Here is a 221,945-nt window from a genome sequence, read left to right on the forward strand (position 1 = left end):
TGGCCGAGCTGGCCGGGTTGAGCGAGCGCGAGCGGGAGGTGCTGCTGCAGATCGCCCGCGGCCACACCAACGACCAGATCGCCGAGCACCTGGGCATCTCCCGCGTGACGGTCAAGACCCACATCCGCCGCCTGCTGGCCAAGCTCGACGCCCACGACCGCGCCCAGCTGGTCGTGGTCGCCTACGAGTCCGGCCTGGTGACACCGGGACACTGATTCACGTCGCGGACCTCCTGGCCGGGCCGCCACGCCGCGCCCGGTACGCGGCGGCCTTGGCGCGGTTCTGGCAGGCCAGCCCGCAGAACCGGCGCGAGGCGTTACGCGTGACGTCGAAGAACACCAGCTCGCAGCCCGCCGCCTGACACGCGGCCAGCCGCTCCCCCTGCCCCACGCCGATGACCATCGCCAGTGCCGTGCCCGCGTCCGCGGCCATCGCACCGGCCACGTCGGCCTCGACCGCGTGGAAGGCCAGGACCGGGGGCTCGCCGTGGAGGTTGGGGACGGCGCCGTGCCGTACCAGGAGGGTGTTGAGCTCGGCCACGCCCGCGTACGGTCCGGCCAGGAAGGCGGGGCGCAGGGCCGTGGCCGCCTCGGCCAGCCGGCCGGTGTCGAGCGGGCCGCCGTCGCCCGGGGGGCGGGGATGGCGGGCGCGCCAGTCGGCCAGCGCGGGTTCGAGCGCCGCCAGCCGTTCGGCCGGCGTCTCGGGAAGGGGCCGGGTACGGCCCTGCGTGTGGTCGACGGCGAGGGCGTTCACCAGCACGACGGCCAGCTCCGCCCACCGCCCGACATAACTGTCTATTTGGGATTGACCAGTGATGCGCCACACGTCTATCGTCACTGCCATAACCTTATTAGACAGTGAGAGGACGCCTCATGTCCACGATCTCCAGGCTTGCCCGCAGCATGTGGCACCAGTTGGAGCCGGTCCACGCCGCCGTCTACTTCGCCCCGCAGGCCTTCGAGCGGGCCGCGAAGCTCGGCTACGACGTCGAGTCGCGCTGGCCGAGCTACTTCGCCTGGCGCACCGCGCCGCTGGGGGCGGCCGGCCCGCACCTGGTCAGCGCCGCCTACTACAGCTTCAGCCCGGCCATGGTCGCCGGTTGCGTACCCGGGATCTGGGCGACCGCCTCCCCCGCCGAGGTGCTGACGGCCCGCCTGGAAGCCGTGGACCACCTCTACCGCGACTGGCTGGGCGACCACCTGACCTCCCCCGGCCTGGCCGAGGCCGCCGAGCTGGCCCGGTCCGCGGCCGAGAGCGTCACCACGCCGGGACGCCCCCTGGCCGCCGCCAACCTCGACCAGCCCTGGGCCGCCGAACCGCACCTGGTGCTCTGGCAGGCGGCGACCATCCTGCGCGAGCACCGCGGCGACGGGCACCTCGCCGCGCTCCAGGCGGCCGGGCTGGACGGCTGCGAGTCGCTCGTCTCCTTCGCCGCCATCGGCGCCGCGCCGGTCGAGACCTTCGCCGGGCGCGGCTGGAGCCCCCAGGAATGGGCGGCCGCCGGGGAACGGCTGCGCGAGCGCGGGCTCATCGGCGCCGACGGCCTGGCCACCGACGCGGGACGCGCGCTGCGCGACCAGGTGGAACGCATGACCGACGACCTGGCCGCCGCGCCGTGGCGCGGCCTGGGCGAGGAACGCGCCCAGCGCCTGGCCCAGCTCAACGGCCCGGTCCTGGGCGCGGTCTTCCAGGCCGGCGTCCTGCCCATGACCAGCACGCTGGGCATCGCCACCGTCAAGGCCCCGGACTGACGATGATCGAGCGACTGACGGGTGAGTCCGCGCGGGCCCGCGCCGAGACCCTGGTCGCGGTGTACCGGGAGGCGTTCGGGCCGCCGCCGTGGAACGAGGGCGAGGACGAGGTCGAGGCCTTCCGCGCGCGGCTCGACGAGGACTCGCGGCGGCCGGGGTTCACCGCGGTGCTCGCCACCGCGGACGGCCGCCCCCGCGGATTCGGTACGGCCTTCCCCACCCCGTCGCCCCTGCCCCGGCGCAGGTCCTACGGGTGGGCGGCGGAGATCGCCGGGGCCGGGCGGCTGATCGGGGCGCTGGAGGTGACCGAGCTGGCCGTCTCGCCGCAGGCCCGCGGCCGGGGCCTGGCGGGCCGGCTGCTGGAGGAGCTGTGCTCCGGCGCGCCGCGCCGCTGGCTGCTGACCTCCACGCAGGCGCCGGACGCCGTCCGGCTCTACGAGCGGCTGGGCTGGCGGCGGCTCAACGACGGGCCCGGGGTGATCGTGTTCACCTGGGATATGGTTGCCCCAGACGTTAACGGTTAAGGGCTGGGGACAGTGAACGACCTGGACGCCACGCTATCCGCGCTCGCCGACCCGACCCGGCGCAAGGTGGTCGACCTGCTTCGCGAGGGGCCGCGACCGGCCGGGGAGCTGGCCGAGGCGGTCCAGATGAGCGCGCCCGCGCTCAGCCGGCATCTGCGGGTGCTGCGCGCCGGCGGGCTCGTCCAGGCCGAGACCGGCGACGACGACGCCCGCCTGCGCCTGTACTCCCTGCGCCCCGAGCCCTTCACCGCGCTGCGGGCCTGGCTGGACCAGGTCCAGGCGTTCTGGGCCGAGCAGCTCGGCTCGTTCAAGGAGCACGTGGAGCGCGAGCGGTGAGCGGGGGCACCGACTCGGTCACCGTGAGCGTGACAGTGGCCGCCGATCCCGGCACCGCGTTCCGGGTGTTCACCGACGAGATCGACGCGTGGTACGTGCGCGGGCCCTACAGCTGGGTCAACGCCGAGCGGGCGGCCGGGATCAGGTTCGAGGACGGCTACCTGCGCGAGGTCTGGAAGGACGGCGGGCACGTCGACACCGGGCGGATCCTCACCTGGGAGCCGCCCCGGCGCCTGGTGTGGGCCGACCTGCTCAACGACGGCGCCATGGAGATCGAGGTGGAGTTCCGCGGGGTGGCCGGCGGCACCGAGGTGGTGCTGGTCCACCGCGGCCTGGACACGCTGCCACCCGACGTGGCGGGGCGGATCCGCCGCGGATACTCCTGGAAGATCGGCCTGGAGTGGTACGCCGACTTCCTCGGCCGCTGAGGGGTCAGCGTCTGCCGTACTTCTTGTGCGCGGCCTGCTTGCTGACCCCGATCGCGTCGGCGATCGTCGCCCAGGGCAGGCCCGCGACCCGCGCCCGCCGGACCTGCACCGCCTCCATGCGCTCGATCTCGCGCCGCAGCGCGGTCGTGGCCCGCAGGGCCAGCAGCGGGTCCTCGTCCTGTGCTTGCCGTACGAGGCCTGCCAGGTCGTTCGTCATGGACTAAAGGTAGTCCAGCAACAGCGTGGTGATCACCTTCGGACGTTCCAAGGACGGCAGATGACCGGCCCAGTCGAGCTCCACGAGCCGCGCGTCCGGCAGGTTCTCCGCCAGGTGGCGGGCGCTGCGCCGGAAGTGGAGCAGGTCGTGGGCGCCGCCGGCGACCAGGGCGGGCACGTCGATCTCGGCGAGCGTGAAGTCCGGCTCGAACTCGTCCACGTCGCGGCCGAGCTGCAGCGAGAAGGCGTTCGCCTGCATCTCCACGACCAGCGCGCGCGCCTCGTCCGTGGCGTGGGGGCCGAGCCACGTGGCGGCGTTCAGCTCGGCGGCGCCCCTGATGTCGCCCAGCTCCAGCAGCCGGTCCTCCTCGGCGCCGAACGCCTTCATGTCGTCGGTCTTCGGCACGTCGGAGGAGCCCGGGTTGAGCAGCACCAGGCGGGTGGCGCGGCCCTGCTGGGCCAGTTGGAGGGCGATGCGGCAGCCGTAGGAGGAGGCGACGACGGCCACGCGCTCGTGACCCTCCGCCTCCAGCACGTCCGCGACGTCTCCGCAGGTGCTGAACGGCTCCGCCGCCTCATAGGGGGTACGGCCGAAGCCGCGGAAGTCCGGGGTGATGACCCGGAAGCGCCCGGTCAGCTCCGGCATCTGGGGCTCCCACATGCGGGAGTCGGCCACACCCGCGTGGAGCAGCAGCACCGGGTCGCCGGATCCGGCGGCGCCGTACCAGATCGTCATCGTGCCTCCAGGACCAGGCGCACGCCGAGCCCGATGAGCACGACGCCGGAGATCTGCTCCAGGCGGCGGCGCACGGACGGGCGGGAGAGCACCGTCTTGGCGCGCGCGACCGTCCAGATGACCAGGCCGTACCAGAGGGTGTCGACGAGCACCCAGATGACGGCGAGGGCGACGAGCGTGAGCGGCACGTTCTGGCCTTGGGGCACGAACTGGGGCAGGAACGACATGGCGAACACCGCGGCCTTCGGGTTGGCCAGGCAGGTGCCGAGACCGGCGAGGTAGGACCGGCGCCAGCCGTCCACGGCCACGGGCTCGGCGAGCTCGGGACCGGCCGCGTCCCGGCGGCGCTTGCGGGCCTGCCACAGCGACTGCGCCCCCATGTACAGCAGGACGCAGGCGCCGGCCACCCGCATCACGTCGTAGGCGAGCTGGGAGGCCAGCAGCAGAGCCGACAGGCCGAAGGCGGCGGCCAGGGCCCACAGGAAGATGCCGGTCTCGTTGCCGAGGGTGGCGGCCATGCCGGAGCCGCGGCCCGCGCGCAACGTCTGGCGCAGGATGATCGCGGTGCTCACCCCGGGGACCATCGCCACCAGGACGCACGCGCCGATGAACGCGAAAAGATACATGGCGGCCATACTCGCACGCGTCAGGACATGTCAGCCGTAGATTTTCCCCAGCTCCGCCACCGCCTCGGCCATCAGCTCGCGCAGCTCAGGAGGCCCGAGCACCTCCACACTCGCGCCCATGCGCAGCAGCAGCCACCGGGCGTGGGTGATCGACTCGATCGGCACCGTGAGCGTGCGCCGGCCCTCGGCGTCCGGCTCACCCGCCGCCGCCATCGCCCCGGCCACGACGTCGTCGCCCATCGTGTAGGCCAGCAGCTTCTCGACGCCGGGCGCCGTCCTGATCACCGCCTCGGCCGTGTACATGCGTTCGCGGAACTCCTGCGCGTAGGCCCGCCAGAAGCCGCCCAGCTCGAAGTCGCCCGGCCGCTCGAAGGAGTGCCCGCCCGGCTCGGCGGTCAGGACGCGCGAGACCCGGTAGGTGCGCGGGTCGCCGCCCGCGGCCGGAGCCGCCACCAGGTACCAGGAGCCGCCCTTCAGCACCAGCCCGTACGGGTGCACGAGGCGCTCGACCACCTGCTGCCCCCAGCGCCGGTAGGTCATCCGCACCGCCCGCTGCTCCCACACCGCCTCGGCCACCACGCTCAGGAGCGGCACGTCGTCGGCCCCCCGGTACCAGCCGGGCACGTCGAGCAGGAACCGCTCACGCATGCGCGAGGCCTGCGAGCGCGGCTCCGGCGGCAGCGCCGCCAGCAGTTTCAGCTCGGCGTTGGCCACGACCTCCGACAGCCCCAGCTCCGCCGCCGGGCCGGGCAGGCCCGCCAGGAACAGCGACGAGGCCTCCTCGGCGGTCAGGCCGTTGAGCCGGGTGCGGTAGCCGTCGAGCAACTGGTAGCCGCCGGCCGGGCCGCGGTCGGCGTAGACCGGGACGCCCGCCGCCGACAACGCGTCCACGTCGCGGTAGACGGTCCTGACCGACACCTCCAGCTCCCCTGCCAGCTCGCCCGCCGTCATCCTGCCCCGCGTCTGGAGCAGAAGGAGCAGGGAGAGCAGGCGGCTGGCGCGCATGCCAGCACCCTACGCGATAGGTTTCTTGCCGCCTTTAGCCGGACAGAAGGGATGCCCTCATCGTGGTCGACGACAGCGGCCTGCAGGCGCTGCGCGAAGCGGCGCGCCTGTCCCCCGACAATCTGCCCCTGCGCCGGCACCTGGCCGACCTGCTCCTGGGCAAGGGCTACCTCGCCGAGGCCGAGGGCGAATATCGCGCCGCCCTCCTGCTCGCGCCGCGCGACCCCGCCATCACGGCCGGTCTGGCCGAGGCGTTCGCCCGGCAGGGAGCGTACGGCGCGGCGCTGTCGGCGCTGGAGCCCTTCCTGGCCCAGCCCGGATACCCGCCGCGCATGGGCGTGATCGCCGCCCGCGCGCTGCTCGGCGAGGGGGACCTCGCCCAGGCCGGGTTCCGCTACCACGAGGCGGTCATGCGCGAGCCGGAGGCCGCCGACCCCGAGCTGGCCGCCCGGCTGGCCGCGCCCTCGCCCGTGCCCGCGCCCATGCCGCCGCCGCCGGAGGAGAAGCGCTCCGGGGTCACCTTCGCCGACGTGGCCGGGATGGAGGGCGTCAAGGAGGCGCTGCGGGTCAAGCTGCTGCTGCCGGTGCAGCAGCCGGAGCTGTTCGCCGCCTTCGGCAAGCGCGCCGGCGGCGGGGTGCTGCTCTACGGGCCGCCGGGCGGCGGCAAGACCCACCTGGCCAGGGCGGCGGCCGGCGAGCTCGGCGCGTCGTTCGTGAGCGTGGGCCTGTCCGACGTCCTCGACATGTACGTCGGCCAGAGCGAGCGCAACCTGCACCACATCTTCGACGCCGCCCGCCGCAGCCGACCGTGCGTGCTGTTCTTCGACGAGGTGGACGCCCTGGCCGCGCGCCGCTCCGACATGCGCCAGGCGCACAACCGCCAGATCGTCAACCAGTTCCTGGCCGAGCTCGACGGCGTCGACGACAAGGCCAACGAGGGCGTGCTCGTGCTCGCCGCCACCAACGCGCCCTGGTACATCGACGTGGCCTTCCGCCGCCCCGGCCGCTTCGACCAGCTCGTGTTCGTGCCGCCGCCGGACCTCGCGGCGCGGGCGGCGATCCTGCGCATCCTGTGCCGGGACAAGCCGCTGGCCGAGATGGACTTCGACGCCGTCGCCAAGGCCACCGCCGACTACGTGGGCGCCGACCTCAAGGGCCTGGTCGAGCGGGCCGTGGAGGACAAGCTGCGCGAGTCCATCACCGCCGGGCGCCCCGTGCCGCTGACCACCCGCGACCTGCTCGCCCTCACCAAGTCGCAGCGGCCGAGCTCCGTACGCGAATGGCTGGCCACCGCGCGCAACTACGTCATGCACGCCAACGACTCCGGCGCGTGGGACGAGCTCCTGCCGTGGGTCAACCGGACATGGTGAGCGCCGAGGACGGCATCCGGCGCGCCCGCGCCCTGCTCGACCTGCGCCGCGCGCCCGAGGCGGCCCGCGCGCTGCACGGCGTCCTGGCCCAGGACCCCGGCAACTCGCTCGCCCACGCCTACCTCGCCCTCGCCCTCAGCTACCAGGACCGATGGGAGGAGGCGTCGGACGCCGCCGCCGAGGCGATCAGGCTGGCTCCCGACACCTGGTTCCCGCACTACATCGCCGGCCAGGTCCACCACCGGGCGCGCCGCCCGTACGAGGCCCTGCCGCCGATCCAGGTCGCCCTCGCGCTCAACCCCGAGTGGGCGCCGCTGTGGGAGCTCCTGGCCCGGGTACGGCTGAGCGCCGGCCAGTACGGCGAGGCCGTCGCCGCCGCCCGCCAGGCCCTCGCCCTGGACCCCGAGGACGCCGACCCCGCCACCCTGCTCGCCCTCGCCCTCACCGGGCTCGGCCAGGCGCCCGACGCCCGCGCCGCGGCCGCCCGAGCCCTCGCGCTCGACCCCGAGAACGCCAACGCCCACCTGGCACTCGGCCGCCTCGAACTGGCCCACGGCGACCCCGCGCGCGCCGCCGACGCCTTCCGCGAGGTGCTGCGCCTGGCGCCCGGCTTCGACGACGCCCGCGACCTGCTCGTGCTCGCGCTCAAACGGCGCAACCCGCTGCACCGGGCGCTGACCCGCGTGCGCGAGCGCAACCGGGGCGGCTGGCGCCTGCTCCTCCTTCTTCCCGCGGTCCCGCCGATCATCCTCGTCTTCGTCGTCATCGCCTTACTGCACTGGGCGGCGTGGCTGGCCGAGGCGTGGGCGACGCTCCGCCTGCACCTGGGCGTCCGCACCCGCCTGTTGCTGCCGGCCGCCGAGGCCCGCACCGCCGCGCTGAGCTGGGCGCTGGCGATCATCGGGCTGACGACGCTGGTGACGGGCATCGCGCTCGGCCACGAGCCGCTGGGCACGGCGGGGTTCGCGGTGATGGCGCTGGTCACGCCGCTGCAGGAAGCCGCCCACACCTCCGCCCGCCGCGGTCGCGCCCTCCTGTACGGCTGGGCCGCCCTGCTGGCCGCCACCGTGGTGACCTCGGCGGCGCTCGCCTCGGGGCAGACGCTGGGGCTGCTGGGCGCGTACGCGGCGCTGGGCACGATCTGGATCGCCGGCGGAGTCCGCCGGCTGGTCACGCGTTAGCTCGTACCGGTTCTTGGCGGGCCGGTTCCGGACGGGTCAGGCGAACTGCTGCCAGGCCAGGCGGGTGACCATGGCGGCCACGACGATCAGCAGCACGATCCGGACGAACGAGGCGCCGCGCTTGAGCGCCATGCGGGCGCCCAGGCGGGCGCCGGCGATGTTGCACACCGCCATGCCGAGACCCAGCGCCCACAGCACGTGCCCCTGCAGCCCGAAGACGACGAGCGCGCCCACGTTGGTCCCGATGTTGATGATCTTCGCGGTGGCGCTGGCGTTGACGAAGTCGAGGCCCAGGATGGTGGTGAACGCGATGATGAGAAAGGTGCCGGTGCCCGGCCCCATGATGCCGTCGTAGAAGGCGATGCCCACGCCGCCGACCGCGACCGCCGCGACCACCCGGGCGTTCGTGCGCAGGTGTGGCTTCGGCACCTGGCCCATCGCGGGCCGCAGCGTGACGAACGCCGCCACCCCCAGCAGCACCACCATGACCACCGGCCGCAGCACCTCGGCGCTGATCGCCACCGCGGCCGTGGCCCCGAGCCCGGAGCTCAGCACCGCCAGCGCCCCCGCCGGGATCGCCACCTGCCGGTCCAGCTTGGTGGAGCGCACGTACGTGATGGCGGCGGTGGTGGTGCCGAAGACGGACGACAGCTTGTTGGTCGCCATGGCCTGCACCGGCGGGATGCCCGCCATCATGAGCGCGGGCAGTTGCAGCAGCCCGCCCCCGCCCACGACCGCGTCCACCCATCCGGCTCCCGCGGCGGCCACGAGCAACACGACGACCTGTTCCAGCGACACGCCACTCCCCCGTCACGGCCCACACGGACCGCACAGAGGGTACAAACCCCACCCAAACTCCCCCACACCCGGGGTCACCCGCGGGTCCCGTGCCGGCAGCGACACCAGAACCCCGAGCGTCACCCGGACCCGGAGACCGGCCCGCCGAGATCACGTACGGCCCGGCGCGATGACCCCCACTCCCCGGCACCCCGGGGGCGCTCGTGCGCCGTTGCCGGAGTGCCGGGGAACCCGAGGGGGTCAGCGGGGGATGAGCGTGCGCTTGCGGCCGGCGAAGACGTCGTCGATCAGGCCGTAGGTGCGGGCCTGCTCGGCGGTGAAGACGCGGTCGCGTTCGAGGTCGCGCCGGATCTCCAGCTCGTTCCTGCCGGTGTGCCGGGCCAGGATGGACTCCTGCTGGTCGCGCATGCGCAGGATCTCCCTGGCGTGGATCTCCAGGTCGCTCGACTGCCCGCGCCCGCCCTCCGTGGACGGCTGGTGCAGCAGCACCCGGGCGTGCGGCAGCGCCCCTCGCTTGCCCGGGGCCCCGGCCGCCAGCAGGACGGCGGCGGCCGAGGCCGCCTCGCCGATGCAGACGGTCTGGACCTCGGGACGCACGTACTGCATGGTGTCGTAGATGGCGGTCATGGCGGTGTGGGAGCCGCCGGGCGAGTTGATGTAGAGCTGGATGTCCTGGTCGGGGTCGATCGACTCCAGCGTCAGCAACTGCGCCATCACGTCGTTGGCGCTGGTGTCGTCGATCGGCGTGCCGAGGAAGACGATCCGGTCCTCGAACAGCTTGTTGTAGGGCGTCATCTCCTTCATGCCGTAGGAGGTGCGCTCGGTGAAGGAGGGCAGGACGTAGCGTCCGCTCATGGTCAGTTCACCCCGCTGCTGGAGATGTGGTCGACGAATCCGTACTCCAGGGCCTCCTGCGCGGTGAACCAGCGGTCGCGGTCGGAGTCCTCCCTGATGCGCTCCAGCGGCTGCCCGGTGTGGAAGGCGATGAGCTCGGCCATGCGCCGCTTCGTGTACATCAGGTTCTCGGCCTGGATCTGGATGTCGGTGGCCGACCCGCCGATGCCGCCGAGCGGCTGATGCATGACGATCCGGGCGTTCGGCAGCGCGTAACGCTTGCCCGGCGCGCCACCGCACAACAGCAGCTGCCCCATCGAGGCGGCGAAGCCCATCGCGACCGTGGCCACGTCGCAGGGCACGAACTGCATCATGTCGTACAGCGCCATGCCGGCGGACACGGAACCGCCCGGTGAATTGATGTAAAGGGTCACGTCGCGCTTCGGGTCCTCGGCCGCGAGCAAAAGCAGCTCACCACAGAGTCGATTACAAATCTCGTCGTCGACCTCCTGACCGAGAACGAGGATGCGCTCCCGCAGCAAACGCTGGCCCAGCTGCTCCGGCCACTGCTTCGTCTCTGTCATGACCTGCCTTTCCGTCGACGTGCAATTACTTCCGACGGTAGACCCGGCGGCTCTGAATTCGGCTTTCTTTTCGCTCACGGGGGATTTCACCAAAGGCGTATTATGCCGTCCGCGAATTTCGTCGACATACAATGCACCCTGTGAGAAAGAACCTCGCCAGGCGGTGGGCCTGCCTGGTGCTCGGCGGCGCGCTGCTGATGCCGTACATGATGGCCGGGGTCCTGATGTCCGGCGTGCTCAGCGGCGGCGGGCGGGTGCCCGACCTGCTGCTCCCGGTCGAGCTGGGCGTGTTCGCGGCGGTGCTGCCCGTCGTGGCGCTGACCGGATTGTTCCTGCCGGTGCGCGCCCTGGAGGTCAACGCCGCGCAGGGGCTGCTCGGCGTGCACGTCGACACCCCGCCACGCCAGGCCCGCCGCAGCTGGCAGGAGCGCCGCCGCACCGCCGCCTGGTTCACGCTCCACCTGGGCGTCGGCGGGTTCATGAGCGGCTGCACGCTGGCGATCGTGCCGTTCACGCTGTGGACGCTGCCGCTGCCCCTGCACGGCGCCACCTGGCTCGGCTACGACGTCCGGCCCGGCTGGGCCGCGCTGCCCTGGACGCTGGCCGGGCTCGCGCTGCTGGTCGCGCTCGTGTTCGCGGTCGCGGCCGCCGGGGCGCTGCTGGCCAGGCTGGCCCCCGTGCTGCTCGGCCCCACCCCGGACGAGCGGCTGGCCGCCGTCGAGGAGCACGCGCGCGGCCTGGCGGAACGCAACCGGCTCGCCCGCGAGCTGCACGACTCCGTCGGCCACGCGCTCAGCGTCGTCACCCTCCAGGCCGCCGCCGCGGGACGCGTCCTGGACCGCGACCCCGGCACCGCCCGCGCCGCGCTGGCCGCCATCGAGCAGTCCGCGCGCTCGGCCCTCGACGACCTCGACCACGTGCTCGGCGTCCTGCGCGAGGACCGCGGCGGCCGCGGCGGCACCGAGCCGCAGGCCACGCTGGCCGACCTCGACGCGCTGGTGCGCGCCTCGGGCGCCGAGGTGCGCGCGGAGGTGGGCGATCTGAGCGGGGTGCCCGCCGTGGTGTCGCGCGAGGCGTACCGCATCGTGCAGGAAGCGCTCACCAACGCCATCAAACACGGTCATGGTCCTGTACGGCTGGCGGCAGCCGTACAGGGAGACGACCTGAAACTCGAGGTCGGCAACCCCGCGGCCGCCCGCGAGGAACGCGGCGGCGGGCGGGGCGTGACCGGGATGCGCGAGCGCGTCCGGCTGCTGCGCGGCGAGCTGGAGGCCGGACCCGCCGAGGGCGGCTGGCAGGTCTCGGTACGGCTGCCGCTACGGTCGAGCCCATGACAGTCAGGATCGTGATCGCCGACGACGAGGACCTCATCCGCGCGGGCCTGCGCATCATCCTCGACTCCGAGCCCGATCTCAGCGTCGTGGGCGAGGCGGCCGACGGGGCCGCGGTGATCCCGGTGGTGCGGCGCGAGCGGCCCGACGTCGTGCTCATGGACGTGCGGATGCCCGCCGTGGACGGCATCCAGGCCACCCGGCAGCTCGTCGCGATGGAGGAGCCGCCGAAGGTGCTGGTGGTGACCACGTTCGAGAACGACGACCACGTCTACGACGCGCTGCGGGCCGGCGCCGACGGGTTCCTTCTCAAGCGGACCAGGCCGGAGGAGCTGGCGAGCGCGATCAGGACGGTGGCCAGGGGCGAGTCGCTGCTGTTCCCCGCGGCGATCCGCGCGCTGGCGGGCAGCCGTCCGCGCGTGCGGGCGCCGGGGATCGAACGGCTGACCGGACGCGAGGGTGACGTGCTGCGGCTGATGGCCAAGGGGCTGTCCAACGGCGAGATCGCCGCCGAACTGGTGGTGAGCGCCGAGACGGTCAAGACCCACGTCGGCAACGTGCTGACCAAGCTCGGCGCCCGCGACCGCACCCAGGCCGTCATCGCCGCTTACGAGTCGGGGTTCGTCAGCCCGGCCTGAGACGTCACCTGCTCGCGCGCAGGATCTCGGCGGCGGGCAGGCCCGAACTGCCGGCGGCGCTCATGCCGGTGGCGGCCAGGTGGGCGTCGACCAGGCGCAGCCCGACCGCGTACCCGGCCATGTCGGGGATGCCGCGCGGCTCCCCGCCGAACTTGCGCACCGCGCTGTCGCCCAGCACGTACGCGGGCGTGTGCCGCATCCCCTGCAGATCGATGTCGGCCATGATCTTGCGGTAGGCGTCCTCCAGCGGCTCGCCGCTCACCATCGACGACCACGGCCCCATCGCCCCCGGCCCGGACACCTCGCGCACGAACGCCTCCGCCAGCCCCTCGGCCACGATGTGCTCGCCGACCGTGACGGTCTCCGGGTCCCACACGACGTTGTGGTAGCGGATCTGGTGGTGCATCTCGTGGACGGCGCAGTGGGCGATGCGCTCCACGTTCTCGTCGGTGGGCCAGGCCAGCAGGTAGAGCCAGCCGGGCGCGCCGCCCATGCCGTAGTAGCCGCGGGCGGTGGTCATGAGGTGTTCGTTGTCGGGGTTGCCGAGGACGAACATGACGCGTACCCGCTCGGGCTGCTTGAGGTGGGCCAGGCCCGCGCCGGCGCGCTCCAGCTCCTTCTCGATGCGGCCCTTGAGGTCGATCGAGACCAGCCGCTCGATGGCGGGCAGGTAGCGCGGGTCCTCGACGTCGGCCCGGAAGCCGCCGCCCTCGTGGTGGATGTCGACGAGGTCGCCGGGGAACGGGATGATCTCGCCGACCGGGGCGAGCATCTCGCGCAGCAGGTCCGGCCGCTCGGGCAGCGGGGCGCGCAGGATCGCGGCCATCGCGTCCAGGTTGTCGTGAACGATGAGCTCCATGCCGGAGACGCTAAACCCTCCTGTTACGGGAGGGTCAAACCGGAATCAGATGGGGTCGCCCTCGCCGGACTCGTCGCCCGGCGTCGGCCCGGGGGTGCCGCTGCCGCTCTGGCTCGGCGACTGTGACGGTGTCGGCTGCTGCGGCTCCGGCGTGAGCGGCGTCGGCGGCGGCGTCGGCACCTGCACCGTCGGCGGCAGCGGGCGCGGCAGCGGCTCGCTCTCCTGCCTGCCCAGCAGCAGGACCAGCGCGATCACCACCCCGACCAGCAGCAGCGTCAGCAGAACGGCCAGCGCCAGCAGCACGCGCCGCGCGGTCTCGGTCAGCGGCCTGGCCGCGCCCGGCCGCCCCGGCAGCGCCGGAGCCCGGTCCCCCAGCCAGTACGGCACGAAGTCCGGCCCATGCGCCTGCCCGATCAGCGTCCCGCCGACCATCACCGGCTCCAGGAAGCGCTCCGCGCCCGGCCGTCCCGGCAGGTACGGCACCGCCACCCAAGGCGCCACCCCCGCGTCCATGGCCAGCACCTGCGGCGTGCCGTCGAGCACCGCCGCCCGGCCCGTGGCCCGGCCCAGCCACCCCCGCACCCCGGCGGGCGCCGACTCGCGCACGGCGGTGACGAACCGGTCGCGCGCCGCCGCGTCCAGCGCCGCGCCCTTCGTCAGCACGGCCAGCGACACCGCCCGCCCGTCCTGTGCCTGACCGAGGTAGACGAACCCGGCGGGCAGGACGTGCAGGCGCGCCTGCACCGTGAAAGGGCCCAGGGAGGGCGGATCACCGTGCTGCAGCGGACTGGCCACCCACCCATGAAAGCACAGCCGGCCTGCCGCCCCCGCGAGAGCGGGCCGCCCTGCCGGGGGTGCCTCCGTGCGAGTTCGCGGCACGTTTGGTGAAATGGCACCCATGACCGTCGCTGAAGAGCTGCCCAGCGGAACCGACCCGGCCGTGCTGCGCAAAACGCTGGACGAGGTCCGGCGCGTCATCGTGGGTCAGGAGCACATGGTGGAGCGCCTGGTCGTGGCCCTGCTCGCGCGCGGCCACTGCCTGCTCGAAGGCGTACCGGGCGTGGCCAAGACCCTGGCCGCCGCCACGCTGGCCACGGTGGTGGGGGGCACGTTCGCCCGCATCCAGTTCACCCCCGACCTGGTGCCCAGCGACATCGTCGGCACCCGCGTCTTCCACCCGTCGAGCGAGAAGTTCGACGTCGAGCTCGGGCCGGTGTTCGTCAACTTCCTGCTCGCCGACGAGATCAACCGCGCCCCCGCCAAGGTGCAGTCGGCGCTGCTGGAGGTCATGGCCGAGCGGCAGGTCACGCTGGCCGGCGTCACGAACCCGCTGCCCAGGCCGTTCATCGTGCTGGCCACGCAGAACCCGATCGAGTCCGAGGGCGTCTACCCGCTGCCTGAGGTCCAGCGCGACCGCTTCCTGTTCCGCGTACGCGTGCCGCACCCGAGCGCGCACGAGGAACTGGAGATCCTGCACCGGATGAGCGTGACCCCGCCGGTGCCCGAGCGGGTCCTGGAGCCGGACACGCTGATGGCGCTGCAGGAGCAGGCCGAGCAGGTCTCGGTGCACCAACTCGTCGCCGACTACGTGGTGCGCCTGGTGATGACGACGCGCTCGCCCGCCGAGTACGGCCTGCCCGACCTCGCCGAGATGATCGAGATCGGCGTCAGCCCGCGGGCCACGCTGGGACTCGTGTCCGCCGGCCGGGCGCTGGCGCTGCTGCGGGGACGCGACTACCTGCTGCCCGACGACGTGCGCGACGTGGCCGTGGACGTGATGGCGCACCGGCTGATGCTGACGTTCGACGCGCTGGCCGACGGGGTGGATCCGGAACAGGTGGTCCGGCAGATCCTGCACGCCGTGCCGCCGCCCCTGGTGGTCTGGAACCAGAACCGATGACGGAGGCGGGAGCCGTACCCCCGGGGAAGCGCGGCGCCGAGCACGCGCTGCGGCGGCTGGAGCTGACCGTCACCCGGCGCCTGGACGGGCTGCTGCACGGCGCGCACCAGGGACTCCTGCCGGGAGCGGGCAGCGAGGCGGGCGACAGCCGCGTCTACGTGCCCGGCGAGGACGACGTGCGGCGTATGGACTGGGCGGTGACCGCACGCACGACGGTCCCGCACGTGCGGGACCTGATCGCCGACCGCGAGCTGGAGACGTGGGCGCTGGCGGACCTGTCGGCCAGCATGGACTTCGGCACCGCCGACACCGACAAGCGCGATCTCGTGGTGGCCGCGATCGGCGCGATCGGCTTCCTGTCCAGCCGGATGGGCGACCGGTTCGGGGCGCTGGTGCTGCACGAGGAGTTCATCCACCGGCTGCCGGCGCGCACGGGCCGCCCGGCCCTGTACGGGCTGCTGCACGCGCTGATGGACGCGCCGCGCGGCGGTCCCCGGCAGGACGCTCCCGACCTGGCCGAGGGCATCGACGTGCTGGCCGCCACGCGCAGGCGGCGCGGCATGCGGCTGGTCGTCTCCGACTTCCTCGACGCCCGGCCGTCCCTCGACCCCGACGCCGAGCGCCCATGGGAGCGCCCGCTCCGGCGGCTGGCGGCCCGGCACGAGGTCCTGGCGGTCGAGGTGATCGACCCCCGCGAGCTCGAACTACCCGATGTCGGGCAAATCGCGTTCACTGATCCGGAGAGCGGGAAGGTACGCGACGTGCACCTTTCACCCAAGGTACGGCAGGCGTACGCGGAGGCCGCGGCTCTGCAGCGCGAGGGCACGCGGGTCGCCCTGCGCCGGGCCGGCGCCACCCACCTGGTGCTGCGTACCGACCGCGACTGGGTGTTCGACGTGGCGCAGTTCGTGCTCCGCCGCCGCAGGATGGCCCACCTCGCCCACCGGAGGGGCGCGTGACGTTCCTGTCCCCGGCCTGGCTGTGGCTGTTCGCGCTGATCGTGGCGCTGATCGGCGGCTACGTGGCGGCCATGTTCCTGCGCCGGCGCTACACGGTGCGCTTCACCAACCTCGCCCTGCTCGACCTCGTCGCCCCCGAGGGCCCCGGCTGGCGCCGGCACGTGGCGCCCGCGCTGTTCCTGGTGATGATGTCGCTGCTGGTCATCGGCGCCGCCCGGCCCGCCGACCAGGTACGGGTGCCGCGCGACCGGGCCACGATCATCATCGCGCTGGACGTGTCGTTGTCGATGGAGGCCGACGACGTCCAGCCCAACCGCATCAGCGCCGCCAAGGCCGCCGCCCAGGCCTTCGCCCGCGACCTGCCCGAGCGCTTCAACGTGGGCGTGGTCGCCTTCGCCCGCTCGGCCAACGTGGTCATCTCCCCCACCACCGACCACCAGGCCGTGGTGACCGCCATCGGCAACCTGACCACCCGGCCGGGCACCGCGATCGGCGAGGCCGTCTTCAACGCGCTCGACTCGATCCGCTCCTTCGACCAGCAGGCCGCCACCGACCCGCCGCCCGCGGCGATCGTGCTGCTGTCCGACGGCGACAACACCTCCGGCCGCTCGGTGCCCGAGGCGATCGAGGCCGCGACGTCCGGGCGCGTGCCCGTCTCCACCATCGCGTACGGCACGCAGGAAGGCACCGTCTCCATCGACGGCCGGGAGGTGAACGTGCCGGTCAACAAGCAGACGCTCCAGTCGTTGTCCGAGGGCACCAGCGGCCGGGCCTACGCCGCCGAGTCGGGCACCGAACTGCGCGAGGTCTACGAGCAGATCGGCACCTCGCTCGGCTTCAAGCTCGTCAACCAGGAGATCAGCCAGTGGTTCATCGTGGCCGCGGTGCTGCTGGGCGCGCTGGTGGCCGGTGCCTCGGTCTGGTTCGGTGCCCGGATCCCGTAACGTTTCTGCACGTGGCCCACTACTTCTCCGAGCGGCCTGACACGAGCCACAAGCCGGGCTCGGTCAGTCTCGTGCTGCCCGATCTGCACCTGCGGCTGGAGACCGACAGCGGCGTGTTCTCCCCCGAGCGGGTCGATCTGGGCACGAAGATCCTGCTGGAGAGCGTGCCACCGCCGCCGCGGGAAGGCGACCTGCTCGACCTGGGCTGCGGCTACGGGCCGATCGCGCTGACGATGGCCACGCGGGCGCCCGGAGCGACCGTCTGGGCGGTCGACGTGAACCGGCGCTCGCTGGAGCTCACGGAGCGCAACGCCCAAGCCGCCGCCCTTTACAAAGTAAGACCGGTTCATATCGACGACGTACCAGATGACGTGAAATTTCGGGCTATCTGGTCTAATCCGGCGATCCGGATCGGCAAACCGGCACTCCACGCCATGCTCACCAGGTGGCTGTCGCGGCTGACCCCCGACGGCGTCGCCTACCTGGTCGTCCAGAAACACCTCGGCTCCGACTCCCTGCAGCGCTGGCTCGGCGAGCAGGGCTGGCAGGCCTCCCGTGAGGCTTCCAGGGCCGCGTACCGAATCCTGAAGGTGACACGATGAGAAGGCAGCTTCGCCCCACGGACGTGAAGCGGCTCAACCGCACCTGGCGGCGCGGCACCGAACACCGGATCGCGCTGATCCTCGAATCGGTGACCGGCCCGTTCAACGTCGGCTCGATCTTCCGCAGCGCCGCCGCGTTCGGCGTCGACACCATCTGGCTGGCCGGCAACGCGACCCCGCCCACCAATCCGAAGGCGGGCAAGACGGCGCTCGGCACCGACCGCCTCGTCACCTGGCACGAGCCCATGCCCGCCGTCGACGCGGTCAAGGCGGCCCGCGAGGACGGCTACGCCGTACTGGCGATCGAGCTCACCTCCGACGCTCAGCCGATCTTCCGCGCCGACCTCGCCCGCGACATCTGCCTGGTCGTGGGCAGCGAGGACCACGGCTGCTCGCCCGCGCTGCTCGACGCCGCCGACGGCGCCTGCTACATCCCGCAGGTCGGCCGGGTCGGCTCCTTCAACGTCGCGGTGGCCGCGGCCATGGCACTGGCCGAGACCCGCCGCCAGGAATGGGCAGCCCTGCCTGATTCGTAACCCAAACGTTCACCCACGGAAGGCATACTCGACCCGTGCTCAGCCGTCGATTCCCGTTCCTCGACCATCCGGGCCCCCTGGCCTTCGCCCACCGGGGCGGGGCGCTCGAAGGACGGGAGAACACCGCTGCCGCCTTCGAGCGGGCCGTCGCTCTCGGCTACACCTACCTGGAGACCGACGCCCACGCCACCTCGGACGGCGTGCTGCTGGCCTTCCACGACCACACGCTCGACCGGGTGACCGACCGGCGCGGACGGATCGCCGACCTGCCCTACAGCGCGGTACGCCGGGCCCGCATCGGCGGCGCGCACGAGATCCCCCTGATGGAGGACCTGCTCGGCAGCTTCCCCGAGGCCCGCTTCAACATCGACGTCAAGGAGGCCGGCGCGATCGCCCCGCTGGCCGAGGTGGTCAGGCGCACCGGCGCCCACGACCGGGTCTGCCTGACCTCCTTCTCCGACGAGCGCCTCGAACGGGCCAGGGCGGCGATGGGCCGCGAGGTCTGCTCCTCCCTCGGGCCGCGCGGCGTGGCCGCCCTGCGCACCGCCGCCAGCACCTCCGGCTACGGCCGGCTGCTCACCCGCCTGGCCCGCTCCGGGGTCCCCTGCGCGCAGGTCCCGGTGGGCTTTCGCGGCCTGCGCGTGACGACCAGGGCCCTGGTGCACACCGCGCACGCCGTCGGCATGCAGGTGCACGTGTGGACCATCAACGACCCGCTCCGCATGGAACGCCTGCTCGACCTGGGCGTCGACGGCATCATGACCGACAACATCTCGGGCCTGCGCGACGTCCTCGACCGGCGCGGCCTCTGGCATCCCGGCTCCCTGGCCGCATAGGAGAAGCATGACCGTCCCCTCACCCCCCGCGGTCTTCGACGACTCCCCCGCCGCGCGCAAGCGCGAGCAGTGGGGCTGGTACTTCTACGACTGGGCCAACTCCGCCTTCCCGACGACGGTCCTGACCGTCTTCCTCGGGCCGTACCTGATCACGATCGCCGAGGCGGCCGCGAACGGCGCGCCGTACGTGGACGTGCTCGGCTTCGACGTACGGCCGGGCGCGTACTTCTCCTTCGTCGTCGGCGTCGCGGCGATCATGCAGATCATCTTCATGCCGGTGGCGGGCGCGCTGGCCGACCACACCGGGCGCAAGAAGGAGCTGATGGGCTTCTTCGCGATCCTGGGCGCGCTGGCCACGGTCTGCTTCTGGTTCGTCGGCGACGGCCGCTACATCCTCGGCGGCCTGCTGTTCCTGATCGCGAACGTGGGCTTCGCGTGCGCGTTCGTCATCTACAACTCCTTCCTGCCCGACATCGCCACGCCCGACGAACGGGACAAGGTCTCGGGCATGGGCTGGGGCTTCGGCTACCTCGGCGGCGGGCTGCTGCTGGCCGTGCACCTGGTGCTGTTCCTGTTCGGCGAGGACCTGCTCGGCATCGACAAGGGCACCGCGGTGCGCATCGCGCTCGCCTCGGCCGGCCTGTGGTGGGGCGGCTTCACGATCATCCCGCTGCTGCGGCTGCGCAACCGGCGCGGCCCCGCCCCGCGCCGCGAGACGGCGGGCCAGGCGATCGGCGGCTCCTTCCGCCAGCTCGGCCGCACCGCGATCGGGCTGAAGGCCTACCCGCTGACGCTGGCCTTCCTCGTCGGCTACCTGCTCTACAACGACGGCGTCCAGACCGTCATCTCCTTCTCCGCGACCTTCGCCGAGAAGGAGCTGGGCCTGGACACGACGGTGCAGATCGGCGCCATCCTGATGGTGCAGTTCGTGGCGTTCTTCGGCGCGCTGCTGCTGAGCTTCGTGGCCTCGCGGATCGGCGCGAAGAAGGTCGTGCTGATGGCGCTGGTGGCCTGGACGGCCGTCGTCGCGATCGCCTACTTCCTGCCCGCGGGCTCGGCCGCGGCCTTCTACGCGCTCGGCTTCGCGATCGCCATCGTCATGGGCGGCACGCAGGCGCTGTCGCGCTCCCTGTTCTCCCACGTGATCCCGAAGGGCAAGGAGGCGGAGTACTACAGCCTCTACGAGATCAGCGACAAGGGCTCGACCTTCCTCGGCTCGGCCACCCTCGGCATGGCCATCCAGCTGTCGGGCAGCTACCGGCTGGGCATCATCTCGCTGGTCGTCTTCTTCATCCTGGGCGGCGCCATCCTGGCCGCGGTCAACCTGCCCAAGGCCATCCGCGCCGCCGGCAACGACGTCCCGGACAAGCTCTAGTCCGGCTTGGCCAGCACCATCGTCCCCGGCCCCTGCGCGGCGCCGGGGCCTCCGACGATCGTGATCGTGTCCGCGCCGGCGGCGCCGCCGCAGTGCGGGCACGTCACCTCGGGCGTGAACTGCCGCCCGCAGGAGTGGATCAGCAGCGCGGGCGGCCCGCCGGGCGGCGTCGCCCACCGGTCGCCCCACGCCATCAGCGTGATGAGCGCGGGCACGATGTCGCGGCCCGCCTCGGTCAGGTGGTACTCGTGGCGGGCCGGCCGTTCCTGGTAGGCGACCTTCTCCACCACGCCCGCCGCCCGCAGTCGCTCCAGGCGTTGCGTGAGCAGGTTGCGCGAGATCCCGAGGTCCTCGCTCAGCTGGTCGAACCTGCGCAGGCCGAGGAAGAGGTCGCGCAGGATCAGCGGCGTCCACGGCTCCGCCACCACGCCGACGGCCTGGGCGATGGAGCAGTGCATGTCCCCGAACCTGTTCATGACCCCAGCATAGTCAGTTGATAAAGTGAACCCATGACGGTTCATTTTCAGGACTCACTCAACGCGGTCAGCCGCCGCTACCGCGAGGCCGGCGAGGCCAAGGACGTCGACGCCCTGATGGCCACGCTCTCCCCCACGGTCTCCTTCCACTCCCCGCTGAGCGCCCGCGCGGGCTTCTCCGGGCACGCGCAGGTCCGCGAGCTGTTCACGGTGGCGCTCGGCGCCCTGCGCGAGCTGCGCTACCACACCGACGTCGGCGACGAGCGCACCCGCATGCTCGCCGCCACCGCCCGCCTCGGCAAGCACGAACTGGAGGAGGCCGTCCTGCTCAGGATCGGCGAGGACGACCTCATCGAGGACGTCACCATGTGGATCAGGCCGCTGCCCGCGCTCACCGCCATGATGGCGGCGCTCGGCCCCGGCCTGGCCCGCGCCGCCGGCAAGCCCGCCCTGGCGGCGCTGGTCGGCGCCTCGGTCAAGCCGCTGGCGTTCATGACCGACTTCGGCGACCGCACGCTGGTGCCCCTCGTCACTCCGAAATGACGCGTACGTGCGCGCAGTGGCGGAAGACGTCGTCCGGGTCCCAGGCCGACTTCACCCGCCGCAGCCTGCCGTAGCGCTCCTCTCCCATCGCCCAGCGCACCCGGTCGTCGTCCGGCGCCTCCAGGTTCAGGTACGTGCCGGTCACCTCGTGACCCCGGATCGCGGCGGTCACCTTGGCCGTCCAGGCCCGGTTGGCCTCGTCGTCGGCCGGGTCCGTCCAGACCGCCATGGGGTGGATGAGGTAGCGGCCGCCCTCCCGGCCCGGGTAGGCCGAGTCGGGGCCGTTCCTGACCGCCTCCGGCATCGCCGCGACGACCAGTTGCGTCAGCGGGCTGGGGGCGGTCATCGCGGCGTCCTGCAGGTCGGCGACGAGGTCCGGCGGCAGGCCGCGGACCATCTCGGCGCTCCACCGGTTGCGCCAGCCCGGCTGGGCGCCGCCGTCGATCATCGACTGCAGCGCCACGTAGGGCATCGGCTGGACGGCGTCGAACAGGGGCTCGGCCGCCGCGTACAGGGGCCTGATCAGCTCCTTTCCGGCGTCCGGGTCGCCCAGCCACACCGGCGCCACCGCGAGGACCGGCCGGCCGACCACGTGGCCGGGCACGAACGGCTCAGGCGGCGCCGTCATGAAGATCACCGCGCCGTTGAAGTCGGGGAACTCCTCCAGCCCGGCCAGCGCGTCCAGGACGGCCGGCGCGTCGGCCACCCGGTAGCCGATCAGCCCGCCGAGCATCAGCGGCTCCACCGGATGCAGGCGGAAGGTGAAGGAGGTGACGACCCCGAAGTTGCCGCCGCCGCCGCGCAGCGCCCACATGAGCTCCGGCTCGTCCCGCTCGGTGACGGAGACCACGCGGCCGCCGGCGGTGACCATCTCCACGCCGATCAGGTTGTCGGAGGTCAGGCCGTGCCGTCCCGACAGCCACCCGTGGCCGCCGCCCAGCGTGAGCCCGGCAACGCCGGTGTGGCTCACCCGGCCGCCGGGGACGGCCAGGCCGTGGGCCTGCGTGGCCTGGTCGACGTCGCGCCAGGTCGCGCCGCCCCCGACCACCGCGGTGCGCTCGCGCGCGTCCACGGTGACGCCGCGCAGCGCGGACAGGTCGATCACCAGGTCGCCGCCGAGCGCGAGCCCGGCCACGCCGTGCCCGCCGCCCCGCACGCTCACCTCCATGCCACGGGTGCGGGCGTGGGCCAGCGCCACCACCACGTCCTCGGTGCCGCCGGCCCGCACGAGCAGCGCGGGCCGCCGGTCGATCATGCCGTTGTAGAGCCTCCTGGCGTCCTCGTAGCCCGGGTCGTCGGGGGTGAGCGCTTCTCCTCGTACGGCGAGCCGCATCGTTGTCTCCTCAGGCCGTGTAACCGATGGCGCCCAGCCTGGACGGGCGACCTTCCACCTCCGTTTCACCGGCGTCTCACCGGCGAGCCTGGGATAATCCAGCCCATGTCATCGCCCTCCGGCCTGGACGTCCTCGTGCTCGGACCGGTCGTGATTCGCGCCGGTGAGGCTCTGGTCCGTCTGGAGCGCCCGCTCGAACGCGCGCTCCTGGCCCGGCTCGCGCTGGCCGGCGGGCGCCCCGTCCCCGACGAACGGCTCGCCGCCGACCTGTGGGGCGCGGCCGAGCTCACCCGGCCCACCGAACGGCTGCGCGTCCTGGCCTCCCGCCTGCGCACCGCCCTCACCGCGGCGCCGTCCCCGTCCTCGTCCTCGTCCGGTGCGCGGCTGGTGAGGGCGGCAGGCGGCTACTCCCTCGACGCCGGACCCGCCGACCTGCGCGCCGCCCGCGAGGCGGCCGAGAGCCTGCACGCCGCCGTGCGCGCCGGCGACCACCGCTCGGCCAGGGCGGCCGCGGCCGAGGCGCTCGGGTTGTGGCGCGGCTCGTCGCTGGAGGACCTGCGATCCGTTCCCTTCGCCGCCGCGGAGGGCGAGCGGCTGGACGCGTGGCGCTTCGACCTGCTCGTGGAGCGGCTGCAGGCCGACCTGGCCCTGGGCGCCGCCGCCGAGGCCCGGCCCGAGCTGGAACGGCTGGCCGCCGAGCACCCCCTGCACGAGCGGCTGCACGGGCTGCTGGCCACCGCCCTCTACCAGAGCGGACGGCAGGCGGAGGCCCTGGACCGGCTGGCCAGGCTACGCCGCACGCTCGCGGAGGAGCTCGGCGTGGACCCGGCCCCGGAGACGGCGCGGCTGGAGATGCTCCTGCTGCGCCAGGACCCCTCCCTGCTCCACGAACGGCCCGGCCCCACGCGAGAGGCGGGGGCGGCGCGCGAACCCGCCGTCGGCGAGCGGCCGGGAGAAGACGCGCGGCCGGGAGAAGACAGGTCACCGGGAGAAAGCAGGCGGCCAGGAGAAGACGGGCAGCCGGGAGCAGACGGGCGGCCGGGAGACGGGGCGGTGCGGCTCCCCGGGCCCGCGACCAGTTTCGTGGGCCGCGACGGCGACCTGGCCGCCCTGGTGGGCCGGTTGGCGCGGCCGGGGCTGGTGACGCTCACCGGCGGGCCGGGCAGCGGGAAGTCCCGGCTGGCGATCGAGGCGGCCAGATCGGTGGCCGGGCAACGGCCCGCCATGGCGGCGCGACAGCGACCGATCACGGGGGCCGGGCGGCGGGCGGTCACGGTGGTCGAGCTGGCTCCGCTCCAAAGGCAGGACGCGATCTGGGCGGCCGTCGGCGCCGAGCCCGGCGACCCGGCCGAGGCGGCCGCGCGGCTCGACGGCTCCCTGCTGGTGCTGGACAACGCCGAGCACCTGGTCGAGGCGGTGGCGGAGCTGGTGATGGCGCTGCTGGGCCGTACGACGGAGCTGACCGTGCTCGTCACCTCACAGCGCCCGCTGCTGGCCCCCGGCGAGGAGTTGCACAGGGTCGGGCCGCTCGCGCCCGCGGCGGCGGCGCGGTTGTTCCTGCAGCGGTGCGCGCCCGACCAGATCGGCGCCGACCCCGACGCGGTGGCCGCGATCTGCGCCGCCGTGGACCGGCTGCCGCTCGGCATCGAGCTGGCCGCGGGACTCACCCGGGCGCTGACCGCGGCGCAACTGGCCACGCGCGTGGAGGACCGCCTGCGGCTGCTGGTCGGTGGCGGGCGCGGCGCCGGCGGACGGCACACGAGCCTGCGCTCCGCCCTCGACTGGAGCCACGACCTGCTGGAGGCCCGCGAGCGCGCGGTCCTGCGCCAGGTGTCGGTGTTCAGCGGCGGCTTCACGCTGGAGGCCGCCGAGCACGTGGCCGCCGCGCGCATGCCGGTCGGCGACGTCGCCCCCGCGCTGGCCGAGCTCGCCGACCGCAGCCTGGTGACGGTGGAGACCGGCGGTGGCGGGCGCAGGTTCGGGCTGCTGGAGACCGTCAAGGACTACGCCACGGTACGGCTGGCCGCCGCCGGCGAGACCGAGCCGGCCCGCGCCGCGCACCTGGCCTGGTGCCTCGACTTCGTCAGGCAGGCCGGCGACCCCGACGACTTCGCCGGGGCGGAGGCGGTCGGCGCGGTGTTCGCCGAGTGGCCGAACCTGCTGGCCGCGCTGGACGGCGCCCCGGGCACCGAGCGCGCCGCCGACGGCCTGCGGCTGGCCCTGGAGTTGCACACCCCGTGGCTCATCCGTGGCTGGTACGCCGAGGCCAGACGCCACTTCGCCGCCCTGTCCGACGCCCCTGGCAGCACCCGGGCGGAACGCGCGGCCGCCCTGTGCGACCACGGCTTCGTCACGACCATGGTCGGCCGCTTCGACGAGGCCGCGGACCTGCTGGCCAAGGCCGCGGACCTGGCCGACGACGACACGCTGACCATGAACGTCCGCTACTACCGCGGCATCGTGGAGATCGAGCGCGGCCGGCTGAAGGACGCCCTGGCCCCGCTGCTGGAGGGCCAGGAACTGGCGGAGCGGCTGGCCAACAGGCAGCGCAGGTCCGCGTTCGCCGACGCGCTGGGCACCCTGTACCTGTACACGGGCCAGGCCGAGGCGGCGCTCGACCGCTACGTCACCGCCAACGCGCTCGACCGGGAGAGCGGCGACGAGCACGGCCTGGCCAGGGGCCTGAGCAACCAGGCCCAGGCGCTGCTGGCCATGGGCCGTACCCGCGAGGCGGTGGCCTGCGCCGACGAGTCCGGCCACTACGCGACCCGGCTCGACGACCGGCAGATCCTGCCGCTGAACGAGCTGATCAGGGGCAACGCCCGGCTCGCCGACGGCGACACGGGCGCGGCGCAGGCGCACCTGCGGGCGGCGCTGGCCTACGCGGCCGAGGACGGGACCGGGGCGAGCATGGCGCACATCGACCTGGCCGACGTGCTGATCCTGCGCGGCGACCTGGACGAGGCCGGTTCGTTGCTGCGGGCGGTCTACGCCGACGCGCCGGAGGGCAGCACGCCGTGGCTGGCCGCCAGGGCGGTCTCGGCGGCGCTGACGCTCGCCTCCGGCGACCGGGCAGGCGCCGGGGACCTGGCCGAGGCGACGGCCTCCGCGTACGCCGCCTCGGGGTTCGGCTGGCCCAGGTACACCGCCCGGCTGGCCGAGGTCCGCCACTCGCTGAGCCACTAGCGGCCGGCGATCCGCGCGTCCAAGGCCACAGCTTGGGCGTCCAAGGGCCTCAGCCTTCGGTGATCTGGGCGTCCAGGGGCTCGCCGTACCCGCCGAGCTGGACCTTCACCGACGCGACGTTCTCGGGGGGCGCGGGCAGCAGCCCCCACAGCGTCACCTCGGCGCCGGCGGGCAGCACGTCGAGCTTGCCCGGCATGAAGCCGGAGCTGAGCGTGCCGACGAAGTCGAAGTAGGTGGGCTCGGCGAACCCGCACAGCTCGTGGCGGCTGCCGGGGCCGCTGACCGACAGCTGTCCCGTGGTCAGCTCCTTGGGCGTGAAGTGGTTCTCGTACGACAGCGGCGCGGGCTCGGAGCCCGGGTTGGTCACCTTCACCGAGGCCAGCAGATAGCCCGACAGCCGGCGCACGCTGTCGACCTCGGCCCGCAGTCCGGCGTCGGCCAGTTCGCCGCCGGAGACGGGCGCCTCGGGCTCGCGCCGGCCGTCGACCTCGACCTCGACGCGCCGGTTCCTGGCCCGTCCCCGGGGGTCGTCGCTGCCGTCCGGCTTGGCGTTCGGGGCGACGGGGTCGCTCTCGCCGTGGCCCTTGGCCCGGTAGTCGAAGGTGTCGCCGAGCGAGGGCCCCAGCGCCTGGCGGACCGCCTGCGCCCGGGCCTCGGACAGCGTCTGGTTGTCGGCGTCGCCGCCCACCCCGTCGGTGTGGCCGTCGACGGTGACGGTGCCGGAGGAGGCGCCGACCCGCTCGCCCAGACCGGTGATCGCCGACCTGGCCGCCGGTGACAGTTTGGCGCTGCCGAACTCGAACAGCACGTCGCTGGGCAGCGTGAACGCCTCCTTGCCGCCCTTGCCGACCTTGCAGACCAGCGCGCCCACCTGCGCGTCGCCCTGCCCGGGCGGCACCGCGCCGTCCTCGGGCCCGGCGGGGCCGATCGGCACCATCACGGGCCGCAGGCCGTTGAGCGCCACGAGCAGTTCGGAGGTCTCCCCGGGCGGCGCGGTGAACACGGCCGTCACCGGCGTGCTCCCACCGGGCTCCACGTCCACGTCCTCGCTGATGCGCCCTTGGCCGGAGTTGCCCGCCAGGCCGTAGGCGGTGCCCGTGACCGGGTCGACGAGGGCCACGAGCCGTTCGCGGGCGTCCAGGCCGAGCGCGCCGAGCGACAGCTCTCTGTCCGTGCCGTTGAACAGGTCGAACCGCAGCGCCAGCTCCTTGTCCCCGGACCTGGCCAGGCGCAGGTTCCTGCCCTCGACGGGCAGCGCGGTGGAGACGGCGGGGGCGACGATGCCGGGATCGGGCCGCCGCGGCCGGGGCTTGTTCGCGCTCGGCCGTGGCTCGTCCTCCGTGGAGCGGGGCTCCTCCCCCGCGAGGGCGGAGGGTTCCCCCGCGGGGGCGGAGGGCTCGTCTCGCCCGGCGGCGGGAGGGGGGAGCACGCCACAGGCGGACAGTCCGATGACGAGGGCCAAGCCGCAGGCCAGGCGCCGGGTGTGAGGGGTCATGGCGATAGCGTGCCGGGGGCGCGTTCCACGGACGTCTCACCGGCGTCTCACGCGAACCGCCTCGCGGAGAGCAGCGCTCTTGACACATGCGCTCTCATTCGAGAGCATTGCTCTCACAACAGAGCAATGCACTTCAAGGAGAACCCGATGCCCGCCCCTCGTCTCACCTCCGCCGCCTTCGCGGCCACCGGCCTGATGTTTCTGCTTTATCCCGTTCTGCGGCCCTCGGGGGACGACGCGGCGGCCATGGCCTCGGCGAACTGGGTCATCGGGCACCTCGCGGCCATGCTCGGGTTCATCCTGCTCGGCCTCGCCGTACTCGGGCTCCACCAGGTCCTCGGCGACCGGCTCTCGCTGCGCGCCGCGGTCGTGACCTGGATCGGCGCCGGGCTGACCCTGCCCTACTACGGCGCGGAGGACTTCGGGCTCAACGTCATCGCCAAGCGCTCCCTGCGCGACGGCGCGCCCGCGCTGATGGAACTGGCGCAGGAGTTCCGTTATGGGACGGTCGAGGTCACGATGTTCGCAGGTGGCCTGCTGCTGCTCGGCGTCGGCGCGGTCATGGCCGCGGTGGCCGTCTGGCGCACGGGCGTGCTGAACAAGTGGAGCGCGGTGCCGCTGGCGGCCGGGTTCGCCCTGTTCATCCCGCAGTTCTTCGCGCCGGTCTACGCCCTGCGCATCGCCCACGGAGTGCTCATCACGCTGGGCGCGCTGTGGCTGGCCGTGGAAATGTGGCGCTCGCGAACCGCGTGAAACAAGAACTTCCTCCCACTCCTGGCGGCCTGAGCGGTTGGATCACGCTCCGGGTGGGAATCCCATCACGGTACCAAGCGTTAGACACCGTGGGAGACAGACCCCCCATCTTAGTGGGGGCCCTGTAGGAGGCATTTAGACATGGGCGAGCGCGCACTTCGTGGCACCCGGCTCGGGGCAACCAGCTACGAGAACGACCGTAACACGGATCTGGCCCCGCGCCAGGAGGTGTCCTACACCTGTCCGAAGGGCCATCGCTTCGAGGTTCCGCTTGCCGCTGAAGCCGAGATCCCCGCCACCTGGGAGTGCCGCATGTGCGGCGTGACCGCGGTGCGCGTGGACGGCGAGCAGCCGGAGTCGAAGAAGGCGAAGCCACCGAGGACGCACTGGGACATGCTCCTGGAGCGGAGGTCCATCGAGGACCTGGAAGAGGTGCTCAACGAGAGGCTGGCCGTCCTACGCGCCCAGCGTCGCAAGAGCGCCTGACACATTCTCACGGTGAAGCCCCCGGGCCCTGACGGGTCCGGGGGCTTTGGCTTGTCCGCGACGGCCGCTCAGCCGCCGTCGCGCTCCTCCCTGATGACCTCGCCGTGCACGACCTTGCCGCCCGACGGGTCGGCCGGGGAGCTCTGGTCCGCGCGCTGGAAGGGCACACCCAGGTTCGCGTACGGCGAGGCCGCCGCCATCGCCTTGACCCGGCGGGCGAAGAACCACGACCCGAGGCGGCGCATCATCGGCCGCGTGAACGGCAGCACGCACAGGAACCCCGCGATGTCGGTCAGGAATCCCGGCGTCAGCAGCAGGGCCCCGCCCACGAGGATGAGCCCGCCGTCGGCCAGCTCTTTGTCCGGCATGCGCCCCGACTGCAGCGACTCGTTGATGCTGCGCCAGGCCCGGCGCCCCTCGCGGCGCACGATCCACGCGCCGAACAGGCTGTCGGCGATCAGCAGCGCCACCGTGGTCCAGCCGCCGATCACGGAGCCGACCTGGATGAGCACCCAGATCTCCAGCACGGGCACGACCAGGAAGGCCAGGAAAAGCAGGAGCCGGACCATCGATTTCCTCATTCGGGCAGGCGGACGCCGTTTACTGACGGTACAACGTCCGGGCCGCCCCGGACGTTCCGCGCGAGGACGGCGTCAGCGGCGGCGGCGCAGGCGTGAGGGCAGCCCGGTGACGCCCCAGAGGCTCACCCGCCACAGCGCCTCGGTGATGACCTTGCCGCTCATCTTGCTGACCCCGTTGACCCGCTCCACGAACGTGATCGGCACCTCGCGGGCGCGCAGCCCGCTGCGGACGGTGCGCAGGGTGAGGTCGACCTGGAAGCAGTAGCCCTGCGACTCCACGCCCGACACGCCGATCTTCTCCAGCGTGGCGGCGCGGTAGGCGCGAAAGCCCGCCGTGGCGTCGCGGATCGGCAGGCCCAGGATGAGGCGCACGTAGACGTTGGCGCCCCGGGACAGGAACTCGCGGTGCGCCGGCCAGTTGACGACCTTGCCGCCGGGCACCCAGCGCGAGCCGATCGCCAGGTCCGCGCCCTCGGCCAGCGCCTCCAGCAACTTGGGCAGCTCCTCGGGCTGGTGGGAGCCGTCGGCGTCCATCTCGACGAGCACGTCGTAGCCCTCGCTCATGCCCAAGCGGAACGCGGCGATGTAGGCGGCGCCGAGCCCCTGCTTGCCCGGCCGGTGCAGGACGCGGACGTGGTCGTCCTTGGCGGCCAGTTCGTCGGCGAGGTCGCCGGTGCCGTCGGGGCTGTTGTCGTCGACGATCATGAGGTGCGCGTCGGGCACGGCGGCCCGGATCCGTTCGGCGATCAGCGGCAGGTTGTCACGCTCGTTGTACGTGGGTACGACGATGAGCACCCGGCCAAGCGTCTCCATGGTCAGTCGTTACCCCATCCGATCGTCTCGGCGCCTGCCGCGCCACGCGGCGGCGCCTACGGCCCCCACACCCATCACCATCAATGCCCATTCGGGCGCCGCGCCCACCGTGGTGGCGAGCGTGGCCCGGGTCCTTACGGGCACCTTGACCACGTTCATGTCGGCGACCCCCTCGCGGGTCTGCCAGGAGACCTTACCCTCCGGCGTGACGAAGGCGGAGATCCCTGTGGTCGCGGCGGTCACCACGGCTCGATTGTGCTCCACCGCGCGCAGCTTGGACATGGCAAGTTGTTGCGGGGGAAGATTGGACAGCGCGTAGGTGGCGTTGTTCGTCTGCACGGCCAGCGGCGTGCCACCGGCCCTGACGGTCTCGCGGACGGTCGCGTCGAAGGCCACCTCGTAGCAGTTGACGGCGCCGATGGTGACCGGGCCCATCCGGAGGTCGCCCGGCCTGGTGCCCGCCACCGACTGCCGCCCGACGAGCCTGGCCCGCTCGAACAGCGCCAGGAAGACCTCCTTGAACGGCGTGTACTCGCCGAACGGGACGAGCTGCTGCTTGTCGTAGTAGGCGCCGGGTCCCTTGACCGGGTCCCAGACGAGGCTGCGGGTGGCGCGCTCCGCGTCGCCGATCGAGACGACCGCGCCGACCAGCGTGGGCACCCCGACGTCCTTGACCGAGTCGTCGATGACCGAGCGGGCGAACTCGCTGCGGTAGGGGTCGATGTCGGTGGAGTTCTCGGGGAGGATGACGATGTCCGGCTTGAGTACCTTGCCCTCGCGCGCGGCCTGGGCCAGGCGCTTGGTCTCGTTGGCGTGGTTCTGCAGGACGATGGCGGGTTCCTCGCCGAAGGCGTACATGCCCTTGCCGGGCACGTTGCCCTGGACGATGCCGATGTTGATCGACCTGCCCTCGTCGCCCGGCCGCGGGATCGCGAGCGCCGCCAGCGGTACGGCCAGCGCGAGCGCCAGCGGCGCCACCGCCAGGCGCCTGTCACGCGGCTCTGGGGCGCCGGTGGCCCGGCGCAGCGCCGGAAGGTGCCGGACGGCCGCGTAGGCGATCAGCGAGCCGCACAGCGCCACGACGAAGGTCACCAGCGGCACGCCGCCGAGCGCGGCGTACGGGGTGAACGGCGACTCGCCCTGGCTGAAGGCGACCCTTGCCCAGGGGAAGCCGCCCACCGGGAAGGTCGAGCGGCACCACTCCATGCCCACCCACAGCGCCGCCGGCCACAGCGGCCACCAGGGCAGGCGCAGGGTGAGCCGGGTCAGGAAGGCCCAGGCGGCGTAGAAGAGGCTCTCGACGCCGACCAGCGCGATCCAGGCGTCGACGCCGATCGGGCTGACCCACCACAGGGTCGGCAGCAGGAAGACCACGCCCGCCAGGTAGCCGAGCCAGGCGGCGCGGCGGGGGCGGCAGCCGTACACGGAGATGACCAGGAGCGCCAGGCCGATCGGCGCGCTCCACCACCAGTCGAGCGGCGGGAAGGCGAGGAAGAGCGCGAGCCCTCCGGCGACGGCGGCGGCCACGCGGGCGAGCAGGCGCGCGGGCGGTTCCTTCGGCCACGTCACCGACGGCGTGGCGGGCGCGGCGGGGCCGGGGAGGGGCGAGGGCGGTGGGGCCGCCGCTTTCTCCTGCACCACGCCGGTCTCCTCGCGATCGCTTCAAGCCGTCGCGCAAACGGTACCGCCTGGCCGGGGCGATCGGCTCCGCGCCTGGCCAGGAGTGCCGCACCTGGCAGGGTGACCTCGCGGGCCGTCGGCCGCGAGATCACCCGGCGCTTGTGGTGATCCACTGGCACGGGAGCGGGAAGAGGGCCCGGAAACCCTTCGGACCGGACCCGTCTCGTCGGCGGCGAGCGCGGAATTCCGTTGTCTACTGGGCTACCGGGCCCGTCCCGGGTCCAACCCCCCGCCCGGTTGGGGTGCCCCGACTCGACGGACCGACGGCCCTGCACCTGGCTGTGTGGACGGAGTCGCGCACAATTTGTCACGCTCCGTCACGGACGCAGGATCCGACGATGTCAGAGACGGCCAACCGGCCAAGTCCCGTGCTGGACTGCGCAGCAAACTACCGACTCCAACTCAGATGTCAACCGTGTCCCGATCAGCGGAAACATCAAGTTTTCGCAGGTAGTCCATGGGAGCGGCAGGGGGACCGGGCGGTGACCCGCCATGACCCAGCCGGGGAGCCGCCGCGCTAAAGCCCATTTGTCGGTCCATTTCCTCGTGGCCGCAGGCGGCTCAAGGCGGGCCCCAGCGGGCGATCGTGGGCGACGCCGAGGCGTTGTGTGGCGCGGGTCAGGGCCACGTAAAGATCGCTCGAACCGCGCGCCGACTGCTCGACGATCAGTTGCGGTTCCGTCACGATCACGGAGTCGAACTCCAGCCCTTTCGCGTCCGCCACGCCCATCACCGCCACCGGCGCGTCCAGCGCGGCCGCCCCGCCGCCCACGGCCGTGCCGGGCACCGCCGCGGCGACGCTCGCGCCGAGCGTGCCGACCAGGACGTCCGGGGCGACGACCACGACCTTGCCGCCCTCGCCCACCTCGGCCTTGACCAGGTCGGGCAGCTCGGTCAGCGGCGCCGACCAGGGCGTCGCCCCGCTCTCGCGCACCGAGGTCGGCGCCCGCAGCTCGGGGTCGATCGTGGCCAGCACATCGGCGGCGACCGCCATCAGCTCCACGGGAGTGCGGTAGTTCACCGTCAGCTTCTCCTGGCGCCAGCGCCCGGCCACATAGGGGTCGAGGACGTCGGCCCAGGCGCGCGCCCCGGCCGCCGAGCCGGTCTGGGCGATGTCGCCCACGATCGTCATCGAACGCGTGGGGATGCGGCGCATGAGCGCCCGCCAGGCCATCGGCGACAGTTCCTGCGCCTCGTCCACGATGACGTGGCCGTAGGCCCAGGTGCGGTCGGCGGCGGCTCGCTCGGCCGTGGTCAGGTAGGGGCCGCCGCCGCGCTGGCGCTCGGCCAGCCGCTCGGCCTCCATGACGTCGGACAGACCGGTCAGCTCCAGGACCTCGCGCGCGTAGGCGAGCTCGGCCTCGCGCTCGTGCTCCTCGGCCTGGCGGGCCGCGGCGAGGTCCTCCTCGGCCTGGGCGGCGCTGGCGCGCAGCACCTTCTCGTCGATCTCGCCCAGAAGCTCGGCCGCCTCGTCCAGCAGCGGGACGTCGGACTCCGTCCAGTCCCCGCCCTCCCTGCGCAGCAGCGCGCGTTCCGCGGGGGTCAGGACGGAGGCGGCGTAGTCGAGCCGCTCGGGCGAGCCGTACAGGCCGAGGAGGAGACGCTGCGGCGTCAGGTAGGGCCAGAAGCGGTTGAGCGCCGTGCGCACCACCTGCTCGGTGCGCAGTTCCTCGCGCAGGTCCGCCAGTTCCTCGTCGTCGATCAGGCCCTTGCCCATCTTCTTGGCCGCCTGGCGGGCCAGGGCGTTGAGGATGGACCGCACGAACACCGTGCGCGCCTGGTTGTGCGGGCGGCGCGAGCGGACCGCCTTGTTGCGCGCGGCGTCGAGCATGCCGGGCTCGATCGTCAGTGTGTAGCGGCCCAGCGGGAGCTGGACGGGCTTGCGCTGGACGCGCTGGCGGTCGCGCACGGCCCGCGCGATCACCTCGGCCATCCTGATGTCGCCCTTCAGCGCCGCCGCCTGCGGCCGGTCGCGGGCGGTGGCGTTCAGGCCCGGGTAGAGCTCGCCGACCGTGGACAGCAGCACGTCGGTCTCGCCGAGCGAGGGCAGCACCTGCTCGATGTAGCGCAGGAAGGTCAGGTTGGGGCCCAGGATGAGCACGCCGCGCCGTTCCAGGCGCTCGCGGTGGGTGTAGAGCAGGTAGGCGGCGCGGTGCAGCGCCACGACCGTCTTGCCCGTGCCGGGGCCGCCCTGGACGACCAGCACGCCGTTGAGGTCGGCGCGGATGACGCGGTCCTGCTCGGCCTGGATCGTCGCCACGATGTCGCGCATGCGGCCGGTGCGCTTCTCGTCCAGCGCCGCCAGCAGGGCGGCCTCGCCGTTCAGGGTGGCGCGGTCGGCCTCGCTGATCCCGTCGAGGTCCAGCAGGTCGTCGTCGACCCCCACCACGGTACGGCCGCGCGTCTGCAGATGCCGGCGGCGGGTGACGCCCATGGGAGCGGCCGGCGTGGCGCGGTAGAAGGGCTGGGCGACCGGCGCGCGCCAGTCGATGAGCAGCCGCTCCTGCTCGTCGTCGGTGAGGCCGAGCTTGCCGATGTAGAGCCGGCCTTCCTCCGTGTGGTCCAGCCGGCCGAAGACCAGTCCGCGCTCGACCGCCCACAGGCGGGCCAGGCGGTTGGCGTACATGTCGGCGAAGGTGTCGCGTTCGGAGCGGTTCTGCATGGTGCCGACGGCCCCGGTGGCCAGGACGTCCTTCAGCTGGCTCTGGGTGCGCTCGCGCAGCACGTCAAGCCGGGTGTACAGGCGGGAGACGTACTGCTGCTCCTTGGCCAGCTCGGTTTGACGGGCGGTGGTGGGACCACTAGTGTTTGTGGTGTTAATGGGACACTCCGGGCCATTCTGCTAGTTGTTACGACAAATCACGACCTTAGCATGCCTGTTGAGACACCCAGGATCTTCCTTTCCTTGAGACGGTCACGTCTTGGTTTCACCTCTTGACCGATCCTGCCAGGACTCCGTACGTTCACACCAAGTTAGGAAACTTTCCTAACCCTCAACCCAGGAGCCGGGAGCCCCAGATCCCGAGGGTGAGGACGTGGCGAGGGAGATGTCGTGAGTGGTCCGGTTCCTGGTACTCCAAGTCTGCTCCGCGCGATCAACGACCGCGCGGCCCTGCAGGCGCTCCTGGAGCGAGGGCCCCTGACGCGCCCCGAGATCGGCACCCTGACCGGCCTGTCCAAACCCACCGCCTCCCAGCTCCTGTCCCGTCTGCAGGACGCCGGCCTGGTGGTCCTCGACGGGATCAGGGAAGGACTGCCGGGCCGTACAGCAGAGGTTTACCGGATCAACCCCGCCGCCGCCTACGTCGGCGCGCTCGACGTCACCCCCGATCGCGTCCAGGCGCGGGTCGCGGACATCACCGGCGCCGTCGTGGGCGAGTACACGCTACCCACGACGCGCCGCCCCTCGGGCACCCTCGTCGAACGGCTGCGCGCCGCCCTCGACGGCGCCAACGCCCCCGGCCCGCTGCGCCGCGTGGTCATCGGCGTCCAGGGCGCCATGGACCCGACCACCGGCCGCCTCGGCTTCGCCACCGCCAAGGACGTGCCGGGCTGGCTGATCCCCGACCTGGTGCCCACCCTCGCCGAGGGCCTGGACGCGCCGGTCGACGTCGAGAACAACGTCAACCTCGTGGCGCTGGCCGAGCAGGCCCACGGCGTGGCGCGCGGGCACGGCGACTTCGTGCTCCTGTGGGCCGACGAGGGCATCGGCATGGCCATCGTGCTCGGCGGGCGGATGCACCGCGGCGCCACCGGCGGCGCCGGCGAGGTCGGCTACATGCCCACGCCCGGCGCCCCCACCGCGCGGGAGGCCGGGCGCTACGCCAACCACGGCTACCAGGCGCTCAGCGGCGGCCCCGCCGTACACACACTTCTCCAGTCCTACGGCGTGCGCGGGTCCGACTTCCGCCAGGCCATCGCCAACGCCACGCGCGCCGCCCAGGGAAGCGGGCAGCGCGCCGACGACGCCAGGGCGGGGCTGCGCGATGTCGCGGCCCGGCTCGCGGTGGGGCTGGCCTCGATCACCTCGGTGATCGACCCGGCGCTCATCGTGCTGACCGGCGGCACCGTGCTGACCGGCGGCGAAACCCTGCGTGAGCTCGTCGAACACGAGCTTCACGCGCTCACCACCCTTCGACCTCAGGTGCGCTTGTCGACCATGGAAGGCAATCCCGTCCTCGCCGGCGCGCTCGACCTGGCCCTCGACACAGCCCGTGACGAGGTCTTCAGCAGTACGGTTTCCACGCCATGAGGAGGCACCCCCCGTGCGCTTCGTCCCCCTGGCGGTCGCCGGGCTCACAGCCCTGGTCCTGACCGCCTGCACAGCGGGCAAGGAAGCGGCGCCGTCACTCGGCGCCCAGCCCAAGCCCTCAGGATCGGCCTCGCAGGCGCTGCCCGCGGCCACACTCGAACTCTGGCACGGTTTCGCCACCGATGCCGAGGCCAAGGCGTTCGAGGACTCGGTCGCGGCCTTCACCAAGAAGTTCCCGCAGATCACCGTCAAGACCAAGAAGGGCGTCCAGGACGACCAGATCACCGCGGCCATCCGCGGCGGCAAGGCGCCCGACGTGGCCGCGTCCTTCACCACCGACAACGTCGCCCAGTGGTGCAAGTCGGGAGCGTTCCAGGATCTCACCGCGGTCATCAAGCAGGACGGCATCGACCTGTCGGTGCTGCCCGAGGCCTCGCGCGCCTACACGGAGTTCGACGGCAAGCGGTGCACGATGCCGCTGCTGGCCGACGCCTACGGCCTGTACTACAACCGCGCCCTGATGAAGGGCAGCGAGCCGCCCAAGACGCTGTCGGAGCTGACCGAGCTGACCAAGAAGCTCACGGTCCGCGACGCCAACGGCGACATCAAGGTGGCCGGCTTCATCCCCAGCGCGCAGTACTACGAGAACAGCCCGTCGCACCTCGGCCCGATGGTCGGCGCCAAGTGGTACAACGACGACGGCACCTCGGCCATCGGCACCGACCCCGCCTGGAAGCAGTTGCTGACCTGGCAGAAGGAGCTGGTCGACTGGTACGGCTACGACAAGCTGGAGAAGTTCCGCAAGGGCCTGGGCGACGAGTGGGGCGCCGAGCACCCGTTCTTCAAGGGCAAGGTCGCCATGATCCTCGACGGCGAGTGGCGCAACGCCATGATCGCCAATGACCCCAAGGCCAAGAGCCTGGACTACGGCACCGCCCCCCTGCCGGTCGCCGACGACAAGCCCGACCTGCACGGCAGCGGCTTCACGGCCGGAACCGTCATCGGCGTCCCCAAGGGCGCCAAGAACCCGCAGCACGCCTGGGAGCTGATCAAGCACCTGACGACCGACACCGACTCGCTGGTGACGCTCTCGAACGCGCTGCGCAACGTGCCCACGACCAAGGCAGCGATGGAGTCGCCCAACCTGGCCAAGGACGACAACTTCAAGACCTTTCTCGACATCTTCGCCCACCCGAAGACCTCGACGCTGCCCGCCAACGTCAACAGCGTCTTCAACCAGGACGCCTTCTCCACCTTTATGGCCTCCTGGGAGAAGGGCCAGGTCAAGGACCTGGACGCCGGGCTGAAAGAGGTCGACAAGCGGATCGACGACAAGATGAAGCTGTCCGGAGGCTGATGTGGCTTCCCGCGCTCACGCTGCGCCGCCGTCCCGGTGGCGGCGCAGCGAGGGCCTGCGCGCCCTCGTGTGGCTGTCGCCCTGGCTGGTCGGGATCTCGATCTTCTTCGTCTACCCGCTCGTGGCGACCGTCTACTTCTCCTTCCACCGCTATGACCTGTTCACGCTGGAGTTCATCGGCCTGGACAACTGGCGCTACCTGTTCAAGGACGACCGGGTCTGGACCTCGATCCAGAACACGCTGTGGCTGGTCGCGTTCATGGTCCCGGCGCAGCTGATCTTCGCGCTCGGCGTGGCCCAGCTCATCACCCGGCTGAAGTCCGGCCTCGGGCTGATCCGCACCATCGTCTACCTGCCCTCGCTGGTGCCGATGGTGGCCGGCACGGTGGCGTTCGTCTTCCTGATGAACCCCTCGACCGGCCCGTGGAACCAGATTCTGGCACTCGTCGGCATCACCGGCCCCGACTGGTTCGGCAACCCCGCCTGGTCGAAGCCGAGCCTGACGCTGCTGGCGATGTGGAGCTGCGGCAACATGATCGTCATCTTCATGGCGGCGCTGCTCGACGTGCCCAAGCACCTCTATGAGGCGGCCTCCATCGACGGGGCGAACGCCTGGCGGCAGTTCCGCAGCGTCACCCTGCCGATGATCTCGCCGGTGCTGCTGTTCTCGACGATCACGGCGGTCATCTACGCCCTGCAGTACTTCACCCAGGCGATGATCGCCTCCCGGGTCGCGTCGGGCTCCACCGACTCGGCCGGGTCGGTGTTCACGCCCGGCTATCCCGACCAGTCGCTGCTGACCCTTCCGCAGTGGCTCTTCCACGCCGGCTTCCGCGACTTCTCCATGGGCTACGCCTGCGTGATGGCGCTCCTGCTGTTCGCGGCGGCGATGTTGTTCACCACGGTCCTGCTGCGCAGGTTCCGTTACGCGGAGGAGGTCTCATGAGCGCCACCGCGACCGCACCCGCCCGGCGGCGCGCCGTACGCGCACGCCCGGCGGCCGGCGCCCGGCGCAGGACGCTCGTGTGGATCGCCAAGCACGCGATCACCATCGTGCTCTGCATCATCTTCATCGCGCCGCTGGTCTTCGTGTTCCTGACCGCGCTGATGACCGACGAGCAGGCGCTCACGAGTGATCTGTGGCCGCAGACGTGGAACTGGTCGAACTTCGCCGCCGTGTTCGCCAAGTCGAAACTGGTGCAGTGGACGCTCAACACGTTCATGTACGCGGCGCTGGCGACGACGTTCACGCTGCTGTCGTCGATCCCGGTCGCCTACGCGCTGGCCCGCTTCCGCTTCCGCGGGCGCAAGCTGGCGTTCCTGCTGGTCATCACCACGATGATGCTGCCGCCCCAGGTGGTGGCCGTCCCGGTCTACCTCATCTGGGCCCGCTTCGACCTGACGGACTCACTGTGGCCGCTGATCCTGCCGATGCTGCTGGGCGACGCCTTCTCGATCTTCCTGATGCGCCAGTTCCTCGTCACGATCCCCCGCGACTACACCGACGCCGCCCGCGTGGACGGCTGCTCGGACGTCAAGACGCTGTTCAAGGTCATCCTGCCGATGGCTCGCCCGGCGATCGCGGCGGTCGCGCTCTTCCAGTTCTTCTACTGCTGGAACGACTACTACGGCCCACTCCTGTATGCGGGAGTCGACCAGGAGGGGTGGACGCTATCGCTGGGTCTGGCCACCTTCAAGGCCTTCCACAGCGTGCAATGGAACCTCACCATGGCGGCCACGCTGCTCGTGACGGCTCCGGTCATCATCATCTTCTTCCTCGCGCAGAAGGTGTTCATCGAGGGGGTGACATTGACGGGGGTGAAGGGCTGATCCTGGCCATCGACGGGGGCAACAGCAAGACCGACGTCGCTCTGGTCGCCGCGGACGGCCGGGTCCTGGCCACCGCTCGCGGCGGCCCGTTCACGCCGCACACCGACGGCGTCCCCGCCGCCGTCGCCACCGTCCTCCACACGGTACGGCGGGCCGGCATCACCACCTCCCCCGCACTGGTCGCGGCCTTCCTGGCCGGCGCCGACCTGCCCGCGGAGGAGGAGATCCTGGCGGCCGAGTTCTCCCTCCAGGGCTTCTCCGGCCGGATCGTGGTCCGCAACGACACGTTCGCGCTCCTGCGGGCCGGGGCGTCGGGACCGTGGGGAGTGGCCGTCGTCTGCGGCGCCGGCATCAACGCGGTCGGCGTCTCCCCCACCGGCCGCGTGGCCCGCTTCCCCGCCCTGGGGAAGATGTCGGGCGACTGGGGCGGCGGGCAGGACGTGGCGGAGGAGATGCTCTGGCACGCCGTACGCGCCGAGGACGGCCGCGGCCCCGCGACCTCGCTGAGCACGCTGGTCAGGCGGCAGTTCGCCGTCGGGTCCGTCGAGGAACTCGTGCTCGACCTGCACTTCGGCCGGATCGATCCGGCCCGCGTGCTGGAGCTGGCGCCCGGGTTGTTCACCGCCGCCGGCTCCGGCGACGCGGTGGCCGCGTCCCTGGTCCGGCGGCTGGCCGAGGAGGTGGTGGTGATGGCGGAGGTGTGCCTGCGGCGGCTCGACCTGCTGGAGACGCCCACCGAGGTGGTCCTGGGCGGCGGCATGCTGACCGCGCGGGACCCGCTGATGACGGCGCTGCTCGATGGTGAGTTCGCCGGGCGGGCGCCGCGGGCCAAGCTGCTCGTCGCCGACGTGCCGCCGATCGCCGGGGCGGCGCTGAGCGGCCTGGACCTGCTCGGCGCCACCGAGGAGGCCAAGGCCCTCCTGCGCGCCCAGTACGCGCCCCGGCTGCCCTGAACGGCTTCCCCGCCGCCAAGCGGGGAGCCTGTTTAGGCGTTCTGAGCTGCGGATACTAATCACCTCGGCAAGAGTTTCGCGACTCTGGGTGATGGTGTGACCACGTTGTGTTCGCAGATCGGATCGGCACGGTGGCCGGCGGTGCTGGCCGCGTTCTGGTTGTGTGTCGCGCTGTGGTCACCCGGTCACGCGGCCTGGGCGGCCGAGTCCGTCGCGGTGGCCTCGGCCGTACATCTGGGTGAGGAGTGCGGCACCGACGAGGCCGGTCCGCGCGGCACCCGCCGCCCGCCCGTGAAGCGGCCGCGCGCCGCGGCGGCCCGCCCTCTTCCCGGGGTACGGCGGGCCGCGGCGCGCACCCGGGCGGCCGGGCGCACCGAGCGCCTGGTCCTGCTGAGCGTCTGGCGGCTGTGAGCCGGCGGGAGACCACTCCCCCGCCCGTCAGCCATCCGCACCGAATGCCAGGAGGGTGCTTCGCCATGCGCGAAACCGACGTCTTCTCCGAGATCTGGACCTTCTTCTGCCAGCGCTGCTCACACGTCTGGCAGGACGAGTACGAAGCCCGCCACCTCGACGACGGGCACGGCGGCGACGCCGTCGCCTGGCGCCACCACGGCGTGCACAGCATGCCGCCGTGGGCGCACGCGACCTGCGTGAGCTGCGACGGCGTCATGGTCACCGTGCTGCCGGCCATTCCCGGCCAGCGCTGAGCGCCGCGGCGGCCTCCCCGTGCGCCGGGGAGGCCGCCGCGGGAAGGTCACTCGGCGAGGTCCGCGCCGCCCTCCAGCTGCGGGGGGCGGTGCTCGTACGGGGTGCTCAGGACCACGGTCGTGCGCGTGGAGACGTTGGCGGCGGCGCGGATCTGCTGCAGCAGTTCCTCCAGGCCCACCGGCGAGGCCACGCGGACCTTGAGTATGTAGCTCTCGTCACCGGCCACGCTGTGGCAGGCCTCGATCCCGTGCAGATGCGCCAGCCGGTCGGGCGCGTCGTCGGGCGCGGCGGGGTCGATGGGCTTGATCGACACGAACGCGGTCAGCGGCAGCCCGATGGCGTCATGGTCGATCACGGCGGTGTAGCCGCGCACGATGCCGCGCTTTTCCAGGCGGCGCACCCGCTGGTGCACGGCCGAGACGGACAATCCCGTCTCCCTGGCCAGATCGGTGAAGCTCATCCGGCCGTCCTTGGCCAGCAGCGTGACGATCCGGCGGTCGATCTCCTCCATCGGTCAAAGGTAGCGGCTTCGTGTCACGGCGCGGTTCCGACGGGCTCGGCACCGGTCCGCAGCGCGTGCTCGACGAGCGTGATGAGCACCTCTTTGCCCGAGTCCTTACGGCGGGCGTCGCATAACACGATCGGGATCTCGGGCTCCAGCTCCAGCGCCCTGCGCACCTGGCCGACGGTGAAGGGGCGGGCGCCGTCGAAGCAGTTGAGCGCGACGACGAAGGGGGTGCGGTGGCGTTCGAAGTAGTCGATGGCCGGGAAGCAGTCGGCCAGCCGCCGGGTGTCGGCCAGCACGACCGCGCCCAGCGCGCCGAGCGCCAGCTCGTCCCAGACGAAGTAGAAGCGCTCCTGACCGGGGGTGCCGAACAGGTAGAGCATGTAGTCGTCACGGATGGTGATGCGGCCGAAGTCCATGGCGACCGTCGTCGTGGGCTTGGTCTCGACGCCGGACAGGTCGTCGACACCCGCGCTGACGTGGGTGATCATCTCCTCGGTGCGCAGCGGGCGCGTCTCGGAGACGGCGCCGACCATCGTGGTCTTGCCCGCGCCGAACCCGCCGGCGATCAAAATCTTGATCGCGGTCGGCAGTCGCCATCGTTCAGAGCGACCGAAGTCCATCGAGCACCGCCCTGTGAAGTGCCCTGGTCAGAGTGACCTGTCAAGGCGCAGAGAAAAGGTCCCATCCACTTACCTGGCAACGAGACACCCTAGCAACGCCACAATTTCCACTCAAGGCACAATCCATCACAGGAAGCCATATGTCCCTCTTTGTCGCCTAGAGCACGGTAATACATGACGGCCCGTCGCGCTCGTAAACTCCGGAGTCAGTGAGCTGTCAGGCCATAAGGCCCGAAATGCCATGAAAACCGGTATTAAATCCGATCTGACGGCGCAGGTACGCGGCCGTCAACGGGCTCACCTCGCGCAACGGCCCGATCAGCGCCGCCGCCTCCTCGGCCAGAACGGTCATCCGGTCGGTCACGTCGCCATGACTGACCCCCAGCATGAGCACGTTGAGGTCGCCCCAGCTGACGTCCCGGCGGTAGGAGGCCAGGTCACCCAGCAGGTGCAGATACCGCTGCACATGCCGGCTGGCCGGCTCCAGCTCACCCAGATGCCGCCGCGCCCACGGGTCGCCCGCGTAGATCCAGTGTGACAGATCCACGAAGCTCGAACCGCAGCTGTCGGCGTTGTCGAGATAGCGCCCGAGCGAGGGCACCATCCCCGCCTCCCGCCACACCCAGGCCCGCTCCATGGCCGCCAGCATGCGCTCCAGCTGCGTCCGCCAGCGCCCCCGCAGCCCCTCGAACCCCTTGACCGTCGCCATCTCATCCCGCAGATCCGCCAGGAACCGGGTCGCCGGCACCCTCGGCGCCGCCCCGTCGGCGACGGCCATGCAGTCGCGGCTCAGCTCGTCCACCTCGTCGCGGGTGGCAGCGGCGTGTTCCACCAGCCAGCCGACGGCCCGCACCCACAGCGCCGCCCGGTTGGCGACCTTCAGCCGCTCCGCGGCCGACCAGGGCGAGCTGAACGCCGTGGACAGGCAGAGGGCATGGTAGAGATCGGGGTCGAAGGCGGCTCTGGGGAACAACCCGCCGTACATCTCGACGCACCGGCGCAGGTCGCGGGCGCATTCGGCGGCGAGCGCACAGACGCGACCAAGCTCGGACGCCTCGCCCAGCTCGTCGCCCGCCACCCTAGGGCCGCTCGCTCAGCGTTCGCACCATGACGCCGACCCCCACACCGCGTGTATCGACCTGTGGGCGAATTGTCACATGATCGCGCACGACCGATCAAGGTATGCCCCCGTTCCTTCCCTCACCCATCCCCGACCCCCAGACCCAGCCACCAACCCCTTGCCATCCAGCCCCACCCAGCCACCCCACCCGAAACCCCGCGGCCTCGGGTGTCGCGTGAAGGCGGCCGGTACGGGCGCGCGGATTGGGCACGGCGACGCCTGGCCCGTACAGGGGCCGGAAAGTCGTGGGCGAGTTGGCAGGTCCGGAGGTCCCCGGGGGCCGGTCGGCGGCCGGGAGATCGTGGGGCTGGCCGGTGTTACTTGAGGGTGTCGAGGAGGCGGTTGAGCGGGCTGTCGAGGTCGTAGCGGTCGGCGAGCTGGACCAGGGTTTCCGGATCGCGGGGCTTGGCGGGCAGGGTGAGGTCGGTGGTGGGCAGCGGGGCGTCGGAGGCGACCTCCACCACGGCAGGGGCGACCCGGAGGTAGTCGCGGGCGGCGGCCAGCTTGGTGCGGGCGCCGGCCGGGAAGCCCTCGGTGACGCCCTCGTCCAGGGCGGCCAGGAGAGCGTCCAGGGAGCCGAAGCGGGTGATCAGCGCGGCGGCCGTCTTCTCCCCCACGCCCGACACGCCGGGCAGGCCGTCGGACGGGTCGCCACGCAGGGTGGCGAAGTCGGCGTAGGAGCGGCCGGGAATGCCGTACTTGGCGGTCACGAACGCCTCGTCCACGACCTGGAGGTTGCGGATGCCGCGCGCCGTGTAGAGGATCCGAACCGGCCGCGAGTCGTCGACCAGCTGGAACAGGTCCCGGTCCCCCGTCACCACGTCCACCGCGCCGTCGCCGGCCGAGTGGGTCAGGGTGCCGATGACGTCGTCTGCCTCATACCCGGGCGACTCCAGGCGGGCGATGCCGACCGCGTCCAGCACCCGCTCGATCACCGGGATCTGCGGCACCAGCGTGTCGGGAACCTCCTCGGTGTCACCGTGGGCCACCCGGTGCGCCTTGTAGGTGGGAATCGCCGCCACCCTGAAGGCCGGGCGCCAGTCGGCGTCCATGGTCGCCACGAGCTCGGCCGGCCGGTACTTGCGCACCAGCGTGGCGATCATGTCGATCAGCCCGCGGACCGCGTTGACCGGCATGCCGTCGGGGGCGGTCATCGACTCCGGGATGCCGTAGAAGGCACGGAAGTAGAGCGAGGGTGTGTCGAGAAGCATCAGCACCCGCCCATGTTCGCACCCCACCCCGACATTCCGCTCCCCACCGCCCCCACCACCACCCGTTTTCCCGTACGCCCCCGCCCCAACCTCCTCCGCCAACGGGGCAAGGCAGTGGGCCGAGCGGCGGGCCAAAGCCCAGGGCCGAGGCGTGTCGGGGAAACCTCAGAACCGGGAGCGCAGAAGCCGGGGCCCGGGAGCCGGAGGGCCGGGAGCCGGAGGGCCGGGAGCCGGAGGGCCGGGAGCACGGGGGCCGGGGGCGGAAGGGCAGTGGCCGAAAGGGCGCGAGGGTGGGAGGCCGGGTTCGGGGGTCGCCTGTGGTGGCGGGCTGGGCTTGCCGCGCCGCGGGCTCAGGGTGGAGTCGTTACGGCGGGCAGCCCGTGAGCCCTCACGACCGGCGCTCGACGGGCGGTCACGCACGACGGCGGGGCGGGTGGGGCGGCTTGCCGTAACGGATAGTACAGATAGGACAGATAGGACAGAAACATGTCAGATGCCCACGCCCACGGCGAGGAGGCAGGCGTCGTCTTCCGGGTTGGGGCCGCCGATGTCGGCGAGGAGGCGGTCGAGGCCGGCGTCGAGGTCGGTGGTGAGGAGGTGGGCGGCGGCCGACACCGCCAGGTCCAGGCCTTCGTCGATGTCGCGGGTACGTCGTTCGACCAGGCCGTCGGTGAACAGCAGGAGGAGGTCGCCGTCGCGGAGTTCGACGCTGGCCAGGCGGTAGGGCTGGTCGCAGGTGGCGCCCAGCAGGACGCCTCTCGGCTGGCTCAGGGTTTCGGCTTTGCCGTCGCGGACCAGGATGGGCGGCAGGTGCCCGGCCTGGCTCCAGGTGAAGGTCCAGGTCTTGGTGTCGAGGTGGCCGATGATGGCCGTGGCCGTGGTCTCCTCCAGGCGGTGCAGGACGAGTTCGTTGAGCCAGGCGAGGAGCTGGTCGGCGGGCCGGCCGGTCATGGTGAGGCCGACGAGGGCGTGGCGGAGCTGGGCCATGTGGGCGATCGCGGGCAGGCCGTGCCCGGAGACGTCGCCGATGGCGAGCAGGACGCGGTCGTCGGGCAGGGCGGCGGCCTCGAACCAGTCGCCGCCCAGGTTGGCGGTCTTCTCGGCCGGTACGTAGCGGACGGCGATCCTGGTGCCGGGCAGGTCCAGGCGGCCGGTCGGCTCGGGGAGGATGGCCTCGCGCATCGCGAGCATGACGTGGCGTTCCTCGGCGGCGCGTTCGCGGGCCTCCAGGAGCTGGCGGCGCGATTCGGACATGATGCGTTCGGCGCGGCGGCGGCCGGTGATGTCCTGGACGACGCCGTGGACGCCGATGGGACCGCCCGGGGCGATGAGGGGTTCGAGGACGACGCGCAGGTTGCGTACTTCGCCGCCGCGCCGGATGCGGAACTCCGCCTGGACCGGCTCCACGCCCTGCACCACGCTCCACAGGAGCTGGTCGAGGGCGCCGAGGTCGCAGGGCTCGACGTAGCCGGCGAGCTCGGGCAGGCCGAGCGGGCCGTCGGCGCGGTCGCGGCCGAAGATGACGTAGACGTGGTCGGACCATACGGCGTCGCCCGTGCGCAGGTTCCACTCGGCCCAGCCCATGTTGCCGAGCCGCTCGGCGTGGGACAGGCGGATGGCCAGCATGGCGGCGTCGTGCTCGCCGGCCTGCTGCCGGGTCAGGTGCCCGATGAGCTCGGCCGCGCTCATCGGACGGTGGTCCGGTGATGGGAGGGGTGGCTGATGGCCGCCCGTAACGTCGACCATAGTTCACTCGCAAACGACATGGATCGGGACAAGAGGTCCCACAGTATGTGATCGCCCTTGAACGGAGTGTAGCGATGGCTTGCCGTGTTGTGAGAGCTTTTCGCGGATTTTAGGTGAGCGGTGACGAGTAGATTGGGGCGCGTGACGTCCCAAGACTTGTATCCCGTGTCCCGTCTGGCCGCCGCCCAGGAGGCCACCGCCAAGGCCGGGCTCGACGCCCTGCTGCTCACTCCCGGGCCCGATCTGCGCTACGTCAGCGGTTACCAGGCGCTGCCGCTGGAACGGCTCACCTGCCTGGTGGTTCCGGCGGCGGGCGAGCCGTACATGATGGTGCCTCGGCTGGAGCTGCCGGCGGCGCAGGCCTCGCCCGCCTCGCGGCTGGGACTGGAGTTCGTGGCGTGGGACGAGACCGACGATCCCTATGAGATCGCCGCCAGGCGGCTCGGTTCGGTGGCCAAGGTGGGGCTGGCCGACCGGATGTGGGCGATGGCCTCGCTGGCCTTCCGCGCCGCGATGCCGGGGACCGAGCAGGTGCTGGCCGGGACGGTGCTGCGCGAGCTGCGCATGCGCAAGTCGCCGGCCGAGGTCGAGGCGCTGCGCGAGGCCGGTGAGGCGATCGACGCCGTGCACCGGCAGGTGCCCGGTTTCCTGCGGGCGGGGCGGACCGAGCGCGAGGTGGGCCGCGACATCGCCGACGCCATCCTGGCCGCCGGGCACGAGACGGTCGACTTCGTCATCGTCGCCTCGGGTCCCAACGGCGCCAGCCCGCACGCCGAGCTGTCGGACCGGGTCATCCAGGCGGGCGAGCCCGTCGTGGTGGACATCGGCGGGCAGTTGCACAACGGCTACTGCTCCGACTCCACCCGCAACTACTGCGTCGGCGAGCCGCCGGCCGAGTACGCGGAGTACTTCGCGGTGCTGCGCCGCGCCCAGGACGCCGCGTGCGAGGCGGTACGGCCCGGCGTGTCGTGCGAGGCGGTCGACGCCGCGGCCCGCGAAGTGATCACCGAGGCCGGGTTCGGGGACAGGTTCATCCACCGCACCGGGCACGGGATCGGCATCGAGACGCACGAGGAGCCGTACATCGTGGCGGGCAACGGCGAGCTGATGGAGCCGGGCTTCGCGTTCTCGGTGGAGCCGGGCATCTATCTGGCGGGCTCGCACGGGGCGCGGATCGAGGACATCCTGGTCTGTACCGACTCGGGCGGTCTGCGGCTCAACAACACGCCGCGCGACCTGGTGATCGTCTAGCCGGGCCAGCCCGGTTCGAGCAGGTCGAAGACGGCGTGCATCGCGGCCAGGGGGTCGGGCTCGGCGGCCGCGAGCTCGGGGATCTCCAGCACGTAGCGGGCCAGCGCGCGCACCGCCACGCCGGACGGGTCCCGGCCGGCGAACGGCTGCGCGCCCTGCCCGCCGGGCTCCTCCTCCAGAGCGAGCGGGCGGCGGCGTGGCCGGCGGTCCGCGCCGTCCTCGACCCGGACGTGCGCGGCGGCCGGTTGTGGGGCCCCAGGGTGTTCGGCCTGCGCGGCCGGCCCGCCGGCGAACCGGTGCGGGGCCCGCTGGCCGACCCCGGGGCTCGCGGCGGCCGTGTGGGCGGCCGGTGTCGAGCTGACCGGCGTCGACCCCGTTGGGAGCCTCCGCCGACCGTCAGCCGGCGCCGAACCGCGGCACCGGCAGGTCCTCGGTCGCCAGGTGCACGATCGGCGAGACCGTGTACACGTCGATGCTGTGCTGCCCGCCCTCGCGGCCCAGGCCGCTGGCCTTCACCCCGCCGAAGGGCGTGCGCAGGTCGCGGACGTTCTGGGAGTTGACCCAGAGCATCCCGGTCTCGATCGCCTGGGCCATGCGGTGCGCGCGGCGCAGGTCGTTGGTCCACAGGTACGCGGCCAGGCCGTACCGGGTGGCGTTGGCCAGTTCGATCGCCTCGGTCTCGCTGCCGAACGGGGTGACGCACACGACCGGGCCGAAGATCTCCTCCTGGAAGATGCGCATGTCCGGGGTGACGTCGGCGAAGACGGTCGCGGCCAGGAAGTTGCCGTGGGGCAGGTGCGGCGGACGGGCGCCGCCGGCGGCGAGGCGGGCGCCCTCCTCGACGCCGAGCCGTACGTAGCCGGCCACCCGCGCGTAGTGCTCGGGGTGGATGAGCGCGCCCAGCTCGGTCGCGGGGTCGGAAGGGGCGCCGACGCGTACCTGGGCGGCCCGCGCGGCCAGCCGTTCGGTGAACTCGGCGTAGATCGAGGCGTGCACGAGCACGCGGGAGCTGGCGGTGCACCGCTCGCCGTTGAGGGAGAACACGCCGAAGACGGCGGCGTCCAGCGCCCGCTCCAGGTCCGCGTCGTCGAACACGATCAGCGGGGACTTGCCGCCGAGCTCCATGGACAGGGTCTTCAGCGCGCCCGCGGCGTTGCGCATGATGGCCTGGCCGGTGGCGCTCTCTCCGGTGAAGGAGATCACCGGGACGTCCGGGTGCGCCACGAGCGCCGCCCCTGCCTCCTCGCCGATGCCGTGCACCAGGTTGAACACCCCGGGCGGCAGGCCCGCCTCCTCCATGATGTCGGGCAGCAGCCCGGCCGACAGCGGCGACCATTCGGCGGGCTTGAGCACCACGGGGCAGCCGGCCGCGAGCGCGGGAGCCAGCTTCCAGGTCTCCAGCATGAACGGCGTGTTCCACGGGGTGATCAGCCCGGCCACGCCGGCGGGTTTGCGCAGGACGTAGTTCAGCTGGGCCGAGCCGACCCGGTAGACGTCCTCGCTGAGCGTGGTGACGACGTCGGCGAAGAAGCGGAAGTTCTGCGCCGCGCGCCTGGCCTGCCCGCGGGCCTGGGTGATCGGCAGTCCGGTGTCGCGGCACTCCAGCGCCGCGAGGCGCTCGTCGCGCGCCTCGATCGCGTCGGCGATCCTGCGCAGCGTCACGGCCCGTTCCTCGCCGGGCAGCCGCGGCCACGGACCGTCGCTGAAGGCCTTCCTGGCCGCGGTCACGGCCGCGTCGACGTCCTCGGCGCGCCCCGCCGCCACCGTCAGGTACGCCTCGTTCGTCGCCGGTTCCACCGAGGTGAAGGTGGCGCCGGAGATGCTCGGGACGCGGGCCCCGTCGATGTAGTGCTCCAGGGTCATCGGGTCAGTTCCTCACAGTCGGCCAGCAGCGCCTCGATCCGGGTGATTCCGGCCGGGGTCGGCGGGATGAGCGGCGGCCGCACGTGTCCCGAGGCGATCCGGCCCCGCAGCTCCAGCACCCATTTGGCCGGGGCGGGGTTGGTCTCCACGAACAGCAGCTCCACGAGCGGGTGCAGGGCGTAGTGCAGGTCGAGCGCGGTCCGGTGGTCGCCTTGCGTGTACGCGGTGTACATGCGGGCCACGGCCGCCGGAGCCAGGTTGGCCGCCGCGCTGACGAACCCGGTGCCGCCGATGGCCAGCAGCGGCAGGCAGAGCAGCTCGATGCCCGACCACATGAGGAAGTCGCGGCCGCACCGGTGGAGTACCTGCGAGAAGTGCTCGAAGTCGCGGGTCGTCTCCTTGATGCCGACGATGTTGTCGTGCGCGTGGCGGAGCCTGGCGACCGTTTCCGGCGCGATGTCGACGGCCGTGCGGGAGGGCACGTTGTAGATCACGATCGGCAGGCCGGGGAACTCCGTGGCGATCGTGGAGTACCAGCGGAAGAGCGCTTCCTGGCCCGGCCTGGCGTAGTACGGGGTGATGACGAGGACGGCGTCGGCACCGAGCCGTTCGGCCTCGCCGGTGAGCAGGAGGGTCTCGTCCAGCTTGGCCGATCCGGTGCCGGGCAGGAACGGCGCCCGGTCGCCGACCTCCTCGGCGACGGCGGCCATGGCGGCGATCCGCTCCTCGGCCGACTGCGCGCCGGGCTCGCCGGTGGAGCCGCCGATGGAGACGCCGTGCGAGCCCTGGCCGAGCTGCCAGCGGACCAGGCCGCGCAGCGAGGCGAGGTCGAGCGCGCCGTCGGCGGTGAACGGCGTCACCACCGGCGCGATGGACCCCCTGATGGCGGCGGGGTCGGAACGGTACTTCACGCGTCTCCTCCTTGCTGCCAGGCCCGGTAGGACTCGCGCCAGGACTGGTTCATCGGGTAGAGGCCGTCGATCGAGGCGCCGGCCGCGACCCGCTGGTAGATGAAGCGCTCCTCGTCCTCCTGCCCGGCGGCGGCTCCCGCCACCTCGGCGGCCAGGGCGGGCGGCAGCACGACCACGCCCTCGGCGTCGCCCACCAGCACGTCGCCCGGCATGACGAGTACCCCGCCGCACGCCACGGGCACCTGCGACTCGATGGGCACGTGCCGGCGCCCGAGCACGGCGGCGTGCGGCACCGCGAAGTAGGCGGGCAGGTCCAGTTCGGCGAAGGAGGGGCTGTCGCGCAGTCCCCCGTCGGTGACCACCCCGGCCGCTCCTCTGCGCAGGGCGCGCATGGCCAGGATGTCGCCGAGGGTGCCGGCGCCGTGCTCGCCGCGGGCCTCGATCACCAGCACCTCCCCGGGCCGGATCTCCTCGACGGCGCGCTTCTGGGCGTTCATGCCGCCGCCGAGTTCGGCGAAGACGTCCTCGCGCAGCGGCAGATAGCGCAGGGTCCGCGCGAGGCCGACCATGCGCAGGTCGGGCCGGGTGGGCCGGACGCCTTCGATGAAGTGGTGGTCGATGCCGCGTTGGCGCAGCTGCGCGGAGAGCGTCGCCGTGGAGACCGACCGCAGCGCCGCGATCGTCGGATCGTCCAGCGGGTACGGCGCCGCCGCCCGCCCCCGCCCGACGGCGGCGGCCCGGCTCTCCTCGTCGGCCCTCGGCTGCGCGCCCCACGCGGCGGGGGCGGCCCGGGGTTCGCCGACGACCTCGTTGCGCAGCCGTCCCGCGTCTTCGAGCTCGACCTCGACCACGTCGCCCGGCTCCACGACGGTCGAGCCCGCGGGTGTCCCGGCGAGGATGAGGTCGCCGGGCTCCAGCGTCATGTACCGCGACAGGTCGGCGATGAGCAGGTCGAAGCCGAACAGCAGCTCGCCGGTGTCGGCCTCCTGCGCGAGCTCGCCGTTGACGTAGGTCCGCAGCCGCAGGGCCCCGGGGTCCACGCCGGTGAGGATGGCGGGGCCGACGGGCGTGTAGCCGTCCTGGCCCTTGGCGCGAAGGTTGGATCCCCGGTCGGCGTGCCTGAAGTCGTACACCCCGAAGTCGTTGGCGGCGGTGTAGCCCGCGACGTGCTCCAGCGCCCGCTGCGGCGGCACGCAGCGGGCGCGCGCGCCGATGACGACGGCGATCTCGCCCTCGAAGGTGAGCAGTTCGCACCCGGCCGGGCGCACGACGGGCCGGCCCGACCAGGACAGCGAGGAGGGTGGCTTGAGGAAGTAGGAGGGCGCCGAGGGGAGGCGTCCCCGTTCGGCGGCCCGGCCGCGGTAGTTGAGGTGAACGGCGATGATCTTCCCCGGCGCCAGGCCGAGCGGGTGATCCATGGCGACTCCAGATCATATACGACATCGTGGATGATAGCGGATCCGAAGGATGGAGTACTATAGACAAAGATATCTGAGTTCGTACATGATTTTGCGATGCCGGGGGGTGGAACAGGCCCCCCGCCCTTCGGCATACTCAGTGAGCCGATGCCGGGCCTGGGAGGATGCGCATGGGAGAGATCGTCCTGGCAGCCAAGATCACACACGTCCCGTCCATCTGGCTGTCCATCCAGCCGGGCAAGCACTACGGCATCCGCCGGCCGGCCGAGATGGCGCTGACGGAGATCGGCAGACGCGCCCGCGAGCTCGGCACCGAGACCTTCCTGGTGGCCGACACCCACTGGATGAACAGCATCGGCTTCCACCTCAACGGCAAGGAGCGCCACCGCGCCTCCTACGCCAGCCACGAACTCCCGCACTTCATCCACGACCTCAAGTACGACTACGACGGCGACCCCGAGCTGGCCGAGCTCATCGGCGAGGAGATCGTCGCCGGCGGCCAGAAGGCGCACGTGCACACCTACAAGGACCTCGGTCTCGAGTACGCCACGCTCGTGCCCATGTACTTCGTCAACGGCGACGCCGCCATCAGGGTGCTGCCGATCGGGTGCAACATCTACTCCTCCATCGAGGAGAACCGCCGGATCGGCGAGGCGCTGCGCCGCGCGATCCTGCGCAGCGGGCGCAAGGTGGCCTTCCTGGCCAGCGGCTCGCTCTCGCACGCCTTCCCGCCCAACGAGATCGCCGAGACCCTGCTCAACGAGGTCAGCAGCGCGTTCAACCGCAAGACCGACATGGCGGTGCTCGACCTGTGGACCGAGGGGCGGATCGCGGAGTTCGTGGAGATGCTGCCCGACTACAACCTGCGGTGCACGGGCGAGGGCGCGATGGCCGACACCGCCATGCTCTTCGGGCTGCTCGGCTGGGACGAGTACACGGGCAAGGGCGAGCAGCTCTGCCCGTACTTCGGCAGCAGCGGCACCGGGCAGGTGGTCGTCGACTTCCCGGTGCCCTCGTGGAGTAACATCTGAAATCGTATGTGAAAGGTGCTGGAGTCATGGGAGAGCTGGCCGTACGCGTGTTCGCCGCCGAGGTGACGGCCGGTCCCCCGGTGCTGCTTTTGCACGGGTTCGCCACCGACGGGCAGCGCGACTGGGTGGCGACCGGGATCGCGGACGCGCTGGCCGCGACCGGCCGCCGGGTCGTGGTCGCCGACCTGCCGGGGCACGGGGACAGCGCGGCGCCGGTCAGCCCGGCGCAGGCGGGGGCGGGCCGGATCGCCGAGGCGCTGGTCGCGGTGATGGACGACGGGGTGTTCGACATCGTCGGGTACTCGCTGGGGGCCAGGATCGCCTGGGAACTGCCCGGCGCGGCGCCCGGCCGGGTGCGCAGGGCGGTGCTGGGCGGGCTCAGCCCGTTCGACCCGTTCACCGCCGTCGACGTCGAGGAGCTGCGCCTGGCCGTGGCGGGCGGTCCCGCGCCCGCCGACCCGCTCACGGCCATGATCGCTGATATGGTCCTCGCCCAGGGCCACCGGGCGGCCGGGCTGGTGACCTGCGTGGAAGGGTTGCGCGCCACCCCGTTCGAGCCGGGGGCGTGGGCCGGCGCGGAGCCTCCGGTGTTCGTCGCGGGGCAGGAGGACGTGGTCGTGGCCGGAATCGAGCGTATCGTCGGGCAGGTGACGGGTGCCCGGCTGGTCACCGTCGCGGGCGACCACTTCCAGGCGTTGTCCGGTCCCGGCCTGCGCGAGGTCGTGACGGCGACGCTGGCGCCTTGACAACGAGGGGGATCTCGACTTGAGAGGGATCTCGACTTGAGGGGAATGAGGAAAGAGCGGTGAGTTCCGCGAAGGGGTCCACGCGGGCCAATGCGTCCAAGGCCGAGATCAGCTACGAGCTGTTGCGCTCGCGCATCCTCGACGGCACCTACGGTCCCGGCTACCGGCTGGTCATGGACCAGCTCGCCCGCGAGACCGGGGTCAGCACCATCCCGCTGCGCGAAGCCGTACGGCGGCTGCAGTCCGACGGGCTGGTCGAGGTGGTGCGCAACATCGGCGCCCGGGTGGCCGTCTTCGACGCCGCCCAGGTCGAGCACGCGCTGCAGGTGCTGGCCCGGCTGGAGGGGTACGCCACGGCCATCTCGGCGCCGCTCATGACCCCGGAGCAGCTCGCGCGGGCCCGCGCGGTCAACGACCGGATGGTGGAGGCGCTGGAGGAGTTCGACCCGGTGTCGTTCACCGCGCTGAACAGGGAGTTCCACTTCGCGATCTACGCGCAGTGCCCGGACGAGCATCTGCTGGCGCTGCTGGAGGCGGAGTGGGCCAGGCTGGACCACATGCGGCGCTCCACGTTCAGCCACGTGCCGGGGCGGGCGCGCCGTTCCGTGGAGGAGCACGAGCACATGCTCGACCTGATCCAGGCCGGAGCGCAGGCCCAGGAGATCGAGCGGGTGGCCTGCGCCCACAAGATCGCCACCGCCGACGCCCTCCACAAGGCCCAGGCCAAACACGTGAAGAACAGCTGAGTCAGAGGACACGCGCTTGGGGGCTGCCCTTCACGTGGGAGAAGGCCTGGGCGCCCCTGCGACGGCCGCGTGGCTCGCCCCTTCCCGGCAGGGCGAGCGCGGCTCAGGTGAGGAGCTGCCCGCCGTCCACCTGGACGACGGTGCCGGTGATGTGGCGGGCGGCGGGTGAGGCGAGGAAGAGGACCAGCGGCGTGATGTCGCCGGTCCCGGCGATCCTGCCGAGCGGGATGCGCGACTCCCAGGCGGCGCGGGCCGCGGGGTCGGACATGAGGCCCGCGGTCATCGGAGTCAGCACCGGGCCGGGCGCGACCCCGTTGGCCCTGATCCCGTGGGGGGCGAGCTCCAGGGCGGCGGTCCTGGTCAGGGCGTCCACGGCGGCTTTGGTGGCCTCGTAGTGTCCCAGGCCGGCGGTGGGCTGGCGGGCGCCGATCGAACTGACGTTGACGACGCAGCCGCCGCGCCCGGCCGCGATCATACCGGCGACGACCGCCCGGGTGACCGTGAAGGTGCCGCGCAGGTTGACCGCGACGACCCGGTCGAAGACCTCCAGTGGCAACTCCACCAGCGGACCGCCACCGGCGACGACCCCGGCGTTGTTGACCAGGACGTCGATCGGGTCCCCCACGTGGGCCAGCGCGGCGTCCACCGACGCCGCGTCGGTGACGTCCATGGTCACCGCGTCGGCCCCGATCTCGGCGGCGGCCTTCTCCCCCGCCTCCCCGTCCACGTCGGCGATCACCACCCGGTCCCCCGCCTGCGCGAACGCGCGGGCCACGGCCTTCCCGATGCCGCTGGCCCCACCGGTGACGAGCACCAGCCGTCCCGCCTCGCCGGAAGCGCCCGAGGCGGGCGCGGCGGGCGCGGCGGGCTCGCCGTGCGGGCTCATCGGGCGTACGCCACGATCACGCGAGGGCAGCCGGGCAGGCACAGGGTCTGGCCGGGTTCCCAGCCCGCCTCGGTGAGCCAGCCGCGTACCTCGTCCTCGGGATAGACCGTGGTGCCGTCGATGACCAGGTACTCGGCGGCGTGCAGGGCGTCCACGACCCGCTGTACGGGGTCGGCGTCGAGGAAGAAGTCCAGCAGGAGCAGCGTGGCGCCGGGCGAGGCGAGTTCGCGGGCGCGTTCGGCGTAGCGGATGTTCCGTTCCGGGCCGAAGCGGTGCACGACGTGCTCCAGCAGGACGAGGTCGTAGCCGGCGAGCAGGTCCGCGGTGAACGGGTCGGCGACGGCCAGTTCCGCGCGGTCGCCGACGCCCGCCTCGTCCAGCGTCCGCTTCGCGAAGGCGGCCAGGTCGCCCTCGGCGCAGAACGTGCCGCGCAGTTCCGGAGCCGCGTTCAGGGCCTGGGCCAGGAACGCCCCGGACAGGCCGCCGAGGTCCAGGGCGCGGCGGTGCGGGGTGAAGTCGTAGTGCGCGGCGAGCGTCTTGGCGTGCAGGGAGTTGTAGGTCATCACGCCGGTGAGGAACACCTCCATCCGCTCGCCTTCCAGGTCCAGCGGGGCGGGCTCCCCGGTACGGGCGCTGGCGCCGAAGCCCAGCCAGTGCGGGTAGCTGACGGCCTCCAGGAAGGTGAGGAAGGGGCGCAGGTCGATCTCGCCCGCCGCGCCGGTCAGGTGGCGGTCGGTGGCGGGCGTGTTGGTGTAGACGCCGCCGGTGCGGGTGAGCAGGCCGAGGCCGGACATGGCGTCCGCGAGGATGCGCACGGTGCGCTCCGGCAGGCCGGTGCGCCGGGCCAGGTCGGGCGCGCTCGCCGGGCCTTTGGCCAGCGCGGCGAACAGGCCGAGCTCTCCCGCCGCGAAGAGCTGTTTGGCGGCCATGTATCCGGTGGCCACGTCCACGATGCGCGCCGCGCCGCTGCTGTCCTGGTAAAGCGACATGTGACACCCCTTCAGGAGCGAACAGTATCGGGAATGATATACGATTCTTGCGCGTGGCCGCCAGGCCCGTCGTCGCTCGGCTCAGGAGGTGTGCGGTGCGATACTCCGGTGCGGTGCCCAGGCGCAGGCTCGGCGTGCGGGGGCCCTTGGTCCCCATGGCCGGGCTCGGCTCGTGGAACACCTGGGATCGGATGGAGTTCGGGGCGGCGGTCGAGCTGATCGGCGCCGCCGTACACCATGGGGCGAGCCTGTTCGACGTCGCCCACTACAACGCCGGGCCGCACGCCGAGGACGCGACGACCGACGTGATCTTCGGCAAGGCGGTCAGGGAGGCGGGGATCGCGCGTGAGGAGTACACGCTGTGCGGGAAGCTCTGGCTGTGGGACTACCCCGCCAGCTCCTTCGCCGCGCAGATCGAGACGTCGCTGGAGCGGATCGGCACCGACCGGGCCGACCTCGTGGTCGTCGGCGACTTCCTGGGTGAGCTCGACCTGCCCTCGGTGCTGACCGACGTGTCGGAGCTGGTGCGGGCGGGGCGGTTCGCGGCCTGGGGGGTCAACAACTGGGCGGCGCGCGATCTCGGGCGCGCGTGCGCGCTGGCGGCCGCCGAGGGGTTCACGCCGCCGTCGTTCGCCCAGCTCAAGTACAGTCTGGCCCGGCGTTCCGTGCCCGAGGGCCTGCCGTACGGCCGGCTGCTGTCGCAGGCGGGGCTGGGGCTGCAGGCCTCCGACGTGTTCGAGGGCGGCATCCTGGCCGGCCGGCTGCACCCGCGGCGCAAGATCGGCGCGGACCCGGGCGGTATCCGGGAGCGGATCCGCGCCTCGTTCCCGCTGGTCATGCGGGCCGCCGAACGCTTCGGCGCGACCCCGGCGCAGCTGGCCGTCGCCTTCTGCTTCACGCACCCCGCGGTCGCGACCGTGCTGTTCGGGGCGAGCGGCCCACGCCAGCTCGAGGAGAACCTCGGCGCGCTCACCCTTCTCGAACGCCACGGCCCCGAACTGCGCGAAGCCGTGGCCGAGCTGTGGCTGGACCGCGGCGTGGTCGATCCCGAGGCCTCCTGGGGAACCTCCTAGGCCTGGTGCACGACGCGCCCGTCCACCATCGTCAGCGCGACGGGCACCCCGGGCAGCGCGGCCGGCTCGACCGTGCGCAGGTCGCCGCCGAGCACGCACAGGTCGGCCACCTTGCCCGTCTCCAGCGTCCCCTTCCAGTCCTGCGCGCCGTCCTGCCGGGCCGGGACGACGGTGTACGCGCGCAGCGCCTCCTCCATCGGCAGTCCCGCCTGGGCCACGCCCACCCGCCAGTCGGGTGTGAGCACAGGCGCGTCCGAGCTGAGGCAGAGCCGCACCCCCGCCGCCAGCGCCTCGCGCAGGGGCCAGGCGCCCGCGAGCGCCTCCGGTCCGAGCGCGGCGGCCAGCATGTCGCCGGCGGCCACGGCGATCCCCGGCTGGGTGTTGAGCCCGATCCCCGAGCCGGCCATCGCCGCGAGCGTCCGCGGCGCGACCAGGTCGCCGTGGATGACGTAGTGGCGCCGGTCGCGGCCGTCGCGGGCGGCGGCGGCCCGCATGGCCTCGACCGCGGCGTGCACGGCTCTGCCGCCGGTGGCGTGCACGCCGACCTGGTATCCGGCCGCGTGCGCCGCGGCGATCATCTCGGTCAGCACGGCCGCGCCGGCCTCGGGTGAGGAGCCTTCGACCAGGAGGCCGCCGTGGCCGCCGTGCGCGTACGGCTGCTCGGTCCACGCGGTGCCCATCGGCGGGATGCCGTCTGCGAAGATCTTGACCCCGGCCACGCGCAGCCATCCCGGCACCTCGGCGGGGGGCCGGAAGCCGCGCAGCCCCTCCCGCAGGGACGCCAGGGTGCTGGGCCCGTCGAGCTCCCCGAACAACATCAGCGCGGTGACCCTGGCCGTGAGCCGCCCGTCCGCGGCCAGCCGCGCGTAGTCGCGCAGCGCCGCCGACCCGAAGCAGCCGGTACGGCCGGCGTCCTCCCCCGGCCCCAGCCCCGGCTCGGTGTAGCTGGTGACGCCGAGCGAGGCCAGCAGCCGCCCGGTGCGCAGGATGGCGGCGCGCCGCTGCCGTCCGTTCTCCAGCCGTACCGGCGCGCCGTCGTGCTCGCCCGCGGCCATCTGGTCCATGAGCAGATCGGGCCACATCGCCCCGAGCCACACGCCGTGCAGGTGCGAGTCGTTGATGCCTGGCAGCACCGACCGGCCCCGCAGGTCGATCACCCGGGTGTCGGGTCCGATGAGCGGCGCGACCTCGCGGGCGGAGCCGGCGCGGGCGATGAGCCGGCCGCGTACCGCGAGCGCCTCGACGACACGATCTTCCTGGTCGAGCGTGTGCACCACACCGCCCGTGAGCACCGTGTCGGCGGGCCGGGAACCGTTGCGCAACATCTTCCTCCCCACTCTGGACACCACTGCGTGGATGCCCATAACGTACACGGAATCAGATACGATTCGAGTTCTGGCCCCGGGTGCGTCTCTCACCCAGGCGAGCGGAGGTAGGCATGCCTTTGCACCCCGACGCGCAGGCGATCATCGACCGCACTCCCGCCGTAGAAGCCGGCCGCCCCGTCGTGCTGGACCCCCAGACCATGCGCGAGCAGTTCCGCACCACCTGGCGGCTGCCCGACATCCTGCCCGAGGTGCACCGGGTGCGCGACACCGCGATCCCCGGCCCGGCCGGTGAGATCCCCGTGCGCGTCTACACCCCGGAGGGCACCGGGCCCTTTCCGGCCTTCGTGTGGTTCCACGGCGGCGGGTGGACGATCGGCAGCCTTGAGGAGAACGAGTATGCCTGCCGTACCGTCTGCGCGCAGGCGGGTGTCGTCGTGGTCTCGGTGGACTACCGGCTCGCGCCCGAGAACCCCTATCCGGCCGCGGCCGACGACTGCTTCGCCGCCGTTCGCTGGGTGCACGGGCACGGGGCGGAGATCTCGGCCGATCCGGACAGGATCGCGGTCGGCGGGGAGAGCGCGGGCGGCAACCTGGCCGCCGTGGCCGCGCTGAAGGCCCGTGACCTGGGCGGACCGCGGCTGGGCCTGCAGGTGCTGGTCTCGCCGGTGCTCGGGCATCCCGACGACGGGCGTGCCTCCTACCGGGACTTCGCCGAGGGCTATTTCCTGTCCCGGGCGAGCATGGAGTGGTTTTTCACCCTTTATCCGCGTGACCCCACGAACCTGCGTGAGCCCTACCTGCTACCGCTGCGGGCCGAGGACCTGTCGGGCCTGGCCCCGGCGCTGGTACTGGGGGCGGAGTACGACGTGCTGCGCGACGAGGGCGAGGAGTACGCGGCCCGGCTGCGCGAGGCCGGGGTACCGGTGGAGGTGGTCCGCTACGACGGGCTGATCCACGGCTTCTTCGGCCTGCTGGCCACCGAACTGCCCGCCGCGCGCACGGCGCACGACCGGGTGGTGCGGGCGCTGCGGGCGGCGTTCGGCGGAGGCGGGCGGTGAGCGGGAGCGCCCCCGGCCCGGACCCCGGCCCGGACGCGGTCCTCGACCCGGACCCGCACACCAGCCCAGACCCGCACACCAGCCCGGAACCGCGCACCAGCCCGGATCCGGACCCAAGTCCAGGCCCGGACCTCGGCCCTGACGCGGACCCCGGCCCTGACGCGGTCCTCAGGCTGGAGGCGGTCGGCGTCAACCGGGGCGAGGCCGAGATCGTCCACGAGGTCTCGCTGGAGGTCGGGCCCGGGACGGTGACCGTCGTCCTGGGCTCGAACGGGGCCGGGAAGACCACGCTCATGGACGGCATCGCCGGAGTCGCCCAGGTGTCCTCGGGCGCCATCCGGCTCGGCGGCAGCCCGATCGAGAAGCTGCCGGCCTACCGGCGGGCCCGCGCCGGCCTCGGCTACGTCGAGCAGTCACGCACCGTCTTCCGCACGCTCACCGTCGAGCAGAACCTGCTGGTCGCGCGCAGCGGGCGGGGCGAGCTGGGCCGCGTGTTCACGCTCTTCCCCGAGCTGGAGCGCCGCAGGAACCTGCAGGCCGGGCACCTGTCGGGCGGCGAGCAGCAGATGCTCGTCCTCGGCCGCGCGCTGGTCAGCGACCCTCGGGTCATGCTCATCGACGAGATGTCCATGGGCCTGGCGCCCGTGGTGGTGCGCCGGCTGATGGGAGCGGTGGGCGACATGGTCGGCCTCGGCATCTCGGTCCTGCTCATCGAGCAGTTCGCGGCGCTGGCGCTGGAGATCGGCACCCGCGCGTACGTGCTGCGCAAGGGACGGGTGGTCTACGCCGGCTCGTGCGCGGAGCTGAGGCGGAACCCGGAGCTGCTGCACGAGTCCTACTTCGGGGTGGCGCCGGCATGAACCCGCGCGCCCTGGCGATCGGGCTCGGCCTGGCCGTGGCGGCCTGCGTCGCCGTACCCGCCCTGTTCTCCGCCCACTGGGTCTTCCTGGCGATCACCGCCGTCGTCGTCTCGATCATCATGCAGAGCTACGGCGTGATCGTGGGCAGGGCCGGGATGATGTCGCTGTGCCAGATGTCGTTCGCGGCCATCGGCGCGTGGGTGGTGCTGAAGCTCAACCTGCACGACGCCCCCGGTGGGTTCCTGCTCTGGCTCGTGCTGGGCGGGCTGGCCGCGGTCCCGGTGGGCGTCCTGATCGGCCTGCCCGCGCTGCGCATCCGCGGCGTCAACCTGGCCGTGGTCACGTTCGGGTTCGCGGTCTCGACCGACATCGTGCTCAACGCCAACCAGTTCCCCGGCACCGGGGAGCTGAAGACGGTCGTGCGGCCGGTGCTATTCTCCGGCGACCGCGCCTACTTCGTGCTCACGGTGATCGTCTTCTGCCTCGTGGCGGTCGGGCTGGGCCTGTTCAACCGCACCCGGCTCGGCATGTCCTGGCTGGAGCTGAAGCACTCCGAACGGGCCGCGGCCGCGCACGGCGTCTCGGTGGCGCGCAGCAAGCTCGCCGCGTTCGCCATCAGCGCGTTCGTCGCGGCCGTCGGCGGCGGGCTGATGGCCGGGCAGCTCGGCCTGGTGGTCGCCCAGAACTTCTCGATGGGACAGTCGCTGGCCTTCTTCGCGGTCGCGATCCTCATCGGGCCGCACCACGTGGACGGCGCGATCATGGGCGGCCTCTTCGGCGCGATCATGGCCACGATCCTGGAACGGCTGCACCTGCCGCAGGATCTGGGCGGCATGCTGTTCGGCGTCTTCGCCGTGCTCGCGCTGCGCTCCGGCGTGAGCCAGACCGACTTCGTCCAGGCCCGCAGGCGCGAGCGGGCGGCGCGGCCGCTGCTCGAAGGGCGCGGCGAGGTTCCCGAGGCGGTGCCGCCGGCGCCCGTGCCGCCGTCCGGGCCGCCGGGTCCTCCGCTGCTGGAGGTCAGCGGCCTCACCGTGCGCTTCGGCGAGGTCACCGCGCTGCACGAGGTGGACCTCACCGTGCCGGAGGGCGCGGTGGCGGGTCTCATCGGGCCCAACGGGGCGGGCAAGAGCACGTTCATCGCCGCCGTGACCGGGTTCCTCGGCGGCTACCGGGGCTCGATCGTGCTCGCCGGGCGGCCGCTGGACGGGCTGCGGCCCGACGTCCGGGCCGGGCGCGGGCTGCGCCGTACCTTCCAGACCACCACGATCCCCGCCGAGCTGACCCAGTACGAGTATCTGACGATCGGGGCCGGGCGCCGCCTGGACCGGGGCGAGGCCGGGGAACTGCTGGAGTTCTTCGGCTGCCCGCCGGCGGACGTGCCGGTGTCGCTGCTGGACGCCGGGACCCGGCGGCTGCTCGACGTGGCCGCCGCCGTCGCCGCCCGGCCCAAGGTGGCGCTGCTGGACGAGCCGGCGGCCGGTCAGTCGGGCGCGGAGTCGCTGCGCTTCGCGGCGCGGCTGGCCGAGGTGCCGTCCCGCTTCGGCGTCGCCGTCCTGCTGGTCGAGCACGACATGGAGCTCGTCTCCGCGGCCTGCTCGCAACTCACCGTCCTCGACTTCGGGCGGGTCATCGCCTCCGGCCCCACCAGGGACGTCATGGAGGACCCCGCCGTCGTCAACGCCTACCTCGGCATAGCGGCTGCCCCGCTGGCCTGATCTCCCTGAGGAGGAAGCACGCACATGCAGCTTTCACACAGGCTCGCCGCCGCGCTCGGGGCCGCGGCGCTCGCGCTGACCGGATGCGCCGCCGGCGGCGGCACCGACGGGCCCATCAAGGTCGGCTCGATCAACGGCGTCACGGGCCAGTTCCAGGCGCCCGAGGTGCCCAAGGCCGTGCAGGCCGTCTTCGACGAGGTCAACGCGGCGGGCGGGATCGGCGGCCGCACGATCGAGTTCATCAGCAAGGACGACGCCATGAACCCGCAGCGCTCCACCGAGGCGGCCGTGGAACTGATCGAGTCCGAGGGCGTGGTGGCGCTCGTCGGCTCCTCCAGCGCCGTCGACTGCGGCCTGAACCGGGCCAAGTACGGCAGCGCCGGCATCGTCTCCATCCCGGCCGTCGGCGTCGACCCCGCCTGCTTCACCAGCCCGAACATCGCCCCCGTCAACCCGGGCCCGTACAAGCTGCTCACCGCCGCCCTGTACTTCCTGTCGCAGACCAAGAAGCACGAGAAGGTGTGCGCCTACCTGACGGTCCTGCCCGGCAGCGGCGACGGCATCGAGAACGCCATCAAGGAGTGGTCCACGGTCACCGGTAAGCAGCTGACCGTCAAGGAGACCTCCGTCGGGACGGGCGACCCGACCCCCTACCTGGTCAAGGCCAAGGAGGCGGGCTGCACGGGCATCGTCTACAACTCCCAGGTCGGCCCCTGGTTCGCCCAGGCCAAGACCCAGGGGATGACCGCCGTCGACTTCGCCATGCTGGCCAACAGCTACACCGACGCCAACGCCCAGGCGATCCCCGAGGGGCTCAACGTGTACTCGGCCACCGAGTGGCAGCCCTACACCGACGAGAGCCTGCCGGGCAACGACAGGTGGGCCAAGATCGTCGGCGGCAAGGGGATCCCGAAGACGGCCTTCAGCCAGGGGGCGGTCATGGCGGCCGACGTCTTCGTCCAGGTGCTCAAGGGCATCCAGGGGCCGATCACCCGCGAGTCGGTGACCAAGGCCTTCAAGGAGATGAAGCCGGTGGACTATCCCATGGTCGGCACGCCGTACGTGTTCGGGCCCGGCGACGCGCACAACCCGGTCGAGGGCGCCAGGTTCGTGAAGGCGGAGAACCGCGCGTGGCGGGTGCTGCCCGAGGGGTTCGTCGTCCCCGGCAAGGGCTGAGCGATGCTCAACTCCCTGATCGCCGGGCTGACGAGCGGCGGCGTGTACGCGCTGCTCGGGCTGTGCGTGGTGCTGACCTACCGGCTGGTCGCCGTGGTGAACTTCGCCATGGCGGCCACGGGGGCGGTGGGCGCGTACGTGATGGTCTCGCTGATCGGCGCGGGCGCGCACGGGGCGCTCGCGCTGGCCGCGGGGGTCGCGGCGGGCGCCGCGCTGTCGGCGCTCGTCGGCGCGGTGCTCGTGCGGTGGTTCGGCGAGCACAGCGAGCGGACCAAGGCGGCGGTGACCGTCGCGCTCTACGTGGCCGTCATGGCGATCGGGCTGCGCGTGTTCGGCAGCGCCACCACGGGCACCCGGCGCTTCCCCGCGCCGCTGGACGGGCCCGCGTTCGTGCTGGGCGACGTCGTGGTGCCGGTCTCCACGCTGGTCTCGCTGGCCTTCGCCGCGCTCATCACCGCCGGGGTGGGGCTGCTGTTCAGCCGGACCCTGCTCGGCCTGCGGCTGCAGGCGCTGTCGGAGCGTCCCACGACCGCGCAGGTGGTCGGCATCGCCGTGCCGCGCCTGGCCATGGCGGTGTGGGCGGTCATCGGCGGGCTCAGCACGCTCGTCATCGTCCTGGTCGCGCCCCGGCTGGGCGGCGACTTCGCCACGCTCGGCAACCTCATCACCACCGCGCTGGCCGTGGCCATGGTGGGCGCGTTCCGCAGCCTGCCCATGACGCTGGCCGGCGGGCTGATACTCGGGCTGCTGGAAGGCGTCGCCGTGTCGCTGAGCGGCCTGCAGGCCTACCGCGGCGTGGTGCCCTTCCTGGTGATCCTGGTGCTGCTGTGGTGGCGCAGCAGGAACGAAGTCTGGGACACCGCCCACACCCGCTGAGAAAGGACCCCGATCGTGCCTGCCCCGACCGCCACCCGCGCCGCCGTGCTCCGCGAGCACGGCGAGCCGCTGGTCATCGAGGAGCTCCCGCTGCCCGAGGAGGTGGAGCCGGGCGCGGCCGTCGTCAGGATCGGCTGCGCCACCCTGTGCGCCACCGACGTGCACATCTGGTCCGGGGCGATGTCCTGGCCGGGGATGCTGCCCATGGTGCTCGGCCACGAGATGTCGGGGACGGTCGCCGCCGCCGGGCCCGGCACCCTGGACGCGCTGGGCCGGCCGGTGCGGGCCGGGGACCGGATCGGCTGGTCGGAGTCGACGTGCGGGCACTGTTACGGCTGCGCCGTGCTGCGCGCCCCCGTCGCCTGTGCCCAGCGCGGGTACGGGTTCACGCAGCGCGCGGACGCGTGGCCGTACTCCACCTGCGGTCTGGCCGAGTACGCCTACGTCCGGCCGGGCGCGCTGAAACTCCTGCTGCCCGACGACGTCCCCGACACCTGGGCGGCCGCCGCGGGCTGCGCCGTCAAGACCGTCGTCCACGCGTACGGCAGGGCCGGCGGAATCCGCCCCGGCGCCGCGGTCGTCGTCCAGGGCGCCGGCGCCCTCGGCCTGGTGGCCACGGCCATGGCCGCCGCCTCGGGGGCGGGCACCGTCATCACCGTCGGCGCCCCGGCGGCCCGGCTGGAGCTGGCCCGAGGCTTCGGAGCCGACGTCGTGATCGGCCTGGACGGCACGCCGCCCGAGCGCCTCGGCCAGGTACTCGAGGCCACCGACGGGCGCGGCGCCGAACTCGTGCTCGACCTGGCCGGCGCGCCCGGCGTGGCCGCGGAGGCGGTGGACATGGCCGCCTGGGGCGGCACGTTCGTGGTCGTCGGCAGCACCGGACCGCGCCCCGACCCTGTCCCCATGGGCACGGTCATGGGCAAGGAACTGAACGTCCTCGGCTCGCTCAACGGCGACATCGGCGACTACCACCGCGCCCTGGAGTTCCTGCGCGCCTTCCGCGCGCGCTTCGACTGGAACGCCATGTTCGGCGCCCCCGCCGGGCTGGGCGCGGCCACCGGCGCGCTCCGGTCGATGTCGAGGCTCGACGAGGTCAAAGCCGTCATCCACCCGTGGCTACCGTGACGAGGAGTCTCATGCACACCGTTCCCCGCCGCACGATCGGCACGCACGGGCCCGAGGCCTCGGTCCTGTCCCTGGGCTCCTGGCACATCTACGACCGCATGGACTTCGCCGAGGCCGTCGCCATGGTGCGCCACGCCGTCGACCTGGGCGTCAACCTGTTCGACATCGGCGTCTACGGCATGCCGGGGCACCCGCCGGTCTTCACCGACGTGCTGTTCTCGGCCATCGTGCGCGCCGCGGGCATCGCCAGGGACGACTACCTGCTGTCGGAGAAGCTCTGGCTGGAGCGCTACCCCGAGCAGCCCTTGCGCGAGCAGCTGGAGCACGCGCTGTTCCGGGCCGGCGCCGACCGGGCCGACCTGGTGGTCCTCGGCGACGTCCGGCGCGCCGGCCTCGATCTCGAACGGCTGGCCGGCGACCTGGCCGAGCTGGAGCGCGACGGGATCATCGGCTGCTGGGGCGTCAACAACTGGTCGGCGAGCGCGATCAGGACGATCCGCGGGCACGCCCTGGCCGCCGGCTCCCCCGGGCCGCAGCTCGCGCAGCTCAAGTACAGCCCGTGCCGCCGCTCGATCCCGGACGGCGGGCCGTTCGCGCCGCTGTTCGCCGAGGGCCTGTCGCTGCAGGCCTCCGACGTGATGGAGGGCGGCATCCTGGCGGGCAGGACCAGCCCTGCCCGGCAGGTCGGCCGCGACCCCGGCGGCGTCCGCGAGCAGATCGTCCGGGCCGCCCCCGGTCTTGCCGAGGCCGCCGCCGGCGTGCGGGCGACCGCGGCCCAGCTCTGCATCGCCTTCGCGCTGTCGCATCCGGCGACCGGCACCGTGCTGTTCGGCGCCAGCAGTACCCGGCAGCTCGTGTGCAACATCGGCGCGCTGGCCGTGCTGGAGCGCGTCGGCGCGCAAGGGATCAGGGAGCTCGTGGAACCGTTCTGGGCCGACCGGGACGCGGTCGACCCAGAAGGTCCGTAGCCGCCCTAGTGGGTGCCGCAGTACGGCCCCGGCGGCACACCGGGGGCGTAGAACGACATGCACACCACGTCGCCCGGCACCAGCGCCGGGCTCGGGTAGTAGACGCCCTCCAGGTGGGTGGGCGTGCTCCACGTGGAGATCGACCCGCCGCGGGGCGCTCCGTTGACCGTGCTCTGCATCGACAGGGTGGACGGCCGCGGCTTGATGGTGAAGACGAAGCGCCCGTTGTCGAGGCCGGCGCACACCGGGGCCTCGGGGATGCAGATGGGCCCTGCCGCCTGGGCGGGCGCGGCGGTGAGGGCGAAGGCGAGGGACAACGACAAACCCAGAATGATCCGTACTGCGCTGATGACGCACCCCCTGCGGGTCCGCGGGATGACTTCGGGCGTGCCGCTCCGACCGTAACCCGGCCGGGCGGTCCGGTCCAGCGCCCGGCAGCGAGCCTGCTGGGAAACGGGGCGGGGCCTACCTAGGGTTGTGCGGTGAGCGTGGATCAGGTCCTTGAGGTGGCGACCAAGCTTTTCGCCGAACTGGGTTACGACGAAACGGATGTCGGGCTCATCGCGCGGGCGGCCGGGGTGGAGCCGGCCTTCGTCGGCCAGGAGTTCGGCGGCAAGGCGGATCTGTACAAGACCGTCATGCTCAAGGCCGACGAGGCGGAACACGCCGCGATCTCGGCGGCGCTCGCGCAGTTCACGGGCACGCCCGAGGCGCTGCACCGCATGGTGGACGCCTATCTCGACTTCTTCGCCGCCAACCCGATGCTGGTGCTGCTCTGGATGCATCGCTGGATGGGCGACGCGGCGGACATCCCGGAACTCGAGGAGGCCTATACCCGGCCGCTCCTGGACGAGATCCTCCGGGCGATCTCGCCTTTGCTGCCGCCCGGGGTCGAGACCCGCTACTTCGTCTGGATGATCGTGTGGTGCGTCTATGGGTTTCTCACCGGCGGCGTTCTCGAACGGCGGCGGAGCGAGCGCACGGTGAAGCCCGCGGAACTGGCGCGCTTCCGCACCTACCTGCACTGGGTGATCGGGCGGCTGGTCGCCTGAGTGAGGGGGGCCTGGCGGGTGGAGAACCCCCATAGTGTCCACGCCGCAGGCCCCACCACAGCATAGAGTGATCGGGCGGCGACCGAGGGTGGTTTTCACGCCCTGATTTCACGCCCCGGGCGCGGGGGACAGAATTGGCTGAATGCCGCCATGTGCCAGATGGCGGCAAGGGGATCGCGATCATAGCGTGGGCTCATGAGCGCTTGGTATGCGATGGACGCCGCCGAGACGGCCGAGCGGCTGGGCGTCGACCCGGCCGGCGGGCTGAGCGGGGCGGAAGCCGTACGGCGGAGGGACGAGCACGGCGCCAACCGGCTGCCCGAGGCGCCGCGCGAGCCGCGCTGGCACGCCTACCTGCGGCAGTTCCAGGACCTGCTGATCCTGACGCTGATCGGCGCGGCCCTGGTGAGCTTCGCGGTGACCCGCGAGTGGGAGACGCCGGCGATCATCGTGCTGGTCGTGATCCTGAACGCGACGATCGGGTTCGTGCAGGAGTCCAGGGCGGAGGCGTCGCTGGAGGCGCTGCGCAAGATGCTCCACACCGAGGCCACCGTGCTGCGGGGCGGGGCGGCCATGCGGCTCGACGCGGCCGATCTGGTGCCGGGCGACGTCGTGGACCTGGAGGCGGGCGACCGCGTACCAGCCGACGGGCGGCTGGTGTCCTCGGCGTCGCTGGAGGTGCAGGAGTCGGCGCTGACCGGCGAGGCGGAGCCGTCCGCCAAGTCCGCCGGCGCGGTCGTGGCCCGGGACGCGCCGCTGGCCGAGCGCTCCACCGTGGTGTTCATGAACACCACGGTCACCCGCGGCCACGCCCGCATGATCGTGACCGCGACCGGCGCCTCGACCGAGATCGGGCAGATCGCCGGGCTGCTCCAGCAGACCAAGCAGGCGCCGACCCCGCTGCAGCGCCAGATCGACACGCTCGGCAAGACCCTGGCGCTGATCGCGCTCGCGGTGATCGCGGTCGTGTTCGTCCTGGGCCTGCTGCGCGGGCAGCCGGTCGGCGATCTGTTCACGACCGCCGTCTCGCTGGCGGTGGCCACGGTCCCCGAAGGGCTGCCCGCCGTCGTGGCCTTCACCCTCGCCATGGGTACGGCCCGCCTGGCCCGCAGAGGCGCCATCGTCAAGCGGCTGGCCTCGGTGGAGACCCTGGGCAGCACCTCCCAGATCTGCACCGACAAGACCGGCACGCTGACGCTCAACCAGATGACCGCCCGCGAGGTGTACCTGGCCGACCGGCGCTTCACCGTCTCCGGCCACGGCTACGCGGTGGAGGGACGCATCCGCAGCACCGACGACGACCCGCCCGACAGCCAGACGCTGCACGTCGCGCTCGTCGCCATGGCGCTGTGCACCGACGCGGTGGTACGCGCCGCCGACGACGTGGTCGGCGATCCCACCGAGCTGGCCATGGTCGTGCTGGCCGAGAAGGGCGGGGTCGACGTCGCCGCCCTGCGGCGCAGGCATCCGCGGATCGCCGAGGTGCCCTTCGACTCCGACGACAAGTTCATGGCCACCTTCCACGAGGAGGACGGCCGGGTGCGCTGCTTCGTCAAGGGCGCGCCGGACGTGCTGGCCGCCCGCGCCGACCGCTACCTGACCGCCGACGGCCGGCGGCCCTTCGACGCGGCGGCCCGCGAGGACTACGCCGCCGCCAACGGCGAGCTGGCCGAGCAGGGGCTGCGCGTGCTGGCCGTCGGCGTGAAGGACTTTCCCGCTCTGCCCGAGGACGCCGATCTCAAGTCGATGCTCGACGGCATCGTGCTGATGGCGCTGGTCGGCATCGTCGACCCGGCGCGGCCCGAGGCGTCGGCCGCCATCGAGCAGTGCCACCGGGCGGGCGTCCAGGTACGGATGATCACCGGCGACCACGCCGTCACCGCCGCTGCCATCGCCCGCGAGCTGGACATCCCCGGCAAGGCGGTGACCGGCGCCGAGCTGGACGAGCTCTCCGACGAGGAGCTGGCCAGGCAGCTGCCGGACATCGGGGTCGTGGCCCGGGTCACCCCGCAGCACAAGATCCGGATCGTGCGCGCGCTGCAGGACGGCGGCGCCGTGGTGGCGATGACCGGTGACGGCGTCAACGACGCCCCGGCCCTGCGCCGGGCCGACATCGGCGTGGCCATGGGCGTCACCGGGACCGAGGTGAGCAAGGAAGCCGCCACGATGATCCTCACCGACGACAACTTCGCGACCGTGGTCGACGCGGTCCGCGAGGGGCGCGGCATCTACGCCAACATCGTGAAGTTCACCCGCTTCCAGTTGTCGACGGCGTTCGGGTTCGTGCTCACGTTCCTGGCGGCGTCGATCACCGGGCTGGCGGGCGGCGCGCCGTTCACCGCCGTGCAGATCCTCTTCGTGAACCTCATCATGGACGGCCCGCCCGCGCTCTCGCTCGGCGTCGACCCGGCGGGGCCCGACGTCATGTCGCGCCCGCCGCGCCCGCGGGACGAGCGCATCCTCACCACCGCGCGGCTGCTGCGGATCCTGCTGGCCGGGACGACGATGGCCGCGGGCACGCTGGCCGTGCTCGCGCTGGCTCCCCCGCCGGCCGCCGCGACGATGGCCTTCGTCACCTTCGTCTTCTTCCAGGTCTTCAACCTGGTCAACGTCCGCAACGACCTGCGCAGCGCCTTCCACCGCGACACCTTCTCCAACCGCTCGACGTTCGTGGCGATCGGCGTCGTGCTCGTCCTGCTGGCGGCCATGGTGGAGTGGAAGGGCCTGCACGCCTTCTTCTCCGTCACCAACCTCACCGCGGGGCAGTGGCTGACCTGCGCGGGCGTGGGCTCGGTGATCCTGTGGCTGGGCGAGCTGGTCAAGCTGATCCTGCGCCGCGCCGGCGCCCGCCCCTAAGGCCCGTCTTCGACGGTCACAGCCAGTTCTCGCGGGCGGCGTGCCAGGCCAGTTGCATCCGGGTCTGGGCGCCCGCCCGCTCCATCAGGTGGGTGATGCGGCGCTGGACGGTGCGCTGCGACACCTTCAGCTGCGTGGCGATCGACTTGTCGGGCACGCCCGCCAGCAGCAGCGACAGCAGGTAGAGGTGGTCGGCGTCGAGCGGGCTGCCCGGCGTGGTGAGGCTGACGGGGGTGGCCCGCTCCCACAGGGTCTCGAACAGCGCCTTGAGCGCGTCGAGGAGGCTGCTCGGCCGTACCAGGGCGGCGGTGAGCTGGGTCAGCCCGCCGGTGTGCTGGACCAGCGGGAGCACGCCCAGCTCGCCGTCGGCGATCATCATGCGCACCGGCAGTTCCGGGAGGGCGCGCGCCTGCTCCCCGAGCGTGATCCCCTCGGCGAGGTTGACCAGCATGCCGGGCTCTTCGAGCAGAGCCCGCTCGTACAGGACTCGGAAGCCCACCCCGCGCCGCAGCGCGGCCAGTTCCTCGGTGTTCTCCTGCGAGGTCATCGCCACGTGCCCGGCCCTGCACAGGCTCACGACCTCGTTCCGGGCGTTGTCCTGCATCAGCCGCAGCTGTTCGCGCAGGACCGTCCTGCTGCTGACCACCTCGATCAGCTGCGCGGCCTCGCGCCGCCTGGAATGGGCCAGGTACTCCCCCGTGAGCTGCTCCACGGCCTGCCGGGCCCGGTCCACTTCCTCCTGGCGCCGGTGCAGCCGCGCCGCGAGCGCGACGTCGGGGGCGACCGCGGTGAACGTGTCGCTTTCGCCAGGTACGGCACGCGCCAGCCCCTTGGCCAGCAACGACCCGAGCGCCCGGCGGGCCGCCTCGTCCGCCACGCCCAGCTCGCCCGCCAGCTCGGCGACCTCGACCTCGGCGGTCCTGACCAGGAGCCGGTAGGCGGCCTCCTCCTCGGCGCCCAGGCCCGCGGCGCTCAGCACGTCGCCGGGGAGATCCGGCCGGTGATCTCCCAGGGTCCACCACGTGGTGCTTTACGGCCATGAATCGGCAATATGTGGTTCACGTGCTCATTCTAGGGATGGCCATTCCAGGGAGCCGCCCGCTCCCGGGGGCATCCGCTAGGTCGGCGTGTGGCGTTGGCGGAAGGCGCCGTACAGGCCGCTGGCCACGCACAGGCCGACGATGGCGGCGAGCCTGATCGCGTCCATGCCGCCCGACACCACCAGCTCACCGGCGGGGTCGATGAGGAAGCCGGTGGCCATCGTCCAGGCCAGCGCCCCGGTCGCGGCGGAGGCGATCAGGTCGGCGGTGAGGCCGGCGTAGAGGGCGGCGATCAGGCCCACGACGGCGAAGCGGATCTCGACCTGGGCGTGCGGGACCAGTAAGGCGACCAGCGCGCAGGCGGCGATCACGACGAAGAACCCGATGCCGATCAGCAGACCGGTCGGTCGCGAGGAGGGAAGGTGCGGGCTGCGGAGAAACATGGGCCTCTCAGACGGCGACGAAGGAACGGCGTTGATGTTCATCAAAGTACGCCTGAATGACCATGTTGGCATCCGTACCCCCTTGACTTTGGGTCTTGCGCGTTTCCTCATCGGGAGTTGACTATTAGGAAACTTTCCTAAGCATTACACCCCCCAAGGAAGTGATCACGTGCGAAAACTCCTGGCCCCGCTGGCCGCGCTGCTCATGGCGATGGGTGTGCTGGCGGTCGTCCTGCCGTCCGCCGCCAGCGCCGCGGCCTGCGCCACGGCATGGAGCTCCTCGGCCGTATACAACGGAGGCGCCGTCGTGTCGCACAACGGGCACAACTGGTCCGCCAAGTGGTGGACCCAGAACGAGAGTCCGGGCAGCGCCGCCGTCTGGGCCGACCAGGGCACCTGCTCGGGAGGCGGCGGCGGTGGCACACCGTGCAACTACCCGAACTGGGCCGCCGGGACGTTCTACGCGGTGGGCAGCATCGTCCGCTACACCGACGGCAACCACTACATCGCCGTCCACGAGAACCCTGGATACGACCCGGTGATCAGCCACTGGTTCTGGGACCCCTACGCCTGCGACGGCGGCCCCGGCCCGACCGACCCGCCGGACCCGTCGGGGTTCGTGGTGAGCCAGGCGCAGTTCAACCAGATGTTCCCGAGCCGGAACTCCTTCTACACCTACAGCGGCCTGACCGCCGCCCTCAGCGCCTACCCCGCCTTCGCCAAGACGGGCAGCGACACCGTCAAGAAGCAGGAGGCCGCGGCCTTCCTGGCCAACGTCAACCACGAGACCGGCGGCCTCGTCCACATCGTGGAGCAGAACACCGCCAACTACCCGCACTACTGCGACGCGAGCCAGCCGTACGGCTGCCCCGCCGGGCAGGCCGCGTACTACGGCCGCGGCCCCATCCAGCTGAGCTGGAACTTCAACTACAAGGCGGCCGGTGACGCGCTGGGCCTGCCGCTGCTGACCAACCCGTGGCTGGTGCAGCAGGACGCGTCCGTGGCCTGGAAGACCGCGATCTGGTACTGGATGACCCAGAACGGCCCCGGCACCATGACCCCGCACAACGCGATGGTCAACGGCCGCGGCTTCGGCGAGACCATCCGCAGCATCAACGGCAGCCTGGAGTGCAACGGGCGCAACCCCGCCCAGGTGCAGAGCCGGATCAACGCCTACCAGCGCTTCACCCAGATCCTCGGCGTCACCCCCGGCGGCAACCTGTCCTGCTGAGGGACCCCTCACCCGCCTCCGCGCCGTCCGTCCCCCGGTGGGACGGCGCGGAGGCCATGGCCCGGGTGAGGGTCCCGGCTTCTACTGCTCGTACGGCGCCGGCGGCCGCAGCGACGCGCACCCCGCGAAGACCTGCTTCTCCGCGGCCGAGCCCGGCTTGACCTGCTTGAACCCGGCCGGCTTCGCCTCCTTGCCGAGCGGCTGCCACACGCCGCCCTTCTGCAGGCACGTCGCCCAGGCGGCGAACGCGGCGTCCTCCTCGGGCGAGGCCGGCTCGCTGCTGCCGAGGATCACCGAGTCCCATTCCTTGCACGCCTTCATGGCGGCGTCGAGCTTGGCCTGGGTGACCTTGGTGACGGCGCTGGTGTCGAGGTCCTGGCCCTTGACCGGGTCGGGGACGTCGATGCCGTTGTCCCGCATGCAGGCCGCGAACTTCAGCGCGGTCTCGTGCCAGGTCGGCTTGGCGGACGCGGAAGCGGAAGCCGCGGGGCTCTGGCTCCCGGTGCTGGCGAAGCTCTGCGCTCCGCAGGCCGCGCTCAGGGCCAGCGCGGGCAGGGCGGCCATGACGGCCAGACGTCGCCTGCTGATGATCACGAATTCCTCCTGGAGGTGGCTGCTGATTGCCCCTGAGACTCTGGCGCGGCACTGTGCGCAACCGGTCCGCACGATGTCATGAACCTGTAATAGCTCCTGAGACCGGACAAAGCGCACGTCAGCGCGGCCGATACTGGGACGCATGGCTCGCGTGTTGCTGATCGAGGACGACCCGGCCGTCAGGGACGGTCTGACGCTCGCCCTGAAGGGCCGCGACCACGAGGTCGAGGCGGCGGCGTCCGGCGAGGAGGGCCTCGACCGGCTGGCGGAGTTCGCCGCCGACGTGGTCGTGCTCGACCTCATGCTGCCCGGCATCGACGGGTTCGAGGTCTGCCGGAGGATCCGCGCGGGCACCGCCACCTCCATCGTGATGCTGAGCGCGCGGGGCGACGACTTCGACGTGGTCGGCGGGCTGGAGGCGGGGGCCGACGACTACGTGGTCAAGCCGGTGCGCCCGCAGGTGCTGGAGGCCCGGATCAGGGCGGTGCTGCGCCGTACCGAGAGTGTGCAGTCGCCCGTCGAGACCCACGGCGCGCTCCGCGTCGACCGCGCCTCCCTCACCGTCAGCAGGGACGGGCGCGAGGTCGCGCTGCCGCCGATGGAGCTACGGCTGCTGCTGCACCTGTCGGCGGCGCCCGGCCGGGTGTTCACCAGGCAGCAGCTGCTCGAGTCGGTGTGGGAGCACGACTACCTGGGCGACTCCCGGCTCGTGGACGCGTGCGTGCAGCGGCTGCGCGCCAAGATCGAGGACGTGCCGGCCGAGCCCCGGTACGTGCAGACCGTGCGCGGGTTCGGTTACCGGTTCGGGCCGGTATGACCTGGCTGCGGGGCTTGCGGGCCCGGCTGGTGATCACGTTCGTGCTGGTCGGCGGGGTGTGCGCGGTGGCCGCGGCCGGGCTGACCTATCTCCAGGCCCGCAAGGACCTGGTGGGCGGGGTGCAGGACCGGCTGCTCGACGACTTCAGGAACCGGGTGCTGCTGCTGTCGCGCGACGTCGCGCTGCCCGCCGACGACGGCGAGCTGGCCCTGCTCGCCGAGGACCTCGAAGTGGGCGACCGCAAGGTGTACGTGGTCAGGGACGGCGCCGTCCCCAGCGACGCCCGCATCACCGCCGGCCTGCGGCAGGCCGTGGCGAGCCGGCCCGAGCTGGCCTGGCAGCGGGTCAGCCGGGACGGCGTGCCGTACCTGGTGGGAGGGAGCAGGGTGATGCTGCGCGCGGGCGGCACGCCGTCCGGGATCACCGTCTACCTCGTGGAGTCGCTCGCGCAGGCCGCCGCCGACGAGGCGGCAGTGCTGCGCGCGGCGCGGACGGCGGCGGCGCCCGTCGTGCTGGTGGCGGTGCTGGCCGGGCTGCTGGCCGCGCGCGGCGTGCTGCGCCCGGTCGCCGACCTGGACCGCGCCGCGCGCCGCCTGGGCGAGGGACGGCTGGAGACGCGGCTGCCGGTACGCGGCGGCGACGAGCTGGCGCGGTTGGCGGGCCGGTTCAACGAGACCGCCGCCGCCCTCGAACGCTCGGTCGGCGAGCTGCGCGAGATGGAGGCCAGATCGCGCCGGTTCGTCGCCGACGTCTCGCACGAGCTGCGCACCCCGCTGGCCGCCGCGACCGCCGTCACCGACGTGCTCGAAGCCGGGGCCGGCCGGCTGGACGCCGACGCGGGCACCGCCGCCCGCATGGTCACCGCCGAGGTCGCCCGGCTCACCCGGCTCGTGGACGACCTGATGGAGATCTCCCGGTTCGACGCGGGCGCGGCCGTGCTCAACCTCAACGAGATGGACGTGGGCAAGGCGGTCGCCGCCTGCCTGCGTGCGCGCGGCTGGACCGATGCGGTCACCGCCGACCTGCCCGGGGGCATCCACCTCGCGCTGGACCCGCGCCGCCTGGACGTCATCGTCGCCAACCTCGTCGGCAACGCGCTGCGCCACGGCGCGCCGCCGGTCACGCTCACGCTGCGCGCCGGCGAACGGGCGCTCACCCTCAAGGTGGCCGACCACGGCCCCGGCCTGCCCGCCGACGTCCTGCCGCACGTGTTCGAACGCTTCTACAAGGCCGACGCCGCCCGCGCCCGCTCCGAGGGCAGCGGGCTCGGCCTGGCCATCGCCCGCGAGAACGCCCTGCTGCACGGCGGCGACCTGTCCGTCGCCCCGGGCCCCGGCGCCGTCTTCACGCTCACGTTGCCGAGGACCCGACCGTGACCGGCCGGTCCCTGCTCCCGCTGCTCCTCCTGGCCGCCACGGCCTGCGGCACCGGGCCCACCGGCGTGGTCGGCGCCGGCGAACCGGCCCGCGGGTTCACCCAGGGCACCCGCCTGTACTTCGTGCAGAACGGGAGCCTGGCCTCCGTCGGCCGGCCCGAGGGCCCGCTGGACGCCGCCGGGGCGGTCGAACTGCTGACCGGCGGCCCCACCGCCAAGGAACGCGGGCGCGACTTCGACACGGTCCTGCCCAGGAATCTGGCCGTCCAGGTGAGCGACGACGGCTTCGCGCTGGAGAAGGGCTCGTCGATGCTGGTCGGCGGCACCTGGCTGCCGCCGGTCGAGCGGCTGTCGCGCATGGCCACCGGCCAGCTCGTCTGCACGATCGCCGCCGCCACCGCGGCCGGGCGCGGCGTGGACGTGGACGAGGTGCGGGTGACCGTACCGGAGAAGGGCGCGGTCCGCTGCGAGGACTACCGCTGAGGCAAGCGCCGCTGGACAAAGACGCGCGTCCATGGTCATCGTTGGCGGCATGCGACAGGAAGAGATCTGGGACGAGGACGCCGCGCGCGGCTATGACACGCCGGGGACCGGCATGTTCGCGCCCGAGGTCCTGAAGCCGGCCGTGGACCGGCTCGCGGAGCTCGCGGGCGGCGGGCGGGCGCTGGAGTTCGCGATCGGGACGGGCCGCGTCGCCCTGCCGCTGGCCGAGCGGGGGGTGGCGGTCACCGGCATCGAGCTGTCGCGGCCGATGATCGAGCAGTTGCGGACGAAGGCGGACGAGGCGGCGATCCCCGTGATCACCGGGGACATGTCGGCCGCGACGGCCCCCGGGGAGTTCTCGCTCGTCTACCTCGTCTACAACACGATCTCCAACCTGCTCACCCAGGCCGGGCAGGTGGCGTGCTTCCGCAACGCCGCCCGCCACCTCTCGCCGGGCGGCCGGTTCGTGATCGAGCTGTGGGTGCCCGAGCTGCGCACGCTGCCGCCGGGCAGGCAGGCGACCGTCTGGCACCACGAGCCCGGCTACATCGGCCTGGACACCTACGACGTGCTGGGGCAGCGGATCGTCTCCCACCACTTCAGGTTCGGCGAGGACGGGCGGGGCCGGGTGTTCCGCAGCCCGCACCGCTACATCTGGCCGGGCGAGCTCGACCTGATGGGGCAGCTGGCCGGGTTCGAGCTGGAGAGCAGGCACGCCGACTGGTCGGGGTCCGAGTTCACCGCCGAGTCGCGTTCGCACGTGTCGGTGTACCGCCTCCCGCCGTCGGAGTGAGCCCTGCCCGCCCGCGCCGGCCGTCGCGATGAGCCGCGCCCGCCCGGCCGGCGGGCGCGGCCCCGGAGCCTAAGGCCGCCGTGCCACCAGGAGCAGCCTGGGACTGCCCAGCCGGTACGGCGTGCCGTCAGGCCCGCCGTACAGCCCGGCACCGGTGAACCCGGCCTCGGTGACCAGCCGGACGACCTCGGCCGCGGTGTACACGTGCTGCACCGAGGTCCCGCGGTGCTCCTGCTCGCCCCTGCGGAAGGTGAACGAGGTGAGCCAGCGGCCGGCGGCCTCGTCGTACTCGTTGACCGAGACCGCCTCGACGCCGCCGAAGGTCATCGGCTCCTCCTCCAGGCTCAGGCCGGGAAGCAGCGACTCGGCCACGAACCCGTAGTCCAGGACGAGCGCGCCGCCGGGCACGACGAGCGCGGCCAGCCCGGCCAGGAACTCCCGCGTGGCGGCGTGTTCCAGGTAGCCGAAGGAGTTGCCCATGCAGATGACCGCCTCGGCCCGGACGTCGGCGGGCAGCGCCCGCATGTCGCCCCGGCGCAGGTCGAGGTCGAGCCCTTCGGCCTCGGCCGCGGCCCGGGCGTGGGCGACGGCCTCGGCCGAGACGTCGAGCCCGGTGACCCGGCAGCCGCGCCGGGCCAGTTCGAGCGCGTGCCGCCCGCTGCCGCAGGGCACGTCCAGCACCCGGGAGCCGGGACGGAGCCCGGCAGCGCGGACGACGAAGGCGACCTCGTCGCCGGTCAGTTCCTCGGGTACGGCCGCGCGCCAGAAGGCGTTGGGCAGCTCGGTGAAGAAGTCCGCGTACCACGCGGACAGGGAGTCATGCGACATTTCGTGAATGCTCCAGATCAGGAGAATGCGAAAACGGGCTGCGTGACCCGGGGCATGGCGAGGACACCTGTCCGTCCGCCCCGGAGTGACCGGGGGGCGACCATGGCATCGCCTTCTCGTGATCGGCCGGGCGGCGCCCGGCGGGAACATCTCCCGTCCAGGCTACAGGCCGCGGCCCTACGCTGGACAGGTGGAGACGGGTCGCTGTTACGGGTGCAAGCGGGAGTTCAGCTTCGATCCGGCGGAGGTCGAGACCTTCCTGGTCGATCCGGAGACCGGCCTGCCGCCGGGCCTCACCGTCCTGGCCTCCCTGCGCCCGGCCACGCCGGAGGCCGTCGCCCGCTCGGTGGACCTGCCCGTCTGCCCGGACTGCATCGAGAGGGCGAAGCGCTTCCCGGGCTAGCCCTTGCCATATCGTTTTTCGATGCTATCGTTTTTCGATAACATCGAAAAACGATATGTCCAGGAGAGTCTGATGGCCACCGCACAGCCCAGCGTCCTCGGCAGGGCGCGACGCCCCGCGATCTTCGCGCTCCTCGTCGCCGCGACCGGCGCGATCACCGGCATGGTCCTCTACTCCCAGGCCGGGCTCTTCGGCCTGGGCAGCCGGCTCGCCGTCGCCCGATCCCCCCACGGCTTCGGCATCAGCCTCGACGGCCACCCCGCCTTCACGCAGGGCGCCCTGCCGGGCGTCCACGTCTCCGCCGGGTCCGTCGAGTTCTTCACGGGCTCCCCCGGCACCGTCCAGTACATCTGGCAGGCCCTCACCACCGTCCCGACCTTCCTGGTGACGGCCGTGGCCTTCTTCCTGGTGTGGCGGCTGCTGTGGCGGGCCCGCCAGGGGGTCTATCTGCCGCGGGTCGTCGGCCAGGTACGCCTGCTCGGCTGGTGTCTGCTGATCGGCGGCCTGCTGGCTCCTCAGCTCGAACACTTCGCGATGATGCGGCTGCTGGACACACTCGCGCGGAACGAGTCCTTCTACGGCCCCGCGAACGCCTCGCTGGTCGTCCCTCTCCTCGGCCTGGGCCTGCTGGCCGTGGCGAGCGTCCTGCGCGACGGCGTGCGCATGCGCGACGACCTCGAAGGCACGGTGTGATGTCGCCGGCCGAGGCCGACACCAACGCCATCAGCGTCCATCTCGACCGGCTGCTGACCGAGCGCGGCATGACTCTCACCGACCTCGCCGACCGCGTGGGGGTGACCGTCGTCAACCTGTCCATCCTGAAGAACGGCAGAGCCAAGGCCATCAGGTTCACCACGCTCACCAAGATCTGCGAGGTCCTCGGCTGCCAGCCCGGCGACCTGCTCACCCACACCCCGCAGAACCGGCTCCCCCGTGAGGGGGAGGCGGATCGCCCGGCGGGGTGATCACCGGGCCGGGGCGTGCGCGGCAGGCTCGGGACCATGCAGAACCTCACCAGGCCGTGGGCGTGCGCGGTCGTGATCTCGCTGGCCGCCCTGGCCGTCGGCGCGCTGTGGCTGGCCGTCCCCGGCTCCTACCCCTACGGCGCAGCCAGCCGCGTCACCGTGGGCGTCAACCACTGGATCGAGCGCGGCCCCGGCGCCGCGCTGCTGCTGGCCTCCGGTGCTCTCGGGCTGCTGCTGACGGCCGTCCGGCGGTCATGGCCCGGGCCGGCGTCGGCCGGGGCGGTGCTGGAGGCGGCGTTCTTCCTGCTGGTGATGTCGGACGCGGCCGTCCTGTCCTCGCTCGGGTACGCGCTGATCCCGCTGTCGGCCGCCGCGCTGCTCTGGCTGATCGTGGTGGGGTGCCTGCGGCGGCATCCGGCGGGGTACGCCGCTGCCGCCCTGGTCGCGGCGGCGGTGGCAGGGCCGGCGACCGGGCTGGTCGACGCGGGGCCGGTCGCCGGCTATCTGGGGAACCTGGGCAAGGGGTTCGGCGACTTCGGGGTCAGGATCGCGTGGTCGTGGGGCATGGCGGCGGGGGCCGCCGGGTGGGCGTGGGTGGCGCTCGCGGCGCTGCGTCCCGTCTCCGCCGCCGTCGCGGGGCCACGGCGGTGGGGGCGGGTGGTGACCGTGCTGGCCGCGCTCGGCGCCGCGCCGTACGCGCTGGCGCGGATCTCGTGGGCGACTCCGTGGCCGTTGTTCGGGTTCGACCCGCGCACCGACCGGATGGTGGTGCTCATCTCCGGGTTGGACGCGGCGACCAGGCTGCAGGGCTTCCTGATCGGCCTGGGCTCCCTGGCGGCGGTGGTGCTGACGTTCGGGCTGATCAGCCGGTGGGGTGAGGTGTTCCCGCGGTGGCTGCCCGTGGTGGGCGGGCGCGAGGTGCCGGTCAGGGCGGCGGTCGGGGCGGGAGCGGCGGGGGCGGCGGCGCTGTGCGTGTCGGCGCCGGGGGTGCTGGCGGGCGCGGTCCAGAACAGCGCCTGGCTGGACGGGGTGCTGTTCGTGGTGTTGTTCCCCTGCCCGGTGTGGGGGCCGCTCCTGGCCGCCGCCGTCTACGCCTACTGGGTGCGCCGCCGTACCGTAACTAAACCCCTTTAGCGGCCGGGGCCGTGCTCTCGCGGACGGTCAGGCGCGGCGTCGGCGTCTTGACGTCGCGCGGCCGCGACGGCTCCTCCAGCGTCTCCAGCAGGGTCTCGGCCACCTTCTCCCCCAGCGTGAACGTGTCGCGCGAGAGCGCCGTCAGCGCGGGGTGCACGATGCGGTTGAGCACCGAGTCGTCGAAGGCCACGATGGACAGCTCCCGCGGCACCTTGACGCCCATCTCTGCGGCCACTCCGAGCCCGGCCACCGCCATCACGTCGGAGTCGTAGACGATCGCCGACGGGCGCGTGGCGCGCGACAGCAGCGAGCGGGTGGCCGCGGCGCCCTCGGCGTCGCTGAAGTCGGTGGGCACCGACAGCACCTCGGCGAGCCCGAGCCGCCGGGAGGCGTCGCGCAAGGCGCGGATGCGGCGCTGGGTGTGGCGGAAGCCGGGCAGCCCGGCCACGTGGGCGACGCGGGTGTGACCGAGGGCGGCCAGGTAGTCGGCGATCGACAGCATGGCCTCGCGGTCGTCGGCCCACACGCTGGACAGCGTGCCGTGCCTGCCGGGTCCGCCCAGCACCACCGCGGGCACGCCCAGTTCCTCGATGACCGCGATGCGCGGGTCGGACACCTGCAGGTCGACCAGGATGAAGCCGTCGACGCGGTGCTCGCGGGCCCAGCCGCGGTAGACCTCGATCTCGGCGGCGGTGTCCTCCACGACGAGCAGGTGCAGCGCCACGCCCCGCGCCGACAGGCCCGCCTGCAGGCCCGACAGCAGGTGGGCGAAGAACGGCTCGACGCCGATCGTGCGCGCGGGCCGGGCGATCACCAGGCCGGCCGCCTGCGCCCGCGCGCCGCCCAGCGCCCTGGCGGCGCTGTGCGGGCTCCAGTTCATCTCCTCCGCCGCCGCGAGGATGCGGGCGCGGGTCTCCTCGCTGACGCCAGGGCGCCCATTGAGCGCGAACGACACCGCGCCCCTGGACACCCCGACCTTGCGCGCGATGTCGTCGATCGTCGGCCGTCCCACGGCCCCTCCCCTTGACACGATAAGTACAGCGGGTAGATAGTCCCGAAAACTGAAGCGGTTTAGCAACCCGGCAGGAGAGTGCACCATGCGCTTCCCCTTAACAGCGCTGACCACGGCGACGGTCCTGATGCTCGCGGGCTGCGGGCTCGGTTCCGCCGAGCCCCCCGCGAACGGCCCCGCGGCGAGCGCGAGCAGCGCGATCACGGGGAAGGTCTCGCTGCAGACCTGGTCGTTGAAGCCGAAGTTCACCGACTACGTCCAGGGTGTCATCGATTCCTTCGAGAAGAAGTATCCCGGTACCGAGGTGGAATGGCTGGACCAGCCCGGCGAAGGATACGCCGACAAGGTGCTCAGCCAGGCCGCGAGCGGCACGCTGCCCGACGTGACGAACCTTCCGCCGGACTTCGCGCTGCCGCTGGCCCGCCAGGGCATGCTGGCCGACATCGGCAGGTCCGACACCGCCGCCCTGGCCGACTACGTCGAGGGCGGCCTGGCCGCCTACCGCTTCGCCGGGCTCGACGGCGTCTACGGCTACCCGTGGTACCTCAACACCGACGTCAACTACTGGAACGCCGAGCTGATGAAGAAGCACGGCCTCGACCCGGCCAAGCCGCCGGCGAGCCTGGACGAGCTCATCGAGCAGGCCCGCATCCTCAGGGACAAGTCCGGCGGCAAGGTGTACCTGATGAGCCGCAAGCCGGAGCTGGGCGACCTGACCAACGCCGGCGTGAAGGTCATGAGCGACGACGGCAAGAGCTTCACCTTCAACACCCCCGAGGCCGTGGCGGTGCTCGACCGCTACCGGGAGGCGTTCAAGGAGGGCCTGCTGCCCAAGGACGTGCTGACCGACGACTACGCCGGCAACGCCAAGCTGTTCACCGAGGGCAAGGTGGCCTGGACGACGGCCGGCGGCAACTTCATCTCCTCCCTGGCCGTGGACAACCCGTCGATGGCGCCCAAGGTGGCCTCCAGCAAGGCGTTCGGCACCCCGCCCCTGTACGTGCAGGGCGTGTCGGTCTCGGCCAAGAGCAAGAACCCGGCCGCGGCGACGGCGCTGGCCCGCTGGGTGACCAGCCCGGACAACCAGGCGGCCTTCGCGCACCTGACCTCCATCTTCCCGAGCACCAAGGCCTCGGCCGGCGACCCGTTCTTCAGCAAGAGCGACGGCACCAACGGCGGCGACGCCAAGGTGACGGCGTTCGCGTCGCTGCCCGAGGCGAAGATGCTGCAGCCGGTCGAGGTGGGCGAGGCCATCTCCAAGGTCGTCAAGCAGCAGTTCTCGCTGGCGATCAGCGGGGGCACCACCTCCAAGCAGGCCCTGGACACCGCCGTGGCCAAGGCCGACGAGCTGCTCCAGCAGTGATCAGGACCTTCCAGGGCCGGTTCACCCCGTGGTTGTTCGCCGCGCCCGGCCTGGTGTGGCTGGTGGTGTTCAACCTGTGGCCGGCGTTCAACACGGTGGTGCTGGCCTTCACCAACGCCAAGCCGCTGGGCGGCGGCCACTTCACCGGGCTGGCCAACCTCGGCCGGGCGCTGAACGACGACCAGCTCGCCACCGCCCTGCTCAACAGCGTGATCTACATGCTGGTCTGTCTGCCGGTGCTGACGCTGACGCCGTTGCTGCTGGCCGTGCTGGTGGAGAAGAAACTGCCCGGGATCACGTTCTTCCGCACCACCTTCTACACGCCGGTGGTGGCCTCCGCGGTGGTGGTGGCGCTGATCTGGGAGTGGCTGCTGGAGGACCGCGGGCTGGTCAACGGCTTCGCGCAGTGGCTCGGGGTGATCGCCGAGCCGCTGCCGTTCCTGACCGACCGGTGGCTGCTGCTGCTCAGCGCGATCAGCCTGACGATCTGGAAGGGCATGGGCTACTACATGGTCATCTACCTGTCGGCGCTGGGAAACGTGCGGCGCGAGTTGCACGAGGCCGCGGCGGTCGACGGGGCGGGGGCGGTACGCCGCTTCTGGTCGATCACGGTGCCGGGCGTGCGCAACACGATGCTGCTGGTGTCGGTGCTGATCTCGGTCTCGGCGCTGCGGGTCTTCTCCGAGCTCTACGTGCTCTCGAACGGCACCGGCGGCCCCGGCGGCCAGGACATGTCGGTCGTGATGCTCATCCAGATGTACTCCCGCGGCTTCACCGGCCATCTGGGGTACGCCTCGATGCTCAGCCTCGTGCTGTTCGTGGTCACGGTCGGCCCGATGCTCGTGCTGCTGCGGCTCAACAGGAAGGGGGCGTAGATGCGCGGCTTCACCGGGGAGAACGTGCTGCGCTACGCGCTGCTCCTGCTGGTGCTCGTGCTGACCGTGGGCCCGTTCGCGTGGATGCTGTCCACCTCGCTCAAGGGCAGCGGGGAGGACATCTTCACCGAGATCCCGGCCTTCCTGCCGCAGCAGCCCACGCTGAACAACTACGCGCGGGTCGCCGACAGCATCCCCGTGTGGTCCTACATCGCCAACTCGCTGATCGTGGCCGCCATGGCCGTGACCGGCAACGCCGTCGGCGCCACGCTGGCCGGGTACGCGCTGGCCAGGCTGCGCTTCCGCGGCGTGAAGCTGCTGCTGGGGCTCACGCTGGGCACGCTCATCCTGCCGGGCGAGGTGACGATCATCTCCCAGTACGTCACCGTGCGCGGCATGGGCCTGGCCGACACCCTGCTCGGCGTGGCGCTGCCCGGCGCGATCGCGATGCTCAACGTGCTGCTCATGCGGACCGCGTTCGCCGCGATCCCGGACGAGATGGACGAGGCGGCGATCATCGACGGCGCCGACGCGTGGCAGCGCTTCGTCCGCATCGGGCTGCCGAACGTCAAGGGCATGCTCAGCGTGGTGGTGATCTTCTCGTTCATCGGCGCCTGGGACGACTTCCTGTGGCCGCTGATCGTCCTGACCAATCCGGAGAAGTACACGCTGACGGTCGGCCTGCAGTACCTCAGCGGCGCCTTCAGCTCCGACCCCCGGCTCATCGCGGCCGGAACCATGATCGCGTTTCTGCCGATCGCGGTCGTCTTCGGCGTGGCGCAGCGCTTCTTCTTCCGCGGTGTCGAGGAGGGCGCCATCAAGGGGTGAGGGTAGGTTTGCCCTGTGACGACCAAGATTCGCGTGAACGGCGAGGTCCCGGCCCGGCTGGACGAGGGGTTCGAGCGGATCAGGCGGGAGCTGAAGCTGCCGGAGGCGTTCGCGCCGGCCGCGCTCCGGGAGGCCGAGCAGGCCGCGGACGCGGACCACGGTGAGCGCAAGGACCTCACGGACCTGCCGTTCGTCACCATCGACCCGCCCGGGTCGATGGACCTCGACCAGGCCGTCCACCTGGAGCGCCGGCGCGACGGTTTCCGCGTGTGGTACGCGATCGCCGACGTCGCCTCCTTCGTACGGCCCGGCGGCGCGCTCGACACCGAGGCCCACGCCAGGGGCGAGACCGTCTACCTGCCCGACGGCAAAGTCCCGCTGCATCCGCCGGTGCTGTCGGAGGGAGCCGCCAGCCTGCTGCCCGGCACCACCCGCCCGGCCGCGGTGTGGCAGATCGACCTCGACGCCGAGGGCCGCATGGTCGGCGCCGACGTCCAGCGGGCCCTGGTCCGCAGCCGCGAGCGCCTCGACTACGCCTACGTGCAGGCCGCCGCCGACACCGGCACCGCCGACGGCACCCTCGCGCTCCTGGAGGAGATCGGCCGGCTGCGCCTGGAACTGGAGCGCGAGCGCGGCGGCGTCACGCTGCCGACGCCCGAGCAGGAGGTCGTCGCCACCGGTGACGGCTACCGCCTGGAGTTCCGCATCCCGCTGCCCGCCGAGGCGTGGAACGCCCAGATCTCCCTGCTGACCGGCATGGCGGCCGCCACCATGATGCTGGACGCCGAGGTCGGCGTGCTCCGGGTGCTGCCGCCGCCGCGGCCCGCCGACCTGGCCAAGGTGCGCCGGGTGGCGCGGGCGCTGGACGTTCCCTGGCCCGACGGCGCCTCCTACGGCTCGGTCGTGCACGGCCTCGACCCCAAGAATCCGCAGCAGGCGGCGTTCCTGCAGGAGTCGAAGGTGCTGCTGCGCGGGTCCGGCTACGTGGCCTTCGACGGCGAGCCGCCCGCGCTGGCCGAGCACTCCGCGGTGGCGGCGCCGTACGCGCACGTGACCGCGCCGCTGCGGCGCCTGGTGGACCGCTACGCCACCGAGGTGTGCCTGGCGGTGGCGGCGGGCGAGCCGATCCCCGACGCGATACGCGCGGCGCTGCCCGAACTGCCCGAGGTCATGGCGGCGACCGGGCGGCGCGCGGGCGGCGTGGAACGGGCCTGCGTGGATCTGGTGGAGGCCTTCCTGCTGCGCGAGCGCATCGGCCAGGACTTCCCCGCGGTCGTGATCGACGTGGACGAACGCGGCACCGGCGGCCAGGTCCAGCTCGTGGAGCCCGCCGTGATCGCCCGCTGCGACGGCGCCCTGCCGCTGGGCGAGCGCGTCACGGTACGGCTCGCCAAGGCCGACCCGGCGACCCGCGAAATCCGCTTTACCCTCCCCTGAGGCGCTGCCCCCACGCACTTTGACGAGGCCACGCGTCTCGATCTCCGGCCGAGGTTCTCCGTGTGGTAGCCCTTCAGCGGCCTGGCCCGCACCCTGTGGAGTCCGGCGGCTCGGGGTGTCAGGCGGGCGCGGGAGAGGGCGTCAAGGCGTCGCGTACCTCGGCGGCGGGGCCCGGGGGCAGCCAGGCGTGCAGCAGCTCGACCCGGTGCACCAGCCGCGGCCCCAGCAGCGGCACCCCCTCCCCCACTGACGCGGGCAGCAACGTGAGCCCGTGCCCGGCCCTGACCAGGTTGAGCACCGTGTGCACGTCGTCGCCGGTGTAGGCCAGGCCCTGCCTGAAGCCGTCGCCGAGCAGGTCGCGCAGCCGTTCCAGCGGGCACAGCGAGGTCTGGAGCCAGACCGCGTCCACCAGGTCGTCCAGCCGCAGCCCCGCGCGCCCGGCCAGCGGGTGCCCGCCGGGCAGCGCGACGACCAGGTCCTCCTCGGCCACGCCGAGCGCGCTCATCGGCCCGGCGTCGGGCAGCCGCAGCGGGTCGCTGGGCGCGGTGATGCCGTCGGCCAGTCCCAGTTCGGCGCGGCCGGCGGCGACCTCGACGGCCACGCCGTCCCGGCTCGCGGTCCTCAGCTCGACGTGCAGGCGGGGCTGGGCGGCGCGGGCGCGCGCCAGCCGTGCCGCGATGCCGGGCGTGACGGCCAGCGGCGTGGCGGCCACCGTGAGCTGGTGGGCGGGCGCGGCGGCGGTACGCCGCACGTCGGCGCGGGCGGCGTCGATGCGCAGCAGCAGCGGCCCGGCGTGCTCCAGCAGCCGCGCGCCCGCCTCGGTCAGCTCGACCGGGCGCCGGCGCAGCAGCGGCAGTCCCAGGTCGGCCTCCAGCGCGGCGATCTGCTGGGAGACGGCGGACTGGGTGTAGCCGAGCTCCTCGGCGGCGGCCGAGAACGACCCCAGGCCGGCCACGCGGACGAGTGTGCGGAGCAGGCGCGAGTCCATCAGCAATTCTTATCAGAACACCAGGAACTGTCGTTGGCCTTATCCCCACGGGCCGGGCAGGCTGATGGCCATGAGAATCGCCCTGGTCGCCGACCGTTCGCCCAGCGTGCGGGCCCACGCCCGCGTACCCCGGATCCTCGAGTCCCTGCGCGAGCGCGACGGCCTCGCCCTCGACGCCTACTGGATCCCCACGCCCGAGGCCGTGTCCGGCCTGGAGGGCTTCGACGGCATCTGGGTGCTGCCCGGCAGCCCCTACGCCAGCGAGGAGGGCGCGGTCAACGCCGTCCGCACGGCCCGTGAACACGGCATACCCTTCCTCGGCACGTGCGGCGGCTTCCAGCACGCGCTGCTGGAGTTCGCGCGCGGCGTGTGCGGCCTGGACGTCGCGCACGCCGAGAACGACCCGGACGGCCGGCGGTTCCTGCTGACGCCGCTGCGGTGCTCGCTGGCCGGGCACGAGAGCCTGGTCCTGCTGACGCCCGGCTCGCTGGCCGAGCGGGTGATCGGCGCGCCTTCTGCCCTGGCCGCGTACAACTGCTCCTACGGGCTGGACCCCGGGCACGAGGCGCTGCTGAGCGCGGGCGGGCTCGCCTTCACCGGCCGGGCCGAGGACGGGTCGGTGCGGGTGGCGGAGATCCCCGGCCACCCGTTCTTCCTGGGCACGTTGTTCCAGCCGGAGCTGTCGGGCGAGGGGTCCCGGCCGCATCCGGTCATCTCGGCCTTCGCCGCGGCGGTCGCCGTCCGGGCGGCGGCCGCGCTCAGCCGGTGAGGGCCTGGGTGATCTGGCGGGTGGTCTGCTCGGCGACCCGGGGGTTGACCGCGGCGTAGGCGTCGTAGGCGTTCAGGCCGGTGGTGAGCGCCCAGCCCCGTCCCCTCAGCCAGGTGGCCTCGTCCACGTCCAGGGCCGCGCGGAAGGCGGTGCGGCCGGCGGGCGACATCAGGGTGTAGGCGATCGTCAGGTCGCAGGCCGGGTCGCCGGCGCCGAGACCGCCGAAGTCGATGACCGCGCTGAGCCGGCCGCCGACGGTCAGCAGGTTGCCGGTGTGGAAGTCGCCGTGGAACCACACCGGATCGCGTCCCCACTCCGGCGCCGCCAGCGCCTCCTCCCACAGCGCGGTCATGGCCGCGCCGTCGAAGGCGCCGTCCGCCCGCGCGATCGCCGCGCGGGTCGAGCGGTCGCGGGCGGCCAGCGACTCTGCCGACAGTTCGCTCTCGGGGACGGCGGCGAAGCCCTGGAGCGCCAGCAGGAACGCGGCCAGTTCCGCCGCGGCCTCGCCGGAGTCGGCCAGCGCCTCCACCGTGGCGACCTCGCCCTCCAGCCAGCGCGCAACCCCCCACGGCCAGGGGTAGCCGAAGTCCGGCCGGCCCACCGCGACCGGCACCGGGATGGCCAGCGGCAGGTGGGGGGCGAGGCGGGGCAGCCACTCCAGTTCCTTGGCCGCCTGCTCGATGGCGCCGGTGTGGCGCGGCAGCCGTACGGCGAGTTCCTCGCCCAGCCGGTAGATCATGTGGTCGGAGCCGCCCGGGTCCACGAGGGCGAGCGGAAGCCCGGCCCACTGCGGGAACTGGCTGTCCACCAGCCGTCTGGCCAGCGCGGCGTCGATGTGGGGTCTGAGCGGCAAAGAGCCCTCCTGGCGATCACGGGATGCTGCCCGTGATTCTCGCCGCAAACCGGGCGAGCCGCACACCGGGACGTGTGCGGCTCGCCGTGGGAGGGCCGGGGTCACTTCTTCATGGGGCTCCAGCCGGCGCCTACGCCCATGAGGTGCAGGGCGACGCAGAGCAGGCCGGCGGTGCCGAGCGTGGCGACGGTGATCACGCCGCCGACGGCCACGTTGGCGATCTCGAAGATCAGGGCGAGGAGGAACAGCAGGGCGGCGACGAGGGCGAACATCTCAACCTCCTGGCAAGGAGCCGGACACCGCGTGGGGAGCGGGCCTCAGCGGATGCGTCCGAGGGGCTGACGGGCTTCGACATGGGGATGTCCGCCGAGATCGCCAAGGAAACTGGCCCGGAGGTGACGATGGGTGAACCATTGACGACAGCATCTTGACCGGGCGGTCAGTTTGCGGCGTGGTCAGGCGAGCTCGACGTCGTGGTCGGAGAAGAGCCGCCGCTGCTCGGCGGCCTTGCGCAGCCGTACCAGCGCGACTCTGCGCACGCCGCCGTCCTCGGGCTGCTCCTGACCCAGGAGTACGGCCAGCCGCCGCAGGCACAGCAGCAGCCAGCCCCCGCACATGTGGTAGCCGTCCCTGCCCCGCGCCCGCAGCCACGCGGCGGCGCAGGCGGCGGCGGCCTCGGCGTGCGCGCAGCCGGAGCGGCGGGCGCGGAAGAAGCCGAGCAGTTCGAGCAGCCGGGGCGCGTGCGGCCCCGGCAGCCCGTCCTCGCCGATCACGCGGGCCGCGGCGGCCAGGCCGTTCTCGCGGGGCGGCGGCGCGGCGGGCGGCGGGCCGAGCCAGGACAGTTCCGGCGGCACCGGCACGAACGGGTCGGGCGGCAGGTCGTCCCCGGGCACCGCGGGAGGCAGCTGGTCGTCGGCCAGCGCGCCCGCCACGGCGCTGTCGCGGCGCATCTTCTCCACGATGCCGGCGCTGTACCCCGGCCCGCCGAGCGCGCCCGCCAGCGTCTCGACGGCGTCGCCCGCCATCCGCGCCGCCAGGCCGGCGAGGCGGGCGCTGGCCGCGGCGAAGGCATGCGGGTCCTCACGCGCGGTCCGGCACAGCTCGTGGCAGACCGCCTCCCCGATCAGCAGATCGGCATAGGCGTCGGTGAGCCGCCGCGCGAGCACCGCCGCACCCGCCTCGGCCCGGCCCGGCCCGGCGGACTCCGCCGCGTCCCTGCCCGGCTCCTCGGCGTACGGCAGCGCCGCCCGCAGGCACGTGTCGAGCGCCCCGAGCGCCAGCCCCGCCACCAGCAGCCGCGCCACCGGCAACGTGCGCCCGGCCGTGGCCAGGCCCTGCCCGAGCCCGCCGACCACCTGCGCGTCCCCGGCGGGCACCCCGGCCAGCGTCAGCCGGCTGAGCGCGCCGCCGCGCAGGCCGTGCGCCTCGTGCGCGGGCTGGAACCACCAGTGCTCGCCGTCCCCGCGCAGCAGCAGAAAGGTCGTGGGCCCGTCACCCGTACGGGCCAGCACCGTCGTCCCGGCGGCGTGGCTGCCGTTGTCGATCAGCGACGTACGCCCGTCCAGCCGCCACGCGTGCCGGTCGCCGAAGGCGGCGATCTCGCGGGCGAGGATGTCCGCGCCCTGCTCGGCCTCGCCGACCGGCAGCCCCATCAGCTCGTGCTCGCGCAGCAGCCCGGCCACGGCCCTGCGCTGCGACTGGCTGCCGTCGCGCCAGACGGGCAGCGCCGACAGGAAGCTGGCCGCGATCGTCGTGGCGGCGGTGAGGTCGCGCCTGGCCAGCACCCTGAACAGGGCGAAGGCCTCCTCCAGCGAGGTGAGCCTGCCGCCGGAGACCGCCGGGATCAGGTACTCGGCCAGTCCCCACGCCAGCGCCGACCCGCACAGGTGCCGGGGGAAGCGGGCGTCGCGGTCGGCGCGGACGGCGGCGTGGAAGGAGGCGGGGTTGCGCTCGTCCATGGGGTCGGCCAGCGCCCGGTCGAGCTGGGCGGCGACCGCCAGCGCGCGGGTGATCGCCTCGTCCATGCGCTCTCCTCCCCGTCAGGCCGGCCGCGACAGCGACAGCGCGGACCGGCCGGCGTACTCCATGGCCAGCTCCAGGAACAGGCTCTCGACGTTCTCGCCGGGCAGCGGCGTGCCGGGGCGCAGCACGGCGGTGAGCGCGGGGGCCAGCCAGTGCAGCCGCTCTCCGGCCAGGTGCCGCCTGGCCAGGCAGAGCGCGGCGAAGACCCGGGCGTAGCGCTCCCCCGCTCGCTGGCCCTGCTCGGTGCCGGGATCGGCGGGCTCGCGGGCGCCGGCGCGCAGGCGGGCGCCTTCGGCCCGCAGCAGCGCCGCCGCTCCGGCCAGGGCGGGCTCGTGGGTGCGCAGCGCCGTACACACCTCGTCGAGTCCTGCCGTGACGGGGTCGTCTCCGCTCGCGACGGCGAGCGCGCGCAGCCCCAAGGGGTACGGCGGCGCCACGCACCCGGGCAGGAAGGCCGGATCGGCGCGGCGCGGGTCGGCCCCGGGCCCGTCCAGGCAGGACAGCTGGGCGGCGAGCGCGCCGAGCATGTCGTGGGCGGCGCCGTAGAGCAGGACGAACAGCCGCGCGTCGCGCAGCAGCTTGTCGAAGATGCCCGACCAGTGGTCCTGGCGCAGCAGGTAGCGGGGGCCGAGGACGCCGGCCAGCCGGCGCAGCCGCTGCTCGGCCAGGTGCGGGACCAGGTACTTGGCGACGGCGGAGGAGACGGGCGCGAGTGCGGGCAGGCGCTGCAGGAGGCGGGCGCAGGTGCTCGCGACGGTCTCGGCGACGCGCAGGTCGAGGTAGGCGGTGGCCAGTTCGGCGCGTACGGGCGGCAGGTCGGCGGCGCGGCCGCCGTGCACCCGCTGGTGGCGCAGGAAGTCGAAGGCGCAGCGCAGGCCGGTGTCGAGGGCGCCGAGGCCGAAGGCGGGCAGGACGGTCCTGATCGCGGCCAGTGAGCGGGCGGCCAGGCCGGCGCCGCCGCCGGGACGGCCGAGCACCGCCGAGGCGGGCACGAACGCGCCGTGGAAGCGGATCCCGGCCACGTCGGCGCCGCGTACGCCGTGCGTGGACACGCGGGGCAGCAGCTCGTACCCGGCGGTGGGCAGTTGCTCCAGGTCGGTGAGCAGGAGGGTGTGGGCGCCGGTCTCGGGCTCGCGGGCCTGCAGGCAGGCGAAGCGGGCCATGCGCACGTCGCTGACCATGGTCGCGGTGCCTTCGAGGCGGTAGCCGCCGTCGGCGCGGCAGGCGGTGAGCGTGTCCGTGCCGCCCTCGTGCGGCCGGTGCGATTCCGGCTCCCGCAGGGACAGCGCCGACCACTGGCCGCGCAGGGCGGCGTCGGCGTAGGCGCGCTGCTGGGCGGGGGTGCCGGCCTGCCAGACGGGGACGCCGGCCATCCAGGGCGAGGTGGCGATCAGGGCGGCGGTGGGGTCGCGCCTGGCCACGACGCGGGCCAGCGCGAGCAGTTCCTCCAGCGAGGTGAGCCGGCCGCCGAGCGCGGCGGGCACCAGGAACGCCGGGTAGCCCCAGCCGCGCAGGCGGTCCAGGGAGGCGTGCGGACGGCGTTCCGCGCGGTCACCGGCCATGGCGGCGGCGTAGGTGAGCGGGCCGTTCGGCAGGTGGGGGTCGCCGAGGGTGTGCTCAAGGGCCTCGGCGGACGGGAAGGTGTTCAATGCCGCTCTCCTGACCCGCTCGGTGTTCTCAGGCGGCCTGCTCCTGCTCGCGCAGGCACAGCCGGTGGACCTCGTCGGCCAGTTCGCTCAGCGTGGCGGTGCGGAAGAGCACCTCGTTGTCGAGCTCGATGCCGAAGGCGCGCTCGATGCGGCCGCCGATGCGCAGCAGCTTGATCGATTCGACGAGGCTGAGGTCGGTGATGCGTGAGCCGGGCATGATGCCGCCCTCCTCGACCTGGAGGACGCGGGCCACGATGCCCTTCATCGTGTTGCACACGGCCTGCTGGGTGAGCTGGTCGCCCATTTCGGGTACACCTCCGCCTTCTTTTTCGCCTATACAGGCAGTAAAGCCAGGCGGGCGGGGTGGTCCAACCCCTGCCGTGCCGGGGCGACCCCTATCCAGAGGGGGTCGCCCCGGAGCGGGCTTACCTGAGGCCGGCGTCGAGGGCGGTGGTCAGGGCGCCGGTGTCACCGGACATCTCCCAGATCATCGCGCCCAGCAGGCCCTTGCTCTTGATCCACGCGGTCTTCTTGCCGATCGACCAGGTGTCGTCGAAGCTCCACCACTGGCCGCCTGGACCGGTGTAGCAGTAGGTGGCGACGGCGGCCTCGTCGTGCTTGACCGCGCAACCGGGCACGCCGGCGATGAGGTTGCTGTAGCCGCGGGTGCCTGCCTCCTCGGCGAACTGGCCGGGGGCGGCGCCGTTGGCCGACTGCCACTCGCCGGCCTTGCCGCCCTCGGCGACCTCCTTCCAGCCGCGGCCGTAGTAGGCCAGGCCGATGGTCAGCTTGCGCGGGCTGACTCCGGCGTCGAGATAGACGTTGACCGCCTTCTCCACGCTGAAGTCGGGGTTGTAGGGGCTGTCGGCGTCCAGGTAGAGGTTGCCCTGGTGGCCGGTGCGGAAGGGCTCCCACGAGTTGTCGCTGCCGGCGCCGTGGAAGTCGTAGCCCTGGATGTTGAAGATGTCGAGGTTGGGGGCGATGTTGGGCAGGTCCCAGCCGGCCGCGATCTTGGCCGGGTCGGCGGGGGTGAACGCGGTCAGCTGGTAGCGCTTGCCCGTCGTGGTGGTCAGGGCGTCCAGCTGGCGGCGGAACTCGGCGATGAGCAGCGTGTTGTTGGCCTTGTCGCTGGGGCTGACGTGGTTGCCGGCGTGTCCTTCGGCGCCGGGCCACTCCCAGTCGAGGTCGATGCCGTCGAAGACGCCCGCCGCCGCGCCGGGGCCGCCCGCGGCGTTGACCACCGGCAGGTTGCCCTTGATGTAGATGTCGATGCAGGAGGAGACGAACTTCTTGCGGGCGGCGTCGGTGGCGGCCACGTCGGAGAAGTACTTGGAGTAGGTCCAGCCGCCGAGCGAGATGAGCACCTTCAGGTGCGGGTGCTTGACCTTGAGCTTCTTGATCTGGTTGAAGTTGCCGCGCAGCTTCTCCCAGCCGGTGTCGGCCACGCCGTCCACGGACTGGCCGGCGCTGAAGGGCCTGCCGTAGTCGGCCTCGGCGTCACCGGCGCCGTCGCCCTGGTTGGGGTCCTGCGGGTTGGGCGTGGTGCCCCTGGTGACACCCTGCAGGCAGGTCAGGTTGACCGGGTCGATGTTGGCGAAGGCGTAGTTGATGTGGGTGAGCTTGGCGGCGGCGCCGGTGGTGTCCAGGTTGCGGACGAAGTACTGGCGGCCGTAGATGCCCCACTGCACGAAGTAGCCGACGCGGGCGTAACCGGTCTCGACGATGTCGAGCGTGGTCACGGCGACGGGGGCGGTGGCGGCCGAGAGGTTGTCGTACAGGTCCCGGGCGCGCACGGTGAAGTTGTAGGCGGTGGACGGCGACAGCCCGGTGACCGTCGCGGTCGTGCCGGTGACGGTGGCGGCCAGCGTCGAGCCGGCGTAGACGTCGTAGTTGGCCACGCCGGTGTTGTCGGTGGCGGCGTTCCAGGCGAGCGTCACGCTGGCGGAGGTACGCGCGGTGCTGCGCAGGTTGCCGGGCACCGTCGGCGCCTGGGTGTCGTCGGCGGGGTTGTTGGTCGTGACCGTGACCGGGGCGCTGGCCGCCGAGAGCGTGCCCTTGCGGTCCTTGGTCTTGACGGTGAAGGTGTAGGACGTGTTCGGGGTCAGCCCGGTGACGGTGGCCTCGGTACCGGTGACGCTGGTGGCCAGGGCGCTGCCGTTGTAGACCTCGTACCCGACGATCGGCAGGCTGCCGGGGGTGGCCGCGTTCCAGGCGAGGGAGACGGTCTTGGTGGTCTTCACCGGCGAGCGCGGGTTGCCGGGCGCGCCGGGCGGGGCGTCGGCGGAGCCGTCGCAGTTGACGTCGTTGACACGGCAGCTGGTGGGCTCGGCGTTGGCGCTGCTGACCGTGAACGCCGGGCTGTAGGGCTCGGTCGTGCGTCCGGCCGCGATGGTGGTGTTGTAGTGAGCGGGCGAGAGCGTCACCGTGCGCCCGCTCTGGCTGATGGAGCCGTGCTGGGCGTTGCTCGCGGTGACGCCGGCGGGCAGGTCGAAGACGACGCTCCAGCCGTTGAGCGCGGCCGTGCCGTTGTTGGCCACGACGATCTTGGCGGAGGTGCCGTTGACGTCATAGGTGGCGGTGACGGGCGCGGGGGCGGGTGGCTCGGGTCCGGTTCCGTCGCAGTTCGCGCCGTTGACCTTGCAACTGGTCGGCTGTACGGCCGAGCTGAGCGTGACCTTGGGGCTGAACGGCTCGGTGCTCTTGCCCGGCTGGAGATTGTCGATGTAGTAGGCCGGGGTGAGCGTCACCTTGGTGCCGTTCTGGCGGATGGTGGCGTTCTGGGGATTGCTCGCGGTGACGCCCGAGGGTAACTCGAACACGATCGACCAGCCCGTGACGGCGCTCGTGCCGGGGTTGCTGACCACGAACGTGCCGGTCGTCCCCGACAGGCTGAACGCGGCCAGCAGCCGGCCGGCGGCGTTGGCGGGCAGGGTCGACAGAGCGAGAACCACGAGGACGGCGATCAGGGGGGTGAGTGATCGGCGCACGTGCCAGGCCTTTCTTTAAAGAAAGTTTCCTAAGAATTACGCGGATCGTAAGCCCGCTGGGACGGCCATGCAAGGGAATGACTGGCAATCCTCACCAGAACGGATCAACATGGTCGTTAGGAAGCTTTCCTAATAAATTCGGAAGGAGCATGGCATGGGCCGCTTATCGGTGCTTTCCTTATGCGTCCTGCTGCTGTCCCTGATCGCGGTCCTGCCCGCCCAGGCCGCCACCACCCGCTACGAGGCCGAGAACGCCACCAGCGTCCGGGGCGTGGCCGAGGCCAACCACCCGGGCTTCTCCGGCACCGGATTCCGTCAACAGTGACAACGCGGCGGGGCCGTACACGGAATGGACCGTGCGCGCGCCCGCGGCGGCGGCCCGAACGTCGACCGGATCACCGTCAGCGGAGCGGGCGGCCCCGACGGCCAGGCGCCCACCGCGCCCACCGGTCCGCGCGTGACCGGCACCTCGGCCACCAGCATCTCGCTGGCCTGGACCGAGTCGAGCGACAACGTCGGCGTCACCGGCTACCGCGTCTACGAGGGCACGGCCGTCGTGGCCACCTCGCCGACGCCGGCCGCCACCGTCGGCGGCCTGGCCACCGGCTCCACCCACACCTACACCGTCACCGCGCTCGACGCCGCCGGCAACGAGTCGGCCGCCGGCGCGCCGGTGACCGGCCGTGCCGACACCGGGACCGGCGGGCCCACCGCCGAGCAGTTGCTGTCCAAGGTCACCACCTGCCAGCAGATCTCCAACGGCCGCTACAAGACCGACGCCGACGTCGCCACGGGCACCATCGCGGTCTGCGCCAAGACCGGCGCGGTCCACTGGACGGGCGACATGGACATCGACTGCGACGGGGTGCGCACCGCGCAGTGCAACGAGGACACCGACTGCTGCTTCCAGCCCCAGACCTTCTGCCCGGCCAGTGGCGGTGGCTACCTCAACGCGGCGCGCCTGCCGTACATGGTGGTTCCAGGTCCCAGCGGCACCTGGGACTACCGCACCAGGGGCATCGGCTGCGGCACCGTGGTCGCGATCGTCTACAACGGCCAGGTGGAGTACACGGTGATGGGCGACACCGGCCCGGCGGCGATCATCGGCGAGGCCTCGTACGCGGCCGCGGCGAACCTGGGCATCAACCCCGACCCCAAGAACGGCGGCACCGACGGCCCGGTGACCTCCATCGTCTTCACCGGCACCGGGACCAAGGTCCAGACCATCGACGACCACGACCAGGCGATCACGCTGGGCAGGCAGCTCGCCCAGCGGTTCGTGCAGAGCGACTAGGGAAGAACCCGGCCCCCGCGGCTGCGCACGCACGGGGGCCGGGGGCCTGATGCTCGAATTTACAGGAAAGTTTCCTGCAAATTCGGGAGCGTAGGGTTTCGTCATTCATCCGTCAATCCCTTGCGTCAAACCGTCCCTTCGGCGATAGTTGAACTCTTAGGAAAGTTTCCTAAAAGATACATCGGCTGCTGCGCGCTCCTCACCCCCCGTTCTCCAGGAGAGACAGTTGCGAACCCGAAACAAGGTGGCCCTCGCGACCACCGCCAGCCTGCCCCTGGCCCTGCTGGCCTCCGTCCTCACCAGCACTCCGGCCCTCGCCCACGGCACCATGTCCAACCCGCCCAGCCGCGTCTACACCTGCAAGAACGAAGGCCCCGAGACGCCCAAGTCCGACGCCTGCAAGGCGGCCGTCGCCGCCGGCGGGACCCAGGCCTACTACGACTGGAACGAGGTCTCCCTGCTGGAGGCCGGCGGGCGCCACCGGCAGATCATCCCGGACGGCAAGCTCTGCAGCGCGGGCCGTGACAAGTACCGGGGCCTGGACCTGCAGCGCGCCGACTGGCCCGCCACGCAGTTCAGCGCCGGGCCGCGCACCATCACCTACCACGCCTCCGCGCCGCACTCGAACAGCAACTTCGAGTTCTACATCACCCGCGAAGGCTGGAATCCGACGCAGCCGCTGCGCTGGTCGGACCTGGTGCACATCAAGACGTTCAACAACTTCAACCCCACGACGTTCACGAACTGGACGATCGACATCCCGCAGCGCACCGGCCGGCACATCCTGTACTCGATCTGGCAGCGGGTCGTAGGCAGCAACGAGGCCTTCTACACCTGCTCCGACGTGCAGTTCGGCGGCTCGAACCCGACGCCGACGCCGACCCCGACCCCCACGCCGACCCCGACGCCAACCCCCACGCCCACGCCGACCCCCACTCCCACGCAGCCTGGCGGTACGTGGGCCTCGGGCACCGCCTACCGCCCCGGCGACCGGGCCACCTACAACGGCGTCACCTACCAGTGCCTGCAGGCGCACACCGCGCTGCCCGGCTGGGAGCCGCCGAACGTCGCCGCCCTCTGGCAGCGCGTCTGACCGCACCCGGGCGCGCTCCCGTGCGGAGCGCGCCCTGACCGGCTCAGGTCAGTGACGAGTAGGCCACCACGCCGCGGCGCATCGCGTCCATCGCCTTGCCCGCGGTCGCCTTGACCTTGCTGTCCTTCGGCGCCGCCGCGCCGAGCTGGCTGAGCAGGTCCATGAGCTGCTTGATCCACCGGACGAAGTCGCCCGCGGCCAGCTCGCCGCCGTTGACGCCGTCGGCCAGCACGGCGTCCAGGCTGTGCCCCTTGGTCCAGCGGAAGGCCGCCCAGGCGAAGCCCAGGTCGGGCTCGCGGATCGTCTGCAGGGCGTGGTCGTTCTCGATCGCCTCCAGCTCGCCCCACAGCCGCACCATCTTGGTCAGCGCGTCCTGGGCGCGCCCCGCCGGGATCTTGGGACGGCGGGCGTCATCGGCCTGGCGCGACTCGAAGACCAGCGCGGACACGCACGCCGCCAGCTCGGCCGGGTCGAGCTCCTCCCACAGCCCCTGGCGCAGGCACTCGGCCGTCAGCAGGTCGAGCTCGGTGTAGAGGCGGCCCAGACGGCGGCCCTCGTCGGTGACGCTCTCGTCCTCCAGGTAGCCGAGCTGCTCCAGCACCGCGCAGATGCGGTCGAAGGTGCGCGAGATGACGTGGGAGCGCCCCTCGACCCTGCGGCGCAGGCCCTCGGTCTCGCGCAGCAGCTTGTAGTAGCGCTCGGCCCAGCGCGCGTGGTCCTCGCGCTCGTCGCACCCGTGACACGGGTGCTGGCGGATACGGCGCCGCAGCTCGTTGATCTCCTCGTCCTCCACCGCGTGGTCGCGGGCGCGCTGCGGCTTGCCCAGATCGCGGTCACCGATCTTGGCCAGCAGCGTGGAGACGAGGTTGGCGCGCTCCTTGGGCGCGCGCGGGTTGAAGTTCTTGGGGATGCGCAGCTTCTCGATCGGCTCGACCGGCACCGGGAAGTCGGCCGGGTCGAGCTTCTTGACCTGCTTGCCGATCGTCAGCACCAGCGGGCTCGGGCCGTGGCCGCGCGGGTTGCGCCCCGGGTCGAGCACGATCGCCAGCCCCGCCCGGCGCCCGCCGGGCACCCGGATGACGTCACCGGGCTGCAGGGCCTCCAGCGACTTGACCGCCGCCGCCCGCCGCGCGGCGCCGCGCTCCTTGGACAGCTCCGCCTCGCGGTCGGACAACCGGCGGCGCAGCGCCGCGTACTCGGGGAAGTCGCCCAGGTGGCAGGTCATGGCCTCCTGGTAGCCGTCGAGCGCCTCCTCCTGCTTGCGCAGCTGCTTGGCCAGCCCGACCACGGCCCGGTCGGCCTGGAACTGGGCGAAGGAGGCCTCCAGCAGCGTCTTGGTGCGCTCCCTGCCGAACTGGCCGACGAGGTTGACGGCCATGTTGTAGGAGGGCTGGAAGCTCGAGCGCAGCGGGTACGTGCGGGTGCCCGCCAGCCCCGCCACGGCCAGCGGGTCCATGCCCGGCTGCCACAGCACGACGGCGTGGCCCTCGACGTCGATGCCGCGCCTTCCCGCCCGGCCGGTCAGCTGCGTGTACTCCCCCGGCGTGAGGTCGGCGTGCGTCTCGCCGTTCCACTTGTCGAGCTTCTCGATGACCACGCTGCGGGCGGGCATGTTGATGCCCAGCGCCAGCGTCTCGGTGGCGAAGACCGCCTTGACCAGGCCACGCGTGAACAGCTCCTCGACGACCTCCTTGAAGGCCGGCAGCATGCCCGCGTGGTGGGCGGCCAGGCCGCGCTCCAGGCAGTCGCGCCACTCCAGGTAGCCGAGGACGGCGAGGTCCTCGTCGGGCAGGTGGGCGGTGCGCTCGTCGACGATCTGGCGGATCTCGTGCTGCTCGCGCTCGGTCGTCAGCCGGATCCCGGCGTACAGGCACTGCATGACCGCGGCGTCGCAGCCGGCCCGGGAGAAGATGAAGCTGATCGAGGGCAGCAGGCCCTCGCTGTCGAGCTTCTCGATGACCTGGGCGCGGTCCGGCGGCCGGGAGCGCTGCGGACGGCCGTAGCCACGCCTGCCCTTGCCCTGGGTGAGGCGCTCGGCGTCGCGCGTGACCCGCATGAGCGTGGGGTTGATGCGCGGGGTGAGCTCGTCGGTGATGAACAGGTCGTAGATCCTGTTGCCGATCATCATGTGCTGCCACAGCGGCACCGGGCGGTGCTCGTCGACGATCACCGTGGTGTCGCCGCGCACCTCGCCCATCCACTCGCCGAACTCCTCGGCGTTGGAGACCGTCGCCGACAGCGCCACCAGCCTGACCGACTCGGGCAGGTGGATGATGACCTCTTCCCACACCGCGCCGCGGAAGCGGTCGGCCAGGTAGTGCACCTCGTCCATGACGACGAAGCCGAGGCCGGACAGCGTGGACGAGCCCGCGTACAGCATGTTGCGCAGGACCTCGGTGGTCATGACCACGATCGGGGCCTCGCCGTTGACGCTGTTGTCGCCGGTGAGCAGGCCGACCTTGGCGGTGCCGTACCTCTTGACCAGGTCGTTGTACTTCTGGTTGGACAGCGCCTTGATCGGGGTGGTGTAGAAACACTTCATGCCCATTTCCAGGGCGATGTGCACGGCGAACTCGCCGACGACCGTCTTGCCCGATCCGGTGGGGGCGGCCACCAGGACCCCGTCGCCGGCCTCCAGCGCCCGGCAGGCGTCGAGCTGGAACTCGTCGAGCTCGAAGTCGTACAGTCCACGGAACGACCTGAGGGCCGTACCGTCGTCCCCGAATTTCTCGCGGAAGGCCGCGTAGCGCTCCGCTGGCGTCGTCATACCGATCAGCCTACCGAAACCGCCTTTCCGGTCAGGCCAGGTAGCCGCGCGGCCGGGGTGGACTCTCCCATGGCCGGAGAGCCCATGCTGGTCCGCATGATGCTCCACGACATTTCCCCGTACGGCACCGCCCACTGCGAGACCAGCGCCCTGGGCGTGCTGCTGCGCCACCAGGGCGCGGACCTGTCCGAGCCCATGCTCTTCGGCCTGGGCTCCGGGCTCGGCTTCATCTACTGGCAGGGCTTCGTCGGCGGCCGGATCAAGCCCATGGAGCTGACCCAGAACCTGGCCCGGCGGCTCGGCCTCGACCTGGTGGTGCGCGAGACCGGCTCGGCCCGCAAGGGCTGGGAGAACGTGCGGGCGGCGCTGGAGTCCGGGCTGCCGGTGGGTCTGCAGCTCGACAGCTACCACCTGGAGTACTTCAGCGCCAAGGTGCGCTTCGGAGGCCACGTGGTGGCCATGTACGGCTACGACGACGAACGCGCGTACCTGGTGGACACCGGCCAGCAGGGCGGCGCGGTGACCACCAGCCTGGAGAGCCTGGCGGCGGCGCGGGCCGAGCGGGGGCCGATGACCGCCCGCCACCTGTCCTTCACCCTCACCGGCCGGCCCGGCGACCTCGCCCCCGTGATCGGCCCGGCCGTCCGCGCCAACGCGGCCGAGTTCCTGGCCGCGCCCATCGCCAACTTCGGCCACCGCGGGATCGCCAAGACGGCCGATCTGGTGGAGCGGCTGCCGCCGGAGACCGGCATGCTGATGGAGCGCGCGGGCACCGGGGGCGCGTTGTTCCGCAACCTGTACCGGGACTTCCTGGCCGAGTGCCTGACGATCGCCGACGACCCGGCGCTGCGGCGGGCGCACACGATGTACGCCGAGATCGCGCCGAGGTGGAGCGCGGTGGCGGAGCTGCTGACCGACGGCAAGGCGCAGGACGCGGCGGCGATCCTGCGGGAGCTGTCGGAACGGGAGAGGGCCGCCATGGAGACGCTCGCCACCGTGGCGATCTGACGGCGCCTTTACAAAGTAGATCAGGTGAGGATGTGGAGGGCGCCGGGCTCGATCCGGCAGGTGACCGGGGCCGGGCCGACGCGCTCGCCGTCGGCGTAGGCGACCACGTCCGGCGCCTCAAGCGTGACCGTGCGGACCCGGTGGATCGAGACCGCCGGATGCCGCACGTGCGTGCCCCGGTACACGCTGGGGAACACCCGCAGGAACTCCCCCTTCGACACCGCCCGCAGCACCATCACGTCCAGCAGCCCGTCGTCGGGCCGCGCGTCCGGGCAGACCCGCATGCCCGCGCCGTAGGAGCTGGTGTTGGCCACCGACACCAGCATCGCCTCCCGCTCGATCACCTCGCCGCCGTCCAGCGTCACCCGGAACGGGATCGGCCGGAACGTACGCAGCTCCTCCACCAGCGCCACCAGGTACTTCGCCATGCCCGGCGGCCACGTCCGCCGGTTGGCCCGCTCGTTCACCCGGGAGTCGAACCCGCAGCACACCACCCCGGCGAACCACTCCCCCACGCCGTCGCCGGCATCGATCCAGGCGGCGTCGGCCCGCCGGGGACGCATGCGCAGCACCACGTCGGCGGCGGCCAGCGGGTCCTTGCGCGGCAGGCCGAAGGCGGCGGCGATGTCGTTGCCCGTGCCCGCGGGGATGATGCCCAGCGGCACGCCGGTCCCCGCCACGGCCTGGACCGCCAGGTGCACCAGCCCGTCACCGCCGAAGGCGACCAGGGCGTCGGGGCGTTCGGCGGCGGCCGTACAGGCTCGGGCGAGGGCGTCGGCGGCGTCGTCGCCGACGATCACCGACACGTCGGCGCCCCCGTCACGCAGACGGCGCACCACCGGCTCCAACAGGCGCACGGTACGGCCGCCGCGCGCGGCCGGATTCACGAGGAGGGCGAGTTGCACGGACACGCCCGGAACCTACCGGGGATTCGGGAAGGACACCAGATCAACCTGCCTCCGGGCTTGAGGCTGCGCCACGCCTGACCTGCGCGAAACGGCCGGAAGTCTCCGGGCCGCGTTCAACGACAGGCTGGAGGACATGGCGAACACCCCTGCTTTCCCCATGCCCCGCGACGCCCGCTGCCCCTTCGACCCGCCGCCGGGCCTGACGCTGCACGGCCCGGTCGCCCGCGTACGCCTCTGGGACGGCGGCACGGCCTGGATGGTCACCCGGCACGCCGACGCCCGGGCGCTGCTGGCCGACCCGCGCGTCAGCGTCGACGTCGCCGAGCCCGGCTTCCCGCACACCAACGCCGTCAGCAAGGCCCGCGACGCCCGCATGAAGACCCTGATGCAGATGGACGCGCCCGAGCACGTCACCCACCGGCGGCTGCTGACCACCGACTTCACCGTCAGGAGGATGGAGGCGCTGCGGCCCAGGATCCAGGAGATCGTGGACGGGCTCATCGACGCCCTGCTCGACGGCCCGAAGCCCGCCGACCTGTTCGAGGCGTTCGCGATGCCGGTGCCCTCGCTGGTGATCTGCGAGCTGCTGGGCGTGCCGTACGCCGAACGCGGCTTCTTCCAGCGTGTGGCCGGCGAACTCGTCATGGACGAGGGCGACCCCGCGCGCGCCCTGGCGGCCAGCGAGGAGCTCCACGCCTACCTGGAACGCCTGGTGGACCGCAGACGGGCCGAACCGGGCGAGGACGTGCTCAGCCGGCTGGCCGTCGAAGGCGTGCTGAGCCGCGCCGAGATCGCGACGACGGGCCAGCTGCTGCTGGTGGCGGGGCACGACACGACCGCGAACATGATCGCCCTCGGCACCGCCGCACTGCTGGCGAACCCCGCACAGCTGGCCGCGGTGCGCGACGGTTCCGTCGCGCCGGCCGTCGCGGTCGAGGAGCTGCTGCGCTACCTGTCGGTCACGCACACCGAGGCGCGCCGCGTCGCCCGCGAGGACATCGTGGTCGGCGGGCAGCTGATCCGCAGGGGCGAGGGGATCATCGTGGTGAAGAGCACCGCCAACCGGGACCCGTCGGCCTTTCCCGAGCCGGACGCCCTCGACGTGGGCAGGGACAGCAGCCACCACATCGCGTTCGGCTTCGGGCCGCACCAGTGCCTGGGGCAGCCGCTGGCCCGCGTGGAGCTGCAGGTCGTGTTCGGCACGTTGTTCCGCCGCGTGCCCACGCTGGCGCCGGCCGTACCTCTGGAGCGGCTCGAGTTCAAGGAGCAGGCGGTCTTCTACGGCGTGCGCGCGCTGCCGGTCACCTGGTGAAGGCCGTGATCACCGCGGGTCGGGGCCGGTCTCCATGTCGGTGTTGTCCGCCGTGACGTCCGCGGGGGTGTCCAGCGGCGAGGCCTCGTCGTCGTCCAGGCCGGAGTAGTCCTCCGTCGCGGGCAGGCGCCGCTCGCGCAGGAACATCACGAACTCGGCCAGCGCGAACAGGATCAGCATCGGCACGGTCAGGGCGAGCATGGTGAAGACGTCGCCGCCGGGCGTGATGATCGCGCTGAAGACGAAGAGCAGGAAGACGATCAGGCGGCGGTGCTTGGCCAGCGTCGCCCGGGGCAGCACCCCGATGATGTTCAGGAAGACCATGAGCAGCGGCACCTCGAAGGAGACGCCGAACACCAGCAGCATGATCACCCAGTAGCTGAGGTACTCGTTCATCTCGATGAACGGCAGCGCGCTCTCGGGCATGAACGACAACAGGAAGCCGAGGCCGGTGTCCATCACGAGGTAGGCGAAGGCGGCGCCCACGAGGAACAGCGGGACGGCGATCGCCAGGAACGTGACGGTGTACTTCTTCTCGTTGCGGTAGAGGGCCGGCGTCACGAACCGCCAAACCTGGTACAGCCACACCGGAGAGGCGGCCACCAGACCGAAGAGCGCGGCGACCTGCAGGTTGACGAAGAAGGACTCGAAGACGCCGCGCACGGCGAACGTGCACTCGGGCCGCAGCTGCTGGGAGATCTTCAGCGAGCAGTACGGCTCGGCCATGAACTTCCAGATCGGATCGAAGAAGATCAACCCGACGATGGTGGTCACGGCCAGGGCGAGGACGGAGATGACGATGCGGTTGCGCAGCTCACGGAGGTGATCCATGAGCGGCATGCGGCCCTCGGAGTCCTGAGGTGCCTCGGAGCCCTCGGAGCTCTCGGAGCTCGTCCGTTTGAGCAGCGCCATGTGCGGTCCTCGTCCGTGTGTTGGGGGTCAGGCCTGCTTGTCGGCTTGGGCGTTGGCACGCAGCCGGGCGGCCTCCTCCTCAAGGCGGCGGGCCTGCTCCTCCGGCGTCAGCGGGGGCACGGCCGGCGGGATCTGCTGCGGGCTGACGGGCGCGGCCGGCTGCTGCACGGTCTGCCCCTGTACCACCGTGGTCTTGGAGTCGTCGTCGTCTTCCTTGCGCAGGTCGCTGGTCTCAGCCTTGAAGATGCGCAGGGACCGGCCCACACCGCGGGCGAGGTCAGGGAGCTTCTTGCCGCCGAACAGCAGGAGAAGCACCACGATGATGACGATCCACTCAGGTCCGAAGGACATGGAAAACTTCCTTTAGTGCGAGCGAGAGGCTTTCTCAGCCACGATCGTACGCTGCTCGGGGCCCAGACTCATCCCTCCACGGCCTTGTTCATCCCGATTTGACCCCGCAGGCGTTCCTCGGCGGGCGAAATCCGGGCCTCGGCAAGGGTGAGTTCCCTGCTCAGCTCGCGTGCCGCGGACAGGACCCGCACCCCCGCGGCCACCAGCACGGCGATGCCCGCGACCCCGAGCCCGATCGCCACGAAGATCCACGTCATGACCGGTGAGCGTACAGGGCCAGGGCGCGCTCGGCCTCCTCGCGCACCCGCTCGGCCATCGCCTCGGGGGCGGCCACGCGGCCGGTGTCGCCCAGCCGCAGCGCCAGCTTGAGCACCCAGTCCTCGTCACGGGCACGCAGCGCGATGCGCAGCCGGCCCTCGCCCAGCTCGGTGACGCCCTCGACCGGGTAGTACTCCGCCACCCACCGCCCGGCCGCGCTGACCTCCAGCTCGACCAGCTCGTCGGTCGGCGAGGGCCGGAAGACGCCCTGGGTGACGTCGATCGGCTCGGCGTCGGCGGGCGGGTCGGCGGGCACGTCCAGCACGTCGACGCCCACGACGCGGTCGAGGCGGAACAACCGCATCGCCTCGGCGCGGTAGCACCAGCCCTCCATGTAGGTGCGGCCGTCGACGACCATGACCCGGGTGGGGTCGACCTCGCGCGGGGTCACCTCGTCGCGGCCCGGCACGTAGTAGCGCAGCGACAGCCGGCGCTTCCTGTTGAGCGCGTCGCGCACCCGGGGCAGCGCGTCCGGGGCGGCGTCGACGTCCACGGCGACCTGGCTGCTGACGGCGGCGGCGCCCTCGCCGGCGGCTCGCTCCAGCTTGGCCACCACGCGCGGCAGCGCGTCGCCGGGCACCTCGGCGAACTCCGGCATCGCGCCGAGCATCCGCAGCGCCACCAGCAGGGCGCTGGCCTCGTCGATGCCCAGGCGCAACGGCCTGGCGATGGTGTCGGCGTTGTCGATGACGATCTCGCCGCCGTCCCAGGAGACGTCGATGAGGTCGCCCGGGGTGTGGCCGGGCAGGCCGCACATCCACACCAGCTGCAGGTCGTCGATGAGCTGCTTCTCGCTGAGGCCGAACACCTCGGCCACCTCGCCGACCTGCGCACCCGGGTGCGACATCAGGTACGGCACGAGCGACAGCAACCTCGGCAGCCGATCCGCGCTTCCGCTCACGACCGAGCCCCCTTCACGATGCCCGACAGCATGACCGACCAGACCACGCGGCTCATGCCAGCGCTCCCTTCAACCGCCGGATGACCGCCTCGCGCGCGTCGGGCGGGTCGAGGAGCTCCACGTCGGAGCCCATGCTGGCGATCCAGCCCGCCAGCCGTTCTGGGTCGGAGAAGCCCAGCTCCACCTCGTCCCATCCGCCGCCGCCCGCGCGGGTGACGGAGGCGAGCTGGCGCAGCCCCTCTCCCGCGCCTCGCCGTACGCGCAGGGTGGCCACGCGCTCCTCCATCGGCTCCTCGGGGAAGCCGATCATCTCGCGCACGTCGACGCCCGGCGGCACCTCGACCGCGCCCGTCCTGCCCACGGCGGCGACCTGGCCGATGATGCGGCTGAGGCGGAAGGCGCGCGGCGCGTCGCGGTCGCGGTCGAAGCCGGCCAGGTACCAGCGGCCGCGCCGGCTGACCACGCCCCACGGCTCCACGGTGCGGGTGCGCACGTTCTCGCTGCCGGCGCTGCGGTAGTCGAAGCGGACCACGCGCCGGTCGCGCACGGCGTCCCAGAGCGCCGGGAAGGCGGGGTCGCGGGTGTCGACGCGCAGCTCCAGCGCCCCGCCGCCGGCCGCGTCGGTGGCCACGCCGCCCGCGCGCAGCTTCAGCAGCGCCCCCGAGGCCGCCTCGGCGAGGCTGGCGCGCTGCCACACCTGCGCGGCCAGGCCGAGCACCGCGGCCTCGTCGGCCTCCAGCGTGATCTCGGGCAGCTCGTAGGACTGGCGCTCGATGCGGTAGCCGGGCTCGTCCTCCCACGGGTCGCGGACGACGTCGATGGGGATGCCGATCTCGCGCAGCTCGTTCTTGTCGCGTTCGAACATGCGCTGGAACGCCTCGTCGCCGTCGCGGTCGTAGCCCGGCACGGCCTGGCGGATCTGCTCGGCCGACAACGGCCGGCGCGTGGCGAGCAGGCAGATCACAAGATTGAGCAACCGCTCGGTCTTACGGCGCGACATCTGCCCTCACTCCTCCTGTGTTCGACGCTACCCTGCCCTGGTGATCAGATGGCGCATGGGCGAGGTGACGCGGATCCGGCGCGAGTGGCCTGGGGCGGTGGAGCTCGACGTCGCCGTTCCCGAGGGTGAGTGCCGGGCGCTGGCCTACCCTCCCCTGGTGGGCCGCCCGGAACCCGGCGACGAGGTGCTGCTCAACACGACGGCACTCGCGATGGGTCTCGGTACGGGAGGTTACGCCATGGTGGTGGCCGTCCCGAACAGATTGCCGGAAGATCCCACCGGTCCCGGTCACCTCGTGAAGGCTCGCTACACCCCGCTGCAGGCCACGGTGCTGGGCGCGGACGAGCAGGATTCGCCCTACCACGAGCTTCTGCGCGAGGCCGACTCGCTGGACGGCATGCCGGTCGTGGTGGCCGACCTGCACTCGGCGCTGGCGCCGATCCTGTGCGGCCTGTACGCCGCGCGCCCCGGCGTGCGGGTGGCCTACGTGATGCTGGACGGCGGCGCCCTGCCCGCCTGGTTCTCCATGTCGTGCGCGAAGCTGCGCGAGATCGGCTGGCTGAGCGGGGTCGTGACGGTGGGCCAGGCCTTCGGCGGCGACGTGGAGGCGGTCACGACGCACACCGGGCTGCTGGCGGCCAGGCACGTGCTGGAGGCGGACGTGGCCATCGTGACCCAGGGCCCCGGCAACCTCGGCACGGGCACGCGGTGGGGCTTCTCCGGCGTCTCGGCGGGCGAGGCGGTCAACGCCGCGGCCGTGCTGCGCGGGCGGCCGGTGGCGGCGCTGCGGGTCAGCGAGGGCGACAGGCGCGAGCGGCACGTGGGGGTCTCCCACCACTCGCTGACCGCCTATGGGCGGGTGGCGCTGGCCCCCGCGCAGGTGCCGGTGCCGGAGCTGCCGGGGGCGTTCGGGGAGCGGGTCAGGGACCAGGCGGAGATGCTGGCCGTACGGCACGAACTGGTGGCGGTCCCGGTCGAGGGCCTCCATGAGGCGCTGAGCGCCGCGCCCGTGCGGTTGTCGACGATGGGACGCGGGCTGGAGGAGGATCTGGCCTATTTCCTCACCTCAGCGGCGGCGGGCCGGCATACGGCAGGCCTTCTGGGGTAGACGCGGGCTCCGACCTGAGGCGTAGACGGATCAGCCCTGAGTGTGATGACGCTCACGCCTGGACGCGAGAGCGTGGAGGCATGACACGCACACGCATCGGGGCGGGCGTCGTGCTTGCCGTCGCGGCACTGCTGCTGGCGGCCTGCGGGAACGGACCGGCCCGGGGATCAGGCACCAGCGCGTCACCGTCGCCGCCGCCGTCGGCGACGGCTTCGCATGGAGGGCACGGACTGCACGGTTCTGCCACCCCGGCGCCGGCCGCCCCGCTGCGTGCGGGTGAACGTTTCGTGACGGCGACCATGCCCAGGCCGTACAAGCCCGAGCCGGCGGCCGGCGGCACCGACGTCTACCGGTGCTTCCTGATCGACCCCGGCCTGGCCGGGGCCGACGCGTTCCTGACCGGCACCCAGTTCGCCGCCCAGAACACCGACGTGGTCCATCACGCGATCCTGTTCTCGGTGGCGCCGGAGGCGCTGGCCGAGGTGAAGGAGGTCGACGCCAAGGACGCGGGCGAGGGCTGGACCTGCTTCGGCAACGCCGGCGTGGACCGCGCGGCCTGGATCGGCCACTGGGCGCCCGGCACCGATGAGGTGCTGCTGGATCCGAAGCTCGGCTATCCGATGGCCAAGGGCGGCGCGCTGGTCATGCAGGTGCACTACAGCACGCTGGCGCTGGACGGGAAGCCGGCCGGCACCGACCAGTCGAGCGTGCGGCTGCGCCTGGCGTCGGGCACGCGCACGCCGCTGATGACGGCGCTGTTCCCCGCGCCGACCGAGCTGCCGTGCACCGCGCGGGAGAAGGGCCCGCTGTGCGAGCGCGAGGCGGCCATCCAGGACGTCGGCGAGCGCCTCGGGCGCGCGTCGGCCACGCAGGCGGGGGCGCTGCTGGAGCAGTGCGCGAAGGGCAAGGTCAAGCCGGGCCCCACGCAGCACTGCGACCTGACCTCGCCGGCAGCCTTCACGCTGCACGCGCTGGCCGGGCACATGCACCTGCTGGGCCGTTCGATCAAGGTGGAGCTCAACCCGGGCAAGGCGGGCGGGCGCACGCTGCTCGACGTGCCCGAGTACAACTTCGACAACCAGGCGCTGCAGCCGCTGCCCGAGCCGGTGGCGGTCAAGAAGGGCGACACGATCCGGGTGACGTGCACGCACGACGCCTCGCTGCGCGCCCAGCTGCCGCTGCTGCAGAAGCTGCCGCCGCGCTACGTGGTCTGGGGCGAGGGCACCCAGGACGAGATGTGCCTGGGCATCGCGGTCGCCTCGTAGAAGTCCTTGAAGGTGAACGCCTCGGGGCCGGGACCTTCGGCCCTGAGGCGTCGCAGCCGCTCGAAACCCTCCGCCGTCGTGGGCAGCTCCCCCACGGGAATCCACCACATCACCGCGTACGGCTCCGCGATGTGCTCGAACCACTCCCGGCGCCGCCGCAGGTAGTCCAGGTGGCCGGAGCGGTAGACGAAGTTCCACAGCGTCTCGCGTGACTCCCACACCGACAGCGTGGTGGCGAGGTAGTCGTCGTGGTCGTAGCTCAGCAGTTCCCTGGGGTCCTCGTCGTTGGCCCGCATCCGCCACACGAAGCCGGGCGCTGCGTCGGCGAGGGCGTTGACGGGTTCCAGTCCGTCGATGAAGTCGGCGATGCGGGGGTCGTCGGCGGGGGCGAGCAGGCGGGCGACGTTCATCTGTGCCAGGTGCATGGGCTTCACCTCACCATGCCCGCACTTCTATGTCAATCTTCATTTGTTTTAGAAGATTCGGCGAGGGTGACGCAGCACTCCCCCGGCCGGGGATCGAGCGCGGCCAGGCCGGGATCGCCGCCCATGCCCTCCAGCAGCCCCTGGCACAGGGCCAGGTTCATCGCGCACACCAGCACCGGCTGCTCCTCCGACAGCGTGTGGAAGGGGCAGTTGCGCATGCGCAGGACGCCGCCGTCGGTGTACGGCTCGTAGCCCCGCTCGCGCAGCACGGCGGCGACCGGCTCGCCCCGGCGGCCCCGGCCCAGCCGCTCGCCCGCCCGGCGCGCGGCCGTCTCGGCCCGATCCTCGGCGCCCAGCGTCCCGACCACCTCGGCCAGCAGGCCGGCCAGCACGCCGTAGTCGCGCGGCGGCAGGCTCACCGACCGCTCGGTCTTGGCCCGCCGGTAGACCTTGGCCGGCCGGCCGCTGCCGGGGCCCTTCTTGTCCGGGGCGCGAAAGCCCGCCTCCAGCAGCCCGGCCTCGACCAGCTTGTCGAGGTGGTGGGCGGCCAGCGTGCGGGAGACTCCGGCGGCCTCGGCCGCCTCCGCCCTGCCGACCTCGCCGCCCCGGGCCACGACGTGGTCGTACAGGGCCCGCCGTACCGGGTCCTGCAGGTGCGCCAGCGCGTCGAGGTCGTCGTTCACGCCCGCGAGTCTAGGTCCCCGCGCTCATCGGTAGGCGGCCAGCACGTCCACGACGAAGACCAGGGTGTCGGCGCCGCGGATGCCGAAGGCGGGCAGGCCGGCGCTGCCGTAGGCCGTCCGCGGCGGGGCGACGACCAGGACGCGGCTGCCGACGGGCACGCCGGTCAGCGCGCGTTCCCACGCCTTGATGACGCCGCCGTCGCCGACCGTGAACGCGCGCGGCCGCCCGCTCGTCCAGGTGGAGTCGAACACGCGCCGCCGCTCCCACACCGCGCCCTCGTACTGCGTGACCACGAGCTGCCCCCGCCCGACCCGCGGCCCGTCACCCCTGACCAGGACCTTGGCGGCATAGCGTGCGGGCGGCCGGGCGAGCGGCAGCGACAGCACCGGCCGCGCGCCGCCGCCGACCCTGATTCCCGCGTACGCGCCCGCGCGCCCCTGGACCGACGCGCCCTTGGCGTGCGCGCCCAGAATGTCGATCACGTAGAAGAGCCCGTCGGACGGGCCGACGCCCTGCGGCGGGTTGGCGCCGAAGCCCTCGGCCGGCGGGATGGCGGCGATCACCCGGCTGCCCACCGTCCGCCCGCGCAATGCCTTGTCCAGCCCCGGAACGAGCTGCCCGACGGGGAAGGCCGCCGGAGCGCCGCGGGTGAAGCTGGAGTCGACCTGGCGGTTCTCCCGGCCGTCCCAGACGTGCGCGGTGTAGTGGACGATCGCCACGTCCGTCGCGCCCAGCCGGGCGCCCTTTCCCGCGGTCAGCTGGTCGATCTGCAAACTCCCCGAGGGCCTGCCCGCGGGGAAGGCCACCGAGGGCCTGGCGCCGAACGCGCCGCCGACCCTCAGCCCGGGGTCCTGCGCGGCGGGGGCGGTGCACGCGCTCAGCGCGAGGGCCGGGATCAGGAGCAGGGTCGGCCGCATCGACGTCCTTCCGCACCAACGCCAGTGGCCCGGGGCGATGCCCCGGGCCACGAGATGCTACCGCGTTGTCAGACCAGGCGTCAGTAAGCCGCGAGGACGTCCACGACGAACACGAGCGTGCTGTTGGCGGGGATGCCGTTCTGCTCCTTGTCGCCGTAGCCCATGGCGGGCGGGATGCTCATCACGACGCGGCTGCCGACCGGCACGCCGACCAGGCCCTTCTGCCAGCCCTGGATGACGCCGCTCAGCGGGAAGTTGGCCGGCTGGCCCCGCTCCCAGCTGGAGTCGAACTGCTTGTCGGTGCCCCAGATCTTGCCGGTGTAGTGCACGTCGAGGGTCTGGTTGGCCGCGACGGGCTTGCCGGTGCCCTTGATCACGGTCTTGACGACCAGGTCCTTGGGCGCCTTGTCACCGGTCTTGGTGGTCAGCGTGGGCGCCTTCTCGCCGCCCGGGCTGACGACCTTGACGCCCTTGATGGACTCCTTGGTCTCCTCGCCGGTGGCGGCCTTGAGCGCGACGGGCGCGCCGCCGACCACGTCCAGCACGAACACCTTGGTCGGCTGGGCGGCGGCCTGCTGTTGCTGCTGCTGCGGGGCGGCGTCGGCGGCCAGGACCGCCAGCAGCCTGCCTCCGTGCTTGACCTTGGCGAAGCCGTCCTGCAGGACCTTGGGCAGCTGCTGGTCGATCGCGATCGTCTCCGGCTGCTTGGAGTCGTAGGAGGAGCCCTGCAAGGCGTTGGTCTTGCCGTCCCAGTCGTAGACGGTCAGGTTGACGATCAGCTTGTCGCCGCTCTTGATCGCGGGGCCGGTGCCCGCGTTGATCACCTCATAGGACGACTTGGCGGCGGGCGTACCCGAGGGGAAGGTCACCGTCGGCTTGACGTTGAGGTTGCCTGCGACCTTCACCCCCGACGACGCGGTGGCCGATGTGGAGCCGGTCGGCTCGGCGGTACCGCACGCGGCGGCGGTGAAGATCAAAGGCACGGCGGCCAGTACGGCCAGGCGGCGGCGCATGGACTTCCCTCGGGACAGACGTCTAGGTTCGCGCCACCCTATCCGAGACCGATGTAGGCCCGGGGTAAACGACCCACTACATTCCGGCGATGAGCTTGTCCACCCTCTCGTCCACACTGCGGAACGGGTCTTTGCACAGCACGGTGCGCTGCGCCTGGTCGTTGAGCTTCAGATGCACCCAGTCGACGGTGAAGTCGCGGCGCTTCTCCTGCGCCTTGCGGATGAACTCGCCGCGCAGCCGCGCCCTGGTGGTCTGCGGCGGCACCGACTTGGCCTCGAAGATCTTCAGGTCGGAGGCCACCCGCTCCACCGCGCCGCGCTTCTGCAGCAGGTAGAACAGCCCGCGCTTGCGGTGCACGTCGTGGTAGGCCAGGTCGAGCTGCGCCACGCGCGGCGAGGACAGCGGCAGGTCGTACTTCTTGCGGTAGCGCTCGATCAGCTGGTACTTGGTCACCCAGTCGATCTCGCGCGAGACCAGGTCGAGGTTGCCCGTCTCGACCGCGCGCAGCGTGCGCTCCCACAGCTCCAGCACCCGGTGGGCGATCGGGTCACCGCCCCGGCGGTCGACGAAGTCCTTCGCCTTGGACAGGTACTCCTGCTGGATCTCCAGGCTGGAGGCCTCGCGCCCGTTGGCCAGCCGTACCCGGCGACGGCCCGTCATGTCGTGGGAGACCTCGCGGATGGCCCTGATCGGGTTCTCCAGCGACAGGTCGCGCATCACCGTGCCCGCCTCGATCATGCGCAGCACCAGGTCGGTCGCGCCGACCTTGAGCAGCATCGTGGACTCGCTCATGTTGGAGTCGCCCACGATGACGTGCAGGCGGCGGAAGCGCTCGGCGTCGGCGTGGGGCTCGTCGCGGGTGTTGATGATCGGCCGCGACCTCGTGGTGGCGCTGGAGACGCCCTCCCAGATGTGCTCGGCGCGCTGCGAGACGCAGTACACGGCCCCGCGCGGCGTCTGCAGCACCTTGCCGGCGCCGCAGATGATCTGCCGGGTGACCAGGAACGGGATGAGCACGTCGGCCAGGCGGCCGAACTCCCCGTGCCGGCCGACCAGGTAGTTCTCGTGGCAGCCGTAGGAGTTCCCGGCGGAGTCGGTGTTGTTCTTGAAGAGGTAGATGTCGCCGGCGATGCCCTCCTCGCGCAGGCGTTTCTCGGCGTCGACGAGAAGGCCTTCGAGGATGCGCTCGCCCGCCTTGTCGTGCGTCACGAGTTCGACGACGTTGTCACACTCGGGGGTGGCGTACTCGGGGTGGCTGCCCACGTCGAGGTAGAGGCGGGCGCCGTTGCGGAGGAAGACGTTGCTCGATCGGCCCCAGGACACGACTCGGCGGAAGAGGTAGCGCGCGACCTCGTCCGGAGACAGCCTGCGCTGTCCCCTGAACGTGCAGGTCACGCCATACTCGTTCTCGAGTCCGAAGATGCGACGATCCATCACCTCACACTATGCCCACGGATCGGCGAGCGGGAGGGATCTTGCCTGGCGTTTTTGCGCCGCCCGCGCCGCATGTCCCGACATATCACGCTTTGTGCGGTACGCCATGTGGTGCGGCGTGTGGTGTGCCGTGTGATGCGCCGCCCAGCATGCGGCTCTTGCCGGCCAGGATGTGCTCCTCCATCAGGCGGCCGACCGTGACCGCGTCGCCGGCGGCGATGCGCTCGACGATCTCCCGGTGCTGGGCGTTGGAGATCTGCCGGGCGGCGTCCGGCTCCAGGCCGTGCCGCCGGAACAGGTGCAGTTCCTTAGAAATATCGTCATAAAGCTCAACCAGACGGGGATTGCCGGACAACGCCACCAGGCGCCGGTGCAGGTCCACGTTGAGCGGATAGTAGTGATCCATGTCGGCGCAGTCCCGGAGCCGCTCGACCACCTCCAGCAGCCCGGCGACGTCGTCCTCGCCGGCCCGCTCGGCGGCCAGCCGCCCGGCCAGCCCGAACAGGCTCGCCCGGATGTCGTAGAGCTGGGCCGCCTGCTCGACCGAGATCTCCCTGACGAACATGCCGCGGTTGGCCCGGAACTCGGCCAGCCTGCTGCGTTCGAGCTGGCGGCAGGCCTCGCGGACCGGCCCGCGGCTGACGCCCAGCCGCATGGCCAGCGCCGACTCGTTGATCCGGTCACCGCCTTTCAGCGTGCCGTTGATGATCATGTTTTCGAGCTCTTCGACGATCAGCTGGGGAAGTGAGGTGGCCTGCCGCTCGGCCACCCGGCGCCGGAGCGCGTCGGTGTAGTCGCCCATCCGATCTTCCCTACCCCAGCCTTCCGCAAATTGCAAATCGTTGACAGTTGACGATTTTCAGGGGGAAGCTCCTTCCACCACCCCCTGGACGAAGGAACAGCATGAAGATCAAGGACATCCGGGCCGGCGTGCACACCACCTCGATCGAGGTGCCGCTGCTGGAGGGCCGGGTCGACGGGTACGGCAGAGCCGAGCAGAAGGAGTTCGTCTTCTGCGAGGTCGAGACCGACGAGGGCCTGACCGGCGTGGCCATCACCGGCCACTTCCTGGCCCGCTCCGTCGTCGCCGCCCTGGAACACCACTTCCTGCCCATCGTCGCCGGCCTCGACCCGCGCGAGGTCGAAGCCGTCCACCAGCGCGTCTGGCAGAAGCTCAACCCCCGGACGATGACCGGCGTGGTCTCCAGCGCCCTGTCCCTGCTGGACATCGCCCTGTGGGACATCGCCGGCAAACACGAGGGCCGCACGGTGGCCTCCCTGCTCGGCGGCGCCCGTACACAACTGCCGGTGTATGTGACCTTCGGCTTCCCGCAGTACGACAGGGACCAGCTCGCCGAGGCCGCCCGTCTCCAGGTGGCGGCCGGGTTCACCGCGCTGAAGATGGTCGTCGGCGTGGACGAGGGCGGCTGGCGCGAGGACGCCCGCCGGATCCGGGCCGTGCGCGAGGCGGTGGGCGGCGACGTTGACCTCATGATCGACGCCAACTACCTATTCACCCCCACCGAGGCCAAGTACCTGGCCCGCGCCGTCGAGGACTGCGACCTGACCTGGTTCGAGGAACCGCTGCACCAGAACGACGCCCGCGCCCTGGCCGACCTGCGCGAGCACACCTCGATCCCGCTGGCCGCCGGGCAGATGGAAGGCCACCGCTGGCGCCTGCGCGAACTGGTCGAACGCCGCGCCGTGGACATCCTGCAGCCCAACCCCTGCTACTGCGGCGGCTTCACCGAGGCGCGCAAGGCCGCCCACCTGGCCCAGATCTACAACCTGCCGATCGCGCACGGCGGCGGGTGGCCGCTGTTCAGCATGCACACCCTCGCGGGGCTGATGAACGGCTGGATCCTCGAATGGCACCTCGGCATGGGCCAGGTCGGCCGGCAGCTGTTCCCCGGCTCCCCCGCTCCGGAGGCCGGGAAGATCTCGCTGTCCGGCCGGCCGGGGCTCGGACTCGACGTCGACCGCGGCGCGCTCCGCGACACCCTGGTGCGGTAGCCATGCGGGCGTTGGCGCGTAACACCAGCATGCAGGTGCTCGTCGCGGCGGTCGCCGCCGCGATCTTCGGGTTGCTGTGGCCGGAGACCGGCGCCCAGCTCAAGCCCCTGGCCGACGTCTTCATCGCGCTCATCAAGCTGGTGATCGCGCCGGTGGTGTTCCTGGTCGTGGTCAGCGGCATCGTCTCGGCGGGCAACCTGAAGTCGGTCGGCAGGATCGCGCTGAAGGCGATCATCTACTTCGAGATCGTCACCACGCTCGGCATGCTCATCGGCCTGGCCGCCGTCAACCTCCTGCGGCCCGGCGCGGGGGTCGCCCCGCCCGCCGGCGCCTCGGAGGAGCTGACGGACTACGTCAAGGGCGGCACGGAGCGTACCTTCGCCGACTGGCTCACGCACATGATCCCCGACAACGCCGTCGGCTCCTTCGCCACCGGCGAGGTCCTCCAGGTGCTGATCTTCGCCGTGCTGTTCGCCCTGGCCCTGCTCGCCCTGCCGCCCGAGGTGGGCGAGCCCGTCGCCCGCGGGTGCACGCGCCTGGCCGAGGTGTTCTTCAGCATGATCCGCTTCATCATGTACCTGGCGCCGATCGGCACCTTCGGCGCCGTCGCGTACACGGTCGGCAAGTACGGCCCGGAGACCCTGACCGCGCTCATGAAGCTCGTCGGCGTCTCCGTCCTCGCGCTGGCCGTCTTCATGCTGGTCGTCCTGGTCCCGATCTGCCGTATGGCCGGCTTCTCCTATCTGCGCCTGGTCCGCGCTCTGCGCCGCGAGCTGTACATCGTGCTCGGGACGTCCTCGTCGGAGTCGGTCATGCCGCAGCTCATGGCCCGCCTGGAGGAGTTCGGCTGCAAGCGCTCGGTGGTCGGCCTGGTCGTCCCGACCGGCTACTCCTTCAACCTCGACGGCGTCGCCGTCGTCATCCCCATCTGCGTCGTCTTCATCGGTCAGGTGTACGGCGTGCCGCTCGGCCTCGGCGACCAGCTCCTGCTGTTCCTGGTCTTCCTGGTGCTGTCCAAGGGCACCGCCGGGGTCACCGGGTCGGCGTTCGTGACGCTGGCCAACACCGTGGCGGCGGTGCGGCTGGTGCCCGTCGCCGGCCTCGCGCTGGTGTTGTCGGTCGACCGTTTCCTCTCCCTGATCAGGGCCGTCACGAACGTGCTCGGCAACGCCGTGGCCGCGGTGGTCGTGGCCCGGTGGGAGGAGGGCGGCCTCGACCGCGAACTGTTCGAGAAGACCATCGGCGGCCCACGCAAGGAGAAGGCCCATGCCGCGGATCATCGCCATCCATGAGGGAACCGTCCCGATCAGCTCGTCCATCGCCAACGCCTACATCGGCTTCGGCCGCATGGACTGCTCCATCGTGGCGGTCGTCAGCGACGTCATGAGGAACGGCCGCCCGCTGACCGGCTACGGCTTCAGCTCCAACGGCCGCTACAGCGCGGGCGAGATCATCCGCCGCCGCGTCGCGCCCCGCCTGCTCGAAGCCGATCCGGACAGCCTGCTGACCGACGACGGCGTCACCTTCGACCCGGTCAAGGCGCTGCCCGTCATGACCGGCGACGAGAAACCCGGCGGCCACGGCGAGCGTTCCGTCGCGGTCGGCGTGCTCGACATGGCCCTGCACGACCTGGCCGCCAAGATCGAGGACAAGCCGCTGTACCGCTGGCTGTGCGAGCGCCACGCCCTCGGCGAGCCGGACGGGTCCGTCTTCGTCTACGCCGCCGGCGGCTACTACTCCCCCGGCAAGACGCTCAAGGACCTCCAGGCGGAGATGCGGCGCTTCCTCGGCCTCGGCTACACCACCGTCAAGATGAAGATCGGCGGCGCGTCGCTGCGGGAGGACCTGCGCCGCGTCGAAGCCGTCCTCGACGTCGTGGACGGCGCCCACCTCGCCGTGGACGCCAACGGCCGCTTCGACCTCGCCACCGCCCTGGCGTACGGCGCGGCCCTCGAACCCTACGGCCTGGCCTGGTACGAGGAACCCGGCGACCCGCTCGACCACGCCCTGCACGCCACCCTGGCCGAGCGGTACCCGGGGCCGCTGGCCACCGGCGAGAACCTCTTCTCCCTGCCCGACGCCCGCAACCTCCTGCGGTACGCCGGCATGCGCCCCGACCGCGACCTCATCCAGATCGACCCGGTCCTCAGTTACGGCCTGGCCGAATACCTGCGCATCCAGGCCATGCTCCGGCGGCACGGCTGGTCCGCCCGGCGCTGCGTCCCTCATGGCGGGCACCAGTTCGCCCTGCACATCGCCGCCGCCCTGAAGCTCGGGGGCAACGAGTCCTACCCGGGCGAGTTCGAGCCCACGGGCGGCTTCGCCGACGACGCCGTGGTCGAGGACGGCCACCTCCGGCTACCCGACCTTCCGGGCATCGGCCTGGAGAACCAGACGAAGCTCCACAAAATCCTCCAATCCCTTCACCCCTAAAACCCCCGGTCAAAGGGCAGGACCCGAGAGCGAACCCCACCGCGGGCGACGTCGTGCCGGAGTTCCTACCCACCACGGGCATCGGGCCTGAGGTCTTACCCGCCGAAGGCATAGGGCCGGAGGGTGGATCGGGCTGAGGGGTGCGCCGGTAGCCGGCCGGCGGGGCGGGCGTCGCGGCGGCCCGCCACGCGCGCCGGCCCGCCGTCTCCCTGGACGGAGGCCGGGCACGTGCGGCGGGTGGGGGTGGGCGCGGCTGGGCCGTAACGGACCGTCGCGCTGTTGACTGAGCGTCACCGCAACGACAGCCGCGGCCAATCGGCGACGTCGCGGAGGAGCTGCCGGTCGTGGGTGGCCATGACCACGGCGGCGGCCGTCGCGTGGAGGGCCTGCGTGAGTTCCTCCACCAGCGCCATCGACAGGTGGTTGGTCGGCTCGTCCAGCAGTACCACCTGCGGGCGGGCCGCCAGCAGCAACGCCAGGTCCAGGCGGCGCTGCTGGCCGATCGACAGTTCCGACACCGGACGGTGCGCGGCCTGCGACGGCAGCAGGCCCAGGCTCGACAGGCCCAGCCGCTCCGCCTCCGCCAGCACGCCGGTGCTGACCAGCCGCGCCATCGCGGCGTCGAACACCTCGTGGGCCGGTCGCCGCGACGGCTCCGGGGACTCCTGCGACAGCAGTCCCACCCGCCCGCCGCGCTGCACACTGCCCGCGCCGGGTTCGAGCCTCTGCGCGAGTACGGCCAGCAGCGTCGACTTGCCGGCGCCGTTCGGACCGGTCACCACGAGGCGGTCGCCCGCGCGCAGGTGCACCGACTGGGGTCCACGCAGCCGCCCGGCCACCTCCACCCCGTCGGCGCGCAGCAGCGTCACGCCGGGCGGAGCGGGCAGCGGCGGCGCCTGGAAGCGCATCGGCGGCTTCGGCACGTCCAGTACCTGCGCCTCGAGCGCCTCCTGCCGCCGGTGCACGGCCCGCACCAGCGCGGGCGCCCGGGTGGCACGCGTGTGCTTGCCGGTGCCCTTGTCGGGACGCCAGCCGGTGCTGAGCCGGTTCTGCGCGGTCGACAGGTCGTCGGCCAGGCGCTGGCGTTCGCTCTGCTGGTCGCGGTAGTCGGACTCCCAGCGTTCGCGCTCGGCCGTGCGGCCCTCGCGGTAGCCCTCGTAGCCGCCGCCGTACGTACGGGGACGGCCGTCGCGGGTCGGGTCGAGGTCGAGCACGGTGGTGACGACGTCGCTGAGCAGGGCGCGGTCGTGGCTGACCAGCACCACGCCACCAGGGTGCTCGCGCAGCCGGGCGGTCAGGTAGTCCAGGCCCGCCGCGTCGAGATGGTTGGTCGGCTCGTCGAGCAGCAGCAGGTCGTGCCCGGCGCCGAGCAGGCAGGCCAGCCGGATCCGGTAGCGCTGACCGACCGAGAGCCCCGCCAGCGGCCGGGCACGGTCGTCGACGGCGCCGAGCGCGGCCAGCGAGACGTCCACGCGCCGGTCGGCCTCCCACGCGCCGATCGACTCGGCGTCGGCCAGCGCGCGTTCGTACTCCTGCTCGGCGCCCGGCCGCCCCTCGGCCAGCGCCTCCGTGGACTCCTCGAACGCCGCCAGGACCCGCCGTACCTCGGCGAGCTCGACGTCGATGAGATCACCGACGGTACGGTCGTCGCCGACCGGCATCTCCTGGTCGGCCACGCCGATGGTGCCGGCCCGGCTGACCTCGCCCGCGTCCGGAACCAGAGCTCCGGCCAGGACCTGCAGCAACGTGGTCTTGCCCCGGCCGTTCTCACCGACGACGCCCAGGCGTTCGCCCGGGGAGACGGTGAGGTTCACACCGACCAGGACCGGCCGCCCGCCACGCGTGACGCGAAGATCGGTGGCGCTCAGGTGGGCGCGGGCGCGCAGGGAAAGAGCGGTAGACACACTTCCTCCAAGAACGGGGCTCAACCCCGCGAAAAGAATCGGACGGCGGATACGCCTCGCCGCGCCCGGGGCCGCTCATGGGGCCGCGTCGGGCGTAGTCGGGGGCTTGGCGCCGTCCCTCTTAGAGGAAGAAGTAATAGTGCATGAAATGAGCATATCGGACAGGCCGCAGGGTCCGCCCCTCATTTTCCGGTACGGCCGGCGAGGTCGGCGAAGACCACGACGTTGTCGGCGTACTCGCGCCTGACCGGGTCGAACGTCCCGCCACAGGTGATCAGGCGAAGTTCCGGGCGGTCGGTGTCGGTGTAGACGCGCTCCGACGGGAAGTGCCGCTTGGGGAAGGCCTCGACCGAGCGGACCCGGAACATGGCCGTCGAGGCGTCGGCCCGGGTCACCCTGATCAACGCGTCGGGCCGGAGGGTGGCGACGCCGTGGAAGACGGCCGGGCCGGTGGTGGAGTCCACATGGCCGAACAGGGCGGCGGCGCCCGGCTCACCCGGCGCGGGTCCGTGCTTGTACCAGCTGACCAGGTGCGCCTGACGCGCCGACGGGACGCGGGCGGTGCCGTCCTTGTTGAGGCCGCGCGGGGCGATCCCGGCCTTGACCTTGAGCCCGGGGATCTCCAGGCGAACAGGGGCAGATCGCGACATGGGCGCGACGGCCGCCGAGTGGACCAGCCCCTCAAGAACCTCGACGACCTTCTCCAGCGCGGGCTTCCCCACCACCACGAGAACAATCCCGGCCGCCACGACCCCCACGGCCCAGGCCCTCACGAGCCCACCCCGGCCGCGGCCCCTCCCGGACCGGCCCCGCACCACACCGCGGCCCCACGGCCCCACGCCACACCCTCGCACCCCAGCGCCACACCCACCGGCGTCACGCTCCCGCCCACCGGCGCCACACCCACCGGGGCGCGCCCCTCGGCACTCGGCATCGCGCGTTCGCCGCCCAGCGTCGCCCGCTCGCCGGCCGGTGTCCCAGGATTGCCGAGACGGCGCATGTCAGCCCCTGCGGCGGGTACGGCGGCGCATCGCGGCGACTCCGCCGAGCGCCAGCGCTCCTACTCCGGCCCACAGGAGAGCGCCTCCCGGGGCGCCCCGTTGCAGACCGGTCTCCTCCCCCTGACCTGCCGGCTTGGCCGCATGGGCGGGTCGGGACGTGGGGGCCGTACCGCCGAAGCCGGTGTATGCCCCGCCGTGCGGGCGGCCTCCCACCACGGTGAACGCGGCCCGGCTGGCCGGCTCGTCCTCGTCGTCGCAGTACCCGTAGACCGGCTGGCGGCCCCGTGGAGTGCCGATGGGCACGCGTATGTCGTCCTCGAAACGACCGTCCCCCAGGTCGTCGATCGGGATCTCCCCGAACGAGGTGGGCCCGTCGATCATCCCCGACTCGGAATCGGGGTCGCACAGCAGCCGGACCGTCACCCATCCACCGGCCCGTACGGTCGACGGCCGCAGGCCCAGGTCCTCGTCGGCCCGGGCCGGGACCGCGGCCACCCCCAACGCCACGGTGATACCGGCCAAAGCGGCGGCGATCCCACGCATCTGCTGCCTCCAGCGGTGATCCACTTCCTCTGATCACCTACCGCCGCAAGCCCCAACGTAAGACCCACCTTGGGACTACGGGGTGTAAATCTCCTGCACTCGGACGATCTTCCCCTTGTAGACGGTGATCAGCGCCGGACGCTCGTACTGCTTGGCCCGCTTGATCAGCACCGACCGCGAGCACCGCTTGTTGCCGAGCCCGGTGTTGCGGTCCACGGTCATGTTCTGCATGGACGCCTTGCACCCGAACGCCGACAGGAACACCACGTTCTTCGCGATCGGCGAGGAGTACGCCCGCACGTCACCCTCGGGCGGCCCCACGAAGTGACCCTCGGCCTGGGTGCCCTTCTTCCACTTGATCGGCTCGTAGTCGGCCTTGACGCCGCTGACGTGGGTGATCCAGCCGCGCAGGATGCCGTCGCGCCGCGAATGGACGCCCTTGGTGAAGTCGTGCCCGGGGTCCGCCTGGAAGGTGGTCCCGAAGATCTTGGGCGCCTTGAACGTGGGGATCGCCGTGAACGCGGCGGCCGCGGGCAGCGTGACGGTGCTCCGGGTGCCGGCGTGGGCGGTGCTGACGAAGGAAAGGGTCAAGGCGGCCACCGCGCCGCCCGCCAGGATGTATCGGGTCGAAGTCTTCACACGATCTACGATCCCGGCACACGTGCCCTGGTTCGCGCGGCAACACGTGACACACGTCACACCCTGTCGCCCGCGACGGCAAGTCCGGCTCCCAGGGCACCATCCGGCCCGCGACCCTGGCCGGAACGCCGCCGCGGCAGGCCGTACCCGAAAACCGGGCGCCACTCGGAACCAGGCCGGAGTCCGACAGACAGGACACCGACGAGCACGACCGCCACACGGGCGCGGATCGGTGCCGAAGGCGAGCGGTGGTGGAACCACCGATCAGCCGCAGACGAGACACGGCCGGCAGGCGGGGTCGGGAGGCTCCGGGCCGACCCCGGCGGGCGCGAGCGGGACCGGCCGGCGGGCCGCCGAGGCGAGGGCGGAGCGGGGAGTCCCGAGGCCGACGGTGCGGGCAAGAGCAGAGGGCGGGCCGGTGGAGAGGACGGGCCGGTGGAGAGGGTGGGGCCGAGAGGACGTGTGTGGGCGCCGCGGCGTTTCGCCGCGGCGCCCGATGCCGCTTCGGCCCAGAGGCCAGAGACCAGAAGCCAGAGACCGAGGAGCCCGTGGGCCCTGGGTCGCTACAGGGGTGAGGAGCCGTCGTCGATGTCGCCGTCCGGGCCCGTCGGCGGGCCCGTGGGGGCGTCGTCGGGTTCCGTGGCGGCAGCGGCGGGCGGGGTGGGCGGGGCGGCGGGGAGGATGCGCTCCAGTCGCGCCCCCGTCAGCCGCTGGAACTTGCGGTGCTCGCGGTTGCGGTCCAGCACCGCGACCTCCAGCTGGGCCACCGGCGGCCGTTCGCCACCGGGCTCCGTCAACGCCACCAGCGCGACCTCGAGGGCGTCGGCCAGCGGCATCGCCTCGCGGTAGCGCTCCTTCAGGCGGCCCGAGACGGCTTCGGCCTGGCCGCCCATCACGGTGAAGCCGTGCTCGTCGAAGACCGAGCCGTCGAAGGTGAGCCGGTAGATGGCGTCGCCGTCGGGCGTGTCGCCGACCTCGGCCACCACGACCTCGACCTCCAGCGACTTGATCGACTCGGTGAAGATCCGGCCGAGGTTGGACGCGTAGAGGTTGGCCAGGCCGCGGCCGGTCACGTCGGAGCGGTCGTAGGTGTAGCCGTTGATGTCGGCGTAGCGGATGCCGCCCAGCCGCAGTTCCTCGAACTCGTTGTAACGCCCGACGGCGGCGAAGCCGATCTTGTCGTAGATCTCACTGATCTTGTGCAACGCCCGCGACGGGTTGGGCGCGACGAACAGGATGCCGTCCTCGTACTGCAGTACGACGACCGAGCGGCCCCGCGCGATGCCCTTGCGCGCGTAGTCCGCCTTGTCCCGCATGATCTGCTCAGGGGAGGCATATCCAAAAGGCATGGACACCGCAGGTGTTCCTTTCTAGCGCAGCGGGGCGATGGGGCCGTCAGGCGAGATCAACCGGGCTTCGAGCATCTGCTCGACGTATCCGGAGACCTCCTCGTCGGTGAGCCGGCGGAACCCGTTGGCGTCGATCACCGACACGATGGGCCAGATCTTCCTGGTCACGTCGGGTCCGCCCGTCGCCGAGTCGTCGTCGGCCGCGTCGTAGAGAGCCTGGATGAGCGCCATCACGGTGTCGTCGGCGCCGGCGCCGTCGCGGTAGAGCTTCTTCAGCGAGCCGCGGGCGAAGATGGAGCCGGAGCCGATCGCGTCGAAACGCTCCCGCTCGTACGGCCCGCCCGCCACGTCATAGCTGAAGATGCGCCCCTCGTCCTTGTCGGGGTCGTAGGCGGCGAACAGCGGCACCACCACCAGACCCTGCATCGCCATGCCGAGGTTGCCGCGGATCATCGTGGCCAGGCGGTTGGCCTTGCCGTTGACCGACAGCGTGCGGCCTTCCATCTTCTCGTAGTGCTCGAGCTCCACGCGGTAGAGCCGGGCCATCTCGATGCCGGTGCTCGCGGTGCCCGCGATGCCCATGACGGAGTAGTCGTCGGTGCGGAACACCTTCTGCACGTCACGCTGCGAGATCATGTTCCCCGATGTGGCCCGCCGGTCTCCGGCCATGACCACGCCGCCCGCGAAGGTGGCCGCCACGATCGTCGTGGCGTGCGGAACCTGGTCGCCGATCGGGGTGGCCAGGACCTCACCGCGGACCGGGAGCAATTCCGGCGCGTGCGAGCTGACGAACTCGGTGAACGACGAACTCCCCGAGTTCACGAAAAATCGGTCGACCAAGCCGGCGGGCAGATCCCTGTGCGATGCCACGCGACTCCCTCCCCAATCGTCATTACCTCTAGCCAGACCCTACTCATGTTGCGTTGCCCCATGCACTTCCCACGATCAGCTCAGGGCGAACCGTTCATCAGATCGTTTCTTTACGCCCGAGTCGGGTCGTGCGATTGTCGGTATGTCTGCACGTCCTCAACTGGAGGCCGACATGCGACCTGTGCTCATCGGCGCCGCCCTCCTCCTCGCCCTCGCCGCCTGCGGCACCGGCCGGCCGTCGAGCCCCGGGAGCGTGACCCTCACGATCGCCGCCAACTCGATCTCCGGCGGCAAGAACTCCGAGAGCGCCGACTGGATCAGGACCTGGGTGATCCCCGAGTTCGAGCGGAGCCATCAGAACGTCAAGGTGCTGTTCCAGCCGAGCGGCGTCGAGGACGAGCAGTACAAGACGAAGATCGCCCTGGATCTCAAGTCGAAGACCGGCGCCGACGTCATCGACGTGGACGGCATCTGGGTGGGCGAGTTCGCGCAGGCCGGTTACATCAAGCCGCTGGCGGAGGTGGGCGGGCCCACGGTGGACGGCTGGGAGGGCTGGTCGCAGATCCCGCAGGCCGTGCAGGGGCTCGGCATCTTCGACGGCAAGAAGTACGCCCTGCCGCAGGGCACCGACGGCCGCGTGCTGTTCTACAACCGGACGCTGTTCAAGAAGGCCGGCCTGCCGGAGCCGTGGCAGCCGGCGAGCTGGCAGGAGATCATCGACGCCGGGACCAGGCTCAAGGCGGCCGGGGTGCCGGTGCCGATCCAGATCAACGCCGGCACCGCGATGGGCGAGGCCACCACCATGCAGGGCGCGCTGCCGCTGCTGACCGGCGCGGGCTCGGAGATCTACACCACCGGCAAGTGGACCGGCGCCTCCCCGGCCATGAAGGACGTGCTCGGCTTCTACCAGCAGATCTACGCCAAGGGCCTGGGCGATCCGAAGCTGCAGCAGGAGGCCAAGGGCCGCGACAAGTCCTTCGCCCAGTTCGCCGAAGGCAAGATCGCGATCCTGGCGGAGAGCGACTACTTCTGGCGCTCGGTCATCGAGCCGAAGGCGGGCGTGGCGCCCATGGCCGAGCGTGACACGGTCGTCGGTTACGCCAAGATCCCGGCCAAACAGCCGGGCGGCGGCATCCGCGGCCAGGACTTCGTCTCGATGTCCGGCGGCGCGGTGCGGGTGCTCAACCCCTTCTCCAAGAACCCGAAACTCGCCTGGGAGCTGCTGGCGTTCATGCACTCGGCGGCGGCGACCAAGTCGCAGCTGGCCGGGCAGGTGCGCATCAGCGCCCGCGACGACGTCAACGCCGAGGTGCTGACGGCCGACCCGATGCTCAAGTACATCGCGGAGGAGGTCCTGCCGATCACGGCGTACCGGCCGCCGCTGGCGGTCTATCCGCAGGTGTCGGCCGCGCTTCAGGAGGCCACGGCCGCGGTCGTGGCGGGCTCCTCGCCCGAGGAGGCGGCGGTCGCGTACCAGACGAAGCTGGAGCGGCTGGTCGGCGGCGCGGCCAACATCGCGGGATGATCACCGATGCCGCCGGGCTCGGGCGCGCCAGGGCCACCGCGTTCGTGCTGCCCGCGCTCGTGCTCATCGCGGTCTTCCTCGTCTTCCCCGCTCTCTGGACGATCTACCTGGGGCTCACCGACTACCGGCTGACCGGGCTCCAGGCGGCCGACCCGCAGGTGGTCGGGCTGGACAACTACACCTCCGCGCTCGGCGACCCGCGCTTCCTGTCCTCGCTGTGGCTGACCGTCGCCTACGTGGGCGGCTCGGCGGTGATCGGCCAGGCGGGGCTCGGGTTCGCGCTCGCGTGGGTGCTGCGCACCCGGCGCGGGGCGGTTCGGCGGCTGGTCGAGGGCGTGGTGCTGCTGTCGTGGATCCTGCCGTCGACGGTGGTGGGGTTCCTGTGGTTCGCGCTGCTCGACCGCGACGACGGCACGCTCAACGCGCTGCTCGGCACGCCGGGGTTCGCGTGGCTGCTGGACCACCCGCTGCTGTCGATCATCGTCTTCAACACCTGGCGGGGCACCGCGTTCTCGATGATGCTGTACTCGGCGGCGCTGGAGAACGTGCCGCCCTCCCACCTGGAGACCGCCCGCCTGGCCGGCGCCAACGTCTTCCAGCAGCTGCGCGACGTCGTCTTCCCGCTCATCCGCCGGCACGTGCTGACGAACCTGCTGCTGATCAGCCTGTGGACGTTCAACGACTTCACGCCGTTCGTCCTGACCGGCGGCGGGCCCGAGGGCCGCTCGGAGATCCTGCCGATCTACGTCTACAACCTCGCGCTGCGCGGCGGCGAGCTCGGCGTCGGCGCGGCGGTCTCCTTCCTCATCCTGCTCATCAACCTCGTCTTCGCGCTGGCCTACCTGCGGCTGCTGCGCGGGCGGCGGCGGCAGGAGGCCACGGCCGCCGCGGGAGGGCCACCGGCATGATCAGGCACACGGTCGGCAGGCTCGTCTCCACGGTCTTCGTCGCCGTCGTCCTGGCGCTGTTCGCGCTGCCGATGTTGTGGCTGGCGGCGGCGCCGTTCGACGCCTCCCCCACGATCACGACGTCGGTGCCGGAGTTCACGCTCGCCAACTTCGCCGCCATCCTCGACAACCCCTACGCGCTGGGCTCCATCGGCAACTCGCTGATCCAGGGCGGGGGCGCGGCGGTGCTGGTCGTCGTGCTGGCCGCGCTCGCCGCGTACGCGCTGTCGCGGGTGTCCGTGCCCGGCAGGGACGTGCTCCTGTATCTGCTTCTGCTGCTGTCGTCCGTGGTCACCGGGACCGCCGCGATGGTCCCGATCTTCGAGCTGGCCACCCGGCTCAACCTCATCGACACGCATCTGGGCGTCATCCTGGTCGTCTCCGGCGGCCTGCTGCCCGCGGCGATCTTCATACTCAAGGACTTCATGGACGAGACGCCCACGTCCTACGAGGAGTCCGCGCGGGTCTTCGGCGCCTCGCCGCTGCAGATCCTGCGGCACATCACCGTCCCGCTCGTGCGTCCCGGCCTGGCCACGATCGGCGTCTGGGCGCTGGCCAGCGTGTGGGGCGGGTTCCTGTTCCAGTTCATCCTGCTGCGCGATCCGGAGAAGTCGCCCGGCTCGGTGATCCTCTACACCCTCTACACCGAGGGCGGCGCGCCCAAGCTCGACCTCATCTCGACCTTCTCGCTGCTGTACTCGCTGCCGGTCGTGGCCATGTACCTGTTCGTCTCCCAGCGGTACGGCTTCCGCTTCCACGGAGGTATCAAGCGGTGATCTCGCTGCACGGCCTGACCAAGGTGTTCCCCGGCGGTGTGCGCGCCCTGGACGCGATCGACCTGACGGTGGCCGACGGCGAGTTCTTCGCGCTGCTCGGCCCGTCGGGCTGCGGCAAGACGACGCTGCTGCGGACGATCGCCGGCCTCGAAACCCCCACGTCTGGAAATATCCGCATCAACGAGGCGGACGTCACCCGCCTGCCCCCGGGCCGCCGCGACGTCGCCATGGTCTTCCAGGACTACGCGATCTTCCCCCACATGGACGTCACCGACAACATCGCCTACCCGCTGCGCATCAAGAAGGTCCCCCGCGCCGAACGGGTGCGCAAGGCCGCCGAGGTGGCTCGCCGCCTGTCGCTGGCCGACCTGCTGCACCGCCGCCCCGCCCAGCTGTCCGGCGGCCAGCAGCAGCGGGTGGCGCTGGCCCGCGCGATCGCCTGCCACCCGGCCGCGTTCCTGTTCGACGAGCCACTGTCCAACCTCGACGCCCGGCTGCGCCTGGAGGCGCGCACGTTCCTCAAACGCCTGCAGCGCGAACTGGCCGTCACCACCGTCTTCGTCACCCACGACCAGGCCGAGGCGCTGGCTCTGGCCGACCGCATCGCCGTCATGTCGGCCGGGCGCATGGTGCAGATCGGCACCCCCGCCGAGGTCTTCCAGCGGCCCGCCACCACGTTCGTCGCCTCGTTCATCGGCTCCACCCCGATGAACCTGCTGCCCGGCACGAACACCGGCGGCGCGCTGCGTGTCGCGGGCGCCGTCCGCGCCGCTCCCGCCGGTCTCGGCGAGGGCGACGAGATCGTGTACGGCGTGCGGCCCGAATACATGCGCCTGTCCGAGACCGAACGGCAGGACGGTATCCCGGGCACCGTGGCCGTGCTGGAGAACCTGGGCACCGGAGTGCTGGTCACGCTCGAGTCCGGCGACCACCTCGTGCAGGCGGTCGTGCCCGAGGGCGGTGAGCCGGCGCTGGGTGCGCGACGCTGGGCCGTACCGGCTCGATCGCTCGTCTACCGCGACGGCGCGCTGCTCGCCTGACCGGCCGCGGCGGTGTGGCCGAGGATCGCCGGGACGACCTCGTCCCAGGTGCGCCGGGGGAAGATCTCGTGCCCGACGCCCTCCAGCACCCTCGCCCGCGCCCCGGGGATCGCCGCGGCCAGCGCCTGCCCGTGCCCCGGCGGGAACAGCGGGTCGTCGCCGCCCTGGAAGACCAGCACCGGTACCGCGATCTCGCCGAGCCGTTCGCGCCACGGCCGGCCGGCGTCGATGAGGAACGGGTTGGTGAGCTGGGCGGCCAGGTTCGGCGTGCGGTCCACGACGCGCGCGGCCATGGCCCGCAGCGCCGCCTCGTCGAAGACGGCCCCGGCGTAGGGGCGCTCGCCCTCGACCAGGTAGTCGAGCACGGCCGCGCGGTCGGTCCAGTCGGGCCCCGGCTGCTCCTCGGCGAACAGCGCCAGGATCCTGTCCGCCATCGGCGGCAGGTCGGGGGACTCGTGGCCCGGACCGCCGGGGGTGGCGCCGGTGAGGGTGAGGGAGGCGGCGCGGCCGGGGTGGTCGAGCGCCACCAGCTGCGCGACCGCGGAGCCCTGCGACATGGCGACGAGGTGGGCCCCGTCCAGGCCGAGCGCCTCGATCAGCGCGGCGGCGTCGGCCGCGAGGTCGTTCAGTCCGTACGCCGGCTCGCCCGCCGGATAGCTCGTCGAACGGCCGGCGTCACGGCTGTCGAAGCGCACCACCCGCCGTCCGCCCGCGACGAGCCGGGCGACGAACTCCTCCTCCCAGGCCACGAGCGACTGCCCCGCGCCGTGAAGCAGGAGGATCGCCGGGTCACCCGGGTCCCCGGACGTCTCGACGTTCAGCTCGACCCCGTTGACCGCCAGCTTGCGTTCCATGCCCCACACTCCCGCTACTTCGTTACGTGTAACGAAAGCCTATCCCAAGATCTGTTACATGTCACCGAAGTCCCGTAGACTGCCGGGGTGACCGAGACGAGGGACGAGACCGCGCTCGAGGCGTGGGAGGCCTACCGCCGCCTGCGCCTGCACGTCGACACCGAGGTCGCCCGCGACGTGGAACGCGCGAGCGGCCTGTCGATGGCCGACTACGACGTGCTGGCCGCCCTGGCCGAGCTCTCCGGCGGCGAGCACTGCATCCGCGTGCGCGGCCTCGCCGAACACCTGCGCTGGGCCCACAGCCGCCTGTCGCGCCAGCTCGGCCGGATGGAGCAGCGCGGGCTCGTCGGCCGCGAGAAGTGCGAGCTCGACGGCCGCGGCGAGGACGTCGTGCTCACCGGCGAGGGCCGCCGCGCGCACGACCGCGCGGCTCCGGTCCACCTCGACGCGGTACGCCGCCACCTCACCGGAGCGCTCTCCCCCGAGCAGCTGGCCGCCTTCACCGCCATCGCCCGGCGCCTCGCTCCATAACGATTGGGAACACCCTGGCGGTATCCACCTTTGCTCCGCGTGCGCGGAGGACGACGATAAGCACATGCGAGCAAGCGGCATCGCCCTGGGTTCCCAGGCCGGCCGGGTGCTGACGCTCCTGCGCGAGTGGCCCGGCCTTGAGGCGACAGCCCCGTACTGCACATGCGGAGTCGGCGTGGCCGCCGGCACCTGCCAGATCCTCCACCTGCACGCCGACGACGACGCCGAACTCCGCCTCACCCGCCCGGCCATCTGCCGCCTGTACCCGGCGCTGGCCGGTACCGAGCGGGTCGTGTTCGGGCGCAGCGAGGACTGGATCGGCATCCGCCTCGACACCGCACACGACACCGACCTTCTGCTCACCCTGCTCAGCGTCGCCATCAAGGCCTGTGACCGCGGCGAGTGCCGCCAGGCGGTCACCCCGTGCTCGGCCGCCCTCTACCGCGACGCGCCGGTCCGCCTGCCGGCCGGCACGGCCCTGGCCTGACCCTCCGCCAGCCGTACCCTCACCACAAGCTGCGGAACGTGCGGCGGGCGGGCGCTCCCCCGCGAGCCGTCACGAACACGGCCCGCGGCGCCCCCGCACGTCGGGAGGCGGGATACTGGAAGGGTGTCCACCAGGGACTGGATCCTGCATCTCGACCTCGACTCGTTCATGGCGTCGGTCGAGATCCTGCGGCACCCCGAACTGCGGGACCGCCCGGTCATCGTGGGCGGCAACGGCGATCCGACCGTCCCGCGCACGGTTGTGGCCACCGCCTCCTACGCCGCCCGCGAGCACGGCGTGCATTCCGGGATGCCCATGCGCACGGCGTTGCGCAAGTGCCCGGACGGCGTGTTCCTGCCCAGCGACATGCCCGCCTACGAGGCCGCCTCCGCCCAGGTCATGGAGGTCCTGCGGGCCTTCCCGATCACGCTGGAGGTGTGGGGGCTCGACGAGGCGTTCATCGGCGCCCGCACCGGCGACCCGTTCGCGCTGGCCCGTTCGCTGCAGCGGGCGGTCACCGACGAGACCGGGCTGACCTGCTCGGTCGGCATCGGAGACAACAAGCACCAGGCGAAGCTGGCCGCCCAGTTCCGCAAGCCGCAAGGGGTCTCCCAGCTCACCACCGAGCAGTGGACGGAGGTCATGGGCGAACGCCCCACCTCCGCGCTGTGGGGCATCGGCGACAAGACCACCAAGAAGCTCGCCGGCCTGGGCCTCCACACCGTCGCCGACCTGGCCGCCGCCGACCCCGCCGACCTGGCCGGGCGCTTCGGCCCCACGAACGGGCCGTGGCTGCGCTACCTCGCGCTCGGCAAGGGCGAGACGACCGTGACCGACACCCCGTGGGTGCCGCGCGGCCACAGCCACGAGAGCACGTTCACGACGAACCTCACCGATCCGGCCGCCGTCCGCGAGCACGTGACGGCCTTCGCCCGCCGCCTCGCGGCCGAGGCCGCCGACGAGGGCCGGAGCGTCGTCCGGGTGACGGTCAAGGTGCGCTTCGCCCCGTTCGTCACCCAGACCCGGCAGACCAGGCTCGCCGCGGCCACCGTCGACCCGGCGCCCATCGAGGCCGCCGCCCTGGCCGCCCTCGGCCGCTTCACCCTGGACCGGCCGGTGCGGCTGCTGGGCGTGGGTGTGGAGTACGTCAGCCGCTGAGACGCAGATGGTGGGCGGTGTGGGTGGTGGCCGACTCGATCATCGACCGCGGAGTGCCGGTGAAGACGACCTGGCCGCCGTCGTGCCCGGCCTCCGGGCCCAGGTCGATGATCCAGTCGGCGGCGCGGATCACGTCCAGGTTGTGCTCGATGACGACCACCGTCGATCCGGCGTCCACCATGCGGTCCAGCAGCGCGACGAGGTGGTCGATGTCGGCGAGGTGCAGGCCGGTGGTCGGCTCGTCGAGGATGAGGGTACGGCCCGGCGCCGCCAGTTCGGTGGCCAGTTTGAGCCGCTGGCGTTCGCCTCCTGACAGGGAGGTGAGGGGCTGGCCCAGGGTGAGGTAGCCGAGGCCGACGTCGGCCAGGCGGGTGAGGGTGTCGCGTACCGGCTTCTGGGGGAAGTGCGCCTGGGCCTCGGTGACGCTCATCTCGAAGACGTCGGCGATCGAGCGTCCGCCGACCGTGTGGCGCTGGGCCTCCGGGGTGAAGCGGCGGCCTCGGCAGGTCTCGCAGCGCGTGGTGACCCCTTCCATGAACGCCAGGTCGGTGTAGATGAGGCCGGTGCCTTCGCAGCCGGGGCAGCCGCCGGTCGAGTTGGGGGTGAACAGGCCCGGCGGGCTCCCGGTCGAGCGGGCGTAGATCTGGCGGATGGAGTCGAGCAGGCCGGTGAACGTCGCGGGGCTGGAGCGCCGCGAGCCGCGGATCGGCCGCTGGTCGATCACGACGGCGTCCGGGGCGGCGGCCGGCAGGTGGCCGAGGATGAGGCTGCTCTTGCCGGAACCGGCCACGCCGGTGACGACCGTCAGCACCTCGCGGGGGACGCGGACGGTGACGTCGCGCAGGTTGTTCGTCGACGCGTGCTCGATGACCATCCAGTCGCCGGCCGGGCGGGGTTCGCCGCGTCTGGCCCGGTCGGCGCGCAGACCGGCGCCGGTCGGGGTGCCGGCCTGGCGCAGCCGCTCGTACGTGCCCTCGAAGACGACCTGCCCGCCCGCGCCGCCGGCCCCGGGGCCCATGTCGACGCAGTGGTCGGCGATCGCCATGATCTCGGGGGCGTGCTCGACCACGATCACCGTGTTGCCCCGGTCGCGCAGGGCCAGCAGCATCGCGCCGAGCGTGTCCACGTCGCGCGGGTGCAGCCCCACGGTCGGCTCGTCGAACACGTACAGCATGTCGCTCAGCGCGCTGCCCAGGTGGCGCACCATCTTGACGCGCTGCGACTCCCCTCCCGACAGCGTCGAGGTGGCCCGGCCGAGGCTCAGGTACCCCAGCCCGAGCGTGACCATCCGGCTCAGGTGCTCGCGCAGCACGGCCACCAGCGGCGCCACCTCGGGACGGTCGAACTCCCCGAGTACGGCCAGCAGGTCGTCGGCCTGCATCGCGTCGCAGTCGGCGATCGAACGCCCGGCGACCAGGCTGGCCCGCGCCGGGGCGGCCAGCCGGGAGCCCGCGCACTCCGGGCAGCGCCGCCTGGCCACGATCCGCTCGAACGCCTCCCGCTGCGCCCCCTTGAGCGACTCCGGCTCCTTCTGCAGGTAGATGCGGGTGAACCGGGGCACCACGCCCTCGTAGGCGGTGCCGACCGCGTCCATGCCCGCGGGGGGCTTGAGTGTTCCCGCGGGCGCGTGCAGGAGGATCTCGCGTTCCTCCGGGGTGTAGTCGCGTACCTTCTTGTCGACGTCGAAGAAGCCCGAGCGGGCGTACGCCTTCCACATCCACTGGCCGGGCGCGAACGCCGGGAACCTGATCGCCCCCTCCGCCAGCGACCGGTCCTCGTCCACGAGCTCCGGCACCACCACGGTGGCCGCGACCCCGAGCCCCTGGCAGAGCGGGCACATCCCGGCGGGGTCGTTGAAGCTGTAGGCGTTGGAGTAGCCGGCCGACGGCTCGCCGAGCCTGGAGAACAGCAGCCGCAGCCGCGCCCCGATGTCGGTCGCGGTGCCCACGGTCGAGCGCGGGCCGCCGCTGAGCCGCTTCTGGTCCACGATGATCACCGCGGACAGGTTCTCCAGGTGGTCGACGTCCGGCTGGCCGTAACTGGGCAGGCGGCCCTGCGCGAAGGCGGAGAACGTCTCGTTGAGCTGGCGCCCCGACTCCGCCGCGAGCGTGTCGAACACCAGCGACGACTTGCCCGACCCCGACACGCCGGTGACGACGGTCAGCTTCCGCTTGGGGAGGTCGACGTCGACGTTCTTGAGCGTGTTCGCCCGCGCGCCGCGTACCCGGATCATCTCGCTCATCGGCTCAGCCCCTGGAACGCGCGGATCGCCAGCGGGCAGAACACCGCGGCCAGCACCAGCGGCACCACGAGCGCGAACAGCAGCGCGTGGTCGGCCGCCCAGGTCAGGCCCTGCACATGAACGCCGGTGAACAGCTCGCGCACCGCGCTGGCCGTGGCCGACAGCGGGTTGTGCTCGGCGATCGCGCCCAGCCACGGCGGCATCGTGGACGGCTGCACGAACACCGTCGACAGGAACCCGATCGGCCACGACAGCAGCTGCACCGCCCCGACCGCCTCCGGCGAGCCCACCCGCAGCCCCGCCCACACGCCGACCCAGAGCAGCCCGAACCGCAACCACAGCAGCAGCCCGTACGCCGCCAGCGCCGGCAGGATGCCGTTCTCCCACCGCCAGCCGAGCGCCAGCCCCGCCAGCGTGATCACCACGAGCTCCACGGCCGAGGTCAGCATGTCCGCCAGCACCCGGCCGAGCAGCACCGCGCCCGGCGAGATCGGCAGCGAGCGGAAGCGGTCGGTCACGGTCCTGGTCGCGTCGGTGGTGACCGCGATCATCGTCGTCTCGATGCCGGACAACATCGTGAAGGCCAGCACGCCCGGAATCACGAACAGGATGTACTGCGCCGCGCTGCCCGCGATCGCGCCGCCGAGCAGCCCGCCCATGAGCAGGATGACCAGCACCGGGAAGAACACCTGGACCGCGAAGCCGACCGGCCGCGCCCGCCAGTGCCGCAGCGTGCGGCCGGCCAGGATCAGCGCCTCCCGCCAGACGTGGGTCCGCGCGGGAACCGCCGGGATCGTCGTCATGAGGCCGCCACTCCCTCGTGCAGGTGCAGGTAGACGTCTTCGAGCGTCGGCTCGCGCAGCTCCATGCGCGGTTCGCCGACGAGCTTCTTCAGGTCGCCGGGCGTGCCCTCGGCGATGACCCGGCCCTCGCGCAGGATCACCACGTCGTCGGCCAGCGCATCGGCCTCGTCCAGGTACTGGGTGGTCAGCAGCACCGTCGTGCCCGCGGCGGTGAGCGCCCTGACCGAGGACCACAGCTCGCGGCGCGCCTGCGGGTCCAGGCCGGTGGTCGGCTCGTCGATGAACAGCACCGCCGGGATGGTGATCAGCGACGTCGCCAGGTCGAGCCGTCTGCGCATGCCGCCGGAGAACGAGCCCACCGGGCGCCTGCCCACCTCGTGCAGGCCCGCCGTACCGAGGAGCTCACCCGCCCGCTCGCGGGCGCGGCGGCGGTCGAGCCCGGCCAGCCGGCCGAACAGCTCGAGGTTCTCGCGGGCGCTGAGCACCTCGTCCAGGGCCGCGTACTGGCCGACGAGCCCGATCGAGGCCCGCACCCGCGTGCCCTCGGCCCGTACGTCCGCTCCCGCGATCCGGACGGTGCCCGCGTCCGCCCTGGTCAGCGTGGTCAGGATGCGGATCATCGTGGTCTTGCCCGCTCCGTTGCCGCCGAGCAGCGCGCAGACCCTGCCCGCCCGGACGGTGAGGTCGACGCCGTCGAGCGCGGGACGTTCGCTGCCCGGGAAGTGCTTGCGCACCCCTCTGGCGAAGATCGGTGCGGATTCGCTGGTCATATGGCCTCCCTTCGTTTTAGACAATGTATAATACATCGTAAACAGATGGGAGCGCGGAATGGCGAAGAGAGCCGAACGACCCGGCGACCCGATCAAGCTGATCGGCCTGCTGTGGAAACCCACCGAAGCGGTGAGCAGGTCCGGCCTCACGCCCAGACGCGTCACCGGCGCGGCCATCGCGGTCGCCGACGCCGAAGGCCTCGACGCGCTCACCATCCGCAGGATCGCCGGCGACCTGGGGGTGAGCCCCATGGCCCTCTACCCGCACGTCGCCGGGCGCGCGGAACTCATCGAGCTGATGCTCGACGCCGTCGCCGCCGAGGTGTACGCCACCGGCCCGCCACCGGCCGGGGCGGCGACCTGGCGGGCCAGGATCGAACGCGTCGCCCAGGCCAACTGGGACCACCACATGGCCCACCCCTGGACCGTCGACGTGGCCCCCGGCCGCCCTGTTCCGGGCCCCGGCGTGTCAGGCAAGTACGAGGCCGAACTCGCCGCGCTGGACGGGCTCGGGCTCGGCGACATCGAGATGGACCAGACGCTCACCGCCGTCCTGGGCCTTGTCTCCAGCAGCGCCCGGGGGGTCATCTCGATGCGCCGCGTCTGGCAGGAGAGCTCCCTCACCGACGTGCAGTGGTGGGAGAGCGTCGCCCCCGCCCTGGCCGCCGCGATGGGCGGCGCGTCCTACCCCATCGCCCAGCGCGTCTCCACCACGGTCGGCGAGACCACCGGCATGTCCACCGACCCGGAGGGCGCGTTCCGCCTCGGGCTCACCATGCTGATGGACGGCCTGGCCCACCGCATCAGGTGACGCCGTCTCCGGAAGGCGGGGGCGGCCTCCCGCCGTGGGGGCGCCGGGGCGGCACCTCGCGGCGGAGGGTCAGGGCAGCATCTCGTCGTCGGCGTGTGCCGCGAACTGGGCGGAGCGCACCTCGGCGATCCGCTCATAGCGGCGGATGCGGTCCGTCCACCCGGCGTCCACCCCGAACGCCACCCGCGCGAACCCCAGCGCCTCGATCGCCTCCGGCAGCCCGGGGTCACCCGGCGCGAACGCCTCGTCCCCCACCCGCACCGTGTACGGCGCCAGGAACTCCTCCGGCCCCAGCCGCGACCGCGCGTGCACCGCCGCCCCGATCGCGACCACCCCGCCCGCGCCGATCTCCGCCTCCTGCAGAATCGTCACCCCGGTCGCCAGGTACGCGCACCGCTCCACCCGGCAGCCCAGCAACGTCGCCTGCGGCCCGACGAACACGTGGTCGCCCAGGCTCACCCCGCCGCGCAGGACGGCGTTCTCGCAGATGATCGAGCACTCCCCCACCTCGATCGCCCCGTCCTCGGCGTCGAGCACCGCCCCGTACATCACCCGCGCCCGCGGGCCCACCCGCACCTGGCCGACCAGAGTGGCGTTCGGCGCGACGTAGGCGGACTCATCGACCACCGGCTCGAACCCACGATGACGAATACGCATGTGTCCCATCATGTCCACGCGACACCCCGGCCTCACCCCGGCCGGCCGCAAGGTCCGAAACCCGCCACGCCGGCCCGCCAGGTCGCGGCACCACCGTGCCACCGCTGAAAGCGATCATGGCCATCGGGTCACGGAGAACCAGGGCCGAGGTCGAGCCGGTCGCGGGGAACCAGCGGACCTCGTGGACGGAGAGGGCCGACGAAGGTCCGGGGAACGGTCTGACGGTCGGCGCGGAGCCCGCCCCGGTGGGCGAGCTCGCGCTCGAAGTCGTCTTTGGGTCATGCCATGGTCAGCCCATTCCCGGTGGACCCGTTTCGCCCGTGCTCCTCCTCGAACTCCCCGCGGACCTCACGTGCGCCCGTCCACGGCCGCACCGGCCGCGGCGGCCTCGCGCACGCCCCTCCCTCGCGCGATGACCCGAATGGACCGCACCCGGAGAGCAACCACAACCCGGGCACCCCTCACCTCGCGAGGGCGTTTCCACCCCTTTGCTAGATGCTTGCCCCTACTGGCCGCCCTTTTGGACGTAGGAGCGCACGAATTCCTCCGCGTTCTCTTCGAGGACTTCGTCGATCTCGTCCAGGATCGCATCGACGTCGTCCGTGAGCTTCTCCTGCCGCTCCTGGACGTCGGCGGACGCCGAGGCCTCGGTCTCCTCGACCTCGCTCTCGCGCCGCCCGGCCTGCTTCTGGCCGCCGGTGTCCTTTGTCGCCATGTCCTACCTACCTCCGCTTGGGGGACGGTCTCTAAGCCATATCTTCCCCGAACCGAGCGACATTTCGCGTCGATCACCGCGCGATCTTCGCTCGACCCGGAACCACTGCTCCACCCTACGTAAACACGAGCCGGACGCGACGGGCCGTCCACCGCGCGCAGGACCGGGCTCACGGCGCCCAGGAGACCCGTCCGCGTGATTACGGGCGGCGTTACGGCGGGCCGGGCGGCGCGCCCTGCCTGCCGTCTCCCTGGACGGAGGGAGGGTGGTCGGCGGGTGGCGGTGGGGGCGGCTTGCCGTAACGGAGGGGAGGGGTTGCACCCACAACGCACGAAAGCGCCCGCAACGCACGAAAAAGCGCCCGCGACAAGGCGCGGGCGGAAAGGGCGGACAGAAAGGGCAGAAAAGGCGCTAGTCGCCGCCGGTGAGGGCGGCGACGAGGTCGGCGGCGGTGCGGCAGCGGTCGAAGAGCTCGCCGACGTGGGCCTTGGTGCCGCGCAACGGCTCCAGGGTGGGGACGCGCTGCAGGGACTCGCGGCCCGGGATGTCGAAGATGACCGAGTCCCAGGAGGCCGCCGCGACGGACTCGCTGTACTGGCGCAGGCAGCGGCCGCGGAAGTACGCCCGGGTGTCGTTGGGCGGGTTCTCGACGGCGCGCTGGACGTCGTCCTCCGTGACCAGGCGCTGCATGCGGCCGCGGGCGACCAGGCGGTTGTACAGGCCGCGGTCGGGGCGGATGTCGGAGTACTGCAGGTCGACGAGCTGCAGGCGCGGGTGGCTCCAGGCGAGGCCGTCGCGGGTGCGGTAGCCCTCGAGGAGTTCGAGCTTGGCGACCCAGTCGAGTTCGCGCGAGAGCTGCATCGGGTCGTCGGCCAGGCGGGTCAGGACGGACTCCCAGCGGTCGAGGATGTCCTTGTTCATCTCGTCCTGGGCGGTGCCGCGCTCTTCGACGTACTTTCTGGCCTGCTCCAGGTACTCCATCTGCAGCTGGATGGCCGTCAGTTTGCGGCCGTCGCGCATGGCGATCTCGTAGCGGCAGGTGGGGTCGTGGGAGACCGCGCGCAGGGCCTGGACGGGGTTGTCGACGGCGAGGTCGCGGGTCAGGAAGCCGTCTTCGATCATGGCGAGGACGAGCGCCGTCGTGCCCAGCTTCAAGTATGTCGAAATTTCCGACATGTTGGCATCGCCGATGATCACGTGCAGGCGGCGGTACTTCTCCGGATCGGCATGCGGCTCGTCGCGCGTGTTGATGATGGGGCGCTTGAGCGTCGTCTCCAGGCCCACCTCGACCTCGAAGAAGTCGGCCCGCTGGGAGATCTGGAAGCCCTCGCCGCGCGAGTCCTGGCCGATGCCGACCTTGCCCGCCCCGGTCACGACCTGCCGCGAGACGAAGAACGGCGTCAGGTGGCGCACGATGTCGGCGAACGGCGTGGCCCGGCGCATGAGGTAGTTCTCGTGGCAGCCGTAGGAGGCGCCCTTGGCGTCGGTGTTGTTCTTGTAGAGCTGGATGGGGGCGTTCGTGGGGATCGCCGAGGCGCGGGTGGCGGCGTCGTACATGACGCGTTCTCCGGCCTTGTCCCAGATGACGGCGGCGCGGGGGTTGGTGCACTCGGGCGTGGAGTACTCCGGGTGGGCGTGGTCGACGTAGAGCCGGGCGCCGTTGGTGAGGATGACATTGGCGAGCCCGAGATCCTCGTCGGTGAGCTGGCTGGGATCGGCCACCTCCCTGGCCAGGTCGAAGCCACGCGCGTCGCGCAGCGGGTTCTCCTCCTCGAAGTCCCATCTGGCGCGTCGCGCCCGGGCCGCCGAGGCGGCCAGGTAGGCGTTCACGACCTGCGATGAGGTCACCATCGCGTTGGCGCCTGGCTGACCTGGTACGGAAATGCCGTACTCGGTCTCGATGCCCATCACCCGACGCACCGTCATGCGCACCTCTCGTCGTCCAGCCAAATCGCTATCCGCCGTTTATATGCCCGAGCCTATGCCCTTCACAGTGCCCCAAGGCCACAGAGTTATGGCACCGACGCCTTTTCGACCTGTGTGGAGGGCGCTGCTGGGGTTCGGGATGACTTGCGTGGTCTGAGAAGTCGCTGGACCGGACGTTCGACGCACGCGTAGACGAGATAGGACACCAAGATCGCGGCGAGCAAGGTCACGAGGGCGATCAGCCAGGGCGGCATGCCGCCCGCGAGCAGCGGGATGAGGACGACGGCCGCGGCCGAGTGGAACAGGTACAGCGGGTAGGTGGTGCCGCCCAGCGCGGTCAGGAGGCCGTTGGAGCGCATCCGCAGGAGTCCGAGCGCGACCAGGGCCATGACCACGAAGATCGCGGTGACCGTGAGGATGACGCCGAGGTCGGTGACCGGCATGGCGGCCGATCCGGCGGCCTTGACCCGGCGTTCGACGCGTTCGAGCGCGGCGTTGAGCGCGAGGGCCCAGCCAGCCACGACGTAGAGCCAGGGCAGCCAGGAGGAGCCGCGCCGGTGGATCAGGTAGAGGGACATGCCGGCGACGAAGTAGGGGGCGTAGGCGGGCATGACGATCTCGTTGACGACCGGGTTGTCCAGGAACAGGGCGCCGGTGGCGGCGGCCAGCCAGACGCCGCCGAGAATCAGGATCCGGTTGGCGGTGATGCCGATGAGGATCATCACGGCCATGATCAGGTAGAAACGCAGCTCGGCCCAGAGCGACCAGTAGACGCCGACCGCGTCGATGCCCTTGAACAGGCGCTGGAACATGGTGGCGTTCAGGGCGTACTCGGCGCCGGTCAGCTTGGGGTCGGGCCCCTTGAGGGCGAGCACGCCGTACAGGCCGAAGGCGGCGGCGAGGCTCAGCCAGTAGGCCGGATACAGGCGGACGAACCGGGAGCGCGCGAAGGCCCCCAGCCCGCGCCCCCAGGCGCTCATGAGGATCACGAACCCGCTGATCATGAAGAACAGCTCGACGCCCAGGATCCCCAGCCCGGCCAGGGGGGCGACGGCGGGGAAGAGCTCGGCGGGCTGCTCACCCCACACCGACTTGAAGGCCACCAGGTAGTGGAAGGCCACTACGGCCAGCGCCGCGACGAACCGCAGCAGATCCAGTTCAGCAAGCCGCTCCGGCGCCCGACGATGCACGCCCGCTTTGACGCGTCTCGTGCGTCACTTGGTTCCCATCTGTCCCATGCGTTTATTTTCGCGATGGTTGCCACCCGCCCACCCGCTCCTCAACCGGCCCCTCCGTGCCGATGACCAGGACGGTGGAGTCCGGGCCCAGCCGCAGCCGCGTCCTGGTGTGGTCGTCCAGGGCCATCAGCCCCGCCGTACCCGTGGCGCCGCACGGCGAGACGCGCACGCCCTCCTCGCCCATCGCGGCGGCGGCCAGGGCGGCCTGGGCGTCGGTCACGGTGACGAACGCGTCGGCGAGGTGCCCGAGGAGCCGGAAGGCCAGGAGGGACGGCTCCAGGCAGTCCAGGCGGCCCAGGGAGGTCGGGGAGCCCTTCACCCGGAGCGGCTCACCCGCCCGCACGCTCTCCAGCAGGCAGGGGGCGCCCTCAGGCTCCACCACGACCACCACCGGGTCCTCGCCCCACCGGTCGCGCACGTAGGCGGCGGCCGCCGCGGCGAGGCCGCCCACTCCCGCCTGCGCGAACACGTGCGTGGGCGCGGCGCCCGCCTCGTACGCCTCGTCGAGCAGGGCGGTGTAGCCGCGCATGACGTCCAGGGGCACCCGGGTGTAGCCGGGCCAGGAGCTGTCGGAGATGAGCCGCCAGCCGTTGCCGGTGGCCGCCTGGAGGGCGTCGGCCATGCTCTGGTCGTAGTCGGCGCCGCTGCGCCGTACCCGGGCGCCGAGGGCCCGCAGCCGGCCGGCGAACTCCTCGGGCACCTCGTGGCTCAGGTAGACCACACAGGTCCCGCCGAGCGCCCTGGCCCCGGCGGCCACGGAGATCCCGTGGTTTCCCGCGCTGGCGCACACGAACGGCGTCCGGGCCGCCACCTCCCGCAGCCGCCCCTCCCCCGCGTCCTGCCCCGCCTCCTCGGCGACCAGCCTGGCCACCGCGTAACCGCCGCCGAGCGCCTTGAAGCTCCCCAGCCCCATGCGGTCGCTCTCGTCCTTGACCAGAATCTTCCCGACGCGTTGCCCGGCGGCCAGCCGCGGAAGGCCGACGAGGGGCGTCGGCTCGGCGGCGAAGTGGTCGCGGGCCTGACGGGCGTGCGCGACCCCGATCAGTTCCCGGTCGGTGCTGGTGTACGGCGAGCGGCCGGCATTGAGCATGGCCGCCATGCTAACCAGGGCTACGGATAGAGCCGGAGAAGGTCGGACTCGGTTTCCCTGCGGATCACCACGCGGGCCGCGCCGTCCCGTACGGCGACGACCGGCGGCCGGGGCACGTGGTTGTAGTTGCTGGCCATCGAGCGCTGGTAGGCCCCGCTCGCCGGCACCGCGAGCACGTCACCGGGCTCCAGGTCGCCGGGAAGGCGGGCGTCGCGGACGAGGACGTCGCCGCTCTCGCAGTGCTTGCCGACCACCGTGAACCCGCGGGCGGGAGCGGAGGACGCGCGGGAGGCCAGGACGGCCGTGTACGGGGAGCCGTACATCGCGGGGCGGGGGTTGTCGCTCATGCCGCCGTCCACGCTGACGTAGCCGCCCTTGATGGTGCCGACCGTGTACAGGGCGACGGTGGAGGGCCCGGCGATGGAGCGGCCGGGTTCGACCGACAGGTGCAGACCGCCGGTCTCCTTCTGCAGGATCGTCACGAGGTCTGAAGGGGCGGGCGGCCGGGGGTCGCCGGGGCGGTAGGCGATGCCCAGGCCGCCGCCGAGGTCGAGGCGGTCGACGTCCATGGCGCGGGCGAAGGCGGTCATGCGCCGGGCGGCCTCGGCGAAGCCGTCCAGCTGGAGGATCTGCGAGCCGATGTGGGAGTGCAGGCCCGACAGGCGCAGGGACGGCCGGGCGCGGACCAGGCGGACGGCGCGTTCGGCGTCGCCGGCCGACAGCGAGAAGCCGAACTTGGAGTCCTCTCCGCCGGTCGCGATGGACCTGTGGGTGCGGGCGTCGACCCCCGGGGTGACGCGGATCATGACCGGCTGGACGGTCCCGTGCCCGGCGGCTATGGCGGCCAGCCGTTCCAGCTCGGCGAAGGAGTCCAGCACGACGCAGCCGACGCCCCACGCGACGGCGCGGCGCAGTTCGTCCTCGGACTTGTTGTTGCCGTGGAAGACGACGCGCTCTGGCGGGATGCCGCCGGCCTGGGCTACGGCCAGTTCGCCGCCGGTGCACACGTCGAGGTTGAGCCCGAGCCGGTCCAGCCAGCGCACGACCTCCGGGCACAGGAACGCCTTGCCGCCGTAGTGCACGTCGCCGCCGGGCAGAGCGTCGCGCCAGGCCTGGGCGCGGGCGCGGAAGTCGGCCTCGTCGAGGATGTAGGCGGGGGTGCCGTGTTCGCGGGCCAGGTCGGTGACGGCCAGGCCGCCGAGGTGCAGCACGCCTTCGGCCCAGGTCGCGCTCGCCGGCCACACGCTGTCGATGCTCATGCCGCGTCAGCGTAGGAAGCGTCGCGGGTGCCGGTGCCTCAGCATCGAGGGTTTCGATGCTGAGGGGCAGAAGCGTGCACATCCCTTGGGATCGGGCGAAGTGCTCGCCAACGATGGCCGCCATGCGAAAACACCTGGTCATCGCGCTGGTCGCGGTGTGCGCGCTGGGCGCGGGCTGCGGCAGGTCGTCCTCCGGTACGGCGGCGCCCTCAGCCCCGGCGTCGGGCGGCAAGAGCGCCAAGGAGCTGGTGCCGCAGAGCGTCCGCGAGGCGGGCGTGCTGCGTGTGGCGACGTCGGAGGGCTACCCGCCGATGGAGATGTACAAGCCGGGCACGCAGGAGCTGACCGGCGTGGACCCGGACCTGGCCACGGCGATCGGCACGCGGCTCGGGCTGAAGACGACGGTGACGAACGCGGCGTTCGACGGGCTCATCCCGGGCCTGCAGGGCGGCAGGTGGGACATCGCGATGTCGTCGCTGAGCGACACGGCCCAGCGCCGCCAGGCGGTCGACTTCGTCGACTACTTCAACGCGGGCGGCTCGGTGATGGTCAAGAAGGGCAACCCGGAGGGCATCACGTCGCTGGCGGACCTGTGCGGCAAGAAGGTCGTGCTGGCCAAGGGCTCCTCGAACCTGGAGATCGGCAAGCGCCAGAACGACAAGTGCGCGAAGAAGATGGAGATCCTGCAGAGCGAGGACGCGCCGACGGGCCTGCTGACGATCGACTCGGGCCGGACGGTGGCGACGATCGTGGACTCGCCGGTGGCGTACATGTTCGCGAAGGAGACCGGCAAGTACGAGGTGCTGGCCGAGCAGTACGACGCCGGCCCCTGGGGCATCGCGGTCGGCAAGCAGAACGCGGGCCTGCGCGACGCGATCGCCAAGGCGCTGCAGGAGATGGTCGAGGACGGCTCCTACAAGGCGGTGCTCGACAAGTACGGCACCGGCCCCAACGCGATCTCCAAGGTGACCGTCAACACGGGTGCGCCGTGACGGCCGAGCTTCCGATCGAGGCGGTGAAGCCGCGGCGGCCGGGACCGATGGTCGCCGGGGCCGCCGCGGCGCTGGGGCTGGTGTGGCTGGCGTACACGGTCGTCGTCAACGAGAACCTGCACTGGGACGTGATCGTGGCGTTCCTGTTCGACGGCAGGATCCTGGGCGGGCTGCTGGTCACGATCGCGCTGACGGTGCTGTCGATGGGGCTGGGCGTGGTGCTGGGGGTGACGGCGGCGGTGATGCAGCTGTCGGACAGCCCGGTGCTGCGCGGCGCCTCGGCGTTGTACACGTGGTTCTTCCGCGGCACGCCGCTGCTGGTTCAGCTGATCTTCTGGTTCAACATCGGGCTGGTGTTCCCGGTGATCGGGATCGGCGTGCCGTTCGGCGGGCCGATGCTCGTGGAGTGGCAGGCGCACCAGCTGATCACGCCGTTCATCGCGGCGCTGCTGGGGCTGACGATCAACGAGGGCGCCTACATGGCGGAGATCGTCCGGGCGGGCATCCGCTCGGTGGATCCCGGCCAGCGCGAGGCGGCCGAGTCGCTCGGCATGTCGCACAGGAAGATCCTGCGCCGGGTGGTGCTGCCGCAGGCGATGCGGGTGATCATCCCGCCGACCGGCAACCAGTTCATCTCGATGCTGAAGACGACGTCGATGGTGTCGGTGATCGCCGGGGCGGAGTTGCTGACCGTCTCGCAGCGCATCTACCTGGAGAACTTCGAGGTGATCGCGCTGCTGGTGGTGGCGTCGCTGTGGTACCTGCTGCTGACGAGCGTCGCGAGCGTCGGCCAGCACTTCCTGGAAAGACGCTTCAGCAGGGGGTACGCGTCGTGAGCATGGTCAGGCTGCAGTCGGTCAGGAAGAGGTACGGCGCGCTGGAGGTGCTCAAGGGCGTCAGCCTGGAGGTGCCGGAGGGCGGTGTGGTGTGCGTCGTGGGCCCGTCGGGTTCCGGCAAGTCGACGCTCCTGCGGTGCGTGAACCGGCTGGAGACGATCGACTCGGGCCGTGTCTGGGTGGACGGCGAGCTCGTCGGCTACCGGGAGCGGGCCGGGCGGCTGCACCTGCTGCGGCCGGATGAGCTGTGCGGGCAGCGTCAGAAGGTCGGCATGGTGTTCCAGCGCTTCCACCTGTTCCCGCACATGACGGCGCTGGAGAACGTGATGGAGGGCCCGTGCGCCGTCCAGCGGGTGCCGCGCGCGGAGGCCGCGCGGCGGGCCGGGGAGCTGCTGGTGCGGGTGGGGCTGGCCGACCGGGCCGGGCACTACCCGTCGCAGCTGTCGGGCGGCCAGCAGCAGCGGGTGGCGATCGCCCGTAGCCTGGCCATGAACCCGAAGGTGATGCTGTTCGACGAGCCGACCAGCGCCCTGGACCCCGAGCTGGTGCAGGAGGTACTGACGGTCATGCGCGATCTGGCGGCGAGCGGGATGACCATGATCGTGGTGACGCACGAGATGGGCTTCGCGCGGGAGGCGGGCGACCACCTGGTGTTCGTGGACGACGGGCTGATCGTGGAGGAGGGGCCGCCGCGCGAGGTGCTGGCCCATCCGCGCCACGAGCGGACCCGGGCGTTCCTCGGGCAGGTGCTGTGATGCTGGATCTGCTCATCACGGGCGCGCGCCTGGCCGACGGCACGGGCGCGCCCCTGCGCCCGGCCGACGTCGGCGCCCTGGACGGCCGCGTGGTGCTCCTGCCGCCCTCGGCCCCCTCCCACCGGGGGCACGCCCCCGACCCCTCCCCTCAGGGGTACGCCTCGGGTTCCTCCCCTCAGGGGTGCGCCTCGGGCGCGCCCCGTCAAAGGCACGCCCCGGATGCCGGATCTCGGCCGGATCCCCGGGCGCGGGTGGTGCTGGACGGGGCCGGGATGGTGGTGGCGCCCGGGTTCATCGACGTGCACACCCACTCCGACGCCGCCTCGCTGTTCGGCCCCGAGTTCGCGGAGCTGGCCGCGGCGCCGGTGCGGATGGGGGTGACGACGGAGATCTGCGGCAACTGCGGGTCGAGCCTGTTCCCCGCGCTGCCGGAGCGGCTGGAGGAGCTGTCACGGTCAAGCCGGACCTCTTTCGGCGGCCGAGTACCGATATTTCGGGACTTCGCCGGGTTTGCGGAGGCGCACGCGGGGGCGCCCCGAGCCAATCATCTCGCCTCGCTGGTCGGGCACGGCACGCTGCGGGCGGGGGTGGTCGGGTACGAGGACCGGGCGGCTTCGCCGTACGAGCTGGACGTCATGTGCGGGCTGCTCGGCGACGCGCTCGCGGCGGGCGCGGCCGGGCTCTCCACCGGGCTGATCTACACGCCGGGCACCTACGGCGGCACCGACGAGGTGGTCGCGCTGGCGAGCGTGGCCGCGCGGTACGGCCGGCCGTACGTGACCCATCTGCGCGACGAGATGGCGCGCGTGGAGGAGGCGCTGGAGGAGGCGGCCGAGATCGCCCGCAGGAGCGGCGCGGCGCTGCACGTCTCGCACCACAAGACCGCGGGCAGGCACGCCTGGGGCAGGACCGAGCGGACCCTCGCCCGCCTGGCCGAGCTGCGCGCCGGCGGCATGGACGTCACCTGCGACGTCTACCCCTACACGGCGGGGAGCACGTCGCTGTCGGCGATGCTGCCGCCGTGGGCCAACGACGGCGGCACCTCCGCGCTGCTGGAACGGCTGCGCGACCCGGCCCAGCGCGCCAGGATGCGCCGGGCGATCGCCGAGGGCGTGCCCGGCTGGGAGAACACGGTCGGCAACGGCGGCTGGGACCTCATCTCGGTGGCCTCGGCCGTGGGGCACCGCGAGCTGGAGGGCCGCACGATCGCCTCGCTCGGCGGCGACCCCGTGGACGCGGCGGCCGAGCTGCTGCTGGCCGAGGGCGGCCAGGTGACGATCATCAGCCATTCGATGCGCGAGGACGACGTGCGGCGGGTGCTGGCGGCGGAGTTCACGATGATCGGCTCGGACGGGGTGCCGAAGCCGGGGCGGCCGCATCCGCGGATCGCCGGGACGTTCCCGCGGGTGCTGGGGCACTACGCGCGAGAGGAGGGCCTGTTGTCGCTGGAGGCGGCGGTGCACAAGATGACCGGGATGGCGGCCGGGCGCTTCGGCCTGGCCGGTCGCGGGGTGGTGCGCGACGGGGCCCATGCCGATCTGGTGGTGTTCGACCCGGCCGCGATCGCTGACGCGGCCACCTACGCCGACCCGCTGCTGCCCCCTCGGGGACTGGCGGCGGTCGTGGTGGCGGGCGAGACGGCCGTCACCGGCGGCGAGCCGACCGGCGCCACGCCGGGCGGGATCGTCACCCCATGACGCTCGCCGAACTCGCGGCGGCCTGTCCGGGAACGCTGGCGGTGGCGGTACGCCGCCCCGGCGGCGGATTCGGGATCAACGAGGACGCCGAGCTGCCCTTGGCCAGCGTCGGCAAGCTCCTGCTGCTGGCCGAGGTCGCGATGAGCATCGATGGCGGCATCCTCGACCCGGCCACGCCCGTGCGCCTGGAGGAGGAGGACTACTGCGGCGGTTCCGGCCTGCTGCTCGGGCTGAGCGCGCGCACGTGGAGCGTCGCCGACCTGGCCCTGATGACCGCGGCCGTCAGCGACAACACCGCCACCAACGCGCTCCTGCGCACCGTCGGCCTCGACCGGGTCAACGCGGCGGGGGCGGCCCTCGGCCTGACCCGCACGCGGCTGCTCGACCGCATCCGCGAGCCGCGCGGCCCGGAGCATCCGCCGACGTTCGCCGTGGGGACCGCGGCGGAGCTGGCGGGCCTGGCGGCGCTGGTGGCGGGGAGCAACGGCTGGCAGGTGCAGCTGCGCGAGTGGATGCTGGCCAACACCGACCACACGCTCGTGCCCGCGCTGGTCCGGCACGACCCGGAGGGCGCGTGGCTGGCCAACAAGACCGGCACCGACGACGGCGTGCGGGCCGACGTCGGGCTGATGGGCGAGCGAGCCTACGCCGTGCTCGCCTGCGGCCCGGCCGGCAGCGAGGACGACCTGGCCGCCGCCGTACGCCAGGCGGGCCTGCTCATCGCCGCCTGACCTGGGCTGATTAGGGTAGGCCCACGTCCGTTCGACAGAGGAGGCCGCATGCTCGGCAGCCATCGTCTCCGGGTGCTGCTGGAGGTGTTCCGCACCGGCAGCATCGCGGGGGCCGCGCGCGGCCTGAAGCTGTCGCCGTCGGCCGTCTCCCACCAGCTGGCCAAGCTGGAGGAGGAGGCGGGCGTCGGCCTGGTGGAGCGCAACGCGCAGAGCCTGCGGCTGACCGAGGCCGGCCGCCGGCTGGCCCACCGGGCTCAGGAGGTCGTCGACATCCTGGAGGCGGCCGAGAAGGACCTGCTGGCCCAGGCCCGGGTCGACGCGGGCGAGCTGCGGATCGGCTTCTTCGCCTCGGCCGGGTACCGCCTGCTGCCGCTGGCCCTGTCGCGCTTCGCCACCCGCTATCCGAGCGTGCGGCTCGACCTGGTGGAGGGCCAGCCGTACGAGCTGCTGCCCGATCTCGAGCGCGGCGCGCTCGACGTGCTTGTGGTCTTCGAGCACGCGCTGGATCCGTGGAAGTGCCCGGACGGAGTGGAGGTCCTGCACCTGTTCGACGAGCCGCAGCTGCTCGTGGTGCCCGCCGGCCACCAGGCCGCCCAGCGTCCCCGGGTACGGCTGGCGGAGCTGGCCGGTGAGCACTGGATCACGACGTTCGGCGCCGAGCATCCGGTCTCGACGCTGGAACGCGCCAGCGCGCTGGAGGGCTTCACCCCGCAGGTGCGCTGCCGCAGCGACCACTACGAGGTGACGATCGGCCTGGTGCGCGCCGGGCTGGGCGTGGCGCTGGTGCCGAGCCTGGGCCTGCAGGGCGTCACCGGCGTCCAGGTGTGCCGGGTGGTCAACCAGCGGCTGTTCCGCCGCATCGGCGTGGCCCGCCGTCCCACGAACCCGAACCCGGCGGCCCGCTCCTTCATCGCCTACCTGCGCACCGCCGCGGCGCAGCTCCTCAACTCCCTGGACCCCGGCCTGCGCTGAGGTCCCCCTGAAACGGAAGGGCCGCGCGGAGGGATCCGCGCGGCCACCTCACGTCCGTGGCGTTACAGGTACTGGCCCGTGTTGGCGACGGTGTCGATGGAACGGCCGGCCTCGGATCCCTGCTTGCCGGAGACCAGGGTGCGGATGTACACGATCCGCTCGCCCTTCTTTCCGGAGATCCGCGCCCAGTCGTCCGGGTTGGTGGTGTTGGGCAGGTCCTCGTTCTCGGAGAACTCATCGACGCAGGCGGCCAGCAGGTGCTGCACCCGCAGGCCCTTCTGCCCCGTCTCCAGGAACTGCTTGATGGCCATCTTCTTGCCCCGGTCGACGATGTTCTGGATCATCGCGCCGGAGTTGAAGTCCTTGAAGTACAGGACTTCCTTGTCGCCGTTGGCGTAGGTCACCTCGAGGAAGCGGTTCTCCTCGCTCTCGGTGTACATGCGCTCCACGACGCTCTGGATCATGCCCGCGATGGTTCCCTCGCGCGATTCGCCGTGCTCGCTGAGGTCCTCCGGGTGCAGGGGAAGTCCGGTGACGAGGTACTTGGAGAAGATGTCCTTCGCCGCCTCGGCGTCCGGCCGCTCGATCTTGATCTTGACGTCCAGGCGGCCGGGCCGCAGGATCGCCGGGTCGATCATGTCCTCGCGGTTGGAGGCGCCGATGACGATGACGTTCTCCAGGCCCTCGACGCCGTCGATCTCCGACAGCAGCTGGGGCACGATGGTGTTCTCGACGTCGGAGCTGACGCCAGAGCCTCGGGTGCGGAAGATCGAGTCCATCTCGTCGAAGAACACGATCACCGGGGTGCCCTCTGAGGCCTTCTCACGCGCCCGCTGGAAGACCAGGCGGATGTGCCGCTCGGTCTCACCGACGTACTTGTTGAGCAGTTCCGGGCCCTTGATGTTGAGGAAGAAGCTCTTGCCTTCCTGGCCGGTCTTCTCGGCGACCTGCTTGGCCAGCGAGTTGGCGACCGCCTTGGCGATGAGCGTCTTGCCGCAGCCGGGCGGGCCGTACAGCAGCACGCCCTTCGGGGGCCTGAGCTTGTGCTCGCGGAAGAGGTCGGCGTGCAGGTAGGGCAGCTCGATGGCGTCCCTGATCTGCTCGATCTGCCGCATGAGTCCGCCGATCTCCTCGTAGGAGATGTCGGGGACCTCTTCGAGCACCAGCTCTTCGACTTCGGACTTGGGAATGCGCTCGTAGACGTAGCCGGAGCGCGGCTCGAGCAGCAGCGAGTCGCCGGCCCTGATGGGCTGGTCGACCAGCGACTCGGCCAGGCGCACGACGCGTTCCTCGTCGGCGTGCGAGATGACCAGGGCGCGCTTGCCGTTGTCGAGCAGTTCCTTGAGCATCACGATCTCGCCGACCTCTTCGTAGCCGAGTGCCTCGACCACGTTGAGCGCCTCGTTGAGCATGACCTCCTGGCCACGCCGGAGCGAGTCGACGTCGACGGCCGGGCTGACGTTCACGCGGAGCTTGCGCCCTCCGGTGAACACCTCGATCGTGCCGTCTTCTCTGGCCTCCAGGAAGGTGCCGAACCCGGATGGCGGTTGCGCCAGCCGGTCCACCTCTTCCTTGAGGGCGACGATCTGGTCCCTGGCCTCCTTGAGTGTTGCCACCAGGCGTTCGTTCTGGCCGGTCACCGCCGCCAGATTCGCCTGGACCTCATGGAGACGCTCTTCCAGGACCCTGGCCTGACGGGGTGACTCGGCCAGCTTCCGCCTCAGCGCGGTGATCTCCTCTTGGAGGAAGGAGACCTGTGTTGTGAGATCAGCGACCTCCCGTTCGCGCTGCGCGGCTCGAGCCTCAGCATCATCGCGAGCTGCCACGCCCCGTCACCTCCTTCCCAGTCGAGGGCGACTACTAAGGACCTTACCTATCTCGGGCCCCTCCGTAACCTGGCCGGGCAGTGTTCGTAGAGTGACATTCGGTATTCGGTGAATAATCCCCAATGGTGCGTTTAATCCTGCCAGCATATGAACACGGCGAGATGTTCCCGTGTCACGCACCAACGCACCCTCGTGGCCAAATTGTCATAGTTCTTCGGTGGTCCCCTTCGGTCGTCTGCGGCGCGGCGGCGGGGTGACGCCGTCGGCCATGCGGCGGGCGGAGACGAGGAACCCGGTGTGGCCGATCATCCGATGATCAGGCCTTACGGCCAAGCCCTCGACATGCCAGTCGCGAAGGAGGGTCTCCCACGCATGGGGCTCGGTGAAACTCCCGTGATCCCGAATCGTCTCCACCGTCTTGGACATCTGGGTCGTCGTGGCGACGTAACAGCAGATGACCCCGCCCGGGGTGAGGGCCTTGGCGGCCGCGTCCACGCACTCCCACGGGGCCAGCATGTCGAGGATGACCCGGTCGACGTCGATCTCGTCGATGCTCTCGTTGAGGTCACCGACGACCAGGCGCCAGGTGCCGGTCTCGCCGCCGTAGAACTTCTCGACGTTCTTGCGGGCGACGTCGGCGAACTCCTGGCGGCGCTCGTACGACGTGACGTGCCCCTCAGGGCCGACGGCCCGCAGCAGGAAGCAGGTCAGGGCGCCCGAGCCGACCCCCGCCTCGATCACCCGCGCGCCCGGGAAGACGTCGGCCATGCCGACGATCATCGAGGCGTCCTTCGGGTAGATCACGGCGGCGCCACGTGGCATCGCCAGTGTGTAGTCCTGGAGCAGGTGCCGGAAGGCGAGGTACTGGGTGCCGCCGGAAGAACGCACCACCGAGCCCTCGGGCTGGCCGATCAGCTCGGCGTGGGGGATGGCGCCCTTGTGGGTGTGGAAGACGCCGTCCTCCTTGAGCGTGATCGTGTGGCGCTTGTTCTTGGGGTCGGTGAGCTGCACCTGATCCCCCGCCTGGAAAGGCCCATGCCTGCGGAAACCCATGGCGGCAAGGTTATAGGGATTTCGACTGGTCCCAGACGCGCGATATGAAGGGGGGATGTTTCCGCGCGATGTGATCTCCGCCGGCCCGCTGCTGCTGCGGCCCCCCACCGACGACGACACCCAGGCGGTCGTGCAGGCCTGTGACGACCCGGTGACGGCCAGGTTCCTGCCGTTCCTCGCCTCGCCGTACACGGCCGAGGACGCCCGTGACTACCTGCGCGTGGCCGAGGAGAAGTGGGCGAAGGGCGGCGCGGAGTTCACGATCACCCGCGAGGGCCGTTTCGTGGGCTCGGCCGGATTGCAGCCGATCGACCGCTATGGCACCACCTCGGTCGGCTATCTGGTCGCGCCGCACGCGCGCGGCACCGGCGTGGCCAGCACCGTCGCCAGGGCGCTCGCCGACTGGGCGCTCGACCACGGGGCCGCCCGCGTCGAACTTGAGGCCGAGGTGAGCAACCTCGCCAGCCTGCGCGCCGCCTACAAGGCCGGGTTCCGGCAGGAGGGCGTCAGGCGCGAGGGCAAGCGGCTGCGCGACGGCAGCAGGACCGACCAGGTGACGTTCGGCAGGGTGGCGGGCGAGCCGGTCGAGACGGCCGAGCCGTACTTCCCCTTCTTCCCCGGAGGGCACCTCACCGACGGCGTGGTACGGCTGGCGCCGATCGGCGAGGCGCACGCCGAGGGGTTCCTGGCGATGATGGGCGACCCGGTCGTGCGCTCGTACTCGATGGCGCCCCCCGGCCCGCTGTCGGACTACGTGCGCCGGTGCCGCTACACGGGCTTCTGGTGGATGTCGGGCCAGCGAGTGGAGGTGGTGATCGAGGACGCGGCCACGGGCGCCTTCGCCGGGCACGTGCAGCTGGTGAACGTGGCGCAGGTGCTCCACCAGGCCATGGTCGGCTACTCGCTGGTGCCGGGCTTCCGCGGCAGGGGCTTCATGAGCAGGGCGCTGGCGCTGCTGGTGGAGTGGGCGTTCGCGGCCACCCCGCTGCGCCGTCTGACGGCCGGGACCGCCGTGGACAACACCGCCTCCCACCGGGTACTGGAGCGGGCCGGCTTCACCCGCCAGCACGTGCACCGCCAGTTGCTCCCCCGCCCCGACGGCGGCTGGTCGGACGATCAGGAGTGGCTGCTCCTGCATCCCAAACTGGGGGAAAAATCCTGATTACCGGTTGAAGGTCTGGTCAACGGTGGATTTGGGAGGTAATAGTCGAAACCACCGACCCATCAGGCACCGCCGGCCGTTGGGACTTCCATGAGAATCAGCCGCACCGACGTCGCTGTGCACGATCTCATCCAGGACTTCTCCCGCGTGGACGTGGGGGTGCTCATCGATCGCCTGGCCCGGTCTGCGGCGGTCGTGACGGCCGCCGGGTACGCCGGGTTCGTCCAGGTCGATCCACTCCAGGAGCTGGCCAGGTCCGTCGCCCTGCACGGCCCGCCGGGCGACCCGCTGCGCGTGCGGGCCTGGCTGGCCGAGTCCGGGGTGCTGAAGGAGCTGGCCGTCAGCCGCGGGGCGCTGCTGCTGGCCCGTGACGTGCCGGTCGGCGAGCCGGGGTTCCTGGCGGTGCCGGTGCCGCTGGCGACGCGGGAGCAGGCGTTCCTGTGGGCCGCCGGGCGGGACTTCGACGACTTCGACACCCACCTGCTCGGCCGCTTCGCCACGGCCGCGGGGCGGGCGCTTGAGGCGGCCAGCGGGATGGAGGCGGCCGTGCGCCTGCTCCGCGGCGTCCAGGCCTTCGCCCCCTGACCACCCGCCACTTCACCCCCTGACCACCGTCGCAAGCCTTCGCCCCCCGGCCGCCTGCACCCGGGCCCACCCGTCGCGGGCCCGGCTCCCTGACCGCGCGTCCGCAAGCCTTCGCCTTTGACCGCCCATCGCAGCCTTCGCCCCTTGGCCGCCATTCGGGTCCTCCCGCCTGACCCGGGGTGTGAGCGCCTGTCCGGGCGATGGAGCGCCTGTCTCAGGGCACGCGCCGTTGCCGTGTCCGCCGGGCGGGTGTCAGGGGCCCGCGGCGTGGAGGGCGTCGCGCAGCAGCGCGTCCACCTGGCGGGCGAGCCGGTCGACGTCCACGTCACCCCGCAGGTCGAGCTCGGTCACCTGCTGCCCCACCCGCAGTTTCAGCGTGACGCCCCTCCCGCGCACCCTCAACCACATCTCCACGGTACGGCCCAGCGCCTCCGCCTGAGCCTCGCCCTCCACCGCCACCAGCAGTTGCGGCGGCCCGGAACCCATCCGGCCCGGCCCCGGCGGCGCCGTACGCAGGGTGACCCGCCCCCGCAGCGCGTCCACGTCGCGCAGCCAGTCCTCCAGGGAGTGCAGCAGGTCGGCCTCCCCCTCCAGCGTGATGTCGGGCATGGCTCTCACTTCACGATCGGGGCGGTCCGGGCGGAGGTCACCCGGATCAGGTCCTGGGGCGCGAGCTCCAGCTCCAGCCCGTGCCGCCCGCTGGGGATGTACACGCTGTCCTGCCCGGCCGCGCCCGCGTCGAGCACCGACGGCAGGTACGGCAGGGCCACCGGGCTCAGGACGTCGGCCGCGATCGCCTCGCCGATGCGTTCGAGGTCGGCCCGCGTGGCCACCCGGGCGGCGCCGGCGCCGAACGCGGCGGCCAGGGCGTGCTCGTCGATGCGGCCCTCGATGGCGGCGATGGCCAGGACGGCGTGGTGGCCCAGGTAGAGGACGACGGCCTTGAGCATGCGGGGCGGCGGGACGCCGAGGGCCAGCGCCACGGCGGCGCGGGACTTGGTGTGGGCGGGATCGTGCGGATAGGGGTGGACGGCGAAAGGCGTACGTGTTTTCCGGAGAATGCGCATGGCCGTGGTCTCGGCGGCCGTTGAACGGCGTTTCCCGGGTGGGCGCGCTCGCCGTACCTGAAAGTCACGATATTTCGGGGAAAATACATATAAATAGTCAATGAAGGCTTCGGCGAGTTCCACCGCGTCGGCGGCTTCCCGGCGGGTGAGCGGGGCGGCGCCGAGGTGGGCGGCTTCGTTGCCGAGTTCGCGCAGTTCCTCGGCCCAGCTCAGGAGCCATCCGTCGATCCGGCCGGCCGCCCGCAGCTCGCGCAGGGCGTGGAAGAGCGTGCGGCCGGTGATGCCGTGGTCGGCGCAGACCGCCTCCAGCAGGCGCCGCACGTGCAGCACCGCCGCGGCCGCGGAGCCCGCGCGCAGGCCCGCCCTGGCCTGGGTGAGCTCGGCCCGCACGAGGGCGGGAACCTGCTCGCCGATCTCCCGTCCGGGCGTCGGCCACAGCACCTCGGCGGGACGGGCGGGCAGGTCGTCGGGGTCGGCGTCCGGCGCGGGCTCCCCGGACAGCAGCAGCATCACCTGGCGGCAACTCTGGCAGGCGGCCAGCACAAAAGGCTGCAATTCGGTCGGGAGAAAAACCCGGTGCGGCGCGTCCGCTTCACGGGCCAGAGTCTGCCGTCCGCAACCCGGGCAATCGACGTCGAATTTCGCCCCCCACCGCGCCACAGAACGGAAGATATTCGATCACATTAATTGCATCAAGGGCGTAATCTCCCAGTATGAAGACCTGGCCGTTCGCCGGGCGCAGGCAGGAACTGGAACATCTGGTCCGCCTCGCGCGCGATCCGACCGCGCAGGGCGTGCTCGTCGCCGGTCCCGCCGGGGTGGGCAAGAGCAGGCTCGCCGGGAAGATCCTGGAGGCCTTCCGGCCGGGCAGGGTCACGCTCCTGCCGATCACCGCGACCAAGGCGGCCAGCGGCATCCCCAACGGCGCACTGGCCGACCTCATCCCCCGCGACCACCCGCCCCACCTGGTCAACACGCTGCGCTGGGCGGGCGAGGAACTCCTCAAGCAGGCCCGCGGCCGCACCCTCGTCCTCGCCGTGGACGACGCGCACCTGCTCGACAGCCACTCGGCCGAGGTCGTCGCCTCCCTGGTACGGGGCCGCCAGGCCCGCCTCGTGGCCACGCTCCGCACCGGCGAGCCCGCCCCCGACTCCATGACGGGACTCTGGCGCGACGGCCACGTCCGCCGCCTCGACGTGGACCCGTTCAGCGACGCCGACCTCGTGGCCGTGCTCGCCGCCGCGCTCGGCGGACCGCCCGACGACGCCACCGCCCGGCGCCTGAGCGAGATCACCGAGGGCAACGCGCTGTTCCTGCAGGAGGTCGTGACGGCGGCGCGCGCCGCTGGATCGCTCCACCCCATCCAGGGCGTGTGGAAGCTGACCGGCGACCCGCCGCTGGCCCCGCGCCTGGCCGACCTCATCCACGAACGCATCGGCGCCCTGTCGCCCGCCCTGAAGGCCGTCCTGGAGTACACGGCCTTCGCCGAGCCGGTGGGCGCCAGAACCCTGTCGGCCCTGTGCTCGGAGGAGGCGGTCCTGGAAGCGGAGGAACGCGGCCTCATCAAGGTCGCCGTGGACCGCCGCCGCGAGATCGCCCGCCTCGGCCACCCCCTCTACGGCGAGGTCGCCCGCGAACACTGCCCGGAGCTGCGCCGCCGCCGCAGGCACGCCGACCTCGTCGCCGCCGTCGAACCCACCGGCCTGCGCCGCGTGGAGGACCTCGTCCGCGTCACCGTGTGGCGGCTGACCGCCGGCCTGGGCGCGGACCCCGAGCCGCTGCTGGCCGCCTGCCGCCTGGCGTGGGCGGCACACGACTACCCGACCGCGATCCGCCTGGGCGAGGCCGCCGTGGAGGCGGGCACGGACGGCGGTACGGCAAGCGCCCCCGCGACGGCGGGCACGCCCACGACGGCCCGCGGCGCCACGGAGACGGCCACCGGGAACGCGACGGCGGCGATCCAGCTGGCCACCGTCCTCGACTACGCCCAGCAGCCCGACCGTGCGCGCGCGGTCCTGGACGCCGTCGCCCCGCCCCGCGACGAACCCGGCCGCGCCCGCCTGGTCCAGGCCGTCGCCAGCAACCTGGCCTGGGGCATGGACCGCCTGGGCGACGCCCTCGACCTCCTGGCCACCACCGAGAAGTCCCTGCGAGACCCGGCCCTGCGCCTGCAGTTGGCCACCCGCCGCCTGTCCCTGACGGCATCGGCCGCCCGCCCCGCCGACGCCCTGCACCTGAGCGACACCCTCCTGTCCCCCGGCACACCCCCCGACCCGGCCCCGCCCCCCGCCTCTTCGCCGCCTCTGCCCGGCGCGCCGCCGTCCGTCGCGCGGCCCGTGGAGGAGCCGGGCACCAGCGACCCCGTGCCGCTCAAGGCCGTCGTCACCGGCACCTCCGGCCTGCCGCTACCGGAGGACGCGCCCCTTCCTCAGGCGGCCACCCTCCCGGAGGAAGCGGCTCTCCCCGACGAGGCGGCCCTTCCCAACGCGGTGACCCTGCCCGACGCGGCGGCTCTTACCGACCCAACGACCCTTCCCGGGGACACGACCGCCCCCGCGCGGTCGCGCGGCGTGAGGCTGGGCCCGGTGTTGCGGGCGCAGGTGCTGAACTCCCGTGCCCTGGCCCTCTGCTACTCCGGCCGCACCCGGGAGGCCGCCGAACTGGTCCGCGAGGCCCTGGACGAGGCACCGTCCTGGCGCGACGGCATCCCCGCCCTGGTCTCGCCCCTGCACTCCACGTGGGCCATGTGCGGCTACTTCGCCGGCGACCTCCCCCTCATGGACCAGGCGATCGCCTCCATGCGCGCCGAACTGGCCGGCCAGCGCGGATGGTCGCGCGGCGAGGGCAGCCTGGCGCTCTCACGGGGCCACGCGGCGACCCTCAGAGGCGAACTGGGCGCCGCGCTCCTCATCCTCCACTCCCCGGCCAACCACGAGACCGCCGTGACCGTAGGCGGCTGTATGGGGGCGTATGCGGCGGTTCAGGCGCTTCGGGGGGACGCACCGGCCGCCCGCGCCACCCTGCGCGCCGCTCTCGACCGCAACCGCGCCACGTGGACCGCGTTCACCCGCTGGGTGGCGCTGACCCGCGTATGGATAGCCGCCGCGGCCGGCGAGCTGGAACACGCCGCCGAACTCGCCCTCGCCGCCGCCGCTGAGTGCCGCGAGGCGGGCCTGTCGGCGTTCGAGTCGGTGGCCCTGCACGACGCGGTACGCCTCGGCGCACCCCACTCCGCCCTCCCCCGCCTGGAAGAGCTCACCACGGTGATGGACGGCTCCAGGGTACGGCTGGCCGCCCGCCAGGCCCGCGCCCTGTCCGCCGACGACCCGGGCGGTCTCCTGGACGTGGCGGCCGGCTTCGACACCCTGGGTATGCGCCTGCACGCGGCCGAGGCAGCCGCCCAGGCCGCGTCCCTGCTACGCCGCACCCGGGGAGAGAAGGCGGCACGGGCGGCGGCCACCGAGGCCTGGTCGCTGGCCGGAGCCTGCCAGGGCGTCGACACCCCCGCCCTGCGGGGCCTGGCCGCCCCCAACCTCACCAGCCGGGAACTCCAGGTAGCCAAGCTGACGGCCGCCGGCCTGAGCCACCGTGAGATCGCCGAACGCCTGGGCATAGCCATCCGAACCGCCATGAACCACCGCAACCAGGCCTACTGGAAACTGGGCGTCAACTCCCCCGCCGAACTGGCCAAGGCCCTGACCCGCCACTGAAAGCCCCACTACCCAAGCCACCACACGCCCGCAACCTCGCGGGCCGACAACCTCACGGGGCCCACGACCTCTCCCGCGCATGGCTCGCGTGCGCACGCCCTCATGCAAGCCGGCCATCGCGTCATGCGCCCATGGGGCCTGCCGCGTGTCCGCGGTTCCGTGGCGTCCCTGGGCGCGGTCGGCCGGCCGGCGTCGCGCACGTCACGGCGGCGCGGGCGCGCGGCCGATGACCGTTCCCCTGGAGGCCGCACGCCACGTGCGGCGGGTGGGGGTGGGCGTGGCTTGCCGTAACACCAGAGCCGTAACCCCAAGAGCCGTGAGGCGAGGAGCCACCCACAAGGACCCAGCTGACTATCCCCGGTGGGCCTCGAAGCGCATGGTGCGGGAGACGCCGACGCGGACGGTGGTGCCGGGGGTGATGGTGACGGGCTCGTTCGGGGGGATGTCGTAGAAGTTGGGGTCGCCGGGCGGCTGGATCTGGGTGCCGTTGACGGAGCCGAGGTCGACGAGGTTGACGTCCCAGCCGTCCAGGGCGACGCGCAGGTGGCGGCGGGAGACCGAGCCGTCGGGGCTGGTGACCTTGGCGGGGCGGGCGGTGCCGCCGGCCACCTCGGGGGCGCGCTCGGGGTCGCGGCCCAGCAGGTAGTCGGCCTCCAGGGGCAGCGCCATGCCGTCGTCCAGGATGAGGACGCCGAGTGACGGGCGCGGGCCCTTGTAGGGGACGAGCGTGCGCTGCACGAGGGCGATGCCGCAGACCGCGCAGTAGGGAACGCGGGGGTCGTTGAAGTGGTCGTTCTTGCAGTCCACGCCGTAGACCATGGGGCGCTGGTCGCCGTCGGAGGGCGCGGCGCCGTTGCCGGGGGGCTGCTCGTCGAGCCTGGGTGCGCCGCCCATGGGCGGGGACGGCGGCACCTGCTGCGGCGGCGGGCCCCACGGGTCCTGCGCGGGCTGCTGTCCGGACGGCGCGCCCTGCTGCTCGAACGGGGGCTGATCGAACGGCGGCTGGTCGAAGGAGGACGGCTGCTGCGCCTCGAAGGGCGGCGGCTGGTCGAAGGTGGACTGCTGCTCGAACGGAGGCTGGTCGAAGGAGGGCTGCTGCGGCTCGTACGGGGGCTGGTCGAAGTGCGGCTCGGACGTCGGCGGGCTGGACGGCGGGCGCTCGTCGCGGGCGGGCTCCGGGCTCGGCATCGGGTACGGAGCCATCTGCACGGGAGCCGGCTCCGGCTCCGGTTTGGGCTGCGGCAGGAGGTCGGGGTCCATGTGGATGGCGGTGTGCGGCAGCTCCTCGGTCAGCGGCCGCGAAGCCGGGCGCCGTTCGGCCGGCTTGGCGGGCGCCGGAGCGGGGGCCGCGAGCGCCTGGGCGGGCGCGTCGATCATGTCAGCGACCAGGCCGGCGCCGCCGACCACGCCGCCGTCGAACTGGACCGCCGGGTGCGGCTGCCCCGCCCCGGGCAGGCTCAGCTCGACCCGGTGCACGTGTCCGGCGATGAGCCGGTCGGCCCAGGTGAGGGAGTCGCTGCCGGACAGGCGGGTCTCGCCGTCGGCGGTGGTGATCGTGGCGGTGGCCGCCCCGCTGACGAGTACGGCCACGCCGCCGCCCACCGGCCCGGCCACGGCGCAGGTGGCCGGGTCGCCGGTCATCGCGCGGGCCAGCGCCTGGGCGGCGCGGCGGGCCAGGGCCCTGCCGTCGCCACCGGTGGCGGCGGTCTCCCGCAAGGCCTCGATCAGCTCGGTTCCGGTCGCCTCAGAAGCGTCGCATACCAGCAGCAGGCCGCCCACGTAGGCGACCAGCCCGTTGCCAGGAAGCGGACGCACCACTCCGAAGCCCTGGTCCGTCACTGAACCTCTCCTCCCCGGAAGCCGGCGGTTGTGCGGCACCGGCACCTTGGTGCTGGCCGCCAGCCTTACGCATACCCAGTCGGCCACGGAGCCAAGGTCTCGATTCGGTGAAACCCCTGGACCGTGGCAAACCCCGCACTGGTGCAAGTCTGACCAAATGGCACCCTATCGGCCAGACCTGTGGGGGGAAAACAGTCAGACCCCGGAGAAGACCCGGTTGACGTCGGCGGTGGCCAGCACGCCGTAGATCTCGCCACCCCGCTCGACCAGCAGATACTCGGCCGCCGGCGACTCGCGCATGGCGTCGATCAAGGGCTCTCCGGTGAGGTCGGCGGCCAGGACCATGGCGGGTTCCAGGGACTTGGCCAGCGCGCCCACCTCGACCCACGGGCGGCGGTGTTCCGGGGTGGCCTGGACGGCGGCCTCGTTGACGATCGCCACCGGCCTGCCGTCGTGGTCGACCACGACGACGGCGCCCGCCTTCTGCTCGGCGGCCTGGCGCAGCGCCTCCGACAGCGGCGTCGAGGCGATCACCGGGATCGCCCTGCGGGCCAGCTGGCGGGCGTTGACCTGGGGGATGCGGGCGCGGATGCGGGCGACGTTCAGCGCCTGGCTGGCGCCCATCCAGATGAACGAGGCCAGCACCACCGACCAGACGAGCTGCAGCGTGTCGATCGGACGGTCGCTCAGCAGCGACAGCGCCACCGGGACGAGGATCAGCACGACCGCCAGGCCCCTGCCGGTCCAGCCGGCGGCGACGGTGCCGCGCCCCGGGCTGGCGGTGAGCTTCCACACGCCGGCGCGCAGCATGCGCCCGCCGTCGAGGGGCAGGCCGGGCAGCAGGTTGAACACGCCGACGATCAGGTTCGACCACCACAGCTGCCTGATCAGGATCTCGGGGATGCCGGCCCCGTCGATCAGGAACGCGTCGGCCAGCAGCCCCACCGCCGCCAGCCCCAGCGACAGGATCGGCCCCGCCGCGGCGATCATGAACTCCTTGCCGGGCGTCGGCGGCTCCTTCTCGATCTCGGACACGCCGCCGAGGAGGTAGAGCGTGATGCGCCGGACCGGAAGGCCGTACCACTTCGCGAGGACGCTGTGGGCGAGCTCGTGCAGGAGCACGGACAGATACAGGAGTACGGCGAAGGCGAAGGCCACCCCGTAGGCCTCGAAGTCCCCCATGCCGGGCAGGCGGAAGACGTCCTGGAAGCTGATGGTGATGAAGCCCGCGATGATGAGCCAGGTCCACGACACGTACACGGGGATGCCGAACGGGCTTCCCATCCGAAGACCGGAGAATTCCTGCCGCGGCCGCTGGTCGCTCACTGGACTCCCTTTGAGATCGTGCTGTTGCTGCCTTGATGCTACGCGGCGGATCGCGCGAACCTGGTTTCGCGGCCCCCATTCTGTCGGGGTCTTGACCTACAGTGCGGTGCATGACGTTGACCGAACCGGTGATCATCGGAGCCCTTTCCCCCTCCCGGGCGGGCGACTTCATGACCTGTCCCCTTCTCTACCGCTTCCGGGTGATCGACCAGTTGCCGGAGAAGCCGTCGCAGGCGGCCGTGCGCGGCACCGTGGTCCACGCCGTGCTGGAGCGCCTGTACGACCTGCCCGCGCCGCGCCGGTCGGTCGCGGCGGCGCTGGAGCTGCTGGACCCGCAGTGGGAGCGCCTGCTGGGCGAGGAGCCCGCGTTCGCCGGGATGTTCGCCGACGACGCCGAGCAACGCCAGTGGCTCGACCAGGCGCGGGCGATGCTGGAGCGCTACTTCACCCTGGAGGACCCGACCCGGCTCGAACCCGCGGAACGTGAGCTGTACGTGGAGGCCGTGCTCGACAGCGGCCTCCTGCTGCGCGGTTACGTCGACCGGCTGGACGTGGCGCCCACGGGCGAGGTGCGGGTGGTCGACTACAAGACCGGCAGCGCCCCCGGGCCCGACTTCGAGGCCAAGGCGCTGTTCCAGATGAAGTTCTACGCGCTGGTGCTGTGGCGGCTGCGCGGTTCGGTGCCGCGGTTGCTGCAGCTGGTGTATCTGGGCGGCGCCGGCGAGGTCCTCCGGTACGCCCCCGACGAGGCCGACCTGCGCGCCACCGAACGGAAGGTGGAGGCGTTGTGGGCGGCGATCCGGCGGGCGCTGGAGACCGGTGAGTGGCGGGCACGGCGTTCGCGGTTGTGCGACTGGTGCGACCACCAGGCGTTGTGCCCGGAGTTCGGTGGCACTCCCCCACCCGTCCCGGACCGCCGCCCCGGCGACGCCGTCCGCACCCGCCGGGCGGCGACCGACGAGTTGTAGCCCTGGGCGGCCTTCTGCCGAGCCGCCGGGGCGCGCCACGGGCGTGACGGCCTCGGTGGTCGGTGGAGCGTCACGGCTCTGCCCGCGAGTGCCTCCGCCGTGTGCCCGGGGCTCCAGGCCCGCGCACGACGTGGGCGGCGCGTCAATGGCCCGGTCCGGCGGGCTCGGCTCGCACAGCGCCCCCCCGAGCGCCCATGTCACTCGCGCGCTCGTCCGAGCCGGCCCGGCGGGGGCGGTTCGTTGTGGGAGTGGTTCGCGCCGAGAGCTGGGGTGGTGAGGAGGGCGGATTCCTCCCAAGGTAGGAGGAGTCACGGCTTGAGCTGGGCCTACAGTGAATTCGTGCGCAACGATCGAGCCCTGTTTCGCGACACGGTCCTTGCCGTGGTGCTGGCCGCGGGCTCGCTCGCGTTGTTTCTCCTCTACGACGCCGCCGACCTCCTGTCCCAGCCGGGCCAGCCCCCCGGCGCGGTACGGTCGCCGGATCTGGTGGGCGGGGCGCTGGTCGTGCTGACGGCGGTGCCGCTGGCCGTCCGGCGGCAGTGGCCGGTCGGGGCGCTGCTGGCGAGCGCGGTCCCTGACACCCTGTTCAACGCGCTCGGCTACAGCATGGGCCTGGCCAGCGTGGCCGGGCTGGTGCTGCTGTACTCGGTGGCGGCCAGGCGCGGGCTGGCGGTGGCGCTGGCGGCGCTGATGTTCGCCGTGCTGGTCTATGCCACGGGCGCGCTGCTCAGCCCGCTCGACGCGCTGACCTGGGCGGACCATCTCGTCGTCGTGGTGCTCCTGGCCGGCGCCTGGGGAGTGGGCCGGGCCATCCGGCTGCGGCGGGCGTACTTCGAGGAGCTCAAGGACCGGGCGGCGCGGCTGGAGCGGGCCAGGGAGGCCGACACGCGGGCGGCGCGCGCCGAGGAGCGCTCGCGGATCGCGCGTGAGCTGCACGACGTGATCGCGCACCATGTGAGCGTGATGACGGTGCAGGCCGCGGCGGCGCGCAAGGTGCTGCTGTCCGATCCCGAACTGGCCAGCGAGGCGCTGTCGGCGGTCGAGCACACCGGGCGCAAGGCGATGGCGGAGATGCGCGACATCGTGGGCGTGCTGCGCGCCGGCTCGCCGGCCGAGCTGGGGCCGCAGCCCGGGATGTCGGCGTTGCCGGCACTGGTGGAGCAGATGCGCGAGGCGGGGCTGGCGACGCGGCTGACGGTCGAGGGGCACGAGACGCCTGTTCCCGCGGGGATTGAGCTGGCGGCCTATCGGCTGGTTCAGGAGGGTTTGACCAACAGTTTGCGGCACGCCGGGCCGGGTGCCGAGGCCGTGGTGACCGTACGGCACGAGCCGCGCGAACTGGACGTGCGGGTCGCCGACGACGGCCGGGGCGCGGCCGGAGTGGCGGCGCGGCCGGGGCATGGCTTGGTGGGGATTCGCGAGCGGGTGGCGCTTTATGGTGGAATCCTGAGCATCGGTCCTCGGCCGGGGGGCGGTTTCGAGGTGCGGGCGAGGTTCCCGCTGAAGGACGGAAGATGACGATCAGAGTGCTGCTGGTGGACGACCAGCCGCTGCTGCGTACCGGTTTCCGCCTGATTCTCGAGGCCGAGCCCGACATCACGGTGGTGGGCCAGGCCGGCGACGGCAAGGACGCGCAGGAACAGACCAGGGCGCTGCTGCCCGACGTGGTGCTGATGGACATCCGGATGCCCGGCGTCGACGGCATCGAGGCCACGCGGCGCATCGTGCGCGAGGCGGCGTCCGGGGCGCATGTGCCGAAGGTGCTGGTGCTGACGACGTTCGACCTGGACGAGTACATCGTGGAGGCGTTGCGGGCCGGGGCCTCGGGGTTCCTGCTCAAGGACGTACCGCCGGACGAGCTCGTGCAGGCGATCCGGGTCGTGGCCGACGGCGACGCGATCGTGGCGCCGAGTGTGACGCGGCGCCTGCTGGACCGGTTCGCGGCCAAGCTGCCCTCCGCCTACCAGGAGAGCACTCCGGCGCGGCTGGACCGGCTGACGGAGCGGGAGCTGGAGGTGCTCAAGCTCATCGCCAAGGGCATGTCCAACGCGGAGATCGCGGCCAAGCTGGTGGTGAGCGAGACCACGGTCAAGACGCACGTGGGCAACGTCCTGACCAAGCTCGGCCTGCGCGACCGCGTCCAGGCCGTGGTCCTGGCCTACGAAACCGGCCTGATCACCCCGGGCGCCCTGTCCTAGCCGCTCGGCGCGTTGGGCGAGCCCGGGGCTGCCTGCCCCTGAAGGGCGCTGGGTTTCGCGTGGGCGACAGCCAGGGGCGCGCCGCGCGGCGGGGAGCCGCGCGGTGGAGGTCGGCGCGTGGTGCGGTGGCGAGCTGGGCAGCGGTGCCCGGCCCACGGATCGCCGTAGCGGCGAGGACCACGTCAGACTGCCGGGCGACCTCGCACGGGCGCGCGCCCACGTCGGCGGGGGGCGTGTGGGTGGCTTGCCGTAACGGAAAACACGCCGTGACGGAAAACACGCCGTAACGGAAGAAGCCGCGGCGGAGAGCACCGCGCCCGCCGCGGCGACGGCGGGCGCGACCTGGAAACGAACGGCGATCAGGGCGCAGCGGTCAACGACGGCGCCGGGGCGACGGCGTTCTCGGGGAAGTGGCAGGCGACGCGGTGGCCGCTGGACAGTTCCTCGAGCGGTGGCTCCACCGTCTTGCAGATCTCCTGCGCCTTCCAGCAGCGCGTGTGGAAGCGGCACGCGGGCGGCGGGTTCAGCGGGCTGGGGACGTCACCGGTCAGCCGGATGCGCTCGCGGTCCTTGCGGTTCTTCGGGTCCGGCACCGGCACCGCCGACAGCAGCGCGTTGGTGTACGGGTGCATGGGCGAGCTGTAGAGCCGCTTGCGGTCGGCGATCTCGACGATCTTGCCGAGGTACATGACCGCGACCCGGTCGCTGATGTGGCGGACCACCGACAGGTCGTGGGCGATGACCACGTACGTCAGGTCGAGCTCGTTCTGCAGGTCTTCCAGAAGGTTGACGACCTGGGCCTGGATGGAGACGTCCAGGGCCGAGACGGGCTCGTCGGCGATGATCAGCTTGGGCTTGAGCGCGAGCGTGCGGGCGATGCCGATGCGCTGGCGCTGGCCGCCGGAGAACTCGTGCGGGTAGCGGTTGTAGTGCTCGGGGTTGAGGCCGACCAGCTCCAGGATCTCCTGGACCGCCTTCTTGACGCCGCCCTCGGTGTTGATCCCCTGGATGCGGAACGGCGCGCCGACGATGGCGCCGACCGTGTGCCGGGGGTTCAGGGAGGAGTACGGGTCCTGGAAGATCATCTGCATGTCGCGGCGGAGCGGCCGGAGCCGGCCCTGCGCCATGTGGGTGATGTCCTGGCCCTCGAAGACGACCTGGCCGCCCGTGGGCTCCAGGAGGCGGGTGACGAGGCGGCCGGTGGTGGACTTGCCGCAGCCGGACTCGCCGACCAGGCCCAGCGTCTCACCCTTGAAGACGTCGAAGGAGATCCCGTCGACGGCCTTGACCGCGCCGACCTGCCGCTTGAACAGGCCCTTGGTCACGGGGAAGTGCTTCTGCAGGTCCCGAACGGACAGCAGCGGCTCGTTTTCGCTCACTGGGTCTCCAGCACTGGCTTGATCTCATTCTCCCACAGCGTGCGCCGCTCGGTCTTGGCCATGTGGCAGCGCACCATGTGCCCGCCCTCGGTTTCGAGCAGGGCCGGGACCTCGGTGTTGGACTTGCCCTCGGTCCGGTCGGCGTAGGGGCAGCGCGGGTGGAACGCGCAGCCGTCGGGCACGTTGATGAGCGAAGGCGGCGAGCCCTTGATCGGCAGCAGCCGTTCGGTGCGCTCGCGGTCCAGCCGCGGCATCGATCCCAGTAGACCCCATGTGTAGGGGTGCTCGGGACGGTAGAAGATGTCTTCGGCGGCGCCGTACTCGATGCACTTTCCGCCGTACATCACCAGGATGTCGTCGGACAGTTCGGCGACGACGCCCAGGTCGTGGGTGATGATGATCAGCGCGGAGTTGAACTCCGTCTGAAGCTCGCGCATGAGGTCGAGGATCTGCGCCTGCACGGTCACGTCGAGCGCGGTGGTCGGCTCGTCGGCGATGAGCAGTTCCGGGTCGCACGACAGCGCCATCGCGATCATGGCGCGCTGGCGCATGCCGCCGGAGAACAGGTGCGGGTAGTCGTCGACGCGCTTGCCCGGGGTCGGGATGCCGACGCGGCCGAGCATGTCGATGGCGTGCTTGCGGGCGACCGACTTCGACACGTCGTGGTGGATGCGGTACGCCTCGATGATCTGGTCGCCGACCGTGTAGTACGGGTGCATGGCCGACAGCGGATCCTGGAAGATCATCGCCATCTTCTTGCCGCGCAGCCGGCGTACGTGCTCGGGCGTGGCGGAGACGAGCTCCTCGCCGTCGAGCCAGATCTCGCCGGAGATCTTGGCCCGGCCGCCCTTGTGCAGGCCGAGGATGCCGAGGCTGGTGACGGACTTGCCGGAGCCGGACTCGCCCACGATGCCGAGCGTCTTGCCGCGCTCAAGGCTGAACGACAGGCCGTCCACCGACTTGACCAGGCCGTCGTCGGTCGGGAAGTGGACCTTGAGGTCCTTCAGTTCCAGAAAGGTCACGACAGCCTCACTCTCGGGTCCACGACCGCGTAGAGCAGGTCGACGATCAGGTTGGCGGTGACCACGAAGAGAGCGGCCAGCAGGGTCACGCCCATGACCTTGGGCAGGTCCTGGTCGGTGATGGCCTGGATGGCGTACTTGCCGAGCCCGTTGAGGGAGAAGGCGCTCTCCGTCAGTACGGCGCCGCCGATGAGCAGGCCGAAGTCGAGACCGAAGATCGTGATGATGGGGGTCAGCGCCCCGCGCAGCCCGTGTTTGACGACCACTCTGCGTTCCTTCAGGCCCTTGGCCCTGGCGGTGCGGATGTAGTCCTCGTTCATGGTCTCCAGCATTCCGGCCCGAGTCAGGCGCGCGTACCCGGCGGCGAACTGGAAGGCCAGCGTCACCCATGGCAGGAGCAGCGCGTAGGCCCAGAGGGGCAGGGAGTCCTGGATGGTGGTGTAGGTGCCGCCCTGGGCGGCGAAGGCGAAGGGGTTTCCGTAGGAGAAGACCTGGAGCGCGATGAGCGCGGTGAAGAAGATCGGCAGCGAGACTCCGGCCAGTGCGATGATCATCGCGGTCCGGTCGAAGACGCTGCCTCTTCGCAAGGCCGACAGCACGCCGATGCCCACTCCCAGGCCGACCCAGAGGACGGCGGCGCCCAGGGCGAGCGACAACGTGACCGGGAGCCGGTTCATCAGGTCGGGGAACACCGGCTGCTGCGTGATGAACGAGTAGCCCAGGCAGGGCGGCGGGCACTGCTCGACACCGGCGCCGTAGTCGTACTCCGCCCCGGCGACGATGCCCTTGACGTACCTCCCGTACTGGACGACCAGCGGGTCGTTGAACCCGAGCCGTTCCGCCGCGAGCTTGGCGGTCTCCCCGGTGGCGGTGCGGCCGACGTAGCGGCTGGCCATGCCCTCGGGGGTGGCGCCGGCGAGTTGCGGCACGAGGAAGAAGATCGCGAAGGTGACCATGCTGACGATGCCGAGCATGACCAGCGCGCCGATCAGACGCCTGATGATGTATGTGACCACAGTGCCCGGCCCGGTGGCCGCCGGGAGGATCGCTCCCGGCGGCCACCTCTGGCCTTCACCTGCCTTTAACTACTCGTTGACTGCGGGAAGAGGACCTACTCGACGCCCATCGCGACGTAGTCGTACATCTGCTGGCCGTCGGAGATGAGGACGTTGGTCACGCCCTTGCCGCGGACGAGCAGCGACTTGGCCCAGATGCCCGGCATGATGACGGACTCTTCCATGACCCGCTTGTCGATCTCCGCCCACATCGGCTCACGCTTGGTGATGTCGGCCTCGACGCGCGCCTTGTCGAGCATGGCGTCCACGTCGGGGATGCGGACCGAGGTGTTGGACGAGCCGCCGCCCTCACGGATGACGCGGCTGTCGGTGATCTGCTGCAGGAAGCCGTAGCCGTCAGGCCAGTCGGAGCCCCAGCCGTTGACGACCAGGCCCAGGTTCTCCTTCACGACGAAGGAGGGCTTGCCGGCGAAGCTGGAGAAGTAGTCCTTCAGCGGGTACGGCTTGATGGTGACGTTGATGCCGGCCCGGGCCAGCGAGTCCTTGATCGCCTCGGCGGTCGCCTTCTCCTTGGGGCGCTCGGCGCGGTAGGAGACGGAGGTCTCGAAGCCGTTCGGCTGACCGCACTTGGTCAGGTGCTCCTTGGCCTTGGCGATGTCGCCCTTGCCCTCGGGAGAGGGGTAGAGGTCGATCTTCTGGGCGCCGGGGATCGTCGGCGGCAGCAGGTTGGTCGCGATCTCGCCACCGGTCGGGCCGCCGTAGGCGGCGACGTAGCCGGTCTTGTCCATCGCGTACTGCACGGCGATCCGGCAGTCCTTGTTGTCGAACGGCTTCACCGTCGGGTTGATCGAGGTGTACCAGAGGCGCTGGATGGTGATGTTGTCGGCGCGAGCCTTCAGAGCCGGGTCCGGCAGGACCTTGCTCAGCGCGGCCGGCTGGACACCGGTGCCCTCGATGGCGACGTGGAGGTCACCGGAGATGACCCGGTTGTCCATGTCGTCGGCGTTGACGTTCGTCGTGACCTCGTACTTGTCCGGCAGGGCCGGACGGTTCGGGTCGACGGCCTCGCTCCAGTGCGGGTTACGGACCAGCGTGAAGCCCTTGCCGATCTCGTTCTTCTCGAACATGTACGGACCGGAGGAGATCACGTGCTCGCGGTACTTCGCGCCGGTGTCCTTGGCCTCGGGGACCGGGATCGTCGGCGACATCTGGACGATGTAGTCGAAGCCGGAGTAGGGCTCCTTGAGGTGGAAGACGACGGTCTTGTCGTCCGGGGCCTCGACGGCGGAGCTGAAGTCGGCGCCCTTCGACTTGTACGGGCCCTTGTAGTCCTTGGGCCAGTTCAGCATGTCGTTGAGGTAGGTGGGGCCGTTGGGGAAGGTCACCTTGTCGAAGGCGCGAGCCACCGCGTACGCGACGTCCTTGGCCACGATCGGGGTGCCGTCCTCGTACTTCAGGCCGTCACGCAGCGTGTAGGTCCAGGTCTTGAAGTCGGCGCTCGGCTTGCCGGCCTCCGCCGCCAGGTCCGGAACCGGCTTGGCGCCCTCGGCCCCGGGCTTGCCGGGGAAGAACATCAGGGCGCGGCCGTACAGCCGGATGAAGTTCCACGAGTAGCCGTAGTAGGTGTCGGCCGGGTCGAGGGAGTCCCAGTCACCGGAGTTCGCCAGCTTGAGGGTGCCGCCCTTCTTCGTGGACGGGTTGAACACCCCCGTCAGAGCAGCGTTGAACTCCTCCTTGGCGGCGGGCTTGCCTGACTCGCCGGCCTTGGGAGGCGTCTGGGTGCTGGTGCCTCCACAGGCCGCCAGGCCCATGGCGAGCGCCGCGACGAGCGCGGCCTTCGCCAGAGCGGGCTTTTTCATCATCTCTTACTACACCCCTTGTAGGTAGGAGCCAGGAAATTGCGGTGGTCGGTCATGCGGTGGTCGGGCAGGTCATCGGTTGCCGCGCGGGTCGAGCGCGTCGCGCAGGCCGTCTCCGAAGAGGTTGAAGGCGAGCACGGTGAGGAAGATCGCGAGACCCGGGAAGATCGCGTAGTGCGGGACGGTGTAGATGCGCGCCGCGTCGGAGAGCATGCCGCCCCAGGTCGGGGTCGGCGGGCGCACGCCCACACCGAGGAAGCTCAGCGCCGCCTCGAACAGGATGTTCGACGGGATCAGCAGCGTCGAGTAGATGAGGATCGGGGCCACGAGGTTGGGCAGGACCTCACGGAAGATGATGTACGGCCCGCGCGCCCCCAGGCTCCTGGCGGCGTCGACGAACTCCCGCTCGCGCAGCGAGAGCGTCTGGCCCCGGACGATACGCCCGATGTAGGGCCAGTTGAAGAAGCCGATGATGAAGATCAGCAGGGAGACGCGCAACGCGTCGCCGGAGAGCCCGAACGCCGTGTCGGGCACCACACCGGCCAGGGCGATGGCGAACACCAGCAGCGGGAAGGCCAGGAACACGTCCATGAGGCGGCTGATGACGGTGTCGACCCAGCCGCCGAAGAAGCCGGCCGTGACGCCGAGGATGGTGCCGATGCCGACCGAGAGCAGCGTGGCCAGGAAGGCGATGAGCAGCGAGATGCGCGCGCCGTAGACGACGCGGCTGAAGATGTCGCGGCCCCACTGCGGGTCGACGCCGAAGAGGTAGTCCCAGCTGATCCCGCCGAACCGGTCCTTGGGGATCTGGGTCTCCTGGTCGATCATGTCGCGGTGGAACTCGAGCGGCGGGTGCCCGAACCACTTCACGATCAGCGGAGCGAAGACCGCGACCAGGATCAGGAAGATGATGACGCCGGCGCCGACCATGGCGACCTTGTCGCGCTTCAGGCGCAACCACGCGATCTGCCCAAGTGAACGGCCCTGGATCGCCTTGCGGTCCACGCCCGTCACCACGGCTTCAGGAACTGCTTCCTTCGCCGACTCGGGAACATCCAGCGGTGCGGTCATGCGCGCCCTCCCACGCCCGCACCCGCAATGCCAGAAGTTGTGCGCATTGACTTCTGGCCCCCTGGGTTGCAGACGACATCGTCCGTTCGGCGGTGCCCGGTCAGGGACCGCCGTGATTGCAGGACCGTATGTCACGGCCCCAGGGTGCAGAATGTATGCGCTGAGCTGCGCTGACTAGTCCCTCAGACAGCTATGTGGCTCAACTGTGATTCTCGTGAAACTCATTCGTATTGATCTTGACGTGTTTGTCTACACGCAGTTCCGGTTGGGTCTCGGAACTGTGACATTGCACTGATTTCACCCGATACCGCGGCGCTTCAGGATCTCCTCGATGTCAGAGAAGTCATCGTCTTTTGTCCGCCCCTTGGCGGGGGCGGGCGACGGATTGACGGCCTGCGGCGCCGTAGCCGCCGGCGCGGCGGGCGTCTCGCCCGTCTTGACCCCGCTCTTGACCTTCGCCTGCTTGGGCTGCTTCGGTGTGGCCCCGCCGACGCCGCGCTTGCGCATCACGCCGGAGACCACGAACAGCACCACCGCCAGCCCCGCCAGCCCGACCCCCGCCCACACGAACGGGTTGATGATCCCCGCGACCAGCCCGGTCACGAACCCGACCACGGACGCCACGATCCCCCAGATCAGCGCATGGGCCCCGGTCAGGTAGGCGGCGATGGGCAGCAGCGACCACGCCACCCCGCGGATCCCGGCGGTGGCGCCCCTGCGCCGCCAGGCCAGGAAGCTCAGCACCAGCCCCAGGCCGGTGGCCCCGGCACAGACCGGCAGCCACAAAATGGTGTCGAACATGCCCACATCCCCTAGCTCTCGGTTACACCCATCCTGGCACGCGCACGCGCACCGCCCCCTCCTCCCTAAGAACGGCCCATCCCCTAGGGGAGGTTCCGCCGATCTCTTCTTCCGCCGACAGCGCACGCTCGCGTCACCCCGACAGCGCGCGCTTGTGCCGCTCCGACGGCGCGCGCTGATGTCGCTCCGACGGCTTCGCCGTCTTTCTGCCTCTCCTTTACGGCTCCGCCCCCGCACACCCGCCCCACCGCCGTGCGCGGGCGCCCGTCAAGCGCCGCCGGTGAGGGCCCACGGGTCCCCGCCGCAACGCCGCCCCAAGACACGCGGCGCGGCCCCTGCCCGGGGGCCGAAAGACACGCCTCCACCCCGAGGCACGACCCGACCCCGCCAAGGGCCCACGGGCACGCGCCGGCCAAGGCACGCCCGGTGAGGCCCATATGCCGGTGGGTCCGGTGGAGTTAGACGGGGCGGGGTGCCGGGGTGTGGGTCGTGACCAGGTCGCGCAGGTGGGCCGTGGTCACCTGTGACAGGGAGGACACGACCAGGCGGCCTGGGGCGGGTTCTATGGGGAGGAGGCTGGGGACCGCCACCACCGCGCAGCCCGCGGCCGTTCCCGCCGCCACGCCGTTCGGGGAGTCCTCCAGGACCACGCTGCGGGCCGGGGAGACGTCCAGCAGGCCCGCGGCGGTCAGGTAGGGCTCGGGGTCGGGCTTGGTGCGTTCGACGTCGTCGGCGGTGATGATGACGTCGAAGCGGTCACGGCCCACGAAGGCCAGGATGGCTTCGGCGATCTCCTTGAGCGACGAGGTGACCAGCCCCACCGGCACGCCTTCGGCGCGCAGGGCCTCCACCAGTTCCAGGGCGCCGGGCATGACGTCGACGCCGCCCGCGAGGCGGGCCACCATGCCGTCGATCATCCAGGTGCGCAGGGTCTGCGGGGGCACCGAGGAGCCGGACACGTCCAGCATGTAGGCGACGGTGCGCTCCATGGAGCCGCCGACGAGGTGGGTCTGGTGCTCGTGGTTCCATTCGCCGCCGAGCCTGGCCATGCAGTCGGTCTCCACCAGCAGCCACACCTTCTCGGTGTCGACCAGAAGCCCGTCCATGTCGAAGAACGCCGCGTCCATCCATCCCCCGTTCCGTCCGGTTGTCACCCCTGCCCAGGGGCAGAGTTCAACAGCCGCCCCGAGCCTCCACATTCCCAGCCGCCGAAAATTCTCCGTCGACCGGGTCCCACGAAGCGCCCCAACAGCCTTGGCACCACCTATCTCCTCAAGTAGCACCTTCCCAGCGGGCCCCATAGCCCAACCCCGCACCCTCCCAGCCCCCGCCAGAACCCTCCGCGTCCAGATCGCGTGCGACCCGGACCCGAAGACCCGGGCCGGGCGGGAGCTCGCCGGCGGGTAACGGCGCGCGCCTGTTCACCGAGACGACCGAGCCGGAGCGCCGGGCAGGCCGGTGGCCACGGCGGGTGGCCGGGCGTGCCTTGTCGCGGTGGGGCGTGTGTCCGGCTGCCGGGCGCACGGACCGAGCGGCCCGCCCGCGACGGCGGGCGGTGGCCTGCCCGGCTTGCCGTAACGGAGAACAGGCCGGACGAACCGCGAGGCGGCCCGCCCGAACCGGCGCACGGCGGCCTGGAGCGCCTACACGTTGAAGTACTTCGCCTCCGGGTGGTGGGCGACGAGGGCGCTGGTGGCCTGTTCGGGGTGGAGCTGGAACTCCTCCGACAGGGTCACCCCGATGCGCTCCGGGTCCAGCAGCTGGAAGAGCTGGACCTGGTCCTCGAGGTTGGGGCAGGCGGGGTAGCCGAAGGAGTAGCGGCAGCCCTGGATGTTGACCTTGAGCATGTCGTCCAGCGACTCCTCGCCCCCGATGCCCCACTCGGAGCGGACGCGGGCGTGCCAGTACTCGGCGAGCGCCTCGGTGAGCTGGACGGACAGGCCGTGGAGTTCGAGGTAGTCGCGGTAGGCGTCCTTGGCGAACAGTTCGGCGGTGGCCTCGGAGATCTTGCCGCCCATCGTGGCCACCTGGAAGCCGACCATGTCGACCTCGCCCGAGTCCTTGGAGCGGAAGAAGTCCGACAGGCACAGGTGCCGGTCGCGGCGCTGGCGCGGGAAGGTGAAGCGGGTGCGCTCGTTTCCGGCGTCGTCGAGGATGATGAGCGAGTCGCCGTCGCTGACGCACGGGAAGTAGCCGTAGACGACCGCCGCCTCCAGCAGGCCCTCGGTCTGCATGCGGTCGAGCCACATGCGCAGCCTCGGGCGGCCCTCGGTCTCGACGAGCTCCTCGTAGCCGGGTCCGTCGCCGCCGCGGGTGGGCTTGAGTCCCCATTGGCCGAGGAAGAGCGCGCGCTCGTCCAGGAAGGCGGAGTACTCGGCGAGCGAGATGCCCTTGACGATGCGGTCGCCGGTGAACGGCGAGCGCGGCAACGGGTTGTCGGCGGCCACGTCGGAGCGGGCGGGCAGCGCCTCCACGGGTGTGCGGACCAGGGTGGCGCCGGACTTGACGCGGCGCTCGCGCAGCGGCGGCAGCGTCGCGCCCGCCACGCCGCGCTTGACGGCCATGAAGGAGTCCATGAGGCGCAGGCCCTCGAAGGCGTCACGGGCGTAGCGGACCTCGCCCTGGAAGAGCTCGGCGAGGTCCTGCTCGACGTAGGCGCGGGTGAGGGCGGCGCCGCCGAGCAGCACCGGGTAGCGCTCGGAGATGCCGCGGGAGTTCATCTCCTCGAGGTTCTCCTTCATGATGACGGTCGACTTGACCAGCAGGCCGGACATGCCGATGACGTCGGCCTTCTGCTCGTCGGCGGCCTCCAGGATGGCGCTGACCGGCTGCTTGATGCCGAGGTTGACGACCTCGTAGCCGTTGTTGGACAGGATGATGTCGACGAGGTTCTTGCCGATGTCGTGGACGTCGCCCTTGACGGTGGCCAGCACGATGCGGCCCTTGGTCTCGCCCTCGACCTTCTCCATGTGGGGTTCGAGGTGGGCGACGGCGGTCTTCATGACCTCCGCCGACTGCAGCACGAACGGCAGCTGCATCTGCCCGGAGCCGAACAGCTCGCCGACGGTCTTCATCCCGTCGAGCAGCGTGTCGTTGATGATCTCCAGGGCGGGGCGCTGGCCGAGGGCCTCGTCGAGGTCGGCCTCCAGGCCCTTCTTCTCGCCGTCGATGATGCGGTGCTTGAGCCGCTCCCCCAGCGGCATGGCGGCGAGCTCGGCCGACTTGCTCTGGCGCATCGCGGCGGCGTCGACGCCTTCGAACAGGTCCATGTAGCGCTGCAGCGGGTCGTAGCCCTCGCGGCGGCGGTCGTAGACCATGTCGAGGGCGACCTGGCGCTGCTCGTCGGGGATGCGGGCCATCGGCAGGATCTTGGAGGCGTGCACGATGGCCGAGTCGAGGCCGGCGTTGACGCACTCGTTGAGGAAGACCGAGTTGAGCACGATGCGGGCGGCCGGGTTGAGGCCGAAGGAGATGTTCGACAGGCCCAGCGTCGTCTGCACGCCCGGGTAGCGCCGCTTGAGCTCGCGGATGGCCTCGATGGTCTCGACGCCGTCGCGGCGGGTCTCCTCCTGGCCGGTGGCGATGGGGAAGGTCAGGCAGTCGACGATGATGTCCTCGACGCGCATGCCCCAGTTGCCGGTCAGGTCGTCGATGAGGCGGCTGGCGACGCGCACCTTCCAGTCGGCGGTGCGGGCCTGGCCCTCCTCGTCGATGGTCAGGGCGACGACGGCGGAGCCGTGCTCGCTGACCAGCCGCATGATCTTCTGGAAGCGGGAGTCGGGGCCGTCGCCGTCCTCGTAGTTGACGGAGTTGACGGCGGCGCGCCCGCCCAGCATCTCCAGGCCGGCCCGCAGGACCTCGGGCTCGGTGGAGTCGAGCATGATCGGCAGCGTGGAGGCGGTGGCGAAGCGGAAGGCCAGTTCCTTCATGTCGGCCACGCCGTCGCGGCCGACGTAGTCGACGCACAGGTCGAGCATGTGGGCGCCGCCGCGGGCCTGGTCGCGGGCGGTCTCGACGCAGTCGTCCCAGCGGCCTTCGAGCATGGCCTCGCGGAAGGCCTTGGAGCCGTTGGTGTTGCAGCGCTCGCCGATGGCCAGGTAGCTGGTGTCCTGGCGGAAGGGGACCGTCTGGTAGAGCGAGGAGGCGCCGGGCTCGGGGTGGGGGCGGCGGTTGACCACCTCGCGCCCGCGCACGCGGTCGACGACCTGGCGCAGGTGCTCGGGGGTGGTGCCGCAGCAGCCGCCGACCAGGGACAGGCCGTAGTCGCGGGTGAACGTCTCGTGCGCGTCGGACAGCTCTTCCGCGCTGAGCGGGTAGTAGGCGCCGTCGGAGGTGAGCACGGGCAGGCCCGCGTTGGGCATGCACGACAGCCTGGTACGCGAGTGGCGGGCGAGGTAGCGCAGGTGCTCGCTCATCTCGGCCGGTCCGGTGGCGCAGTTGAGGCCGATGACGTCGACGCCGAGGGGTTCGATCGCGGTGAGCGCCGCGCCGATCTCGGAGCCGAGCAGCATGGCGCCGTTGGTCTCGATGGTGACCTGGGCGATGACCGGCACGTCGCGCCCGGAGTCGGCCACGGCTCGCTTGGCGCCGATGACGGCCGCCTTGACCTGGAGGAGGTCCTGGCAGGTCTCGATGATGAGCGCGTCGGCGCCGCCGGAGATCAGACCGGCCGCGTTGTCCATGTAGGCGTCGCGCAGCTTCTCGTACGGCAGGTGCCCCAGCGTCGGCAGCTTGGTGCCCGGCCCCATGGAGCCGAGGACGAAGCGCGGGTGGTCGGGCGTGGACCAGTGATCGGCGCGCTCGCGCGCGATGCGCGCCCCGGCCTCCGAGTACTCGAAGACACGCTCGGGGATGTCGTACTCGCCCAGCGCCGCGAGGTTCGCGCCGAAGGTGTTGGTCTCCACGCAGTCGACGCCCACCTCGAAGTAGGCGTCGTGCACGCTCTGCACGATGTCGGGCCGGGTGACGTTGAGGACCTCGTTGCACCCTTCGAGGTCCAGGAAGTCCTCGAGGGTGGGATCGGCTGCCTGCAGCATCGTCCCCATGGCCCCGTCGGCGACCATTACGCGCTGGGACAGTACTTCGCGGAAGGATGGGGAGTCGCTCATGGGCCCCAGCTTATCGGCTGCGATCGAGGCGCTATGGTGCCGGGGAAGATATTCAATAAAGCGTCCAATAGGAGGCGCTGTGCGTTATCAGACCATTCTCGTCGGGACCGACGGTTCGGCCTCCTCTCTGCGCGCCGTCACGGCCGCCGCAGAACTGGCCGCGGCGACCCGCGCCCGGCTGGTGGTGGCCTGCGCCTACCTGCCGATGCGCGAGAGCGAGCGGGCCCCGGCCGCCGACCGGCTGGGCGAGCTGGCGTACAAGGTGAGCGGGTCGACGCCGGCCGAGGACACGCTGCGGGCGGCGCGCGAGAGCGCGGTGGCCGCGGGGGCCGGGGAGGTCGTGCTGGCCGCCGAGGCGGGCGAGGCCGTGGACGTGCTGGTCAGGCTGGCCGGCGAGCACCGGGCCGAACTGCTCGTGGTGGGCAACAGGGGGCTGAACTCGCTGGCCGGGCGGCTGCTGGGATCGGTGCCCTCCGGCGTCTCGCACCGGGCCGGGTGCGACGTGCTCATCGTGCGCACCACGTCGGGGCGGTGACGCCCGTACCAGGCAGTACGCCCGTGGCGCAACGAGATCAGTGACGCGAGACCCCCCTCAGCGCATAGGCTTAGTCGAATGCCAGCCGAAGGAGGAGGCGACACGTGATCGAGCTCGAAAGGTTCCCCGAGCTCGTCGACCCGGTGCTGATCGCCGCGTTCGAGGGGTGGAACGACGCGGGCGAGGCCTCCAGCGGTGTCATCAGCCACCTGGAGAGCGCCTGGAAGGCGGAGCCGCTGACCGAGCTCGATCCCGAAGACTATTACGACTTCCAGGTGACCAGGCCGGTGGTGGAGCTGACCGACGGGGCCGAGCGTCGCATCGTCTGGCCGACGACGCGGTTCTCGCTGGCCAGGCCGCCGGGGTCCGAGCGCGACGTGGTGCTGCTGCGCGGCATCGAGCCGAACATGCGCTGGAAGTCGTTCTGCGAGGAGATCATCGAGGTCTGCCGCGAGCTGGGCATCGAGACGACGGTCATGCTGGGCGCCCTGCTCAACGACTCGCCGCACACCCGCCCCGTGCCGATCCTGGGCACCGCCTCCGAGGAGGGGCTGGCGCGTTCGCTCAACCTGGAGCTCAGCCGCTACGAGGGCCCGACGGGCATCGTGGGGGTGCTGCAGCACGCCTTCGCGCTGGGCGGGCTGAGCGCGATCTCCCTGTGGGCCTCGGTGCCCCACTACGTCGCCCAGCCGCCCAACCCGAAGGCGACGCTGGCGCTGCTGCGCCGCCTGGAGGACGTGCTGGAGATCTCCATGCCGCTCGGCGAGCTCGACGAGGAGGCGCGCGCGTGGGAGCACGGCGTGGACGAGCTGGCCTCGCAGGACAGCGAGGTGGCCGAGTACGTCAAGGAGCTGGAGGAGCGCAAGGACGCCGCGGAGCTGCCCGAGGCCAGTGGCGATGCCATCGCGGCGGAGTTCGAGCGGTATCTGCGGCGCCGCGACCGCGATACTGACAGCTGATTCTCAGGTCATTGTTGCCATATTTCTCCCGGGTTTCAGGTAATAATCAGTGACCCGCGCCATTTGTACACAGTTGGAACACCAGCCGGCAACAATTGCATAACCAGGAGAAACACGGCTCCATAACAACGGCGAAATCGCCGGGTGCCACGTCGAACCTACCCATGTGACTGCGCACGTTAGGCCAACCATGGCGACTCCCCACCTAGATCCGCACCAAAGAAGTCAGGACACCAGGCGGCGCGTACTCGAGATGGCCGTCTCGCTCCGCGAGGACCGCACCGGCGGGCCCGTGGACCACTTCCTCGCCCTGCTCCAGGATCGCCTGCCCCTGTGGCTGCGCATCCTGCACGACCTCTCGCACCTGGTCGGCAAGGGCCGCGTCAACGACAACCTGCTGCCCATCGCACGGGCCGGGATCGACTACTACGCCGAGATCCAGTCGGCGGCGCTGCCCGCCTTCACCTCGCCCAGCGTGACGGTCCGCTTCCGTGAGGCGATCCGCGACAACGGCCTCGGGCCGCTGGCCGAGATCGCGCCGCTGGCCGCCTACCTCGGGGCCGAGCAGCGGATCGGCCGGGTGACCGCCGCGGCGGATCCCGATGCCAGCGCCCGCCTCCTGCTGGCGGGATGCTTCAGGCACGCCTACAACGAGATGTTCTTCGGGGCCTATTCCGGGCCCACGCGGGACGTGAGCGCTGAGGAGATCGTTCGCGAGCTTCGGCTGGAATCCGGGTAACTTGAATCCGGGTAAATAGTCATAAATCGCTTTGAGGGTACGGCGGAGCGTCGCCGTACCCTCTTCGTTGTCCGCGAGCCCCGGAGGAGAGTCATGGAGAGCCATAGGGAAACGGGTGAGCCCGAGCTGCGGGCGCACCGGCGCCGCCCGCTGGGCTGGATGCTCGGCGGGGCGGTGCTGGTGGCCGCCTGGGCCGGCGGCGGGCGGTTGCCGTCGTTCGGCGGGCTCACGTACGCGGTCGTGGGCGTGGTCGGAGTGGTCGCCCTGGTGACGGCGTTGTGGCCGGGGCTGCCGCGCCGGGAGGCGCCGCGGCGGCCGGCCGCGCCGGGCTGGCAGGTGTGGGTGGCGCTGTTCGCGGCGTTCGGCGTGTGGGAGGTGTGGGCGCTGCTGGCGGGTGACGATCCCGGGCAGCCGACGGTCAGCGACCTGCTGGATCCCGTGCTGCTGTCGCCGGACTGGCGGGGCCTGTTCTGGGTGGCGTGGCTGGTGGTCGGATGGGGGCTGGTGCGGCGATGACGTGGGAGATCACGGTCTTCGGCTATGTGGCGGTGGCGGTGGCCATGCTGGTGCTGGAGGTGGTCGCGCGGCTGCCGGGGTCCACGACGCCGACGGCGGGCGACTGCTTCGCCTGGGTGATGCGTCATCCCGCGGGCCGGGTGCTGGTCATCCTGTCGTGGTGGTGGGTGGGCTGGCACTTCCTGGCCCGCTGAACGTCGTCGAACCGCCGCCAGATCAGCGCGGCCAGGCTGGGGTCGGCGCCGATGGGCGCGCTGACCAGGGCGGCGCCGGAGTGCTGGAAGCGGGTGTGGAAGAAGCCGGGGGCGAGCAGGTAGGAGGCGAGCGCCGTCCTGCGGCCCCACTCCCGGGGCAGGGCGGGGGTGCCCGACGCGGCGAAGGCGGGGGTGCCCGACGCGGCGAAGGCGGCGGTGACCGGGCGGCCCAGCCGTACCGACAGCAGGCGGGCCTGCGCGCGCACGTCGGCCAGGGCCGCGGGGTCGGAGGAGCCGGCGGCCGCGAGCACCACCGCGTCGTCCGGGCGCAGCCCGGCCTCGGCGAGGCGGCGGGCCAGGGCCCGCGACAGCAGCGGATGGGGACCCAGCGGGCGGGCCAGGCGCGCGTCCGGACGGGTGCGCGAGACGATCTCGGGCAGGTCGACGTGGGCGTGGTAGCCGCCTGCCAGCAGGAGCGGGACGATCGTCACCGGGCCGGGCAGGCCGGGGAGAGCGCTGGACAGCAGAGGGCGGCTGATCTCCAGGTGGGCGAGGTGCACGCGGTGGCCCGGACGACGGGCGCGGACCGCTTCGGCCAGGTCGCGCAGGACGGCCTCGCCGCGGGCGTCGCGGGTTCCGTGCGCGGCCAGGACCAGCGTCACCGGACGGCCAGGCGGTAGCCGCGCTTGACGACCGTCTCCACGATCCCGGGCGGGCCCAGGGCGCGGCGCAGGCGGGTGACGGCCATCTCGACGGCGTGTTCGGCCGACTCGCGGGCGGGGCTGCCGGGCAGGACCAGGCGCAGCTCCGCGCGGGCGACGACGTGTCCCGGCTTGTCGGCCAGGCGCTTGAGCACGGCCATGGGCGCGGGCGGCAGGGGCCGCAGTTCGCCGTCCACGACGACGGCGTGGCCGCGGATCTCCAGCCGGTGCCCGCCCGCGGTGACGCGCGCGACGCCGAACTCGGGCAGATGCCTGGCCAGCGCCCGTGCCAGCGCGCCGAGGCGGGAGCGCTCCGGCTGCAGGGTGGGCACGCCGCGCTCGACCAGCGGGTGCGCGGTGACCGGCCCCACGCAGGCCGCGACGACGCCGCCGGAGAACGCTCCCAGCAGCGCCTCCTCCTGGCCTCGGGCGCGGGCCTCGCGGAGCATCGCGAGGACGGCGGGGGCGCTGGTGAAGGCGACCGCGTCCACGGCGCCGGTGACGGCCTGGTTGACCAGGCGGCGCAGCGGCGAGGTGTCGCGATAGGGCAGCCAGCGGTAGACGGGCACCTCGATCACCTCGGCGCCCGCGCGCCGCAGGTCGGCCACGAATCCGGCCAGAGGCTCGCCGTGCAGTTGCACGGCGATGCGCCGCCCGCCCAGATCCTGCGCCAGCAGGTACTCCTTGACCTCGTCGCAGGACTCGGTGGCCGGGGTCCAGTGGTCGCCGAGCCCGGCGGCGCGCACCGCTCCCCTGGCTTTGGGCCCGCGGGTGAGCAGGCGGGCCCGGGTGAGGCGTTCGGCCAGCTCGCCGGAGAGCCCCCACCCCTCGGCCGCGGCCATCCAGCCGCGAAAGCCCACCCCGGTGGTGATCACGACGTCGTCGATGGGCGCGGCGAGGGCCAGGCGCGTGGCCTCCAGGAGGTCGCCGTCCTGTTCCAGGGGGACCAGGCGGATGGCGGGCGCGCTGACCACGCGGGCGCCGCGCCGTTGCAGCAGCGCGCCGAACTCCTCGCGCCGCCGGGTGGCGGTCACGCCCACGGTGAACCCGGCCAGCGAGTCGGGCGCCGTCTCCGGCACGGCCCGGCCGGTCATGCCCGTACCTCGACGTACTCGCCCGCCAGCCGGACCTGGTGGACAGGGATCGCCTCCGCGCCTCCGTCCAGGCATTCACCGCTGACCAGCGAGAACACCTGTTTGTGCATGGGCGAGGCCACCGTGGGCTCGCCGCCCTTGGTGCCGACGATGCCGCGGGACAGGATGTAGGCGCCGCTGAACGGGTCCCGGTTGCCGACGGCGTACACCCGGCCGCCGAAGTCGCGGAACACGGCGATCTGGCGGCCGTTCACCAGCGCGCAGACGCCGCGCTCCGGCAGCAGGTCGGTGTAGCGGCAGACTGTGGTCCACACACCGTGTAGCAGCGTGGTCATCGCACGACCTCCAAGGGGATCAGAACGGGCTGGATCTGCTCGCGCACCGTCTCGAAGGAGATGGACGGGTCGGGCGTGCCGGGGGCGTTGACGAAGCTGACGAAGCGGGCGAGCTTGCCGGGGTCCTCCAGCGTGGCCCGCCACTCGTCCTGGTATCCGGCCACGTGCCGCGCCATCCGCGCGTCCAGGTCGGCGCAGATGCCCAGCGAGTCCTCGACGACGACCTCGCGCAGGTAGCCGAGGCCGCCCTCCAGCGCTTCGAGCCAGGCGGCGGTGCGCTGGAGCCGGTCGGCGGTGCTGATGTAGAACATCAGGAAACGGTCGATGGTCCGCACCAGCTCGGCGGTGCTCAGGTCGGCGGCCAGCAGGTCGGCGTGGCGTGGAGTGAAGCCGCCGTTGCCGCCGACGTAGAGGTTCCAGCCGCTTTCGGTGGCGATGACGCCGAAGTCCTTGGATCGGGCCTCGGCGCATTCGCGGGCGCAGCCGGACACGGCCGACTTCAGCTTGTGCGGGGCGCGCAGGCCCCGGTAGCGCAGTTCGAGCGCGATGGCCAGGCCGACGGAGTCCTGTACGCCGTACCGGCACCAGGCCGAGCCCACGCAGGACTTCACCGTCCGCAGCGCCTTGCCGTAGGCGTGGCCGGACTCGAACCCGGCGTCCACCAGCCGCCGCCAGATGCCCGGCAGCTGCTCCACCCGGGCGCCGAACAGGTCGATCCGCTGCCCGCCGGTGATCTTGGTGTAGAGGCCGAAGTCGCGGGCCACCTCGCCGATGACGATGAGCTTGTCGGGCGTGATCTCGCCGCCGGGCACCCGCGGGACGACGGAGTAGGTGCCGTTCTTCTGGATGTTGGCCAGGAAGTGGTCGTTGGTGTCCTGCAGGGCCGCGCGCTCGCCCTCCAGCACGTGCCCGCTGTGCAGGGAGGCCAGGATCGAGGCGACGGTCGGCTTGCACACGTCGCAGCCCCTGCCGGTGCCGTGCGCGGCGATGAGCTCGGAGAACGTGGTGATCCCGCGTACCCGCACGATGTCGTACAGTTCGGCGCGGCTGTGGGCGAAGTGCTCGCACAATGCCTTGGGCAGCTCGACGCCGGACTTCTCCAGCAGCCGCTTCAGCGCGGGCAGGCACGAGCCGCACGAACCGCCCGCGCGGGTGCACTCCTTGAGCGCGGGCACGTCACGGGCGCCGTCCCCGATCGCCGCGCGCACCCGTCCGGCGCTGACGTTGTTGCACGAGCACACCTGCGCGTCGTCGGGCAGGTCGAGGGCGAGGCCGCCGCCGCTGAACAGCAGGTCCGACGGTGCGGCGGGCAGCGCCTTTCCGACGAAGGGCCGCAGCGCGGAGTACGGCGCGGCGTCCCCCACGCAGATGCCGCCCAGCAGCGTCGAGGCGTCGTCGGAGACGAACAGCCGCTTGTAGACCCCGGCGACCGGGTCCATGTAGGTGACGTCCAGCGCCCCCTCCATCGCCCCGAACTGCGCCACCTCGACACCGAGCAGCTTCAGCCTGGTCGACAGGTCGGCGCCGCCGAAGACCGAGCGGCCCCCGGTGATCCGGCCGGCGGCCACCTCGGCCATGGTGTTGCACGGCCCGACCAGCCCGTACACCTGCCCGCCGGCCAGGGCGCACTCCCCCACGGCGTAGACGGCGGGATCGGAGGTGCGCATGCCGTCGTCGACGACGATGCCGCCCCGTTCGCCGACCTCCAGCCCGCAGGCTCTGGCCAGCTCGTCGCGTGGCCGTATGCCAGCGGAGATCACCACGACGCCGGCCGGCAGTTCCTCGCCGCCGCTCAGCAGCACGCGGCCGGGTTCGATCCGCTCCAGCGACACGCCGGGACGCACGCCGATGCCGAGCGCCTCGATGTGGCTCTTCAGCACGGCGCCGCCGCCCTCGTCCACCTGGCGCGGCATCAGCCAGGGGGCCAGTTCGACGATGTGGGTGCGCAGCCCGAGCCCTTGGAGCGCGTCGGCGGCCTCCAGGCCCAGCAGCCCGCCGCCCACCACGACCCCGCCGTTCCGACCGGCCGCCAGTGCGTTTCCGGCGGCGGCGCGGATGGCGTCCAGGTCGGCGATGGTGCGGTAGACCAGGGCGTCGCCGGCGCCCGGCACCGGGGGCACGAACGGGGCCGAGCCGGTGGCCAGCACCAGGACGTCGTAGGGCTCGACGTGGCCGTCGGCGGTGGTCACGGCGCGGGCCGCGCGGTCGACGGCGGTGACGCGGGAGTTCAGCCGGGTGACGACGCCGGCGGGCGGGGTGTAGGTGAGGTCGGCGGCGCTCGTGCCCTTCAGGTAGGAGGTCAGCGCCACCCGGTCGTAGGCGGGCAGCGGCTCCTCCCCCAGCACCGTGACCCGCCCGTCGTATCCGCGCTCGGCCAGCGACTCCAGCAGCCGCTGGGCGGCGGGGCCGTAGCCGACGACCACGAGCCTGCTCATGCGTTCACCCCTTCCTGCTCGCACAGCCAGTCCACGATGCCCTCGACCGCGTCACGGCAGGTGCCGCAGCCGGTCGTGGCCCTGGTGGCCGCGCTGACCGCGGCCAGGTCGCGGGCGCCCGCCTCCCAGCAGGCGCGGATCTGGCCCTTCGTGACGTTGTTGCAATGGCAGACCTTGGCGGCGTCCGGCATCCGGACGGGGCTGTCGGCCACCGCCCCGGAGCCCTGCGGGCCGGGGAACAACAGGCCCGCGCGGTCGCCGGGCAGCGGGCCGCCGCGGTCGTACAGCTGGGTGAGGGTGCCGACCGCGTCGCTCTCCCCCAGCAGGATCGCGCCGACCAGCCGGCCGTCGCGGATGACGAGCTTGCGGTACGTGCCGCGGGCGCGATGGCTGAACCTGACCACCTCGGCCTGGTCCTCCTCCAGGTGCGTCTCGCCCATGGCGGCCAGTTCCACGCTGCGCGCCTTGAGGCGGGTGACCAGGCGCGAGCCCCGGTAGCGCGCCTTGCCGCCGGTGATGACGTCGGCGGCGACCGCGGCCTGCTCCCAGGCGGGGGCGACCAGCCCGTAGACGGTGCCGTCGTGCTCGGCGCACTCGCCGACGGCGAAGATCGACGGGTCGTCGGTGCGCAGCTCGTCGTCCACGACGACGGCCCGCCGTACCTCCAGACCGGCCTGCGCGGCGAGTCCGGTGAGCGGACGCACGCCGCAGGCGAGCACCACGAGGTCGGCCTCCACCACCTCCTGTGCGGCTCCGGCGCCCAGGTGGACGCCGGAGCCGGTGATGGCGGAGACGGTGACGCCGGTGCGGATCTCGACGCCGAGCTCGCCCAGCGTCTCGCCGAGCATGAGCCCGGCTTCGGCGTCGAGCTGGCGTTCCATGAGGTGTCCCGCCAGGTGCAGGAGCGTGACGGGCAGGCCGCGCCCGGCCAGGCCGCGCGCCGCCTCCACGCCGAGCAGGCCGCCGCCCACGACGACGGCGCGCCGGGCGTGCGCGGCCGCGGCCACGATGCGCTCGCAGTCCCCGAGCGTGCGGAACGGCACCGCCCGCGCCACCCCCGGGATCGGCGGCACGACCGCCTCGCTGCCGGTGGCCAGGACCAGCACGTCGTACGGCTCGCGCCGCCCGTCCCGGGTGATGACCGCCTGGGTGTCGCGGTCGATCTGGACGACCTCGGCGCCGAGGACCGCCTGGACGCCGTGCTCGGCGTACCAGGCGGCGTCCAGCAGGCGTACCTGGTCGGGCCCCGAGCTCCCGGCCAGGACGTTGGACAGCAGCACCCGGTTGTAGGGCTGCCACGGCTCGGCGCCGAAGACGGTGACCCTGACCCGCGGGTCGCGCGCCCGTACCTCGCTGACCAGGCGCGAGCCGGCCATGCCGTTGCCGATGACGACGAGTCTCATGCCACCTTCTCCAGTCTCACGGCGCACACCTTGAACTCCGGCATCCGCGAGGCCGGGTCGAGCGCGGGGTTGGTGAGGCGGTTGACGCCCTCCCAGTGGAACGGCATGAACACGGTGTCGCGCCTGATCGCGGGGGTGATCCTGGCGACGACCTCGGCGCTGCCGCGGCGGCTGCGCACGCGGACCAGGTCGCCGGCGCCGATGCCGAGCTGCGCGGCGAGGTCGGGGTGGAGTTCGACGAACGGTTCGGGGGCCGCCTCGACCAGGGCGGCGACGCGGCGGGTCTGGGCGCCGCTCTGGTACTGGGCCAGGACCCGGCCGGTGGTCAGGTGCACCGGGTAGTCGTCGTCGGGTTCCTCGGCGGGCGGGCGGTGTTCGACCGGGGTGAAGCGGGCGCGCCCGTCGGGGGTGGCGAAGCGGTCGAGGAAGGGGCGGGGCGTGCCGGGGTGATCCTCGGCGGGGCAGGGCCAGAACACGCCGGTCTCGGCGGCGATCCGGTCGTAGGTGATGCCGGCGTAGTCGGCGAGGCCGCCCGCGCTGGCGCGGCGCAGCTCGTCGAAGACGGCGGGCGGGCTGGCCGTCCAGGTGTGGCCGAGCCCGGCCGCGATGCCCTGGATGATCTCCAGGTCGGTCCTGACCTCGCCGGGCGGCGGGAACGCGCGCCGCCGCAGCAGCACGCGGCCTTCGAGGTTGGTCATGGTGCCGTCCTGTTCCGCCCACTGGGCGGCGGGCAGGACGACGTCGGCCAGCGCGGCCGTCTCCGACAGCACCACGTCGGCGACGACCAGCAGGTCGAGGCGGCGCAGCCGGTCGGCGAGCGTGCCGGAGCGCGGCGCGGACACGACCGGGTTGGAACCGAACAGCAGCAGCGCCCTGGGCCCTTCCGGGGTGCCGAGCGCGTCCAGGAGCTCCTGGGCGGAACGGCCGGGTCCGGGCAGCGCCGCCGGCTCGATCCCCCAGACCGCCGCCACGTGGGCGCGCGCCGCCGGATCGTCGATCCTGCGGTAGCCGGGAAGCTGGTCGGCCTTCTGCCCGTGCTCGCGGCCGCCCTGCCCGTTGCCCTGGCCGGTCAGGCAGCCGTAGCCGCTGCCGGGGGTGCCGGGCAGGCCGAGCGCGAGGGCCAGGTTGACGAAGGCGGAGACGGTGTCGGTCCCCTTGGCGTGCTGCTCGGCGCCGCGCCCGGTGAGAATGTACGCGTTATCCGCATTTTTCAGCATGTGTACGGCAGAGCGCATCCGAGCCACCGGCACCCCGGTGATCCGCTCCACCCGCTCCGGCCACCAGGAGGCCACCGAGGTCCGCACCGCCGCGAACCCCGAGGTCCGCGCCGCCACGTACGTCGCGTCCACCCCGCCCTCGGCGATGAGCAGGTGCAGCAGCCCGAGCGCCAGCGCCAGATCGGTGCCCGGCGCCGGCTGCAGGTGCAGCGCCGCCAGCTTGGCGGTGGGCGTCAGCCGCGGGTCGACCACGATCAGCCGCGGCCCGCCCAGGTGGCGCACGAGCGGCGGCATGGTCTCGGCGACGTTCGCCCCGGCCAGCAGGACGACGTCGGCCCCGGCCAGGTCGGTCAGCGGAAACGGCAGACCCCGGTCCAGCCCGAACGCCCTGGTGGCCGCGGCCGCCGCCGAGGACATGCAGAAGCGGCCGTTGTAGTCGATCTGGCTGGTGCCGAGGGCCACGCGGGCCAGCTTGCCCAGGTGGTAGGCGCTCTCGTTGGTGAGCCCGCCGCCGCCGAAGACCGCCACGCCGTCGGGGCCGTGCTCCGCGCGGATCCCGGCCAGGCGCCTCGCCACGTGGTCAAGGGTCTTCTCCCAGGTGGCGGGCTCGCCGTACAGGAGGGGGGTGGTGAGCCGGGCGCCCGGCCGGAGCAGGTCGCCGGCGGTCCAGCCCTTCTGGCACAGCGCCCCGCCTCCGTGCCCGTTGGCCGGGATGTCGGTCCTGGGGGCGATCGCGACCTCGCCGCCGCGCGCGGTGACGGTCATGCCGCACTGCAGCGCGCAGTACGGGCAGTGCGTCTTCACGGACGCGCCGTCGGGGGGTGAGGTCACGGGTCCGATCGTGCTTTCGGGTGGTTTCACCCCTGGGTCCCTTCTGTTACTGCTGTGCTAACAGCGGCTCACCGCGCGTGTGAGCCTCACACGCGGGCGTGGGCGAGGCTGGGCAGGCGGGCGGCGCCGAGCGTGCGCAGGTAGCACCACCAGGTCAGCGCGGTGCAGGCGGCGTAGAAGAGGGCGAAGGCCAGGAAGGCCGCCGCCGGGCTGCCGGTCTGGGCGAACGACATGCCGAAGCCCCGGTTGATGAGGAAGCCGCCGAAGGCCCCGACCGCGGAGATGATGCCGATCGCGGCCGAGGCCTGGCGCTTGCCGTACACGAGGGCCTGCTCGCCCGCGCCGCGCTCGGCGCGCGCCTTCGCCTGGAAGATGGCCGGGATCATGCGGTACGTCGAGCCGTTGCCGATACCCGAGGTCACGAACAGCAGCTGGAAGGCCAGGAAGAACGCCCAGAACCCGCCACCCGCCGCGGCCGCCCACGTCAGCAGGACGCCCGCGCCCATCGCGGCGAACGTCCAGAACGTCACCCGCGCGCCGCCCAGCCGGTCGGCCAGCCACCCGCCCACCGGCCGGATCAGCGAGCCCGCGAGCGGTCCCGCGAAGGCCACCGCCGTCCACGGCGCCGCCGGGAACAGGCTCTTGGCCAGCAGCGGGAAGGCGGTGGAGTAGCCGATGAACGAGCCGAACGTGCCGATGTAGAGGAACGACATGATCCACGTCTGGGCGCTGCGGGCGACCGCGAGCTGCTCGCGCGGCTCAGCCTTGGCGGTGGCCAGGTTGTCCATGAAGAACCAGGCGCAGACCGCCGACACCACGATGAACGGCACCCAGAACCAGCCCGCCGCCGCCAGCCCCAGCCCGCCGATCACCAGCGGCACCACGAGCTGCACCGAGCTGACCCCGATGTTGCCGCCCGCCGCGTTGAGCCCGAGCGCCGAGCCCTGCTTACTCTGCGGATAGAAGTAGGTGATGTTGGCCATGCTGGAGGCGAAGTTCCCGCCGCCGAGACCGGCCGTGGCCGCGATCACCAGCAGCACCCAGAACGGCGTGGCCGGATCGCTCACCGCGAATCCGAGCGCGATCGCGGGGATGAGCAGCAGCAGCGCGCTGACCACCGTGAACGTCCGCCCGCCGAACCTGGCCGGCCCGAAGGTGTACGGCAGGCGCAGCGCGGAGCCGACCAGGTTCGGCAGCGCCACCAGCCAGAACAGCTCGTCGGTCGACAGGTCGAGCCGGCCCGTCTTGGCCGCCACCACGCTCCACAGCGTCCAGACGGTGAAGCCGAGGTGCTCGGCCAGGATGGAGAAGACGAGGTTGCGCCGGGCGACCTTCTTGCCGGTGCGCTCCCAGAAGGCGGGGTCGTCGGGGTGCCATGCGGCGATCCATCGGGTCATGGCCGTGACCGTAGGCAGCGCTCGTTACGCACGCTGACGGTCTGTGACGGTGCGGCGGTTACAGCGGACTCACCGCCGTAACCCCGGCAACACGGATGTAACGCCCGGCTCCAGGTTGGCGGCGATCATTGCTGGGAAACTGTTCCCTGACATCGCGCGAGATCTCGGGGAGTTGCGTGTGAGGGTCCAGGCGATCCGGCTGTTCGGCGATCCGGTGCTGCGTTCGGTGGCGGAGCCGGTGAAGGAGTTCGACCGGGAGCTCCGGGGGCTGGTGAAGTCCCTGACGATCACGATGCGGTCGGGAGCGGGCCGCGCCGGGCTGGCGGCGCCGCAGATCGGGGTGCCGTCACGGGTGCTCGTCTACGACTACGACGGCAAGGCCGGGCACCTCGTCAACCCCCGGCTGGAGCTGTCGGAGCGGAAGGTGACCGCGGACGAGGCCTGCCTGTCGGCACCCAGCGCCTGGTGGCCGCTGGAGCGTTCCTACATGGTGGTGGCGCGCGGGCGGGACATGTTCGGCAAGGCGGTCACGGTACGGGCGCTGGGCGTGCTGGCCAGGGTGCTGCAGCACGAGTGCGACCACCTGGACGGGGTGCTGTTCAGCGACCACCTCCCGGCCGACGAACGCGAGCGCTTCCTGGCCACCGTCACCGCGTAGGTCCTTCAGCCGGCCTTGAGGGTCTTCACCAGAGGTTCCGTGCCGCCGTCGGTCCTACCGGCAGCTCTTCACCAGCGGTTCCAGCCCACGGCGCGCGCCCAGTCGGCCAGGCCGGCGCCGCGCAGGCCCGCGCCCGCGAGCACGGGCTCGCTGAGGACGCGGTCGGCCACGTCGTTCAGGTCCGCGGCCACCTCGTCGGCGGCGTCGATCTCCTCGGGCCTGGTCAGCGGGGTCGGCACCAGGATGCCGCGCGCCCCGGCGGCGCGCGCGGTCTGCATGTCCTTGCCGAGGTCGCCCACGACCATGCAGTCGCGCGGGCTGACGTCCAGGATGGCCGCCGCTCTGATCACCAGGCCGGGTGCGGGCTTGCGGCAGGTGCAACCGTCGCCGTCGGCGTGCACGCAGATCGCCCAGGCGTCGAACGGCCCCAGCAGCGCCTCCACCGTGGAGTTGACCTGGTCCATGTCGTCCGGCGAGAGCAGGCCGCGCCCCACGTCCGACTGGTTGATGACCACCCCGACCGGCACGTCGGCGCGGCGCAACCGGCTGAGCGCCGCGCCCGCGCCCGGCATGGCCACCACGCGCCCCGGGTCGCCGTTGTGGGGAACATCCCTGATCAGCGTCCCGTCGCGGTCGAACAGGACGGCCGCGGGACGATGATGATCGAACACTTTCGCACCTCCGTCGGAACGCGGCCCAGCTACCCGCCGGACCACGCCCCAAACGACCCCGAGGCACCGCTCACAGGTGGAACCAGTGGATGCGCCGGCACGTGGCGCAGACGAAGCAGGTCGCGTCCCGGTTGGCCCAGTCGAGGTTCATGAAGGTCATCCCCGTGGTCTGCAGCTTCCAGCGGTGCTGCTCGAAGGCCGAGCCGCCGCAGGAGTCGCAGGCGAGGGTCTGGCCGTTGAGGAGGACGACCTCCTGAGGTTCCGACATGCCTGACATCCTAGACAAACCCCCTCGGGCCGCCCGGCCTCCGCGTCAAGCACGAGTTACCACGCTCCGGCGTGAACCGCGACGCGAGCGTCCCAGGCCGGGAGGGCGTTTCGGGACCGGCACCCGCATGGCGTGAAAGTGACGCCCTGATTGCGGTAACAATGCCGCGGTAGCTGTGGTAGCTTCTGCCCCGCATATGAGAGCCCCCGGCCCCTTGGTGTCACTCCAGCAGCCGGGGAACTCGCATCACTCGGGGGTTCAGCTAGCGCGCAGCTAGCTGAGCCCCCTACTCCTCTGAAGCAGATCGAGCAGACCGATCAGCACTTGGATCACCGCCAGCAGCGCGTACTGCGGGTCGGACTCCTCGACCTTGGCCCTCATAGCTCCCACCCTTCGGACCCCAGACGTTCCTGGAGTTGATCGCGGGGTCAGCTCGACCAACCCGCGGGGAGCGGATCGAGCGGTGAGAGTTATGACCGGGCAGAAGGTACCAGGTTTCGTGCTTTCCTGGACAAGAATGCGGTCTCTTTGGCGAACTCGCAGGTCAGGGGCCTGCCTACGATTGGTGATTTACTCCAAGGGTGCTCATGTTTCTTGAATGGAATTCCATTCGACATAAGCGTCACCGCAAAAGGCGGCTTACTTTCGCGCGCTTTAAAGGCGTACGCCCAGCAGCGCGTCGGTGAGAGCACGGACCAGGGCGGGGGCGGCGGGGTCAGGGCCGGGGCCGTCGGCCAGGGCCTGGGCGGCCCAGGTGTCCACGGCGGCCAGGGCGCCCGGGGCGTCCAGGTCGTCGGACAGGCGGGCGCGTACCTCCGCCAGCAGGTCCTCGGCGCGCGGGCCCGAGGGCAGCGCGGTCGCCTCGCGCCAGCGGGACAGGCGGGCCTCCGCGTCCGCCAGCTGGCCGGGGGTGTACTCCCAGTCCGAGCGGTAGTGGCGGGCCAGCAGGACCAGCCGGATCGCCATCGGGTCGTGTTCGGCGCGCAGCCGGGAGACGAAGACCAGGTTGCCCTTCGACTTCGACATCTTCTCGCCGTCGAGGCCGACCATTCCGGCGTGGGTGTAGAAGCGGGCGAAGGGCCACTCGCCGGTGGCGGCGTGGCCTTCCGAGGCGCCGCACTCGTGGTGCGGGAAGATCAGGTCGGAGCCGCCGCCCGCCACGTCGTAGCCGGGGCCCAGGCTGGCCAGGGAGATCGCGGTGCACTCGATGTGCCAGCCGGGACGGCCGCGCCCCAGCGCCGTGTCCCAGGCGGGCTCGCCCGGCCGCTCCGCGCGCCACAGCAGCCAGTCGAGCGGGTCGCGCTTGCCCGGCCGGTCGGGGTCGCCGCCGCGCTCGGCGAACAGCGTCAGCATCTCCTGCTCGGAGTAGCCGGACACCTCGCCGAACTTCGGCGCGGCGGCCCGGCTGAAGTAGATGTCGCCGTCGAGATCGTAGGTGTACGGCCCCAGCCGCCGGATCAGCTCGGCCACCTCGCCCACGACCTCGGTCACGCCCACGTACTCGCGCGGCGGCACGATGCGCAGGGCCTCCATGTCGGTGCGGAACAACTCGATCTCGCGCTCGGCCAGGTCCTGCCAGGCGATGCCGGTCTGCTCGGCCCGCTCCAGGAGCGGATCGTCCACGTCGGTGGCGTTCTGCGTGTAGTGGACCTCGTGCCCGGAATCCCGCCACACGCGGCCGACCAGGTCGAAGGCGAGATAGGTGTTGGCGTGGCCCAGGTGGGTGGCGTCGTAGGGCGTGATGCCGCACACGTACATGCGGGCCACGGGGCCCGGATCGGTCTGCCTGACCTGCCTCGCGGCGGTGTCGTAAAGCCGCAGCGGGACGCTCTCGCCGGGCAGCTCAGGAATGTTCGGGGCAGACCACGATCTCATGCCTGTGAGCCTATCCGGCCGGTGAGGTCGCCGAACTCGGTGGTCACCGCGTCGGCGGAGAGCGTGACCATGGTCACCGAGAGCGAGGCGAAGACCCGGCCGTCCGGCAGGACGTGGCGCAGAATCAGCGCGCCCGGCTCGGCGGAGTGCGGGTCGCCGGTGAGCGGCCACCAGTCGTCCGTGGCGGCGAAGCGGGGCCGCTGGGCGATGACTCGGGGGTCGCCGGGGTCCATGCCGCTGTTGACGATGACGCTGACGCCGTCCGGCAGGGTGGTGGCGGCCCGCCGTACGCCGTCCCAGCTCCACAGGCGGGCGCCGGACGGATCCGCGAGCACCAGGTGGAAGGGGTCGTAGACGGACAGGTCGCCAGCGGGCAGGCCGCCCTCGGCCAGGGCCCTGAGCGGGAGGTCGCCGCGGGAGACGCGGATCTTGTCGGAGGCGGGGACGCCGCGGCCGTTGAGCAGGGCGGCGGCGCGGCGGGTGGCGGGGTCGACGGCGAGCCAGGTGCCGCCCGCCTTGAGGTCACGGCCGCCGACGACGCCGGGATGGTCGGGCCAGTGCTCGCCGGGCCCCTCCCAGGGCCGGTCGGCGAACTCGTCACGCACGCCCATCAGGGTCAGGGGGTCGCCGGTTCTCACGATCACCGTGCACATGGGGCACAGCGTAGTAAACGCTCTAGTACCGGATCAGATGGGGGGCCAGGGTATGGCGGGCCAGTCCTCCGACGGATAGGGGTGTACGCCGGTGTCCAGCAGGCGGCGTACGCGGTTCCAGGTGGCCTCCACCTCGGCCAGCGTCAGCAGCTGACGCAGGCGGCGCCCCAGCCCGCCCGACTCGATGTCGCGTTCGAGCTTGGCCAGGACCGCCACCGCGTCGCGGGCCAGCGGCTTGCCCCGCCACTGCCACAGCACGGTGCGCAGCTTGTCCTCGGCGGCGAAGCAGACGCCGTGGTCGACGCCGTAGACGTGCCCGTCGGGCAGCGGCAGCAGGTGGCCGCCCTTGCGGTCGGCGTTGTTGACCACCGCGTCGAACACGGCCATCCGGCGCAGCCCGGGGTGGCGGCTGCGGACCAGGCGCATGAGGTCGATCTCGTGCTCGGTGTCGATCCACAACTGGCACATGCCGGGTCCGAACGGCCCGTCGCGGTAGACGGTCGGCGGCACGATGCCCCACCCGGTGGCCTGCGAGACCTCGAAGGCCGCGACCTCACGGGCGGCGAGCGTACCGTCGGGGAAGTCCCACAGGGGGCGCTCCCCGCGCACCGGTTTGTAGACACAGGCCGCCGTGCGCCCGCCCAGGGTCAGCGAGCAGTACAGCGTCATGTTGGTGGCCTCGACCAGGCGTCCGGCCACCTCCAGGCGGCCGTCGCGCAGCAGCCTCAGCGCCCCCTCGTCCTGCACGGCCGAGGGCTGGGCGTTTCTGACTACCGGCTCGCTCTCCTGGGCACTGCTCACGACGCTGCCTCACCCCCGCGGTATCCGTTCAGGCGCACGCACACATGTCCTTCGGCGTCGAGCGGCTGGCCGCACAGAGGGCACGGCGGCCGCCCGGCGGCGACGATCTGCAGGGCCCGCGCGGTGAAGGCGCGGGCTGCCCCCGCGCTCATCCGCACCCTCAGCATGGCGGGCTCCGGAGCGGCCTCGTCCTCCTCGTCGACGATCTCCTGGGCCTCGATGACCACCTGGGAGGTGTCGGGATCCCAGGCCAGGGCCATCGTGCCCACCTTGAAGTCCTCGTCGAGAGGGGTGTCGAGGGGGCCGTCGTCGGTCAGGTCGCTGGGAGCCAGGGCGGGGATATGGGCGGTGCCTCCACTGCGCCGCAGCACCTCGTCGAGCAGCTCGTCGAGCCTGCCCGCGAGCGCCGCCACCTGGAGCTTCTCCAGCGCGACCGTGGTCAGCCGGCCTTCGGCACGGGCCTGAAGGAAGAAGGCTCGCGCCCCCGGCTGCCCCAAGGCACCGGCCACGAACCGCTCGGGTGGGTCGTAGTCGAAGACCGGCATAGCCTGACCTTACGTGGTCCCGGATCCGCCGCCGACGGCGGCATCGCTCCCGGTGAGTTTTTCTCCCCCGTCTTTCTCCTCCGAATCCTCGGGAAGCCGCAATTCCCCCATATCGTTAACTCTGCTAACAAAGGGACGCAAGGGTGTATAGCGAATCACGGTGAGTGCCGCCGGATCCGACGTAATGCGCTGAAACTGATCGAGATGGAGCCCCAGAGCGTCGGCCACGATCGCCTTGATCACGTCGCCGTGGCTGCAGACGAGGTAGACACCCTTCCCCCCGAGCCGCTCGTTCCACTCGCGCACCGCGGCCACCGCCCGCCGCTGCACCTCGGCCATGGCCTCGCCGCCCGGGAAGACCACCGCGCTCGGATGCGCCTGCACGACCTTCCACAGCGGCTCCTCGGCGAGCTCCTTGAGCTCGCGCCCGGTCCACTCGCCGTAGCCGCACTCGATGAAGCGCTCGTCGGTCCGTACGGCCAGCCCGCGCCCCTCCGCGACCGCGGCGGCGGTCTCCTGGCAGCGCTCTAGCGGGCTGGAGACGATCGCGTCCAGGCGCACCTGGGAGATCCGCCCCGCCAGGGCCGCGGCCTGAGCCCGCCCCGCCTCGCTCAGATGTACGCCCGGAGTGCGCCCTGCCAGCACCGGACCGGTCAAATCGGTCAGCCCGTGACGGGCCAGGAGAAGCGTGGTCACCTGGCAAGTGTCGCAGGCGTCGATCCCCGTGTTGGACGCGGCTGGGCGGTACCCTGGCGGGATCATGGAGCAGCGTTATGTCGGCCGCAGCGGCCTGTCGGTATCCCGGCTCGGACTCGGCACGATGACCTGGGGACGCGACACCGACGCCGACGACGCGGCGGTGCAGCTGCGCACCTTCCTGGAGGCCGGGGGCAACCTCGTCGACACCGCCGACGTCTACACGGGCGGCGACGCCGAACGCCTGCTCGGGCGGATGCTGCGCGACGCGGTGCCGCGCTCGGAACTGGTCATCTCCACCAAGGCCGTGGTCACCCCGACCGGCCGCAGGCCCCGTGACGCCTCACGCCGCCACCTGATCGCCGCCTGCGACGCCTCGCTCAACCGCCTCGGGCTCGACTACGTCGACCTGTGGCAGCTCCACACCTTCGACCCGGAGGTGCCGCTGGAGGAGACGCTCGCCGCGCTGGACGCCATCGTCACCTCCGGCCGCGCCGTCTACGCCGGCGTCTGCGACTACTCCGGCTGGCAGCTCGCCGCCGCCGCGGTCGCCCAGCGCGCGATCCCCGGCCGCATCCCGATCACCTCGGCCCAGGCCGAGTACTCCCTGCTGGCCCGCGAGCCCGAGCGGGAGCTGCTGCCCGCCGCCGAGCACGTGGGCGCCGGCGTGCTGGCCTGGTCGCCGCTGGGCAGGGGCGTGCTGACCGGCAAGTACCGCACCGGCATCCCGTCCGACTCGCGCGCCGCCACCCCGCACTTCTCCGACTTCGTCCGGCCGTACCTCGACGAGCGTTCGCGCAGCGTCGTGGAGTCGGTCATGACCGCCGCCGACGGCCTGGGCGTCTCGCCGCTGGCCGTCGCGCTGTCCTGGGTGCGCGACCAGCCCGGCGTGGCCTCGGCGATCGTCGGCGCGCGCACGACTTCCCAGCTCAACGCCGTCCTGCTGGCCGAGGACGTGATCCTGCCGCGGGAGATCAGGGAGGCGCTCGACGACGTGTCGTCGCTCGACTGAGCAAGGAATGAGAGCGCCACTCGCGTATCACTAGTCGATACCGAATCGCAACTTTCGCCGAGAAACACCTGCCTCTCGGCGGTGATGTCCATAAAGATTTCCTCCGAGGCGAAGTAGGAGGGCGCATGGGGAGCAGGGCCGCAATCACGACGGGTGTACTCGCCGTGGCCTTGGCCGCCATCCCGGGAGCGGCGCCGGCCGTCGCGGCCGTCCAGGACTGCGCCAAGGGCGGCGGGCTGCTCTCCGGCGTGACCAACAGCCTGTGCGACGTCGTGAACGCCGTCACCAGCACCGTGGACGGATTAACGGGCAAGGCCGCCGAGCCGGTGACCAACGGTCTGAACGAGACCACCGACGAGGTCCTCGGCACCGTGGGCAAGGCGGTGCCGACCGGCAAACCCGCCCCGACGCCGACGAGCAGCCGCCCGGCCTCGGCCAAGACCCCCGAACTGCTGGGCGACGTCTGCCTGCCCGTACTGGCCTGCGACGACCAGAGCGTGCTCGACACCCTGACCCCCACACCCACCCAGACCACCCGCGAACCCCGCCCGGCCCCGTCCACCCGCCCCACCCACCGCCGCGACGAGACCCAGGTCCTGCCCACGCAGGCCCCGACCCCGCCGCAGAGCGAGCCCTACCTGATGGACACCGCCGAACCGGTGGAAGAGCACAGAACCGCCGACCCCGAAGAGCCGCGCATCGACCTGCTGTGGCCCAACCCGTACGCCGACGAGCTCACGGTCCCGCTGCAGGACCGCCGCCAGGTGGTCCGCCCGAGCACCCCGGCCTCCGACGCGCTGGGCACCGCACTGACCGCCGTCCTGCTCGCCTCCGCCATCCTCGCCACCCGCGTCGCCCATCAACGCAAACGCCGCGAAGAACACTCCATCCCCTTCGAACCCACCCCTGCACCCGGTCGACATCGCCTCGCTTGATCCCATCGTCGGCGGGCTTGGGGTCGCACATCTGCGGGTTCGGGTTCGTGCGGGTCCGCGGGTTCGGGCACGCGGGTCGGCGGGCTCGGGTCTGTGCGGGCTTCCGGGTTCGGGGTCGTGCGGTTCTGCCGTTACGGCAAGCCGCCCCACCCGCCCCGCCGCCATGGGTGACCGCCCGTCGAGCGCCGGTCGTGAGGGCCCACGTGGTCCCCGCCGCTACGACGCCCCCTTGGCCGGCCAAGTGCCACCCGATCCCGGAAGGCCCGCTCGTGCGGCGGGGCGAGAGCGATCACGCGATCACGGAGAAAGGGCCCCCGGGGTGGCGGGGGCCCGGAAGAGCTATGCGCCGATCGCGTGGACGCCGCCGTCCACGTGGAGGATTTCACCGGTCGTGGCGGGGAACCAGTCGGACATCAGGGCGACGCAGGCGCGCGCGGCCGGGGCGGTGTCGGACAGGTCCCAGCCCAGCGGCGCCTTCTCCGGCCAGCTGTCCTCGAACTCCTTGAAGCCCGGGATCGACTTGGCGGCCATCGTGCGCAGCGGGCCGGCGGCGACCAGGTTCACGCGGATGCCCTGCTTGCCGAGGTCGCGGGCGAGGTAGCGGTTGGCGGACTCCAGACCGGCCTTGGCCACGCCCATCCAGTCGTAGACGGGCCAGGCCTTGGAGGCGTCGAAGTCGAGGCCGACGACCGAGCCGCCCTCCTTCATGAGGGGCAGGCAGGCCACGGCCAGCGACTTGTAGGAGAAGGTGGAGATGTGCAGGGCGGTGGCGACGTCCTCCCACGTGGTGTTGAGGAAGTTGCCGCCGAGTGCGGTCTGGGGGGCGAAGCCGATGGAGTGGACGACGCCGTCGAGGCCGTCGACGTGCTCGCCGACCCGGGAGGCCAGGGTGTCGAGGTGCTCGGTGTTCTGGACGTCGAGTTCGAGCACGGGCGCGGGCTGCGGGAGCCGCTTGGCGATGCGCTCGACGAGGCTGAGCCGGCCGAAGCCGGTCAGCACGACCTGGGCGCCCTCCTCCTGAGCGATCTTGGCCACGGAGAAGGCGATGGAGGCGTCGGTCAGCACGCCCGTCACCAGGATGCGCTTGCCTTCGAGAATGCCCATGTCAGTGCCCCATTCCGAGTCCGCCGTCGACGGGGATCACGGCCCCGGTGATGTAGGAGGCGTCGTCGCTCGCCAGGAAGCGGACGACGCGCGCGATCTCCTGGGGCGCGGCCTGGCGGCCCAGGGGGATGTTCTTGACGATGGCCTCGCCGTCGAGCTCGGCGGTCATGTCGGTCTCGACGAAGCCGGGGGCGACGACGTTGACGGTGATGCCGCGCGAGCCGTACTCGCGGGCGAGGGAACGGCCGAAGCCGACGAGCCCGGCCTTGGACGCGGCGTAGTTGGCCTGGCCCGCCTGGCCGGACAGGCCGACGACCGAGGAGATGAGGATGATGCGGCCGCGCTTGAGCTTCATCATCGGGCGGATGGCCCGCTTGGCGACGCGGTAGGCGCCGGTCAGGTTGGCGTCGATGACGTCGGTGAAGGTCTCCTCCTTCATCATGGCCAGGAGGGTGTCCTTGGTGATGCCCGCGTTGGAGACGAGCACCTCCACCGGGCCCTGCTCGGCTTCGACCTTGGCGAAGGCGGCCTCGACGTCCTCGGTGCTGGTCACGTCGCAGCGGACGCCGAACAATCCCTGTGGGGGCTCGCCCGATCGGTAGGTGACGGCGACGGCGTCGCCCGCCGCTTCGAGTTCGCGGGCGATCGCGAGGCCGATGCCCCGGTTGCCGCCGGTGACGAGTACTGAGCGTGCCATGGGACCTGACGCTATCTGCTACCGGCTGGTATGCGCTTGTCCAGGGGGTACAAGATCACGGGGTTAGGATCGTTGACATGCGTCAAATCGACCCCGATTTCCTCGCGCTGCCCCTCGGGCAGCTCGCGGACGCCGCCTTGCAACGTGCCCGTGACCTGGGTGCCGAGCACGCGGACTTCCGCCTCGAACGCATCAGGGGCGAGTCCCTGAGCCTCTACGACACGCGGCTCGAAGGCGCCGTCGACGCCGACGACCTCGGCTTCGCGGTGCGCGTGGTCAAGGGCGGCACGTGGGGCTTCGCCTCCGGCATCGACCTGACCCCCGAGGCCGCGGCCAGGGTGGCCGAGCAGGCGGTGCGGGTGGCCGAGGTGAGCGCGCCCATCAACAGGGAGCCGATCGAGCTGGCCCCGGAACCGGTCTACTCCGGCCTCACCTGGGTCTCGCCGTATGAGGTGGATCCGTTCGAGGTGCCCCAGGCCGACAAGGTCGCGCTGCTGGCCGAGTGGTCGGCGGGGCTGCTCAAGGGCGCCGACCACGTCTCGGCCCGGCTGCTGCAGGTGAAGGAGCAGAAGTTCTACGCCGACAGCTCCGGCACCTCCACCACGCAGCAACGGGTGCGCCTGCACCCGGCGCTCAACGCCATGAAGGCCTCCGAGCAGGGCTTCGACGACATGTCGACGATCGCGCCGCCGGTCGGACGCGGCTACGAGTACCTGACGGGCACCTTCTGGGACTGGGCGGGCGAGCTGGCCCAGCTGCCGGAGCTGCTGGCCGAGAAGCTGGCCGCGCCGTCGGTCGAGGCGGGCGACCACGACCTGGTCATCCACCCGTCGAACCTGTGGCTGACGATCCACGAGTCGATCGGCCACGCCACCGAGCTCGACCGCGCGCTCGGTTACGAGGCCGCGTACGCCGGAACGAGCTTCGCCACCTTCGACCAGCTCGGCGAGCTCGTCTACGGCTCACCGATCATGAACGTCACCGGCGACCGCACGGTCGAGCACGGCCTGGCCACGATCGGCTACGACGACGAGGGCGTGGCGGGCCAGAGCTTCGACATCGTGCGCGACGGCATCCTGGTCGGCTACCAGCTCGACCGGCGCATGGCGCTGATGAAGGGCTTCGGCCGTTCCAACGGCTGCGGTTTCGCCGACTCCCCCGGCCACATGCCGATCCAGCGCATGGCCAACGTCTCGCTGAAGCCCGCTCCGGACGGCCCGGCCACCGACGAGCTGATCTCGCGGGTGGAGCGCGGCCTGTACATCGTCGGCGACAAGAGCTGGTCGATCGACATGCAGCGCTACAACTTCCAGTTCACCGGCCAGCGGGCCTACCGGATCGAGAACGGCGCGCTGGCCGGACAGGTGCGGGATTTCGCCTACCAGGCGACGACGACGGACTTCTGGCGCTCGATGGAGGCCGTCGGCGGCCCCCGGACCTACGTGCTCGGCGGCGCCTTCAACTGCGGCAAGGGCCAGCCAGGACAGGTCGCGCCGGTCAGCCACGGCTGCCCGTCCGCGCTGTTCCGCGGCGTCCGCATCCTCAACACGGTCCAGGAGGGTGGCAAGTGATGACTCCCCAGGAGATGGTTGAGCGGGCGCTGGAGCTCTCCGGCGCCGACGACTGCATGGTGGTCGTGGACGACGGCTCGACGGCCAACCTGCGCTTCGCGGGCAACACCCTGACCACGAACGGCGTGGCCCGCTCCGCCCAGCTGACCGTGATCTCGATCGCGGGCGGGGGCGTGGGCGTGGTCTCGCGCGCGGCCGTACGTCCGGAGCAGCTCGCAGGCGTGGTGGCCGCGGCCGACGCGGCGGCGCGCGAGGCGCAGCCCGCCGAGGACGCCCGCCCGCTGGTGTCGGGCGTGCCGGCGAGCGCGGGCTGGGCCGATCCGGTCGTGCCGACCGAGATCGGGGTGTTCGGCGAGTTCGCGCCCGCGCTGGGCGAGGCGTTCTCGGCCGCGGAGGCGGGCGGCAGGAGGCTGTACGGCTTCGCCGAGCACACCCTGACCTCGACCTTCCTCGGCTCCTCGACGGGCCTGCGGCTGCGCCACGACCAGCCGACCGGCAGGCTGGAGCTCAACGCCAAGTCGGCCGACCTCAAGCGCTCGGCCTGGACGGGCGTGGCCACGCGCGACTTCGCCGACGTGGACGTCGCCGCGCTCGACGCCTCCCTGGCCACGCGGCTGGAGTGGGCGAAGAACCGCATCGACCTGCCCGCGGGCCGCTACGAGACGCTGCTGCCCCCGAGCGCGGTCGCCGACCTCATGATCTACGCCTACTGGTCGGCGGGCGCCAGGGACGCGCTGGACGGCCGGACGGTCTACTCCAAGCGCGGCGGCGGCACCCGCGTGGGCGAACGGCTCGCGCCGCTGCCGCTCACGCTGGCCGGTGACCCGGCGGCGGAGGGCATCGCCTGCGCGCCGTTCGTCGTGACCCGCTCGGCGGGGCGCGAGAGCTCGGTGTTCGACAACGGGCTGCCGCTGGCGGCGACCGAGTGGGTCTCCGGCGGCACGCTCACGGCGCTGCGCCAGACCCGCTACTCGGCGGAGCTGAGCGGCCTGGCCGTCACTCCCGACATCGACAACCTGATCATGCGCGGTGACGGCGGCAGGTCGCTGAACGAGATGATCGCCTCGACCGAGCGGGGCCTGCTGCTGACCTGCCTGTGGTACATCCGCACGGTGGACCCGCAGACGCTCCTGGTCACCGGCCTGACCCGCGACGGCGTCTACCTGGTCGAGAACGGCGAGGTCGTCGGCGAGGTGAACAACTTCCGCTTCAACGAGAGCCCGGTGGACCTGCTGGGCCGCATCAGCGAGGCGGGCGCCGCCGAGCAGACGCTGCCGCGCGAGTGGAACGACTACTTCACGCGGGCGGTCATGCCGCCGGTGCGGGTGCCGGACTTCAACATGTCGACGGTCAGCCAGGCGAGCTGAGCGTTGGCGAGCTGAGAGTGAAGGTGTGCACGCGTCGCCACCGTTTCGCGGTGACGACGCGTGCGCTCCCCTTGGCCAGGTCGTAGACGACCGACCAGCGGGTGTGGCCCTGGGCGACGCTCCTGAGCAGGTCCAGGGCGTCGGCCTTGGTGGTGAGAGCCTGGTCGAGCGCGCGGTAGCGGGTGTCGGCCAGGCGGGTGTCCCGATCCGATCCGGCCATCGTGATGTTGGTGAGGATCCGGTCGCGGATGATGTGGAGCCGGCCGCCTCCGTACTCGGCGACGGCCGAGGCGCCGGAGCGGTCGGCGATGAGGTAGTGGACCTGTGGCCCGCCGGTGAAGTCGACGGTGCGCGAGCGCATGATCTCCAGCGCCTCCTCCACGGTCGCGGCGCGGTCGAGCATGAGGCGGATGATCCGCAGGCTGCTGATCGCGGGCCGTTCGGGCGTGGGCTCGGGCAGGTCGGCCGTGGGCACGGAGGCCAGGCCCACCGCCAGGCCCTTCTCGTTGACACCGTCGAAGGGCGTCAGGACCGCGTGGGCGAGGCGGCGCCGGTCGGCGGCCAGGTCGGGCGCGCCGCCGTGGTCGAGGATGTAGGAGACGTCGGACATCGCCAGGGAGGCGTAGGCGCCGGGCGGGTCGGACCTGATCATCATCGCCGGGTTGGGGTCCCAGTCGAAGTTGCGGCCGAACTCCCCGCCGCGCAGGAACAGCGAGCAGGCCCAGCCGGAGTCCTTCCTGGCCAGTTCCGCGTTGGTGAGCGGGGCTTCGGGGTCGTAGGAGCCCCGGTAGGTCATCTCGTACAGCGGCAGGTCGTCCACCTGCCGCAGGCTGGCGGCCGTGCGGGCGATCTCGTCGGCGCTCTGCCGTAACAGCGGCTCGGCCGCCGGGGCGCTGCTCACGGGCCTGTCCCTGCCCACGGCGGTTTCCTCCTGTACGGCGCAGCCCCCTGCGAGAACGGTCCCCAGTGCGCAGACCAGCGCCACGGTTCGGCGATGCATCGCGACCCCCTTCGCTCCGAAGTCTCCGATGCACCGCCGGAAATGTCACCCACCACCGCGAAATCGTGACGATCAGCCGTCTTCCAGGCGGAAGCCGACCTTCATCCCCACCTGGAAGTGCGCGACCTCGCCCTGATCGATGTGCCCCCGGATCTCCGTCACCTCGAACCAGTCCAGGTGGCGCAGGGTCTGCGAGGCCCGCCTGATGCCGTTGCGGATGGCCTCGTCGACACTCTCCCCCGAAGTCCCGACTATCTCGGTCACCCGATACGTTCGATCCGTCATCTTCGCCTCCTCTTACTCGAAAGCCATGATCGCATGACCCTCGCTCCGGCACCGGCGCCCCGTCGCGTCCTTCACCTCCGAGGTCTACCGTGGGAGGCATGAGGGGGTGGCGTACGCGCAAGCAGGTCCACCAGGTGACGGACGCGCAGCCGTCGCTCTCCGACGACGTGCGCAAGCGCGAGATCAGCTACCTCATCAAGATGGGCATTCGCACGCTCTGCCTCATCCTGGCCGTCGTGGTGCCCGTCCCGTGGCCGTACCGGCTGCTCTTCATCGCCGGCGCCGTCTTTTTGCCGTACATAGCCGTAATCGGGGCCAATGAGAGGTCGAAGGACTCCCCGCCTCCTACCTTTCACACACCGGAGGCTAACCAAAGCGAGATACCCCTGCACCGACGCGAGATCGGGTCGTGACTAAGTCTTGACGCATCCCACGGGTTGTAGGTGTACGCTTTAGCCAAGCGCTCCGGTCCCCCGTCGGAGTGCTGGTGCCGGCGTTCCGGGCCCCCGTCGGAACGCCGATGAAGCGAAGCCGGGTGGTTTGCCCCCGTAACCACCCGGCTTCGCCCTTTTCTGAGAAGACCTCTTTGCCCCCGCTCAGCGGGTAGGTCTGCTTTCCCGAAATCGTTTACACCTCATCGGTGCGCGAAATTCACAGGAAATCTTCAGGTTTGGTCACGGGTTGACACGAGGAGTTCGTAGCAGTGTCACTCGCCGGTCAGCTTCTCCCCGGTGGCCTCGGTCCAGTCGCCGGCCAGCGCGGTCAACCGGGCCACGGCGTCCTCCGGCGCGGTGCCCGCTCCCTGGGCCAGTCCGAGCAGGTAGGCGGTGAGCGGGGCGGCCGGCCGGGCCACGCCGTGGGCCACCTCCTTGGTGAGATCCAGGATCAGGTCCCGGTCCACCTTGGCCGGGTCGATGCCGAGTTCCCCGCAGACCAGGGCCGTCCACTCGCTGAGCACGTTCATGTGAGCCTCCTCCAGATCGTCCATAGTGTCGCAGTCGAACCAGGGCCGGCCGGGCAACGCCACCCGCACCGGCTCCAGCGGGCCCAGCAGCCCGCGCAGAGACCGCCCGTCATAACCGCCGAGCGCCTCCCTGAGCAGCCCGGCCCGCCAGACCCCGGCCAGCCACTGCTCCCGCCCCCCGTCATCCACCAGAACCGCGCCGGCCGCCGGTCCGCCGGAAGCCACGCCGCGCAGAGCGGCGACGTGGGCGGGGCGCAACAGGGGCATGTCGCCCGCCAGGAGCGCCACCCAGGGCGCCAGAACCTCGTTCAGCCCGGCGCGCAACGCGGGCACCGGCCCGCCACCCCGGGGCTCCTCCAGCACGTAGAGGGCTCGCGGGGCAGACCGCTCCGGCCCCACGACGATCACCCTCCCGGCATCGGGCACGGCGGCCGCCACGATCTCCAGAAGCGAGCGCCCGCCCACGCTCAGGCCGGGCTTGTCCACACCGCCCAGCCGCCGGGCGGCGCCTCCGGCGAGAATCACCGCGTCATACTCCACCCGGTCACGGTAACCGCCGCGATCACCCCCGCACGCCACGGGTTCGCCCCCCGGGGGGCTTGCCCAGGTGGTCCGCGTGCGCTGTATCGGCGCGCGGCCACGTCAGACTGCCGGCCATCGGCCGGGGCCGCGCGCCCGCGACGGCGGGCGGTGGTGGGGCGGCTCGCCGTAACGGCTGGAAGTCCCCCGCAACGGACAGAAACCGCCAGATGCCCGCCACGACGGAGAGAGACGGAGAGCTCAGCCGCCTATCGCCGACATGGGGCGAGACGGCTGGAGGAAGCTGGGGTCATCGATGCCGTGGCCGGGGCGTTTCGCGGCGACGGCGGAGATCCAGCGGGCGGCGAGGTCGTCGTCGGAGGCGCCGGCGCGCATCGCCGTCTTCAGGTCCGACTCCTCCCGCGCGAACAGGCAGTTGCGCACCTGCCCGTCGGCCGTCAGCCGCACCCGGTCGCACGCGCCGCAGAACGGCCGCGTCACCGACCCGATCACGCCCACCCGCGCGGGCCCGCCGTCGACCAGGAACCGTTCGGCGGGCGCGCTGCCCCGCTCCTCCCGGTCGTCGGGGGTCAGCTCGAAGGACGGCGCCAGCATCGCGAGGATCTCGTCGGCGGTGATCATGTTGTCGCGGGTCCAGCCGTGCTGGGCGTCCAGCGGCATCTGCTCGATGAAGCGCAGTTCGTAGCCGCGCTCCAGGCAGTGGCGCAGCAGCGCGGGCGCCTCGTGGTCGTTGATCCCGCGCATGAGCACGGCGTTGACCTTCACCGGCCGCAGCCCGGCGTCATCCGCGGCGGCCAGGCCGGCCAGGACGTCGTCGAGGCGGTCGCGGTGCGCCAGGCGCTTGAACGTCTCCGGCTCCAGCGTGTCCAGCGAGACGTTCACCCGGTCGAGCCCCGCCTCGGCGAGGGCGGGGGCCAGGCGGGCCAGTCCGATGCCGTTGGTGGTCAGCGAGACCTGCGGGCGCGGGCGCAGCCGGGTGGTGCGGGCGACGATGTCGGGCAGTTCGCGGCGCAGCAGCGGCTCGCCGCCGGTGTAGCGGACCTCGGTGATGCCCAGGCGTTCGACCCCGATGGTGACGAGCCTGACGATCTCGTCGGCGGTCAGCAACTGGGCGTTGGGCAGCCAGTCGAGTCCTTCGGGGGGCATGCAGTACGTGCAGCGCAGGTTGCATTTGTCCGTCAGGGACACCCGAAGGTCGGTAGCCACCCTCCCGTAGGAGTCGTTGAGCGTCGGGGTCATGTGGCACACCCTACGGCACGTGCTTCCGCGCGTCGGCGTTCAGGGTCTTCTCAAACCAATGGTGGGCATAAGGCTCCTCGTTGAAGCGGCTCACCTCGTTGTAGCCGGCCGTCTGGTAGAGCCGTTTGGCCTCGGCGAGGGCGGCGTGCGTCTCCAGCCGGACCGTTCTCGCGCCGTGCCCGGCCGCGCGCGCCTCCAGCTCGGCCAGCAGCCGCCGTCCCAGCCCCAGCCCGCGTACGGCCGGCGACACCCACATCCGCTTGAGGTGGGCGCCGTCGCCATGGAACTTGAGCGCCCCGCAGCCGACCGGGTCGCCATGGAGCGTGGCCACCAGGATCAGCCCGTTGGGCGGCGTGAGCTCCCGCTCCCCCGCCGCGATCCCCCGGGCCGGGTCGAACCCCTCGGGGAAGCGCCTGCCCAGCTCGGCGAAGTACTCGCCCAGGCTGTGGCGGGCGTCGGGGTGGCGCGGGTCGCTCACGGCCACCTCGACCATGGAGGCGACCAGCAGCCGCTCGACCTCGGTCATGGCGGCGACGAGCCGCGCGCGCTGGCCGTGGTCGAGCGGCCGCAGGATCGACTCGGCCCGCTCGTCGGAGCGCCGGTCGAGCTCGGCCCGCTCGGCCCGCCCCCGCTCGGTGAGCCGAGCCCGGCGCACCCGCGCGTCGCCCGCGTCGCTCTCGACGACCACCAGCCCGTCGCCCTCCAGGGCGCGCAGGACCCTGCTCAGGTACCCGGAGTCGAGGTCGAGGCGCGCGCGCAGCAGGCGTACCTCGCTGCCCGCGTCCCCGATCTCCCACAGCACCCTGGCCTGCCCGAGCGGACGCCCTCTGGCGAGGAAGGCGTCCTCCAGGGCGCCCACGCGCTGGGTGACGGTGCGGTTGAAGCGCCGCACCCGCTCGACGAGCCTTCCGTCCATTCTCTGACCATAGTCAGACGATCCCGGATCGTCACCCCTTGACGCAGATGAGCTGGCGCAGGTGCGCGACCACCTTCACCAGGTCGGTCTGGGCCGCCATGACCGACTCCAGGTCCTTGTAGGCACCCGGGATCTCGTCCACGATCCCCGCGTCCTTGCGGCACTCCACGCCGAACGTCTGCTCCTGGAGGTCCTTCACGGTGAAGGTCTTCTTCGCCTTCGTCCGGCTCATCTTGCGTCCCGCGCCGTGCGAGGCCGAGTTGAACGCCGCCGCGTTCCCGAGCCCCTTCACGATGTAGGTGCCCGTGGCCATGGAACCGGGGATGATGCCCAGATCACCGCTCCCCGCCCGGATCGCGCCCTTGCGGGTCACGAGCACGTCCACCCCGTCGTACCTCTCCTCCGCCACGTAGTTGTGGTGGCAGGAGATGGGCTGGTCGTAGGTGATGTCCGGGAGGTGGCGGCTGAGGACGTCGCAGACCAGGCCCATCATGACCGCGCGGTTGCGGCGGGCGTAGTCCTGGGCCCAGAACAGGTCGCGGCGGTAGGCGTCCATCTCCGGCGTGCCGCCGAGGAAGACCGCCAGGTCGCGGTCGACCAGGCCCTGGTTGTGCGACAGGCCGCGGGCCACGCCGATGTGGTGCTCGGCCAGTTCCTTGCCGATGTTGCGCGAGCCGGAGTGCAGCACCACCCAGACCCACTGCTCGTCGTCCGCGCAGATCTCCAGGAAGTGGTTGCCGCCGCCGAGCGTGCCCATCTGCACCTCGGCGCGCTCCCTGCGGGCGTGCACCTGCGGCGCGAGCTCGTCGAAGCCCTTCCAGAACGCGCCCCACCCGGACGTCTTCAGCCCTTGGACCGTGGCCGGATCGACGGGCAGCTTGTGGTGGCCGAAGCCGACCGGGACCGCCCGCTCCAGCTTCCCGCGCAGGTACGCCAGGTTGTCGGGCAGCTGCGAGCTCTTGTAGGACGTCTTGACCGCGGTCATCCCGCAGCCGATGTCCACCCCGACCGCGGCCGGGGAGACGGCGTCCTTCATCGCGATGACCGAGCCCACCGTCGCGCCCTTGCCGTGGTGCACGTCCGGCATGACGGCGACACCGTGGACCCACTCCAGGTTCGCCACGTTGCGCAGCTGCTGCATCGCCTGCGGGTCGACGGACCCGGGCTCCGCCCACATCCTGATCGGCCTGCGGGTGCCGGTCACCTCGTTGTACGTCATCTCGTATCGCCTCCTCCCGGGTACATCCCGAACGTGATCAATGACGCCAGAAGCGCGTCACCCCGGGCAACCCATTTAACGCCCCCGGGACTGGAGACGGCTGGAGAAGTTCACGCTGACGCGGGGGCCGGACGGTGTGGTCTGCTTGGGGACGCTGTGGCGCCAGTCGCGCTGGCAGCGTCCGCCCATCACGACCAGGTCGCCCGCGCCGGGGGTCAGCGCGACGCTCCGGCCGCCGGCGCGCGGCTTCAGGAGGAAGCGCCTGGTCGCGCCCAGGCTCAGGACCGGGACCACGCACAGTTCGCGCCTGCACGTGGCCCAGTCGCCGTGCCAGCCGGTGCTGTCGCGGTGGTCGCGGTAGAAGTTGATCCACAGTCCGTCGTACGGCACGCCGTAATGGGCCGACAGCACGGCGGCGGCCGTTCGGAGGAGGTCGTGGGGCGCGTCGGCGAGGTCGGGATACTCCGCGGTCAGCCGGGGCTCCACCATCATGCGGTCGGCGATGCGCCGCAGCCGCTGCTCCCACGCCGCGCCCGCGATGAGCGCGTGCAGCAGGTGCTCGGCGCCGGTCAGCCAGGCGGGCACGTGCTCCACCCAGGAGGTCTCGTCCAGCCGGAAGCGGCGGGCGGTCGCGAACGTGCGGTCGAGGCTCGGCGCCTGCTGCGCGAAGAGGTCGAGCTGGTCCATGCCTCCTGGTGTACGGCACCCGCGCCCGCCCCTTCCGGTCATATCCGGCCATCCCCGGGGGCTGGATGAGGTCCGAATCCGGCCGGTGGAGGCGCGGGCGGCCCGCGTAGGGTCGGCCGCATGACGAGTTCCAAGGCAGAGACCTTCGCCGCCCTGCACCGTCCCGGAGATCCGCTGCTGCTGCCCAACGCCTGGGACGTGGGCTCGGCGGTGGCGATCGCCGCGGCGGGGGCACGGGCGATCGCGACGACCAGCGCGGGAATGGCCTGGTCGCTCGGGTTCGCCGACGGAGCGGACCTGGGCGCCGACCGGGTGGCCGCGGTGGTCGAGCGGATCGCGGCGGCGGTCGGGCTGCCGGTGTCGGCCGACATCGAGGCCGGGTACGACTCGGTCGAGGCGACCGTGACCGCCGTCGTGCAGGCCGGGGCGGTCGGGGTGAACATCGAGGACCGCGTGGCCGGAGTGATGCTCGACCCCGCCGAGCAGGCCGAACGGCTGGCCGCCGCCCGTGCCGCCGCCGATCGGCTGGGCGTGCGCGTGTGGATCAACGCGCGTACGGACGTCTATCTCGCGGGCAGCGGGCGACTCGACGAGGTGAAGCGGCGCGCCGAGGCGTACGCGGCGGCCGGGGCCGACAGCGTGTTCGTTCCCGGGCTGGTCGATCTGGGGGCGCTCGCCGAGCTGTCGGCCGGGCCGCTGCCGGTCGCGGCGATGGCGTGGGCGGGGGCGCCGGGGGTGGCGGAGTTCGCCTCGGCCGGGGTGGCGCGGGTGAGCCTGGGTTCGGCGATCGCGCAGGCCGCCTACGCGCTGGCCGCGAGGGCGACGGCGGAACTGCTGGAGAAGGGCGGGTACGACGCCACGGGGGACGGCCTGCCGTACGACAAAATGAATGCTCTCTATAAATAGAGAGTGTACTCTTCTTTGGGAGTTGACTCCCAAAGGAGGTTTGCGGTGGGTCTGCATCATGTGGGGCATGTCATCGGTGACATGGAGGGGGCGGCGCGGCGTTACCGGCAGCTCGGGTTCACGGTGGCGCCGCCCGCCTATCCCGTGGTGCCCGGCGTCGAGCGGCCGTTCGGGGTGGCGAACGCGCACATCTACCTCGCCGACGGGTTCGTGGAGCTGGTGGCGGTGCTCGACGGGACGCCCGGCGAGGCGCGGCCGATCCCGTTGCGGGTGCCGGACGACAAGCTGCCGGGGCTGGTGGCGGCCATCCGGGCGGCGTCCGCGGCCATCGCGGGCTTCCTGGAGCGTTTCCAGGGCCTGCACATCGTGATCGCCGGCACCTCCGACCTGGACGCGGTGGCCGCGCGGCTCAGCGCCGACGGCGTCGGGCACGGCGGGGTGCATGCCATCCAGCGCCCGGTCGAGACCGCCGCGGGCACCGCGATGGAGCCCGCCCGCTACCTGGAGATCTCCGGCCCGCTGCCGGAGGGCCGGATCGGGTTCGCCGAGAACGGCCCGGACTCCGCGGCCCTGACCGTCGAGCACGCCAACGGCGCGACCGCCCTGGTGGAGTGCGTCCTGTGCGTCGCCGACCAGAATGCCGGCCAGAATGCCGGCCAGGACGCCGGACAGGACACCGGCGAGGAGGCGGCCGCGGCGCGGCGCCGCTACGACGGCTGGGCGGGCGTCAGGATCGTGCCCGCTTCGGCGCTGCCCGGACTGCTGCCCGGCGAGCGCCCACCGGCCCTGCCGGCGTTCGTCGCCTACGCGGTGTCGGTACGCGACCTCGCCGCCACCGAGCGCTTCCTGCGCGGCAACGACGTCCCCCTCGCCACAACCGGCACCGGCGAGATCTTCGTCCCCGCCGAAGCCGCGCTGGGCGCCGCGATCATCTTCCGCCAGGAGAGCTGAAGCGCCGCCGGGAGGATCGCGGCCGCACCAGGGGCGCTAGCGTCCCTCCACCCGCAGTCCCGGAGGCAGGCCCGTGACCCGCGCCGCGCCCGAGCCGTCGACCGTCACGTCCACGGGCGCTCCGGCCACCCGAAGCCCGCGGACGGTCAGCGCGCCCAGCGGCGCCCCCGGGCGGATCAGCACCCGCCCGCCCGGGACATCCGGATAAAGCCCGACAGCGGCGTGAACGATCGCCAGGGAGGAGGCCGCCGACCAGGCCTGCGGACGGCAGGCCGCCGGATACGGCACCGCCCGCCCCATCAGCGAGCGCTCGTCCCCCGCGTGCAGCTCGGGCAGCCGGTAACCGAAGGTCTCCGCGGCCGACAGCAGCCCCTCGGCCAGATGGGCGGCGAGCGCGCCGTGACCGCCGCGGGCGAGACCGGCGATGACGATCGCGGTGTCGTGCGTCCAGATGGAACCGCAGTGGTAGGACAACGGGCTGAACCCCGCGTCCGCCGCCGACATCGTGCGCAGGCCGAACCCGCCCGACATCGCGGGATCGGCCAGCGTCCGCGCGATCCGCCGCTCTTCGCCGGGTGTCAGGATGCCGGTGCCGAGGAGGTGCCCGATGTTGCTGGTCAGCGCGTCGACCGGGCGCTTGTCGCGGTCGAGGGCGAGCGCGGGATAGCCACCGTCCACCCAGAACCGCTCCCTGAACCGCTCGGCCAGCCGCCCCGCGTAGTCACGCCACCGATCGGCGCCGGGCCGCCCGAACGCCTCCAGCAGCGCCGCCCCCGCGAGGGCCGCCTCGTGCGCGTACCCCTGGACCTCGGCGAGGGCGATCGGCGGCTCGGCCCGCGTGCCGTCGCGGAAGCGGACGGCGTCGCCGGAGTCCTTCCATCCCTGGTTGGCCAGCCCGCGGCCACCGGTGTCCAGGTACTCCAGGAAGCCGTCGCCGTCGGCGTCCCCGTCGGCGGCCAGCCAGCCGAGCGCGGCCTCCATGGCGGGGAGCAGGCCGGCCACCTCCTGCTCCGGCAGGCCCCAGCGCCACGCGTCGTGCAGCAGGGCGATCCAGAGCGGGGTGGCGTCGATGGTGCCGTAGTAGGTGGGCGGCAGCCGCAGCCCGCTGTCGAGGACGAACCCGTGCCCGCGCAGCTCGTGCATGATCTTGCCGGGCGCCTCGCCCGTGGCGGCGTCGGACGTGGCGCCCTGGAGGCGGGCCAGGACGCGCAGCGTGCCCGCCGCGAGGGAGGTGCCCAGGGGCAGCATCATGCGCGCGGCCCAGATGCTGTCCCTGCCGAACAGCGTCAGGAACCACGGCACTCCCGCGCCCAGGAACGTCTCTCCGGGCGCCCCGGTCACGGTGAGCCGCAGTGACTCCAGGTCGTCGAGCGATTGGCGGGCCAGCCGTACCAGCCGGGCGTCGTCGGCCTCGATCTCCGGTCTGCTCCACTCGCGGGGGCCGGCCGGTGCCGCGACGACCGCGCGCGGGTCGGTGACGGTGACGTTCCACCGCAGCGTGCGCCGCTCGCCGGGCGCGAGCGTCACCTCCCACCGCGTGCCCGCCTCGCTCCGCTCGCCGCCGTCGGAAGAGGTGACGGTGACGCGGGCGCCTCCGGAGCGCCAGACCAGCTCGCCGCCGGTGGTCTCGGGTTTCAGGGGTACGGCGCCGCCGCCCGACTTCACGACGTCGATGGGGGCGAAGTCGCCGGCCAGGGTGACGGTGACCGTACAGGTGAAGGGGGCCGACGCGGTGGAGGCGATCGTGATCTCCTCGGCCATCGCGCCCGGAGTGACCCGCCGCACACGCTCGACCCGGACGGTGGGGTCGGCGGCGCGGTCGCCCAGCCACCGGGCCAGGGAGACGAAGCGGGCGAGCCCCGCGGCCGGTACGGCGTGGCCGATCGGCTCCGGTTCGCGCCCGTCGATCTCCAGCCTGGCCTGCGAGAGCACGCGGCTGTCGGCGTGGAAGAGCCCTTGCACCCCGGCGGGCCTGATCTGGCCGTCCGCCCCGCTGAGCGCGCTCGTCGGGGCCAGGACGGTGCTGACGAGGTCGTGCAGGAGCGGTTGCAGACGATGGTCGTGCACGGTGAGGACCCCTTGACACTCCGTTTACTTGAACGATCTAATCCTGTCACACACCTTTTAGATCGATCAAACCCCTAGAAAGGTCGTAAATGCCGGAAAAGGTGACGATCGCCGACGTGGCCCGTCATGCCAACGTCTCCCGCCAGACGGTGTCGAACGTGCTCAACTCCCCCGAAGTGGTCAAGGAGGAGACACGGCAGCGGGTGCTCGCGTCCGTGGAGACTCTCGGCTACCGGGTGAGCGCCGCGGCCCGGCAGATGCGGACCGGACGTTCGCGCCTGCTGGCCGTGCGGATCGAGACCACCCAGGATGGCATGAACGTCTTCGACCGTTTCCTGCACGGCCTCACCGAGTCGGCGGCCAGGTCCGGCTACCGCGTGCTGCTCTACGCCGCCGCCGGCGACCGCGCCGAGATCGCCACGATCGATGAGCTGCTGGGCGAGTTCGAGCCCGACGGGTTCGTGCTGACCAGCACCCACCACGGCGACCCGCGCGCCTCCTGGCTGGCCGAGCGCGACCTGCCGTTCGTCACCTTCGGCCGGCCGTGGGGCGCGCCGGCGGCCGGCCACCCGTGGGTGGACGTGGACGGCGCCGCCGGGACCGAGTCCGCCACCCGCCACCTGCTCGGTGAGGGCCACCGCCGGATCGGCTTCATCGGCTGGGAGGCCGGCTCCGGCGTCGGCGACGACCGCAAGGACGGCTGGTGCAGGACGCTGGCCGCGGAAGGGCTCGACGCCGGGCTCGCGCTGGAGACCGACGGCTCCAGCGCCCAGGGCCGGGCGGCCGCGCGGGAGCTGACCGGGCGCGGCGCGACGGCCCTGGTCTGCGTCAGCGACTCCGTGGCACTCGGCGCCCTTCAGGTCCTGCCGGCCGTGGTCGGGTTCGACGACACCCCCGTCGCCGCCGCCGTCGGCCTCACCAGCCTCGGCCAGCCCCTCGCCGAGGCCGCCGCGCACTGCGTCGACCTGCTCACCGGCCGCCTGTCCGGCCGGCCCGCGGCGGCGCACGTGCTGCTCACCCCCTCCCTGGTCATCCGGAAGGAACCCCCCTCATGAAACGCCTCGCGATCCCCGCGGCGGCAGCCGTACTCCTGTCGGCCACGGCCTGCGGCAGTGGCTTCGACGACCAGCGGGCGGCGCCCGCGCAGCAGAGCAGCGGCCCGGCCGCGCTCCAGATCCTGATGGCCTCCTCCGGCGAGGTCGAGACGAACGCGGTCAAGCAGGCGGCCGAGGCCTGGGCCAAGGCCAGCGGCAACACCGCCGCCGTCACCCCGGCGCAGGACATCCACCAGCAGCTCGGCCAGGCGTTCGCGGGCAGCGACCCGCCGGACGTCTTCTACGTCGACGCCGCGCGCTTCGCCGACTACGCCAGCGTGGGCGCCCTGGAGCCCTACGGGGACAAGATCTCCGACGCCCAGGACTTCTACCCGAGCCTGCGCGAGACGTTCACCTACGACGGCACGTTCTACTGCGCGCCCAAGGACTTCTCCACGCTCGCCCTGATCGTCAACGACGAGCTCTGGAAGAAGAACGGGCTGACCGCCGGCGACATCCCCGCCACCTGGCAGGAGCTCGCCGCCGTCACCGAGAAGATCAAGGGCGTGGCGCCGCTGGCGTTCGGCGAGACACGTGACCGGCTCGGCGTCTTCATGGTCCAGTCCGGCGGCTGGATCACCAGCGAGGACGGCAAGCGCGCCACCGGCGACAGTCCGGAGAACCTGGCCGCCCTGGAGTACGTCAAGGGCCTGCTGGCCGACAAGCGTGCCCAGTTCGCCAAGACGCTCGACGCCGAGTGGGGCGGCGAGGCGTTCGGCAAGGGCAAGGCCGCGATGACGATCGAGGGCAACTGGATCAAGGGCGCGATGCGGGCGGACTACCCCGGCGTCGCCTACTCCGCGCACGAGCTGCCCGCCGGGCCCAAGGGCAGGGGCACGCTGTCGTTCACCAACTGCTGGGGCATCGCCGCCAAGTCGAAGAACAAGGCGGCGGCGATCTCGTTCGTCGAGGCGATGACCAAGGCCGGGCAGCAGATGGTCTTCGCCAAGGCGTTCGGCGTCATGCCCTCACGGCAGTCGGCCAAGGACGCCTACCTCAAGGAGTTCCCCGGCGACGGCGCGTTCGTCAACGGCGCGGAGTACGCGCAGGGGCCGGTGAACGCCCCCAAGATGGACAGCGTCCTGTCGGACTACGACACCTCGCTGCAGCAGCTCGCCACCCAGGATCCCAAGGCGATCCTGGCCAGGCTCCAGAAGAACACCGAGAGCGCGCTCGGCTGACGTCATGCGCAGCCGTACCAGGGAGAACCTCGCGGGGTGGCTGTTCGTGGCGCCGGTGGTGGCGATCCTCGGGCTGTTCATGCTGCTGCCGATCCTCATGGCGCTCTGGGTGAGCCTGACCGGATGGAACGGGCAGGGCACCCCGTTCCGGGCGGGCGTGCCGTTCGTGGGCGGGGAGAACTACGCGCGGCTGTTCACCGAGGACGGCCTGGCCCGCGAGAACTTCATGACCAGCATCCGCAACAACATCTACTACGTCGCCGTGGTCGTGCCGCTGCAGACGGCGCTGGCGCTGGGCCTCGCGCTGGCGGTGAACAAGCGCAGGACCTTCTTCCGCACCGCGTTCTACTTCCCCTCGGTGACCAGCTCGGTGGCGATCAGCGTGGTGTTCCTGTTCATCTTCAGCAACTCCGGGGCGGTCAACCAGGTCCTGGGGTTCCTCGGGGTGAACGGGCCGCAGTGGTTCACCGATCCGCGCGGGGTGATCCAGCTCCTCGTCGGCGATCCGCCGGCCGCGCTCACGGGCAACGGCGTGCTGGGCCTGACCTGGTGGGAGTGGCTGTCGGGGCCGAGCGTGGCCATGTGCGCGATCATCGTGCTGGTGGTGTGGACGACGTCGGGCACGTTCATGCTCATGTTCCTCGCGGCGCTGCAGAACATCCCGCGGACGCTGGACGAGGCGGCCATGATCGACGGGGCCTCGCGCCGGCAGCGCTTCCTGAGGGTGACGCTGCCGCTGCTGAAGCCGACGATGTTCCTCGTGCTGACGCTCGGGCTGATCGGCACCTGGCAGGTGTTCGACCAGATCTACGTGATGAGCCAGGGCGATCCGGCCAAGACCACGCTGACGCCCGCGTTCCTGTCGTACCGGACGGCCTTCCGCGACTTCGACTACGGCTCGGGCACGGCGATCTCGTTCGTGCTCTTCCTGATCATCGTCCTGCTGACGCTGCTCCAGCGCTGGATCATGAGGGAGCGCAAGGCATGAGGCGGGTCGTCCTGATCGTCTTCTCCATCGCCTTCGTCTACCCGTTCGTCATCCAGATCGCCAACTCCTTCAAGACCGATCCGGACGCCTCCGCCCACCCGCTCTCGCCCATCCCCGACCCGGCCACGCTGTCGGCGTTCGAGCGGGTGTTCTTCGGCACGGACATGCCGATCTGGCTGACGAACTCGCTGCTGGTCACCGTGGTGCTCACGCTGGGGCGGCTGCTGCTGGACTCGATGGCCGGGTACGCGCTGGCCAGGCTGCGGTTCCGGGGGCGGCGCGGGCTGTTCGCGGCGATCATCGCGATCATGGCGGTGCCGGGCGTCGTGCTCTTCATCCCGAAATTTCTGGTCTTGAACCAGCTGGGGATGTACGACTCCTATCTGGCGCTGATCCTGCCGGTCGTCGCCGACGCGGCCGGGGTGTTCGTGATGAAGCAGTTCTTCGAGTCGGTGCCGCGCAGCGTCGAGGAGGCGGCCCGCCTGGACGGCGCGGGGACCTTCCGCGTCTTCTGGTCCGTGGTCCTGCCGATGTCGCGGCCCGCGCTGATCACGCTCACGATCCTGTCGTTCCAGAGCTCGTGGAACGAGTTCCCGCACACGCTGGTCGCCGTGCAGGACCCGGCGCTGTTCACGCTTCCGCGCGGGCTGGCCGACCTGGTCAGCGGCTCGCTCGGCGGCGGCACCCAGTTCCCGCTCAAGCTCGCCGCCGCACTGCTGGCGACGATCCCGGTCGCCGTCATCTTCGTCGTCTTCCAGCGCCACTTCGTCCGCGACCAGAACCGGGGAGCCGACAAGGGCTAGCCGTCGGGGCGGACGCCGCGGGCCAGGGGGGCGCGCCAGCCGTACCTCATGGCGGCGATGCGCAGGACGAAGGCGATCACGGCGGCCGCCAGCGTCGCGGGCCAGCCGTGCAGGTCGTAGACGTACAGGGCGCCCATGACGGCGGAGCCGACCATCGCGGGCACGGCGTAGAGCTGGCGGTCGTACAGGAGGGTCGGGATCTCGCCGGCCAGCAGGTCGCGCAGCATGCCGCCGCCGACCGCCGTGGTCACGCCCAGCAGGACCGCGTGCAGGGGGTTCAGGCCGTATTCGAGGGCCTTTTCGGTGCCGACCGCGCAGAACAGGCCGAGGCCCGCGGCGTCGAGGATCATGATGGCGGGCATGACCCTGGCCACGTGCGGATGCCAGAAGGCGACGATGACCGTGGCGGCGAGCGGCACCAGGACGTAGCCGAGGCTCTGGAAGGCGGCGGGCCGTACGTTGAGGATGAGGTCGCGGACGATGCCGCCGCCCAGCGCGGTCATCGAGGCGAGCACCGCCATCCCGACCACGTCCAGCCGTTTGCGGACGCCCATGAGCGCCCCGGTGAGGGCGAAGACAAAGATTCCGGCCAGGTCGAGAATTTCGGACACGGTGGATGTTTTACCGGATCGGGGGCATCGTCGGCGTGTCGTGCTCGGCCATCATCTCCCTCAGCTTGCGCACGAACATGAACAGCGCCACTCCCGCGACGATCGCCATCGCGGCGAGCACCAGGTAGTACGTGGTGTCGGACATGACGCTGCTCAGCCTGCCGGTCTGGCCGCCCACCGCGTCGCCGACCGAGACGGCGATGAACCAGACGCCGAGCATCTGGCCCTTGAAGGCCGCGGGTGCGAGCTTGGTCGTGACCGAAAGCCCGACCGGGCTCAGCGACAGCTCGCCGAAGACCTGGATGAGGTAGACCAGCACCAGCCACCACACGCTGACCTTGCCGCTCTCGGCGAGCTTGGCGGCCAGCGCCATCACGACGAAGCTCAGGCCGACCATGATCAGCGCGAACGCGAACTTCTGCGGCGTGCTGACCCGGTTGCCGAGCTTGAGCCACAGCGCCGCGAACACCGGTACGAAGATCATGATGAACAGCGGGTTGAACGACTGCGTGGTGGCCGCCTGGATCGGCACGCCCAGCAGGTTGAGGTCGGTGTTGTTCTGGGCGAAGAACAGCAGCTTGCTCGGCGCCAGGTCGTAGATCATCCAGAAGATGGCCGCGGCGATGAACAACCAGATGTAGGCCTTCATCTTGGAACGTTCGTCGGCGGTCAGCTCGTGGGGGCCGCGCAGCACGTAGAGGAAGTAGACGATCGGCACGGCCAGGATGACGATGGTCACGACCAGCGTGAAGCGGTCGAGGTCGAAGGTGCCGCTGGCGATCCAGACGGCCAGGACGGCCAGCACGACGACGACGCCGACCAGCGTCAGCCGCAGCACCTTGGTGCGCTCCGCCGGGGTCAGCGGCTCGCCGGGCCGGTCGCCGACGCCGCGCAGCTGCTTGCGGCCGAGGGTGTACTGCACCAGGCCGAGCGCCATGCCGACCGCCGCCGCGCCGAAGCCGAGGTGCCAGCGGTCGTCGGCGGCCAGCCAGCCCACGACCAGCGGGGCGAAGAAGGCGCCGAGGTTGATGCCCAGGTAGAACAACGAGAAGCCGGAGTCGCGGCGGCCGTCGTCGCCCTCGGGATAGAGCTTTCCGACCATCACCGAGATGTTGGGCTTGAGCAGGCCGGTGCCGGTGATGATGAGCAGCAGGCCGATCGCGATGAAGGCCGGCCCCTGGACCGGGATGGCCATGCTGATGTGGCCCAGCATGATGACGAAGCCGCCCCAGAACACCGACCTGCGGGCGCCCAGGATGCGGTCGGCGACCCAGCCGCCGGGCAGCGCGACGAGGTAGATGAGCGCGCCGTAGACGCCGACGACGGCCTGGGCGGTCTCCTCGGTCATGCCGAGGCCGCCGGTGGCCGGGGAGGCGGCCAGGAAGGTGGCCAGGATGGCGCGCAGCCCGTACCAGCTGAAACGTTCCCACATCTCGGTGCCGAAGAGCGTGGCCAGACCCCAGGGATGACCGAAGAACGTCCTGCCGCTGCTGCTCATGCGCGCCCCCCGAACGACACGTCGTGCATGTGATCCAACACTCTACGTGACCGGTCTCGTGAAGCTGTCTCACAGGGTCTTGCCGCTTCCCCCGGCGTGTGGTGCGATGCATCCCACTCGTGCAAGTGAATACTGACTGGAGGCGGGCGCCATGGCCGAAGTCCTTGAGGTACGGGCCGAGATCGAGTCGCAGATCGCCGGCCGTACCGTGTGCGAGCAGCTGAGACAGGTCGCCGCCGACCATCCCGGCTCCCCCGCCTACTCCGACCCCGAGGGCGAGGGCTGGCGCACGCTCACCTACGCCGAGGCGCGCGAGAGGGTGCTGACGATCGCGGCGGCGTTCGCGGAGCTCGGGCTGGAGCCCGGCGAGGCCGTGGCGCTGATGATGGTCAACCGCGGCGAGCACGTGCTGGCCGACCTCGGAGCGGTGCACGCGGGCGGCGTGGGCTGCACCATCTACTCGACCTTCGCCGCCGAGCAGATCGCCTTCGTGGCCGCCGACGTCGGCGCCCGCTACGCCGTGCTGGGCGGCCCGGCCGACGTGGACCGCTGGATGCCGGTCCTGGACCAGCTCACCGAGCTGCGGCGGATCATCGTGCTGGACGGCGCGCCCGAGGGCGACGAGCGCTTCCTGTCATGGGCGGACTTCCTGGCGCTCGGCGAGCGCGCGCTGGCCGCGGGCCGCGACGCCGTGGACGCCCGCTGGCGGGCCGTCAGCGCCGACGACACCGTCACGGTCCTGTACACCTCGGGCACCACCGGCATGCCCAAGGGCGTGCCGCTCACCCACCGCAACGTCTTCTACGAGGTGGCCTCCACCGACCGCCTCACCACGCTGCCCGTCCAGGGCACGCAGATCAGCTACCTGACCTACGCGCACATCGCCGAGCGCGTCCTCAGCCTCTACCTGCCGCTGATGAAGGTCTCGCACGTCTACTTCTGCACCGACCTGGCCAACCTCGGCGCCACGCTGGGGCAGGTCCGGCCGATGATGTTCTTCGGCGTGCCGCGCGTGTGGGAGAAGATGATGGCGCGCCTGCAGGCCGTCCTCGCCACCCAGCCCGAAGAACAGCAGCAGCAGGTACGGCAGGCCATGGCGGCCGGCGTCGCCTACGTCGAGGCGGGCCAGCACGGCGGCACGATCACCCCCGAGATCCAGGCCGCCTACGACCAGGCCGACAAGGCGCTGCTGTCGGTGGTCCGCTCGATGATCGGCTTCGACCAGGCCCAGTGGACGGCGACCGGCGCCGCGCCGCTGCCGGGCGAAGTGCAGCGCTTCTTCGCCGGCCTCGGCCTGAAGGTCATCGACGTGTACGGCATGACGGAGACGACCGGAGCCTTCACCGGCAACAGCCCCGCCGACTACAAGCTCGGCACGGTGGGCAGGGCCGAGCCCGGCGTCGAGATCCGCATCGCCGAGGACGGCGAGATCCTCACCCGCAGCCCGCTCAACACCGGCGGCTACCTGAACCGGCCGGAGGAGAGCGCGGCCCTGATCGACGAGGACGGCTGGCTGCACACCGGCGACATCGGCTCGATCGACGAGGACGGCTTCGTGCGGGTCGTGGACCGCAAGAAGGAGCTCATCATCACCGCGGGCGGCGAGAACATCTCGCCCGCCAACATCGAGAGCCACCTGAAGGAGCACCCGCTCATCGGCCAGGCGCTCGCCTACGGTGACGGCCGCCCGCACCCGGTGGCGGTCCTCACGCTCGACGCCGAGCTCGCGCCCGCGTGGGCGCAGGCCCGCGGCGTCGCCTTCTCCTCACTGGCCGAACTGGCCCAGAACGGCGAGGTGCTCAAGGAGGTCGAACGGGCCGTGGAGGCGGCCAACGCCAAGCTGGCACGGGTGCAACAGGTCAAGCGCTGGGCCCTGATCGGCAGCGAGTGGACGGCCGAGACGGCGGAGCTCACACCGAGCCTGAAGCTGAAGCGGCGCGTCATCCACGCCAAGTACGCCGACGTCATCGAGGGGCTTTACGTGGACTGACGGCTTTTGCCGTTGGGGGCGTGTGTCCTACCCCTGGCCATTACCGGATGGTTCCTACCGTCTTGATCATGACTAGCAGAGTCCTTCTGGCTTCACTCGCGGTGGGAGCCCTCGCGGTACCCGTGCCGGCGGCCAACGCGGCGGACGAGCCCGCCATCCGAGAGATCACCATACGTCCGGCCGATCCGGTGGTCGGGCCCAGCGGGTCGGTCCGCCTCGTCATCGAGGTCGTCGCCCAGGGGGTGGACGGCCGCGAAGGGGTCACCGTCAAGGTGGACCCGGGCGCGCCACCGGACGGGGTGCCCGCGCCACCGGTGGACCCCGTGGATCCGCCGCCGGTGACCCCGCCGCCGCTGGATCCGTCGCCTCCGCTGCCCGCGCCCACCGTCGTCCCGTCCGTCGCGCCGTCCGCCCTGCCGTCAGCCGTGCCCTCGGTCGCGCCGTCCGCGGTGCCGTCGGCTCTGCCGTCCGTGGCTCCGTCGGCTCTTCCGTCGGCCCTTCCGTCCGTGCTGCCGTCCGCCGCGCCTTCCGCGCTGCCGTCGGTCGCGCCCTCCCAGGTCCCGCCGGTGCCCGCGCCGCTGCCGCCCGCTCCCGGGCTCGCCGTACCGTGGCAGGCGCCGCAGTGGCAGGAGGACAAGGCCGAGCCGATGCGCCGCGGCGACGGCTGGCAGACCTGGCGTTTCCTGCCCGAGAAG

General features: G+C 72.0%; 215 protein-coding genes (2 of these 215 only partly in view). 104 read left to right on the forward strand and 111 right to left on the reverse strand.

Going from position 1 to position 221,945, the window contains the following annotated elements:
- Nucleotides 1-215: the 3' end of a response regulator gene (locus ACIBI5_RS22690; RefSeq protein ID WP_397249749.1), read on the forward strand. Its footprint begins 532 nt before the window's first position; the window shows 215 of its 747 coding nt (coding positions 533-747); the start codon falls outside the window, past its left edge; it ends in the stop codon at nt 213-215.
- 1 nt (nt 216) lies between these two features.
- Here the strand turns inward: ACIBI5_RS22690 and ACIBI5_RS22695 are convergent, their stop codons facing one another.
- Nucleotides 217-843, reverse strand: a complete 627-nt coding sequence (locus ACIBI5_RS22695; protein ID WP_397249751.1) for a CGNR zinc finger domain-containing protein — start codon at nt 841-843, stop codon at nt 217-219.
- A gap of 29 nt (nt 844-872) precedes the next feature.
- On the opposite strand from ACIBI5_RS22695, the gene ACIBI5_RS22700 reads away from it, so the two are divergent.
- Genes ACIBI5_RS22700 through ACIBI5_RS22715 form a run of 4 tightly spaced genes read left to right on the forward strand, consistent with a single transcriptional unit; the run spans nt 873 to nt 3,039 of the window.
- Nucleotides 873-1,751, forward strand: a complete 879-nt coding sequence (locus ACIBI5_RS22700; RefSeq protein ID WP_397249753.1) for a hypothetical protein — start codon at nt 873-875, stop codon at nt 1,749-1,751.
- A gap of 2 nt (nt 1,752-1,753) precedes the next feature.
- Complete coding sequence (locus ACIBI5_RS22705) at nt 1,754-2,275, forward strand: GNAT family N-acetyltransferase (protein WP_397249755.1); 522 nt, start codon at nt 1,754-1,756, stop codon at nt 2,273-2,275.
- A gap of 12 nt (nt 2,276-2,287) precedes the next feature.
- Nucleotides 2,288-2,611: an ArsR/SmtB family transcription factor gene (locus tag ACIBI5_RS22710; RefSeq protein ID WP_397249757.1), complete on the forward strand. Its 324-nt coding sequence runs from the start codon at nt 2,288-2,290 to the stop codon at nt 2,609-2,611.
- Complete coding sequence (locus ACIBI5_RS22715; RefSeq protein WP_397249759.1) at nt 2,608-3,039, forward strand: SRPBCC domain-containing protein; 432 nt, start codon at nt 2,608-2,610, stop codon at nt 3,037-3,039. Before ACIBI5_RS22710 ends, ACIBI5_RS22715 begins: the two co-directional genes overlap by 4 nt.
- Before the next feature lie 4 nt (nt 3,040-3,043).
- Here ACIBI5_RS22715 and ACIBI5_RS22720 read toward each other — a convergent pair whose 3' ends face one another.
- From ACIBI5_RS22720 to ACIBI5_RS22735, 4 genes are read right to left on the reverse strand one after another with little or no spacing between them, the layout of a single operon-like run.
- The gene (locus ACIBI5_RS22720) at nt 3,044-3,256 is read right to left on the reverse strand and encodes a hypothetical protein (protein ID WP_379627807.1); all 213 of its coding nucleotides are present in this window, start codon (nt 3,254-3,256) and stop codon (nt 3,044-3,046) included.
- A 3-nt stretch (nt 3,257-3,259) separates the two neighbouring features.
- Nucleotides 3,260-3,991 carry an alpha/beta fold hydrolase gene (locus tag ACIBI5_RS22725; RefSeq protein WP_397249761.1) on the reverse strand — a complete coding sequence of 244 codons (732 nt, stop codon included), beginning with the start codon at nt 3,989-3,991 and terminating at the stop codon, nt 3,260-3,262.
- Entirely contained in the window at nt 3,988-4,617 is a 630-nt protein-coding gene (locus ACIBI5_RS22730; RefSeq protein WP_397249763.1) for a LysE family translocator, read from the reverse strand. Before ACIBI5_RS22730 ends, ACIBI5_RS22725 begins: the two co-directional genes overlap by 4 nt.
- 30 nt (nt 4,618-4,647) lie before the next feature.
- The gene (locus ACIBI5_RS22735; RefSeq protein WP_397249765.1) at nt 4,648-5,622 is read right to left on the reverse strand and encodes a helix-turn-helix transcriptional regulator; all 975 of its coding nucleotides are present in this window, start codon (nt 5,620-5,622) and stop codon (nt 4,648-4,650) included.
- A gap of 62 nt (nt 5,623-5,684) precedes the next feature.
- Here ACIBI5_RS22735 and ACIBI5_RS22740 point away from each other — a divergent pair, with 62 nt between their 5' ends.
- Nucleotides 5,685-6,992 (forward strand): AAA family ATPase, encoded by a 1,308-nt coding sequence (locus ACIBI5_RS22740; RefSeq protein WP_397249767.1) that lies wholly within the window; start codon nt 5,685-5,687, stop codon nt 6,990-6,992.
- The gene (locus ACIBI5_RS22745; protein ID WP_397249769.1) at nt 6,971-8,173 is read left to right on the forward strand and encodes a tetratricopeptide repeat protein; all 1,203 of its coding nucleotides are present in this window, start codon (nt 6,971-6,973) and stop codon (nt 8,171-8,173) included. The genes ACIBI5_RS22740 and ACIBI5_RS22745 overlap by 22 nt, the downstream gene beginning before the upstream one ends.
- Before the next feature lie 36 nt (nt 8,174-8,209).
- Here ACIBI5_RS22745 and ACIBI5_RS22750 read toward each other — a convergent pair whose 3' ends face one another.
- The 3 genes from ACIBI5_RS22750 to ACIBI5_RS22760 form a co-directional block, all read right to left on the reverse strand.
- Nucleotides 8,210-8,971: a TSUP family transporter gene (locus tag ACIBI5_RS22750; RefSeq protein WP_397249771.1), complete on the reverse strand. Its 762-nt coding sequence runs from the start codon at nt 8,969-8,971 to the stop codon at nt 8,210-8,212.
- A 240-nt stretch (nt 8,972-9,211) separates the two neighbouring features.
- A complete protein-coding gene (locus ACIBI5_RS22755; protein ID WP_397249773.1) occupies nt 9,212-9,826 on the reverse strand; it encodes an ATP-dependent Clp protease proteolytic subunit in 615 nt (204 codons plus the stop codon).
- Nucleotides 9,827-9,828: 2 nt separating this feature from the next.
- Nucleotides 9,829-10,389 (reverse strand): ClpP family protease, encoded by a 561-nt coding sequence (locus tag ACIBI5_RS22760; RefSeq protein ID WP_397249775.1) that lies wholly within the window; start codon nt 10,387-10,389, stop codon nt 9,829-9,831.
- Between the two features lie 140 nt (nt 10,390-10,529).
- Here ACIBI5_RS22760 and ACIBI5_RS22765 point away from each other — a divergent pair, with 140 nt between their 5' ends.
- Both ACIBI5_RS22765 and ACIBI5_RS22770 read left to right on the forward strand, forming a co-directional pair.
- Nucleotides 10,530-11,723 carry a sensor histidine kinase gene (locus ACIBI5_RS22765; protein ID WP_397249777.1) on the forward strand — a complete coding sequence of 398 codons (1,194 nt, stop codon included), beginning with the start codon at nt 10,530-10,532 and terminating at the stop codon, nt 11,721-11,723.
- Nucleotides 11,720-12,358, forward strand: coding sequence for a response regulator (locus ACIBI5_RS22770; RefSeq protein WP_397249779.1), 639 nt, complete (start codon nt 11,720-11,722; stop codon nt 12,356-12,358). Before ACIBI5_RS22765 ends, ACIBI5_RS22770 begins: the two co-directional genes overlap by 4 nt.
- A 4-nt stretch (nt 12,359-12,362) precedes the next feature.
- Here the strand turns inward: ACIBI5_RS22770 and ACIBI5_RS22775 are convergent, their stop codons facing one another.
- Nucleotides 12,363-13,217 carry a DUF2268 domain-containing protein gene (locus tag ACIBI5_RS22775; protein WP_397249781.1) on the reverse strand — a complete coding sequence of 285 codons (855 nt, stop codon included), beginning with the start codon at nt 13,215-13,217 and terminating at the stop codon, nt 12,363-12,365.
- Between the two features lie 45 nt (nt 13,218-13,262).
- A complete protein-coding gene (locus ACIBI5_RS22780; protein WP_397249783.1) occupies nt 13,263-14,012 on the reverse strand; it encodes a hypothetical protein in 750 nt (249 codons plus the stop codon).
- A 103-nt stretch (nt 14,013-14,115) separates the two neighbouring features.
- Between ACIBI5_RS22780 and ACIBI5_RS22785 the strand changes: the two genes are divergently transcribed.
- The 7 genes from ACIBI5_RS22785 to ACIBI5_RS22815 are packed head-to-tail and all read left to right on the forward strand — an operon-like array spanning nt 14,116 to nt 20,369.
- Entirely contained in the window at nt 14,116-15,117 is a 1,002-nt protein-coding gene (locus ACIBI5_RS22785) for an AAA family ATPase (RefSeq protein ID WP_397249785.1), read from the forward strand.
- Nucleotides 15,114-16,076 (forward strand): DUF58 domain-containing protein, encoded by a 963-nt coding sequence (locus ACIBI5_RS22790; protein ID WP_397249787.1) that lies wholly within the window; start codon nt 15,114-15,116, stop codon nt 16,074-16,076. The genes ACIBI5_RS22785 and ACIBI5_RS22790 overlap by 4 nt, the downstream gene beginning before the upstream one ends.
- On the forward strand, nt 16,073-17,020 hold the full coding sequence (locus tag ACIBI5_RS22795; RefSeq protein ID WP_397249789.1) for a VWA domain-containing protein: 948 nt from the start codon (nt 16,073-16,075) through the stop codon (nt 17,018-17,020). The genes ACIBI5_RS22790 and ACIBI5_RS22795 overlap by 4 nt, the downstream gene beginning before the upstream one ends.
- 11 nt (nt 17,021-17,031) lie before the next feature.
- Nucleotides 17,032-17,622: a class I SAM-dependent methyltransferase gene (locus ACIBI5_RS22800; RefSeq protein ID WP_397249791.1), complete on the forward strand. Its 591-nt coding sequence runs from the start codon at nt 17,032-17,034 to the stop codon at nt 17,620-17,622.
- On the forward strand, nt 17,619-18,158 hold the full coding sequence (locus ACIBI5_RS22805; RefSeq protein WP_397249793.1) for a TrmH family RNA methyltransferase: 540 nt from the start codon (nt 17,619-17,621) through the stop codon (nt 18,156-18,158). Before ACIBI5_RS22800 ends, ACIBI5_RS22805 begins: the two co-directional genes overlap by 4 nt.
- 35 nt (nt 18,159-18,193) lie before the next feature.
- On the forward strand, nt 18,194-18,994 hold the full coding sequence (locus tag ACIBI5_RS22810) for a glycerophosphodiester phosphodiesterase (protein WP_397249795.1): 801 nt from the start codon (nt 18,194-18,196) through the stop codon (nt 18,992-18,994).
- A 7-nt stretch (nt 18,995-19,001) separates the two neighbouring features.
- Complete coding sequence (locus tag ACIBI5_RS22815; RefSeq protein WP_397249797.1) at nt 19,002-20,369, forward strand: MFS transporter; 1,368 nt, start codon at nt 19,002-19,004, stop codon at nt 20,367-20,369.
- Here the strand turns inward: ACIBI5_RS22815 and ACIBI5_RS22820 are convergent.
- A complete protein-coding gene (locus ACIBI5_RS22820; protein WP_397107367.1) occupies nt 20,366-20,845 on the reverse strand; it encodes a winged helix-turn-helix transcriptional regulator in 480 nt (159 codons plus the stop codon). The two genes, ACIBI5_RS22815 and ACIBI5_RS22820, sit on opposite strands and share 4 nt — an antisense overlap.
- A gap of 33 nt (nt 20,846-20,878) precedes the next feature.
- On the opposite strand from ACIBI5_RS22820, the gene ACIBI5_RS22825 reads away from it, so the two are divergent.
- Entirely contained in the window at nt 20,879-21,388 is a 510-nt protein-coding gene (locus ACIBI5_RS22825; protein ID WP_397249799.1) for a nuclear transport factor 2 family protein, read from the forward strand.
- Here ACIBI5_RS22825 and ACIBI5_RS22830 read toward each other — a convergent pair.
- Nucleotides 21,375-22,721 (reverse strand): FAD-binding oxidoreductase, encoded by a 1,347-nt coding sequence (locus tag ACIBI5_RS22830; RefSeq protein WP_397249801.1) that lies wholly within the window; start codon nt 22,719-22,721, stop codon nt 21,375-21,377. The two genes, ACIBI5_RS22825 and ACIBI5_RS22830, sit on opposite strands and share 14 nt — an antisense overlap.
- 105 nt (nt 22,722-22,826) lie before the next feature.
- Between ACIBI5_RS22830 and ACIBI5_RS22835 the strand changes: the two genes are divergently transcribed.
- Nucleotides 22,827-25,907, forward strand: coding sequence for an AfsR/SARP family transcriptional regulator (locus ACIBI5_RS22835; protein ID WP_397249803.1), 3,081 nt, complete (start codon nt 22,827-22,829; stop codon nt 25,905-25,907).
- Between the two features lie 49 nt (nt 25,908-25,956).
- Here the strand turns inward: ACIBI5_RS22835 and ACIBI5_RS22840 are convergent, their stop codons facing one another.
- Nucleotides 25,957-27,402: an OmpA family protein gene (locus tag ACIBI5_RS22840; protein WP_397249805.1), complete on the reverse strand. Its 1,446-nt coding sequence runs from the start codon at nt 27,400-27,402 to the stop codon at nt 25,957-25,959.
- A gap of 147 nt (nt 27,403-27,549) precedes the next feature.
- Here ACIBI5_RS22840 and ACIBI5_RS22845 point away from each other — a divergent pair, with 147 nt between their 5' ends.
- A complete protein-coding gene (locus ACIBI5_RS22845; protein ID WP_397249807.1) occupies nt 27,550-28,155 on the forward strand; it encodes a hypothetical protein in 606 nt (201 codons plus the stop codon).
- A gap of 141 nt (nt 28,156-28,296) precedes the next feature.
- Nucleotides 28,297-28,641, forward strand: a complete 345-nt coding sequence (locus tag ACIBI5_RS22850; protein WP_184968423.1) for an RNA polymerase-binding protein RbpA — start codon at nt 28,297-28,299, stop codon at nt 28,639-28,641.
- 68 nt (nt 28,642-28,709) lie between these two features.
- On the opposite strand, the gene ACIBI5_RS22855 is transcribed toward ACIBI5_RS22850, so the two are convergent.
- The 4 genes from ACIBI5_RS22855 to ACIBI5_RS22870 all read right to left on the reverse strand — a co-directional run bounded on the left by ACIBI5_RS22855 (nt 28,710) and on the right by ACIBI5_RS22870 (nt 34,377).
- Nucleotides 28,710-29,210, reverse strand: coding sequence for an FxsA family protein (locus tag ACIBI5_RS22855; protein WP_397249809.1), 501 nt, complete (start codon nt 29,208-29,210; stop codon nt 28,710-28,712).
- An 84-nt stretch (nt 29,211-29,294) separates the two neighbouring features.
- Entirely contained in the window at nt 29,295-30,035 is a 741-nt protein-coding gene (locus ACIBI5_RS22860) for a polyprenol monophosphomannose synthase (RefSeq protein WP_397249811.1), read from the reverse strand.
- A 9-nt stretch (nt 30,036-30,044) separates the two neighbouring features.
- The gene (lnt, locus tag ACIBI5_RS22865) at nt 30,045-31,676 is read right to left on the reverse strand and encodes an apolipoprotein N-acyltransferase (protein WP_397249813.1); all 1,632 of its coding nucleotides are present in this window, start codon (nt 31,674-31,676) and stop codon (nt 30,045-30,047) included.
- Nucleotides 31,677-32,232: 556 nt separating this feature from the next.
- Entirely contained in the window at nt 32,233-34,377 is a 2,145-nt protein-coding gene (locus tag ACIBI5_RS22870; protein ID WP_397250316.1) for a HelD family protein, read from the reverse strand.
- 390 nt (nt 34,378-34,767) lie between these two features.
- Here ACIBI5_RS22870 and ACIBI5_RS22875 point away from each other — a divergent pair, with 390 nt between their 5' ends.
- From ACIBI5_RS22875 to ACIBI5_RS22905, 7 genes are all read left to right on the forward strand, one after another.
- On the forward strand, nt 34,768-35,967 hold the full coding sequence (locus ACIBI5_RS22875) for an ROK family protein (protein ID WP_379624492.1): 1,200 nt from the start codon (nt 34,768-34,770) through the stop codon (nt 35,965-35,967).
- Nucleotides 35,968-35,980: 13 nt separating this feature from the next.
- Nucleotides 35,981-37,324, forward strand: a complete 1,344-nt coding sequence (locus ACIBI5_RS22880; protein WP_397249815.1) for an ABC transporter substrate-binding protein — start codon at nt 35,981-35,983, stop codon at nt 37,322-37,324.
- 1 nt (nt 37,325) lies between these two features.
- Entirely contained in the window at nt 37,326-38,270 is a 945-nt protein-coding gene (locus tag ACIBI5_RS22885; RefSeq protein ID WP_397249817.1) for a carbohydrate ABC transporter permease, read from the forward strand.
- Nucleotides 38,267-39,154, forward strand: coding sequence for a carbohydrate ABC transporter permease (locus tag ACIBI5_RS22890; protein WP_397249819.1), 888 nt, complete (start codon nt 38,267-38,269; stop codon nt 39,152-39,154). Before ACIBI5_RS22885 ends, ACIBI5_RS22890 begins: the two co-directional genes overlap by 4 nt.
- Nucleotides 39,040-40,107: an N-acetylglucosamine kinase gene (locus ACIBI5_RS22895; RefSeq protein ID WP_397249821.1), complete on the forward strand. Its 1,068-nt coding sequence runs from the start codon at nt 39,040-39,042 to the stop codon at nt 40,105-40,107. Before ACIBI5_RS22890 ends, ACIBI5_RS22895 begins: the two co-directional genes overlap by 115 nt.
- A 96-nt stretch (nt 40,108-40,203) precedes the next feature.
- Nucleotides 40,204-40,518, forward strand: coding sequence for a hypothetical protein (locus ACIBI5_RS22900; protein ID WP_397249823.1), 315 nt, complete (start codon nt 40,204-40,206; stop codon nt 40,516-40,518).
- A gap of 65 nt (nt 40,519-40,583) precedes the next feature.
- On the forward strand, nt 40,584-40,814 hold the full coding sequence (locus tag ACIBI5_RS22905; protein ID WP_397249825.1) for a hypothetical protein: 231 nt from the start codon (nt 40,584-40,586) through the stop codon (nt 40,812-40,814).
- A gap of 47 nt (nt 40,815-40,861) precedes the next feature.
- On the opposite strand, the gene ACIBI5_RS22910 is transcribed toward ACIBI5_RS22905, so the two are convergent.
- The 5 genes from ACIBI5_RS22910 to ACIBI5_RS22930 all read right to left on the reverse strand — a co-directional run bounded on the left by ACIBI5_RS22910 (nt 40,862) and on the right by ACIBI5_RS22930 (nt 45,963).
- The gene (locus ACIBI5_RS22910) at nt 40,862-41,326 is read right to left on the reverse strand and encodes an Lrp/AsnC family transcriptional regulator (RefSeq protein ID WP_397249827.1); all 465 of its coding nucleotides are present in this window, start codon (nt 41,324-41,326) and stop codon (nt 40,862-40,864) included.
- Between the two features lie 23 nt (nt 41,327-41,349).
- Complete coding sequence (locus tag ACIBI5_RS22915) at nt 41,350-41,943, reverse strand: ATP/GTP-binding protein (protein ID WP_379624508.1); 594 nt, start codon at nt 41,941-41,943, stop codon at nt 41,350-41,352.
- A gap of 217 nt (nt 41,944-42,160) precedes the next feature.
- Nucleotides 42,161-43,021, reverse strand: coding sequence for a terpene synthase family protein (locus ACIBI5_RS22920; protein ID WP_397249829.1), 861 nt, complete (start codon nt 43,019-43,021; stop codon nt 42,161-42,163).
- A 359-nt stretch (nt 43,022-43,380) separates the two neighbouring features.
- A complete protein-coding gene (locus ACIBI5_RS22925; protein ID WP_397250318.1) occupies nt 43,381-44,274 on the reverse strand; it encodes a 5'-3' exonuclease H3TH domain-containing protein in 894 nt (297 codons plus the stop codon).
- Between the two features lie 489 nt (nt 44,275-44,763).
- Nucleotides 44,764-45,963, reverse strand: coding sequence for a PP2C family protein-serine/threonine phosphatase (locus tag ACIBI5_RS22930; protein ID WP_397249831.1), 1,200 nt, complete (start codon nt 45,961-45,963; stop codon nt 44,764-44,766).
- Nucleotides 45,964-46,161: 198 nt separating this feature from the next.
- On the opposite strand from ACIBI5_RS22930, the gene ACIBI5_RS22935 reads away from it, so the two are divergent.
- The gene (locus ACIBI5_RS22935; protein ID WP_397249833.1) at nt 46,162-47,271 is read left to right on the forward strand and encodes a M24 family metallopeptidase; all 1,110 of its coding nucleotides are present in this window, start codon (nt 46,162-46,164) and stop codon (nt 47,269-47,271) included.
- Here ACIBI5_RS22935 and ACIBI5_RS22940 read toward each other — a convergent pair.
- The 4 genes from ACIBI5_RS22940 to ACIBI5_RS22955 all read right to left on the reverse strand — a co-directional run bounded on the left by ACIBI5_RS22940 (nt 47,268) and on the right by ACIBI5_RS22955 (nt 51,463).
- A complete protein-coding gene (locus tag ACIBI5_RS22940) occupies nt 47,268-47,390 on the reverse strand; it encodes a hypothetical protein (protein WP_397249835.1) in 123 nt (40 codons plus the stop codon). The genes ACIBI5_RS22935 and ACIBI5_RS22940 overlap by 4 nt on opposite strands.
- 277 nt (nt 47,391-47,667) lie before the next feature.
- The gene (hpaE, locus tag ACIBI5_RS22945; protein WP_397249837.1) at nt 47,668-49,134 is read right to left on the reverse strand and encodes a 5-carboxymethyl-2-hydroxymuconate semialdehyde dehydrogenase; all 1,467 of its coding nucleotides are present in this window, start codon (nt 49,132-49,134) and stop codon (nt 47,668-47,670) included.
- Nucleotides 49,131-50,045: a 4-hydroxy-tetrahydrodipicolinate synthase gene (gene dapA, locus ACIBI5_RS22950; RefSeq protein ID WP_397249839.1), complete on the reverse strand. Its 915-nt coding sequence runs from the start codon at nt 50,043-50,045 to the stop codon at nt 49,131-49,133. The genes hpaE and dapA overlap by 4 nt, the downstream gene beginning before the upstream one ends.
- A complete protein-coding gene (locus ACIBI5_RS22955; RefSeq protein WP_397249841.1) occupies nt 50,042-51,463 on the reverse strand; it encodes a fumarylacetoacetate hydrolase family protein in 1,422 nt (473 codons plus the stop codon). The genes dapA and ACIBI5_RS22955 overlap by 4 nt, the downstream gene beginning before the upstream one ends.
- A 170-nt stretch (nt 51,464-51,633) precedes the next feature.
- Here ACIBI5_RS22955 and hpaD point away from each other — a divergent pair, with 170 nt between their 5' ends.
- The 3 genes from hpaD to ACIBI5_RS22970 are packed head-to-tail and all read left to right on the forward strand — an operon-like array spanning nt 51,634 to nt 53,986.
- Entirely contained in the window at nt 51,634-52,494 is an 861-nt protein-coding gene (hpaD, locus tag ACIBI5_RS22960) for a 3,4-dihydroxyphenylacetate 2,3-dioxygenase (RefSeq protein WP_397249843.1), read from the forward strand.
- Between the two features lie 26 nt (nt 52,495-52,520).
- Nucleotides 52,521-53,240, forward strand: a complete 720-nt coding sequence (locus ACIBI5_RS22965; protein WP_397249845.1) for an alpha/beta fold hydrolase — start codon at nt 52,521-52,523, stop codon at nt 53,238-53,240.
- A gap of 59 nt (nt 53,241-53,299) precedes the next feature.
- Nucleotides 53,300-53,986, forward strand: coding sequence for a GntR family transcriptional regulator (locus tag ACIBI5_RS22970; RefSeq protein WP_397249846.1), 687 nt, complete (start codon nt 53,300-53,302; stop codon nt 53,984-53,986).
- Between the two features lie 103 nt (nt 53,987-54,089).
- On the opposite strand, the gene ACIBI5_RS22975 is transcribed toward ACIBI5_RS22970, so the two are convergent.
- On the reverse strand, nt 54,090-54,872 hold the full coding sequence (locus tag ACIBI5_RS22975; RefSeq protein WP_397249848.1) for an SDR family NAD(P)-dependent oxidoreductase: 783 nt from the start codon (nt 54,870-54,872) through the stop codon (nt 54,090-54,092).
- Complete coding sequence (locus ACIBI5_RS22980) at nt 54,869-55,861, reverse strand: methyltransferase dimerization domain-containing protein (RefSeq protein WP_397249850.1); 993 nt, start codon at nt 55,859-55,861, stop codon at nt 54,869-54,871. The genes ACIBI5_RS22975 and ACIBI5_RS22980 overlap by 4 nt, the downstream gene beginning before the upstream one ends.
- Nucleotides 55,862-55,956: 95 nt before the next feature.
- Here ACIBI5_RS22980 and ACIBI5_RS22985 point away from each other — a divergent pair, with 95 nt between their 5' ends.
- Nucleotides 55,957-56,934, forward strand: a complete 978-nt coding sequence (locus ACIBI5_RS22985) for an aldo/keto reductase (protein ID WP_397249852.1) — start codon at nt 55,957-55,959, stop codon at nt 56,932-56,934.
- On the opposite strand, the gene ACIBI5_RS22990 is transcribed toward ACIBI5_RS22985, so the two are convergent.
- A complete protein-coding gene (locus ACIBI5_RS22990) occupies nt 56,931-58,259 on the reverse strand; it encodes an amidohydrolase (protein WP_397249854.1) in 1,329 nt (442 codons plus the stop codon). The genes ACIBI5_RS22985 and ACIBI5_RS22990 overlap by 4 nt on opposite strands.
- Nucleotides 58,260-58,372: 113 nt before the next feature.
- On the opposite strand from ACIBI5_RS22990, the gene ACIBI5_RS22995 reads away from it, so the two are divergent.
- The 7 genes from ACIBI5_RS22995 to ACIBI5_RS23025 are packed head-to-tail and all read left to right on the forward strand — an operon-like array spanning nt 58,373 to nt 66,040.
- A complete protein-coding gene (locus ACIBI5_RS22995; RefSeq protein ID WP_397249856.1) occupies nt 58,373-59,320 on the forward strand; it encodes an alpha/beta hydrolase in 948 nt (315 codons plus the stop codon).
- A complete protein-coding gene (locus ACIBI5_RS23000) occupies nt 59,317-60,180 on the forward strand; it encodes an ATP-binding cassette domain-containing protein (RefSeq protein WP_397249858.1) in 864 nt (287 codons plus the stop codon). Before ACIBI5_RS22995 ends, ACIBI5_RS23000 begins: the two co-directional genes overlap by 4 nt.
- Complete coding sequence (locus ACIBI5_RS23005; RefSeq protein WP_397249860.1) at nt 60,177-61,895, forward strand: ATP-binding cassette domain-containing protein; 1,719 nt, start codon at nt 60,177-60,179, stop codon at nt 61,893-61,895. Before ACIBI5_RS23000 ends, ACIBI5_RS23005 begins: the two co-directional genes overlap by 4 nt.
- Nucleotides 61,896-61,919: 24 nt before the next feature.
- Nucleotides 61,920-63,071, forward strand: a complete 1,152-nt coding sequence (locus ACIBI5_RS23010) for an ABC transporter substrate-binding protein (protein ID WP_397249862.1) — start codon at nt 61,920-61,922, stop codon at nt 63,069-63,071.
- Nucleotides 63,072-63,074: 3 nt separating this feature from the next.
- Nucleotides 63,075-63,947 (forward strand): branched-chain amino acid ABC transporter permease, encoded by an 873-nt coding sequence (locus tag ACIBI5_RS23015; protein WP_397249864.1) that lies wholly within the window; start codon nt 63,075-63,077, stop codon nt 63,945-63,947.
- A gap of 15 nt (nt 63,948-63,962) precedes the next feature.
- Nucleotides 63,963-65,072 carry a zinc-binding dehydrogenase gene (locus ACIBI5_RS23020; RefSeq protein WP_397249866.1) on the forward strand — a complete coding sequence of 370 codons (1,110 nt, stop codon included), beginning with the start codon at nt 63,963-63,965 and terminating at the stop codon, nt 65,070-65,072.
- Nucleotides 65,073-65,083: 11 nt separating this feature from the next.
- Entirely contained in the window at nt 65,084-66,040 is a 957-nt protein-coding gene (locus tag ACIBI5_RS23025) for an aldo/keto reductase (RefSeq protein WP_397249868.1), read from the forward strand.
- Nucleotides 66,041-66,045: 5 nt separating this feature from the next.
- On the opposite strand, the gene ACIBI5_RS23030 is transcribed toward ACIBI5_RS23025, so the two are convergent.
- The gene (locus ACIBI5_RS23030; RefSeq protein WP_397249870.1) at nt 66,046-66,363 is read right to left on the reverse strand and encodes a hypothetical protein; all 318 of its coding nucleotides are present in this window, start codon (nt 66,361-66,363) and stop codon (nt 66,046-66,048) included.
- 159 nt (nt 66,364-66,522) lie between these two features.
- On the opposite strand from ACIBI5_RS23030, the gene ACIBI5_RS23035 reads away from it, so the two are divergent.
- Together ACIBI5_RS23035 and ACIBI5_RS23040 are read left to right on the forward strand one after the other, a co-directional pair.
- On the forward strand, nt 66,523-67,092 hold the full coding sequence (locus ACIBI5_RS23035) for a TetR/AcrR family transcriptional regulator (RefSeq protein ID WP_397249872.1): 570 nt from the start codon (nt 66,523-66,525) through the stop codon (nt 67,090-67,092).
- Nucleotides 67,093-67,287: 195 nt separating this feature from the next.
- Nucleotides 67,288-69,948 carry a cation-translocating P-type ATPase gene (locus ACIBI5_RS23040; protein WP_397249874.1) on the forward strand — a complete coding sequence of 887 codons (2,661 nt, stop codon included), beginning with the start codon at nt 67,288-67,290 and terminating at the stop codon, nt 69,946-69,948.
- A 16-nt stretch (nt 69,949-69,964) separates the two neighbouring features.
- On the opposite strand, the gene ACIBI5_RS23045 is transcribed toward ACIBI5_RS23040, so the two are convergent.
- Nucleotides 69,965-70,927, reverse strand: a complete 963-nt coding sequence (locus tag ACIBI5_RS23045) for a helix-turn-helix domain-containing protein (RefSeq protein ID WP_397249876.1) — start codon at nt 70,925-70,927, stop codon at nt 69,965-69,967.
- A 138-nt stretch (nt 70,928-71,065) separates the two neighbouring features.
- Entirely contained in the window at nt 71,066-71,431 is a 366-nt protein-coding gene (locus ACIBI5_RS23050; RefSeq protein ID WP_397249878.1) for a hypothetical protein, read from the reverse strand.
- A gap of 169 nt (nt 71,432-71,600) precedes the next feature.
- On the opposite strand from ACIBI5_RS23050, the gene ACIBI5_RS23055 reads away from it, so the two are divergent.
- The gene (locus ACIBI5_RS23055; RefSeq protein WP_397249880.1) at nt 71,601-72,662 is read left to right on the forward strand and encodes a glycoside hydrolase family 19 protein; all 1,062 of its coding nucleotides are present in this window, start codon (nt 71,601-71,603) and stop codon (nt 72,660-72,662) included.
- An 81-nt stretch (nt 72,663-72,743) separates the two neighbouring features.
- Here the strand turns inward: ACIBI5_RS23055 and ACIBI5_RS23060 are convergent, their stop codons facing one another.
- Complete coding sequence (locus ACIBI5_RS23060) at nt 72,744-73,256, reverse strand: hypothetical protein (RefSeq protein ID WP_397249882.1); 513 nt, start codon at nt 73,254-73,256, stop codon at nt 72,744-72,746.
- A 142-nt stretch (nt 73,257-73,398) separates the two neighbouring features.
- On the opposite strand from ACIBI5_RS23060, the gene ACIBI5_RS23065 reads away from it, so the two are divergent.
- The 4 genes from ACIBI5_RS23065 to ACIBI5_RS23080 are packed head-to-tail and all read left to right on the forward strand — an operon-like array spanning nt 73,399 to nt 76,724.
- Complete coding sequence (locus ACIBI5_RS23065) at nt 73,399-74,073, forward strand: response regulator (protein ID WP_397249884.1); 675 nt, start codon at nt 73,399-73,401, stop codon at nt 74,071-74,073.
- Nucleotides 74,070-75,449: an ATP-binding protein gene (locus tag ACIBI5_RS23070; protein WP_397249886.1), complete on the forward strand. Its 1,380-nt coding sequence runs from the start codon at nt 74,070-74,072 to the stop codon at nt 75,447-75,449. The genes ACIBI5_RS23065 and ACIBI5_RS23070 overlap by 4 nt, the downstream gene beginning before the upstream one ends.
- Nucleotides 75,446-75,931 (forward strand): hypothetical protein, encoded by a 486-nt coding sequence (locus tag ACIBI5_RS23075; protein ID WP_397249888.1) that lies wholly within the window; start codon nt 75,446-75,448, stop codon nt 75,929-75,931. Before ACIBI5_RS23070 ends, ACIBI5_RS23075 begins: the two co-directional genes overlap by 4 nt.
- A gap of 49 nt (nt 75,932-75,980) precedes the next feature.
- Nucleotides 75,981-76,724 carry a class I SAM-dependent methyltransferase gene (locus tag ACIBI5_RS23080; RefSeq protein ID WP_397249890.1) on the forward strand — a complete coding sequence of 248 codons (744 nt, stop codon included), beginning with the start codon at nt 75,981-75,983 and terminating at the stop codon, nt 76,722-76,724.
- Nucleotides 76,725-76,793: 69 nt separating this feature from the next.
- On the opposite strand, the gene ACIBI5_RS23085 is transcribed toward ACIBI5_RS23080, so the two are convergent.
- Nucleotides 76,794-77,552, reverse strand: a complete 759-nt coding sequence (locus tag ACIBI5_RS23085; protein ID WP_397249892.1) for an SAM-dependent methyltransferase — start codon at nt 77,550-77,552, stop codon at nt 76,794-76,796.
- A gap of 190 nt (nt 77,553-77,742) precedes the next feature.
- Here ACIBI5_RS23085 and ACIBI5_RS23090 point away from each other — a divergent pair, with 190 nt between their 5' ends.
- The 4 genes from ACIBI5_RS23090 (at nt 77,743) to ACIBI5_RS23105 (ending at nt 80,054) form a co-directional block, all read left to right on the forward strand.
- On the forward strand, nt 77,743-77,955 hold the full coding sequence (locus ACIBI5_RS23090) for a hypothetical protein (protein WP_397249894.1): 213 nt from the start codon (nt 77,743-77,745) through the stop codon (nt 77,953-77,955).
- 72 nt (nt 77,956-78,027) lie between these two features.
- On the forward strand, nt 78,028-78,648 hold the full coding sequence (locus ACIBI5_RS23095; protein ID WP_397249896.1) for a DUF2975 domain-containing protein: 621 nt from the start codon (nt 78,028-78,030) through the stop codon (nt 78,646-78,648).
- Nucleotides 78,648-78,920 carry a helix-turn-helix domain-containing protein gene (locus ACIBI5_RS23100; protein WP_397249898.1) on the forward strand — a complete coding sequence of 91 codons (273 nt, stop codon included), beginning with the start codon at nt 78,648-78,650 and terminating at the stop codon, nt 78,918-78,920. Before ACIBI5_RS23095 ends, ACIBI5_RS23100 begins: the two co-directional genes overlap by 1 nt.
- A 36-nt stretch (nt 78,921-78,956) precedes the next feature.
- The gene (locus ACIBI5_RS23105; RefSeq protein WP_397249900.1) at nt 78,957-80,054 is read left to right on the forward strand and encodes a hypothetical protein; all 1,098 of its coding nucleotides are present in this window, start codon (nt 78,957-78,959) and stop codon (nt 80,052-80,054) included.
- Here ACIBI5_RS23105 and ACIBI5_RS23110 read toward each other — a convergent pair.
- Nucleotides 80,041-81,066 carry a LacI family DNA-binding transcriptional regulator gene (locus tag ACIBI5_RS23110; protein ID WP_379623593.1) on the reverse strand — a complete coding sequence of 342 codons (1,026 nt, stop codon included), beginning with the start codon at nt 81,064-81,066 and terminating at the stop codon, nt 80,041-80,043. The two genes, ACIBI5_RS23105 and ACIBI5_RS23110, sit on opposite strands and share 14 nt — an antisense overlap.
- A gap of 85 nt (nt 81,067-81,151) precedes the next feature.
- Here ACIBI5_RS23110 and ACIBI5_RS23115 point away from each other — a divergent pair, with 85 nt between their 5' ends.
- The 4 genes from ACIBI5_RS23115 to ACIBI5_RS23130 are packed head-to-tail and all read left to right on the forward strand — an operon-like array spanning nt 81,152 to nt 85,569.
- Entirely contained in the window at nt 81,152-82,429 is a 1,278-nt protein-coding gene (locus ACIBI5_RS23115; protein ID WP_397249902.1) for an ABC transporter substrate-binding protein, read from the forward strand.
- Nucleotides 82,426-83,304 (forward strand): carbohydrate ABC transporter permease, encoded by an 879-nt coding sequence (locus ACIBI5_RS23120; RefSeq protein ID WP_397249904.1) that lies wholly within the window; start codon nt 82,426-82,428, stop codon nt 83,302-83,304. Before ACIBI5_RS23115 ends, ACIBI5_RS23120 begins: the two co-directional genes overlap by 4 nt.
- The gene (locus tag ACIBI5_RS23125) at nt 83,305-84,132 is read left to right on the forward strand and encodes a carbohydrate ABC transporter permease (RefSeq protein ID WP_397249906.1); all 828 of its coding nucleotides are present in this window, start codon (nt 83,305-83,307) and stop codon (nt 84,130-84,132) included.
- 15 nt (nt 84,133-84,147) lie between these two features.
- Nucleotides 84,148-85,569, forward strand: a complete 1,422-nt coding sequence (locus ACIBI5_RS23130; protein WP_397249908.1) for an RNB domain-containing ribonuclease — start codon at nt 84,148-84,150, stop codon at nt 85,567-85,569.
- Between the two features lie 118 nt (nt 85,570-85,687).
- On the opposite strand, the gene ACIBI5_RS23135 is transcribed toward ACIBI5_RS23130, so the two are convergent.
- Nucleotides 85,688-86,557, reverse strand: a complete 870-nt coding sequence (locus ACIBI5_RS23135; protein ID WP_397249910.1) for a LysR family transcriptional regulator — start codon at nt 86,555-86,557, stop codon at nt 85,688-85,690.
- 70 nt (nt 86,558-86,627) lie between these two features.
- On the opposite strand from ACIBI5_RS23135, the gene ACIBI5_RS23140 reads away from it, so the two are divergent.
- Nucleotides 86,628-87,326: a hypothetical protein gene (locus ACIBI5_RS23140; RefSeq protein ID WP_397249912.1), complete on the forward strand. Its 699-nt coding sequence runs from the start codon at nt 86,628-86,630 to the stop codon at nt 87,324-87,326.
- Here ACIBI5_RS23140 and ACIBI5_RS23145 read toward each other — a convergent pair.
- The 6 genes from ACIBI5_RS23145 to ACIBI5_RS23170 all read right to left on the reverse strand — a co-directional run bounded on the left by ACIBI5_RS23145 (nt 87,316) and on the right by ACIBI5_RS23170 (nt 94,837).
- Nucleotides 87,316-88,179: an aminoglycoside phosphotransferase family protein gene (locus tag ACIBI5_RS23145; protein WP_397249914.1), complete on the reverse strand. Its 864-nt coding sequence runs from the start codon at nt 88,177-88,179 to the stop codon at nt 87,316-87,318. The two genes, ACIBI5_RS23140 and ACIBI5_RS23145, sit on opposite strands and share 11 nt — an antisense overlap.
- A 101-nt stretch (nt 88,180-88,280) precedes the next feature.
- Nucleotides 88,281-88,451: a hypothetical protein gene (locus tag ACIBI5_RS23150; protein WP_184968326.1), complete on the reverse strand. Its 171-nt coding sequence runs from the start codon at nt 88,449-88,451 to the stop codon at nt 88,281-88,283.
- A 183-nt stretch (nt 88,452-88,634) separates the two neighbouring features.
- Entirely contained in the window at nt 88,635-90,203 is a 1,569-nt protein-coding gene (locus ACIBI5_RS23155) for a hypothetical protein (RefSeq protein WP_397249916.1), read from the reverse strand.
- A 15-nt stretch (nt 90,204-90,218) separates the two neighbouring features.
- Nucleotides 90,219-91,850 (reverse strand): acyl-CoA dehydrogenase family protein, encoded by a 1,632-nt coding sequence (locus ACIBI5_RS23160; protein ID WP_397249918.1) that lies wholly within the window; start codon nt 91,848-91,850, stop codon nt 90,219-90,221.
- A gap of 28 nt (nt 91,851-91,878) precedes the next feature.
- Nucleotides 91,879-92,154: an acyl carrier protein gene (locus tag ACIBI5_RS23165; protein WP_379623571.1), complete on the reverse strand. Its 276-nt coding sequence runs from the start codon at nt 92,152-92,154 to the stop codon at nt 91,879-91,881.
- Between the two features lie 121 nt (nt 92,155-92,275).
- Complete coding sequence (locus ACIBI5_RS23170; protein WP_397249920.1) at nt 92,276-94,837, reverse strand: glycosyl hydrolase family 18 protein; 2,562 nt, start codon at nt 94,835-94,837, stop codon at nt 92,276-92,278.
- Between the two features lie 154 nt (nt 94,838-94,991).
- On the opposite strand from ACIBI5_RS23170, the gene ACIBI5_RS23175 reads away from it, so the two are divergent.
- From ACIBI5_RS23175 to ACIBI5_RS23185, 3 genes are all read left to right on the forward strand, one after another.
- A complete protein-coding gene (locus ACIBI5_RS23175; RefSeq protein WP_397249922.1) occupies nt 94,992-95,162 on the forward strand; it encodes a hypothetical protein in 171 nt (56 codons plus the stop codon).
- A gap of 24 nt (nt 95,163-95,186) precedes the next feature.
- Complete coding sequence (locus tag ACIBI5_RS23180; RefSeq protein ID WP_397249924.1) at nt 95,187-96,131, forward strand: glycoside hydrolase family 75 protein; 945 nt, start codon at nt 95,187-95,189, stop codon at nt 96,129-96,131.
- Nucleotides 96,132-96,357: 226 nt separating this feature from the next.
- Nucleotides 96,358-97,224, forward strand: a complete 867-nt coding sequence (locus tag ACIBI5_RS23185) for a lytic polysaccharide monooxygenase (RefSeq protein ID WP_397249926.1) — start codon at nt 96,358-96,360, stop codon at nt 97,222-97,224.
- Between the two features lie 43 nt (nt 97,225-97,267).
- Here ACIBI5_RS23185 and ACIBI5_RS23190 read toward each other — a convergent pair whose 3' ends face one another.
- Nucleotides 97,268-99,991 (reverse strand): DEAD/DEAH box helicase, encoded by a 2,724-nt coding sequence (locus ACIBI5_RS23190; RefSeq protein WP_397108062.1) that lies wholly within the window; start codon nt 99,989-99,991, stop codon nt 97,268-97,270.
- Nucleotides 99,992-100,060: 69 nt separating this feature from the next.
- On the opposite strand from ACIBI5_RS23190, the gene ACIBI5_RS23195 reads away from it, so the two are divergent.
- Complete coding sequence (locus ACIBI5_RS23195; protein ID WP_397249928.1) at nt 100,061-100,999, forward strand: BtrH N-terminal domain-containing protein; 939 nt, start codon at nt 100,061-100,063, stop codon at nt 100,997-100,999.
- 20 nt (nt 101,000-101,019) lie between these two features.
- Here ACIBI5_RS23195 and ACIBI5_RS23200 read toward each other — a convergent pair whose 3' ends face one another.
- Nucleotides 101,020-101,910 (reverse strand): diacylglycerol kinase, encoded by an 891-nt coding sequence (locus ACIBI5_RS23200; RefSeq protein ID WP_397249930.1) that lies wholly within the window; start codon nt 101,908-101,910, stop codon nt 101,020-101,022.
- A 130-nt stretch (nt 101,911-102,040) separates the two neighbouring features.
- Here ACIBI5_RS23200 and ACIBI5_RS23205 point away from each other — a divergent pair, with 130 nt between their 5' ends.
- Nucleotides 102,041-103,219, forward strand: a complete 1,179-nt coding sequence (locus ACIBI5_RS23205; RefSeq protein ID WP_397249932.1) for a cytochrome P450 — start codon at nt 102,041-102,043, stop codon at nt 103,217-103,219.
- 9 nt (nt 103,220-103,228) lie between these two features.
- Here ACIBI5_RS23205 and tatC read toward each other — a convergent pair whose 3' ends face one another.
- The 5 genes from tatC to ACIBI5_RS23230 all read right to left on the reverse strand — a co-directional run bounded on the left by tatC (nt 103,229) and on the right by ACIBI5_RS23230 (nt 106,701).
- A complete protein-coding gene (gene tatC, locus ACIBI5_RS23210; protein ID WP_397249934.1) occupies nt 103,229-104,131 on the reverse strand; it encodes a twin-arginine translocase subunit TatC in 903 nt (300 codons plus the stop codon).
- Nucleotides 104,132-104,158: 27 nt separating this feature from the next.
- Nucleotides 104,159-104,482, reverse strand: coding sequence for a Sec-independent protein translocase subunit TatA (gene tatA, locus ACIBI5_RS23215; protein ID WP_379623553.1), 324 nt, complete (start codon nt 104,480-104,482; stop codon nt 104,159-104,161).
- Between the two features lie 68 nt (nt 104,483-104,550).
- On the reverse strand, nt 104,551-104,739 hold the full coding sequence (locus ACIBI5_RS23220) for a hypothetical protein (RefSeq protein WP_397249936.1): 189 nt from the start codon (nt 104,737-104,739) through the stop codon (nt 104,551-104,553).
- Nucleotides 104,736-105,701: a helix-turn-helix transcriptional regulator gene (locus tag ACIBI5_RS23225; protein ID WP_397249938.1), complete on the reverse strand. Its 966-nt coding sequence runs from the start codon at nt 105,699-105,701 to the stop codon at nt 104,736-104,738. The genes ACIBI5_RS23220 and ACIBI5_RS23225 overlap by 4 nt, the downstream gene beginning before the upstream one ends.
- Nucleotides 105,702-105,753: 52 nt before the next feature.
- The gene (locus tag ACIBI5_RS23230) at nt 105,754-106,701 is read right to left on the reverse strand and encodes a helix-turn-helix transcriptional regulator (RefSeq protein ID WP_397249940.1); all 948 of its coding nucleotides are present in this window, start codon (nt 106,699-106,701) and stop codon (nt 105,754-105,756) included.
- A 40-nt stretch (nt 106,702-106,741) separates the two neighbouring features.
- Here ACIBI5_RS23230 and ACIBI5_RS23235 point away from each other — a divergent pair, with 40 nt between their 5' ends.
- Nucleotides 106,742-107,809, forward strand: coding sequence for a DUF3866 family protein (locus ACIBI5_RS23235; protein ID WP_379623545.1), 1,068 nt, complete (start codon nt 106,742-106,744; stop codon nt 107,807-107,809).
- An 80-nt stretch (nt 107,810-107,889) separates the two neighbouring features.
- A complete protein-coding gene (locus ACIBI5_RS23240) occupies nt 107,890-109,074 on the forward strand; it encodes a monooxygenase (protein ID WP_397249942.1) in 1,185 nt (394 codons plus the stop codon).
- Here ACIBI5_RS23240 and ACIBI5_RS23245 read toward each other — a convergent pair.
- The 6 genes from ACIBI5_RS23245 to ACIBI5_RS23270 form a co-directional block, all read right to left on the reverse strand.
- Nucleotides 109,011-109,499 (reverse strand): DUF3291 domain-containing protein, encoded by a 489-nt coding sequence (locus ACIBI5_RS23245; RefSeq protein WP_397249944.1) that lies wholly within the window; start codon nt 109,497-109,499, stop codon nt 109,011-109,013. The genes ACIBI5_RS23240 and ACIBI5_RS23245 overlap by 64 nt on opposite strands.
- Nucleotides 109,500-109,531: 32 nt before the next feature.
- Nucleotides 109,532-110,182, reverse strand: a complete 651-nt coding sequence (locus ACIBI5_RS23250; RefSeq protein ID WP_397249946.1) for a helix-turn-helix transcriptional regulator — start codon at nt 110,180-110,182, stop codon at nt 109,532-109,534.
- A gap of 24 nt (nt 110,183-110,206) precedes the next feature.
- Nucleotides 110,207-111,100, reverse strand: coding sequence for an FKBP-type peptidyl-prolyl cis-trans isomerase (locus tag ACIBI5_RS23255; protein ID WP_397249948.1), 894 nt, complete (start codon nt 111,098-111,100; stop codon nt 110,207-110,209).
- Between the two features lie 80 nt (nt 111,101-111,180).
- Nucleotides 111,181-112,113 (reverse strand): FKBP-type peptidyl-prolyl cis-trans isomerase, encoded by a 933-nt coding sequence (locus ACIBI5_RS23260; protein WP_397249950.1) that lies wholly within the window; start codon nt 112,111-112,113, stop codon nt 111,181-111,183.
- 76 nt (nt 112,114-112,189) lie between these two features.
- The gene (pafA, locus tag ACIBI5_RS23265; protein WP_379623533.1) at nt 112,190-113,548 is read right to left on the reverse strand and encodes a Pup--protein ligase; all 1,359 of its coding nucleotides are present in this window, start codon (nt 113,546-113,548) and stop codon (nt 112,190-112,192) included.
- An 85-nt stretch (nt 113,549-113,633) separates the two neighbouring features.
- Entirely contained in the window at nt 113,634-114,350 is a 717-nt protein-coding gene (locus tag ACIBI5_RS23270; protein WP_397249952.1) for an FCD domain-containing protein, read from the reverse strand.
- 101 nt (nt 114,351-114,451) lie between these two features.
- Between ACIBI5_RS23270 and ACIBI5_RS23275 the strand changes: the two genes are divergently transcribed.
- Genes ACIBI5_RS23275 through ACIBI5_RS23285 form a run of 3 tightly spaced genes read left to right on the forward strand, consistent with a single transcriptional unit; the run spans nt 114,452 to nt 117,994 of the window.
- Complete coding sequence (locus tag ACIBI5_RS23275) at nt 114,452-115,561, forward strand: mandelate racemase/muconate lactonizing enzyme family protein (protein ID WP_397249954.1); 1,110 nt, start codon at nt 114,452-114,454, stop codon at nt 115,559-115,561.
- 2 nt (nt 115,562-115,563) lie between these two features.
- Nucleotides 115,564-116,853, forward strand: a complete 1,290-nt coding sequence (locus ACIBI5_RS23280) for a cation:dicarboxylate symporter family transporter (protein ID WP_397249956.1) — start codon at nt 115,564-115,566, stop codon at nt 116,851-116,853.
- Nucleotides 116,828-117,994 (forward strand): mandelate racemase/muconate lactonizing enzyme family protein, encoded by a 1,167-nt coding sequence (locus ACIBI5_RS23285; protein ID WP_397249958.1) that lies wholly within the window; start codon nt 116,828-116,830, stop codon nt 117,992-117,994. The genes ACIBI5_RS23280 and ACIBI5_RS23285 overlap by 26 nt, the downstream gene beginning before the upstream one ends.
- Nucleotides 117,995-118,284: 290 nt before the next feature.
- Here ACIBI5_RS23285 and ACIBI5_RS23290 read toward each other — a convergent pair whose 3' ends face one another.
- The 6 genes from ACIBI5_RS23290 to prcB form a co-directional block, all read right to left on the reverse strand.
- A complete protein-coding gene (locus ACIBI5_RS23290; RefSeq protein ID WP_397249960.1) occupies nt 118,285-119,898 on the reverse strand; it encodes an ATP-binding cassette domain-containing protein in 1,614 nt (537 codons plus the stop codon).
- Between the two features lie 182 nt (nt 119,899-120,080).
- Entirely contained in the window at nt 120,081-120,671 is a 591-nt protein-coding gene (locus ACIBI5_RS23295) for a class F sortase (protein WP_397249962.1), read from the reverse strand.
- 228 nt (nt 120,672-120,899) lie between these two features.
- Complete coding sequence (locus tag ACIBI5_RS23300) at nt 120,900-121,442, reverse strand: hypothetical protein (RefSeq protein WP_397249964.1); 543 nt, start codon at nt 121,440-121,442, stop codon at nt 120,900-120,902.
- Nucleotides 121,443-121,517: 75 nt separating this feature from the next.
- Nucleotides 121,518-122,081 carry a hypothetical protein gene (locus ACIBI5_RS23305; protein ID WP_397249966.1) on the reverse strand — a complete coding sequence of 188 codons (564 nt, stop codon included), beginning with the start codon at nt 122,079-122,081 and terminating at the stop codon, nt 121,518-121,520.
- A gap of 563 nt (nt 122,082-122,644) precedes the next feature.
- Nucleotides 122,645-123,430: a proteasome subunit alpha gene (gene prcA, locus ACIBI5_RS23310; RefSeq protein ID WP_397249968.1), complete on the reverse strand. Its 786-nt coding sequence runs from the start codon at nt 123,428-123,430 to the stop codon at nt 122,645-122,647.
- Nucleotides 123,431-123,451: 21 nt separating this feature from the next.
- Nucleotides 123,452-124,300: a proteasome subunit beta gene (prcB, locus tag ACIBI5_RS23315; protein ID WP_397249970.1), complete on the reverse strand. Its 849-nt coding sequence runs from the start codon at nt 124,298-124,300 to the stop codon at nt 123,452-123,454.
- 172 nt (nt 124,301-124,472) lie between these two features.
- Between prcB and ACIBI5_RS23320 the strand changes: the two genes are divergently transcribed.
- The 4 genes from ACIBI5_RS23320 to ACIBI5_RS23335 are packed head-to-tail and all read left to right on the forward strand — an operon-like array spanning nt 124,473 to nt 128,588.
- Nucleotides 124,473-125,825 (forward strand): extracellular solute-binding protein, encoded by a 1,353-nt coding sequence (locus ACIBI5_RS23320; protein WP_397249972.1) that lies wholly within the window; start codon nt 124,473-124,475, stop codon nt 125,823-125,825.
- On the forward strand, nt 125,822-126,733 hold the full coding sequence (locus ACIBI5_RS23325) for a carbohydrate ABC transporter permease (RefSeq protein ID WP_397249974.1): 912 nt from the start codon (nt 125,822-125,824) through the stop codon (nt 126,731-126,733). The genes ACIBI5_RS23320 and ACIBI5_RS23325 overlap by 4 nt, the downstream gene beginning before the upstream one ends.
- A complete protein-coding gene (locus tag ACIBI5_RS23330) occupies nt 126,730-127,548 on the forward strand; it encodes a carbohydrate ABC transporter permease (RefSeq protein WP_184968263.1) in 819 nt (272 codons plus the stop codon). Before ACIBI5_RS23325 ends, ACIBI5_RS23330 begins: the two co-directional genes overlap by 4 nt.
- Complete coding sequence (locus tag ACIBI5_RS23335; RefSeq protein ID WP_397249977.1) at nt 127,545-128,588, forward strand: ABC transporter ATP-binding protein; 1,044 nt, start codon at nt 127,545-127,547, stop codon at nt 128,586-128,588. Before ACIBI5_RS23330 ends, ACIBI5_RS23335 begins: the two co-directional genes overlap by 4 nt.
- Here the strand turns inward: ACIBI5_RS23335 and ACIBI5_RS23340 are convergent.
- Entirely contained in the window at nt 128,561-129,442 is an 882-nt protein-coding gene (locus ACIBI5_RS23340; protein WP_397249979.1) for an alpha/beta fold hydrolase, read from the reverse strand. The two genes, ACIBI5_RS23335 and ACIBI5_RS23340, sit on opposite strands and share 28 nt — an antisense overlap.
- Nucleotides 129,443-129,529: 87 nt before the next feature.
- Here ACIBI5_RS23340 and ACIBI5_RS23345 point away from each other — a divergent pair, with 87 nt between their 5' ends.
- The 3 genes from ACIBI5_RS23345 (at nt 129,530) to ACIBI5_RS23355 (ending at nt 131,618) form a co-directional block, all read left to right on the forward strand.
- Complete coding sequence (locus tag ACIBI5_RS23345) at nt 129,530-129,973, forward strand: MarR family winged helix-turn-helix transcriptional regulator (RefSeq protein WP_397249981.1); 444 nt, start codon at nt 129,530-129,532, stop codon at nt 129,971-129,973.
- Between the two features lie 64 nt (nt 129,974-130,037).
- The gene (locus ACIBI5_RS23350) at nt 130,038-130,460 is read left to right on the forward strand and encodes a luciferase family protein (protein WP_397249983.1); all 423 of its coding nucleotides are present in this window, start codon (nt 130,038-130,040) and stop codon (nt 130,458-130,460) included.
- Nucleotides 130,461-130,583: 123 nt separating this feature from the next.
- A complete protein-coding gene (locus ACIBI5_RS23355) occupies nt 130,584-131,618 on the forward strand; it encodes a DNA polymerase IV (protein ID WP_397249985.1) in 1,035 nt (344 codons plus the stop codon).
- Here ACIBI5_RS23355 and ACIBI5_RS23360 read toward each other — a convergent pair.
- From ACIBI5_RS23360 to ACIBI5_RS23370, 3 genes are read right to left on the reverse strand one after another with little or no spacing between them, the layout of a single operon-like run.
- The gene (locus ACIBI5_RS23360) at nt 131,608-133,860 is read right to left on the reverse strand and encodes an ATP-binding cassette domain-containing protein (protein ID WP_397249987.1); all 2,253 of its coding nucleotides are present in this window, start codon (nt 133,858-133,860) and stop codon (nt 131,608-131,610) included. The two genes, ACIBI5_RS23355 and ACIBI5_RS23360, sit on opposite strands and share 11 nt — an antisense overlap.
- Nucleotides 133,857-134,663, reverse strand: coding sequence for an ABC transporter permease (locus tag ACIBI5_RS23365; RefSeq protein WP_397249989.1), 807 nt, complete (start codon nt 134,661-134,663; stop codon nt 133,857-133,859). The genes ACIBI5_RS23360 and ACIBI5_RS23365 overlap by 4 nt, the downstream gene beginning before the upstream one ends.
- Nucleotides 134,660-135,433 carry an ABC transporter ATP-binding protein gene (locus ACIBI5_RS23370; protein WP_397249991.1) on the reverse strand — a complete coding sequence of 258 codons (774 nt, stop codon included), beginning with the start codon at nt 135,431-135,433 and terminating at the stop codon, nt 134,660-134,662. Before ACIBI5_RS23370 ends, ACIBI5_RS23365 begins: the two co-directional genes overlap by 4 nt.
- 58 nt (nt 135,434-135,491) lie before the next feature.
- Between ACIBI5_RS23370 and ACIBI5_RS23375 the strand changes: the two genes are divergently transcribed.
- Nucleotides 135,492-136,244 carry a TetR/AcrR family transcriptional regulator gene (locus ACIBI5_RS23375; protein ID WP_397249993.1) on the forward strand — a complete coding sequence of 251 codons (753 nt, stop codon included), beginning with the start codon at nt 135,492-135,494 and terminating at the stop codon, nt 136,242-136,244.
- A gap of 69 nt (nt 136,245-136,313) precedes the next feature.
- Here ACIBI5_RS23375 and ACIBI5_RS23380 read toward each other — a convergent pair whose 3' ends face one another.
- From ACIBI5_RS23380 to lysA, 6 genes are all read right to left on the reverse strand, one after another.
- Nucleotides 136,314-136,901, reverse strand: coding sequence for a gamma carbonic anhydrase family protein (locus ACIBI5_RS23380; RefSeq protein ID WP_397249995.1), 588 nt, complete (start codon nt 136,899-136,901; stop codon nt 136,314-136,316).
- Nucleotides 136,902-137,406: 505 nt separating this feature from the next.
- Nucleotides 137,407-137,616, reverse strand: a complete 210-nt coding sequence (locus tag ACIBI5_RS23385; protein ID WP_184968246.1) for a ubiquitin-like protein Pup — start codon at nt 137,614-137,616, stop codon at nt 137,407-137,409.
- Nucleotides 137,617-138,027: 411 nt separating this feature from the next.
- On the reverse strand, nt 138,028-139,542 hold the full coding sequence (gene dop, locus ACIBI5_RS23390) for a depupylase/deamidase Dop (RefSeq protein ID WP_221341153.1): 1,515 nt from the start codon (nt 139,540-139,542) through the stop codon (nt 138,028-138,030).
- 86 nt (nt 139,543-139,628) lie between these two features.
- A complete protein-coding gene (locus ACIBI5_RS23395) occupies nt 139,629-140,732 on the reverse strand; it encodes an acyltransferase family protein (RefSeq protein WP_397249997.1) in 1,104 nt (367 codons plus the stop codon).
- A 52-nt stretch (nt 140,733-140,784) separates the two neighbouring features.
- Nucleotides 140,785-141,870: a diaminopropionate ammonia-lyase gene (locus tag ACIBI5_RS23400; RefSeq protein WP_397249999.1), complete on the reverse strand. Its 1,086-nt coding sequence runs from the start codon at nt 141,868-141,870 to the stop codon at nt 140,785-140,787.
- Nucleotides 141,871-141,890: 20 nt separating this feature from the next.
- Nucleotides 141,891-143,129, reverse strand: a complete 1,239-nt coding sequence (lysA, locus tag ACIBI5_RS23405; RefSeq protein WP_397250001.1) for a diaminopimelate decarboxylase — start codon at nt 143,127-143,129, stop codon at nt 141,891-141,893.
- A gap of 122 nt (nt 143,130-143,251) precedes the next feature.
- On the opposite strand from lysA, the gene ACIBI5_RS23410 reads away from it, so the two are divergent.
- Genes ACIBI5_RS23410 through ACIBI5_RS23435 form a run of 6 tightly spaced genes read left to right on the forward strand, consistent with a single transcriptional unit; the run spans nt 143,252 to nt 149,112 of the window.
- Complete coding sequence (locus ACIBI5_RS23410; RefSeq protein WP_397250003.1) at nt 143,252-144,121, forward strand: ABC transporter substrate-binding protein; 870 nt, start codon at nt 143,252-143,254, stop codon at nt 144,119-144,121.
- Nucleotides 144,118-144,957, forward strand: a complete 840-nt coding sequence (locus ACIBI5_RS23415; RefSeq protein ID WP_397250005.1) for an amino acid ABC transporter permease — start codon at nt 144,118-144,120, stop codon at nt 144,955-144,957. Before ACIBI5_RS23410 ends, ACIBI5_RS23415 begins: the two co-directional genes overlap by 4 nt.
- 2 nt (nt 144,958-144,959) lie before the next feature.
- Complete coding sequence (locus ACIBI5_RS23420) at nt 144,960-145,712, forward strand: amino acid ABC transporter ATP-binding protein (protein ID WP_397250320.1); 753 nt, start codon at nt 144,960-144,962, stop codon at nt 145,710-145,712.
- A complete protein-coding gene (locus tag ACIBI5_RS23425; RefSeq protein ID WP_397250007.1) occupies nt 145,712-147,409 on the forward strand; it encodes an amidohydrolase family protein in 1,698 nt (565 codons plus the stop codon). Before ACIBI5_RS23420 ends, ACIBI5_RS23425 begins: the two co-directional genes overlap by 1 nt.
- Nucleotides 147,406-148,140, forward strand: coding sequence for a serine hydrolase (locus ACIBI5_RS23430; RefSeq protein ID WP_397250008.1), 735 nt, complete (start codon nt 147,406-147,408; stop codon nt 148,138-148,140). Before ACIBI5_RS23425 ends, ACIBI5_RS23430 begins: the two co-directional genes overlap by 4 nt.
- A gap of 48 nt (nt 148,141-148,188) precedes the next feature.
- The gene (locus ACIBI5_RS23435) at nt 148,189-149,112 is read left to right on the forward strand and encodes a LysR family transcriptional regulator (protein WP_379638379.1); all 924 of its coding nucleotides are present in this window, start codon (nt 148,189-148,191) and stop codon (nt 149,110-149,112) included.
- Nucleotides 149,113-149,174: 62 nt separating this feature from the next.
- Here ACIBI5_RS23435 and arc read toward each other — a convergent pair whose 3' ends face one another.
- On the reverse strand, nt 149,175-150,938 hold the full coding sequence (arc, locus tag ACIBI5_RS23440; protein ID WP_184968230.1) for a proteasome ATPase: 1,764 nt from the start codon (nt 150,936-150,938) through the stop codon (nt 149,175-149,177).
- Between the two features lie 204 nt (nt 150,939-151,142).
- On the reverse strand, nt 151,143-151,991 hold the full coding sequence (locus tag ACIBI5_RS23445) for a tRNA (adenine-N1)-methyltransferase (protein ID WP_397250010.1): 849 nt from the start codon (nt 151,989-151,991) through the stop codon (nt 151,143-151,145).
- Nucleotides 151,992-152,046: 55 nt separating this feature from the next.
- Between ACIBI5_RS23445 and ACIBI5_RS23450 the strand changes: the two genes are divergently transcribed.
- Together ACIBI5_RS23450 and ACIBI5_RS23455 are read left to right on the forward strand one after the other, a co-directional pair.
- Nucleotides 152,047-153,153: a GNAT family N-acetyltransferase gene (locus ACIBI5_RS23450; RefSeq protein ID WP_397250012.1), complete on the forward strand. Its 1,107-nt coding sequence runs from the start codon at nt 152,047-152,049 to the stop codon at nt 153,151-153,153.
- Nucleotides 153,154-153,243: 90 nt separating this feature from the next.
- Nucleotides 153,244-153,738 carry a hypothetical protein gene (locus tag ACIBI5_RS23455; RefSeq protein WP_397250014.1) on the forward strand — a complete coding sequence of 165 codons (495 nt, stop codon included), beginning with the start codon at nt 153,244-153,246 and terminating at the stop codon, nt 153,736-153,738.
- A 252-nt stretch (nt 153,739-153,990) separates the two neighbouring features.
- Here the strand turns inward: ACIBI5_RS23455 and ACIBI5_RS23460 are convergent, their stop codons facing one another.
- On the reverse strand, nt 153,991-154,347 hold the full coding sequence (locus ACIBI5_RS23460; protein WP_397250016.1) for a hypothetical protein: 357 nt from the start codon (nt 154,345-154,347) through the stop codon (nt 153,991-153,993).
- Nucleotides 154,348-154,352: 5 nt separating this feature from the next.
- On the reverse strand, nt 154,353-155,315 hold the full coding sequence (locus ACIBI5_RS23465) for a DUF4145 domain-containing protein (RefSeq protein ID WP_397250322.1): 963 nt from the start codon (nt 155,313-155,315) through the stop codon (nt 154,353-154,355).
- A gap of 203 nt (nt 155,316-155,518) precedes the next feature.
- Here ACIBI5_RS23465 and ACIBI5_RS23470 point away from each other — a divergent pair, with 203 nt between their 5' ends.
- Nucleotides 155,519-158,515 carry an AAA family ATPase gene (locus ACIBI5_RS23470; protein WP_397250018.1) on the forward strand — a complete coding sequence of 999 codons (2,997 nt, stop codon included), beginning with the start codon at nt 155,519-155,521 and terminating at the stop codon, nt 158,513-158,515.
- Between the two features lie 351 nt (nt 158,516-158,866).
- Here the strand turns inward: ACIBI5_RS23470 and ACIBI5_RS23475 are convergent, their stop codons facing one another.
- Both ACIBI5_RS23475 and ACIBI5_RS23480 read right to left on the reverse strand, forming a co-directional pair.
- Nucleotides 158,867-160,354 (reverse strand): FHA domain-containing protein, encoded by a 1,488-nt coding sequence (locus tag ACIBI5_RS23475; RefSeq protein WP_397250020.1) that lies wholly within the window; start codon nt 160,352-160,354, stop codon nt 158,867-158,869.
- Nucleotides 160,355-160,549: 195 nt separating this feature from the next.
- On the reverse strand, nt 160,550-161,638 hold the full coding sequence (locus tag ACIBI5_RS23480) for a site-2 protease family protein (protein ID WP_397250022.1): 1,089 nt from the start codon (nt 161,636-161,638) through the stop codon (nt 160,550-160,552).
- 152 nt (nt 161,639-161,790) lie between these two features.
- Between ACIBI5_RS23480 and ACIBI5_RS23485 the strand changes: the two genes are divergently transcribed.
- From ACIBI5_RS23485 to ACIBI5_RS23495, 3 genes are all read left to right on the forward strand, one after another.
- Nucleotides 161,791-162,648 (forward strand): RecB family exonuclease, encoded by an 858-nt coding sequence (locus tag ACIBI5_RS23485; protein WP_397250024.1) that lies wholly within the window; start codon nt 161,791-161,793, stop codon nt 162,646-162,648.
- Nucleotides 162,649-162,987: 339 nt separating this feature from the next.
- Entirely contained in the window at nt 162,988-164,166 is a 1,179-nt protein-coding gene (locus tag ACIBI5_RS23490) for a histidine kinase (RefSeq protein ID WP_397250026.1), read from the forward strand.
- On the forward strand, nt 164,163-164,846 hold the full coding sequence (locus ACIBI5_RS23495) for a response regulator (RefSeq protein ID WP_379622191.1): 684 nt from the start codon (nt 164,163-164,165) through the stop codon (nt 164,844-164,846). Before ACIBI5_RS23490 ends, ACIBI5_RS23495 begins: the two co-directional genes overlap by 4 nt.
- A 359-nt stretch (nt 164,847-165,205) precedes the next feature.
- On the opposite strand, the gene ACIBI5_RS23500 is transcribed toward ACIBI5_RS23495, so the two are convergent.
- From ACIBI5_RS23500 to metH, 8 genes are all read right to left on the reverse strand, one after another.
- On the reverse strand, nt 165,206-166,225 hold the full coding sequence (locus tag ACIBI5_RS23500; RefSeq protein ID WP_397250028.1) for an ABC transporter ATP-binding protein: 1,020 nt from the start codon (nt 166,223-166,225) through the stop codon (nt 165,206-165,208).
- A complete protein-coding gene (locus ACIBI5_RS23505; protein ID WP_397250030.1) occupies nt 166,222-167,247 on the reverse strand; it encodes an ABC transporter ATP-binding protein in 1,026 nt (341 codons plus the stop codon). Before ACIBI5_RS23505 ends, ACIBI5_RS23500 begins: the two co-directional genes overlap by 4 nt.
- A complete protein-coding gene (locus tag ACIBI5_RS23510) occupies nt 167,244-168,263 on the reverse strand; it encodes an ABC transporter permease (RefSeq protein WP_397250032.1) in 1,020 nt (339 codons plus the stop codon). The genes ACIBI5_RS23505 and ACIBI5_RS23510 overlap by 4 nt, the downstream gene beginning before the upstream one ends.
- Nucleotides 168,264-168,358: 95 nt before the next feature.
- Nucleotides 168,359-170,125 (reverse strand): ABC transporter substrate-binding protein, encoded by a 1,767-nt coding sequence (locus ACIBI5_RS23515; RefSeq protein WP_397250034.1) that lies wholly within the window; start codon nt 170,123-170,125, stop codon nt 168,359-168,361.
- 69 nt (nt 170,126-170,194) lie between these two features.
- Entirely contained in the window at nt 170,195-171,193 is a 999-nt protein-coding gene (locus ACIBI5_RS23520) for an ABC transporter permease (protein WP_397250036.1), read from the reverse strand.
- A 297-nt stretch (nt 171,194-171,490) separates the two neighbouring features.
- The gene (locus ACIBI5_RS23525) at nt 171,491-171,994 is read right to left on the reverse strand and encodes a cellulose synthase (RefSeq protein WP_397250038.1); all 504 of its coding nucleotides are present in this window, start codon (nt 171,992-171,994) and stop codon (nt 171,491-171,493) included.
- Nucleotides 171,995-172,452: 458 nt separating this feature from the next.
- On the reverse strand, nt 172,453-173,121 hold the full coding sequence (locus ACIBI5_RS23530; RefSeq protein WP_397250040.1) for an HAD family hydrolase: 669 nt from the start codon (nt 173,119-173,121) through the stop codon (nt 172,453-172,455).
- Nucleotides 173,122-173,637: 516 nt separating this feature from the next.
- Complete coding sequence (gene metH / locus ACIBI5_RS23535) at nt 173,638-177,102, reverse strand: methionine synthase (RefSeq protein WP_397250042.1); 3,465 nt, start codon at nt 177,100-177,102, stop codon at nt 173,638-173,640.
- Nucleotides 177,103-177,181: 79 nt separating this feature from the next.
- On the opposite strand from metH, the gene ACIBI5_RS23540 reads away from it, so the two are divergent.
- The 5 genes from ACIBI5_RS23540 to ACIBI5_RS23560 all read left to right on the forward strand — a co-directional run bounded on the left by ACIBI5_RS23540 (nt 177,182) and on the right by ACIBI5_RS23560 (nt 180,045).
- Nucleotides 177,182-177,637: a universal stress protein gene (locus tag ACIBI5_RS23540; protein WP_397250044.1), complete on the forward strand. Its 456-nt coding sequence runs from the start codon at nt 177,182-177,184 to the stop codon at nt 177,635-177,637.
- A gap of 104 nt (nt 177,638-177,741) precedes the next feature.
- On the forward strand, nt 177,742-178,596 hold the full coding sequence (locus ACIBI5_RS23545; protein ID WP_397250046.1) for a PAC2 family protein: 855 nt from the start codon (nt 177,742-177,744) through the stop codon (nt 178,594-178,596).
- A 253-nt stretch (nt 178,597-178,849) separates the two neighbouring features.
- Nucleotides 178,850-179,335 carry a hypothetical protein gene (locus tag ACIBI5_RS23550; protein WP_379622212.1) on the forward strand — a complete coding sequence of 162 codons (486 nt, stop codon included), beginning with the start codon at nt 178,850-178,852 and terminating at the stop codon, nt 179,333-179,335.
- A 93-nt stretch (nt 179,336-179,428) separates the two neighbouring features.
- Nucleotides 179,429-179,851 carry a hypothetical protein gene (locus tag ACIBI5_RS23555; protein ID WP_397250048.1) on the forward strand — a complete coding sequence of 141 codons (423 nt, stop codon included), beginning with the start codon at nt 179,429-179,431 and terminating at the stop codon, nt 179,849-179,851.
- Nucleotides 179,848-180,045 (forward strand): DUF6186 family protein, encoded by a 198-nt coding sequence (locus ACIBI5_RS23560; RefSeq protein ID WP_397250050.1) that lies wholly within the window; start codon nt 179,848-179,850, stop codon nt 180,043-180,045. Before ACIBI5_RS23555 ends, ACIBI5_RS23560 begins: the two co-directional genes overlap by 4 nt.
- Here the strand turns inward: ACIBI5_RS23560 and ACIBI5_RS23565 are convergent.
- The 7 genes from ACIBI5_RS23565 to ACIBI5_RS23595 form a co-directional block, all read right to left on the reverse strand.
- Nucleotides 179,976-180,707, reverse strand: a complete 732-nt coding sequence (locus ACIBI5_RS23565) for a sirohydrochlorin chelatase (protein ID WP_397250052.1) — start codon at nt 180,705-180,707, stop codon at nt 179,976-179,978. The two genes, ACIBI5_RS23560 and ACIBI5_RS23565, sit on opposite strands and share 70 nt — an antisense overlap.
- Nucleotides 180,704-181,840, reverse strand: coding sequence for a uroporphyrinogen-III synthase (locus tag ACIBI5_RS23570; protein ID WP_397250054.1), 1,137 nt, complete (start codon nt 181,838-181,840; stop codon nt 180,704-180,706). The genes ACIBI5_RS23565 and ACIBI5_RS23570 overlap by 4 nt, the downstream gene beginning before the upstream one ends.
- Entirely contained in the window at nt 181,837-182,175 is a 339-nt protein-coding gene (gene nirD / locus ACIBI5_RS23575; protein WP_397250056.1) for a nitrite reductase small subunit NirD, read from the reverse strand. Before nirD ends, ACIBI5_RS23570 begins: the two co-directional genes overlap by 4 nt.
- Nucleotides 182,172-184,610 carry a nitrite reductase large subunit NirB gene (gene nirB, locus ACIBI5_RS23580; protein WP_397250058.1) on the reverse strand — a complete coding sequence of 813 codons (2,439 nt, stop codon included), beginning with the start codon at nt 184,608-184,610 and terminating at the stop codon, nt 182,172-182,174. Before nirB ends, nirD begins: the two co-directional genes overlap by 4 nt.
- Nucleotides 184,607-186,013: an FAD-dependent oxidoreductase gene (locus ACIBI5_RS23585; RefSeq protein WP_397250060.1), complete on the reverse strand. Its 1,407-nt coding sequence runs from the start codon at nt 186,011-186,013 to the stop codon at nt 184,607-184,609. The genes nirB and ACIBI5_RS23585 overlap by 4 nt, the downstream gene beginning before the upstream one ends.
- Nucleotides 186,010-188,061, reverse strand: coding sequence for a molybdopterin oxidoreductase family protein (locus tag ACIBI5_RS23590; protein ID WP_397250062.1), 2,052 nt, complete (start codon nt 188,059-188,061; stop codon nt 186,010-186,012). Before ACIBI5_RS23590 ends, ACIBI5_RS23585 begins: the two co-directional genes overlap by 4 nt.
- An 86-nt stretch (nt 188,062-188,147) precedes the next feature.
- Nucleotides 188,148-189,458: an MFS transporter gene (locus ACIBI5_RS23595; protein WP_397250064.1), complete on the reverse strand. Its 1,311-nt coding sequence runs from the start codon at nt 189,456-189,458 to the stop codon at nt 188,148-188,150.
- A gap of 178 nt (nt 189,459-189,636) precedes the next feature.
- On the opposite strand from ACIBI5_RS23595, the gene ACIBI5_RS23600 reads away from it, so the two are divergent.
- Nucleotides 189,637-190,116, forward strand: a complete 480-nt coding sequence (locus tag ACIBI5_RS23600; protein WP_397250066.1) for a peptide deformylase — start codon at nt 189,637-189,639, stop codon at nt 190,114-190,116.
- Nucleotides 190,117-190,184: 68 nt separating this feature from the next.
- On the opposite strand, the gene ACIBI5_RS23605 is transcribed toward ACIBI5_RS23600, so the two are convergent.
- The 7 genes from ACIBI5_RS23605 to ACIBI5_RS23635 form a co-directional block, all read right to left on the reverse strand.
- Complete coding sequence (locus ACIBI5_RS23605; RefSeq protein ID WP_397250068.1) at nt 190,185-190,787, reverse strand: D-glycero-alpha-D-manno-heptose-1,7-bisphosphate 7-phosphatase; 603 nt, start codon at nt 190,785-190,787, stop codon at nt 190,185-190,187.
- Nucleotides 190,788-190,857: 70 nt separating this feature from the next.
- Entirely contained in the window at nt 190,858-191,055 is a 198-nt protein-coding gene (locus ACIBI5_RS23610; protein WP_397250070.1) for a hypothetical protein, read from the reverse strand.
- Nucleotides 191,056-191,709: 654 nt separating this feature from the next.
- Nucleotides 191,710-192,930, reverse strand: coding sequence for a cysteine--1-D-myo-inosityl 2-amino-2-deoxy-alpha-D-glucopyranoside ligase (gene mshC, locus ACIBI5_RS23615; protein WP_397250072.1), 1,221 nt, complete (start codon nt 192,928-192,930; stop codon nt 191,710-191,712).
- Nucleotides 192,927-193,583 (reverse strand): NRDE family protein, encoded by a 657-nt coding sequence (locus ACIBI5_RS23620; protein WP_397250074.1) that lies wholly within the window; start codon nt 193,581-193,583, stop codon nt 192,927-192,929. The genes mshC and ACIBI5_RS23620 overlap by 4 nt, the downstream gene beginning before the upstream one ends.
- A gap of 33 nt (nt 193,584-193,616) precedes the next feature.
- A complete protein-coding gene (locus ACIBI5_RS23625) occupies nt 193,617-194,384 on the reverse strand; it encodes an SCO1664 family protein (RefSeq protein ID WP_397250076.1) in 768 nt (255 codons plus the stop codon).
- Entirely contained in the window at nt 194,381-194,929 is a 549-nt protein-coding gene (locus ACIBI5_RS23630; protein ID WP_397250078.1) for a DUF3090 domain-containing protein, read from the reverse strand. The genes ACIBI5_RS23625 and ACIBI5_RS23630 overlap by 4 nt, the downstream gene beginning before the upstream one ends.
- Before the next feature lie 9 nt (nt 194,930-194,938).
- On the reverse strand, nt 194,939-195,625 hold the full coding sequence (locus ACIBI5_RS23635) for an MSMEG_4193 family putative phosphomutase (RefSeq protein ID WP_397108210.1): 687 nt from the start codon (nt 195,623-195,625) through the stop codon (nt 194,939-194,941).
- A 64-nt stretch (nt 195,626-195,689) separates the two neighbouring features.
- On the opposite strand from ACIBI5_RS23635, the gene ACIBI5_RS23640 reads away from it, so the two are divergent.
- Nucleotides 195,690-196,637, forward strand: coding sequence for an aldo/keto reductase (locus tag ACIBI5_RS23640; RefSeq protein ID WP_397250080.1), 948 nt, complete (start codon nt 195,690-195,692; stop codon nt 196,635-196,637).
- 125 nt (nt 196,638-196,762) lie between these two features.
- Entirely contained in the window at nt 196,763-197,572 is an 810-nt protein-coding gene (locus tag ACIBI5_RS23645) for a hypothetical protein (protein ID WP_397250082.1), read from the forward strand.
- A 339-nt stretch (nt 197,573-197,911) separates the two neighbouring features.
- Here ACIBI5_RS23645 and fabI read toward each other — a convergent pair whose 3' ends face one another.
- On the reverse strand, nt 197,912-198,676 hold the full coding sequence (fabI, locus tag ACIBI5_RS23650) for an enoyl-ACP reductase FabI (protein ID WP_379617780.1): 765 nt from the start codon (nt 198,674-198,676) through the stop codon (nt 197,912-197,914).
- A 1-nt stretch (nt 198,677) separates the two neighbouring features.
- Nucleotides 198,678-199,373: a beta-ketoacyl-ACP reductase gene (locus tag ACIBI5_RS23655; protein ID WP_379617778.1), complete on the reverse strand. Its 696-nt coding sequence runs from the start codon at nt 199,371-199,373 to the stop codon at nt 198,678-198,680.
- Between the two features lie 77 nt (nt 199,374-199,450).
- On the opposite strand from ACIBI5_RS23655, the gene ACIBI5_RS23660 reads away from it, so the two are divergent.
- Both ACIBI5_RS23660 and ACIBI5_RS23665 read left to right on the forward strand, forming a co-directional pair.
- On the forward strand, nt 199,451-200,944 hold the full coding sequence (locus ACIBI5_RS23660) for a TldD/PmbA family protein (protein WP_397250084.1): 1,494 nt from the start codon (nt 199,451-199,453) through the stop codon (nt 200,942-200,944).
- The gene (locus ACIBI5_RS23665) at nt 200,944-202,311 is read left to right on the forward strand and encodes a metallopeptidase TldD-related protein (protein WP_397250086.1); all 1,368 of its coding nucleotides are present in this window, start codon (nt 200,944-200,946) and stop codon (nt 202,309-202,311) included. Before ACIBI5_RS23660 ends, ACIBI5_RS23665 begins: the two co-directional genes overlap by 1 nt.
- On the opposite strand, the gene ACIBI5_RS23670 is transcribed toward ACIBI5_RS23665, so the two are convergent.
- Together ACIBI5_RS23670 and ACIBI5_RS23675 are read right to left on the reverse strand one after the other, a co-directional pair.
- A complete protein-coding gene (locus ACIBI5_RS23670) occupies nt 202,295-203,311 on the reverse strand; it encodes a carcinine hydrolase/isopenicillin-N N-acyltransferase family protein (protein WP_397250088.1) in 1,017 nt (338 codons plus the stop codon). The genes ACIBI5_RS23665 and ACIBI5_RS23670 overlap by 17 nt on opposite strands.
- Before the next feature lie 72 nt (nt 203,312-203,383).
- Nucleotides 203,384-203,596 carry a dodecin gene (locus ACIBI5_RS23675; RefSeq protein WP_397108224.1) on the reverse strand — a complete coding sequence of 71 codons (213 nt, stop codon included), beginning with the start codon at nt 203,594-203,596 and terminating at the stop codon, nt 203,384-203,386.
- Between the two features lie 98 nt (nt 203,597-203,694).
- Between ACIBI5_RS23675 and ACIBI5_RS23680 the strand changes: the two genes are divergently transcribed.
- Nucleotides 203,695-204,009, forward strand: coding sequence for a DUF3099 domain-containing protein (locus tag ACIBI5_RS23680; protein ID WP_379617768.1), 315 nt, complete (start codon nt 203,695-203,697; stop codon nt 204,007-204,009).
- 293 nt (nt 204,010-204,302) lie between these two features.
- Here the strand turns inward: ACIBI5_RS23680 and ACIBI5_RS23685 are convergent, their stop codons facing one another.
- From ACIBI5_RS23685 to ACIBI5_RS23705, 5 genes are all read right to left on the reverse strand, one after another.
- The gene (locus ACIBI5_RS23685; protein ID WP_397250090.1) at nt 204,303-205,100 is read right to left on the reverse strand and encodes an NTP transferase domain-containing protein; all 798 of its coding nucleotides are present in this window, start codon (nt 205,098-205,100) and stop codon (nt 204,303-204,305) included.
- Between the two features lie 240 nt (nt 205,101-205,340).
- Nucleotides 205,341-206,339 (reverse strand): GTP 3',8-cyclase MoaA, encoded by a 999-nt coding sequence (gene moaA / locus ACIBI5_RS23690; RefSeq protein ID WP_397250092.1) that lies wholly within the window; start codon nt 206,337-206,339, stop codon nt 205,341-205,343.
- Between the two features lie 10 nt (nt 206,340-206,349).
- Nucleotides 206,350-207,255, reverse strand: coding sequence for a GNAT family N-acetyltransferase (locus ACIBI5_RS23695; RefSeq protein WP_397250094.1), 906 nt, complete (start codon nt 207,253-207,255; stop codon nt 206,350-206,352).
- A 31-nt stretch (nt 207,256-207,286) separates the two neighbouring features.
- Nucleotides 207,287-208,474, reverse strand: a complete 1,188-nt coding sequence (locus tag ACIBI5_RS23700) for an RtcB family protein (RefSeq protein ID WP_397250096.1) — start codon at nt 208,472-208,474, stop codon at nt 207,287-207,289.
- 75 nt (nt 208,475-208,549) lie between these two features.
- Nucleotides 208,550-209,161: an alpha-ketoglutarate-dependent dioxygenase AlkB gene (locus ACIBI5_RS23705; RefSeq protein ID WP_397250098.1), complete on the reverse strand. Its 612-nt coding sequence runs from the start codon at nt 209,159-209,161 to the stop codon at nt 208,550-208,552.
- Nucleotides 209,162-209,281: 120 nt separating this feature from the next.
- On the opposite strand from ACIBI5_RS23705, the gene ACIBI5_RS23710 reads away from it, so the two are divergent.
- A complete protein-coding gene (locus ACIBI5_RS23710) occupies nt 209,282-210,067 on the forward strand; it encodes an isocitrate lyase/phosphoenolpyruvate mutase family protein (protein ID WP_397250100.1) in 786 nt (261 codons plus the stop codon).
- Between the two features lie 45 nt (nt 210,068-210,112).
- Nucleotides 210,113-211,018: a VOC family protein gene (locus ACIBI5_RS23715; RefSeq protein WP_397250102.1), complete on the forward strand. Its 906-nt coding sequence runs from the start codon at nt 210,113-210,115 to the stop codon at nt 211,016-211,018.
- Between the two features lie 36 nt (nt 211,019-211,054).
- Here ACIBI5_RS23715 and ACIBI5_RS23720 read toward each other — a convergent pair whose 3' ends face one another.
- The gene (locus tag ACIBI5_RS23720) at nt 211,055-213,085 is read right to left on the reverse strand and encodes a glycogen debranching N-terminal domain-containing protein (RefSeq protein ID WP_397250104.1); all 2,031 of its coding nucleotides are present in this window, start codon (nt 213,083-213,085) and stop codon (nt 211,055-211,057) included.
- An 89-nt stretch (nt 213,086-213,174) separates the two neighbouring features.
- Here ACIBI5_RS23720 and ACIBI5_RS23725 point away from each other — a divergent pair, with 89 nt between their 5' ends.
- Genes ACIBI5_RS23725 through ACIBI5_RS23740 form a run of 4 tightly spaced genes read left to right on the forward strand, consistent with a single transcriptional unit; the run spans nt 213,175 to nt 217,151 of the window.
- Nucleotides 213,175-214,140 (forward strand): LacI family DNA-binding transcriptional regulator, encoded by a 966-nt coding sequence (locus ACIBI5_RS23725; RefSeq protein ID WP_397250106.1) that lies wholly within the window; start codon nt 213,175-213,177, stop codon nt 214,138-214,140.
- Nucleotides 214,137-215,360: an extracellular solute-binding protein gene (locus ACIBI5_RS23730; protein WP_397250108.1), complete on the forward strand. Its 1,224-nt coding sequence runs from the start codon at nt 214,137-214,139 to the stop codon at nt 215,358-215,360. The genes ACIBI5_RS23725 and ACIBI5_RS23730 overlap by 4 nt, the downstream gene beginning before the upstream one ends.
- A 4-nt stretch (nt 215,361-215,364) precedes the next feature.
- Nucleotides 215,365-216,348, forward strand: a complete 984-nt coding sequence (locus tag ACIBI5_RS23735; protein ID WP_397250110.1) for a carbohydrate ABC transporter permease — start codon at nt 215,365-215,367, stop codon at nt 216,346-216,348.
- Nucleotides 216,345-217,151, forward strand: a complete 807-nt coding sequence (locus ACIBI5_RS23740; RefSeq protein WP_397250112.1) for a carbohydrate ABC transporter permease — start codon at nt 216,345-216,347, stop codon at nt 217,149-217,151. Before ACIBI5_RS23735 ends, ACIBI5_RS23740 begins: the two co-directional genes overlap by 4 nt.
- Here the strand turns inward: ACIBI5_RS23740 and ACIBI5_RS23745 are convergent.
- Nucleotides 217,148-217,762, reverse strand: a complete 615-nt coding sequence (locus ACIBI5_RS23745) for a trimeric intracellular cation channel family protein (protein ID WP_379639182.1) — start codon at nt 217,760-217,762, stop codon at nt 217,148-217,150. The genes ACIBI5_RS23740 and ACIBI5_RS23745 overlap by 4 nt on opposite strands.
- 10 nt (nt 217,763-217,772) lie before the next feature.
- Nucleotides 217,773-219,260 (reverse strand): peptide MFS transporter, encoded by a 1,488-nt coding sequence (locus ACIBI5_RS23750; protein ID WP_397250114.1) that lies wholly within the window; start codon nt 219,258-219,260, stop codon nt 217,773-217,775.
- A 151-nt stretch (nt 219,261-219,411) separates the two neighbouring features.
- On the opposite strand from ACIBI5_RS23750, the gene ACIBI5_RS23755 reads away from it, so the two are divergent.
- Together ACIBI5_RS23755 and ACIBI5_RS23760 are read left to right on the forward strand one after the other, a co-directional pair.
- A complete protein-coding gene (locus ACIBI5_RS23755; RefSeq protein ID WP_397250116.1) occupies nt 219,412-221,250 on the forward strand; it encodes an AMP-dependent synthetase/ligase in 1,839 nt (612 codons plus the stop codon).
- 68 nt (nt 221,251-221,318) lie between these two features.
- Nucleotides 221,319-221,945 carry the 5' portion of a hypothetical protein gene (locus ACIBI5_RS23760; RefSeq protein WP_397250118.1) on the forward strand. 423 nt of this gene lie beyond the right edge of the window, so 627 of the gene's 1,050 nt are visible here — the first part of the coding sequence; the start codon lies at nt 221,319-221,321; its stop codon lies beyond the right edge, outside the window.

Origin of the sequence: Nonomuraea sp. NPDC050540, assembly GCF_044457485.1 — a bacterium.
Lineage (GTDB): Bacteria > Actinomycetota > Actinomycetes > Streptosporangiales > Streptosporangiaceae > Nonomuraea.

What these genes read in the sequence shown, in the direction of transcription:
- ACIBI5_RS22695 (WP_397249751.1), bottom strand. Translation starts at nt 843, where the DNA reads ATGGCAGTGACGATAGACGTGTGGCGCATCACTGGTCAATCCCAAATA.
- ACIBI5_RS22700 (WP_397249753.1), top strand. Translation starts at nt 873, where the DNA reads ATGTCCACGATCTCCAGGCTTGCCCGCAGCATGTGGCACCAGTTGGAG.
- ACIBI5_RS22705 (WP_397249755.1), top strand. Translation starts at nt 1,754, where the DNA reads ATGATCGAGCGACTGACGGGTGAGTCCGCGCGGGCCCGCGCCGAGACC.
- ACIBI5_RS22720 (WP_379627807.1), bottom strand. Translation starts at nt 3,256, where the DNA reads ATGACGAACGACCTGGCAGGCCTCGTACGGCAAGCACAGGACGAGGAC.
- ACIBI5_RS22725 (WP_397249761.1), bottom strand. Translation starts at nt 3,991, where the DNA reads ATGACGATCTGGTACGGCGCCGCCGGATCCGGCGACCCGGTGCTGCTG.
- ACIBI5_RS22730 (WP_397249763.1), bottom strand. Translation starts at nt 4,617, where the DNA reads ATGTATCTTTTCGCGTTCATCGGCGCGTGCGTCCTGGTGGCGATGGTC.
- ACIBI5_RS22735 (WP_397249765.1), bottom strand. Translation starts at nt 5,622, where the DNA reads ATGCGCGCCAGCCGCCTGCTCTCCCTGCTCCTTCTGCTCCAGACGCGG.
- ACIBI5_RS22755 (WP_397249773.1), bottom strand. Translation starts at nt 9,826, where the DNA reads ATGAGCGGACGCTACGTCCTGCCCTCCTTCACCGAGCGCACCTCCTAC.
- ACIBI5_RS22760 (WP_397249775.1), bottom strand. Translation starts at nt 10,389, where the DNA reads ATGACAGAGACGAAGCAGTGGCCGGAGCAGCTGGGCCAGCGTTTGCTG.
- ACIBI5_RS22770 (WP_397249779.1), top strand. Translation starts at nt 11,720, where the DNA reads ATGACAGTCAGGATCGTGATCGCCGACGACGAGGACCTCATCCGCGCG.
- ACIBI5_RS22775 (WP_397249781.1), bottom strand. Translation starts at nt 13,217, where the DNA reads ATGGAGCTCATCGTTCACGACAACCTGGACGCGATGGCCGCGATCCTG.
- ACIBI5_RS22785 (WP_397249785.1), top strand. Translation starts at nt 14,116, where the DNA reads ATGACCGTCGCTGAAGAGCTGCCCAGCGGAACCGACCCGGCCGTGCTG.
- ACIBI5_RS22790 (WP_397249787.1), top strand. Translation starts at nt 15,114, where the DNA reads ATGACGGAGGCGGGAGCCGTACCCCCGGGGAAGCGCGGCGCCGAGCAC.
- ACIBI5_RS22805 (WP_397249793.1), top strand. Translation starts at nt 17,619, where the DNA reads ATGAGAAGGCAGCTTCGCCCCACGGACGTGAAGCGGCTCAACCGCACC.
- ACIBI5_RS22815 (WP_397249797.1), top strand. Translation starts at nt 19,002, where the DNA reads ATGACCGTCCCCTCACCCCCCGCGGTCTTCGACGACTCCCCCGCCGCG.
- ACIBI5_RS22820 (WP_397107367.1), bottom strand. Translation starts at nt 20,845, where the DNA reads ATGAACAGGTTCGGGGACATGCACTGCTCCATCGCCCAGGCCGTCGGC.
- ACIBI5_RS22825 (WP_397249799.1), top strand. Translation starts at nt 20,879, where the DNA reads ATGACGGTTCATTTTCAGGACTCACTCAACGCGGTCAGCCGCCGCTAC.
- ACIBI5_RS22830 (WP_397249801.1), bottom strand. Translation starts at nt 22,721, where the DNA reads ATGCGGCTCGCCGTACGAGGAGAAGCGCTCACCCCCGACGACCCGGGC.
- ACIBI5_RS22835 (WP_397249803.1), top strand. Translation starts at nt 22,827, where the DNA reads ATGTCATCGCCCTCCGGCCTGGACGTCCTCGTGCTCGGACCGGTCGTG.
- ACIBI5_RS22840 (WP_397249805.1), bottom strand. Translation starts at nt 27,402, where the DNA reads ATGACCCCTCACACCCGGCGCCTGGCCTGCGGCTTGGCCCTCGTCATC.
- ACIBI5_RS22845 (WP_397249807.1), top strand. Translation starts at nt 27,550, where the DNA reads ATGCCCGCCCCTCGTCTCACCTCCGCCGCCTTCGCGGCCACCGGCCTG.
- ACIBI5_RS22850 (WP_184968423.1), top strand. Translation starts at nt 28,297, where the DNA reads ATGGGCGAGCGCGCACTTCGTGGCACCCGGCTCGGGGCAACCAGCTAC.
- ACIBI5_RS22855 (WP_397249809.1), bottom strand. Translation starts at nt 29,210, where the DNA reads ATGGTCCGGCTCCTGCTTTTCCTGGCCTTCCTGGTCGTGCCCGTGCTG.
- ACIBI5_RS22860 (WP_397249811.1), bottom strand. Translation starts at nt 30,035, where the DNA reads ATGGAGACGCTTGGCCGGGTGCTCATCGTCGTACCCACGTACAACGAG.
- ACIBI5_RS22870 (WP_397250316.1), bottom strand. Translation starts at nt 34,377, where the DNA reads ATGCAGAACCGCTCCGAACGCGACACCTTCGCCGACATGTACGCCAAC.
- ACIBI5_RS22890 (WP_397249819.1), top strand. Translation starts at nt 38,267, where the DNA reads ATGAGCGCCACCGCGACCGCACCCGCCCGGCGGCGCGCCGTACGCGCA.
- ACIBI5_RS22895 (WP_397249821.1), top strand. Translation starts at nt 39,040, where the DNA reads ATGGAACCTCACCATGGCGGCCACGCTGCTCGTGACGGCTCCGGTCAT.
- ACIBI5_RS22905 (WP_397249825.1), top strand. Translation starts at nt 40,584, where the DNA reads ATGCGCGAAACCGACGTCTTCTCCGAGATCTGGACCTTCTTCTGCCAG.
- ACIBI5_RS22910 (WP_397249827.1), bottom strand. Translation starts at nt 41,326, where the DNA reads ATGGAGGAGATCGACCGCCGGATCGTCACGCTGCTGGCCAAGGACGGC.
- ACIBI5_RS22915 (WP_379624508.1), bottom strand. Translation starts at nt 41,943, where the DNA reads ATGGACTTCGGTCGCTCTGAACGATGGCGACTGCCGACCGCGATCAAG.
- ACIBI5_RS22925 (WP_397250318.1), bottom strand. Translation starts at nt 44,274, where the DNA reads ATGCTTCTCGACACACCCTCGCTCTACTTCCGTGCCTTCTACGGCATC.
- ACIBI5_RS22930 (WP_397249831.1), bottom strand. Translation starts at nt 45,963, where the DNA reads ATGAGCGCGGCCGAGCTCATCGGGCACCTGACCCGGCAGCAGGCCGGC.
- hpaE (WP_397249837.1), bottom strand. Translation starts at nt 49,134, where the DNA reads ATGACCCTGGAGCACTACATCGACGGGGCCCGCGTCCCGAGCATCTCC.
- ACIBI5_RS22955 (WP_397249841.1), bottom strand. Translation starts at nt 51,463, where the DNA reads ATGGATCACCCGCTCGGCCTGGCGCCGGGGAAGATCATCGCCGTTCAC.
- hpaD (WP_397249843.1), top strand. Translation starts at nt 51,634, where the DNA reads ATGGGAGAGATCGTCCTGGCAGCCAAGATCACACACGTCCCGTCCATC.
- ACIBI5_RS22965 (WP_397249845.1), top strand. Translation starts at nt 52,521, where the DNA reads ATGGGAGAGCTGGCCGTACGCGTGTTCGCCGCCGAGGTGACGGCCGGT.
- ACIBI5_RS22975 (WP_397249848.1), bottom strand. Translation starts at nt 54,872, where the DNA reads ATGAGCCCGCACGGCGAGCCCGCCGCGCCCGCCGCGCCCGCCTCGGGC.
- ACIBI5_RS22980 (WP_397249850.1), bottom strand. Translation starts at nt 55,861, where the DNA reads ATGTCGCTTTACCAGGACAGCAGCGGCGCGGCGCGCATCGTGGACGTG.
- ACIBI5_RS22990 (WP_397249854.1), bottom strand. Translation starts at nt 58,259, where the DNA reads ATGTTGCGCAACGGTTCCCGGCCCGCCGACACGGTGCTCACGGGCGGT.
- ACIBI5_RS22995 (WP_397249856.1), top strand. Translation starts at nt 58,373, where the DNA reads ATGCCTTTGCACCCCGACGCGCAGGCGATCATCGACCGCACTCCCGCC.
- ACIBI5_RS23005 (WP_397249860.1), top strand. Translation starts at nt 60,177, where the DNA reads ATGAACCCGCGCGCCCTGGCGATCGGGCTCGGCCTGGCCGTGGCGGCC.
- ACIBI5_RS23010 (WP_397249862.1), top strand. Translation starts at nt 61,920, where the DNA reads ATGCAGCTTTCACACAGGCTCGCCGCCGCGCTCGGGGCCGCGGCGCTC.
- ACIBI5_RS23015 (WP_397249864.1), top strand. Translation starts at nt 63,075, where the DNA reads ATGCTCAACTCCCTGATCGCCGGGCTGACGAGCGGCGGCGTGTACGCG.
- ACIBI5_RS23025 (WP_397249868.1), top strand. Translation starts at nt 65,084, where the DNA reads ATGCACACCGTTCCCCGCCGCACGATCGGCACGCACGGGCCCGAGGCC.
- ACIBI5_RS23040 (WP_397249874.1), top strand. Translation starts at nt 67,288, where the DNA reads ATGAGCGCTTGGTATGCGATGGACGCCGCCGAGACGGCCGAGCGGCTG.
- ACIBI5_RS23050 (WP_397249878.1), bottom strand. Translation starts at nt 71,431, where the DNA reads ATGTTTCTCCGCAGCCCGCACCTTCCCTCCTCGCGACCGACCGGTCTG.
- ACIBI5_RS23065 (WP_397249884.1), top strand. Translation starts at nt 73,399, where the DNA reads ATGGCTCGCGTGTTGCTGATCGAGGACGACCCGGCCGTCAGGGACGGT.
- ACIBI5_RS23070 (WP_397249886.1), top strand. Translation starts at nt 74,070, where the DNA reads ATGACCTGGCTGCGGGGCTTGCGGGCCCGGCTGGTGATCACGTTCGTG.
- ACIBI5_RS23080 (WP_397249890.1), top strand. Translation starts at nt 75,981, where the DNA reads ATGCGACAGGAAGAGATCTGGGACGAGGACGCCGCGCGCGGCTATGAC.
- ACIBI5_RS23085 (WP_397249892.1), bottom strand. Translation starts at nt 77,552, where the DNA reads ATGTCGCATGACTCCCTGTCCGCGTGGTACGCGGACTTCTTCACCGAG.
- ACIBI5_RS23095 (WP_397249896.1), top strand. Translation starts at nt 78,028, where the DNA reads ATGGCCACCGCACAGCCCAGCGTCCTCGGCAGGGCGCGACGCCCCGCG.
- ACIBI5_RS23100 (WP_397249898.1), top strand. Translation starts at nt 78,648, where the DNA reads ATGTCGCCGGCCGAGGCCGACACCAACGCCATCAGCGTCCATCTCGAC.
- ACIBI5_RS23105 (WP_397249900.1), top strand. Translation starts at nt 78,957, where the DNA reads ATGCAGAACCTCACCAGGCCGTGGGCGTGCGCGGTCGTGATCTCGCTG.
- ACIBI5_RS23115 (WP_397249902.1), top strand. Translation starts at nt 81,152, where the DNA reads ATGCGCTTCCCCTTAACAGCGCTGACCACGGCGACGGTCCTGATGCTC.
- ACIBI5_RS23125 (WP_397249906.1), top strand. Translation starts at nt 83,305, where the DNA reads ATGCGCGGCTTCACCGGGGAGAACGTGCTGCGCTACGCGCTGCTCCTG.
- ACIBI5_RS23135 (WP_397249910.1), bottom strand. Translation starts at nt 86,557, where the DNA reads ATGGACTCGCGCCTGCTCCGCACACTCGTCCGCGTGGCCGGCCTGGGG.
- ACIBI5_RS23140 (WP_397249912.1), top strand. Translation starts at nt 86,628, where the DNA reads ATGAGAATCGCCCTGGTCGCCGACCGTTCGCCCAGCGTGCGGGCCCAC.
- ACIBI5_RS23150 (WP_184968326.1), bottom strand. Translation starts at nt 88,451, where the DNA reads ATGTTCGCCCTCGTCGCCGCCCTGCTGTTCCTCCTCGCCCTGATCTTC.
- ACIBI5_RS23155 (WP_397249916.1), bottom strand. Translation starts at nt 90,203, where the DNA reads ATGGACGAGGCGATCACCCGCGCGCTGGCGGTCGCCGCCCAGCTCGAC.
- ACIBI5_RS23165 (WP_379623571.1), bottom strand. Translation starts at nt 92,154, where the DNA reads ATGGGCGACCAGCTCACCCAGCAGGCCGTGTGCAACACGATGAAGGGC.
- ACIBI5_RS23175 (WP_397249922.1), top strand. Translation starts at nt 94,992, where the DNA reads ATGGGCCGCTTATCGGTGCTTTCCTTATGCGTCCTGCTGCTGTCCCTG.
- ACIBI5_RS23180 (WP_397249924.1), top strand. Translation starts at nt 95,187, where the DNA reads ATGGACCGTGCGCGCGCCCGCGGCGGCGGCCCGAACGTCGACCGGATC.
- ACIBI5_RS23190 (WP_397108062.1), bottom strand. Translation starts at nt 99,991, where the DNA reads ATGACGACGCCAGCGGAGCGCTACGCGGCCTTCCGCGAGAAATTCGGG.
- ACIBI5_RS23195 (WP_397249928.1), top strand. Translation starts at nt 100,061, where the DNA reads ATGGCCGGAGAGCCCATGCTGGTCCGCATGATGCTCCACGACATTTCC.
- ACIBI5_RS23205 (WP_397249932.1), top strand. Translation starts at nt 102,041, where the DNA reads ATGGCGAACACCCCTGCTTTCCCCATGCCCCGCGACGCCCGCTGCCCC.
- tatC (WP_397249934.1), bottom strand. Translation starts at nt 104,131, where the DNA reads ATGGCGCTGCTCAAACGGACGAGCTCCGAGAGCTCCGAGGGCTCCGAG.
- tatA (WP_379623553.1), bottom strand. Translation starts at nt 104,482, where the DNA reads ATGTCCTTCGGACCTGAGTGGATCGTCATCATCGTGGTGCTTCTCCTG.
- ACIBI5_RS23220 (WP_397249936.1), bottom strand. Translation starts at nt 104,739, where the DNA reads ATGACGTGGATCTTCGTGGCGATCGGGCTCGGGGTCGCGGGCATCGCC.
- ACIBI5_RS23230 (WP_397249940.1), bottom strand. Translation starts at nt 106,701, where the DNA reads ATGTCGCGCCGTAAGACCGAGCGGTTGCTCAATCTTGTGATCTGCCTG.
- ACIBI5_RS23240 (WP_397249942.1), top strand. Translation starts at nt 107,890, where the DNA reads ATGACACGCACACGCATCGGGGCGGGCGTCGTGCTTGCCGTCGCGGCA.
- ACIBI5_RS23245 (WP_397249944.1), bottom strand. Translation starts at nt 109,499, where the DNA reads ATGCACCTGGCACAGATGAACGTCGCCCGCCTGCTCGCCCCCGCCGAC.
- ACIBI5_RS23255 (WP_397249948.1), bottom strand. Translation starts at nt 111,100, where the DNA reads ATGCGGCCGACCCTGCTCCTGATCCCGGCCCTCGCGCTGAGCGCGTGC.
- ACIBI5_RS23260 (WP_397249950.1), bottom strand. Translation starts at nt 112,113, where the DNA reads ATGCGCCGCCGCCTGGCCGTACTGGCCGCCGTGCCTTTGATCTTCACC.
- pafA (WP_379623533.1), bottom strand. Translation starts at nt 113,548, where the DNA reads ATGGATCGTCGCATCTTCGGACTCGAGAACGAGTATGGCGTGACCTGC.
- ACIBI5_RS23270 (WP_397249952.1), bottom strand. Translation starts at nt 114,350, where the DNA reads ATGGGCGACTACACCGACGCGCTCCGGCGCCGGGTGGCCGAGCGGCAG.
- ACIBI5_RS23275 (WP_397249954.1), top strand. Translation starts at nt 114,452, where the DNA reads ATGAAGATCAAGGACATCCGGGCCGGCGTGCACACCACCTCGATCGAG.
- ACIBI5_RS23280 (WP_397249956.1), top strand. Translation starts at nt 115,564, where the DNA reads ATGCGGGCGTTGGCGCGTAACACCAGCATGCAGGTGCTCGTCGCGGCG.
- ACIBI5_RS23285 (WP_397249958.1), top strand. Translation starts at nt 116,828, where the DNA reads ATGCCGCGGATCATCGCCATCCATGAGGGAACCGTCCCGATCAGCTCG.
- ACIBI5_RS23300 (WP_397249964.1), bottom strand. Translation starts at nt 121,442, where the DNA reads ATGCGTGGGATCGCCGCCGCTTTGGCCGGTATCACCGTGGCGTTGGGG.
- prcA (WP_397249968.1), bottom strand. Translation starts at nt 123,430, where the DNA reads ATGCCTTTTGGATATGCCTCCCCTGAGCAGATCATGCGGGACAAGGCG.
- ACIBI5_RS23320 (WP_397249972.1), top strand. Translation starts at nt 124,473, where the DNA reads ATGCGACCTGTGCTCATCGGCGCCGCCCTCCTCCTCGCCCTCGCCGCC.
- ACIBI5_RS23325 (WP_397249974.1), top strand. Translation starts at nt 125,822, where the DNA reads ATGATCACCGATGCCGCCGGGCTCGGGCGCGCCAGGGCCACCGCGTTC.
- ACIBI5_RS23330 (WP_184968263.1), top strand. Translation starts at nt 126,730, where the DNA reads ATGATCAGGCACACGGTCGGCAGGCTCGTCTCCACGGTCTTCGTCGCC.
- ACIBI5_RS23340 (WP_397249979.1), bottom strand. Translation starts at nt 129,442, where the DNA reads ATGGAACGCAAGCTGGCGGTCAACGGGGTCGAGCTGAACGTCGAGACG.
- ACIBI5_RS23350 (WP_397249983.1), top strand. Translation starts at nt 130,038, where the DNA reads ATGCGAGCAAGCGGCATCGCCCTGGGTTCCCAGGCCGGCCGGGTGCTG.
- ACIBI5_RS23360 (WP_397249987.1), bottom strand. Translation starts at nt 133,860, where the DNA reads ATGAGCGAGATGATCCGGGTACGCGGCGCGCGGGCGAACACGCTCAAG.
- ACIBI5_RS23365 (WP_397249989.1), bottom strand. Translation starts at nt 134,663, where the DNA reads ATGACGACGATCCCGGCGGTTCCCGCGCGGACCCACGTCTGGCGGGAG.
- ACIBI5_RS23370 (WP_397249991.1), bottom strand. Translation starts at nt 135,433, where the DNA reads ATGACCAGCGAATCCGCACCGATCTTCGCCAGAGGGGTGCGCAAGCAC.
- ACIBI5_RS23375 (WP_397249993.1), top strand. Translation starts at nt 135,492, where the DNA reads ATGGCGAAGAGAGCCGAACGACCCGGCGACCCGATCAAGCTGATCGGC.
- ACIBI5_RS23380 (WP_397249995.1), bottom strand. Translation starts at nt 136,901, where the DNA reads ATGCGTATTCGTCATCGTGGGTTCGAGCCGGTGGTCGATGAGTCCGCC.
- ACIBI5_RS23385 (WP_184968246.1), bottom strand. Translation starts at nt 137,616, where the DNA reads ATGGCGACAAAGGACACCGGCGGCCAGAAGCAGGCCGGGCGGCGCGAG.
- dop (WP_221341153.1), bottom strand. Translation starts at nt 139,542, where the DNA reads ATGACGGTGCGTCGGGTGATGGGCATCGAGACCGAGTACGGCATTTCC.
- ACIBI5_RS23400 (WP_397249999.1), bottom strand. Translation starts at nt 141,870, where the DNA reads ATGCTCAATGCCGGCCGCTCGCCGTACACCAGCACCGACCGGGAACTG.
- lysA (WP_397250001.1), bottom strand. Translation starts at nt 143,129, where the DNA reads ATGAGCATCGACAGCGTGTGGCCGGCGAGCGCGACCTGGGCCGAAGGC.
- ACIBI5_RS23410 (WP_397250003.1), top strand. Translation starts at nt 143,252, where the DNA reads ATGCGAAAACACCTGGTCATCGCGCTGGTCGCGGTGTGCGCGCTGGGC.
- ACIBI5_RS23420 (WP_397250320.1), top strand. Translation starts at nt 144,960, where the DNA reads ATGGTCAGGCTGCAGTCGGTCAGGAAGAGGTACGGCGCGCTGGAGGTG.
- ACIBI5_RS23425 (WP_397250007.1), top strand. Translation starts at nt 145,712, where the DNA reads ATGCTGGATCTGCTCATCACGGGCGCGCGCCTGGCCGACGGCACGGGC.
- ACIBI5_RS23430 (WP_397250008.1), top strand. Translation starts at nt 147,406, where the DNA reads ATGACGCTCGCCGAACTCGCGGCGGCCTGTCCGGGAACGCTGGCGGTG.
- ACIBI5_RS23435 (WP_379638379.1), top strand. Translation starts at nt 148,189, where the DNA reads ATGCTCGGCAGCCATCGTCTCCGGGTGCTGCTGGAGGTGTTCCGCACC.
- ACIBI5_RS23445 (WP_397250010.1), bottom strand. Translation starts at nt 151,991, where the DNA reads ATGGGTTTCCGCAGGCATGGGCCTTTCCAGGCGGGGGATCAGGTGCAG.
- ACIBI5_RS23450 (WP_397250012.1), top strand. Translation starts at nt 152,047, where the DNA reads ATGTTTCCGCGCGATGTGATCTCCGCCGGCCCGCTGCTGCTGCGGCCC.
- ACIBI5_RS23455 (WP_397250014.1), top strand. Translation starts at nt 153,244, where the DNA reads ATGAGAATCAGCCGCACCGACGTCGCTGTGCACGATCTCATCCAGGAC.
- ACIBI5_RS23460 (WP_397250016.1), bottom strand. Translation starts at nt 154,347, where the DNA reads ATGCCCGACATCACGCTGGAGGGGGAGGCCGACCTGCTGCACTCCCTG.
- ACIBI5_RS23465 (WP_397250322.1), bottom strand. Translation starts at nt 155,315, where the DNA reads ATGCTGCTGCTGTCCGGGGAGCCCGCGCCGGACGCCGACCCCGACGAC.
- ACIBI5_RS23470 (WP_397250018.1), top strand. Translation starts at nt 155,519, where the DNA reads ATGAAGACCTGGCCGTTCGCCGGGCGCAGGCAGGAACTGGAACATCTG.
- ACIBI5_RS23480 (WP_397250022.1), bottom strand. Translation starts at nt 161,638, where the DNA reads ATGGGAAGCCCGTTCGGCATCCCCGTGTACGTGTCGTGGACCTGGCTC.
- ACIBI5_RS23485 (WP_397250024.1), top strand. Translation starts at nt 161,791, where the DNA reads ATGACGTTGACCGAACCGGTGATCATCGGAGCCCTTTCCCCCTCCCGG.
- ACIBI5_RS23495 (WP_379622191.1), top strand. Translation starts at nt 164,163, where the DNA reads ATGACGATCAGAGTGCTGCTGGTGGACGACCAGCCGCTGCTGCGTACC.
- ACIBI5_RS23515 (WP_397250034.1), bottom strand. Translation starts at nt 170,125, where the DNA reads ATGATGAAAAAGCCCGCTCTGGCGAAGGCCGCGCTCGTCGCGGCGCTC.
- ACIBI5_RS23520 (WP_397250036.1), bottom strand. Translation starts at nt 171,193, where the DNA reads ATGACCGCACCGCTGGATGTTCCCGAGTCGGCGAAGGAAGCAGTTCCT.
- ACIBI5_RS23525 (WP_397250038.1), bottom strand. Translation starts at nt 171,994, where the DNA reads ATGTTCGACACCATTTTGTGGCTGCCGGTCTGTGCCGGGGCCACCGGC.
- ACIBI5_RS23530 (WP_397250040.1), bottom strand. Translation starts at nt 173,121, where the DNA reads ATGGACGCGGCGTTCTTCGACATGGACGGGCTTCTGGTCGACACCGAG.
- metH (WP_397250042.1), bottom strand. Translation starts at nt 177,102, where the DNA reads ATGAGCGACTCCCCATCCTTCCGCGAAGTACTGTCCCAGCGCGTAATG.
- ACIBI5_RS23550 (WP_379622212.1), top strand. Translation starts at nt 178,850, where the DNA reads ATGGCCGTCTCGCTCCGCGAGGACCGCACCGGCGGGCCCGTGGACCAC.
- ACIBI5_RS23555 (WP_397250048.1), top strand. Translation starts at nt 179,429, where the DNA reads ATGGAGAGCCATAGGGAAACGGGTGAGCCCGAGCTGCGGGCGCACCGG.
- ACIBI5_RS23560 (WP_397250050.1), top strand. Translation starts at nt 179,848, where the DNA reads ATGACGTGGGAGATCACGGTCTTCGGCTATGTGGCGGTGGCGGTGGCC.
- ACIBI5_RS23570 (WP_397250054.1), bottom strand. Translation starts at nt 181,840, where the DNA reads ATGACCGGCCGGGCCGTGCCGGAGACGGCGCCCGACTCGCTGGCCGGG.
- nirD (WP_397250056.1), bottom strand. Translation starts at nt 182,175, where the DNA reads ATGACCACGCTGCTACACGGTGTGTGGACCACAGTCTGCCGCTACACC.
- nirB (WP_397250058.1), bottom strand. Translation starts at nt 184,610, where the DNA reads ATGAGCAGGCTCGTGGTCGTCGGCTACGGCCCCGCCGCCCAGCGGCTG.
- ACIBI5_RS23585 (WP_397250060.1), bottom strand. Translation starts at nt 186,013, where the DNA reads ATGAGACTCGTCGTCATCGGCAACGGCATGGCCGGCTCGCGCCTGGTC.
- ACIBI5_RS23595 (WP_397250064.1), bottom strand. Translation starts at nt 189,458, where the DNA reads ATGACCCGATGGATCGCCGCATGGCACCCCGACGACCCCGCCTTCTGG.
- ACIBI5_RS23610 (WP_397250070.1), bottom strand. Translation starts at nt 191,055, where the DNA reads ATGTCGGAACCTCAGGAGGTCGTCCTCCTCAACGGCCAGACCCTCGCC.
- mshC (WP_397250072.1), bottom strand. Translation starts at nt 192,930, where the DNA reads ATGAGATCGTGGTCTGCCCCGAACATTCCTGAGCTGCCCGGCGAGAGC.
- ACIBI5_RS23620 (WP_397250074.1), bottom strand. Translation starts at nt 193,583, where the DNA reads ATGTGCACGGTGATCGTGAGAACCGGCGACCCCCTGACCCTGATGGGC.
- ACIBI5_RS23630 (WP_397250078.1), bottom strand. Translation starts at nt 194,929, where the DNA reads ATGCCGGTCTTCGACTACGACCCACCCGAGCGGTTCGTGGCCGGTGCC.
- ACIBI5_RS23640 (WP_397250080.1), top strand. Translation starts at nt 195,690, where the DNA reads ATGGAGCAGCGTTATGTCGGCCGCAGCGGCCTGTCGGTATCCCGGCTC.
- ACIBI5_RS23645 (WP_397250082.1), top strand. Translation starts at nt 196,763, where the DNA reads ATGGGGAGCAGGGCCGCAATCACGACGGGTGTACTCGCCGTGGCCTTG.
- fabI (WP_379617780.1), bottom strand. Translation starts at nt 198,676, where the DNA reads ATGGGCATTCTCGAAGGCAAGCGCATCCTGGTGACGGGCGTGCTGACC.
- ACIBI5_RS23655 (WP_379617778.1), bottom strand. Translation starts at nt 199,373, where the DNA reads ATGGCACGCTCAGTACTCGTCACCGGCGGCAACCGGGGCATCGGCCTC.
- ACIBI5_RS23660 (WP_397250084.1), top strand. Translation starts at nt 199,451, where the DNA reads ATGCGTCAAATCGACCCCGATTTCCTCGCGCTGCCCCTCGGGCAGCTC.
- ACIBI5_RS23665 (WP_397250086.1), top strand. Translation starts at nt 200,944, where the DNA reads ATGACTCCCCAGGAGATGGTTGAGCGGGCGCTGGAGCTCTCCGGCGCC.
- ACIBI5_RS23670 (WP_397250088.1), bottom strand. Translation starts at nt 203,311, where the DNA reads ATGCATCGCCGAACCGTGGCGCTGGTCTGCGCACTGGGGACCGTTCTC.
- ACIBI5_RS23675 (WP_397108224.1), bottom strand. Translation starts at nt 203,596, where the DNA reads ATGACGGATCGAACGTATCGGGTGACCGAGATAGTCGGGACTTCGGGG.
- ACIBI5_RS23680 (WP_379617768.1), top strand. Translation starts at nt 203,695, where the DNA reads ATGAGGGGGTGGCGTACGCGCAAGCAGGTCCACCAGGTGACGGACGCG.
- moaA (WP_397250092.1), bottom strand. Translation starts at nt 206,339, where the DNA reads ATGACCCCGACGCTCAACGACTCCTACGGGAGGGTGGCTACCGACCTT.
- ACIBI5_RS23695 (WP_397250094.1), bottom strand. Translation starts at nt 207,255, where the DNA reads ATGGACGGAAGGCTCGTCGAGCGGGTGCGGCGCTTCAACCGCACCGTC.
- ACIBI5_RS23700 (WP_397250096.1), bottom strand. Translation starts at nt 208,474, where the DNA reads ATGACGTACAACGAGGTGACCGGCACCCGCAGGCCGATCAGGATGTGG.
- ACIBI5_RS23705 (WP_397250098.1), bottom strand. Translation starts at nt 209,161, where the DNA reads ATGGACCAGCTCGACCTCTTCGCGCAGCAGGCGCCGAGCCTCGACCGC.
- ACIBI5_RS23710 (WP_397250100.1), top strand. Translation starts at nt 209,282, where the DNA reads ATGACGAGTTCCAAGGCAGAGACCTTCGCCGCCCTGCACCGTCCCGGA.
- ACIBI5_RS23725 (WP_397250106.1), top strand. Translation starts at nt 213,175, where the DNA reads ATGCCGGAAAAGGTGACGATCGCCGACGTGGCCCGTCATGCCAACGTC.
- ACIBI5_RS23730 (WP_397250108.1), top strand. Translation starts at nt 214,137, where the DNA reads ATGAAACGCCTCGCGATCCCCGCGGCGGCAGCCGTACTCCTGTCGGCC.
- ACIBI5_RS23735 (WP_397250110.1), top strand. Translation starts at nt 215,365, where the DNA reads ATGCGCAGCCGTACCAGGGAGAACCTCGCGGGGTGGCTGTTCGTGGCG.
- ACIBI5_RS23740 (WP_397250112.1), top strand. Translation starts at nt 216,345, where the DNA reads ATGAGGCGGGTCGTCCTGATCGTCTTCTCCATCGCCTTCGTCTACCCG.
- ACIBI5_RS23750 (WP_397250114.1), bottom strand. Translation starts at nt 219,260, where the DNA reads ATGAGCAGCAGCGGCAGGACGTTCTTCGGTCATCCCTGGGGTCTGGCC.
- ACIBI5_RS23755 (WP_397250116.1), top strand. Translation starts at nt 219,412, where the DNA reads ATGGCCGAAGTCCTTGAGGTACGGGCCGAGATCGAGTCGCAGATCGCC.